Origin of the sequence: Janthinobacterium lividum (genome assembly GCF_011601275.1) — a bacterium.
Classification (GTDB): domain Bacteria; phylum Pseudomonadota; class Gammaproteobacteria; order Burkholderiales; family Burkholderiaceae_D; genus Janthinobacterium; species Janthinobacterium lividum_E.
On the sequence record NZ_JAAOLY010000001.1, the window covers coordinates 402,333 to 597,428 of the forward strand.

General features: G+C 62.7%; 180 protein-coding genes, 1 tRNA gene and 1 rRNA gene (1 of these 182 cut by a window edge). 72 read left to right on the plus strand and 110 right to left on the minus strand.

Features of this window, described 5'->3' with window-relative positions; all coding sequences use genetic code 11:
• The 7 genes from GYK42_RS01875 to GYK42_RS29165 all read right to left on the minus strand — a co-directional run.
• Positions 1-148 carry the 5' end (the start) of a XylR family transcriptional regulator gene (locus tag GYK42_RS01875; RefSeq protein WP_046681867.1) on the minus strand. The gene continues 1,052 nt to the left of window position 1, outside the view, so only the first 148 of its 1,200 coding nucleotides appear in the window; the start codon lies at positions 146-148; its stop codon lies beyond the left edge, outside the window.
• Between the two features lie 32 nt (positions 149-180).
• Positions 181-1,323, minus strand: coding sequence for a sugar ABC transporter permease (locus GYK42_RS01880; RefSeq protein WP_166446092.1), 1,143 nt, complete (start codon positions 1,321-1,323; stop codon positions 181-183).
• On the minus strand, positions 1,320-2,891 hold the full coding sequence (gene xylG, locus GYK42_RS01885) for a D-xylose ABC transporter ATP-binding protein (RefSeq protein WP_166446093.1): 1,572 nt from the start codon (positions 2,889-2,891) through the stop codon (positions 1,320-1,322). Before xylG ends, GYK42_RS01880 begins: the two co-directional genes overlap by 4 nt.
• 196 nt (positions 2,892-3,087) lie before the next feature.
• A complete protein-coding gene (gene xylF, locus GYK42_RS01890) occupies positions 3,088-4,062 on the minus strand; it encodes a D-xylose ABC transporter substrate-binding protein (protein WP_099377905.1) in 975 nt (324 codons plus the stop codon).
• Positions 4,063-4,214: 152 nt separating this feature from the next.
• Entirely contained in the window at positions 4,215-6,002 is a 1,788-nt protein-coding gene (locus tag GYK42_RS01895; protein WP_166446094.1) for an IlvD/Edd family dehydratase, read from the minus strand.
• A complete protein-coding gene (locus tag GYK42_RS29160) occupies positions 5,999-6,766 on the minus strand; it encodes an SDR family NAD(P)-dependent oxidoreductase (protein WP_240943375.1) in 768 nt (255 codons plus the stop codon). Before GYK42_RS29160 ends, GYK42_RS01895 begins: the two co-directional genes overlap by 4 nt.
• A 27-nt stretch (positions 6,767-6,793) precedes the next feature.
• On the minus strand, positions 6,794-7,954 hold the full coding sequence (locus GYK42_RS29165; protein WP_240943376.1) for a fumarylacetoacetate hydrolase family protein: 1,161 nt from the start codon (positions 7,952-7,954) through the stop codon (positions 6,794-6,796).
• 429 nt (positions 7,955-8,383) lie between these two features.
• Here GYK42_RS29165 and chvE point away from each other — a divergent pair, with 429 nt between their 5' ends.
• The 3 genes from chvE to mmsB all read left to right on the plus strand — a co-directional run bounded on the left by chvE (position 8,384) and on the right by mmsB (position 12,268).
• A complete protein-coding gene (gene chvE / locus GYK42_RS01905) occupies positions 8,384-9,406 on the plus strand; it encodes a multiple monosaccharide ABC transporter substrate-binding protein (RefSeq protein WP_223278970.1) in 1,023 nt (340 codons plus the stop codon).
• Positions 9,407-9,519: 113 nt separating this feature from the next.
• Positions 9,520-11,061 carry a multiple monosaccharide ABC transporter ATP-binding protein gene (gene mmsA, locus GYK42_RS01910; protein WP_166446095.1) on the plus strand — a complete coding sequence of 514 codons (1,542 nt, stop codon included), beginning with the start codon at positions 9,520-9,522 and terminating at the stop codon, positions 11,059-11,061.
• Positions 11,051-12,268 (plus strand): multiple monosaccharide ABC transporter permease, encoded by a 1,218-nt coding sequence (mmsB, locus tag GYK42_RS01915; RefSeq protein ID WP_166446096.1) that lies wholly within the window; start codon positions 11,051-11,053, stop codon positions 12,266-12,268. The genes mmsA and mmsB overlap by 11 nt, the downstream gene beginning before the upstream one ends.
• A gap of 68 nt (positions 12,269-12,336) precedes the next feature.
• On the opposite strand, the gene GYK42_RS01920 is transcribed toward mmsB, so the two are convergent.
• Both GYK42_RS01920 and GYK42_RS01925 read right to left on the minus strand, forming a co-directional pair.
• Positions 12,337-13,971, minus strand: a complete 1,635-nt coding sequence (locus GYK42_RS01920) for an NAD(P)/FAD-dependent oxidoreductase (RefSeq protein WP_166446097.1) — start codon at positions 13,969-13,971, stop codon at positions 12,337-12,339.
• Entirely contained in the window at positions 13,971-15,482 is a 1,512-nt protein-coding gene (locus GYK42_RS01925; RefSeq protein ID WP_166446098.1) for a polyamine aminopropyltransferase, read from the minus strand. The genes GYK42_RS01920 and GYK42_RS01925 overlap by 1 nt, the downstream gene beginning before the upstream one ends.
• 59 nt (positions 15,483-15,541) lie before the next feature.
• On the opposite strand from GYK42_RS01925, the gene GYK42_RS01930 reads away from it, so the two are divergent.
• The 7 genes from GYK42_RS01930 (at position 15,542) to rsgA (ending at position 20,972) form a co-directional block, all read left to right on the plus strand.
• Complete coding sequence (locus tag GYK42_RS01930) at positions 15,542-15,928, plus strand: DUF350 domain-containing protein (RefSeq protein ID WP_082127519.1); 387 nt, start codon at positions 15,542-15,544, stop codon at positions 15,926-15,928.
• Positions 15,929-15,956: 28 nt separating this feature from the next.
• Positions 15,957-16,985: an SPFH domain-containing protein gene (locus tag GYK42_RS01935; RefSeq protein WP_166446099.1), complete on the plus strand. Its 1,029-nt coding sequence runs from the start codon at positions 15,957-15,959 to the stop codon at positions 16,983-16,985.
• Between the two features lie 10 nt (positions 16,986-16,995).
• The gene (locus tag GYK42_RS01940; RefSeq protein WP_166446100.1) at positions 16,996-18,459 is read left to right on the plus strand and encodes a DUF4178 domain-containing protein; all 1,464 of its coding nucleotides are present in this window, start codon (positions 16,996-16,998) and stop codon (positions 18,457-18,459) included.
• On the plus strand, positions 18,456-18,644 hold the full coding sequence (locus GYK42_RS01945) for a hypothetical protein (RefSeq protein WP_046681855.1): 189 nt from the start codon (positions 18,456-18,458) through the stop codon (positions 18,642-18,644). Before GYK42_RS01940 ends, GYK42_RS01945 begins: the two co-directional genes overlap by 4 nt.
• Before the next feature lie 2 nt (positions 18,645-18,646).
• Positions 18,647-19,018, plus strand: a complete 372-nt coding sequence (gene speD / locus GYK42_RS01950) for an adenosylmethionine decarboxylase (RefSeq protein ID WP_166446101.1) — start codon at positions 18,647-18,649, stop codon at positions 19,016-19,018.
• A 62-nt stretch (positions 19,019-19,080) separates the two neighbouring features.
• Complete coding sequence (locus tag GYK42_RS01955; RefSeq protein WP_166446102.1) at positions 19,081-19,635, plus strand: hypothetical protein; 555 nt, start codon at positions 19,081-19,083, stop codon at positions 19,633-19,635.
• Between the two features lie 272 nt (positions 19,636-19,907).
• Positions 19,908-20,972 (plus strand): ribosome small subunit-dependent GTPase A, encoded by a 1,065-nt coding sequence (rsgA, locus tag GYK42_RS01960; protein ID WP_166446103.1) that lies wholly within the window; start codon positions 19,908-19,910, stop codon positions 20,970-20,972.
• Between the two features lie 58 nt (positions 20,973-21,030).
• Here the strand turns inward: rsgA and GYK42_RS01965 are convergent, their stop codons facing one another.
• The 13 genes from GYK42_RS01965 to mnmG form a co-directional block, all read right to left on the minus strand.
• Positions 21,031-21,450: a F0F1 ATP synthase subunit epsilon gene (locus GYK42_RS01965; protein ID WP_058050961.1), complete on the minus strand. Its 420-nt coding sequence runs from the start codon at positions 21,448-21,450 to the stop codon at positions 21,031-21,033.
• Positions 21,451-21,512: 62 nt separating this feature from the next.
• Positions 21,513-22,913: a F0F1 ATP synthase subunit beta gene (gene atpD / locus GYK42_RS01970; RefSeq protein WP_034752705.1), complete on the minus strand. Its 1,401-nt coding sequence runs from the start codon at positions 22,911-22,913 to the stop codon at positions 21,513-21,515.
• 29 nt (positions 22,914-22,942) lie between these two features.
• Complete coding sequence (gene atpG, locus GYK42_RS01975) at positions 22,943-23,818, minus strand: F0F1 ATP synthase subunit gamma (protein ID WP_046681852.1); 876 nt, start codon at positions 23,816-23,818, stop codon at positions 22,943-22,945.
• 62 nt (positions 23,819-23,880) lie between these two features.
• Positions 23,881-25,422, minus strand: a complete 1,542-nt coding sequence (gene atpA / locus GYK42_RS01980) for a F0F1 ATP synthase subunit alpha (RefSeq protein ID WP_034752701.1) — start codon at positions 25,420-25,422, stop codon at positions 23,881-23,883.
• Between the two features lie 78 nt (positions 25,423-25,500).
• Positions 25,501-26,046, minus strand: a complete 546-nt coding sequence (locus tag GYK42_RS01985) for a F0F1 ATP synthase subunit delta (RefSeq protein ID WP_166446104.1) — start codon at positions 26,044-26,046, stop codon at positions 25,501-25,503.
• A 2-nt stretch (positions 26,047-26,048) separates the two neighbouring features.
• Positions 26,049-26,519, minus strand: coding sequence for a F0F1 ATP synthase subunit B (locus GYK42_RS01990; protein WP_034752697.1), 471 nt, complete (start codon positions 26,517-26,519; stop codon positions 26,049-26,051).
• 43 nt (positions 26,520-26,562) lie between these two features.
• Positions 26,563-26,841 carry a F0F1 ATP synthase subunit C gene (gene atpE / locus GYK42_RS01995; protein WP_034752695.1) on the minus strand — a complete coding sequence of 93 codons (279 nt, stop codon included), beginning with the start codon at positions 26,839-26,841 and terminating at the stop codon, positions 26,563-26,565.
• A gap of 59 nt (positions 26,842-26,900) precedes the next feature.
• Entirely contained in the window at positions 26,901-27,710 is an 810-nt protein-coding gene (gene atpB / locus GYK42_RS02000) for a F0F1 ATP synthase subunit A (protein WP_046681851.1), read from the minus strand.
• Positions 27,711-27,761: 51 nt separating this feature from the next.
• Positions 27,762-28,130 carry an ATP synthase subunit I gene (locus tag GYK42_RS02005; protein ID WP_034752692.1) on the minus strand — a complete coding sequence of 123 codons (369 nt, stop codon included), beginning with the start codon at positions 28,128-28,130 and terminating at the stop codon, positions 27,762-27,764.
• Positions 28,131-28,400: 270 nt separating this feature from the next.
• Positions 28,401-29,288, minus strand: coding sequence for a ParB/RepB/Spo0J family partition protein (locus GYK42_RS02010; RefSeq protein ID WP_166446105.1), 888 nt, complete (start codon positions 29,286-29,288; stop codon positions 28,401-28,403).
• Between the two features lie 64 nt (positions 29,289-29,352).
• Positions 29,353-30,123: a ParA family protein gene (locus tag GYK42_RS02015; protein ID WP_034752687.1), complete on the minus strand. Its 771-nt coding sequence runs from the start codon at positions 30,121-30,123 to the stop codon at positions 29,353-29,355.
• A 168-nt stretch (positions 30,124-30,291) separates the two neighbouring features.
• Positions 30,292-30,936 carry a 16S rRNA (guanine(527)-N(7))-methyltransferase RsmG gene (gene rsmG / locus GYK42_RS02020; protein WP_166446106.1) on the minus strand — a complete coding sequence of 215 codons (645 nt, stop codon included), beginning with the start codon at positions 30,934-30,936 and terminating at the stop codon, positions 30,292-30,294.
• The gene (gene mnmG, locus GYK42_RS02025) at positions 30,933-32,882 is read right to left on the minus strand and encodes a tRNA uridine-5-carboxymethylaminomethyl(34) synthesis enzyme MnmG (protein WP_166446107.1); all 1,950 of its coding nucleotides are present in this window, start codon (positions 32,880-32,882) and stop codon (positions 30,933-30,935) included. Before mnmG ends, rsmG begins: the two co-directional genes overlap by 4 nt.
• A 328-nt stretch (positions 32,883-33,210) precedes the next feature.
• On the opposite strand from mnmG, the gene sugE reads away from it, so the two are divergent.
• The 4 genes from sugE to GYK42_RS02045 all read left to right on the plus strand — a co-directional run bounded on the left by sugE (position 33,211) and on the right by GYK42_RS02045 (position 35,982).
• Positions 33,211-33,531 (plus strand): quaternary ammonium compound efflux SMR transporter SugE, encoded by a 321-nt coding sequence (sugE, locus tag GYK42_RS02030; protein WP_035823456.1) that lies wholly within the window; start codon positions 33,211-33,213, stop codon positions 33,529-33,531.
• An 11-nt stretch (positions 33,532-33,542) separates the two neighbouring features.
• A complete protein-coding gene (locus GYK42_RS02035) occupies positions 33,543-33,902 on the plus strand; it encodes an NADH-quinone oxidoreductase subunit A (protein ID WP_166446108.1) in 360 nt (119 codons plus the stop codon).
• 85 nt (positions 33,903-33,987) lie between these two features.
• Positions 33,988-35,145, plus strand: coding sequence for an iron-containing alcohol dehydrogenase (locus GYK42_RS02040; RefSeq protein ID WP_166446109.1), 1,158 nt, complete (start codon positions 33,988-33,990; stop codon positions 35,143-35,145).
• A gap of 45 nt (positions 35,146-35,190) precedes the next feature.
• A complete protein-coding gene (locus GYK42_RS02045) occupies positions 35,191-35,982 on the plus strand; it encodes an EAL domain-containing protein (protein ID WP_166446110.1) in 792 nt (263 codons plus the stop codon).
• A 46-nt stretch (positions 35,983-36,028) separates the two neighbouring features.
• Here GYK42_RS02045 and GYK42_RS02050 read toward each other — a convergent pair whose 3' ends face one another.
• From GYK42_RS02050 to GYK42_RS02080, 7 genes are all read right to left on the minus strand, one after another.
• Positions 36,029-38,089 (minus strand): 3-hydroxybutyrate oligomer hydrolase family protein, encoded by a 2,061-nt coding sequence (locus GYK42_RS02050; RefSeq protein WP_166446111.1) that lies wholly within the window; start codon positions 38,087-38,089, stop codon positions 36,029-36,031.
• 76 nt (positions 38,090-38,165) lie between these two features.
• Complete coding sequence (locus GYK42_RS02055; RefSeq protein WP_034752665.1) at positions 38,166-39,146, minus strand: branched-chain amino acid ABC transporter permease; 981 nt, start codon at positions 39,144-39,146, stop codon at positions 38,166-38,168.
• Between the two features lie 31 nt (positions 39,147-39,177).
• Positions 39,178-40,062: a branched-chain amino acid ABC transporter permease gene (locus GYK42_RS02060; protein WP_034752662.1), complete on the minus strand. Its 885-nt coding sequence runs from the start codon at positions 40,060-40,062 to the stop codon at positions 39,178-39,180.
• A 159-nt stretch (positions 40,063-40,221) separates the two neighbouring features.
• Complete coding sequence (locus tag GYK42_RS02065; RefSeq protein ID WP_166446112.1) at positions 40,222-41,427, minus strand: ABC transporter substrate-binding protein; 1,206 nt, start codon at positions 41,425-41,427, stop codon at positions 40,222-40,224.
• A 68-nt stretch (positions 41,428-41,495) separates the two neighbouring features.
• Positions 41,496-42,224, minus strand: coding sequence for an ABC transporter ATP-binding protein (locus GYK42_RS02070; RefSeq protein WP_034752656.1), 729 nt, complete (start codon positions 42,222-42,224; stop codon positions 41,496-41,498).
• The gene (locus GYK42_RS02075) at positions 42,224-42,994 is read right to left on the minus strand and encodes an ABC transporter ATP-binding protein (RefSeq protein WP_035823437.1); all 771 of its coding nucleotides are present in this window, start codon (positions 42,992-42,994) and stop codon (positions 42,224-42,226) included. The genes GYK42_RS02070 and GYK42_RS02075 overlap by 1 nt, the downstream gene beginning before the upstream one ends.
• 143 nt (positions 42,995-43,137) lie before the next feature.
• Positions 43,138-44,763 (minus strand): GMC family oxidoreductase, encoded by a 1,626-nt coding sequence (locus GYK42_RS02080; protein WP_166446113.1) that lies wholly within the window; start codon positions 44,761-44,763, stop codon positions 43,138-43,140.
• A gap of 1,464 nt (positions 44,764-46,227) precedes the next feature.
• On the opposite strand from GYK42_RS02080, the gene GYK42_RS02085 reads away from it, so the two are divergent.
• Positions 46,228-47,004 (plus strand): 5'-methylthioadenosine/adenosylhomocysteine nucleosidase, encoded by a 777-nt coding sequence (locus GYK42_RS02085; RefSeq protein ID WP_240943380.1) that lies wholly within the window; start codon positions 46,228-46,230, stop codon positions 47,002-47,004.
• A 75-nt stretch (positions 47,005-47,079) separates the two neighbouring features.
• On the opposite strand, the gene putA is transcribed toward GYK42_RS02085, so the two are convergent.
• Positions 47,080-50,733, minus strand: a complete 3,654-nt coding sequence (gene putA, locus GYK42_RS02090) for a trifunctional transcriptional regulator/proline dehydrogenase/L-glutamate gamma-semialdehyde dehydrogenase (RefSeq protein ID WP_166446114.1) — start codon at positions 50,731-50,733, stop codon at positions 47,080-47,082.
• Between the two features lie 207 nt (positions 50,734-50,940).
• Between putA and GYK42_RS02095 the strand changes: the two genes are divergently transcribed.
• Together GYK42_RS02095 and GYK42_RS02100 are read left to right on the plus strand one after the other, a co-directional pair.
• Complete coding sequence (locus GYK42_RS02095; protein ID WP_010393827.1) at positions 50,941-51,396, plus strand: Lrp/AsnC ligand binding domain-containing protein; 456 nt, start codon at positions 50,941-50,943, stop codon at positions 51,394-51,396.
• Between the two features lie 203 nt (positions 51,397-51,599).
• Complete coding sequence (locus tag GYK42_RS02100; RefSeq protein WP_166446115.1) at positions 51,600-53,159, plus strand: methyl-accepting chemotaxis protein; 1,560 nt, start codon at positions 51,600-51,602, stop codon at positions 53,157-53,159.
• Positions 53,160-53,210: 51 nt separating this feature from the next.
• Here GYK42_RS02100 and GYK42_RS02105 read toward each other — a convergent pair whose 3' ends face one another.
• The gene (locus tag GYK42_RS02105) at positions 53,211-54,191 is read right to left on the minus strand and encodes a LysR family transcriptional regulator (RefSeq protein WP_034752642.1); all 981 of its coding nucleotides are present in this window, start codon (positions 54,189-54,191) and stop codon (positions 53,211-53,213) included.
• A gap of 197 nt (positions 54,192-54,388) precedes the next feature.
• Between GYK42_RS02105 and GYK42_RS02110 the strand changes: the two genes are divergently transcribed.
• On the plus strand, positions 54,389-54,694 hold the full coding sequence (locus GYK42_RS02110) for a hypothetical protein (RefSeq protein ID WP_102293035.1): 306 nt from the start codon (positions 54,389-54,391) through the stop codon (positions 54,692-54,694).
• A 61-nt stretch (positions 54,695-54,755) separates the two neighbouring features.
• On the opposite strand, the gene GYK42_RS02115 is transcribed toward GYK42_RS02110, so the two are convergent.
• The 5 genes from GYK42_RS02115 to GYK42_RS02135 form a co-directional block, all read right to left on the minus strand.
• Positions 54,756-55,352 (minus strand): chalcone isomerase family protein, encoded by a 597-nt coding sequence (locus tag GYK42_RS02115; protein WP_166446116.1) that lies wholly within the window; start codon positions 55,350-55,352, stop codon positions 54,756-54,758.
• A gap of 100 nt (positions 55,353-55,452) precedes the next feature.
• The gene (locus GYK42_RS02120; RefSeq protein WP_070218911.1) at positions 55,453-55,719 is read right to left on the minus strand and encodes a YfhL family 4Fe-4S dicluster ferredoxin; all 267 of its coding nucleotides are present in this window, start codon (positions 55,717-55,719) and stop codon (positions 55,453-55,455) included.
• A 14-nt stretch (positions 55,720-55,733) separates the two neighbouring features.
• Positions 55,734-56,231, minus strand: coding sequence for a pantetheine-phosphate adenylyltransferase (gene coaD, locus GYK42_RS02125; protein WP_034752633.1), 498 nt, complete (start codon positions 56,229-56,231; stop codon positions 55,734-55,736).
• 100 nt (positions 56,232-56,331) lie between these two features.
• Entirely contained in the window at positions 56,332-56,991 is a 660-nt protein-coding gene (gene rsmD, locus GYK42_RS02130; RefSeq protein ID WP_166446117.1) for a 16S rRNA (guanine(966)-N(2))-methyltransferase RsmD, read from the minus strand.
• Positions 56,992-57,082: 91 nt separating this feature from the next.
• On the minus strand, positions 57,083-57,988 hold the full coding sequence (locus GYK42_RS02135; RefSeq protein ID WP_240943382.1) for a DUF6279 family lipoprotein: 906 nt from the start codon (positions 57,986-57,988) through the stop codon (positions 57,083-57,085).
• A 26-nt stretch (positions 57,989-58,014) separates the two neighbouring features.
• Between GYK42_RS02135 and glmU the strand changes: the two genes are divergently transcribed.
• Complete coding sequence (glmU, locus tag GYK42_RS02140; RefSeq protein WP_166446118.1) at positions 58,015-59,391, plus strand: bifunctional UDP-N-acetylglucosamine diphosphorylase/glucosamine-1-phosphate N-acetyltransferase GlmU; 1,377 nt, start codon at positions 58,015-58,017, stop codon at positions 59,389-59,391.
• Between the two features lie 652 nt (positions 59,392-60,043).
• On the opposite strand, the gene GYK42_RS02145 is transcribed toward glmU, so the two are convergent.
• Positions 60,044-60,517 (minus strand): Lrp/AsnC family transcriptional regulator, encoded by a 474-nt coding sequence (locus GYK42_RS02145; protein WP_166446119.1) that lies wholly within the window; start codon positions 60,515-60,517, stop codon positions 60,044-60,046.
• 161 nt (positions 60,518-60,678) lie between these two features.
• On the opposite strand from GYK42_RS02145, the gene glmS reads away from it, so the two are divergent.
• Positions 60,679-62,508 (plus strand): glutamine--fructose-6-phosphate transaminase (isomerizing), encoded by a 1,830-nt coding sequence (glmS, locus tag GYK42_RS02150; RefSeq protein ID WP_046681833.1) that lies wholly within the window; start codon positions 60,679-60,681, stop codon positions 62,506-62,508.
• Between the two features lie 57 nt (positions 62,509-62,565).
• On the opposite strand, the gene GYK42_RS02155 is transcribed toward glmS, so the two are convergent.
• Together GYK42_RS02155 and GYK42_RS02160 are read right to left on the minus strand one after the other, a co-directional pair.
• Positions 62,566-63,447 carry a methylenetetrahydrofolate reductase gene (locus GYK42_RS02155; RefSeq protein ID WP_166446120.1) on the minus strand — a complete coding sequence of 294 codons (882 nt, stop codon included), beginning with the start codon at positions 63,445-63,447 and terminating at the stop codon, positions 62,566-62,568.
• On the minus strand, positions 63,419-64,351 hold the full coding sequence (locus GYK42_RS02160; RefSeq protein WP_166446121.1) for a LysR family transcriptional regulator: 933 nt from the start codon (positions 64,349-64,351) through the stop codon (positions 63,419-63,421). The genes GYK42_RS02155 and GYK42_RS02160 overlap by 29 nt, the downstream gene beginning before the upstream one ends.
• A 127-nt stretch (positions 64,352-64,478) precedes the next feature.
• Between GYK42_RS02160 and msuE the strand changes: the two genes are divergently transcribed.
• From msuE to GYK42_RS02175, 3 genes are read left to right on the plus strand one after another with little or no spacing between them, the layout of a single operon-like run.
• Complete coding sequence (gene msuE / locus GYK42_RS02165) at positions 64,479-65,060, plus strand: FMN reductase (RefSeq protein ID WP_166446122.1); 582 nt, start codon at positions 64,479-64,481, stop codon at positions 65,058-65,060.
• A 60-nt stretch (positions 65,061-65,120) separates the two neighbouring features.
• A complete protein-coding gene (locus tag GYK42_RS02170; protein WP_166446123.1) occupies positions 65,121-66,098 on the plus strand; it encodes a DUF1852 domain-containing protein in 978 nt (325 codons plus the stop codon).
• Between the two features lie 27 nt (positions 66,099-66,125).
• Complete coding sequence (locus GYK42_RS02175; protein ID WP_166446124.1) at positions 66,126-67,151, plus strand: methionine synthase; 1,026 nt, start codon at positions 66,126-66,128, stop codon at positions 67,149-67,151.
• Positions 67,152-67,176: 25 nt separating this feature from the next.
• Here the strand turns inward: GYK42_RS02175 and GYK42_RS02180 are convergent, their stop codons facing one another.
• The 3 genes from GYK42_RS02180 to GYK42_RS02190 all read right to left on the minus strand — a co-directional run bounded on the left by GYK42_RS02180 (position 67,177) and on the right by GYK42_RS02190 (position 70,300).
• On the minus strand, positions 67,177-68,103 hold the full coding sequence (locus GYK42_RS02180) for a type II toxin-antitoxin system HipA family toxin (RefSeq protein ID WP_166446125.1): 927 nt from the start codon (positions 68,101-68,103) through the stop codon (positions 67,177-67,179).
• Between the two features lie 42 nt (positions 68,104-68,145).
• A complete protein-coding gene (locus GYK42_RS02185; RefSeq protein ID WP_166446126.1) occupies positions 68,146-68,445 on the minus strand; it encodes a helix-turn-helix domain-containing protein in 300 nt (99 codons plus the stop codon).
• 187 nt (positions 68,446-68,632) lie between these two features.
• Positions 68,633-70,300 carry a methyl-accepting chemotaxis protein gene (locus GYK42_RS02190; protein WP_166446127.1) on the minus strand — a complete coding sequence of 556 codons (1,668 nt, stop codon included), beginning with the start codon at positions 70,298-70,300 and terminating at the stop codon, positions 68,633-68,635.
• A 269-nt stretch (positions 70,301-70,569) separates the two neighbouring features.
• Between GYK42_RS02190 and GYK42_RS02195 the strand changes: the two genes are divergently transcribed.
• The gene (locus GYK42_RS02195) at positions 70,570-72,993 is read left to right on the plus strand and encodes a DUF3772 domain-containing protein (protein ID WP_166446128.1); all 2,424 of its coding nucleotides are present in this window, start codon (positions 70,570-70,572) and stop codon (positions 72,991-72,993) included.
• Here the strand turns inward: GYK42_RS02195 and GYK42_RS02200 are convergent.
• Positions 72,990-73,478, minus strand: a complete 489-nt coding sequence (locus GYK42_RS02200) for a DUF2938 domain-containing protein (protein WP_166446129.1) — start codon at positions 73,476-73,478, stop codon at positions 72,990-72,992. The two genes, GYK42_RS02195 and GYK42_RS02200, sit on opposite strands and share 4 nt — an antisense overlap.
• A gap of 59 nt (positions 73,479-73,537) precedes the next feature.
• Here GYK42_RS02200 and GYK42_RS02205 point away from each other — a divergent pair, with 59 nt between their 5' ends.
• The 4 genes from GYK42_RS02205 to GYK42_RS02220 all read left to right on the plus strand — a co-directional run bounded on the left by GYK42_RS02205 (position 73,538) and on the right by GYK42_RS02220 (position 77,558).
• Positions 73,538-74,182: an ArsR/SmtB family transcription factor gene (locus GYK42_RS02205; RefSeq protein WP_166446130.1), complete on the plus strand. Its 645-nt coding sequence runs from the start codon at positions 73,538-73,540 to the stop codon at positions 74,180-74,182.
• On the plus strand, positions 74,182-74,694 hold the full coding sequence (locus GYK42_RS02210; protein WP_166446131.1) for a ClbS/DfsB family four-helix bundle protein: 513 nt from the start codon (positions 74,182-74,184) through the stop codon (positions 74,692-74,694). Before GYK42_RS02205 ends, GYK42_RS02210 begins: the two co-directional genes overlap by 1 nt.
• Before the next feature lie 96 nt (positions 74,695-74,790).
• Positions 74,791-76,506 (plus strand): NAD+ synthase, encoded by a 1,716-nt coding sequence (locus GYK42_RS02215; protein WP_166446132.1) that lies wholly within the window; start codon positions 74,791-74,793, stop codon positions 76,504-76,506.
• The gene (locus GYK42_RS02220; RefSeq protein WP_166446133.1) at positions 76,503-77,558 is read left to right on the plus strand and encodes a bifunctional nicotinamide-nucleotide adenylyltransferase/Nudix hydroxylase; all 1,056 of its coding nucleotides are present in this window, start codon (positions 76,503-76,505) and stop codon (positions 77,556-77,558) included. Before GYK42_RS02215 ends, GYK42_RS02220 begins: the two co-directional genes overlap by 4 nt.
• A 26-nt stretch (positions 77,559-77,584) precedes the next feature.
• On the opposite strand, the gene GYK42_RS02225 is transcribed toward GYK42_RS02220, so the two are convergent.
• Positions 77,585-78,418: a hypothetical protein gene (locus GYK42_RS02225; RefSeq protein WP_166446134.1), complete on the minus strand. Its 834-nt coding sequence runs from the start codon at positions 78,416-78,418 to the stop codon at positions 77,585-77,587.
• A gap of 115 nt (positions 78,419-78,533) precedes the next feature.
• Positions 78,534-79,436, minus strand: a complete 903-nt coding sequence (locus GYK42_RS02230; RefSeq protein ID WP_166446135.1) for a LysR family transcriptional regulator — start codon at positions 79,434-79,436, stop codon at positions 78,534-78,536.
• A gap of 127 nt (positions 79,437-79,563) precedes the next feature.
• On the opposite strand from GYK42_RS02230, the gene GYK42_RS02235 reads away from it, so the two are divergent.
• The 3 genes from GYK42_RS02235 to GYK42_RS02245 all read left to right on the plus strand — a co-directional run bounded on the left by GYK42_RS02235 (position 79,564) and on the right by GYK42_RS02245 (position 81,651).
• Positions 79,564-80,985, plus strand: a complete 1,422-nt coding sequence (locus GYK42_RS02235; RefSeq protein ID WP_166446136.1) for an MFS transporter — start codon at positions 79,564-79,566, stop codon at positions 80,983-80,985.
• On the plus strand, positions 80,982-81,389 hold the full coding sequence (locus GYK42_RS02240) for a DUF4440 domain-containing protein (protein ID WP_166446137.1): 408 nt from the start codon (positions 80,982-80,984) through the stop codon (positions 81,387-81,389). The genes GYK42_RS02235 and GYK42_RS02240 overlap by 4 nt, the downstream gene beginning before the upstream one ends.
• 88 nt (positions 81,390-81,477) lie before the next feature.
• Positions 81,478-81,651, plus strand: coding sequence for a hypothetical protein (locus GYK42_RS02245; protein ID WP_166446138.1), 174 nt, complete (start codon positions 81,478-81,480; stop codon positions 81,649-81,651).
• A 21-nt stretch (positions 81,652-81,672) separates the two neighbouring features.
• On the opposite strand, the gene GYK42_RS02250 is transcribed toward GYK42_RS02245, so the two are convergent.
• Together GYK42_RS02250 and GYK42_RS02255 are read right to left on the minus strand one after the other, a co-directional pair.
• The gene (locus tag GYK42_RS02250; protein WP_166446139.1) at positions 81,673-82,137 is read right to left on the minus strand and encodes a DUF2269 family protein; all 465 of its coding nucleotides are present in this window, start codon (positions 82,135-82,137) and stop codon (positions 81,673-81,675) included.
• On the minus strand, positions 82,138-83,436 hold the full coding sequence (locus GYK42_RS02255) for an SDR family oxidoreductase (RefSeq protein ID WP_166446140.1): 1,299 nt from the start codon (positions 83,434-83,436) through the stop codon (positions 82,138-82,140).
• 75 nt (positions 83,437-83,511) lie between these two features.
• On the opposite strand from GYK42_RS02255, the gene GYK42_RS02260 reads away from it, so the two are divergent.
• The 5 genes from GYK42_RS02260 to GYK42_RS02280 all read left to right on the plus strand — a co-directional run bounded on the left by GYK42_RS02260 (position 83,512) and on the right by GYK42_RS02280 (position 86,827).
• A complete protein-coding gene (locus GYK42_RS02260) occupies positions 83,512-83,979 on the plus strand; it encodes a hypothetical protein (RefSeq protein WP_166446141.1) in 468 nt (155 codons plus the stop codon).
• Positions 83,980-84,081: 102 nt separating this feature from the next.
• On the plus strand, positions 84,082-84,438 hold the full coding sequence (locus GYK42_RS02265) for a hypothetical protein (protein ID WP_166446142.1): 357 nt from the start codon (positions 84,082-84,084) through the stop codon (positions 84,436-84,438).
• A gap of 29 nt (positions 84,439-84,467) precedes the next feature.
• Positions 84,468-85,376, plus strand: coding sequence for a manganese catalase family protein (locus tag GYK42_RS02270; protein ID WP_166446143.1), 909 nt, complete (start codon positions 84,468-84,470; stop codon positions 85,374-85,376).
• A gap of 21 nt (positions 85,377-85,397) precedes the next feature.
• A complete protein-coding gene (locus GYK42_RS02275) occupies positions 85,398-86,300 on the plus strand; it encodes a ZIP family metal transporter (protein WP_346768046.1) in 903 nt (300 codons plus the stop codon).
• Positions 86,301-86,374: 74 nt separating this feature from the next.
• Positions 86,375-86,827: a hypothetical protein gene (locus GYK42_RS02280; protein ID WP_166446144.1), complete on the plus strand. Its 453-nt coding sequence runs from the start codon at positions 86,375-86,377 to the stop codon at positions 86,825-86,827.
• On the opposite strand, the gene GYK42_RS02285 is transcribed toward GYK42_RS02280, so the two are convergent.
• The 5 genes from GYK42_RS02285 to GYK42_RS02305 are packed head-to-tail and all read right to left on the minus strand — an operon-like array spanning position 86,802 to position 93,531.
• The gene (locus GYK42_RS02285; protein WP_166446145.1) at positions 86,802-87,377 is read right to left on the minus strand and encodes a DUF1349 domain-containing protein; all 576 of its coding nucleotides are present in this window, start codon (positions 87,375-87,377) and stop codon (positions 86,802-86,804) included. The genes GYK42_RS02280 and GYK42_RS02285 overlap by 26 nt on opposite strands.
• Before the next feature lie 25 nt (positions 87,378-87,402).
• Positions 87,403-88,791, minus strand: coding sequence for an efflux transporter outer membrane subunit (locus GYK42_RS02290; RefSeq protein WP_166446146.1), 1,389 nt, complete (start codon positions 88,789-88,791; stop codon positions 87,403-87,405).
• The gene (locus GYK42_RS02295) at positions 88,788-91,886 is read right to left on the minus strand and encodes a MexW/MexI family multidrug efflux RND transporter permease subunit (RefSeq protein WP_166446147.1); all 3,099 of its coding nucleotides are present in this window, start codon (positions 91,884-91,886) and stop codon (positions 88,788-88,790) included. Before GYK42_RS02295 ends, GYK42_RS02290 begins: the two co-directional genes overlap by 4 nt.
• A 15-nt stretch (positions 91,887-91,901) precedes the next feature.
• The gene (locus GYK42_RS02300) at positions 91,902-93,002 is read right to left on the minus strand and encodes an efflux RND transporter periplasmic adaptor subunit (protein WP_166446148.1); all 1,101 of its coding nucleotides are present in this window, start codon (positions 93,000-93,002) and stop codon (positions 91,902-91,904) included.
• A gap of 46 nt (positions 93,003-93,048) precedes the next feature.
• Positions 93,049-93,531, minus strand: a complete 483-nt coding sequence (locus tag GYK42_RS02305; protein WP_166446149.1) for a DUF2165 family protein — start codon at positions 93,529-93,531, stop codon at positions 93,049-93,051.
• 124 nt (positions 93,532-93,655) lie between these two features.
• On the opposite strand from GYK42_RS02305, the gene GYK42_RS02310 reads away from it, so the two are divergent.
• Positions 93,656-94,315, plus strand: coding sequence for a helix-turn-helix transcriptional regulator (locus GYK42_RS02310; RefSeq protein ID WP_166446150.1), 660 nt, complete (start codon positions 93,656-93,658; stop codon positions 94,313-94,315).
• Here GYK42_RS02310 and GYK42_RS02315 read toward each other — a convergent pair.
• Entirely contained in the window at positions 94,312-95,589 is a 1,278-nt protein-coding gene (locus GYK42_RS02315) for an MFS transporter (RefSeq protein WP_166446151.1), read from the minus strand. The two genes, GYK42_RS02310 and GYK42_RS02315, sit on opposite strands and share 4 nt — an antisense overlap.
• Before the next feature lie 111 nt (positions 95,590-95,700).
• On the opposite strand from GYK42_RS02315, the gene GYK42_RS02320 reads away from it, so the two are divergent.
• The gene (locus GYK42_RS02320) at positions 95,701-96,600 is read left to right on the plus strand and encodes a LysR substrate-binding domain-containing protein (protein ID WP_166446152.1); all 900 of its coding nucleotides are present in this window, start codon (positions 95,701-95,703) and stop codon (positions 96,598-96,600) included.
• Here the strand turns inward: GYK42_RS02320 and GYK42_RS02325 are convergent.
• The gene (locus GYK42_RS02325; protein WP_166446153.1) at positions 96,597-97,349 is read right to left on the minus strand and encodes an SDR family oxidoreductase; all 753 of its coding nucleotides are present in this window, start codon (positions 97,347-97,349) and stop codon (positions 96,597-96,599) included. The two genes, GYK42_RS02320 and GYK42_RS02325, sit on opposite strands and share 4 nt — an antisense overlap.
• Before the next feature lie 117 nt (positions 97,350-97,466).
• Entirely contained in the window at positions 97,467-98,510 is a 1,044-nt protein-coding gene (locus GYK42_RS02330) for a methyltransferase domain-containing protein (protein ID WP_166446154.1), read from the minus strand.
• 131 nt (positions 98,511-98,641) lie between these two features.
• Between GYK42_RS02330 and GYK42_RS02335 the strand changes: the two genes are divergently transcribed.
• Both GYK42_RS02335 and GYK42_RS02340 read left to right on the plus strand, forming a co-directional pair.
• Positions 98,642-99,529: a helix-turn-helix transcriptional regulator gene (locus GYK42_RS02335; protein WP_240943383.1), complete on the plus strand. Its 888-nt coding sequence runs from the start codon at positions 98,642-98,644 to the stop codon at positions 99,527-99,529.
• A gap of 57 nt (positions 99,530-99,586) precedes the next feature.
• Positions 99,587-99,991, plus strand: coding sequence for a VOC family protein (locus GYK42_RS02340; protein ID WP_166446249.1), 405 nt, complete (start codon positions 99,587-99,589; stop codon positions 99,989-99,991).
• 123 nt (positions 99,992-100,114) lie between these two features.
• Here the strand turns inward: GYK42_RS02340 and GYK42_RS02345 are convergent, their stop codons facing one another.
• Complete coding sequence (locus GYK42_RS02345) at positions 100,115-102,985, minus strand: insulinase family protein (RefSeq protein WP_166446156.1); 2,871 nt, start codon at positions 102,983-102,985, stop codon at positions 100,115-100,117.
• A 282-nt stretch (positions 102,986-103,267) separates the two neighbouring features.
• On the opposite strand from GYK42_RS02345, the gene GYK42_RS02350 reads away from it, so the two are divergent.
• From GYK42_RS02350 to GYK42_RS02365, 4 genes are all read left to right on the plus strand, one after another.
• Positions 103,268-104,680 (plus strand): HAMP domain-containing sensor histidine kinase, encoded by a 1,413-nt coding sequence (locus GYK42_RS02350; protein WP_166446157.1) that lies wholly within the window; start codon positions 103,268-103,270, stop codon positions 104,678-104,680.
• On the plus strand, positions 104,677-105,219 hold the full coding sequence (locus GYK42_RS02355; RefSeq protein WP_240943384.1) for a hypothetical protein: 543 nt from the start codon (positions 104,677-104,679) through the stop codon (positions 105,217-105,219). The genes GYK42_RS02350 and GYK42_RS02355 overlap by 4 nt, the downstream gene beginning before the upstream one ends.
• Complete coding sequence (locus GYK42_RS02360; protein WP_046681794.1) at positions 105,216-106,583, plus strand: sigma 54-interacting transcriptional regulator; 1,368 nt, start codon at positions 105,216-105,218, stop codon at positions 106,581-106,583. Before GYK42_RS02355 ends, GYK42_RS02360 begins: the two co-directional genes overlap by 4 nt.
• Positions 106,584-106,850: 267 nt before the next feature.
• The gene (locus tag GYK42_RS02365) at positions 106,851-107,213 is read left to right on the plus strand and encodes a BON domain-containing protein (RefSeq protein ID WP_034752546.1); all 363 of its coding nucleotides are present in this window, start codon (positions 106,851-106,853) and stop codon (positions 107,211-107,213) included.
• Between the two features lie 80 nt (positions 107,214-107,293).
• Here GYK42_RS02365 and GYK42_RS02370 read toward each other — a convergent pair whose 3' ends face one another.
• The 7 genes from GYK42_RS02370 to GYK42_RS02400 form a co-directional block, all read right to left on the minus strand.
• A complete protein-coding gene (locus GYK42_RS02370) occupies positions 107,294-108,649 on the minus strand; it encodes an FGGY family carbohydrate kinase (RefSeq protein ID WP_166446158.1) in 1,356 nt (451 codons plus the stop codon).
• 9 nt (positions 108,650-108,658) lie between these two features.
• The gene (locus GYK42_RS02375) at positions 108,659-108,979 is read right to left on the minus strand and encodes an L-rhamnose mutarotase (RefSeq protein ID WP_166446159.1); all 321 of its coding nucleotides are present in this window, start codon (positions 108,977-108,979) and stop codon (positions 108,659-108,661) included.
• 2 nt (positions 108,980-108,981) lie between these two features.
• A complete protein-coding gene (locus GYK42_RS02380) occupies positions 108,982-110,022 on the minus strand; it encodes an ABC transporter permease (protein ID WP_346768048.1) in 1,041 nt (346 codons plus the stop codon).
• A gap of 5 nt (positions 110,023-110,027) precedes the next feature.
• The gene (locus GYK42_RS02385; protein WP_166446160.1) at positions 110,028-111,023 is read right to left on the minus strand and encodes an ABC transporter permease; all 996 of its coding nucleotides are present in this window, start codon (positions 111,021-111,023) and stop codon (positions 110,028-110,030) included.
• The gene (locus GYK42_RS02390; protein ID WP_240943385.1) at positions 111,011-112,561 is read right to left on the minus strand and encodes a sugar ABC transporter ATP-binding protein; all 1,551 of its coding nucleotides are present in this window, start codon (positions 112,559-112,561) and stop codon (positions 111,011-111,013) included. The genes GYK42_RS02385 and GYK42_RS02390 overlap by 13 nt, the downstream gene beginning before the upstream one ends.
• A gap of 73 nt (positions 112,562-112,634) precedes the next feature.
• A complete protein-coding gene (rhaS, locus tag GYK42_RS02395; protein WP_431190146.1) occupies positions 112,635-113,597 on the minus strand; it encodes a rhamnose ABC transporter substrate-binding protein in 963 nt (320 codons plus the stop codon).
• Positions 113,598-113,706: 109 nt separating this feature from the next.
• Positions 113,707-114,540: a DeoR family transcriptional regulator gene (locus GYK42_RS02400; protein WP_166446163.1), complete on the minus strand. Its 834-nt coding sequence runs from the start codon at positions 114,538-114,540 to the stop codon at positions 113,707-113,709.
• Positions 114,541-114,867: 327 nt separating this feature from the next.
• Here GYK42_RS02400 and GYK42_RS02405 point away from each other — a divergent pair, with 327 nt between their 5' ends.
• The 3 genes from GYK42_RS02405 to GYK42_RS02415 all read left to right on the plus strand — a co-directional run bounded on the left by GYK42_RS02405 (position 114,868) and on the right by GYK42_RS02415 (position 119,561).
• Positions 114,868-116,976 (plus strand): bifunctional rhamnulose-1-phosphate aldolase/short-chain dehydrogenase, encoded by a 2,109-nt coding sequence (locus GYK42_RS02405; RefSeq protein WP_240943386.1) that lies wholly within the window; start codon positions 114,868-114,870, stop codon positions 116,974-116,976.
• A gap of 57 nt (positions 116,977-117,033) precedes the next feature.
• Positions 117,034-118,329 carry an L-rhamnose catabolism isomerase gene (gene rhaI / locus GYK42_RS02410; protein ID WP_166446164.1) on the plus strand — a complete coding sequence of 432 codons (1,296 nt, stop codon included), beginning with the start codon at positions 117,034-117,036 and terminating at the stop codon, positions 118,327-118,329.
• A gap of 218 nt (positions 118,330-118,547) precedes the next feature.
• Positions 118,548-119,561, plus strand: a complete 1,014-nt coding sequence (locus GYK42_RS02415; protein ID WP_166446165.1) for a bile acid:sodium symporter family protein — start codon at positions 118,548-118,550, stop codon at positions 119,559-119,561.
• A gap of 3 nt (positions 119,562-119,564) precedes the next feature.
• On the opposite strand, the gene GYK42_RS02420 is transcribed toward GYK42_RS02415, so the two are convergent.
• A complete protein-coding gene (locus GYK42_RS02420) occupies positions 119,565-120,983 on the minus strand; it encodes a UdgX family uracil-DNA binding protein (protein WP_166446166.1) in 1,419 nt (472 codons plus the stop codon).
• Positions 120,980-122,212, minus strand: a complete 1,233-nt coding sequence (locus GYK42_RS02425; protein WP_166446167.1) for a putative DNA modification/repair radical SAM protein — start codon at positions 122,210-122,212, stop codon at positions 120,980-120,982. Before GYK42_RS02425 ends, GYK42_RS02420 begins: the two co-directional genes overlap by 4 nt.
• Positions 122,213-122,349: 137 nt before the next feature.
• On the opposite strand from GYK42_RS02425, the gene modA reads away from it, so the two are divergent.
• The 4 genes from modA to GYK42_RS02445 are packed head-to-tail and all read left to right on the plus strand — an operon-like array spanning position 122,350 to position 125,334.
• Positions 122,350-123,120 carry a molybdate ABC transporter substrate-binding protein gene (modA, locus tag GYK42_RS02430; protein WP_166446168.1) on the plus strand — a complete coding sequence of 257 codons (771 nt, stop codon included), beginning with the start codon at positions 122,350-122,352 and terminating at the stop codon, positions 123,118-123,120.
• Between the two features lie 15 nt (positions 123,121-123,135).
• On the plus strand, positions 123,136-123,813 hold the full coding sequence (gene modB, locus GYK42_RS02435) for a molybdate ABC transporter permease subunit (RefSeq protein ID WP_166446169.1): 678 nt from the start codon (positions 123,136-123,138) through the stop codon (positions 123,811-123,813).
• A gap of 11 nt (positions 123,814-123,824) precedes the next feature.
• Positions 123,825-124,526 carry a sulfate/molybdate ABC transporter ATP-binding protein gene (locus GYK42_RS02440; protein WP_166446170.1) on the plus strand — a complete coding sequence of 234 codons (702 nt, stop codon included), beginning with the start codon at positions 123,825-123,827 and terminating at the stop codon, positions 124,524-124,526.
• Between the two features lie 40 nt (positions 124,527-124,566).
• Complete coding sequence (locus GYK42_RS02445) at positions 124,567-125,334, plus strand: TOBE domain-containing protein (protein WP_166446253.1); 768 nt, start codon at positions 124,567-124,569, stop codon at positions 125,332-125,334.
• Positions 125,335-125,448: 114 nt separating this feature from the next.
• Here GYK42_RS02445 and GYK42_RS02450 read toward each other — a convergent pair whose 3' ends face one another.
• Entirely contained in the window at positions 125,449-128,529 is a 3,081-nt protein-coding gene (locus GYK42_RS02450; RefSeq protein WP_166446171.1) for a response regulator, read from the minus strand.
• A 239-nt stretch (positions 128,530-128,768) separates the two neighbouring features.
• Here GYK42_RS02450 and fnr point away from each other — a divergent pair, with 239 nt between their 5' ends.
• Positions 128,769-129,527 (plus strand): fumarate/nitrate reduction transcriptional regulator Fnr, encoded by a 759-nt coding sequence (gene fnr, locus GYK42_RS02455; RefSeq protein ID WP_058050073.1) that lies wholly within the window; start codon positions 128,769-128,771, stop codon positions 129,525-129,527.
• Positions 129,528-129,530: 3 nt separating this feature from the next.
• On the opposite strand, the gene GYK42_RS02460 is transcribed toward fnr, so the two are convergent.
• The 14 genes from GYK42_RS02460 to GYK42_RS02525 all read right to left on the minus strand — a co-directional run bounded on the left by GYK42_RS02460 (position 129,531) and on the right by GYK42_RS02525 (position 145,283).
• Positions 129,531-130,055: a FixH family protein gene (locus GYK42_RS02460; protein ID WP_166446172.1), complete on the minus strand. Its 525-nt coding sequence runs from the start codon at positions 130,053-130,055 to the stop codon at positions 129,531-129,533.
• A gap of 52 nt (positions 130,056-130,107) precedes the next feature.
• The gene (gene ccoG / locus GYK42_RS02465; RefSeq protein ID WP_082654612.1) at positions 130,108-131,490 is read right to left on the minus strand and encodes a cytochrome c oxidase accessory protein CcoG; all 1,383 of its coding nucleotides are present in this window, start codon (positions 131,488-131,490) and stop codon (positions 130,108-130,110) included.
• Between the two features lie 2 nt (positions 131,491-131,492).
• Positions 131,493-132,413, minus strand: a complete 921-nt coding sequence (ccoP, locus tag GYK42_RS02470; RefSeq protein WP_166446173.1) for a cytochrome-c oxidase, cbb3-type subunit III — start codon at positions 132,411-132,413, stop codon at positions 131,493-131,495.
• A complete protein-coding gene (locus GYK42_RS02475) occupies positions 132,406-132,609 on the minus strand; it encodes a cbb3-type cytochrome oxidase subunit 3 (protein ID WP_035823305.1) in 204 nt (67 codons plus the stop codon). Before GYK42_RS02475 ends, ccoP begins: the two co-directional genes overlap by 8 nt.
• Before the next feature lies 1 nt (position 132,610).
• On the minus strand, positions 132,611-133,225 hold the full coding sequence (gene ccoO / locus GYK42_RS02480; protein WP_166446174.1) for a cytochrome-c oxidase, cbb3-type subunit II: 615 nt from the start codon (positions 133,223-133,225) through the stop codon (positions 132,611-132,613).
• Between the two features lie 15 nt (positions 133,226-133,240).
• Complete coding sequence (gene ccoN / locus GYK42_RS02485; RefSeq protein WP_034752511.1) at positions 133,241-134,668, minus strand: cytochrome-c oxidase, cbb3-type subunit I; 1,428 nt, start codon at positions 134,666-134,668, stop codon at positions 133,241-133,243.
• 242 nt (positions 134,669-134,910) lie between these two features.
• On the minus strand, positions 134,911-135,087 hold the full coding sequence (ccoS, locus tag GYK42_RS02490; protein ID WP_166446175.1) for a cbb3-type cytochrome oxidase assembly protein CcoS: 177 nt from the start codon (positions 135,085-135,087) through the stop codon (positions 134,911-134,913).
• Positions 135,088-135,089: 2 nt separating this feature from the next.
• Positions 135,090-137,519, minus strand: a complete 2,430-nt coding sequence (locus tag GYK42_RS02495) for a heavy metal translocating P-type ATPase (protein ID WP_166446176.1) — start codon at positions 137,517-137,519, stop codon at positions 135,090-135,092.
• A gap of 22 nt (positions 137,520-137,541) precedes the next feature.
• The gene (locus tag GYK42_RS02500; RefSeq protein ID WP_166446177.1) at positions 137,542-138,303 is read right to left on the minus strand and encodes a sulfite exporter TauE/SafE family protein; all 762 of its coding nucleotides are present in this window, start codon (positions 138,301-138,303) and stop codon (positions 137,542-137,544) included.
• Positions 138,304-138,312: 9 nt separating this feature from the next.
• Positions 138,313-139,761 (minus strand): oxygen-independent coproporphyrinogen III oxidase, encoded by a 1,449-nt coding sequence (gene hemN, locus GYK42_RS02505; RefSeq protein ID WP_166446178.1) that lies wholly within the window; start codon positions 139,759-139,761, stop codon positions 138,313-138,315.
• 24 nt (positions 139,762-139,785) lie between these two features.
• Positions 139,786-141,447, minus strand: a complete 1,662-nt coding sequence (locus GYK42_RS02510; protein ID WP_166446179.1) for a methyl-accepting chemotaxis protein — start codon at positions 141,445-141,447, stop codon at positions 139,786-139,788.
• 195 nt (positions 141,448-141,642) lie between these two features.
• Positions 141,643-143,751: an EAL domain-containing protein gene (locus GYK42_RS02515; RefSeq protein ID WP_166446180.1), complete on the minus strand. Its 2,109-nt coding sequence runs from the start codon at positions 143,749-143,751 to the stop codon at positions 141,643-141,645.
• Between the two features lie 69 nt (positions 143,752-143,820).
• Positions 143,821-144,252: an inner membrane protein YiaA gene (gene yiaA, locus GYK42_RS02520; protein WP_166446181.1), complete on the minus strand. Its 432-nt coding sequence runs from the start codon at positions 144,250-144,252 to the stop codon at positions 143,821-143,823.
• 83 nt (positions 144,253-144,335) lie between these two features.
• Positions 144,336-145,283 (minus strand): DUF808 domain-containing protein, encoded by a 948-nt coding sequence (locus tag GYK42_RS02525; RefSeq protein ID WP_166446182.1) that lies wholly within the window; start codon positions 145,281-145,283, stop codon positions 144,336-144,338.
• A 191-nt stretch (positions 145,284-145,474) separates the two neighbouring features.
• Here GYK42_RS02525 and GYK42_RS02530 point away from each other — a divergent pair, with 191 nt between their 5' ends.
• The 3 genes from GYK42_RS02530 (at position 145,475) to GYK42_RS02540 (ending at position 148,576) form a co-directional block, all read left to right on the plus strand.
• Positions 145,475-146,116 (plus strand): LysE family transporter, encoded by a 642-nt coding sequence (locus GYK42_RS02530; RefSeq protein ID WP_166446183.1) that lies wholly within the window; start codon positions 145,475-145,477, stop codon positions 146,114-146,116.
• Between the two features lie 104 nt (positions 146,117-146,220).
• Positions 146,221-147,957 carry a FecR domain-containing protein gene (locus GYK42_RS02535; RefSeq protein ID WP_166446184.1) on the plus strand — a complete coding sequence of 579 codons (1,737 nt, stop codon included), beginning with the start codon at positions 146,221-146,223 and terminating at the stop codon, positions 147,955-147,957.
• Between the two features lie 322 nt (positions 147,958-148,279).
• Positions 148,280-148,576, plus strand: coding sequence for a DUF493 family protein (locus GYK42_RS02540; RefSeq protein WP_034752493.1), 297 nt, complete (start codon positions 148,280-148,282; stop codon positions 148,574-148,576).
• Here GYK42_RS02540 and GYK42_RS02545 read toward each other — a convergent pair.
• Positions 148,569-149,768, minus strand: coding sequence for a multidrug effflux MFS transporter (locus GYK42_RS02545; RefSeq protein WP_166446185.1), 1,200 nt, complete (start codon positions 149,766-149,768; stop codon positions 148,569-148,571). The genes GYK42_RS02540 and GYK42_RS02545 overlap by 8 nt on opposite strands.
• Positions 149,769-149,905: 137 nt before the next feature.
• Between GYK42_RS02545 and GYK42_RS02550 the strand changes: the two genes are divergently transcribed.
• From GYK42_RS02550 to GYK42_RS02565, 4 genes are all read left to right on the plus strand, one after another.
• Positions 149,906-151,378 carry a PLP-dependent aminotransferase family protein gene (locus tag GYK42_RS02550; protein WP_166446186.1) on the plus strand — a complete coding sequence of 491 codons (1,473 nt, stop codon included), beginning with the start codon at positions 149,906-149,908 and terminating at the stop codon, positions 151,376-151,378.
• A gap of 75 nt (positions 151,379-151,453) precedes the next feature.
• Complete coding sequence (gene lipB / locus GYK42_RS02555) at positions 151,454-152,158, plus strand: lipoyl(octanoyl) transferase LipB (protein WP_166446187.1); 705 nt, start codon at positions 151,454-151,456, stop codon at positions 152,156-152,158.
• Positions 152,159-152,196: 38 nt separating this feature from the next.
• Positions 152,197-153,204, plus strand: coding sequence for a lipoyl synthase (lipA, locus tag GYK42_RS02560; protein ID WP_099408224.1), 1,008 nt, complete (start codon positions 152,197-152,199; stop codon positions 153,202-153,204).
• Positions 153,205-153,348: 144 nt separating this feature from the next.
• Complete coding sequence (locus GYK42_RS02565; protein WP_166446188.1) at positions 153,349-154,011, plus strand: uracil-DNA glycosylase; 663 nt, start codon at positions 153,349-153,351, stop codon at positions 154,009-154,011.
• 66 nt (positions 154,012-154,077) lie between these two features.
• On the opposite strand, the gene GYK42_RS02570 is transcribed toward GYK42_RS02565, so the two are convergent.
• The 4 genes from GYK42_RS02570 to GYK42_RS02585 form a co-directional block, all read right to left on the minus strand.
• A complete protein-coding gene (locus GYK42_RS02570; protein WP_166446189.1) occupies positions 154,078-156,234 on the minus strand; it encodes a TonB-dependent receptor in 2,157 nt (718 codons plus the stop codon).
• Between the two features lie 90 nt (positions 156,235-156,324).
• A complete protein-coding gene (locus tag GYK42_RS02575) occupies positions 156,325-156,669 on the minus strand; it encodes a hypothetical protein (RefSeq protein WP_166446190.1) in 345 nt (114 codons plus the stop codon).
• A 69-nt stretch (positions 156,670-156,738) separates the two neighbouring features.
• Positions 156,739-157,560, minus strand: a complete 822-nt coding sequence (locus tag GYK42_RS02580; protein WP_166446191.1) for a helix-turn-helix transcriptional regulator — start codon at positions 157,558-157,560, stop codon at positions 156,739-156,741.
• A complete protein-coding gene (locus tag GYK42_RS02585) occupies positions 157,550-158,095 on the minus strand; it encodes a YbhB/YbcL family Raf kinase inhibitor-like protein (protein ID WP_166446192.1) in 546 nt (181 codons plus the stop codon). The genes GYK42_RS02580 and GYK42_RS02585 overlap by 11 nt, the downstream gene beginning before the upstream one ends.
• Positions 158,096-158,316: 221 nt before the next feature.
• Here GYK42_RS02585 and GYK42_RS02590 point away from each other — a divergent pair, with 221 nt between their 5' ends.
• Together GYK42_RS02590 and GYK42_RS02595 are read left to right on the plus strand one after the other, a co-directional pair.
• Positions 158,317-159,474, plus strand: a complete 1,158-nt coding sequence (locus GYK42_RS02590; RefSeq protein ID WP_166446193.1) for a PepSY-associated TM helix domain-containing protein — start codon at positions 158,317-158,319, stop codon at positions 159,472-159,474.
• A gap of 84 nt (positions 159,475-159,558) precedes the next feature.
• Entirely contained in the window at positions 159,559-159,981 is a 423-nt protein-coding gene (locus GYK42_RS02595; protein WP_034752471.1) for a PaaI family thioesterase, read from the plus strand.
• A 2-nt stretch (positions 159,982-159,983) separates the two neighbouring features.
• Here GYK42_RS02595 and GYK42_RS02600 read toward each other — a convergent pair whose 3' ends face one another.
• From GYK42_RS02600 to GYK42_RS02630, 7 genes are all read right to left on the minus strand, one after another.
• The gene (locus GYK42_RS02600) at positions 159,984-160,679 is read right to left on the minus strand and encodes an anti-sigma factor (protein WP_166446194.1); all 696 of its coding nucleotides are present in this window, start codon (positions 160,677-160,679) and stop codon (positions 159,984-159,986) included.
• Positions 160,676-161,266, minus strand: a complete 591-nt coding sequence (locus GYK42_RS02605; RefSeq protein WP_166446195.1) for a sigma-70 family RNA polymerase sigma factor — start codon at positions 161,264-161,266, stop codon at positions 160,676-160,678. Before GYK42_RS02605 ends, GYK42_RS02600 begins: the two co-directional genes overlap by 4 nt.
• A gap of 85 nt (positions 161,267-161,351) precedes the next feature.
• Complete coding sequence (locus GYK42_RS02610) at positions 161,352-161,873, minus strand: peroxiredoxin family protein (protein WP_166446196.1); 522 nt, start codon at positions 161,871-161,873, stop codon at positions 161,352-161,354.
• 82 nt (positions 161,874-161,955) lie between these two features.
• Positions 161,956-162,645 (minus strand): BON domain-containing protein, encoded by a 690-nt coding sequence (locus tag GYK42_RS02615; RefSeq protein WP_166446197.1) that lies wholly within the window; start codon positions 162,643-162,645, stop codon positions 161,956-161,958.
• Positions 162,638-163,234 (minus strand): phosphoheptose isomerase, encoded by a 597-nt coding sequence (locus tag GYK42_RS02620; protein WP_034752465.1) that lies wholly within the window; start codon positions 163,232-163,234, stop codon positions 162,638-162,640. Before GYK42_RS02620 ends, GYK42_RS02615 begins: the two co-directional genes overlap by 8 nt.
• 57 nt (positions 163,235-163,291) lie before the next feature.
• The gene (locus GYK42_RS02625; RefSeq protein WP_166446198.1) at positions 163,292-163,651 is read right to left on the minus strand and encodes a YraN family protein; all 360 of its coding nucleotides are present in this window, start codon (positions 163,649-163,651) and stop codon (positions 163,292-163,294) included.
• A 9-nt stretch (positions 163,652-163,660) separates the two neighbouring features.
• Entirely contained in the window at positions 163,661-164,872 is a 1,212-nt protein-coding gene (locus GYK42_RS02630; protein ID WP_166446199.1) for a penicillin-binding protein activator, read from the minus strand.
• A gap of 165 nt (positions 164,873-165,037) precedes the next feature.
• Between GYK42_RS02630 and rsmI the strand changes: the two genes are divergently transcribed.
• Positions 165,038-165,946, plus strand: coding sequence for a 16S rRNA (cytidine(1402)-2'-O)-methyltransferase (gene rsmI, locus GYK42_RS02635; RefSeq protein ID WP_166446200.1), 909 nt, complete (start codon positions 165,038-165,040; stop codon positions 165,944-165,946).
• A gap of 270 nt (positions 165,947-166,216) precedes the next feature.
• Here rsmI and GYK42_RS29170 read toward each other — a convergent pair whose 3' ends face one another.
• From GYK42_RS29170 to GYK42_RS02650, 3 genes are read right to left on the minus strand one after another with little or no spacing between them, the layout of a single operon-like run.
• The gene (locus GYK42_RS29170; RefSeq protein ID WP_240943388.1) at positions 166,217-166,387 is read right to left on the minus strand and encodes a hypothetical protein; all 171 of its coding nucleotides are present in this window, start codon (positions 166,385-166,387) and stop codon (positions 166,217-166,219) included.
• On the minus strand, positions 166,326-166,937 hold the full coding sequence (locus GYK42_RS02645; RefSeq protein ID WP_240943393.1) for a nucleotidyltransferase domain-containing protein: 612 nt from the start codon (positions 166,935-166,937) through the stop codon (positions 166,326-166,328). The genes GYK42_RS29170 and GYK42_RS02645 overlap by 62 nt, the downstream gene beginning before the upstream one ends.
• Positions 166,938-166,979: 42 nt before the next feature.
• Positions 166,980-167,621, minus strand: coding sequence for a hypothetical protein (locus GYK42_RS02650; protein WP_166446201.1), 642 nt, complete (start codon positions 167,619-167,621; stop codon positions 166,980-166,982).
• A 165-nt stretch (positions 167,622-167,786) separates the two neighbouring features.
• On the opposite strand from GYK42_RS02650, the gene GYK42_RS02655 reads away from it, so the two are divergent.
• A tRNA-Pro gene (locus tag GYK42_RS02655) sits at positions 167,787-167,863 on the plus strand.
• Positions 167,864-168,043: 180 nt separating this feature from the next.
• Here GYK42_RS02655 and GYK42_RS02660 read toward each other — a convergent pair.
• From GYK42_RS02660 to GYK42_RS02715, 12 genes are all read right to left on the minus strand, one after another.
• The gene (locus GYK42_RS02660; RefSeq protein ID WP_166446202.1) at positions 168,044-168,967 is read right to left on the minus strand and encodes a hydroxymethylglutaryl-CoA lyase; all 924 of its coding nucleotides are present in this window, start codon (positions 168,965-168,967) and stop codon (positions 168,044-168,046) included.
• 1 nt (position 168,968) lies between these two features.
• Positions 168,969-169,901: a 2-hydroxyacid dehydrogenase gene (locus GYK42_RS02665; protein ID WP_166446203.1), complete on the minus strand. Its 933-nt coding sequence runs from the start codon at positions 169,899-169,901 to the stop codon at positions 168,969-168,971.
• Between the two features lie 10 nt (positions 169,902-169,911).
• Positions 169,912-171,939, minus strand: a complete 2,028-nt coding sequence (locus GYK42_RS29660) for an acetyl-CoA carboxylase biotin carboxylase subunit (protein ID WP_166446204.1) — start codon at positions 171,937-171,939, stop codon at positions 169,912-169,914.
• 154 nt (positions 171,940-172,093) lie between these two features.
• A complete protein-coding gene (gene bioB, locus GYK42_RS02675; protein ID WP_034752449.1) occupies positions 172,094-173,140 on the minus strand; it encodes a biotin synthase BioB in 1,047 nt (348 codons plus the stop codon).
• Between the two features lie 45 nt (positions 173,141-173,185).
• Positions 173,186-173,977: a dethiobiotin synthase gene (bioD, locus tag GYK42_RS02680; protein ID WP_166446205.1), complete on the minus strand. Its 792-nt coding sequence runs from the start codon at positions 173,975-173,977 to the stop codon at positions 173,186-173,188.
• A complete protein-coding gene (gene bioF / locus GYK42_RS02685) occupies positions 173,967-175,163 on the minus strand; it encodes an 8-amino-7-oxononanoate synthase (RefSeq protein WP_166446206.1) in 1,197 nt (398 codons plus the stop codon). The genes bioD and bioF overlap by 11 nt, the downstream gene beginning before the upstream one ends.
• Before the next feature lies 1 nt (position 175,164).
• Positions 175,165-176,493, minus strand: a complete 1,329-nt coding sequence (bioA, locus tag GYK42_RS02690) for an adenosylmethionine--8-amino-7-oxononanoate transaminase (RefSeq protein WP_166446207.1) — start codon at positions 176,491-176,493, stop codon at positions 175,165-175,167.
• 19 nt (positions 176,494-176,512) lie between these two features.
• Positions 176,513-177,301, minus strand: coding sequence for an enoyl-CoA hydratase/isomerase family protein (locus GYK42_RS02695; protein WP_166446208.1), 789 nt, complete (start codon positions 177,299-177,301; stop codon positions 176,513-176,515).
• A gap of 12 nt (positions 177,302-177,313) precedes the next feature.
• A complete protein-coding gene (locus tag GYK42_RS02700) occupies positions 177,314-178,936 on the minus strand; it encodes a carboxyl transferase domain-containing protein (RefSeq protein WP_166446209.1) in 1,623 nt (540 codons plus the stop codon).
• Between the two features lie 40 nt (positions 178,937-178,976).
• Entirely contained in the window at positions 178,977-179,429 is a 453-nt protein-coding gene (locus GYK42_RS02705; protein ID WP_166446210.1) for a YchJ family protein, read from the minus strand.
• A gap of 80 nt (positions 179,430-179,509) precedes the next feature.
• Positions 179,510-180,796, minus strand: a complete 1,287-nt coding sequence (locus tag GYK42_RS02710; protein WP_166446211.1) for a D-amino acid dehydrogenase — start codon at positions 180,794-180,796, stop codon at positions 179,510-179,512.
• 81 nt (positions 180,797-180,877) lie between these two features.
• Positions 180,878-182,206: a serine hydrolase domain-containing protein gene (locus tag GYK42_RS02715; protein WP_166446212.1), complete on the minus strand. Its 1,329-nt coding sequence runs from the start codon at positions 182,204-182,206 to the stop codon at positions 180,878-180,880.
• 226 nt (positions 182,207-182,432) lie between these two features.
• Between GYK42_RS02715 and GYK42_RS02720 the strand changes: the two genes are divergently transcribed.
• Positions 182,433-183,173: a GntR family transcriptional regulator gene (locus tag GYK42_RS02720; protein WP_034752424.1), complete on the plus strand. Its 741-nt coding sequence runs from the start codon at positions 182,433-182,435 to the stop codon at positions 183,171-183,173.
• Between the two features lie 2 nt (positions 183,174-183,175).
• Here the strand turns inward: GYK42_RS02720 and GYK42_RS02725 are convergent, their stop codons facing one another.
• Positions 183,176-184,324 (minus strand): nuclear transport factor 2 family protein, encoded by a 1,149-nt coding sequence (locus tag GYK42_RS02725; protein ID WP_166446213.1) that lies wholly within the window; start codon positions 184,322-184,324, stop codon positions 183,176-183,178.
• A 127-nt stretch (positions 184,325-184,451) separates the two neighbouring features.
• Entirely contained in the window at positions 184,452-185,510 is a 1,059-nt protein-coding gene (locus tag GYK42_RS02730; RefSeq protein ID WP_166446214.1) for a helix-turn-helix transcriptional regulator, read from the minus strand.
• Positions 185,511-185,686: 176 nt separating this feature from the next.
• Here GYK42_RS02730 and GYK42_RS02735 point away from each other — a divergent pair, with 176 nt between their 5' ends.
• From GYK42_RS02735 to GYK42_RS02765, 7 genes are all read left to right on the plus strand, one after another.
• The gene (locus GYK42_RS02735; RefSeq protein ID WP_166446215.1) at positions 185,687-186,568 is read left to right on the plus strand and encodes an N-acetylmuramic acid 6-phosphate etherase; all 882 of its coding nucleotides are present in this window, start codon (positions 185,687-185,689) and stop codon (positions 186,566-186,568) included.
• 45 nt (positions 186,569-186,613) lie between these two features.
• The gene (locus GYK42_RS02740) at positions 186,614-187,912 is read left to right on the plus strand and encodes an MFS transporter (RefSeq protein WP_166446216.1); all 1,299 of its coding nucleotides are present in this window, start codon (positions 186,614-186,616) and stop codon (positions 187,910-187,912) included.
• Positions 187,913-188,003: 91 nt separating this feature from the next.
• Positions 188,004-189,665 carry a glycoside hydrolase family 10 protein gene (locus GYK42_RS02745; protein WP_205711243.1) on the plus strand — a complete coding sequence of 554 codons (1,662 nt, stop codon included), beginning with the start codon at positions 188,004-188,006 and terminating at the stop codon, positions 189,663-189,665.
• A 93-nt stretch (positions 189,666-189,758) separates the two neighbouring features.
• A complete protein-coding gene (locus GYK42_RS02750; RefSeq protein WP_240943396.1) occupies positions 189,759-190,739 on the plus strand; it encodes a BadF/BadG/BcrA/BcrD ATPase family protein in 981 nt (326 codons plus the stop codon).
• The gene (locus tag GYK42_RS02755) at positions 190,736-191,536 is read left to right on the plus strand and encodes an N-acetylmuramoyl-L-alanine amidase (protein ID WP_070303133.1); all 801 of its coding nucleotides are present in this window, start codon (positions 190,736-190,738) and stop codon (positions 191,534-191,536) included. The genes GYK42_RS02750 and GYK42_RS02755 overlap by 4 nt, the downstream gene beginning before the upstream one ends.
• A gap of 83 nt (positions 191,537-191,619) precedes the next feature.
• Positions 191,620-192,522, plus strand: coding sequence for a LysR family transcriptional regulator (locus GYK42_RS02760; protein ID WP_166446218.1), 903 nt, complete (start codon positions 191,620-191,622; stop codon positions 192,520-192,522).
• Positions 192,522-193,136, plus strand: a complete 615-nt coding sequence (locus GYK42_RS02765) for a M15 family metallopeptidase (protein WP_166446219.1) — start codon at positions 192,522-192,524, stop codon at positions 193,134-193,136. The genes GYK42_RS02760 and GYK42_RS02765 overlap by 1 nt, the downstream gene beginning before the upstream one ends.
• Here GYK42_RS02765 and GYK42_RS02770 read toward each other — a convergent pair whose 3' ends face one another.
• Positions 193,137-194,516 (minus strand): sodium-dependent transporter, encoded by a 1,380-nt coding sequence (locus tag GYK42_RS02770; protein WP_166446220.1) that lies wholly within the window; start codon positions 194,514-194,516, stop codon positions 193,137-193,139.
• Between the two features lie 485 nt (positions 194,517-195,001).
• Between GYK42_RS02770 and GYK42_RS02775 the strand changes: the two genes are divergently transcribed.
• Positions 195,002-195,096 (plus strand): 16S ribosomal RNA (locus GYK42_RS02775); the annotation flags it as partial.

Genomic DNA, 195,096 nt, shown 5'->3' on the forward strand with positions numbered 1-195,096 from the left:
GCCGGCAGCGAAAATCCTCTTCCAGGAACAGGTCCCACGACACGCGCGTGGTGTTCAGGTAGGCGGCGATGCCCGCGATGATGTCGCGGTCGTAGATTTTATTCCCGTTAAACAGCAGCGCGATCCGGTGCGCGGTCGGCATCTTCATGGTGTCTCCTCCCGTGCCAGATCGTTTCACGGCTAACGACGCCCCGCTCGCGTGCTGACATCGACCCACACGGCCAAAGTGAGGATACTGCCTTTCACGATCATCTGCCAGTAGGTGTCCACGTCCAGCATGGACATGCCGTTATCGAGGCTGGCCATGACCAGCGCGCCGATCAGGGCGCCGTACACGGTGCCCGAGCCGCCGCGCATCGAGGTGCCGCCGATGAAGCAAGCGGCGATCGCGTCGAGTTCGCTGAAGGTGCCGGCCGATGGGGAACCTGCGGCCAGGCGGCCCGTGTTGATCAGGCCCGCCAGCGCGCACATCAGGCCCATGATGCCGAAGATCCACAGCTTGACGGCTTTCACGTTGATGCCGGACAGGCGCGTCGCTTCCATATTGCTGCCCACGGCGTAGATGCGGCGGCCGAACACGGTCTGGCTGGTGATGTAGCTGAACAGTCCCAGCAAGGCCAGCAGCAATAGCACGGGCAGCGGGATGCCTTCATAGCCGTTCAGGGTTTGCACGAAGGCATACAGCACGGCGCCGATGACGGCCAGGCGCAAGCCGTCGGCCCAGGGCGCCGTCTGCGGCAAGCCATGCTGCGCGCGGCTGGCGCGCGCGCGCCACGTCAGGAAGGCGGCCAGCAGGAACAGGCCGACGCCCAGCACGATGCCGGGCACCGCGGGCAGGTAGCCTTGCCCCAGATAGACCATCGGCTCGGAGACGGGCGCGATCGTGATGCCGCCCGTGATGCCCAGCAGGATGCCGCGGTACGCCAGCATGCCGCCCAGGCCCACGATAAAGGAGGGGATGCCCCGGTACGCCGTCAGGTAGCCATTGAGCAAACCAATCACCAGGCCGCAGCCGAGTACGGCCGCCAGGTTCAGCGCCAGCGGCCAGTGCTGCGTGACGTCCAGCACGGCGGCGATGCCGCCGAGCAGCCCCAGCAGGGAGCCGATCGACAGGTCGATCTCGCCGGCGATAATCACCAGCACCATGCCGCAGGCGAGGATGCCGGTGACGGACATCTGGCGCAGCAGGTTAGACAGGTTGCGCGGCGTGAGGAAACTGCCCTCCGTCTTCCACGAAAAGAAGGCCCAGATCAGCGCCACGGCGATCAGCAGGGCCAGCATCTTGTATTGGGTGAACAGCTGTTTGATACTGTGCGGTTTCATGCTGCGGTTTCCTTGTTTGCGGTGTTGGCGGCGGGCGCGGGACGCTGGTCCAGCGCGGCCGCCAGCACGGTTTCCTGGCTCAGGCCATCGTTGATAAAGTCGCCGCGCAGGCGGCCTTCGCCCATCACCAGCACGCGGTCGGACACGCCCAGCACTTCGGCCAGTTCCGACGAGACCATGATGATGGCCACGCCCCGGTCGGCCAGCGCCAGCATCAATTTGTAGATTTCATATTTGGCGCCCACGTCGACGCCGCGCGTAGGCTCGTCGAGGATCAGCACGCGCGGGCGCGTCAGCAGCATCTTGGCCAGTACGGCCTTTTGCTGGTTGCCGCCCGACAGGCTCGTAATGGGCAGCGACGGGCTGGCCGCCTTCAGTTCCAGCTGCGCGATCTCGCCGCGCACGGCCGTCAATTCCGCCTCGCCATCGATGCGCGTGGCGCGCGCGAATTCCTCCAGCACGGCCAGGGTGATGTTCTGCCCCACGTCGAGGTCCGGCACGATGCCGTGGTGCTTGCGGTCTTCCGGCACCATGGCCAGCCCCATGGCAATGGCCTTTTGCGGCGAGCGGGTATCGATCTTGCGGCCATCGAGCCACACTTCGGCCTGGCAAGGCCCCTGGTAGGCGCCGAACAGGGCCGAGACGAGCTCCGTGCGCCCCGCCCCCACCAGGCCGGCGATGCCGAGGATCTCGCCCTTGCGCAGGGTGAATGACACATCGTCGACCCGCTTGCGCTGCGGGTTGTCGGCATCGATGCAGGTCACGTGGCGCGCCTCGAACAGCACCTCGCCGATGGGTGCCGGCTGCGCGCGCTGCGGATACAGCTGGCTCATTTCGCGGCCCACCATCTGCGCGATGATGCGCTCGACGTTCATCTGCGCCATCGGCGTGGTGGCGATATGCTTGCCGTCGCGGATGACGACGATGGTGTCGCAGATGGCCGCCACTTCATCGAGCTTGTGCGAAATGTAGATGCAGGTGACGCCCTTGGCTTTCAGCGCGCGCAGGATATCGAGCAGCACAGCGATTTCCGACGCCGTCAGCGACGACGACGGCTCGTCGAGGATCAGCAAGCGCGCATTCTTGTTGAGCGCCTTGGCGATTTCCACCAGCTGCTGGTGGCCGCCGCCGTAATTCATCACGGGCTGCGCCACGTTCAGTTCGGGAATTTTCAGTTCGCGCAGCAGCTCGTCGGCGCGCTTGTACATGGCCGCGTAATGCATGCGCCCGCCGGGCAGGGTGAGCTCGCGGCCCATGAAGATATTCTCGGCCACGGACAGCTGCGGCACCAGCATCAGTTCCTGGTGGATGATGATGATGCCAGCGTCTTCCGTGTCGCGGATCGATTGCGCGCGCAGGGGCTGGCCCTCCCACAGGATCTCGCCATCCCAGGTGCCGTGCGGGTACACGCCGGACAGCACCTTCATCAGGGTCGACTTGCCGGCGCCATTCTCGCCGCACAAGCCGATGCACTCGCCGGCCCGCACCTGCAGGTCGATGCCGTCAAGCGCGCGGACACCGCCAAACTGTTTGACGATGCCTTTCATTTCAAGCAGATAGTCGGACATGCTCACTCTCGTTGCGGATACGGGGGAAATGTCGGATTAGCGGCGCCCATGGCGCCGCTAATCCGACCTACGGCCGATGCGGACGGCCGACACCACCACCGGCGTTTCCGGAGCCGGCGATTGTCGGATAACGGCCGATGCGGGCAATCGCAGGTCGGCTTAGCGCGCAGCGCGTAAGCCGACAGCAAGCAGGTGATCAATTACCCAATTGCGCCTTGGTATAGAAACCGTCATCAACGAGAATGTTCACATTCGCCTTGGTCAGCGGCGTTGGTTTCAGCAGCACCGTACTGACCTTTTTCAGGCCGTTGTCATAGCTGGAGTTGTAGGCCGGCTTTTCATTGCGCGCCAGTTGCACGGCCAGCTTGGCCGCTTCCGCAGCGATGGTTTTCAACGGTTTGTAGACCGTCATCGATTGCGTGCCGGCGATGACGCGTTTCACGGCAGCCAGGTCGGCGTCCTGGCCCGAGACCGGCACCTTGCCGGCCAGCTTCTGCGCGGCCAAAGCCTGGATGGCGCCGCCGGCAGTACCGTCGTTCGAGGCGACGATGGCGTCGATCTTGTTGCCGTTGGCCGTCAGCGCGTTTTCCACGATGGACAGCGCTTCGGTGGCGCTCCAGTCCTTTACCCACTGCTGGCCGACGATCTTGATGTCGCCCTTGTCGATGAACGGTTTCAATACCTTCATCTGGCCTTCGCGCAGCATCTTGGCGTTGTTGTCGGTCGGCGAGCCGCCCAGCAGATAGTAATTGCCCTTCGGTTGCAGCTTGGTCACGCCTTCGGCCTGCATCTCGCCCACTTTCTCGTTGTCGAATGAGATGTACGCGTCGATATCGGCGTTCAGGATCAGACGGTCATACGACAGCACCTTGATGCCGGCCTTTTTTGCTTCCTTGACGGTGTTGTTGAGGACCGTGGCGTTGAACGGCACGATCACCAGCACGTCCACGCCGCGCGAGATCAGGTTTTCGATCTGCGAAATCTGGCGCTGCTCGCTGGCGTCGGCCGACTGCACGAAGACCTTGGCGCCCTGCTTCTCGGCGGCGGCGATGAAGAAATCGCGGTCGCGCGTCCAGCGTTCCACGCGCAAATCGTCGATGGAAAAGCCGATTTTCGGGTTTTTCGCATCGGCCAGGGCGGCGCTGCTGCTCAATGCCAGCATGGCGGTCATGATGGCTGCACTGATGATCTTGTTCATTGTGTGTCTCCTTGTGGATTTTATTAACAACGTTTTTTAACTGCGGGTACTGCTGAAAAATTTTATGTCTGTGGTGGTGTCAGGTTACGCGCGGAGCGCTAACCCGACCTGTCCAGATCTGCCTGCTAATGGTTGTGGCGCGGCAGGGTCTGGCCCACGGCGCGGTATTTCAGGGCCAGCTCCATGCAGGCGCCCGTTTCCAGCTGGCCCACGCTGGCGCGGTAGATTTCTTGCCACGGGGTGGCGCTGTCGTTGACGGGCGGCGGCAGTTCTTTGGCGCGGCGCGCCAGTTCGTCCGCATCGACCAGCATGTCGCAGTGGCCCCCGTTCAAGTCCACGCGGATGATGTCGCCCGTGCGCAGCAGCGCCAGGCCGCCGCCCACGGCGCTTTCCGGCGACGCGTTCAGGATCGAGGGGCTGTCCGACGTGCCGGACTGGCGCCCGTCGCCCAGGGTCGGCAGGTTCAAAATGCCGGCCTTGAGCAAGGCGTCGGGCGGCTGCATGTTGACCACTTCGGCCGAACCGGGCCAGCCCACGGGACCTGCGCCGCGCATGACCAGCATGCAGCTGTCGTCAATCGCCAGGGCCGGGTCATTGATGCGCGCGTGATAGTCGCTTGAACCGTCAAAGACGATGGCACGCGCCTCGAACACGCCCTCGCTGCCGGGACGCGACAGGTAGCGCTCGCGGAAAGCGGGCGAGATCACGCTGGTCTTCATGATGGCGAAGTCGAACAGGTTGCCCTGCAAGGCCATGAAACCGGCCTTTTCCTTCAGCGGCGCGGCAAACGGGCGGATCATCTCGCGATCAGTACTTTCGCGCCCGGCCAGGTTCGCGGCCATGCTCTGGCCCGTGACCGTCAACCGGTCAGCGTGCAGCAAGCCCGCCTGCTGCAGCTCCCACATCACGGCCGGCACGCCGCCGGCGCGGTGGAAGCGCTCGCCCAGATACTTCCCGGCCGGCTGCATGTTCAACAGCAGCGGCACGTCGTAGCCGTGTTCCATCCAGTCGCTCGAATGCAGTTCCACGCCCGCATGACGCGCCATGGCCATCAGGTGCGGCTGCGCGTTGGTCGAGCCCCCGATGGCCGCGTTGACGATGATGGCGTCCAGGAACGCCTCGCGCGTGAGAATGCTCGACGGGCGCACGTCGTCATGCGCCATGGCGACGATGCGGCGCCCCGTTTCATAGGCGATCTGGCCCCGCTCGCGGTACGGCGCGGGGATGGCCGAGCAGCCCGTCAGCGACATGCCCAAGGCTTCCGCCAGCGCATTCATGGTCGATGCCGTGCCCATGGTGTTGCAGTGGCCGGCCGACGGCGCAGAGGCGGCGGCGATCTGCAGGAATTTGTCGTTGTCGATCAAGCCGGCCGACAGCTGGCGGCGGCCCTTCCAGATGGCCGCGCCGGAGCCCACCAGTTCACCGTCCATCCAGCCGTCGAGCATGGGGCCGCCCGACAGCACGATGGCGGGAATGTCCACCGTGGCGGCGGCCATCAGCTGGGCCGGCGTCGTCTTGTCGCAGCCCGTCGTCAGCACCACGGCGTCGATCGGGTAGCCATGCAGAATTTCCACCAGCCCCAGATACGCGAGGTTGCGGTCCAGCGCGGCCGTGGGACGGCGGCAATTTTCAAAAATCGGGTGCAGCGGGAATTCCATCGGGATGCCGCCCGCGTCGCGGATGCCGTCGCGCACGCGCTGCGCCAGCTCCAGGTGGATGCGGTTGCAGGGGCTGATGTCGCTGCCGCTTTGCGCGATGCCGATGATGGGCCGGCCCGAACGCAGCTCCTCGGCCGTGATGCCGTAGTTCATGAAGCGCTCGAGGTACAGCGCCGTCATGTCGATATGGTCGGGATTGTCGAACCAGTCCTGCGAGCGGAAGCGCCGCGCCTGGCGGTTGCCTGCGGTGCTCATGCGCCGTACCAGCCTGCGTCGACGTAGTATTCGCGTCCCGCGCACTTGGCCGCGTTGTCGGACGCGAGGAACAGCGCCAGCGCCGCCACGTCTTCCGGCTCCACGCGCAGCTGCAGGCATTGTCCCTGCAGGATCACGGCTTCCGCTTCCGGCGTATGCCACAGCTTTTCCTGGCGCGGCGTGCGCACGGCGCCGGGAATGATGCAGTTGACGCGGATGCCGTCGACGCCCAGGTCGCGCGCCAGTCCGCGCGTCAGGCCCTCAATGCCGGCTTTGGCCGTCATGTAGATCGACAGGCGCGCTTGCGCCAGGTGCCAGGAAATCGACCCCAGGTTGAGAATCACGCCGCTGCCTTTGGCGCGCATGGCGGGCGCCACTGCCTGGGCGCAGAAATACTGGTGGCGCAGGTTGACGGCCATGCGCTCGTCCCAGTAGGCGGGCGTGACGTCCTGCAATTGATGGCGGTCGTCATTGGCCGCATTGTTGATGAGGATATCCGTGGCGCCCGCGCTGTGTTCGATCTCGACGAAGGTGGCGGCCAGGGCGCCCAGGTCCGTCAGGTCGCAATAGCGGAAAACGGGCGGCTGCGGCAGGTCGGCCAGCTTGTCCTGCAGCGCCAGCGATGCTTCGCGGGCGATGTCGAGAAAGGTGACGTGGGCGCCCTGGCGCGCGAACGCCTCGACGATGGCCACGCCGATGCCGGTGCCGCCGCCCGTGATGACGACGCGCTTGCCGGCCAGACTGGAATAGATTGCATGCTGCATGGTGTCTCTCTTTTTAAAATAATCGGATCAAAGCAAGCCGCGTTGCGCCAGGTTCTGGTACAGCGCGCGCACGCCAAACGTCCAGGGGGCAATCGCATCGCAGCGCTGTACTTCGTTGACCAGCGCGCCCAACGCGGCGCTGGCAATCGTCACCCTGTCGCCCAGGTGGTGCGTAAAACCGCCGCCCTGCGCGCCGCGGTCCTTCACGGGCGAGAACATGGTCCCCAGGAACAGCATGAAGCCGTCCGGATACTGGTGGTACTGGCCTGCCGTCTGGCGCACCAGGTCGAGCGGGTCGCGGCTGATTTCGCGCATGAAGCTGGCGCCTTCGAGCACGAAACCGTCGTCCGCACCTTCGATCAGCAGCGACACTTCCGCCTCGCGCACGGTGTCGAGCGTGAAGTGCTCGTCGAACAGGCGGATGAAGGGGCCGATGGAGCAGGAACCGTTGTTATCCTTGGCTTTGCCCAGCAACAGGGCGCTGCGTCCTTCGATGTCGCGCAGGTTGACGTCGTTGCCCAGGGTCGCTCCCAGCACCTCGCCGCGGCTGTTGACGGCCAGGACGATCTCGGGCTCCGGGTTGTTCCAGGCGGACGATGGCAGCAAGCCGACCTGCGCGCCGCAACCGACCGACGACATCGGCTGGGCCTTGGTAAACACTTCCGCATCGGGGCCGATGCCCACTTCCATGTATTGCGACCAGGCGCCGCGCTGTTGCAGCTGCTGTTTCAGGCGCTGCGCCGCGTCCGAGCCAGGTTTCAAGGCCGACAGGTCGCCGCCCAATGTCATTTGCAGGGCGGTGCGCAAGCTGGCCGCGCGCGCCGCGTCGCCGCCCGCCTGTTCCTCGATCACCCGTTCGAGCAGGCTGACGGCGAAGGTCACGCCGCAGGCCTTGACGGCCTGCAGGTCGCACGGCGCCAGCAGCAGCGGCTCGCCGGCCGGCGCGGCCAGTGCCTGCTCCAGCAGCGCCTGCACGGGACCGAGCGCGATGCCGGGCGCATGGCGGGCGATATCGAGCGCATCGCTGCGTTCGAACAGCTCGGCCACCGTCGCCACCGTCTGCGTGATGTCGACCACTTCGCCGCCGCGCACGGCGACGACGCAGGGGCCGTCACGCCAGATGCGGCCAATGAGGGTAGCCTGCGCCAGGTCGGCGGGCAACAGGGAGGCGGGAGAAATCGGCTGCATGGCAAGCTTTCAAAAGGTCGTGACGGGATGGCCGGTGTTCAAGTTCGGACCGATTCTGCGCGCCGCCCTGTGTCGCCGCAATTACGAAAATCACCAAATTGAATGATGATTATTGGTATTGCAGTGCACCAAAAAAAGCCGCCGCCCAGCCCCCGTTTCCGCCCTGTGCGCAGGCGGGAAGGCGCGCCATGGCGCATTGCATCAATTGACCCATCGATATCGTTTTGGATATCACCAATGCGAAAAAAGTGATTGGTGAGGGATGGATGGACAAACTAGTATCAGCCGTGGCCTGCAATCGGCCATTCGCACGGAGCCCGCCCGCTGGACGACGGCCCTGGCACATTCAACTATCGAAGACGGTGGAGACCTGAAATGAAAACAACAATGAAAATGCTGACCGCGAGCCTGGCGCTGGCCATCTCCGGCATGGCGGTAATGCCCGTGGCAAGCGCCGCAGACAAGGGCGCGATCGGCATCTCGATGCCAACCAAATCGTCCATGCGCTGGATCGCCGACGGCGACAACATGGTCAAGGTATTCAAGGAGCGCGGCTACAAGACAGACTTGCAGTTTGCCGACGACGATATCCCGAACCAGCTGGCGCAGGTGGAAAACATGATCACCAAGGGCGCCAAGGTGCTGGTGATCGCCGCCATCGACGGCACCACCCTGTCGAACGTGCTGCAAAAAGCGGCCGACAAGGGGATCAAGGTCATTTCGTATGACCGTTTGATCCGCGGCACGAAAAACATCGATTACTACGCCACCTTCGACAACTTCCAGGTCGGCGTGCTGCAAGCGGGCTATATCGAATCGGCGCTGAAACTCAAGGAAGGCAAGGGCCCGTTCAATATCGAACTGTTCGGCGGCTCGGCCGACGACAACAACGCGCACTTCTTCTACAACGGCGCGCTGTCGGTGCTCAAACCCTACATCGACAGCGGCAAGCTGGTGGTGCGCTCGAAACAGATGGGTATGGAAAAGGTCGCTACCCTGCGCTGGGACGGCGCCGTGGCGCAAGCCCGCATGGACAACCTGCTCAGCGCCTACTACGGCAATGCGCGCGTCGACGCTGTGCTGTCGCCGTATGACGGCTTGAGCATCGGCATCCTGTCCTCGCTCAAGGGCGTCGGCTACGGCACGCCGAAGCAGCCGTTCCCCGTCGTGACGGGCCAGGATGCGGAAATCCCGTCGGTGAAGTCGATCATCCGCGGCGAACAGGCGTCAACCGTGTTCAAGGACACGCGCGAACTGGCCAAGGTCACGGCGAACATGGTCGACGCGATGATGAGCGGCAAAACGCCGACCGTCAACGATACGAAGACCTATAACAACGGCGTCAAGGTGGTGCCGTCCTACCTGTTGAAACCGGTCACCGTCGACAAGGCGAACTGGAAGCAGGTGCTCGTCACCGGCAGCGGCTACTACACGGAAGCGCAAGTGAAATAAGCATCCACGGTACTGAAGGCCCGGCGCTGCCGGGCCTTTCGCTTCACGCACTATCAAGAACAAGACTGCCGCACGACCGATGCCGACCGGCACGGCCGTGCCAGAGAGGTTATATGACGAACACTATCCTGGAAATGCGCGGGATACGCAAAACATTCCCGGGCGTCGTTGCGCTCGACAATGTCAACCTGCGGGTACGCAGCGGCGAGATCCACGCCATCGTCGGCGAAAACGGCGCCGGCAAATCGACCCTGATGAAAGTGCTGAGCGGCGTCTACGGCCATGGCAGCTATACGGGCGACATCGACTACCTGGGCCAGACGCGGCACTTCCGCGGCATCAAGGACAGCGAAGAAATCGGCATCATCATCATCCACCAGGAACTGGCGCTGGTGCCCCAGTTGTCGATCGCCGAGAATATCTTCCTCGGCAACGAACCGTCCAGCATGGGCGTCATCGACTGGGAATACGCGCAAAGCAAGACGCGCGAACTGCTGCACAAAGTCGGCCTGAAAGAATCCCCGGACACCCTGATCACCAACCTGGGCGTGGGCAAGCAGCAGCTGATCGAGATCGCCAAGGCGCTGTGCAAGGACGTCAAGCTGCTGATCCTCGACGAGCCGACGGCCAGCCTGAACGAAAGCGACAGCGCGGCCCTGCTCGACCTGCTGCTGGGCCTGAAAGCCCAGGGCATCGCCTCGATCCTGATTTCGCACAAGCTCAACGAAATTTCAAGAGTCGCCGATGCCATCACGGTGCTGCGCGACGGGAACACGGTCGACAGTTTCGACTGCCGCGCGGAACCCGTCAGCGAAGACCGCATCATCGAAAAAATGGTCGGACGCGAAATGGCCGACCGCTATCCGCCGCGCACGCCGACGATAGGCGAGACTATTTTCGAAGTGCGCGACTGGCGCGTCTTCCATCCCGAGCATGCCGACCGCCCCGTCATCAAGGGCATCAACATGCACGCCAAGAAGGGCGAGATCATCGGCATCGCCGGCCTGATGGGCTCCGGGCGCACGGAACTGGCGATGAGCATTTTCGGCCGCGCCTACGGCCAGCGCATCAGCGGCACGGTGCTCAAGAATGGCAAGGAGATCGACGTCAGCACCATCGGCAAGGCGATCGCCCACGGCCTCGCGTACGTGACGGAAGACCGCAAGGGCCTGGGCCTGATCCTTGAGGAGGACATCCAGAAGAACACCAGCCTGGCCAACCTCGATGCGATTTCCAGGCACATGGTGATTGACGAGCAGCGCGAGTTCAGCGTGGCCGAGGATTTCCGCCGCAAGCTCAAGACCCGTTGCTCGAGCGTGGCGCAGAAGGTGGTCAACCTGTCCGGCGGCAACCAGCAGAAAGTGGTGCTGGCAAAGTGGCTGTTTTCGCGCCCCGACGTGCTGATCCTCGATGAACCGAGCCGCGGCATCGACGTGGGCGCCAAGTACGAGATCTACAGCATCATCAGCGACCTGGCGGCCGAAGGCAAATGCATCATCATGATCTCGTCGGAGATGCCGGAATTGCTGGGCATGTGCGACCGGATCTATGTCATGAACGAAGGCCGCTTCGCGGCAGAACTGAGCGCGGCAGAAGCATCGCAGGAGCGAATCATGCGCGCGATCGTTACACACGGAGAAAACAATGGACAATAAATTGACAGCAGGCGCGCCGGCAGCAGCAACGCCAGCGGCCGCGCCGCAAGCGAAAAGCTATGCCGGCTTTTTGAAGAATAATATGCGCGACTACGGCATGCTGCTCTCGCTGATCGTCATCATGGGCTTTTTCCAGTACATGACGGACGGCACCCTGATGCAGCCGCTGAACCTGACCAACCTGGTGCTGCAAAACAGCTACATCGTCATCATGGCGCTGGGCATGCTGATGGTCATCGTGGCCGGCCATATCGATTTGTCCGTCGGCTCGGTGGTCGGCTTCGTCGGCGCGCTGGCGGCCGTCCTGATCGTCAACTACAACATGAATTTTGTCGCCGCCAGCATCCTCTGCCTGCTGGCCGGCGCCGTCATCGGCGGCGCGCAAGGCTATTTCGTCGCCTTCTTCAAGATCCCGTCGTTTATCGTGACCCTGGCCGGCATGCTGGTGTTCAAGGGCCTGACCCTGGCGCTGCTGGCTGGCCAGTCGGTCGGTCCCTTCCCGGAAGGCTTCCAGATGCTCAGCTCGGGCTTTTTGCCCGATCCGTTCGGCGGCGAAAACCTGCGCGGATTTTCACTGCTGCTGGGCGTGATCGCCGCCGCGGCGCTGATCATCACCTCGCTGCGCAGCCGCGCCAAGCAACTGAAACACGGCATGGAAAACGAACCGCGCGCCTTCTTCCTGCTGAAAAACGCGATCTTCGCCGCCGTGATGGTGTATTTCAGCTACCTGCTGGCGTCGTACCGCGGTTTTCCCAACGTGCTGGCCGTGATGTCGCTGCTCATCGTCGCCTACACCTTCATTACCAACCGCACCGTGCTGGGCCGCCGCGTATATGCCGTGGGCGGCAACGAGAAGGCGGCGCGCCTGTCCGGCATCAAGACGGAACGGGTCAGCTTCTACACCTTCGTCAACATGGGCATGCTGGCCGCGCTGGCCGGCCTGATCTTCGCGGCGCGCCTGAACACGGCCACGCCGAAAGCGGGCACGGGTTTCGAGCTGGACGTGATCGCCGCCTGCTTCATCGGCGGCGCCTCGGCCTCGGGCGGCGTGGGCAAGGTGATGGGAGCCGTCATCGGCGCCTTCATCATGGGCGTGATGAACAACGGCATGTCCATCATGGGCATCGGCATCGACTACCAGCAAGTGATCAAGGGCCTGGTGCTGCTGGCGGCCGTCTTCATCGACGTGATTAATAAAAATAAATGAGAAGAACAAGGAAGCACAGGTTCGAGCCTTAGGGGGCTCTGGCCGGCGCTTGCGCCGGCCTTTTTCATTTATGTGATCGCCAGCCGCGCCGCCCTGTCACCCCACCACGCGGCCTCTTCAAATACGGAAAAGCCCGACAGATCGGCATGCGCGAACAGGATGGCGCCGTCGTGCTCGCGCAAGGCTTTGAGCCCCGCATTGCTGCGAAAACCGGGCAACGGTGCGGCCATGGCGTGGCCCCGTACGGTGATGTCGACCCGTTCGACGCAGCTGGCGAAATCGCGTCCATACGCCGTCTTCAAATCGACGCTGGCCAGCGCCAGCAATTCTTCGGGCGTGGCCGTGTCGAGCCACTTGCGTGCTTCCTGCGGCGTGCGGTCGGACAGGGCCACGTAGGCGCTGAAGACGGTTTTCTCGGGCGGACGCACGCGGATGTCCTGGTGGGTCGAGACGACATAGCCGAGGCCAGGCTCCTGGTACACCACGTTGTCCCAGCACAGGGGCGCATGCGGCAATTCATCGGGAAAGCGTTTAAGTAAAAAATTGGCCACCATCCACGGCGCATACGCGGGCGTATGGCGCTTCGCGTCAAAGCCATAGCCGGCGATGTTGTTGACCACGCGGGCCGCCACATATAACGGCATGGCGCAGATGGCCTTGCGCGCCTTGAGCAGGTAGGTACGCGGCTGGCCGTCGACCAGTTCCAGGCACAGCGCCTCCACGCCGTTGGCCGTCGTCTGCACGGAAACCACCGTGCCCGCATGACGCTGGACACCCGAGGCCTGCTCCATGGCCGTGGCGACCGGTTGCATGCCGCCCGGCCAGGTCAGCCAGGCGCCATTGCCCGCGTTGGCCGCCTGGCCCCAGCGGCTGCAATAGTAATGCAGGCCGGCCCAGGCCGAGACCTGGTCGTAGCGCGTGCCGTAGTCGTCGCGGCAGCAGTAATTCAGATACCAGTGCAGGGTGGGCGAGGTATAGCCTTCGCGCTCCATCCACTGCTTTAACGTGATGGTGTCGAGCGCCTGCCAGGCCGGGTCTTGCGACGATTCCACGGTAGGGAACACGAAGACGCGCTTGCCGTCGTTGCCATGCGCCTGGCGCAGGCGCCGCACGTCGGCAAAGAAGCGCTCGTGCTGCGCCAGTTCTTCGGCGGAGACGCCTTCGGTGGGAATGAAGCCGTCCTGCCAGTGGCCGTTGAACAGCAAGCGCTCTTCGGGCGCGTGCAGGATGTAGCGCTCGTCATAATATGGCTTTTCCGCTTGCGGATCGCGCTGGATGATCCCCAGGTCGAACAGGATTTCGCGCACATGGGTCGATTCGGGCGACGGCAGCGGCAAATAATGGCCTCCGGTCGGATAAGCCAGGTCGCCGAACTGCCCGCCAGCCGCGTTGCCATACGGTTGCGGGCCATCGATCATGAGGAAATCCTTGTGCCCCAGCTTGTTCAGGCGCCAGGCGGCCGTCAGGCCGGCGATACCCGAGCCGAGGATAGCCACGTCGGTGTGCAAGGTGCGTGAAGGTGGCGGCAGCGCCTTGCGCTCGCGCAGCAGCTCACGCAAATAATGTCCTTCGCTGCGGCCCGGGTACAGCACCTTCGGCGTGATTTCCTGCCAGCGCAGGTAGGCGGCGATGCTGCCGATGCCGATGCCGGCGGCGGCTGCCGTGCCGCCGGCGGCCCACAGCATGAAGGAGCGGCGCTGCATCAGCGGATCACCCGGTTCCAGTCCTGCTCGAATTCATGCACGAGCGACTGGGTATTCAAGCGGTTGGGCGCCATCGGCAGCGGCTGCATGTCGGGCGGGAAGATGAACATTCCGCGCGTGGTGTCCGCATTCAGGTAGCGCATCGGCAGGCGGTAGCTGGTGGGCGGTTTGTAGTCGAGCTGGGGAGAAGCAAGGATAAACCCCCATTCGCCGAACGAAGGCACGTAGGCGTGGTAGGGCCAGGTACGCATGCCCACTTCGCGCAGGGTCGAATTGATGGTCCAGTAGGCGTGCGGGGCAAAGAACGGCGACGTCGACTGCACCACCATCAGGCCCTTGGCCGCCAGGTGTTTTTTCACCAGGTCGTAGAACGGCACCGAATACAGTTTGCCGAGTGCGAAGCTGGACGGGTCGGGGAAATCGACAATGGCCGCGTCGAACATGTCGCCGTTGTTGCGCAGCCAGACGGCGGCATCGGCATTGACGACGGTGACGCGCTTGTCCGAGAACGAACTGTTATTCAGCTTGGCCAGTTCCGGGCGCGTGGTAAACGCGGCCGTCATGGCGGGGTCGAGGTCGACCACGGTGACGTGCTCGATGTGGGGATAACGGAGGATTTCGCGCAGCGCCAGGCCATCGCCGCCGCCCAGCACCAGCACGCGGCGCGCCCACGGCAGCGCTTCCAGCACGGGGTGCACCAGCGCCTCGTGGTAGCGGTACTCGTCGCGCGAGGAAAACTGCAGGTTGCCGTTGATGTACAGCCGCGTATCATCCTTCCAGTGCGTGATCACCAGGCGCTGATAGGGCGTGGTGGTGGAATACACGATCTCGTCGCCGAACAGGCCGTGTTCGCCCCAGGCCACCATGCGGTCCGACATGGCAAAGCCGGCGATCAGCACCAGCATCACGGCGCAGGCACGCAGCAAACGCCCCGTGAGATTTTTCAGCTCGGCGCGGAACACATAAATGCTCCACAGACCCACGCCCACATTCAGCATGCCGAACAGGAAGCCCGTGCGCACCAGGCCCAGATATGGCGACAGTACCAGCGGAAACAGCAGGGAGACGGCCAGCGCACCCAGGTAGTCGAACGTCAGCACGCGGCTGACCAGCTCGGAAAATTCCGTCTGGCGCGTGTTCAGGGCGCGCATCACCAGCGGCACTTCCATGCCAACCAGTGCGCCGATCAGGAACACCATCACATACAATAAGGTGCGAAATGGCGCGGCCATCCACGAGAACGTCATGAACAGGACGGCGGCCGACAGGCCGCCGATCAGGCCCACGGCCAGCTCGATGTCGACGAAGCGCGAAAGCACGTCGTCGTCCTTTACGTATTTTGAAAAGTGAGCGCCCACACCCATCGCGAACAGGTAGCAGCCTATGATGGTGGAAAACTGCAGGATGGAGTCGCCAAGCAGGTAGCTGGACATGGCGCCAGCGATCAGTTCATACGCGAGGCCGCAGGAGGCGACCACGAAGACGGACAAAATCAGAATCTTTTTGTTCATTGGACTTTTTTTGTTCTAATATGCGTTGACGTTATCAAATGCTCATTGCGAGGAATGCCGTGCCCGACATCCTAAACTATCTGATCCACCTTTTACTTGCCGCCGCGCTGCTGATTGTATTTTTTATCATCTACACGCGCGTCACGCCGTATAACGAAGTACTGCTGATCCGCCAGGGCAACCAGGCGGCGGCCCTGTCGCTGGGCGGCGCCATGCTGGGCTTTTCCGCCACCATCGCCTCGTCCCTGATGCACACGGCCGGCTACCAGCAATTCTTCGCCTGGGCCTTTGGCGCCATGGTGGTGCAATTGCTCGCCTATGTGGTCACCACGCGATTGCTGCGCATGTCGAAGGACCAGATCGAATCGAACAACAGCGCCTTCGGCGGCCTGCTGGCCGCCATTTCCCTGTCGATCGGCGCCATCAACGCCGCCTGCATTTCCTGACGTTTTTACCTCATTCAAGGACACCATCATGAGCCTCGGCAGCTTTATAAAGAAGCAGTTTATCGACGTACTGCAGTGGAACGAAGAGACGGAAGGCGTACTGGCCTGGCGTTTTCCCATGCAGGATTTCGAGATCCAGAACGGCGCCATCCTGAATGTGCGCGAATCGCAGGTCGCCGTCTTCGTCAATGAAGGCAAGATCGCCGACGTCTTCGGTCCCGGCACGCACAAGCTGACGACGCAAACCTTGCCATTGCTGACCAACCTGAAAAACTGGGACAAGCTGTTCGACTCGCCGTTCAAGTCGGACGTGTATTACTTCAGCACGCGCGTGCAGACTGGCCGCAAGTGGGGCACGCCGCAGCCGATCACCATCCGCGACAAGGATTTCGACATGATCCGTGTGCGCGCCTTCGGCATGTACTCGTACCGCATCGCCGACGCCCGCACCTTCTTCACCGAGATCAGCGGCACGCGCGAAGTCTATACGCGCGACGAGGTGGAAGATCAGCTGCGCGGCATTCTGATGTCGAGCATGGCCAGCTCGCTGGGCGGCGCGAATGTCCCCTTCCTCGACATGGCGGCCAACCAGGCCCTGATGGCGCAGGAAGTCAAGGATGGCCTGACGCAGGCGTTTGCCCGCTACGGCGTGGGCCTCGATGAATTCAACGTGGCCAGCATCAGCCTGCCGGAGGAATTGCAGGCGGCGCTCGACGAACGCATCTCGGCCGGCATGAAGGGCGGCCTGGGTGCCGACAAGATGAGCGGCTACACGAAATTCCAGGTGGCCAACGCGATCCCGCTGGCGGCGCAAAACGAAGGCGGCATGGCCGGCATCGGTGCGGGACTGGGCGCCGGACTGTCGATCGGCCAGGTGATGGCGCAAAGCATGGGCGGCGCGCTGCAGCAGCAGGCGCCGGCGGCGCCGCCAGCCCCCGTGGAAGAACCTATCGAAGCGCGCCTGGAAAAACTCAAGGGGCTGCTGGACAAGGGGCTCATTTCGCCGGCCGACTACGACGGCGCCAAGGCTGAACTGCTGAAAAAACTGATCGGCTAAGCGCGACTGCATGCAAACTGTTTCCTGTCCCAGCTGCGGCGCGGAAGTCCGTTTCCGCTCGCACGCTTCCGTGCTCACCGTGTGCGAGTACTGCCACAGCACCATCCTCAAGGACGCCGATTCCGTCAGGGACGTGGGCAAGATGTCGGCCGTCCTGGAAGACTATTCACCGATCCAGATCGGCACGGACGGCGTGCACGATGGCCAGCACTTCACCGTCGTCGGCCGCATCCAGCAGCGCTACAGCGCCGGCACGTGGAACGAGTGGTATCTGCTGTTCGATGACGCCAGCACGGCCTGGCTGGGCGACTCGTCCGGCCTGTACACCCTGACGCGCGAACGCAGCACGCAAGACGCCCTGCCCGCCTTTGGCGAGCTGGCGCCAGGCAAGCGCTACACGATCTGTGGCGAACCGTACACGGCGGCCGAGATCCGCAACGCCGAATGCATCGCCGGCCAGGGTGAATTGCCGTTCAAGGTGGGCGCCGGCTGGCGCATCCAGGTGGCGGACTTCCGCAACTACGCCAGCTTTGTCACGCTCGACTACACGGATGGCCCGCAACCGGTCGTCTACCAGGGCGTCGCCGTCACCCTGGACGGTTTGAAGTGCCAGCTGCTGCGCGACGACGACGCCATCGCCAAGAGCGCCGGCAAGTATCGCGGCAAGCTCGATGCGCTCGACTGCCCTTCCTGCGGCAACGGCATCCACTATGTGCCCGGCGCGGCGGCGCAACTCGTGTGCCCCGCCTGCCACGCGCAGCTCGACGCCAGCGGCCCGGAAGCGCAGGTACTGGCCATCGGCAAGCAGGTGCACGACAACGCCGACATTTCCCTGGAACTGGGCGCCAGCGCGAAGATCAGCAATGTCGACTTCACGGTGATCGGCATGATGCGCCGTGCCGACGACGAAGGCAGCGAGTGGAACGAATACCTGCTGTACAACGCGCGCGCCGGCTTCTTCTGGCTGGTGGAGACGGACGATGGCTGGTCGCGCTCGAACGTGCTGCCGAACTGGCCCAACTGGACGTCGCTGGACGCCGATACCTGCACGCTCGACGGCGCCACCTATCGCAAACTGTATGACTACGGCTCGCAAGTCGTGTATGCGGCCGGTGCCTTCAACTGGAAAGTGGCTGTCGGCGACAGCACGCACGTGCATGAATTCGAGCAGGGACAGACCAAGCTGGCGGCGGAAATCACCGGCGAGGAAATGACCTGGTCGCGCTCCGTCCCCGTCGCCTATGACCAGATGGCCGCCTGGTTCGGCGCCTCCTTCCATGGCGGCGACCAGGTGCACAATATCCAGCTGAGCCACCGCGGCATCGCCAAGGTCTTCATCGTCATCGTACTGGTCTTGAATGCGATCCCGATGTTCGTCTCGTTCTCCAGCACCTTGATGTGGAGTTTGCTGGGCTGCCTGGCGCTGTTCCTGCCTGCCGCTTTCCTCGACAAGAATGCAAAGAATCCCCCATGAGTAAATATGTGATCTATGCCCTGATGGTGACCTTCAGTGTCACGGCCGCCAACTGGGTGCGCATGTTCAAGGTGGCCGGCAGCAGCAGCGGCAGCAGCTGGAGTTCGCGCACGGGCACCGGCGGCGGCAGCTACGGCGGTGGTTATGGCGGCGGCTCCGGCGGCGGTGGCGGGAGTCACAAATAAGCATGGCGTCCACACCGCATCTGCCCCTGGGCATCCATCTGCTGGCCGACCTGTCGGGCATCGCGCCGGCCCCCCTGCGCGATTGCGCGGCGCTCGAGCGCCTGCTGCGCAACGCCGCCGTCGCGGCCGGCGCGCAAGTACTGCACGGCCATTTCCACAGCTTTGGCCCGGGCCAGGGCGTCACGGGCGTGCTGCTGCTGGCCGAGTCGCACATCTCGCTGCATACCTGGCCCGAGGTCGGCTTTGCCGCCGTCGACATCTTCATGTGCGGCGCGGCGCGGCCGCAGCTGGCGCTGGACATCATCAAGGATGCGCTGCAGGCAGCGCATTGCCAGCTGCAGTCCGTACGGCGCGCGCCGCCCGGGCATTCCTAGCGTCTGGTGGATCGCGTGGGGATCGCTTACACTGTCGGCTCATTCCCCCAACCGTGACTCCCATGCGCCGTTCCGCCCTCCTTGCCCTGCCCCTGCTGCTGCTGGTTTCCGCCTGCGATGACTACACGGCGCCCAGCCTGTATCAGGCCACCACGCCCGAGTGCAAGACGTGGACGGAGGGCTCGCGTTTCGAGCTGCCGCGCGGTATCAGCATCTACGCCACGCCGCCCGTCACCCTGAAGGAAGGCGGCACGGAGCTGGCGCTGATTTTTACTTTGCCCGTCGGTACGCAAACCAGTTTTACGCGCCTGTCCTTTCTGCTGGAAGAACCGAAACAGCCGCCCTTCGCGCAAGCCAAGATACTCACCATTTACCAGCGCGGCATGAACCAGAAGGCGGAGATCGTCGACGTCATCGAGCAGCTGCCCATGATGTTTTCCGCCGTCGGCAACAGTAAGGAAACCCAGTGGCGCCTGCGGTTGCAACTGCCGCGCCAGCTGCCGCAGCGCTTTGATCTGTCGATGCCTGACATGCTCGTCGGCGGCAAGCGCTATCCGGTGCGCACGTTTACGTACCGCTATTTCCCCGAGCGCCAGGCTTACGGCATGTGCAGCTAAGCCACAGCTTCTGTTGACGGCGGCGCAGGCCGCTGGCACACTGGTGTTTTCCATCACACAACAGGAGTAGACAACATGCGCCATTCGGATACTGCCGTGCTGTCGGCTGCCTGATCACCGTTTTTCCCCGCTAAGCCTTTTAGCCCGCAATTCCCATACGCTGATCGCGTAGCCGACTTCCTTTCTTTCGTGCCAGTCAAAGCGACTGGCGGTGCCTGCACGCGCAGGCGACATGTCCGCACGCGGACGACAGAATCTGGAATCACGCTACCATGATCGCATTCGATTTTGCGCAACTACGCCTTATTGGGCTGCAGCAGGCCATCGCCAGCGCAGCCACCCAACTCGACATCTCTTCCCCCGCCGCGCAACTGATGCGCGTTTGCGCCGTGCACCGCGACAGCATCATCGTGCACGACGGCAGCCTGGAACACCCGGCACAAATCCTGCCGCGCCTGCTGCACCAGCTGCAGCAACACGACACCATCCTTGCCGTCGGCGACTGGGTCGCCGCCGAATACGATGGTCACGGCACGCTGTGGATAACGGCACACTTATCCCCAGTCACGCAAATCGCCCGGCGCGGCAATGACGGCCGTCGCCAGGCACTGGCCAGCAATGTCGATACGGCCCTGCTGGTGATGGGACTGGACGAAGATTTTAATCCGCGCCGCCTCGAGCGTTATCTGTCCATCGTGCTGGCGGCGCAAGTGACGCCCGTGGTGGTGCTGAGCAAGGCCGACGTGGCCGACGACGTACCGGGCAAGCTGGCGCAGCTCAGAGAACGCCTGCCGCCCCACGTGCCCCTGTTTGCCATCGATACGCGCCATGCGTATGACGTGGCCATCCTGGAACCCTGGTTGAGCACCGGCCAGACCCTGGTGCTGCTCGGTTCATCGGGCGCCGGCAAGTCCAGCCTGACCAATACTTTATGCGCGACGGAGCAGGCAACCAACGGCGTGCGCCATGGCGACGGACGCGGGCGCCACACGACGACGGCCCGCTCGCTGCACCTGTGTACCAGCGGCGCCTGCATCATCGACACGCCGGGGCTGCGCAGCTGGCGCGCCGATGCCGATGCGCAAACCTTGGCAGCCACGTTTGACGACATCGCGGCGCTGGCGGCAACATGCCAGTTCCGCGATTGCCGGCATGCCAGCGAACCCGGTTGCGCCGTGCGCGGCGCCGTCGATGGGGACCGCCTGCGCAATTATCACAAGCTGCTGCGCGACGCCCGGCGCAGCGAGGAGACGCCGCTCGAGCGCATCGCCGCGCGCGCCAAGTGGAAGACGATATTGAAGGCGGGGCTGGAAAGGGGAAAGGACAAACGCCGCTAATTTTTGCTGAAAAAAAAAGGCAGCCCGAAGGCTGCCTTTCTTGCGCGGCGCAAATTGATTAAATCTTGCGCAGCTTCTGGATCGCTGCCAGTTGCGCAATCGCGCTGGCCAGCTCGGCTTGCGCTTGCGCGTAGTCGATGCCCGAATCCTTGTTGTGGATATTTTCTTCCGCCAACTTCTTCGCTTCCAGCGCTTTCGCTTCGTCGAGGTCGTGACCGCGGATCGCGGTATCGGCCAGGACGGTCACGGTATCCGGTTGCACTTCCAGCAGGCCGCCGGCAACGAAGACGAACTCTTCTTCTGCCTGGCCGACTACCTTGATGCGGACCGCGCCCGGACGGATGCGGGTAATCAAAGGCGTGTGGCGTGGGTAGATACCCAGCTCGCCCTGTTCACCCGGCAACGCGACGAATTCTGCTTCACCTGAAAAAATCAGTTCTTCAGCGGAAACCACGTCAACGTGAATTGTGTGTGCCATGTGTGTCCTATCGGGTTGAAGAACCCCGCCTTCTGAGGGGCGGGGTTAGGCCCAGACTTAACTTAGTTAAGTTTCTTGGCTTTTTCGATTGCTTCTTCGATCGTGCCGACCATGTAGAACGCTTGTTCCGGCAGGTGATCGAGTTCGCCCGAAGCGATCATCTTGAAGCCCTTGATCGTGTCTTTGAGCGAAACGTATTTACCAGGCGCGCCGGTAAAGACTTCAGCGACGTGGAAAGGCTGCGACAGGAAACGCTGCATCTTACGTGCGCGGGCGACCAGCAGTTTGTCTTCCGGTGCCAGCTCGTCCATACCCAGAATCGCGATAATGTCGCGCAATTCCTTGTAGCGTTGCAGGGTCGTTTGCACGGCACGCGCGGTGTCATAGTGCTCTTGACCAACGATCAACGGATCGAGCTGACGCGAGGTCGAATCCAGTGGGTCCACGGCTGGGTAGATACCCAGGGAAGCGATGTCACGCGACAGCGCAACGGTCGAATCCAAGTGAGCAAACGTGGTAGCAGGCGACGGATCGGTGTAATCATCGGCTGGAACGTAGACGGCCTGGATCGAGGTGATCGAACCGGTCTTGGTCGACGTAATACGCTCTTGCAGACGGCCCATTTCTTCAGCCAGGGTCGGTTGGTAACCCACAGCCGACGGCATACGGCCCAGCAGTGCCGAGACTTCGGTACCAGCCAGGGTAAAGCGGTAGATGTTGTCGACGAAGAACAGAACGTCCTTGCCTTCATCACGGAACGATTCAGCGATCGTCAGGCCGGTCAGCGCGACGCGCAGACGGTTACCTGGCGGTTCATTCATCTGACCGTAGACCATCGCTACTTTGGAGTTCTCTGGATTTTCCAGATCGACCACTTTCGCGTCAGCCATCTCGTGGTAGAAGTCGTTACCTTCACGAGTACGCTCACCAACACCGGCGAACACGGACACGCCGCTGTGCGCTTTGGCGATGTTGTTAATCAGTTCCATCATGTTCACGGTCTTGCCTACGCCAGCGCCGCCGAACAGACCAACTTTACCGCCTTTTGCAAACGGGCAAACCAGGTCGATCACCTTGATGCCGGTTTCCAGCAGTTCTTGCGATGGCGACAGTTCGTCGTATGCAGGAGCCGTGCGGTGGATCGACGCGATCTGCTCGTGCGACACTGGGCCGCATTCGTCGATCGGGTTGCCCAGCACGTCCATGATGCGACCCAGGGTTGCTTTACCGACTGGCACCATGATAGGTTTGCCGGTGTTCTGGATCATCATGCCGCGACGCAGGCCATCGGACGAGCCGAGTGCAATGGTACGGACAATGCCGTCGCCCAACTGCTGTTGTACTTCCAGGGTCAGTTCCGAGCCTGCCATCTTCAAGGCATCAAATACCTTGGGCATCGCGTTGCGGGGAAACTCAACGTCCACCACAGCGCCGATACACTGAACGATTTTGCCATCAGCCATGTTCGTTCCTTCAATATAGTTAAATTCGTTTAAACCGCAGCCGCACCGGCGACGATTTCGGAGAGTTCTTTGGTAATCGCAGCTTGGCGGGTCTTGTTGTAGATCAGCTTCAATTCGCCGATCACACTACCCGCGTTGTCGCTTGCAGCTTTCATCGCGACCATCCGCGCCGATTGCTCGGACGCCAGATTCTCCGCGACTGCCTGGTACACCAGCGCTTCTACATAGCGCTCCAGCAATTCGTCGATCACGCTTTGCGCGTCCGGCTCGTAGATGTAATCCCACGAGTGGGCACCCTTGTCGGCGACCATCTTGTCGGCCGTCAGGGGCAGCAATTGCTCCACGACTGGTTCCTGTTTCATCGTGTTGATGAATTTGGTGTAGCACAGGTACACTGCATCGATCTTGCCTGCCTGGAACTCTTCGAGCATGACCTTGACAGGTCCGATCAGTTTGTCCAGGTGGGGCGTATCACCAGTTTGAATGGCAGAGGCGACGATCTTGACGCCGATGCGATTCAAAAAACCCAAACCCTTGTTACCGATGGCAACTGCTTCAACCCGGTTGCCAGCTGCTTCCAGCTCGCGCGACTTCGACGTCACCTGGCGCAGGATGTTGGTGTTCATGCCGCCGCACAGACCCTTGTCGGTCGTGACAACGATGAAACCCACTGCCTTCGCTTGCGTGCCCTGGGCCGCTGCCAGGAACGGGTGCGTGTATTCCGGATTGGCGGTCGCCAGATTGGCGGCGATATTCCGAATCTTGTCACTGTAGGGACGGGCGGCCCGCATCCGGTCTTGCGCCTTGCGCATTTTGGACGCGGCGACCATTTCCATCGCCTTGGTGATCTTCTTCGTATTCTCTACGCTCTTGATCTTGCCTCGTATCTCTTTGCTTGATGCCATGAGTCCTTACTCCTTCTGCGCGTAGGGCGGCGCCTCACTCGAGGTGGGCGCCGCCTGGCCGCTTAATATGCGCCGGATTTCTTGAAATCAGCAATGGCCGCCGACAGAGTTGCTTCGCTGTCTTTGTCGAGTTGCTTGGTTTCTTCGATCTTGGCCAGCAGAGCAGCTTGCTTGGTCTTCATGTAAGCGTGGACACCAGCTTCGAACGACAGCACTTGCTTGACTGGCACGTCGTCCATGAAGCCTTTGTTCACCGAGAACAGCGATACGGCCATCAGCGAGATCGACAGTGGCGAGTATTGGGCTTGCTTGAGCAATTCCGTGACGCGGGCACCACGGTCCAGCTGCTTGCGGGTCGATTCATCCAGGTCCGAAGCGAACTGCGCAAACGCGGCCAGTTCACGGTACTGCGCCAAGTCGGTACGGATACCGCCGGACAGGTTTTTGATGACCTTGGTCTGGGCGGCGCCACCGACGCGCGATACGGAAATACCGGCGTTAATTGCAGGACGGATACCGGCGTTGAACAGCGAGGTTTCCAGGAAGATCTGACCGTCGGTAATCGAAATCACGTTGGTTGGAACGAATGCGGACACGTCGCCAGCTTGCGTTTCAATGATCGGCAACGCCGTCAGGGAACCGGTCTTGCCTTTGACGGCGCCGTCGGTGAACTTCTCGACGTAGTCGGCGTTCACGCGTGCTGCGCGTTCCAGCAGGCGGCTGTGCAGGTAGAACACGTCGCCTGGGTACGCTTCGCGACCTGGTGGACGGCGCAGCAGCAGCGAGATTTGACGGTATGCAACAGCTTGTTTGGACAGATCATCGTAGACGATCAGTGCATCTTCACCGCGGTCACGGAAGTATTCGCCCATGGCGCAACCGGAGTACGGCGAGATGTATTGCATGGCGGCCGATTCCGAAGCGGAAGCGGCGACAACGATGGTGTATTCCATCGCGCCGTGCTGTTCCAGCGAGCGCACGATGTTCTTGATCGACGAGGCTTTTTGGCCAATCGCGACGTAGATACATTTCATGCCCTGGCCTTTTTGATTGATGATCGCATCAATCGCCACAGCCGACTTGCCGGTTTGACGGTCGCCGATGATCAGTTCGCGCTGGCCGCGGCCAACTGGAACCATCGCATCGATCGACTTCAGGCCGGTTTGCATTGGTTGCGAAACGGATTCACGGGCGATCACGCCCGGTGCGATTTTTTCAATCGCGGCCGTCAGTTTGGTCTCGATGGCGCCTTTGCCGTCGATCGGCTGGCCCAGTGCGTTGACAACGCGGCCGAGCAGCTCAGGACCGACTGGCACTTCCAGAATGCGGCCGGTGCATTTCACCGTGTCGCCTTCGGAGATGTGCTCGTAGGCACCCAGAATCACGGAACCGACGGAGTCGCGTTCCAGATTCATTGCCAGGCCAAACGTGTTGCCTGGGAATTCCAGCATCTCGCCTTGCATCACGTCCGACAAACCGTGGATGCGGCAGATACCGTCGGCGACGGAAATAACCGTGCCTTGATTACGCACTTCAGCGCCGCCGTCAAGACCTTGGATCCGGCTCTTGATCAACTCGCTGATTTCAGATGGGTTGAGTTGCATACTAACTCCTAAAAGTGTTTCTCTCAGCTTGCGCGAGGGGTAAGGGTCTGTCTAAGCTGGCCTGCCGAAGCGCGTGTCTTACGACACCAGTGCAGCGTGCAGTTGCTGCAACTTGGCGCGCACCGAGGTATCGAGCACTTGGTCGCCAACGACCACGCGCACGCCGCCGAGCAGCGATGGATCCACTGTGACGGCAGGGTTGAGCTTACGACTGAATTTCTTTTCCAGCGTTGCGACCAGCTCGGCCGTTTGGCCTTCGCTCAGATCGAAAGCGCTCGTGATCTCGGCGTCAGCCGCACCTTCCAGGCCATTTTTCAAGGCATGGAATTGCGCGCCGATTTCCGGCAGCAGGCTGATGCGGCCATTTTCGATCAACATCGTGACGAAGTTTTTCACTTCCTCATTGAGCGGCGATTTCAACAACGACAGGATGGTGGCGGCGACGTCGCTTTCCGAAACTTTCGGATTGCGCGCGTACGCCTGTACCTCGGGGTGGCTACCGATCTGTGCCAGTTCGGACACCAGCTCGGACCACGCCACGAGGTTGCTTGACTCCTTACCAGCTTGGGCTACGCGGAACAAAGCTTCCGCGTAGGGACGGGCGACGGTTGCGAGTTCTGCCATGATTACAGCTCGACAGCAAGACGCTGCAACATTTCGGCGTGAGCCGTAGCGTTAACTTCACGCTTCAAGATCTGCTCGGCACCCTTGACAGCCAGGTCAGCCACCTGAGCGCGCAATTGTTCGCGTGCTTTCGACAGTTGCTGTTCGGCGTCCGACTGGGCTTGCGCAATGATACGCGCAGCTTCAGCTTGTGCATTTTGCTTGATCTCTTCAGCAACCAGCTGCGCGCGCTTTTCAGCGTCCGCAACGCGTTGCGACGCTTCTTCACGTGCACTGTTCAATGCCTCTTGCGCACGCTTTTCAGCGACTGCCATCGAAGCTTGACCTTGATCGGCAGCAGCCAATCCATCCGCGATTCGTTTGGCACGCTCATCCAGCGCATTGTTCAGCGCTGGAAATACGAACTTCATCGAGAACCAGACCAACACCGCGAAGGTGATCATCTGGCCGATGAGCGACATATTGATGTCCATACCTTTGCTCCTAACTAAAAGTTTCTCCTAGGGTTGGAGCGAATTACTGAGCAACAGCCGTCAGAGCGGACAGGAACGGGTTAGCGAACGTGTACAGCAGAGCAACACCAACGCCGATCATCGAAATAGCATCCAGCAGACCAGCGATAACGAACAGTTTGGTTTGCAGTTGTGGCATCAGTTCTGGTTGACGTGCCGAAGCTTCCAGGAATTTGCCACCCAAGATAGCGAAGCCCAGAGCGGTGCCGATTGCGGCCAGGCCGATGATGATTGCTGCTGCCAGAACGGTCATGCTTTGTACTTGTGCGATCAGAGCTTGCATAAAATTCTCCTAAATTTAAAAACGAAAGATACTAAAAAAACAAAATATAAAGTTAATGATTAATGTTTCTCAACCGCGAGGCTCAGATACACAACCGTCAACGCCATAAACACAAAAGCTTGCAAAGTTACAATCAAGATATGGAAAATTGCCCATGGACCACCCAACGCCCACTGTGCCCACCAAGGCAACAACGCGATCAAGATGAAAATCAGTTCGCCGGCATACATATTGCCGAACAGTCGCAGCGACAGGGAGATCAGTTTTGCAACCAGCTCAACCATTTGCAGCAAGAAATTGACAGGTGCCAGGGCGATCGTGCCGATCAGGCCGCTCGCGTGGAACGGTGCCGTGAACAGTTCCTTGATCCAGCCGCCCAGGCCCTTGGCCTTGATCGAGAAGGCGATCACGCACAGCACGACCGACAGCGACATAGCGAAGGTGTGGTTGACGTCGGCGGTCGGCACGGCGCGCAGTTTATGCACGCCAAACCAGCTCAGGATCTTCGGCAACAGGTCAACCGGCAGGAAGTCCATCGCGTTGAGCAACCAGACCCACACAAAAATAGTGATGGCCAGCGGCGCGATGACCTTGCTTTTCGCGTGGAAAGCCCCATTAATAGTGTCATTGACGATTTCCATGACCATTTCGACGAAGTTTTGCAACTTGCCAGGGACACCAGCCGTCGCGCGGCGCGACGCCATATAGAAAACAGCCAGGAAGACAAAGCCCAGAATGGCCGAAATCCAGAACGTATCCAGATTGATCATGCCGTCGGCACTTCTCAGGTGGGCCAGATGGTGACTGATGTATTCTGTGGCGTTGGCCGGGGCAGCATGGCCCGCTTCAATAGCGTGTTCTGTGGTCATAATGAATTTAGATTTGTCGTTTCAGAGCTCAACAGGCCCCAAAACCAATGATTAAACAGCGAGCAATGAAAACCAGTATGCTAAGGTTGCCACCGCGAAACCCAAGATCAGCCATAACCAGGCGGCCGACTGAAACAACACCAGTGCCAATATAAACAGCACCGCTGTGATAAATATTTTCACCACTTCTGCGCGCAAATGCGCCCGGAATGCCTTATTGGCGTCGCTAGAACCGCGAACCACCAACAGGGCATACACCAGGCTACCGATGACTGCGATAGCGCCGCCGTACGCGGCGGACCAGCCTCTGACACTGCCACCGAAAAACAGGGTGACCGTGGCAAAACTGATAGCGATTGCTAGCTGCAAGGCAACTACTTTGTAGACTGGCTTGGCAATACTTTGTTGTGAATCACTCAATTACCAAGTTCCCAGAAAAATCTACACACGCAAAGACACGGGATTATAGTTGGCTTTGATCTATAGAGTCAAACGTTGCTGCACCGCAGCAGGGCAATTGCTGCGTGAAACTGACGCTTTACCGACTATTCGCCGCCTTTTGCACCACTATATGGCAAAGCCGCTTGTCTGGCCGCTTCCAGCCGTGTTATCAAGGAATCACGTGGTGCATCCGGAAAGCATGGCCGGATTGTCCACACCCGCATGGCCCCTGCCTTTGCAGCTTGCTATTTAACCACGCAAGCGGGTCAACAAACCATCCAATACGTCAAGATCGGCAAAATCGATCACCAATTGGCCACGGCCCTTGTTGCCCATCTTGAACACCACGGGCGTGGCCAGCGCATCGGACAGCTCTTCTTCCAGGCGCGCGATGTCGCCGGACTTTTCCTTTTGCCGCGGCTCGACCGGGTTGGCCGCTTCCTCGACCGTGCGCGTGACGAGCTTTTCCGTTTCACGCACGGACAGGCGCTTGGCCACGACCTGGTTCGCCAGGGTGATCTGGCTGGCCGCATCGACGGCCAGCAGCGCGCGCGCATGGCCCATGTCGATATCGCCGGCCATCAGCATGGTTTGCACGGGAGCGGCCAGGTTCATCAAACGCAACAGGTTCGACACGGCGCTGCGCGAACGTCCCAGCGCAGTGGCCGCTTGCTCATGCGTAAAACTGAAGTCGGCGATCAGGCGGTGAATGCCTTGCGCTTCTTCCAATGGATTGAGGTCCTCGCGCTGGATGTTCTCGATCAGTGCCATGGCGGCGGCCGCCAGGTCGTCGACGTCGCGCACCAGTACCGGCACTTCCGTCAGGCCGGCCAGTTGCGAAGCGCGGAAACGGCGTTCGCCGGCGATGATTTCATATTTGACCAGGCCGCTCAAGGTGTCTTGCCCGATCGGGCGCACCAGGATCGGCTGCATCAGCCCTTGCGCCTTGATCGAGGCGGCCAGTTCATTCAAGGCTCCCTCGTCCATGCGCGTGCGCGGCTGGTATTTGCCTGCTTGCATTTGCGACACGGGCAATTTCGACGGTTGATTCGTGTCCGGACTGGTGAAGTCGCCACCACCGCCGCCCAACAGGGCGTCGAGTCCGCGCCCCAATCCTTTTAATTTTTTCGTAGCCATGCTGTCCTAATCGTGTTTTCAGAGTAAGCGCTTACATCATGAAGTGCAGACGCCCGCCCCTTGTTTACATATGTTTGATGCGTTCGACCATCTCGGCGCCGAAGGCGATATACGCCTGGGCACCTTTCGAGCTGGGGTCGAAGGTCACGCCGGGCAGGCCGTACGACGGCGCTTCGGCCAGACGCACGTTGCGCGGGATGATGGTATTGAACACCTTGTCGCCGAAGTGCTGTTCCAGCTGGGCCGACACCTGTTGCGATAATGTCATGCGTGGATCGAACATCACGCGCAACAGACCAATGATCTTCAGATCCGGGTTCAGGTTCGCATGCACCTTCTTGATGGTATTGACCAGGTCGGACAAGCCTTCCAACGCGTAGTACTCGCACTGCATCGGGATGATCACGCCATGCGCGGCGCACAGGCCGTTCAAGGTCAGCATCGATAATGCCGGTGGGCAATCTACCAAGATGAAATCGTATTCGCCGTCCACTTCGGCCAGCGCATCCTTCAGGCGGCGTTCGCGGTTGTCCAGTTCGACCATCTCCACTTCGGCGCCGGCCAGTTCGCGGTTTGACGGCAAGACGTCGAAGCGCCCCGCTTCCGAACGCTGGCGTGCCGTCTTGACATCGGACTCGCCCAGCATCACTTCATAGGTCGACGCCTTCAAGCCGGCCTTGTTGATGCCGGCGCCCATGGTCGCATTGCCCTGCGGGTCGAGGTCGACCAGCAGCACGCGCTGGTTCAACTTGGCCAGACCGGCGGAGAGGTTGACGCTTGTTGTGGTTTTACCAACACCACCCTTTTGATTTGCTACACAAAAAATTTTGGCCATGTATCTTCTAGTTGTAAAGAGATGCAAACTTCATCGTGCGCCCCGGCATTGGACCGAAACGATTTATACTATTTATTTCATTTATACGGTATAAATCGTCTATACGGTTTATATTATTTATACCGTATAAACTGTTTATATGATTTATATCGTTTAATTTTGCGGCCTTTAAATTCTTGCTATAAAGACCAGATGACGCTCTGCATTTAGCCCTGGGACCTGGATTGCTCGTAATTCCGTCACTTTCCAGTCTGCCGGCAGTCGCTCGCGCTCGTCTGGCGGTGCCACCCCTTTCAAGGCGATGAATTGCCCGCCCTCGGCCAGTACGTGATTCGACCAGTTGACGAAATCGGACAGGTCGGCAAAGGCGCGCGAGGTGATCACGTCGAATTTCTGCTGCACTTCCAGCTGCTCCACCCGTTTCGTGTACACGGTGACGTTGCTCAAGCCCAGTTCGGCCTTCACTTGCGTCAAGAATGCCGTCTTTTTATGCACGGTGTCGATCATCGACACCTTGATATCGGGCCGTGCGATGGCCAGGACCATGCCCGGCAAGCCGCCGCCAGCGCCCACGTCGAGCACGTTTTTCGCGTCCGCGAACGCCGGCACGGCGGCCAGCGAATCGAGCACGTGCAGGGTCAGCATCTGCAGGGGATCGCGTACCGACGTCAGGTTGTACACGCTGTTCCATTTGGCCAGCAAGGCCAGGTAATCGAGCAGTTTTTCCGTCTGATCCGCGCTCAGATCGAGCCCCAGCGCGGCGATGCCTTCATTCAAAATCTGGGCCAATGCGGCCCGGTCAAACTGCTTCATTCAACAACCTCGTCCTTTAAAGTGGTGGTCTGCATTTCGGCCTGCCCTGCGCCAAAACCGCGCTTTTTCAGGTGCACCAGCAGCAGCGAAATCGCCGCCGGCGTCACGCCCGAAATGCGCGATGCCTGGCCCAGGGTTTCCGGACGCTGCTTGTCGAGTTTTTGCCGTACTTCGACCGACAGTGCGCCGATATCCAGGTAATTGAAACCTTCTGGCAAGGCCAGGTTTTCATAGTGTTCGTGGCGCTCGATTTCCTTGCTCTGGCGCTCGATGTAGCCCGCGTATTTGAGCTGGATTTCCACCTGTTCGCGCACGGCGGGATCCATCACGCCGGGGCCGGCCAGGGCCTGGCCTTCCATGCCCGTCATGCTCATCAGGGTGTCGTAGCCGACGTTCGGGCGGCACAGCAGGTCCGCCAGCGAGTACTCGCGTTCGATGGCCTGGCCGACGATGCGTTCCGACTCGGCGGCCGCCAGGATGCGCGGATTGACCCACGTGGAACGCAGGCGCTGCAGTTCCAGCGCCACCGCTTCGCGCTTGGTCTCGAATGCTTGCCATTGGGCGTCGCCGACGCAGCCCAAAGTGCGGCCGATTTCCGTCAGGCGCATGTCGGCATTGTCTTCGCGCAGGCTCAAACGGTACTCGGCGCGGCTGGTGAACATGCGGTACGGCTCCTGCACGCCCTGGGTGATCAGATCGTCGACCAGCACGCCCAGATAGGCCTCGGAGCGGCCCGGAACCCAGGCTTCCTTGTCCTGCGTCAGCAAGGCCGCATTCAGGCCCGCCAGCATGCCTTGCGCGGCCGCTTCCTCGTAGCCCGTGGTGCCATTGATCTGGCCGGCGAAGAACAGGCCGGCGACGGCCTTCGTTTCCAGCGACGCTTTCAAGCCGCGCGGGTCGAAATAATCGTATTCGATGGCGTAGCCGGGACGCAGGATGTGGGCGTTTTCCATGCCCTTCATCGACTGCACCAGGGCGATCTGCACGTCGAACGGCAAGCTCGTGGAGATGCCGTTCGGATAGAACTCATGCGTGGTCAAGCCTTCCGGCTCGAGGAAGATCTGGTGCGATTCCTTGCCCGAGAAACGGTGGATCTTGTCTTCGATCGAGGGGCAATAACGGGGGCCGACGCCTTCGATGACGCCCGTGTACATGGGGCTGCGGTCCAGACCGGCGCGGATGATGTCGTGCGTCTGGCTATTCGTGTGCGTGACCCAGCACGGCACCTGGCGCGGGTGCATGGCCGTGTTGCCCATCACGGAGAACACAGGCACGGGATCGAGGTCGCCCGCCTGTTCCTGCATGACGGAAAAATCGATCGTGCGGCCATCGATGCGCGGCGGCGTGCCCGTTTTCAAGCGCCCTTGCGGCAGCTTTAATTCCTTCAAGCGGGCCGACAGCGAGATGGCGGGCGGGTCGCCGGCGCGGCCAGCCGAATAATTATTCAAGCCCACGTGGATCTTGCCGTCGAGGAAAGTACCGGCCGTCAGCACGACGGCGCGCGCGAGAAACTTCAGGCCGATCTGTGTCACGGCGCCAACCACGCGGTCGCCTTCGACGATCAGGTCATCGACGGCTTGCTGGAACAGCCACAGATTAGGCTGGTTTTCCAGGCGCGTGCGGATGGCGGCCTTGTACAAAATACGGTCTGCCTGGGCGCGCGTGGCGCGAACTGCCGGGCCTTTCGAGGAGTTCAGGATGCGAAACTGGATGCCGGACTCGTCGGTGGCGATAGCCATCGCGCCGCCCATGGCATCGACCTCCTTGACCAGGTGGCCCTTGCCGATGCCGCCGATGGAGGGATTGCACGACATCTGGCCCAGTGTCTCAATATTATGCGTGAGCAATAGCGTCTTCTGCCCCATGCGGGCGGAAGCGAGGGCCGCCTCGGTACCGGCGTGACCACCGCCGACAACAATGACGTCGAATTCTGTAGGAAATAACATGATAAATAGGTAACAATGCAAGTAAAAATGCGGGAAGAGAGCTCCGATTATAGAGTCTTTTTGCAAGCGCAACCTTCCACGGGCCATTTTTTGCTTAATTTTTACTCAGCAAGGGCAAGCCGACGGCGATTTTTGTTTCACGTGGAACACGCGGCGCTGCCAAGACAGGGTACTGCGCCGGGCTGCGGCAGGGTGAAATGTTTGCTACAATTGCCGCATCGTCCGCATCCGTGGCTACGCCAGTGGCCAGCGGGACGATCATCCAGGAGGACGGCCTCCCCCATCATGGGAACACACCGGGACGGCCCGCTCTGTATAAGGAGCCGCCATGGCCTGGATACTGTTACTCATTGCCGGCATGTTTGAAGTCGTGTGGGCATACTCGATGAAACTCTCCGAGGGTTTCACCAGACTCACTCCCTCCGTCATTACCATCGTCATGATGATCGCCAGCTTCGGCTTGCTGTCGCTGGCCATGCGCACCCTGCCCCTGGGCACGGCCTACACCATCTGGACGGGCATCGGCGCCGTCGGCGCCTTTATCGTCGGCATCGTTTTTCTGGGCGAGCAAGTCAACACCATGCGCGTGTGCGCTGCCGTCCTCATCGTGTGCGGCATCGTGCTGATGAAACTGTCGTCCAGCCACTGAGAGGAATCGACATGCTCCTCGAAAACTATTTTCCCGTCCTCCTGTTCATTCTGATCGGCATCCTCGTCGGCATCGTACCCATGCTGCTGGGGCGCGCGCTCGGTCCGCACAAACCCGATCCGCAAAAGCTGTCGCCGTATGAATGCGGCTTCGAAGCGTTCGGCGACGCGCGCATGAAGTTCGACGTGCGTTTCTATCTGGTCGCCATCCTCTTCATCCTGTTCGATATCGAAGTCATCTTTCTGATGCCGTGGGCGGCCAATGTCAACGAACTGGGCTTGCCCGGTTTCTGGGCCGTCATGGGTTTTCTCGCCGTGCTGACAATCGGACTAGTCTATGAGTGGAAAAAAGGTGCGCTGGACTGGGAGTAAGCGACGGATCTGGTTCCACGTGAAACAGGCGCGGGGCTGGAAAGCGGAGTAAGCTTGGCTTCTGTCCTCACTGTCAGGAGTCTGCATGTCCGCCTTCCAGTTCCGCACCGTGCCCCATCTGATCGTTGAACCGGGCGCCGCCGCCCAACTGGGCACGCACATCGCCCACCACTTCCCCACCGTGCGCCGCGCCCTGCTCGTCACCGACACAGGCTTTTTGCGCACGGGCCTGGCCGACGCCGCCCTGCACAACTTGCAAGCGACCGGCATCGAAGTCCACGTGTTTTCCGACGTGCAAGCCGATCCGCCCGAAGCCGTCGTACTGGCCGGCGTGGCCCAGGCGCAGATGTTTCACGTGGAACTGATTATCGGCCTCGGTGGCGGCAGCTCGCTGGACGTGGCCAAGCTGATCGCCGTACTGGCGCCAGGCCACCAGGAACTGGCGCAACTGTATGGCATCGGCAATGTCCACGGCCAGCGCCTGCCTCTCGTGCAATTGCCGACCACGGCCGGCACAGGCTCGGAAGTGACGCACATCGCCATCGTCACCACGGGCGCCACCAGCAAGATGGGCGTGGTCGCGCCGCAACTGTATGCGGACCTGGCTATCCTCGACGCCAGCCTGACCCTCGGTTTGCCGCCCGCCGTAACAGCTGCCACGGGAATCGACGCCATGGTCCATGCGATCGAAGCATACACGAGCCGCCTGCTGAAAAATCCCTTGTCCGACATGCTGGCCACCCAGGCGCTGTGGCTGCTGTCGAGCAACCTGGTCACGGCCTGCCGCGATGGCAGCAACCTGCCGGCGCGCCAAGCCATGCTGCTCGGCGCCATGCTGGCCGGCCAGGCGTTTGCCAATGCGCCCGTGGCCGCCGTGCATGCACTCGCCTATCCCATCGGTGGACTGTTCCACGTGCCGCATGGCTTGTCGAATGCGCTGGTGCTGCCGCACGTGCTGCGTTTCAATCTGTCCCATGCGGCGCCCCTGTATGCGCAACTGGCCGCGATCCTGCAGCCCGGCATCGCGGGCAGCGAGGAAGCGCGGGCCGTTGCCCTGATCGATATGATGCAGGAAATTGCCGTGGCCACGGGCATCGCGCGCACCTTGCGCGAAGTGGGCATCGCAGCCGCCGACCTGGACCTGCTGGCCGATGAAGCCATGCTGCAGACGCGCTTGCTGGGCAACAATCCCCGACCCGTCACCCGCGGCGACGCGCGCGCCATCTATGCGGCCGCACTGTGAGCCAGCAGACGGAATAGAACCAGCCCTCCCTGCTACACTGCCGCCATGACGCCTCCCGCCATCCCCATCCACCCTGACAGCACCAGTTTTCCATACGGTGCCTGCGCGGGCTGCCATGACAGCGCGCCGCTGCCGTTCGCCTTCGAGTATGCGTATCAGCCCATCGTCGACCTGGCCACGCGCAGCATCTATGCCCACGAGGCGCTGGTGCGCGGCCCCAACGGCGAAAGCGCGGCCAGCGTGCTGGCGCAAGTCAACGATGACAACCGCTACCGCTTCGACCAGGCTTGCCGCGTCAAGGCCGTGGCCGGCGCTGCCAGGCTGGGCATGCAGGGATATCTGTCGATCAACTTCCTGCCCAACGCCGTCTACCGTCCTGAAGTGTGCATCCGCAGCACCCTGGAAGCGGCCAAGCTGCATCACTTCCCTACCGATAAAATCATCTTTGAAGTAACGGAAGGCGAGCGGGTGCAAGACCGGCCCCACCTGGTCGAGATCTTCCGCGCGTACCGGCGCTTCGGTTTCCAGACCGCCATCGATGATTTCGGCGCCGGCTATGCGGGCTTGAACTTGCTGGCCGAATACCAGCCCGACATCATCAAGATCGACATGGACCTGGTGCGCGGCATCGATACGCACACGCCGCGCCAGGCCATCGTGCGGGCCATCGCCAGCCTGTGCCGCGAACTCGGTATCCGCGTGCTGGCCGAAGGCATCGAGACGCGCGCCGAGCGCGATTTTCTTTCCGGCTGCGGCATTTCGCTGATGCAGGGCTACTGGTTTTCCAAGCCCGTCTTTCAGGGACTGGGCTGCATCGCCGATACGGCCTGGGAATAAAAACGGCCACGTGAAACGTGGCCGCAGCTTCCACAAGCGGGACAGCCTAGTTGGGAATATCGATCACAGTGCCCGTCACACTGATGACATTGCCGGGCGCCGGCGCCGTGGCGATCGCTGGCACGTTGACATTCGTGATCAAGGTCGACGCATCGGCGCGCGTCACCGTGCGCACCACCTGCGATGGCGGCAAGGCTTGCTTGGCGTTCAAGTGCGCATACATGGCGTCCAGCGCCCGGTTCAGGTACACGTGCAACGGCACGATCAAGGTCGGCAAGGCGCTGCTGAAGGAATCGAAGTGGTTGGCGTTCGTCACCTCGATATAACGCAGTTGGCTATTCGCCCCTTCCACGGCGGCGTTCAGGCCCAGATAGGCACGCGACGCATGATTGACGGGAATGAGCGTGTCGCTGCGGCCGTGCACGATGATGGCCGGCTTGCCGTTCAGTTTGCCGCTGGCCGCGACCTCGGCCATGCCTGCCCGCACGCGCACGCTTTGCGTCGCCAATGTCCCCTGCAGGTTGGCGCCGCTGACGGTGTCGCGCCCCGTCGCCAGGCTGCGCAGGCACAGGAAACCGTCGAGCGACTGGTCCGCCAGACTGCTCGACGGCGACACGCCGGCCGTGTAGACCTTGGCGCCGCCCACGCTGTTCTCGTACACGACATTGCCGAGAATGCCGTTTTGCGCGGCAAAGCTGGCCGCCTTTTGCGCGGAGGTGAACGCGATAGGATTGCCGCTGCCGTCCGTCTGCGCAAACGTGAAACCGCACACTTTATCGGTGACGGAGAATTTTCCGTAGGCGTACGCGTACGTGACGGCCACGAGGATGTTCGTGCCCGCATGCGCGGCCTGCAGCGGATCGGAGTCGGACAGCCAGCCATACGCACGCAAGCGCTGCTTGGCGTCCGCCTGCTGCGCCGCCAGGTCGGCGCCGTCCAACAAACCCTTGGCGACGAGGGCCGTGCAGCGTCCCGCGTTGCCAGCCACGGAAGCGATGCATGGTTGATACAGGGCCGCATAGGTGGCGTAGTCGAACAGCGCACGGCCGGGATTGGCCACCGCTGCCCCGCCCTGGCGCACCGTGTAGGCGCTCGATGCCGCCGGCTGGACTTGCGGCTCGCTGGCCGCCACGCCGCTGATCAAGCCCTTGGTATCCTGTTCCGCCGCCAGCAAGGCCGAGCCGGAGCCGTTGGAAATGCTCGAGGCGATCGTGATGGTGTTCTTCGGCGTCAGCCGCACGATGCGCGAGCTGCCGTCGCGGGCCAGCACGCCATAGCGCTCGTTCAACACGTAGTACGCCATCTCGACGGCCTGCAAGGTGACCTTGCCCCAGTCCTTCTCGGGATTTTGCTGCGAGTGCGCATGCTTGAAGGCGATGCGGTTCGGGTTGGTGCCAGTCCAGGCCAGCCGCTCGGCGTCGCTCAGGTCCGGCGCGAAGAGCGCATTCTTGCCGGCGGCCACCCTGCCCGCGCGCAGGCCGTTCTGCAGGTTGACGCTGTCGTCCTCGAACACATACAAGCCCGTGCCGGAACCCTTGTCGGCATACGCTACGGCGCAGCCTTTTTTCAAGCCCCATTCACCGGAGCTGCCGATGGCGCCGTAGATGCCGCGCGAGCCGCTCGACGTGCCCGTGACGATGCAGGCATGGTCGGGGTCGAAGCTGGCCGGCACCTGCACCATCAGTGTGATGTTTTTCTTGCCCGTGCCATCGTCGGCATAGGCGATGTATTCGCTGCCTGCGACCAGGCCCTCGCCCGTACCCGCGTTCCCGGACGCATCCACGTTCGGTCCGTACAGGGTGCCGTAGCCGCTGTTGGCGGCAATGTCGAGCACGGCACGGTAATTGGCGTAGATGGCATTGCGGCGTAGTTCGAGCGGCGTCGGCTGTTCCACGTTCGCATACGCGGGCGCGGCGCCGGCCAGCCCCGTCTTGCCGAGACCGGCCGTGAGCAGATCGTTCGTCTTGCCGTCGTAGTCGGCACGCGTGATGGTGCCCAGGTAGCCGGGCATCTGGTTCAGTTCTTCCGGCGCATGGTTGCTGCCGCAGGCTGCCAACGCTAGCAGCGTGCACAAGCTGCTCCCCGCGCGCGTGATCATCATTTGCATGGTGGTACTCTCCGTTGAAGTAACAGTGGACGCACAATGAAAAACGCCGGACGATCCGTCCGGCGTTGCTTGAAAATCAGACCGCGGCTTTGGCAGCCCTGCCGCCGAAGCGCGCGATGGCTTCGCCGACGATGCCGCGCCGGAACATCAGCACACAGATGACGAAGATCACGCCCGTGACCATGCCCACCGATTCGCCCAGGGTGCCGAACCACTCGATGCCCGTGTGCGTGGCCAAATAGGTACCGACATCGCCCAGCTTGTTTTCCAGCGCAATGATCAGCACGGCGCCGAGGATGGGGCCGGACAAGGTGCCCATGCCGCCCACCAGGGTCATCAGCACGACCAGGCCCGACATGCCCCAGTAGACATCGGTCAGGGTTTCAAAGCCCAGCACCAGGGTCTTGGTGGCGCCGGCCAGCGCAGCCAAGGAAGCGGACAACACGATGGCCATCAGCTTGTACTTGTTGACGTCGTAGCCGAGCGAGATGGCGCGCGGTTCGTTTTCCTTGATCGCCTTGAGCACCTGGCCGAACGGCGAGTGGATGGTGCGCACGATCAGGGCGAAGCCGGCGACAAAAATGGCCAGCACGACGTAGTACAAGACGGTGTCATTGCCCAGGTCTATCGTACCGAGCAAGGTTCCACGTGGAACACCCTGCAAACCATCCTCGCCCCCCGTGAACGGCAGTCGCAAAGCCAGGAAGTACACCATCTGCGCCAGCGCCAGGGTGATCATCGTAAAGTAGATGCCCTGGCGGCGGATCGCCAGGCCGCCGATCACCAGGCCCAGCAAGGCGCCCGTGGCGACGCCAGCCAGCAAGCCCAGTTCCGTTGGCCAGCCCCAGGTGCGCAGCGCATAACCGGTGACATAGCCGGCGCCGCCGAAGAAGGCCGCGTGGCCGAACGACAGCAAGCCCGTATAGCCGATCAGCAAGTTGAAAGCGCAGGCAAACAGGGCAAAACACAGCAACTTCATCAGGAAGACGGGATAGCCGTAAAACGGGGCCGCCAACGCCAGCAGCAAGGCAATGGCGTAGCCTACATTCTTATTCATCGTGGTAGCTCCAATACATGACTGATGAGGATTACTTTTCTTTGCCGAACAGGCCGGCGGGACGCAGCAGCAGCACGATGACCATCACCACGAACACCACGGTGGCCGAGCCTTCCGGGTAGAACACGCGGGTCAGGCCCTCGATGACGCCCAGGCCCAGGCCCGTCAGGATGGAACCCATGATGGAACCCATGCCGCCAATCACCACCACGGCAAACACGACGATGATCAGGTTCGAGCCCATCAGCGGCGAAACCTGGATGATCGGCGCCGCCAGCACGCCGGCGAAACCGGCCAGCGCCACGCCGAAGCCGAACGTCAACGTCACCATCAGCGGCACGTTGATGCCGAACGCTTCCACTAGTTTCGGGTTTTCCGTGCCGGCCCGCAGGTAGGCCCCTAATTTGGTTTTCTCGATGACGAACCAGGTGGCCAGGCACACGGAGAGCGATGCGATCACCACCCAGGCGCGGTAGTTCGGCAAGATCATGAAACCGAGGTCCGTCGCGCCGGCCAGCGCTTCGGGCACGGCATACGGCTGGCCCGAGACGCCATAGAACGAGCGAAACACGCCTTCCATGATCAGGGTGATGCCGAAGGTCAGCAGCAAGCCATACAGGTGGTCGAGTTTATACAGCCAGCGCAGCATGGTCTTTTCGATCAGGATGCCGACCAGGCCGACAAGGATCGGGGCGATGACGAGCATGGCCCAGTAATTGATGTCGAAATAGCTGAGGCCCATCCAGGCCAGGAAGGCGCCCATCATGTACATGGCGCCGTGCGAGAAATTAATAACGTTAAGCAAGCCGAAGATAACGGCCAGACCGAGAGACAACATGGCATAGAACGAGCCGTTGACGAGACCCAGCAGCAGCTGACTCATCATCGCTTGTATTGGAACGCCGAAAATTTCCATGGCATCACAGTATAAAAAGCACCGCCGGATAGCGGTGTGGTATCAAGGGAAACGCGCCACCGCAAACGGGTGCGGCGGCGCAAGGCGAACCCTGCGGGCGAAGCATGCAGGACAGAGCGCCCGCGCGCAGGCGGGCACTCTGTGGAGGTTGCTACAGCGTTACTTCCACAGCGAACACTTCGACTCGGCCTTGGTCACATACGCTTGCGCGCCGGGCACGGTGGCGACCACCTTGTAGTAATCCCATGGGTATTTCGACTCGGACGGTTTCTTCACTTCCATCAAATACATATCGTGCACCATGCGGCCATCGGGACGCACTTCGCCATTCTGGGTGAACATGTCGTTGATCTTGGTCTTTTTCAGGTAGGCCATGACCTTCTCGGTGTCATCCGTACCGATCGCCTTGACGGCTTTCAGGTAGTTCGCCGCCGCCGAATAGTCGGCCGCCTGCAGCATCGATGGCTCTTTCTTCATCTTCGCGAAATAGCGTTTCGACCAGGCACGCGTTTCAGGATTCAAGTCCCAGTACCAGCCATCCGTCAGGTACATGCCCTGCGTCAGGTTCAGGCCCAGCGAATGGATGTCATTGATGAAGATCAGCAAGCCGGCCAGCTTCATGGACTTCGTCAAACCGAACTCGTTGGCCGCCTTGATGCTGTTGATGGCGTCGCCGCCGGCATTGGCCAGGCCGAGGATTTGCGGCTTGGACGATTGCGCCTGCAGCAGGAAGGAAGAGAAATCCGAGGCGCCCAGCGGATGCTTGACGCTGCCCAGGACCTTGCCGCCGGCCGCCTTGACGACCTCGGCCGTGTCTTTTTCCAGCGAGTGGCCAAACGCATAATCGGCCGTCATGAAATACCAGTTCTTGCCGCCCTGCTTGACGATGGTGCCACCCGTACCGCGCGCCAGCGCCACCGTGTCATAGGCGTAATGCACGGTGTAGGGCGTGCACTCTTCATTCGTCAGGCGCGAGGAGCCTGCGCCGATGGCGATGAAGATTTTTTTCTTTTCCGCCGCGACTTTGGCCATGGCCAGGCTGGCGCCGGAATTGGTGCCGCCGATCAGCATGTCGACGCCCTGCTGGTCGAACCATTCGCGCGCTTTCGAAGCGGCGATGTCGGCCTTGTTTTGATGGTCGGCGGAAATGAATTCCACCTTTTTGCCGGCCAGTACGACGCCGGCATCGGCGATCGCCATCTTGATGGCCTCCGCGCCGCCGAGGCCGTCGACGTCGGAATACACGCCCGACATGTCGGAAATAAAACCGATCTTGATGGTGTCGCCCGATACCTGGGCGTGCGCGGCGGAAAAGCCCAGGGCACACAGAGTGGCGGTGGCAATGGCGATAGCGTTACGTTTCATAGTGTCTCCGTTGGGATTATTGTTTGCTATTCAGTCGATTGCTGACGATGGACGCTTACTACATGGGACTACACGCCAAGCAGCTCGGTCAATACCGGCATCTTGGCCTCCAGTTCGGATGCAGCAAAAGTCTCGACGATCTGACCGTGCTCCATCACATAAAACCGGTCCGCCAGCGGCGCGGCAAACCGGAAATTCTGTTCCACCATGACAATGGTATAGCCCTTCGCTTTCAGGGTGGTGATCATGCGCGCCAACCCTTGCACGATGACGGGCGCCAGGCCTTCGGATATTTCATCGAGCAGCAGCAGGCGTGCGCCCGTGCGCAGGATGCGCGCCACGGCCAGCATCTGCTGTTCTCCGCCCGACAGGCGCGTGCCCTGGCTGTGGCGGCGTTCCTGCAAGTTCGGGAACATGGCGTAGATTTCTTCCACCGACATGCCCTTCTCGCCGCTGGCCAGGGTTGGCGGCAGCAGCAGGTTTTCCTCGGTCGACAGCGAGGAAAAAATGCCGCGCTCTTCGGGACAATAGCCGATGCCCAGGTGGGCGATTTTGTGCGTGGCCAAACCTATCGCTTCGACGCCGTTGACTTTGATGGAGCCCGTGCGCGCGCCCGTCAAGCCCATGATGGCGCGCAAGGTGGTGGTGCGGCCGGCGCCGTTACGGCCCAGCAAAGTTACCACTTCGCCCTGCGCCACTTTCAGGTTCACGTCGTGCAGGATGTGCGATTCGCCATACCAGGTGTGCAGCTGCGTAATTTCCAGCGCGGGTGCGCCGCCATTCACTTGTGTCGCCATCAATGCGCCCCTTCCAGTTCCGCGTGGGTGGTGCCCATGTACGCTTCCATCACTTGCGGATTGCGCGACACTTCCGCGTAACTGCCTTCGGCCAGCATGGCGCCACGCTGCAAGACGGAAATCTTGTCGCAGATGCCCGACACCACGCTCATATTATGTTCCACCATCAAAATCGTGCGGCCTGCCGACACTTTTTTGATCAGTTCCGTCACGCGGTGCACGTCTTCGTGACCCATGCCTTGCGTCGGTTCGTCGAGCAGCATCATTTCCGGCTCCATCGCCAGGGTGGTGGCAATTTCCAGCGCCCGTTTGCGCCCGTACGGCATGTCGACCGTGATGGTGTCGGCAAACTCCGTCAGGTCGACTTCGGCCAGCAAGGCCATGGCGCGGTCATTGAGCTGGTTCAAGGCGCGTTCGCTTTGCCAGAAGTGGAACGAGGTTCCCAGCTGGCGCTGCAAGCCGATGCGCACATTTTGCAGCACGGATAAATGCGGGAAGACGGCAGAAATCTGGAAGGAACGGATCACGCCCATGCGCGCGATCTGGGCCGGTTTGGCGGCCGTGATATCTTTCCCATTGAACAGTATCTGTCCGGAAGTAGGGACCAGGAATTTGGTGAGCAAGTTAAAACACGTGGTCTTGCCGGCGCCGTTCGGACCGATCAAGGCGTGGATATGGCCCCGCTCTACCTTCAGGTTCACTTCGCTCACAGCAGTGAAACCCTTGAATTCCTTGGTCAAATTTCTTGTTTCCAAGATTACGTTTGACATCGTGTCTCCTAGTTGTACTTTTTGTACTACTTAGTCATTTTTATAATACACAACTTAAATTTAACGCACAATACAGTATAACTACGGGGATTTTTCGCCAGCCCGAATGGCGCAAACTCGCCCCTTTACCCAGCTATTTCCAGCTATTTCCAGGCCGCGTGTATCATTTGCGCCGCTTTTTCCGCGATCATCACGGTGGGCGAGTTCGTGTTACCAGAAGTAATGTACGGCATGATCGACGCATCGACGACGCGCAAGCCAGCCACGCCGATCACGCGCAACTGGCTGTCGACCACGCTAGAGGCATCGCTGGCCAGGCCCATGCGGCAAGTGCCCACCGGATGAAAAATGGTGGTGCCGATCTGGCTGGCCGCCTGCGCCAATTCTTCCTGGCTCTGGAATTGCACGCCAGGCTTGTATTCTTCCGGCGCAAATTTTTTCAGGGCCGGCGCGGCGGCGATGTTCCGCGTCAGGCGCAAGGCGTCGGCCGCCACGCTGCGGTCCTGCTCGGTACTGAGGTAATTTGGCATGATTTTCGGCGCCGCATAGCTGTCGGCCGACGCGATGTGCACGTGGCCGCGCGACGTGGGACGCAGATTGCACACGCTGGCCGTAAACGCGGGAAACGCATGCAAGGGTTCGCCAAATTTATCCAGCGACAGCGGCTGCACATGGTATTGCAGGTTCGGCGTGGCCTGCTGCGGGTCGGATTTGGCGAACGCCCCCAGCTGCGACGGCGCCATCGACATGGGCCCGCTCTGGAACAGCGCATATTGCAGGCCGATCTGCATCTTGCCCAGCATATTGCCCGCCATGATGTTCAAGGTTTTCACGCCCTGCACTTTAAAGACCATGCGCAGCTGCAAATGATCCTGCAAATTGCCGCCCACGCCTGCGGAGTCCAGCACGGGCGCTATGCCATGCTGCTGCAACAAGGCGGCCGGACCGATGCCGGACAATTGCAGCAATTGGGGCGAACCGATGGCGCCCGCCGTCAGCAAGGTTTCACGCCGGGCCGTCGCCTGCCACTGCGTGCCGCCGCCTGTAAACACGATGCCCGTGCAGCGCGGCCCCGACGCCGATGTCTCAAGCAACAGGCGTTCCACGTGGCAGCCCGTCATGATGGTCAAATTCGGGCGACGCGATGCCGGTTTCAAGAACGCTTTCGAGGTATTCCAGCGGATGCCGCGGCGCTGGTTGACGTCGAAATACGCGCTGCCGCTATTGTCGCCGCCATTGAAATCGCTGGTTTTCGGAATGCCAACTTGCTGCGCCGCATCGCGGAATGCGTTCAGGATATCCCACGACAGGCGCTGCTTTTCCACTCTCCATTCGCCGCCCACGCCATGGTTTTCCGACGCGCCGCCGTAATAATCCTCGCTTTGCTTAAATAGCGGCAAAACCTTGTCCCAGCGCCAGGAAGCGTCGTCCGTCAAGTCGGCCCAGTGATCGTAATCGCCGGCCTGGCCCCGCATATAGATCATGCCATTGATGGAAGAGCTGCCACCAAGCACTTTACCGCGCGGATAGATCAGGCTGCGCCCGCCCAGTCCCGCGTCCGCCTGCGTGGAATACAGCCAGTCCGTGCGGGGATTGCCGATGCAATGCAAGTAGCCGACGGGGATGTGAATCCACACATAGTCGTCCTTGCCGCCCGCTTCCACGAGCAAAACGTTGGCGTCCTTGTCGCGTGTGAGCCGATTGGCCAGCACACAACCTGCCGTGCCACCGCCCACGATGATGTAGTCGTATTCGCCTGCCGATTCCAATGAAGCTCCTTTCGGTATGCCATCAAGCTGTCGCGCGGCGTGTCTCCCCACCGCGTTCCGCTACCAGAGTCTGTCTTTCTTCATGCATGCATGGCTGCTGAGCCGCCTTGAGATTACCACCAGTGCCGGACCAGGGCGACATTAATCGTTGCCAGCGATACGGCTAGCGTCACGGCCAGGTAAAAAAGAGCATCAAACCAGGGCCTGCAAGCTGTGGATAACCGTATGGATATCCACAGGTACGATATGTGAGTAAGCGAAATTTTTTTGAACGCGGTTTTTTTTATCCCGAAACCATCCCAGGCAGATACAACGCTTACTCAGCGCTTATCCGTACGCCAAGCGATTGTTTACAAGGATAAATCAGGACTTATCCACAGAAGATGTCGCCGTTAACTACTATTACTATTCTTGTATACGAACTTGTTAAGGTAAACCCGACAACGTGCGCTTTGCCTGCCCTCCGCCTTGAAGAACATCCGCAAGCCTGTCTTCAAAAAAAGCCGGGAAGCTGCTTTTGCCGACAAAAAAAATCGCGCCAACAACTGAGCGACGAAAACCGGCACGGCCAACATCACGCACGCAGCACTGCAAAACCGTTTTGCAAAATGGAAACGTCAAGAGACCTGAGCAGGCACAGTGCCAGCAGGCGATTCGATATCAAAAAGAAGGGGAATTTGAGACGATTGTGGATAACTCACTTGATATCCACAGGATGACTTGTGCGTAAACACGAACTTTTGCACAGGCCCGCATTTTATACAATTTTGCTCCTCGCGTGATACAGCGATTATGCACGCTTTATTTTGCGTGTAAACGCTTGATCCTGTTGAAAAAAAGCGACTTATCCACAGAAAAAAACGCGTTTACTATTACTACTATTTTTATATATAGATCTATTGTAAACCGACAAAAAAAGCGGAAGTCCGGGGATATTTCAAAAAAACATGCAAAACCGTCAAAAAAAAAGCCAACGGCGACTTCACGACCTACTACCAACCCGTCTTCCAGGAATCAACTGAACGCTCACCTCCGTGAAAGAACAACGCTCGTGCCCGCTCACTGTTGATTGGCAGACATAGATCTATGCCAACGAAACACGTTAAACATGCCACTACAGCAAGAAAATCCACGATTTTTGCATGTTGGTGTGGATAAGTGCCTGCATATCCACAGGATGAGATGTGGGAAAAGTCGATCTTTGTCCACAAGCCGATTTTTATCCCAAACAAGTCCTCCCTAGATACAATGCTTGTGCGCCTACTTTTTTGTACGCTAAGTCGATGATTTTTCGATGGTATACCGACTTATCCACAAAAAAATGGCCGTTTACTATCACTACTATTTTTATGTATACATCTTTATTTAAAACACAGAGACAAACGCGAACGGTGGAAAAGTCGCCGAAATGGCTGTTTTCACCATGTAAACCGTTTTGCAATTCAAAAAACCTGTAAAAACAGCATGCATACACATAAAAAAATGCGTTTAGGCATCATCAGTGCCTTGCACGAAGAACAGCAGGGGCTGGTAGAAGCCATGCAGAGCCCCCAGAGGCGTTCGCACGGCATGCGCGACTACACCCTGGGAACCTTGTGGAATATCGACGCTGTGTGCGTCCTGTCGCGTCTGGGCAAGGTTGCCGCTGCCATGACAGCTTCTATCCTTGTGGAAAAGTACGGAGTTACCCACATCGTCTTCACCGGCGTGGCCGGCAGTGGGGATAAACACGTGAAGGTAGGCGATATCGTCGTGGCCGAAGCGCTGTTGCAGCACGATATGGATGCCCGCCCTCTGTTTCCCCGCTTTGAAGTGCCATTGACTGGCTTGCAGCGCTTCGCCACGGACCTGGAACTGAGCACGCAACTGGCTGCCGCCGCGGAAAATTTCCTGCGTGACGATGTGTCCAGCGTGCTCAAGCCGACAGATATCGCGACATTTGGCTTGCAGCACGCGCGAGTGCACCGCGGCCTGATCGCCAGCGGCGACCAGTTCATCGGCAGCGCCGCGCATCTGAACCAGCTCAAGGTTGATATTCCCGACCTGCTGGCCGTCGAAATGGAAGGCGCCGCCGTGGCGCAAGTGTGTTTTGAACTGGGCGTGCCGTTTACGGTCATGCGCACCATTTCCGACAATGCCAACGAAGAGGCGGCCGTCGACTTCATGCGTTTCGTGCAAACCGTCGCCTCGCCATACGCGTATACGGTGATCCAGCAATTGTGCCAGCGCCTGGCTGGCTGATTTTTCATCCAGCGTGCATAAAAAAAGGGCAGAACCACTGGTTCTGCCCTTTTACGTTGACTGCCTGCTTAAATGTTAGACGCTCAGCATCATCAGGCTCGCATTTCCGCCCGCCGCCGTCGTATTCACGCACAGCGCCCGCTCAGCAACCAGACGCCACAGGGGGATGGCACCCTCTTGCGTGGTGGCGATGGTGCCCACCAGCGCCCCTTCCCATGCCGCCAGCAGCGGTTTGAGCTGGCCATCGAGGCTAGGCTCGATCATGGCGATGTGGAAATCATGCTTGACCGACTCCAGGCTCGTAATGATCTGGATGCGGTCTTTCAGCGCGGCCGGCAAGTCGCCCGGGATCAGATCCGGCGATTGGGCCAGCACCAGGGCCTGGTTACCGGTGGCCAGGACGGCCGCCAGCTGGTTCATCAGCGTGCCCGAGGTCGCCGCCGCGCACAAAATCGTGCCGCGTGCGGCAAAGCTCAGGGTGTTGCGCTCGCCGGTCGGGCCTGGCAAGACGGTGGTGCTGCCCAGCAAGGTGGTACGCGCATAGTCTTGCGCCAGTTGCACGACCTTGTCGTGGCCATGCATCTTCGCCCAGACGGTCAGCGCGTCGAGTGCAGGCGGCGCCTGGCGCTGGTGCTGCGCGCCTGCCGGTGCATTGCGCTGCAGGCGTTTCAGGTACAGGGGGCCGCCCGCCTTGGGGCCCGTTCCTGATTTGCCTTCGCCGCCGAACGGTTGCACGCCGACGACGGCGCCGACGATGTTGCGGTTCACATAAATATTGCCCACATGTGCGCGCTTGGTAATGAAATCGATGGTTTCATCGATGCGCGTATGGATGCCCAAGGTCAAGCCGTAACCGCTGTCGTTGATCGATTGCACCAGTTGCGGCAGTTCGGACCGCTTGTAGCGGATCACGTGCAGCACGGGGCCGAAGACTTCCTGCGTCAATTGCGCCAGCGACTTGATTTCCAGCACGGTCGGGGCGACAAACGTGCCTTTGACGGTTGGCAAATCGAGCGAATAATGATCGATGGCCATGGTTTTCATCTTGTTGATGTGCGCCAGCAAGTTACCTTGCGCTTCCGCATCGATGACGGGACCGATATCGGTGGCCAGGCGGTCAGGATTGCCGACGCGCAATTCCTGCATGGCGCCCTTGAGCATGTGGATGGTCTTGTCGGCGATTTCCGTTTGCAGGAACAGCACGCGCAAGGCCGAGCAGCGCTGGCCGGCGCTGTCGAAGGCCGACGACATCACGTCCTGCACCACTTGCTCCGGCAAGGCGGACGAATCGACGATCAGGGCATTCTGGCCACCTGTTTCGGCGATCAGGGGAATGTCAATGCCTTCGGCCACGGCGCGCGCGGCCAGGTTGCGGTTGATCAATTGCGCCACTTCCGTCGAGCCCGTGAAAATCACGCCTTTCACACGCGCGTCATTGCACAGGCCGGCGCCAACGACTTCGCCGCTGCCGGGCAGGAATTGCAGCGCGCCGCGCGGCACGCCCGCCGCATGCAGCAATTGCACGGCGCGGTGGGCGATCAGCGGCGTTTGCTCGGCCGGCTTGGCCAGCACCACGTTGCCTGCCGCCAGGGCGGCGGCCAGCTGGCCCGTAAAGATGGCCAGCGGAAAGTTCCACGGGCTGATGCAGGTGACGGGACCGAGCGCCAGGGTGTTCGGTGCGTGTTCCACCTGCGCCGCGTAGTAGCGCAGGAAGTCGACAGCTTCGCGGATTTCCGCGATCGCGTTCGGCAAGGACTTGCCCGCTTCGCGCACGGCCAGGGCCATCAGCTCGATATGGTGTTCTTCGAACAGGTCGGCGGCGCGTTGCAACGCTTGCGCGCGGACCGACGGCTCCGTGGTTTGCCAATCCATGGCGTAGGCGCTGGCGCTGGTCAGCGCCGTTTCCACGTCGGCCGGGCCGGCTTCCATGACCTTGCCCACGACATCGTCGTGCTGGGCCGGATTGTGCAGCATGTGCGTGGGGCCGTTCAGGCTGACGGCGCCATCGATCAGCGGCGCCGCCTGCCAGGTCTGCTGCTGCGCCAAGCCCGTGGCCAGCGTGCGCAAAGTATCTTCATTCGACAGGTCCAGGCCGGCCGAGTTCTTGCGTTCGTTGCCGAACATGTCCAGCGGCAGCGGAATCGACGGGTGCGGCAAGCCCCCCTGCAGGCGCGCCTGCTCGAGCGGATCGCGGATCAGGCTATCGATGGCCACGCTTTCGTCGACGATCTGGTTGACGAATGACGAGTTGGCGCCGTTTTCCAGCAGGCGGCGCACCAGGTAGGCCAGCAGGGTTTCATGCGAGCCGACGGGAGCATAAATGCGGCACGGCTTGTCGAGATTCTCGGGGCCGACGACCTGGTCGTACAAGGTCTCGCCCATGCCGTGCAGGCACTGGAATTCGTAGTCGGTGATGCCGTCGCGTTTTGCCCAGGTATAGATGGTCGACAGGGTTTGCGCGTTGTGTGTGGCAAATTGCGGATAGATCAGGCTGCTGGCGGCCAGCAGTTTTTGCGCGCAGACGAGGTAAGAGACGTCCGTGTAGACCTTGCGCGTGTAGACGGGATAGCCTTCCTGGCCATCGACTTGCGCGCGTTTGACTTCCGCATCCCAATACGCGCCCTTGACCAGGCGCACCATGAACTTGCGGCCGCTGCGGTGCGCCAGGTCGATCAGGAAATCGATGGCGAAGGGGCAGCGCTTCTGATACGCCTGCACCACGTAGCCGATGCCGTCGAAGCCGGCCAGGTCCGCATCGAAGGCCAGGGCTTCCATCAGGTCGAGCGACAGTTCCAGGCGGTCCGTTTCTTCCGCATCGATATTGAAGCCGATGTTGTACTGTTTTGCCAGCAACAGCAGCGCTTTGACTCTTGGCAACAGCTCTTCCATGACGCGGGCGCGCTGGGCGCGGCTGTAGCGTGCGTGCAGGGCCGACAGTTTCACGGAAATGCCGGGGCCGTTGCGGATGCCGCGGCCGTTCGACGCCTTGCCGATGGCGTGGATCGCCGTTTCGTACGAGGCGTAGTAGTTGGCCGCATCCTGCTGCGTCAGGGCCGCCTCGCCCAGCATGTCGTACGAGTAACGGTAGCCGCGCGTTTCATTCTCGCGGCTGTTCTTCAGCGCTTCCTCGATGGTTTGACCCGTCACGAACTGGTTGCCCAGCATGCGCATGGCCAGGTCGACACCTTTGCGTATCAGCGGTTCGCCGCCTTTGGCGATGAGCTTGGTCATGGCCGAACCGAGGCCCGATTCGCTGCTGGTACTGACCAGTTTGCCCGTAATCAGCAAGCCCCAGGTGGCCGCGTTGACGAACAGCGACGGCGATTCGCCCAGGTGTTTCTTCCAGTCGCCCTTGCTGATTTTGTCGGCGATCAAACGGTCGGCCGTCTGACTGTCGGGTATACGCAACAGCGCTTCAGCCAGACACATCAATGCAACACCCTCTTCCGACGATAGCGAGAACTCGTGCATCAGTGCATCGACGCCGGACGCGCGTGTGCGTTTTTGGCGCACGTTCGAGACCAGGCGGTGCGCCAGCGCTTGTCCTTCGGCCGTCGTTTCGGTGCTGCTGGGGCGCACTTGTTGCAACAGCCACTGCACCGCGGAAACCTCGTCGCGCCTATAGGCGGCAGTGATGGCGGCGCGTTGCGGAGTCGCTTCGGGCAGGATTTCTGCCTGGAACGCAGCAAAAGGAATCGGGGTAAAAGCCGAGGGGCCTGCAGGGTGCATAAGTACTCTTTACAAGGAAAAAGGGGACGAAAACTGACGTAATTCTTGCTCTTTTTTGGTGCAAAAAAATACAGAAAGTCGGACGTTAAGATGATTCGATTGTAAAGGGGATTCTTATGGATTAATTCTGGTAATACAGGGGACTAGCAATAGATAGTTTTTGATGCGACAATTTAACCAAATAATATTAATTTGGGGGTGATGGTAATGCTGGACAAGATCAGTAAGAAAATCTTGATGGAATTGCAGAGCGATGGACGCATCAGCAATGTGGAGCTGGCCGCGCGCGTGAACTTGTCGCCAGCGGCCTGTCTGGAGCGCGTGCGCAAGCTGCACGAATCCGGTTACATCATGGGCTATACGGCCCAGTTGAACCCGCAGCTGCTCGACGTGTCGCTGCTGGTGTTCATCGAAGTGGTGCTCGATCGCACGACACCGGAAGTGTTCGACGCCTTCAAGCATAGCGTACAAATCATTCCAGAGGTACTGGAATGTCACATGGTCGCTGGCGGTTTCGATTACCTGGTCAAGGCGCGCGTCAAGGACATGGCCGCCTACCGCGAATTCCTGGGCAAGACCTTGTTGCAGAAAGGTGTGCGGGAAACCCACACTTATGCCGTCATGGAAGAGGTCAAAAACACCACCAAATTGCCAATTAAGTGACCTTGGTGTAGCCGCCCCGTTTTTCTGATTGAGCTATCGGAACAAATGTTGTAGGGTAGAACTACAATTCTGCTATCCGGTAGCCGGCCTGAAAACACGCGCAGACGTTGTATTCAGGGTGCAAGGTGGGCAATCGGGCCCACCCGCATACGGCCACAGCACGTCCCTCCCGGGACGTGACGGGTTCGCGCAGCGGGGGACAAATGAAGCAGTTGCAGCATCAGCTGGTGCGTTTCTTTGTATTCACGATCCTGGCCATGGCCGTCGCCTGTTGCCTGGCCTATCTGTTGCTGCTGTCGGGCGGCAACCATCCCTATTTGATCGCTTGCGTGGCTGCCGCCATCGGCGCCGCGCTGCTGGCATTTGCCGGCCGTCCGCGCGGCGAGCCAGGCTTGCACCAGTTCGCCGATACGGTGGGCAATGCCATCGACGCCATCATGATCGGCGCGGCGGAAACCTCGTATTTTGTCGATTCCGTCAAACAGAAGGTGGAACTCGACGTGCGCACGGCCAGCGACATCGCCGACAGTTCCGTACAAAATGCCGCGATGACGGAAAAGATCGCCGCCAATGCGGAACGGGCGGCCAAGGTGGCCGCCGGCGTGCGCGTGGAAAGCGTGGCGGCGCGCGCCGAAGTGGACCAGGGCTTGCGCCGCATCAACAGCGCACGCGAGGAAGCGCAAGGCGCCTCCAGCAACATGCTGAGCTTGCAGGAAAAATCCAAACGCATCACCGGTTTCACGGAAGCCATTTCCGATATTTCCGCGCGTACCAATTTGCTGGCGCTGAACGCCGCCATCGAAGCGGCGCGCGCCGGCGAACATGGGCGCGGTTTTGCCGTGGTGGCCGGTGAAGTGCGGCAATTGGCGCAGCGCACCAAGGAAGCTTCCGATGAAATCAGCGTGATGGTGCGCGAAATCAATGAACAGTCGGAAAAGGCCGCGCAGGGCATGAGTTCGCTGGCGGCCGGCGTGACGGAAGCGGCGCGCAATGTGGAAAGCGTGCACGCTTCATTGAGCCATATCGAGGAATCGTCGGGCGAATCGGAAGACGAGATCGGGCAAATCGCCCGTGCCTCGCGCGAACACGTCGATACGACGCAAGTGATCGCCGATGCCATCCTGCAAATCCGCGACAGCATGTTGTCGACGAATGCCGAATTGCCGCGCGCCACGCAGTCGGCCATGGCCCTGGCAGAGCGGGCCGAAGTGATCGCCGGCGCCCTCGGTGAATCGAGCGTGGCGACGCCGCACGACGAGATCCGCGAGGCGGCCCAGCGCGCCGCGCGCGACGTGGGCAAACTGTTCGAGCAAGCCATCGCGTCGGGGCGCATCACGCGCGAAGCCCTGTTCGACCGCCACTACCGCCCCATTCCGAACACCAACCCGCCCAAGCACAACACGAAGTTCGACGCCTTTACGGACAAGGTGCTGCCCGACTTGCAGGAAGGCGTGCTGGCCGCCCTGCCCCACTTGGCCTACGCGGGCGCCGTCGACAACAATGGCTATTTTCCGACGCACAACAAGAAGTTTTCCCAGCCGCTGACGGGCGACTATGCCACCGATATGGTCAATAACCGCACCAAGCGCATCTTCAGCGACCGCACGGGCAAGCGCTGCGGCAGCAATACCAAGGCCTTCCTGTTGCAGACGTATAAGCGCGACACGGGCGAGGTCATGCACGATTTGTCCGTGCCCATCCACGTCGAGGGCAAGCACTGGGGCGGCTTTCGCATCGGTTATCGCTCCAGCAATCATGCATAGCAAAACGCCTGATGAGAGATCATCAGGCGTTTTTTCTTGTGCAGGTGACGCTTACTCGATATGCGGCTTCGGCGCCACGCCGCCACCGGCCGCCGTGGCCGTCCGTAAAGTGGGTGTGTTCATGCTTTCCAGGTGATTACGCAGCCATTTGTGGGCGGGGCTGCGGGCGTCGCGCTCGTGCCACAGCATGTCCAGGTGGACGGCCGGCAAGGTCAGCGGCAAATCCTTGTACAGCAGGGACTCCGTCATGCCCGTCGAGGCGATCAAATGGCGCGGCAAGACCGTGATCAGGTCGGAATTGGCGACCACTCGGCCTGCCGTGAAGAACTGGTTGACCGTCAACAGGATGCGCCGTTCGCGGTGGATCTGCGACAGGGCTTCGTCGATCAAGCCATGCGCTCGGCCGGAAAAGCTCACCAATAAATGGTTGGCCGCGCAGTAGTTATCCAGAGTCAATTCCTTGTCGGCCAACGGATGGCCGCGGCGCATCACGCATACATACTTGCCGGAATACAGGCGCTCGTGGCGGATGGGCGAACCCGTTTCGCTCGACAATTGCGCCGCCACGCCGGGAAAGAAGCCCACGGCCAGGTCGATGTCGCCGCGCAGCAGCATCGGGCGCGGTTCGCGCGTCGTCAGCGGCATCATGCGCACGTTGACACCGGGCGCTTCGCGTTCGATCGAGCGCATCAGGGAAGGCAGCCAGAACGCGGCCGTGGCGTCGGCCATGGCCATGCGGAAGGTGGCGTGGGTTTTCGACACGTCAAAGGTTTCCGGCGTGACGGCCGCTTCCAGGCTGGCCAGGGCCGAACGCACGGAGGGCCACAGGGCTTCGGCGCGCGGCGTGGGTTTCACGCCATACGCGGTGCGGATCAGCAACTCGTCACCGAGGCTTTCGCGCAAGCGCTTGATGGCGTTCGATACCGCCGGCTGCGTCATCGCCAGGTGGCCGGCTGCGCGCGTCAGGTTTTGTTCCGTCATGACGGCGTCGAAAACCCGCAGCAAGTTCAGATCCAGCGTCAGAAAACTCATGGAAAGCCCAGATAAAAGTTGAATTCAAAGTAATGTGTCATGAGTGTAAACCGCGCCGGGCACGAATATTTTCACTCGTTAAAAAATATTACATCTTTCCATTCATGATTCATATAATTGGTATCAAGAAATGGAATTAGATTTATATGTTGCACTGCACTATAGTACCGTCAAATTCTATAATGCACTGGAACAGTATGTCTACCTTCGCCTCCGCCCTGTACGCAGTATCCGCACCCGTGCTGGAGATTTCCCTGCTCAACGCCCTGCAAATCGTGCTGGTGATCGTGGCCGCAGGCGCTTTTGCCCTGCTGTTCAAGCCTTTGCTGGTAGGCATTGCCCGCGCCATGGTGCTGGTGGTGCGTCCCAAGCTGAGCCGCGAGCAGCGCCTGGCGCGCCAGCAGATGCGCGAAGCGCAGTCGCTCAAGCGTACCTTGGGCAAGATGGATGGCGTATCGCCAAGCAATGCGGCTGAACTGCGTGCCCTGTCGAGCCGCGCCTAAGTTCACTATTGCAGCATGACAAGCCGGTGCGAACCGGCTTTTTTTACGTCCGCGTTGTTGGCTATGCCATGTCGCCCAGCAAGTGGGCGCGCAGCTGGGTGTCGGCCGGATGGGCGCCGATCCAGATTTTCAGCAGCGCATTGTAGAAGGCCAGTTCGGGTACCTTGTCGCCCACCTGCTTGCCGTTCAGCCTGCATAAGGTGCCCTCTTCCGGCAGCCAGTCCACCGTCAGGATGTCGCCTTTTTTCAAGCCCGGGACCATTTCGAACATGGCGCCGAACTGCATCGTCTGGCTCAGCAAACGGGTACGGTCGGCCTGGTCGGAACTGCGGTTCAAGCCCTGCATGAAGGCCTTGCCCAGCTCGTCGGAGGTGATATCGCGCAACATGACGATTTCCAGGCGCCGCGGACCCGGCAGCGCCAGGATGTCGGCCAGCTGGGTTTTCTTTTCCGGCAGGTACAGGGCGATCGTGTAGACCTTGAAAATGACCTTGTAGCGCACGCCGGCGCCATTCAGTTTCAACTCGCGGCTGGCCAGCTGCACCGTATCGTCGAGCTTGACGCCGCCCACGTCGACGGCCAGGGCCGGCTGCGCCAGGGCGCCGCACAGGCTGGCGGCGGCCAGGCAGCGGGCCAGACGGGATGTGCTTATTTGCATCTTCTACCTCCGTGGATAACCAGGTGCTGCGGAACAGCCAGCACACAGTGTAGAACAGTTGGCAGAAGCTGGCGCCACGGACAGTGGCGTGGAGGAAAGGTTAAGGCTTGGCGGCAGGCAGCTCCGCCTGCAGGCGCTCGTACTTGGCCATCAATTGCTCCGGGCTTTCGCGCCAGGCGGGATTGAACGGGATGCAGCTGACGGGGCACACTTGCTGGCATTGCGGCTCGTCAAAGTGGCCCACGCACTCGGTACATTTGTTGGGATCGATTTCGTAGATTTCCGCGCCCATGTAGATCGCGTCATTCGGGCACTCGGGCTCGCAAATGTCGCAATTGATGCATTCGTCGGTGATCAGTAATGCCATGATTTCACTCTTACTTATTGCGATGAGGCCGCGTTGGCGGCAATCTTGTTTTGCAGCCAGCGGTTCACCGAGGGGAAGACAAACTTCGAGACGTCGCCGCCCAGCGCCGCGATTTCGCGCACGATGGTGCCCGAAATGAACTGGTACTGGTCGGATGGCGTCAGGAACATGGTTTCGACATCGGGCAGCAGGTAGCGGTTCATGCCCGCCATCTGGAATTCGTATTCGAAGTCGGAGACGGCGCGCAAGCCGCGCACGATGACCCGCGCTTCATGCTTGCGCACGAAATCCTTGAGCAGGCCGGAAAAGCTTTCCACTTGCACATTCGGGTAATGCCCCAGCACTTCGTTGGCGATTTCCAGGCGTTCGTCGAGCGAGAAAAACGGTTGCTTGTTCTTGCTGTCGGCCACACCGACGATCAGCTTGTCAAACAGACCCGATGCGCGGCGCACCAAATCTTCATGACCACGCGTGAGCGGATCGAATGTTCCTGGATAAACGGCTACAACCATTGCGGCTCCCTAACGATGCACCAATATAGACGCGCATTATGCCTGAAATTGGTGCTGCGCCTCGGGCCAGGGAGCCTTTTTGCCTCATTTATAGGCAGATTCAGGCAGTTGCCGGCACTTTGTTGTAAGTTAGCAAATGATAATAAACGGTGCCCGCCTTGTCGGCGCGGATGACTTCCCACGGCGCCATCCACTCCGGCTTTTCCAGCGCGCTCGCTTCATCGAAGACCAGCGGCAAGCCCGATTCCGCGTACACGATGCCGCCTTCCTTGAGCAGGTTGGCGCACAGCGGCAGCACTTTCGCCAGGAAATCCTGCTGGTAGGGCGGGTCGAGGAAGATCAGGTCGAAACGCTGGCCGCGCGATGCCAGGCCTTGTGCCGTCAGCAGGGCGTCGCCGCGCAACAGTTGCACATTGTCGGCGCGCAATTTCGTCTTGTTTTCTTCCAACTGGCGGATCACGGGCGTGTGCGTGTCGACCATGGTGACGGAGGCGGCGCCGCGGCTGGCCGCCTCAAAACCCAGTGCGCCGCTGCCGGCGAACAGGTCCAGCACCTGGGCGTTGGCCCAGTCGCCGTCGCGTAGGTGATTGATCCAGTTAAACACGGTTTCGCGCACGCGGTCCGGCGTCGGGCGCAAGCCAAGTGCCTGCAAAACAGGCAGCACGGAGCGCTTCCACTGGCCGCCGATGATGCGTACCTGGTTCGGTGGCGGCGCGTGGTGGACGGGGACTTTGGCGGGTTTTTTAATCTTCTTTTGCATGGGGATTTCTTCAATTCGATGGCGGCCACTATAGCATATGGCCCCCTCGCCCAGCGCCAGGCCCCCGGCTGGCGCTGCTGTGCAGGCACGCTTATTTGGGCGCGCTGGCGAGCGAATTGAAATCGTCGATCCAGCCCTGCATGCGCTTGATGGCATGGGCTTTCTGCGCCGGCGTGGCGATCTTGATCACCGTCAATACCATCTGCGCCGTGCTGCTTTCGTAGGCATCGAAGAAGGCCTTTCGCTCCGAATGTTCCAGGCGCTCGAAACTGTCCTTGATCAGGGTCGTGATCAAGCCCGCGGTCGCTTCCTTGCCGAGTTTTTCTTGCTGGACCTTGCGGACCAGGTTCAATACATTCTGCTGGCGCCGCATGCGTTCGTCGAGCCAGATCTCATTGTTCAGCGGACGCGCGTCGGATGCCTTGCGGATGATGGCTTCCTGCTCGCTGCTGAAGCTGCCGAACCACAGTTCGAATTGCTCCATGGCTTTCTTGTAGCGCAGCGTCTGGCGCTTTTCCTGGTCGCCGCTCAGGTATTTCTTGCGGTAATCATCATTGTTCGACTTGAACTTCTTTTCCATCTGCGCGATCTGCTCGGGCTTGAGCGAGCGCGCCAGGTCGGCCAGTTCGGGTGCCGCCTTCAGCAGCAGCGCCTGGGTGCGTTGTTTGATCTCGCTGTAGTCGGCCATCAGGTCCGCCTGCGTGGTATTGCCTTGCAGCTGCTTCTGGCCCGTGCGCAGGATTTCCACGTAATCCTTCAATTGCGTCTTGCGGTGCCAGTCGAACAGCTTGTCGATATCCTCGCGCACCCAGCCTTTCTGGTCGCGGTCCAGGTCGACATACGCGTTGAGCCACCAGTACAGCACGGTATCGCCATTATTGTAGGCCAGGCGCAAGCCGCTACAGCCGGCCATGACGACGAGCATGATGGCCAGCATGGCATAAGTAAAACGGTTAAAGGGCGTGGAAGACGGGGCCTGCGTGTTAAACTTTTTCATATTCTTAACTTATAAAATTACGGTCTATGAACGTTGTCATTCTCGCTGCCGGTATGGGCAAACGCATGCAGTCGGCACTGCCCAAGGTATTGCACCCGTTGGCGGGCAAGCCGCTGTTGTCGCACGTCATCGACACGGCGCGCGGCCTGGCGCCGTCCCGATTATGCGTGATTTACGGGCATGGGGGCGCAGCGGTGCTGAAGTTGCTCGACGGCTACAAGGTGAACCATGCTGTGCAGATTGACGCCGCCGAGCAGGCGCAGCAGCTGGGCACCGGCCATGCCGTGCAACAAGCGCTGCCTTTGCTGGACGACAGCGTGCCGACCCTGATCCTGTACGGCGACGTGCCGCTGACCAGCGCCGCTTCCCTGCAGCAACTGGTGGATGCGGCTGGCAACGATAAGCTGGCCATTTTGACCGTCGAACAGGACGATCCTTTCGGCCTGGGCCGCATCGTGCGCGAGCACGGCGCCATCGTGCGCATCGTCGAGGAAAAGGATGCCACGCCAGCAGAGCGCGCCATCCAGGAAATCAACAGCGGCATCATGGTCGCGCCCACCATGGCCCTGAAGCAATGGCTGTCGGCCTTGTCGAATGACAATGCGCAAGGGGAATACTATTTGACTGATATCGTTGCCCAGGCCGTCGCCGACGGCGTAGCCGTCACCTCGGCCCATCCGGCTGCCGTTTGGGAAGTGGCGGGCGTCAACAGCAAGGTGCAGCTGGCCCAGCTGGAACGCATCCACCAGAACAATATCGCGCAAGCGCTGCTTGAGCGGGGCGTGACCCTGCTGGACCCGGCCCGCATCGACGTGCGCGGCGAACTCATTTGCGGCCGCGATGTCACCATCGACGTCGGCTGCGTGTTCGAAGGCAGAGTCGAACTGGGCGACGGCGTGCGCGTGGGCGCCAACAACGTCTTCATCAACGCCACGGTGGCGGCTGGCGCACACATCAAGCCCTTCTGCCATATCGAGGACGCCGTCGTCGGCGCCGCCTCCATCATCGGCCCGTACGCGCGCCTGCGTCCTGGCACGGTTCTGGCGGAAGACGTGCACATCGGTAACTTCGTCGAAGTGAAAAACAGCCAGATCGCCGCGCACAGCAAGGCGAATCACCTAGCCTACATCGGCGACGCCACCATCGGCTCGAAGGTCAACATCGGCGCCGGCACGATTACCTGCAACTACGATGGCGTGAACAAGTTCCGCACGGTAATTGAAGACGACGCTTTCATTGGCAGCGACAGCCAGCTGATCGCGCCCGTCACCGTCGGCAAGGGCGCCACCCTGGGCGCTGGCACGACTTTGTCGAAAGATGCGCCTGCAGGCAAGCTGACCGTTTCGCGCGCGCGCCAGGTCACCATCGACGGCTGGACGCGTCCCGTGAAAATCAAGAAGTAAGCACACCGCCCTCGGTACGCATGACGCCGTCAGCCTGTCCGGGCTGGCGGCGTTTTTTTATGCCTGTGGATAATTCTGTGGAGAGTTGGCTGGCAACCCGGGATAAATCGCCCCATTTTTCCTATCCAGTATTTTCTCTGTATTGTCGAGTGTGGATAAACGTGTGAACAAGCATGCGGACAAGTGATGGATAAGCCCGGTATAAGCTGCGTATAAACGGTAAAAAACCTGTGGAAAAGACGGGATAAGTTATCGGCTCCGGCTTGCCACTCCAGTCTGCAAGCCAGTCTGCGCTGATGACAAAAATGGCTTGGGATTTTTGCTCATCTTGATTGTGGATAAGCCTGTGCCTAATCTAAGGATAAGTGCTGAATAAATCATAAGTCATTGTATTTGAAGGATATTCAAGGACTATTTGTTAATGCCGGCTGTGGGTAAAGCTGTGCAAAAGCCTGTGTTTAAGGCATGGACAAGCCATGGATAAGCCGGAATAAGTTTTATGGGGGAGCCGACGTATATTTATTGAAAGGCCTCATGCGAGGCTGAATGTGGCAGCCGTGGACATCCTTGATTTTTCATGCTGTGGATAAACTTGTGTATAAGCAGGCTGAAAGTCGGGGATAAGCAGGGATAACCTCTCTGCCAGCTTGCCTCACACAGCGATGCGCGTCTCGAATTTGCTGCGAAACGTGGAAAAATAGCTTTTCACGTTGCGCACATTCGCGTGCGCGGCAAACAAGCGGTGCGCCAACACGTGGTAGGCGGGCATGTCGGCCACCTGCACCATCAGCACGAAGTCGGGCCCGGGCGAGACGCGGTAGCATTGCAGTACGGCGGGCTCGTCCGCCACCAGTTGCTCGAATTCCGCCATGCGCTCGGCCGCCTGCACGTCGAGCGTGATTTCCACGACGGCCGTCAGGCGCGCGCCCACCAGTTGTGGCGCGACGATGGCCACTTGGCGTTCGATGACGCCGCTTTCACGTAAATGCTTGACCCGCCGCAAACACGTGGGCGCCGAGACGTGCACCGCTTGCGCCAGCTCGCTGTTGGTTTGCGATGCATCAATTTGCAAGGCGTTCAGGATGCGACGATCGATTTCGTCGAGTGTAATGTTGTGTTCGCTCATGGTTTTGAAGAATTAGAGAGTATATTGAGTTTAAATGAAATAATATTTCATCGTAAAATAGGTGTGAAATATTCAGTCAAATATACACGGATTTAGAAAGCATATTTCACACACTCTGCATTAGCATGCGTGCATTGATGAATTTTTAGACAGAGGTTTCTATGTGCGGCATCGTCGGCGCAGTAGCGCAACGTAATATCACTCCCATCCTGGTCGAAGGCTTGAAGCGCCTGGAATACCGCGGCTACGATTCCTGCGGCATCGCCCTGCATGCGGATGGCCGCCTGCAGCGCTCGCGCTCCACCTCGCGCGTGGCCGAACTGGAAAAGCAGATCGCCGAAGAAGGCTTGAGCGGTTTTACGGGCATCGCCCACACGCGCTGGGCCACGCATGGCGCCCCTGTCTCGTTCAATGCCCACCCGCACTTTTCCCCAACGGAAGAGAACGCCCGCGTGGCGCTGGTGCATAACGGAATCATCGAAAACCACGACGAGCTGCGCGCCGAACTGACGGCCCTCGGTTACGTTTTCCAGAGCCAGACGGACACGGAAGTGATCGCCCACCTGGTCGAGCACATGTATAACGGCGACCTGTTCGAGACCGTGCAGCAAGCCGTCAAACGCCTCGACGGCGCGTATGCGATCGCCGTGTTCTGCCGTGACGAACCGCACCGAGTGGTCGCCGCGCGCCAGGGCTCGCCCCTGATCGTCGGCCTGGGCAATGGTGAAAACTTTGTCGCGTCGGACGCCATGGCGCTGGCTGGTACGACCGACCAGATCATCTACCTGGAAGAGGGCGACGTGGTCGACCTGCAACTGTCGCGCTGCTGGATCGTCGACGTCGATGGCAAGCCTGTCGAGCGCGAAGTGAAAACCGTGCACGCGCACACTGGCGCAGCCGAGCTGGGCCCGTACCGCCACTACATGCAGAAGGAAATCTTTGAGCAGCCGCGCGCCATCGGCGACACCTTGGAAGGCGTGACGGGCATCATGCCGGAACTGTTCGGCGACGACGCCTATAAAATCTTCAAGCAGATCGACCGCGTGCTGATCCTCGCCTGCGGCACCAGCTCGTACGCGGGCATGACGGCGAAATACTGGATCGAGTCGATCGCCAAGGTGCCCGTCAGCGTGGAAGTGGCCAGCGAATACCGCTACCGCGACAGCGTGCCGAATGCGAATACCCTGGTCGTCACCATTTCGCAAAGTGGCGAAACGGCCGACACCCTGGCCGCCCTGAAACACGCGCGCAGCCTGGGCATGCTGCACACCTTGACCATCTGCAACGTGGCCACCAGCGCCATGGTGCGCGAATGCGCTCTGGCCTACATCACGCGCGCCGGCGTGGAAGTGGGTGTGGCATCGACCAAGGCCTTCACCACGCAGCTGGCAGGCTTGTTCCTGCTGACGCTGTGCCTGGCGCAAGTCAATGGTCACCTCTCCGAAGAACAGGAAGCGGCGCACCTGAAAGCCATGCGCCACTTGCCCGTCGCCATCGCTTCCGTGCTGGCGCTGGAGCCGCAAATCATCGCCTGGTCCGAAGAATTCGCCCGCAAGGAAAACGCCCTCTTCCTGGGCCGCGGCATGCACTACCCGATCGCCCTGGAAGGCGCATTAAAGCTGAAGGAAATTTCGTACATCCACGCCGAAGCCTATCCGGCCGGTGAACTCAAGCACGGCCCGCTGGCCCTGGTGACGAATGAAATGCCGGTCGTCACCATCGCGCCGAACGACGCCCTGATCGAAAAGCTGAAATCGAACATGCAGGAAGTACGCGCCCGCGGCGGCCAGCTGTACGTCTTCGCCGACGTCGACTCGCGCATCAGCTCCGGCGAAGGCCTGCACGTCATCCGCCTGCCCGAGCACTATGGAGATTTGTCGCCGATCCTGCACGTAGTCGCGCTGCAATTGCTGGCGTACCACACGGCGTTGGCACGCGGCACGGATGTGGACAAGCCGCGCAATCTGGCGAAGTCGGTGACGGTGGAGTAATGCCGTTTTTCTCTGGTGGCGTATTGCCGCCAGAGAGGGCTCGTCACATGTCGATGCTCAAAGGCCGGGGTCGGTGCGGGAACGGTACTGCTCTACCCACTTCACTGACTGTGCGATGCCGCCAAAGGGAAAGAAATGCAGGCTGACCTTGCCATGCGCTTCCGTCAGCCCGGTGGCCAGGCGCTCGACAAACAGATCCGGCCCCGCCGTGCCGAACAGCTTGCCGATCGAGACACCGTATTTGGACCACATCGATGCGCAGGCGCTCACGCCGCACAATGCGGCATAGCGGGCAAGTACCGCGATGCTCGCGGGGCCCGGCACGCCCACGCGCACGGGATGGTTGATGCCACGCGCGCGCAGCGCTTCCAGCCACATCAACACGACGTCGGCATCAAAGGCAAACTGCGTGACGATCAAAGGAGCCATGCCGCGCTTTTCGATGCTGTGGCACTTGCGTTCAAGCACCTCCCACTGTTCGGCCTTGCTCATGACCGGATGGCCTTCCGGGTGGCCACCCACGCCGATCACCTGCATGCCCGCGCGTTCGAAAACGCCTGTGTCGATCAGCGCGGCACTGTCGGAAAACGGCCCAATCGGGGTCGATGGATCGCCAGCGATGACGAAGCAGCGCTCGACGCCCGCTTCAGCGGCCGCGCGCTGCACGAAGGACTCCAAGCCCGCGAGCGAAGCGATACGGCGCGCAGACAAGTGCGGCATGGGCTCAAAGCCCAGCCTGCGCACGGCCCACGCTGCGGCCAGCCGCGCGTCGTCATCCTCGCGTGCCAAGTAGGGAATGGCAATGGTGGACCCAGGCAATATCCGCGGCGCCGCCGCGCTCAAAGCAGCAATGTCCTTCGTACTGGCTTCCAGGGAATAGCTGCGCGTGATGTCGCCAGCGGGCAAGAGCTTATCGTGATGCATCAAGGTTTGTATCATCGTTTCCTTGCGCCACGGCGCTGGCAGACTGGCGCGCCAGTGCGATGAAGGCCTTCACGTAGTCGATGGCGGTGTCCGTCTCGCGGGCCCCCAGGAAAATCTGCTTGGCGATGCCGCGCGGGCCCAGCCGCACAGGCACCACGTCCATCTTGACCGCATATTCCTCGACCAGCCAGCGCGGCAGGGCGGCCACGCCGCGGCCGCTGGCTACCATCTGCAGCATGATGTCGGTCGTTTCGATGGCTTTGTGGCGCTTGGGCGTGACACCGGCGGGCAACAGGAACTGGTTGTAGATGTCCAGGCGCTCGATGTCCACGGGGTAGCTGATCAGCACTTCCTGGGTCAGTTGCTGCGGCTTCACATAGGCCGCCGACGCCAGGGCATGGCCCTTGGCCACGACCAGCACTTGCTCGTAGTCGAACACGGGTTCGAATGTCAGCCCCGGCTTGTACAGCGGGTCGGGCGTGACCAGCAGGTCGATCTCGTAGCCGAAGAGCGCGCCGATCCCACCGAACTGGAACTTTTGCTTGACGTCCACATCCACGTCGGGCCATGCGGCCAGATAGGGGGACACCACCTTGAGCAGCCACTGGTAACAAGGATGGCATTCCATGCCGATGCGCAACGCGCCGCGCTCACCCTGCGCGAACTGGCCCAGGCGCTCTTCGGCCAGGTCCAGTTGCGGCAGCACCCGGTTCGCCACCGCCAGCAAATACTGGCCGGCCTGCGTCAGGCGCAGGTTGCGCCCTTCGCGCAGCCAGACGTCGGTGCCCAGTTGTTGTTCCAGCTTCTTCATGCTGTGGCTCAAGGCCGACTGGGTCAGGTTCAGCACGCCTGCGGCGGCCGTCAACGACCCTTGCTTTTCGACTTGCTGGACGATGCTGAGGTGGATGCGTTCAAGCATTGAGATGAGCCATGTTCATGGATGTATGAAATAAGACCATTATACTTCATCGATTCCCACCGTTATCATCCCTACCCTTGCTGCTGGCATTTGTCAGCCCGCCCGCATCACCCTTATGAAAGCAAACATGACACGTCCACTGCGCTTAGTCGCCGTTTCCGGCGGGCTGCAACGCCCTTCCAAGGCTGCAGCCCTGGCCGAGCACCTGATGGACCTGATCGCCGATGAAGTGCTGTGCGAACAACGCCTGGTCGAACTGGGCCAACTGGCGCCGCAGCTTGCGGGCGCAGTCTGGCGCTCCCATCTGCCCGAGACGGTGGAGCGGGAATTGGCAGCGGTCGAGCAAGCGGACATCCTGGTGGTGGCAACTCCGGTCTATCGTGGCTCGTACACGGGACTGTTCAAGCACTTCTTCGACTTCATTGACCAGGACGCCTTGACCGACAAGCCCGTCTTGTTGGCGGCCACCGGCGGCAGCGAGCGCCATGCCCTGATGATCGACCACCAGTTGCGCCCGCTCTTCAGCTTCTTCCAGGCACGCACATTGCCGCTGGGCGTCTACGCGACCGACAAGGACTTTACCGACTACCGCCTGCAGGATGAGGCCCTGATCCAGCGCGCCACCTTGGCGGTCCAGCGGGCCTTGCCCTTGATCGGCTTGACGCGCCATGCGAGATCTGCCACCGCTGAAGAGCTGGTCGCGGCCTGATACGCATCACGACGGTCAATCAACACATTCATCTTTTTGCAGAAATCAGGACAGATCACCATGAGCAAAGACTTTGTATTCAGCATCAAGAGCATTATCTTCGATGAAAACTATCACCCATCGGACAATACGCGTCTGACAACCAACTTTGCCAATCTGGCCAGGGGAGAGCGTCGCCAGGAGAACTTGCGCAATACCTTGAAGATGATAGACAGCCGCTTCAACAACCTGGCGCACTGGGATAATCCGACCGCAGACCGCTACTCCGTCGAACTTGAAATCATTTCCGTCGCGTTGAATATCGATGCAGAAGGCGACAATATTCCATTGATCGAGATATTGAAGCCAAACATCATCGACAACAAAACCAATGAGCGCATCGATGGCATCGCAGGAAATAACTTCTCTTCCTACGTGCGCGATTACGACTTCAGCGTCCTGCTGCCAGAGCACAACAACAATAAATCCACCTTTGGCACGCCGGACAATTTCGGCGATTTCCATGGCAAGCTGTTCAAGCACTTTGTCAGGTCAAACACCTATAAAGAGCACTTCAGCAAGCCACCCGTTATCTGCATCAGCGCCTCGAGCAGCAAGACCTATCAGCGTACCGAAAACCAGCACCCGATCCTGGGTGTCGAGTACCAGCAAAATGAGTTCTCGTCGACGGATGAATATTTCGAAAAAATGGGGATGCAGGTGCGCTACTTCATGCCGCCCAACAGCTCCGCGCCGCTGGCTTTTTATTTTATCGGCGACCTGCTGGCCGACTACAGCAATCTTGAACTGATCGGCACCATCAGCACGATGGAAACGTTCCAAAAGATCTACCGGCCGGAAATTTACAACGCCAATTCCGCGGCAGGGAAGTTATATCAGCCCAGCCTTAAGAACCAGGATTATTCGTTGACGCAAATTGTCTATGACCGGGAAGAGCGCAGCCAGCTGGCGGTCAAGCAGGGCAAATATACGGAAGAGCACTTCATCAAACCCTACAAGAATATTCTTGAACAATGGTCTGCGAATTACGCGCTCTGATTAAAAAAATAAACGAAAGCATTCATCATGAAAAAATTATTACCTACTTCCACTGCTGGCAGTTTGCCCAAACCTTCCTGGCTGGCGCAGCCTGAAAAGCTGTGGTCGCCGTGGAAATTACAGGACGAGGAATTGATCGAGGGCAAACAGGATGCCTTACTTTTGTCACTGCAGGAACAGCAGCTGGCAGGCATCGATATTGTCAGCGATGGCGAGCAAACCCGCCAGCATTTCGTCACCACGTTTATCGAGCACCTGAGCGGCGTGGATTTTGACAAACGCGAGACCGTCAGGATCCGTGACCGCTACGATGCGAGCGTGCCGACCGTCGTTGGTGCCGTGAGCCGCCCGAAGCCGGTTTTTGTGGACGACGCCAAATTTTTACGCCAGCAAACCACGCAGCCGATCAAATGGGCGCTGCCAGGTCCGATGACGATGATCGATACGCTGTATGACAGCCATTACAAGAGCCGTGAAAAACTGGCCTGGGAATTCGCCAAGATCCTCAATCAGGAAGCGAGGGAATTGGAGGCGGCCGGCGTCGACATCATCCAGTTCGACGAACCCGCATTCAATGTCTTCTTTGATGAGGTTAATGATTGGGGGATTGCCACCCTGGAAAGGGCGATCGAAGGACTCAAATGCGAAACGGCCGTGCATATTTGCTATGGCTACGGCATCAAGGCCAATACGGACTGGAAAAATACGCTGGGCTCCGAGTGGCGCCAATATGAAGAGTCTTTCCCGAAGCTGCAGAAATCGAATATCGACATCATCTCGCTGGAATGCCACAACTCGCGTGTTCCCATCGACCTGATTGAACTCATCCGTGGCAAAAAAGTGATGGTCGGGGCCATCGACGTGGCCAGCAATACCATTGAAACGCCGGAAGAAGTGGCCAACACCCTGCGCAAAGCGCTGCGCTTTGTCGATGCCGACAAGCTCTACCCGAGCACCAACTGCGGCATGGCGCCCTTGTCTCGCCAGGTAGCAAGAGGCAAACTGAATGCGCTCAGCGCAGGCGCGCAAATCATCCGGGGAGAGCTTTCCTAGCCGGCTGGTGAAGTTATGCCTGCGCCTAAGCCAGGCGCAGCAGCATCGTCCGCAAGCGCTCCGCCATCCGTGCCCGCAAGGCTGGGTTCAGCAGCGGCGCCACTTGTGCAAACGCTTTCTCGATACGCGTCAGCAGGGTATCGGCATACTCTTCCGCCTGTTGGCGCGTGGCGAAGCCGAAGCGGGTGTGGTCAAGCAGCATGGCGTCGCGCGTGATGTCGCGGCGGCCGGCGCTCACTTGCATGACCAGCGCTTGCGGGTCGTCTTCCGTATCCGGTACGACATCGAAGGCGGGCGAGAGGCGCCAGCGTTGCTCGTCCAGGTCGAACAGGACGGCGTGGTTGCGGGGATGGCCGTTGTTGCCGACGATGCCGTTGAAGACCATGCGGCCGAACAGTTCGATGCCGTCTTCCAGTGGCGCGCCGATGCGCCGCAGTTCTTCCGCCAGGCGCGGATAGCTGGCGCCATCGCTGTCGGCCGCTTCCACAGGTGGATATTGCACTTGCAGCAGCGATGCCGCGCTGGCCGTCATGATGCGCCGCGCGCCGCGCCGGTCGTAGCGCAGGATGCGCACCACGCTGCGTTCGGCTGTCAGTGCATGGTGGCGCGTGTCGGCGAAACGCAGGCCAGCCGCCCTGCTCCATTGCATCGTCGCGTGTTCCAGCAGCGCCAGGTCGACCGTATCGGTCATCAATCCCGGTTTCACCAGCCAATAGTCTTCGCCGTCCTGCACGGTTGCCTTGGGACGCGCGCCGCCCATGCTTGGGGTGGCGAACAGGCGTTTGCGCAAGGGCGCATTGAGTGTTGGCCGGCTTTCCGCAATGGCCAACAGTTCTTGCACCAGCGCGTCCAGGCGATGCAGCCTGGGGCTGGCCAGTTGCGCTATGTTCGGTTTGGGCGTGTCACCCACGGCCAGCGCACCCCAGCGGTCGCCATTGCCCGACAGACGCAAGAACTGGAGTCGGGCCGCTGCAGATAGACAAACAAAGGGCGGCTAGAAGTAGCCATCGTCGCCCTCGTTCAAAGTGGGGCGGCTGCGGATGTTGGCGCTGTCCATTTGCCACAGCGCCGCGTCGGGTTCCGGCGCCGTGATGGCAAGAATGCCGAGCACGTGGAAGGCGGCCAGGAACAGGCCCACGTTGACGGATGCCTCGCCCCGTTCCATGCGTTGCAGGGTGGGATGCGAAATATCGAGGCGCGCGCACAGGTCGCGTGCCGTGATGTTTTGCTGCACCCGCTGCTTGCGTATGCACTGGCCCCATATCCTGAGCCGCTCGTTAACGAGCGTCGGCATGGCATCTTCCGGGCGGGCACGTTTTGTCATGATTGGGAAGGGAACATGGAAGTGAACATATTCTTTACATTGTAGTCCTTAATTGAAAGGATATGAGCGCAATAGTTAATCTTTAAGGTAAACATAAAATTGAATTTAATGTGACTAAATTCAATCTTATGTTCATATGATCCGTCGTCGCGCTATTCTAGAATTCCTCCCACTGTGCCGATGCGCTGGCGCGTTGCGGTGCCGCTGCCACGGCCACGCGTATTGCGGGTCCAGCCGCTGGCCGCACGGCAGGCGTTGGCAAGGTCGCCGCTGGCACGCCGCCCAGTTTAAATACGCTCACCACCTGCGCCAGGGTAGCCGCCTGGTCCTGCATGGCTGCGGCCGCGGCCGCCGACTCTTCCACCAGGGCCGCGTTTTGCTGGGTGACGTTGTCCATCTCGCTGATGGCCTGGTTGATTTGCTCGATGCCGGCCGTCTGTTCCGCGCTGGCCGAGGTGATTTCTTCCATGATGTCGGTAACGCGGCGCACGCTGTCGACCAGGTCGGTCATGGTGTTGCCGGCTTGATGCACGAGCTCGCTGCCGGCCGCCACGCTCTGGGTCGAGTCGTCGATCAGGGTCTTGATTTCCTTGGCCGCCGCTGCCGAGCGGTGCGCCAGGCTGCGCACTTCCGTGGCCACGACGGCGAATCCACGGCCCTGCTCGCCCGCGCGTGCCGCTTCCACGGCCGCGTTCAAGGCAAGAATGTTGGTCTGGAAGGCGATGCTATCGATGACGCCGATGATGTCCGCGATCTTGCTCGACGAGGCGTCGATTTGCCGCATGGTCGCCACCACTTGCGCGATGACGGCGCCGCCGCGCTGCGCCACGCCGGAGGCCGTGTCGGCCAGCACATGCGCCTGGCGCGCATTGTCGGCATTCTGTTTGACGGTCGAGGTCAGTTCTTCCATGGAGGAGGCGGTCTCTTCCAGCGAGCTGGCTTGCTGCTCCGTGCGCGCAGACAGGTCCAGGCTGCCCGCCGCCACTTCGGACGAGGCCGAGGCGATCGTTTCGGTGCCGGCGCGCACCGTGCCCACCGTTTGCGCCAGGTTGTCGTTCATGCGCTTGAGTGCCTGCAACAGTTGCCCCATTTCATCGCGCGACTGCGCCGTGATCTGGCTGCTCAGATCGCCCGCGGCCACCGTGTTGGCCACCTGCAGCGCCATGGCGACGGGGCCGGTGATCGAGCGCGTGATGCCATACGCCAGTGCCGCCGCGATGGCCAGCGCCGCCAGCGACATACCGATCAGCAAGGTGCGCGTGTTGGCATAGGTCGCATTGGCATTGTCTCCCGCCGTGTTGGCCAGGGTGTTTTGCAAGCTGATCTGTTCAGCAATCAATTGCTTGTAGACCAGCAAGACGGGGCGCAGCTGGCCGTACAGATAGGCGCTGCTGTCGTCCGGCGTGCCGCTCCTGATCAGTTCCAGCAAGGCTTCCTGCCCCTGCGCGTAGCGCGTGTTAGCGTCGTTCATCTTGGCCATCAGCGCGCGTTCACGGTCGGAATCGAGCATGTTCGCGAGCTTGTCGAGATTGCCCGCCGCCGCTTGGCGCGCGGCCAGGATGGCGTCCGTTTGCTTGCGCTGGTCGGTTGGATCGGCGCTGAGCATCATGTTGCGCAGGGCAATGGCGATGTCGTTGATGTTGGCCGACACGCTGTTGGCGAGTTCAATCTTCGGCATGCTGTCATGCACGATATGGCCGGTGCCCTGGTTGATCTTGCCCAGCATGGCAATGCCCAGGCAGGAGATGATGATCAGCATGGCGCCGATGGCGCCAAAGCCCACGGCGAGGCGGGTGCCGATGGTCAGGTTGGATAAAAACTTCATGGCGGTCTCAATACGGAGGGAATGGTCAAAAGGTCGGCGGCTGCGGATTGGTGGGCCGCGCCGCCAAGCGGAGGACGATCCTAGACCTTTTCATATGATATTTCTATAGGGCAATATGCCTAGTCGCCCCCTTGGATGCACGCCGGTTCCGCCTATTCTGCGGCTTGCGCGTGTTTTCAGCTATATTGGCAGGCACCCGCCGGGCGGCAGGCCATGGCCGGCGTCGTCGCCGATTCGGCAATTTTTTCCATTTTCAGCCTTAGGTCCGCATGACTTCTTTCCGTCTCCGTTTCTTCCCCTTCCTGCTGGCGTTGTTGCTGGCCTGCTCGCTGGCCCCGCCGCCCGCCTGGTCGCAGCCCGTCGATGACGCCGCCACGGCCGACCAGCGTCTCGATGGCTTGCGCAAGCAGATTACGAGTATCCAGAAGGCGCTCGATGGCGAGGCGGAGCTCGATGACGCGACCCTGTCGCAGATGCGTGCCGATGCGCTGGCGGCCAGCGCCGAGGCCGACAAGGTGGCCGATGCGCTCGCGCCCACGCTCACCAGCGTGCAGGCGCGGCTGGCCGAGCTGGGCAAGCCGGCGGCGGGGATCAAAGATGCCCCCGACGTGGCGGCGCAGCGCAGTTTGCTGGACCGCACCAGCAGCGCGCTCGATGCGCAAGTAAAACTGGCGCGCTTGCTGGCCGTGGAAGCGACGCAGGCGTCGGAGCAGGTGTCGACGGTGCGCCGCGCGCAGTTGCAGGCGCGCCTGGGCGAACGCACTGCGTCGATACTCGCCGGCTCGTTCTGGAAGCAGTTGCATGCCGAATTGCCGCAGAACCTGCAGCGCCTGCGGGCGCTGGAGCTGGAATTGGCGAATGCGGCAAGCGCCACGCCGTGGTCGGCCTGGGGCGGCTTGCTGGCCGCCATCGTGGCCGTGATCGGCGCCAGCGTCTGGATTTCGCGCTATTTGCTGGTGGTCACGTCCACGCGCGTGCCGCACGGCCGTTTGCGCCGCTCGCTGCATGCGCTGGCCGTACTGGTGCTGGCGCTGGCCACGCCGGGCCTGGTGGCGGAATTGCTGGCCATGGGGCTGCGCTGGGACGGCGGCCTGTCCGAAAAGACCTCGACTTTCCTTAGCAGCTTGATCGGCATCATCTGTTTTGCCGGCTTTACGGCGGGACTCGGCCACGCGCTGCTGTCGCCGCGCCGCGTCTCGTGGCGTTTGCTGCCCCTGCCCGATGCGCTGGCGCACCGCATGCGCAATTTTCCATCGATGTTTTCCTTCATCGTCGTGCTCGTGTGGGCGACGGAACGGGTCACCATCGTCATCAATGCGGGCTTGTCGACGGCCGTGGCCGTCAATTGCATCGTCGCCCTCGTGATGAGCACGACCATCGCCTACGGCCTGATGCGCGCCGAGCGCTGCTGGCGCCAGTTGCGCGAGGCCGATCCCGCCACCCTGGTCACGCCCCTGTGGCTGCGCTGCGTCACGGTGCTGCTGTGGCTGGCGCTGGCGTCGAGCGTCATCAGCTTGCTGATCGGCTATGTGGCCTTTGGCAGTTTTATTGCCAAGCAAATCGCCTGGGTCATCGTGGTGCTGTGCAGCACGTATTTGCTGACGGTGCTGGTCGACGATATCTGCATGCTGCTGGCCTCCACGCCGCCACCGCCGGACGCAGCCCATCCCGTGCTGGCCACGCCCAAGGCGCGCGACCAGGCGGCCGTGCTGCTGTCGGGCATCGGCCGCGCCATCGTCGTGCTGCTGGCCCTGATGCTGCTGCTGGCGCCGTTCGGCGAAGGTCCGGGCGAGTTGTTCCAGCGCGTCGGCAAGTTGCAGGATGGCCTGGCCATCGGCGAAGTGGCGATCCGCCCGGCCGCGATGATCCAGGCGTTGCTGGTGCTGGTCTTCGGCTTTATCGCGCTGGGGTTGTTCAAGCGCTGGCTGCAAAACAGTTATTTGCCGACCACCAATCTCGACACGGGCATGCAAGTGTCGTTCATCACCCTGTTCGGCTATATCGGCGGCGTGCTGGCCGTGGCGCTGGCCCTGTCGGCGGCCGGCATCGGCCTGGAACGCATCGCGTGGGTGGCGTCGGCCTTGTCGGTGGGTATCGGTTTTGGCTTGCAGGCGGTGGTGCAGAACTTCGTTTCCGGCCTGATTTTATTGGCCGAGCGCCCCGTGAAGGTGGGCGACTGGGTGTCGTTGGGTGGCGTGGAGGGCGACATTCGCCGCATCAATGTGCGTGCCACGGAAATTCAATTGGGCGACCGCTCGACGGTGATCGTGCCGAACTCGGAATTCATTACCAAGACGGTGCGCAACGTGACCCTGGCCAATCCGCTGGGCCTGGTGCAGGTCAAGCTGCCGCTGCCGCTGGGCACGGATGCGCAGGCGGCGCGCGCGCTGATCCTGTCCGTCTTTGTCGACAATCCCGACGTGCTCGACACGCCGGCGCCGAATGTGCAGCTCGACGGCATCGACAATGGCCTGTTGTTGTTCAACGCCACCGGCTTTGCCTCGTCGCCGCGCCTGACGTCGGGCATCCGCAGCGCGCTGCTGTTCGAACTGCTCAAGCGCCTGGACGATGCGAATATCGCCATCGCCAAGCCCAGCACGATGGTGCTGAGCAGCGTGCCGGCGCAGCCCGAGGCGCCGGCAATGTCAGCCGTTGCACCGGCGCCCGCACCGGTACCTCCGCTGACGTCTTAACGCACGGTCGACCACAGCAGGGCCGCCAGGTACAGGCCGACGCCGAACGCCGTGTGGGCCATCAGGCTGCGCAGGCGGGCGGCGTTTGGGTACGGCGTCTTGCTGGCGGCCAGGCCGGCGCCCATGCCCGGCTGCAAGATGCAAAACGGCGCGGCAACGCTCACGAGGCCCGCCAGCAGGGCCGGCGCGAACGTCGGCTGCTGCACCCACTGCTGTCCCACCAGCGCCAGCAGCACGGCCGCAAACAGCACGCCGATCAGGTAATGGGCCGTCCAGCCCAGGATGGCTTCATCGCGCACGGGCGTTGCCTGTGCGATGTTGACGTGGCTGAAGGTGCCGCGCGGCAGATGGCCGAGCCAGCGCCCCACCATCGCAAAGTTCAGCGAGGGGATGCACCAGAAGCGTTTCAAGGCCACCGCCCACACATCCATCACCGCCGTCGCGCCCACGCCGATCGCCAGCGCATCGGGCCAAAGTATTTGCATTGTCTCCACTAACATTCAATTAATTGCTTGAATGTTATAAGGGTGCTAGCATTGTGTCAATGAACAATGCAGAAATCGATACCCTTGCCAGTCCCGCCGGTTTTGCCCATATTTTAGGCAGCGCGCCCCGTTTGCGCCTGCTCGAGCAGATCGTGCACGGCGAATATGCGGTGGAGCAGTTGGTGGAGTTGACGGGCCTGTCCGTGGCCAATACGTCCCAGCATTTACAGCAGTTGCGGCGCGCCGGTTTCGTGCAGGCGCGACGCGATGGCAAGCGCGTGCTGTACCGGCTGGGCAACGGCCCTGTTGTGCAGTTGCTCAGTGCGCTGGATGTGTATGCGCAGCATCAGCACAGCGAGTTGCAGGCGCTGGGCCGGGGCGACCATGTGGAAGCGATCACGGGCGACGAGTTGCAGGAACGCATGCGCGAGGCCAGCATCACCGTGCTCGACGTGCGGCCCGCGCAGGAATTTGCCGCCGGCCACTTGCCCGGTGCGATCAATATTCCGTTTGATGACTTGCAGCGCCGTCTCGGCGAATTGCCCGCGAACGCAGAGATCGCGGCCTACTGCCGTGGACCATATTGCGTGCTGTCCGTGCGGGCCGTGGCCGCCTTGCGCCAGCACGGCTTGCAGGCGCGCCGTCTCGGCAGCGGTTACGACGATTGGCAGGCAGCCGGCTTGCCTGTCGTCAAGGCGGCCTGATGGCCATCCCCAAAAGCAAGCAGGAACTGCTCGACGCCATCAACAGCACCTATGCGAAGCTGGCGCAGGAGTTGGCGCGCGTGCCGCCAGCGCTGGCGCGGGAACCCGTGCTGGAAGGACAAGTGGCGGGTACGCGCATGAGCGTGTGCGATCTGCTCGCCTATCTGGTGGGGTGGAACGAGCTGGTCTTGTACTGGCACGCGCAGCTGCGCGATGGCAAACGCATCGAGGACATCGCTTTTCCCGCCGAAGGTTTCACGTGGAACGCTCTGGGAAAACTGGCGCAGCGCTTCTATGCCGACTATGCTGAGCTGAGCATGGACGACTTGCTGCAGCGCCTGGAGCAGGCGAAAAACCAGCTGCTGGCGCTGGTCGAAGCACACGACGATGCGCAATTGTATGGCCAGCCCTGGTACACGCATTACACGATGGGACGCATGATCCAGTTCAACACGGCGTCGCCGTATGCGAACGCGCGCACGCGCCTGCGGACCTGGCTCAAGACCTTGTAGTACCCTCAGCGGCAGGCTTGCACGATTGCATCAGTACCTTCAGAAAATTTTTCAGGCAGGATAGTGGTTTCACGCGCAACCGATTGAAGGATCACCATGCTGACCATCGCCCTCGCCCAGATGAACCCCACCGTGGGCGACTTCGACGCCAATGTCGCCGCCATCCTCGCACGCATGCAGCGTGCCAGCGAGGAAGGCGCGGACCTGCTCGTCTGTCCAGAACTATCGCTGTGCGCGTATTACCCGGGCGACCTGTTCGAGGATGCCGCCTTCCTGCGCGACATGCAGCAGGCGCTCGATACCGTGCTGCAGGCGTCCACGCGCTGGCCGAAACTGGTTACCGTCATCGGCACCGCGCGGCCTAACTCCGGCGTCGGCAAACCCCTGTACAACGCTTTGCTGGCGCTGCGCGACGGGCGCATCGTCGCCGAATACTACAAGCAGTTGCTGCCCACTTACGGCATCTTCGACGAGGGCCGCCATTTCGAGCCGGGCCCGTCCGGCGCCTGCACCTTGGAGATCGCCGGCTGCAAGGTCGGCTTCATGATTTGCGAGGATGGCTGGAATGACGACGGACGTGCCTACGCCGTCAACCCCTTCGACGCCCTGCACGCGGCGCGGCCCGACCTCGTCGTCAGCATCAACGCCAGCCCGTCCGATATCGGCAAGCGCGCCCAGCGCCACGCCGTGTTTGGCGCCGCCTGCAAGCGCGTGCACCTGCCCCTGCTCTTCGTCAACCAGGTGGGCGGCCAGGACCAGCTCGTGTTCGACGGCGCCTCGTTCGCCATGTCACCGACCGACGGCGTGGAATTCGAAGCGGCCCGCTTCGTCGAAGATTTTCAATTGCTGCGTTTTGCCGGCGGCCGTTTTACGCGTACCGATGGTGCCGCGTTTCCCGTGCCCGACCCGGAAGGCATCCCCGCCGTGGAGTTTGCGCGGCGCCAGATCGTGCTGGGGTTACGCGACTACGCGCGCCGCTGCCGCTTTACGAAAGTCGTCGTCGGCTGCTCGGGCGGCATCGATTCGGCGCTGACCCTGGCCCTGGCCGTCGAAGCGCTTGGCGCCGAGAACGTCGTGGGCATCACCATGCCGTCCGTGTTTTCCAGCACCGGCTCCGTCACCGATTCCGTCGCCCTGTGCGCCAACCTGGGCATTGCCCTCTACACGCATCCGATCCGCGACATCGTGGCGCAATACGAAGCCGGCTACGCGGCCGCCTTCGACGGCAAGCTGCAGGGACTGCCGCTGGAAAACCTGCAGGCGCGTGTGCGCGGCACGATCCTGATGGAATACTCGAACGCGTTTGGCGCCCTGCTGCTCACCACCGGCAACAAGAGCGAAATCTCGGTTGGCTACTGCACCCTGTATGGCGACACGAATGGTGGACTGGGGCTGATCGGCGACCTGTATAAAACGGAGGTGTTCGCCCTGTCGCGCCATATCAACGCCAGCGCCGGGCGCGAACTGATTCCCGCCGCTGTGCTCGATAAACCGCCATCGGCGGAACTGGCGCCGGGCCAGCGCGATACCGACAGCTTGCCGCCGTATCCCGTGCTCGATGAAATTCTCAAATGGCATATCGAGGGACGCCGCCTGCCGGCGGCCGAAAGCGCGCAAGCGTTGACCCTGGTCGACCAGCTGCGCGAGACGGACGAGGGACGCGCGCTCGTGACGCGCATCCTCGGCATGGTCGCCCGCAACGAATACAAGCGGCGCCAGGCGGCGCCCATCATCCGCGTGCGTTCGCGCGCCTTTGGCAGCGGGCGTCAATTGCCGATCGCCGCCCACTACCCCACCGGAGACGACGCATGACCCTCACTTATTCTGCCGATGCGGCCATCCTGATCGGCCGCTTCCAGCCTTTTCACAATGGCCATGCGGGCTTGTTGCAAAAGGCGCTGACGACGGCCGCGCAAGTGGTGGTGGTGCTCGGTTCGGCCTTCCATGCGCGCAGCCCGAAGAACCCGTTTACGTGGCAGGAGCGGGCCGCCATGATTGCCGCGACCTTACCCGAGGCGCAGCGCGCGCGCGTGCATTACGTGGCCGTGCGCGATTACTACGACGACGGCTTGTGGGCCGATGCCGTGCGGCGCGCCGTGGCGGGCGCCGTGCCCAAGGCGCAGCGCGTGATGCTGGTGGCCTGCTTCAAGGACGCTACCAGTTACTACCTGCACCATTTTCCGCACTGGCAGTTATTCAATCTGGAAATCGACCCTGGCGCACCCATCGGCGCGACGGCCATCCGCAACGTGCTGTTCGAGGCCGAGGACGTGGACGTGTCGCTGAGCGCCGTGGCGCAGCTGCTGCCGGCGGCCATCGGCCAGTATCTGAAGGCGTGGACCTTGCTGCCGTGGTACTCCCCGCTGGTGCAGGAATACCGGGCCATCGAAGCCTATAAAGCGCGCTGGCGCACGGCGCCGTATGCGCCCATCTTTACAACCGTCGACGCGCTGGTGCAGACGGGCGGCCACGTGCTGCTCGTGCGCCGCGGCGGCTATCCGGGCAAGGACTTGTGGGCGCTGCCCGGCGGCTTCCTGGAGCCGCGCGAACGCCTGCTGCAGGGCGCCCTGCGCGAACTGGCGGAGGAAACCCAGCTGGGCGTGCTGGCGCCCACCCTCGTCGAGGCGCTGGTCGGCGTGGCCGTGTTCGACCACCCGGACCGCAGCCAGCGCGGGCGCACCATCACGCATGCGCATTACTTCGATTTGAAGACGCGCCAGCTACCGGCCGTGACGGCGGCCGACGATGCGGCGCTGGCGCAATGGGTGCCCGTCGCGGCGCTGCCGGCCATGGAAGAGCAATTCTTCGAAGACCATTTTCACATCCTGAACCACTTCCTCAAACTCACGCACGAGGGGCGCTGAGAGGGGACCATCCCCCTCCCCGCGCGTCAGGACGTCACGCGCTCCCAGCCATGCTTGACGGCCGCCTTGAAGTTGTCCCACGCCGATTGCGGATACGTGTGTTCCCACGTGGAACGCAGGTCCGCTTCCACGTCGTCCCACGGGCGGCCCCGGTAGCTGTCGCTATTCGCCATCGAATGGCCATAGCGGTAGGCGGGATCGTAGTCTTCGAAGCGCGCGCCTGTGGCGACATAGGTGGCGCTCCAGTGGTTGCGGTAATACTGCTCGTCGTCGTAGCTGGTGCCGGGCAGGTTGTCGGCGCCGGGATAGCGGCGCACGTTGGCGCCCGCGCTGGACGGCAGTGGCGGCGACGCCATGTCGCTGGCAAATTGCTGCGATCCTGGCGCCTCGTTCACATTGCTGGCGGAGGTGCCCTGCCGCGATGGCGTATCCGACTGCATGCTGGCGCCCTGGCGCATCGCGCTGGCGTCTTGCGGCGCGCCTTGCCAGCCGCCGGCGCGCCAGTGCTCGGCGTGCGCATCGATGTCGAGCGGCGCGTAGCGTTCGACGATGTCGGTGGCGCGCTGGATATCGGCGTCGCTGGCCTCTTCCAGGGTCAGCACGACATGCCCGCGCCGTACGGCCTCCGCATAGATGTGGCGGTCGGCGTGGCTGCCGAACAGGTCCGTAAAGAAATGCTTGACGCTGTCGAGCAGGCTGTCGCTGTCGTCGCGGCGGATGTTTTCCGTGGCGGAAAAGTCGTCACTGCCCGCATCGTGCAGGCGGATGCTGGCGCCGGGGAAGCCAGCCGTGATCAGGTCGTGCCGGGCGCGCTCGGCCATATCGCGCACGGCGAAAACTGCTGCCAATGTATGTGCCATGATGGTCTCCAATTGGTGAACAATGCCCTTCCAGTGTAGGCCGGGAAAAACGAAAGGGGCGCTCGTTTGCCCCTTGGAAATCGTTGTATTCAACAAGTATTGACGACGTGAAACCTCAGTCCGGCGTGCCCACAAAGGCGCGCAAAAAGTCGATAAAGGCGCGCACTTTTTCCGCGATATGCTGGGTGTTCGGATACACGGCATATACGCCCTGCTCCGGGAAGACGACGTCGGGCAGCAGGCGGCGCAGGCGTCCCGCGCGCACTTCCGCCTCCACCTGCCACTGCGGCAGCAGGGCCACGCCGCAGCCGCCCAGGGCAAAGCCCAGCAGGGCCGAGGCGGAGTCGGATTGGATGGCGGCGTCGTCCTGCACGGCAAAGGCGGCGGCGCCGTCCGGCGTGTGCACGTCCCAGCGCAGCGGCGCGGCCAGGCGGCTGTGCGCCAGCCAGCGCGCGCGCTGCAAGTCGTCCAGGCTGGTGATGCCCTTGGCAGGCAGGCTGGCCAGGTAGGCGGGCGAGGCGACGGGCCAGATGGCGTATGGCTCGATCAGCGCGGCGCGGTAGCTAGAATCGTTGAGGGAACCCATGCGGATGGCCAGGTCGTAGCGGCCCGAGATCAGGTCTTCGTGCGAGGACGACGACGAATGCTGGATCTGCAGCTGCGGGTGGGCGGCGGCAAAGGCGATCAGCGCGGGGATCACCGTGCGGCCGCCGTATTCGACGGTGGTGGTCAGGCGCAAGGTGCCGCGCAAGCCCTGGTGGCCCTGGCGCGCCGTTTCGATGGCGCCCTGCGCTTCGCTGAGCACGCGCTGGCAATCTTCATAAAAGCGCCGTCCCACGTCGGTCAGCGCCAGGCTGCGCGTGCTGCGCGTCAGCAGCGACACGCCCAGCTCCGCCTCCAGCTGTTTCAAATTAAAACTGACGACGGCCTTGCTCTGGCCCAGCACGGCGGCGGCGGCCGTCAGCGAACCGGCGTCGACGATGGCGATGAAAATACCCAAACGGTCAAGACTGATCATAAATAAGAATGAGGAGGCATGCGGGTTGTAGAGGTTTGTCAAAATTTATTTGACAGTGTAATCGGGGCTGGCCCGTTACGCAAATGGCGATGGACGCTTAAGCTGGCCGTTTGCCATTCGGAGCACCATGGACTATCGCAAAAAAGTGGCGGCCATCTATCTGCTGGGGTTTTTCGTCGACCTGATCAACATGTTCATCACCAGCGTCGCCTACCCCGACATCGGCCATGCCCTGCACGCCTCGGTGGCGCAGCTGGCCTGGATCAGCACCGCCTACATCCTCGGCCTGACCATCGTCATCCCGGCCAGCGCCTGGCTGGCTGCCTATTATGGCAGCAAAACCGTGTTCATGGCATCGTTGCTAACTTTTTTATGCGCCAGCATCGGCGCCGGCCTGGCGCCCTCGATCGAGGCGCTGATCGCCTGGCGCTGCGTGCAGGGCCTCGGCGGCGGCTTGTTGATCCCGCTGGGGCAAAGCATGACCTACCAGCTGTACCAGCCTGCCGAGCGCCCCGGCCTGTCCTCCGTCATCATGCTCGTGGGCTTGCTGGCGCCCGCCCTGTCGCCCGCGCTGGGCGGCGTCATCGTCGACAGCCTGTCGTGGCGCTGGATCTTTTATTTGAACGTGCCGTTTGCCGCGTTGGCGCTGCTGCTGGCCGCCTGCTGGCTGCGCGCCGACCCGCCCCGCGCGGCCGTGCCCCGTCTCGACGTGGGCGGCTTGTTGGCGGGCAGCACGGCGATTTTGCTGCTATTGCTGGGCCTGACCATGCTGGGCACGCCGGGCGACGTGCCGGCCGGTGCCGCCGTGCTGGCGCTGGGTGCCGCCTGCGCCTGGGGCTACGTGCGCGGCGCGCTGCGCAAATCGACGCCGCTGCTCAACCTGCGCCTGGCCAGTGAGCCGCTGCTGCGCATCGCCATGCTGATGTATCTGCTGGTGCCGGGCGTCTTCATGGGCGTGAGCCTGCTGGCCATGCTGTACCTGCAGGGCGTGCTGGGTATGCCCGCATCGACGGCGGGCGCGCTGATGCTGCCGTGGGCGCTGGCCTCGTTTGCGGCCATTTCGCTGACCGGCAAAAGCTACCGCCGCGTGGGACCGCAACCGCTGTTCATCGCTGGCGCCCTGCTGCAGGCGGCGGGCATGCTGATGCTGCTGCGCGTGGAGGCGGCCGATCAGCTGTTCTGGCTGGCCGGCGCGTATGCCGTGATGGGCTTTGGCGGCGGCTTGTGCAGCAGCACGGCGCAAAGCACGGCCTTCTTGCGCACGCCGGACGCGCAGCTGGGCCAGGCCAGCGCCGTGTGGAATATCAACCGCCAGCTGGGCTTTTGCCTCGGTGTCGCGCTGCTCAGCGTACTGCTCAACGGCTTGCTGGCGGCGCAGGGCATCGCTTCGCTCGACGACCCCGCCCAGCACCTGCGTGCGGCGCAGGTGTTCCACTGGTGCTTTGCGCTGGCCGCCGCCTCGTGCCTGCTGCCTTTGGCGCTGTGCCTGCGCATCGACAACCGCGCCGTTCTCGACCTTTTACTACACCATGGAGCAAGCAAAAAATGACTGCAACGAATCCCTATTTTGACGACGTTTTATCCACGCATGTGCTGATCCGTGCATGGCTTTCCGGCGAGGCGGCGGCAGCGGAAAACTGCGCCGATTTACTCGCGCGTTTTTCCCCCGACTTTACGATGGTGGCGCCGGGCGGGATGCGGCTCGACCACGCCGGATTGACAGGGTTTTTCCAGGGCGCCGGCGGCAGCCGCCCGGGCCTCGCCATGCGCATCACGGACTTGCAGCTGATCCAGGAAAGCGCCACCGGCGCCACCGTGTCCTACCGCGAATTCCAGTCGCTGCCGGGCGCGGAAAACACCGAGCGCTGGTCCACCGTCGTGTATGACAAAACGCCCGATGGCGCCTTGCTGTGGCGCCACCTGCATGAAACGTGGGTTGCGCGGGCGGATTGATCCTACAGCGTGGCGGCAGGCGCGCCGATGGACATTGGCGCCATGGCGGCTAGGCTGACAGGGTCCCCTCGTTCATCAGGAGCGTGTCATGCCCAAGCAAAAATCGCAGGCCGGCCAGAACCGCCAATCGGCCGCCCCCACGGAAGACAAAAGCAGTACCGACAATGATGCTGGCAAGCGCGGCAAGGACGCGGCCAGCCATACGAAGGCCGGTTCCGGCAAGGGTGCCGGCGGCGGCAAGAAGCAGGGCCGCAAACACTGACGCACACCCGGTGATGCGTGTTCAAGCCGGCTTGGCCGTCATCAGGTAAAACACGACGATGAGGGCGAAGAAGGCGGGCACGCCCAGCGCCGCCCAGATGCGCAGGTAGCGCCAGTACGGCGCGGGCAAGGCGACGCCGTCGCGCGCGCTGGCCTGCGCCATGTCGCGCATGCGCATCTGCAGCCAGACGACGGGCAGCCAGCAGGCGCCCGCCACCAGGTACAGCACCACGGACCAGACGATCCAGCGGCTGCTCAAGGGATAACCGGCCAGGTGCGCCAGGTAAAAGCCGCTCAGGGGCTGAAACACCACCGTGGTGGCCGTAAACAGCCAGTCGGCGCGCACCACGTGGCGGCTGACGACGGCGATGGCGCGCACGTCGCGGCTCAGGCTCGTGAACAGCAGGTAGAAGGCCGAGCCGATGCCGGTGCCGAACAGCAGGGTCGACGAGACGATGTGCAGCCATTTGATGACCAGGTATTCCATCTATTTTTCCTCCAGTTGGTAGAGCAGCCACAGGGCCGCCAGCATGGGCAGGTTTTTTGTCAGGGGGCCGTACGGATGCCAGAGGAATTCCGGCAGGCGCACGGCGATCCAGACGGTATAGAACACGATCAGCGCGGCTTGCAGCGGCCACAGCCAGCGCCGCCACGGCGGGCGCAGCGCCAGGGTGGCCATGCCCAGCAGCAGGTCGAACAGGCAGGCGCCGGCCAGCAGCGGCGGCGCCCAGGCTGGCGGCACCCCGCTGCGCGTGAGCAGGCGATAGCTGTCTTCGAGCGGATAGACGCCGGCCGAGACGATGGCCGTGGCGATCCACACGATGGCAATCGACAGGCGCAGCACGGGCAGCAGCCAGTCGAGCCGGGCGCGCACGGCCGCGCCGCGCGCATCGGTGATGAACTGCGCCACGGGGCGCGGCGCATGTCCCAGCAAACGCCGCGTGAGTCCCGCATCGGCCGTATTGCCGCGCTCGAGCATGCCCAGGGTGGCGCGGTCCGGCATGGCAAAGCCCAGCAGCCTGGCCAGCAGCAGTACGGGCGGCATCAGCCAGCGCGGCAGCGGCAGCACGCGCAGCCGTTCCAGTCCCATGGCTGCGCGCAACGCTGCCAGGTAGGCCGTAAACGGCAGCGCCTGCGGCCCCACGACGGGCACGCGGCGCGTCTTCTGGCCGCCCAGCGCGCCCGCGCCGCGCACCAGGGGCACGATGACATCGGTCAGGTCGTCCACGTGCACGGGCTGCACCAGTTGCGGCGCGCGGCCGAAGCGGGGATAGACGGGCAGGCTGGCCAGCATGCGGAACAGGCGCGCGCTCTCGCCATCGTCGCCATATACGAGCGACGGCTGCACGATGACGGCGCGCAGCGGCAGGCTGGCGAGAAAATCGTCGGCCGCCTTCTTGCTCAGGTGGTAGGGCGAGACAGCGCCGTCGTCCGCCCCCAGGGCCGACAGCTGTATCACCAGCTGCACCTCGCTCTCGGCGCAGGCGGCGAACAGGGCGCACGGCGTTTGCGTGTGCAGGGCGGCAAAGGTCTGCGTGCCATGCTCGGCGATGATGCCGACGCAATTGATGACGACGTCGATGCCGGCCAGGCGCGGCAGCCACGCGGCCTTGGCCGTGTCGCGCGCAAAGTCAGCCTCGATCAGGCGCACGCGCTGCTCGTTGCCGGCGCGGGCGTGCGCCGGCACGCGGCGCGCCGTGCACACGAGCTGGAAACCTTCGGCCAGCAGCGCGGTCGAAACATGCGTTCCGATGAAACCGCTCGCCCCCGTCAGCAGTATGCGCATGTGACCTCCTGACGGGATTGGATACGCCTTTTTCATTTCAGTTCATTGTGCGGCCTGCGCCGCGGGAGAAAAATCATGCCAACCTTGCCTCTTGCCCTGCGCCACGGCGCCGTTTCAGGCAGCCTTGCCTCCCTGCTGTCCGCCGCCGCCCTGGCAGCCTGTGGCCGGCGCGAAACGGGCAGCATGTTTGCCGCCGTGAATGCCGTCAGCCACTGGCTGTGGGGCGACCGGGCGGCGCGCCGCGACGACGCCTCGCTCAAGCACACGCTGGTCGGCTATGCCATCCACCATGGCAGCGCCATGTTCTGGGGCGTGCTGTTCGAGCGCTATGCGGCGCGCATCCTCGACCGGCGCCGCGTGGCCTCGACCGTCGCGGCGGCCGCCGGCGCCACGGCCGTGGCCTGTTTTACCGATTACCAGCTGACGCCGCACCGTTTGCAGCCCGGCTATGAAATGCGCTTGTCGCGCCCGTCGTTGCTGCTGGTGTATGGCGCCTTCGGCATCGGCCTGGCCGCCGGCGCGCTGTGGCTGCGGCGACGTTGACGCACGGGACGCTTTCCTACATGGCGTCACGCCGCGCGCCTATCTCGCTGGCGCTTGCACGCCAGTAGCATGGGACTTCATCCACCAACCGAGGAGAAGCGCATGCAGGACGAACACGGCAATACCCCGCAGCACCCCGCCGACCAGGGCCGCAACACGCGCATGGACAAGAGCGACGTCAATAAGTCGCAGGGCGATGCCTATGCCAACCAGGGCGGCGGCAAGCTGGCCAGCGGCAATGCCAACAGCGGCCACTGGGCCAACGACGTCATCACGCCGCAGGGCGGGCCTGATCCGGTGGAGCAGGAAAATCTGCCCACCCTGACGGCATCTGACGACAACGCCCACGTCAAGGGCGCGGCGCAGCGGCCGCAGAGCGAAGCGGGCAAGCTGGCCGACGACCGGCCTGGCCGCAACGAGTCGAAAGACATCCACAGATCACTGAATCAGCACGAGTAGGCCGGCGTGCTGCGAATGAGGAGAGCACCATGTTTGCACACAACAAGCGACTGCAATACACGGTCAGGGTGGAGCAGCCCAATCCCGGGCTGGCCAACCTGATGCTGGAACAATTCGGCGGCCCACAGGGCGAGCTGGCCGCCGCCTGCCGCTATTTCACGCAAGCCTTGTCGGAGGACGATCCGGGCCGCAAGGACATGTTGTTCGATATCGCGACAGAAGAACTGAGCCACCTGGAAGTGATCGGCAATATCGTCGTCATGCTCAACAAGGGCGCCAAGGGGCGGCTGGCCGAGGGCGTCGACCAGGCCGCCGAGCTGTACCGCAATATCACGGGCGCGGGCAACGACAGCCATGTGACGCAGCTGCTGTACGGCGGCGGCGCGCCGCTGGTCAATTCGGCCGGCGTGCCATGGACGGCCGCCTACATCGACACCATCGGCGAACCGACGGCCGATTTGCGCTCGAATATCGCGGCCGAGGCGCGCGCCAAGATTGTCTACGAGCGCCTGATCAACCTGACGGACGACCCGGGCGTGAAGGAAGCGCTGGGCTTCCTGATGACGCGCGAAGTGGCGCACCAGAAGTCGTTTGAAAAGGCCCTGTACTCGATCGAACCGAACTTCCCTCCGGGCAAGCTGCCGGGCGACCCGCAGTACGCCGATGTGTACTTCAACATGTCGCAAGGACCGGGCGAGGAGCGTGGCCCGTGGAACCAGGGCGGCAAGTGGCAATATATTTCCGATCCGCGCCAGCAGATGGCCGTCGATGGCGGCACGGGCGAGGCGGAAGTGAAATTGCCGCAGGACGAGCTGGCGACGGTGCAGCAGATGGCCGCGCGCACGGCGTCCAATCCCGCCGCCGATCCGCTCACAGGCGCCGAGCTGGGCATGCGCTCCAACGGCAGCGATGGCGCCGCCGCGTCCATGCCCTTGTAGCCCCTTGCCGCGGGCACTGGCGTGAACCGGCCGCGTGCGCTGCAAGCCCTGGCCAGACACTGGTCCTGGCCCCATGCACTGGGCTTTGCCCTGTGCAGCGGCGGCGCGCTGCTGCTGCTTTACGCCATGGCGGCCCAGCTGGCGCTGCGCAATGCCCATCTGGTGCCGGCCCTGATCGGCGGCGCCATGGCCGCTGGCGCCACCGCGCTGGGCACCTTGCCGCTGCTGCTGTCGCATCGATTCTCGCAGCGCAGCTACGATTGTTTCCTTGGGTTTGGCGCTGGCGTGATGCTTGCCGCCACCGCCTTTTCGCTGGTGCTGCCGGCGCTGGCGGCGGCCAGGGCGCATGCGGCGACGCCGCTGGACGCGAGCCTGCTGATGGCCTTTGCCATGGGTCTGGGTGTGCTGCTGATCATCGCACTCAACCTGGTGGTGCGCGAGCGCGTGCCGGATGGCGCGCCGGCTGACGTGGCAGCCAGCAGCCTGACAAGGGTGTGGGTTTTTGTGCTGGCCATCACCTTGCACAACCTGCCCGAAGGCCTGGCAATCGGTGTCGGCTATGCCGGCGTGGAACTTGATCGCGCCAATGCGCTGGCGGCCGGCATCGCCATCCAGGACGTGCCCGAAGGACTGGTGGTGGCGCTGGCATTGCGCAGCGTAGGCTACAGCCGGCGCCTGTCGGTGGCGATGGGCGCCGCCTCGGGCCTGGTCGAGCCATTGGCGGCGCTGGCCGGCCTGGCCTTGATCGGCCTCTCGTCCGCCCTGCTGCCGTGGGGCCTGGCGGCCGCCGCTGGCGCCATGCTGTTCGTCATCGTGCACGACGCCATTCCCGAGGCGCACCGCAGCGGCAATGGCGGTTTTGCCTGCACCGCGCTGGTGTTCGGTTTCATGCTGATGATGGTGCTCGATACGGCATTGAGCTGATGGCAGCGTGCAGGATCGCTGCCTGCGCGGCGATCCGGGTATCATGCGCCTGTTGCCATCGGAGAAAGCCAAGCATGCGCGTTGACACGACCTCGGATTCGCCAAGTTGGAGCAAAGTGTTTGACATCAGTCATGAACTGCAGCTGCTTGGTCCCTTGATGGAGGAAAAATATCCTGATCTCGACTGGGAATTGTTTGTGTGCCTGCGCTGCTTGCCAAAAGACCTGCAGCGAAAAACATTTTGCCGCTACTACGCCGGCGACAAAATGTTTGGCCTCGATATCGCCATGGATGAAGAAGACTTCGTGCCGGTGAAAAAAGACACGTCCGCGCAACGCAAATTGATCGGCTCCGCCTTCCTTGCCTTTTTCGTGGCGAGCATCGGGAAATACCAGAAAAAACTGCCAGGCTTGCAGCCTGTTGCGGCACAAGTTATCGCCGATGTTCAGCAATGGTGCGTCGACAATCAATGGACCGATCCACCGGGCGGCACAGCACCCCTCAAGTCAGGTCATGCAGGTCCTTGAGCAGTGCTGGCCCGACAGCAAACTGTGAAAATACCACCTCCAGGCCACCACGCTCGGGCGTACAGCACATCGGTCCCACCAGGTAGCGCGGCGCCACGGGAAACGGCGCCAGGCGCAGCAGCGGCCAGCGTAATCCATCGGTGGAATACTGCACGCGGATCACGTCGTCGCTGACCGTCACGCGCAGCCAGAAACCGTCCGGCATGGCGGGAGCGATGCTGACGGCCCAATCCGATGTGTCCGCCGTCAATACGCTGCTCAACAGCAGCTGGCCATCGGAAAACTCGACGCCGCATTTGATCCAATGCGCGTCATCGATGCGCACCATCATGCCGGCCTGGTCGTACAGCGAAGTGTATTGCGCCGCCACGTGCAGCTGCGCCGTAAAATTGCCTTTGACTTCAGTGCCGAAAAAATGCCCGCTGTCGCGGATAAAACCATACGCGGTCTTGCGCCAGAAATCCGTGTTGGCGTCCGTCGTCACGCGCAATTGCGCGCCGTCGGCGGACCAGTTTTCCGGTGGATTGAGCCAGCTTCCTTGGTTGAACATCGCGTGCCTTTCCGAGCTAAAAAGATCACATAGTTTGCCCCCATCCCAGCGCCTTGTACAGGGCGATCGCATCGATGTAGGACGCCGTTTCCGCCAGCAGCGCCTCGCGCCGGATATCGTACAAGGCGCGCTGGTTTTCCAGCACGGCCTGATAGCTGCCACCGCCGCCCGCATAGCGCGTGCTGGCGATGCCCAGGGCCGCGTTGCCGTGGCGCGCCGACTGCAGCAGGGACGCCAATCGCGTCTGGTTTTCCGCCAGCTGCGTGACGGCGTTTTCCACGTCTTCCTGCGCCAATAACATCGTCTGCTCATAGCGCGCCAGAGCGCCTTGCGCCTCGGCCTGCGTGCCGCGCAAGCGCGCCTTGACGCTGCCCAGGCGGAAGGCCGGATAGCTGACCGATGGCGCCACCTCGAAGGCGCGCGCGCCGCCGTCGAACACACCGCTGCCCCGCAGCGCGAAGAAGCCCAAAAAGCCGCCCAGGCTCAGGCGCGGGTACAGGTCCGCCGTGGCGGCGCCCACGTCTTCGCTGGAGGCGGCCAGCAGGCGCTCGGCGCGCACCACGTCGGGACGCTGCTTGATCAGGCGGTTCACGTCGCCCAGCGGTAGCTGGCCCGCCAGCGGCGCCTGTTGCCGGGGCGTGGTGGCCAGCGCGATGGCTCCTGGCGCTTGTCCGCTCAGCACATCGAGCCGGTATTGCGCCTGGCGCAAGCCCGCCTGCAAGGGCGGCAGCATCGCTTCGCTGCGCGCCAGGTTGGCCAGCGCGTTGTGGCGCTCTTCCGGCAAGCCGCTGCCGGCGCGGATACGCGCATCGATCAGTGCCACCGTGTCGCGCCAGCTGTGCACCTGCGCCTGCGTCAGCGCCAGGTTTTGCTGGTAGCCCAGGGCCTCGTAGTAATTGCGCGCCACCTCGGCGGCGATCGTCATCTGCACTTGCCGCAAGTCCGCCTGCGCCGCGTCGGCGCGCGCCTGCGCCGAACGGCTCATGTGCGCGAGGCGGCCGAACAGGTCGATCTCCCATTGCGCGTCGAAACCCACGCGCGTGCTGGCGCTGGCGGCGCGGCTATCGGGCGCGTTTTGCTGCACCTGCCGCTGCCAGTCCGCCTGGCCCGTGACGGCAGGCAGTTCGTCGAGCCGGCGCTCGTCGAAAACGGCACGCGCGGCCAGCAAATTCGCCTGTGCCTGGGCGATATCGAGGTTGTGTTCGAGCGCGCTGGCGATCAGCTGCGACAGGCGCGCATCGTCGAAAAACGTCCACCAGGCGGCCTCGCTGACGGCGCTCGTGCCAGGTGCGAATTGCGCTTGCTGCGGACTGGCCAGGGTGATGTCGGGCGTGCCCGGCGTGACGTAGGCAGGGCTGACGGCGCAGCCGGCCAGCACGGGCAAAAGAGAGACAAGATAGCGATAATTTTTCATGGGGATTCCTTCAGCGCCTGCGACAGGTCGCGCGCGCGCGGCGTGGCATGATCGGCCGTGTGGCGGCGGGCCAGAAAGGTGTACACGGTGGGCAGCACAAACAGGGTAAAGAAGGTGCCGATCAACATGCCCGAGACGATCACCACGCCGAGGCCGAAGCGGCTGTTGGCGCCGGCGCCCGAGGCGAACAGCAGCGGCACCAGGCCCACCACCATGGCGGCCGTCGTCATCAAAATCGGGCGCAAGCGGATCTGCGCCGCCTTGCGGATGGCCGTGATGCGGTCCAGCCGTTCATGCACCTGCAATTCGTTGGCAAATTCCACCATCAGGATGCCGTGCTTGCTGATCAAGCCGATCAGGGTCACGAGGCCGATCTGCGTGTAGATGTTGACGGTGGCATAGCCGAGCGCCAGCGGAATCAGCGCGCCGCAGATCGACAGCGGCACGGTAATCAAAATGATCAACGGGTCCGTCAGGCTTTCATACTGCGCTGCCAGCACCAGGTAGATGACGACGACGGCCGCCAGGAACGCCAGCAGCAGCGCATTGCCTTCCGTGGCGAACTGGCGCGCGTCCGATTGCCAGTCGTAGCTGAAGCCCGGCGGCAGGGTCTTGGCCACGCCATCGAGGAAGGCGACGGCGTCACCGAGGGTCACGCCCGGCGCCGGCACGCCCTGGAAGGTTGCCGCATTTTGCTGGTTGAACTGGGTCAGCATGTTCGGCTCGATCTGTTCCGTCACCGAGACAACAGCGGACAGGGGCAGCAGGCTGCCATCGTCGGCGCGCACGTACTGCTGCGTCAGGGCTTGCGCCGTGAGTCGCTGTTCGCGCGGGCTTTGCGCGATGACGTCATAGGCGCGGCCATCCATGCCGAAGCGGTTCAGATAATTTTCGCCCACCAGCACGGCCAGCGATTCGCCGATGTCCTGCATGCGGATGCCCAGGCTGTTCGCCTTGGAACGGTCCACGCGCACTTTGACCACCGGGTTGTTGTAATCGAGGTCGCTGTCGACGACGGCAAACAGGCCGCTGTCGCGAGCGCGCTGCTTGACGTCTTCCATGGTGCGAAACAGGGTGGCGTAATCCTGCGCGCTGCGCAAGACCATCTGCACGGGCAAGCCGCCGCTCGATCCCGGCAAGGGCGCCAGCTGGAAGGCGAAGATGCTCGTGCCTTCCACGTCGCCCACGGCGTGCTGCAATTCTGCCTGGATGACGGCCGCGTTGCGCGCGCGTTCCGCCCACGGCGTCAGGTTGATGCCGCCGATGCTCGATGCCGGTCCTTCGCCGCCGTTGATGATCCAGCGCGAGTCCGTCTCGGGGATATTTTTGTAGATGGCATCGAGCTTGTACGAGAAGCGCTCGACGTAATCGAGGTTGGCGTGCTGCGGCGCCTTGATCGCTGTCAGCACGCTGGCCTGGTCTTCCGCCGGCGCCAGTTCGCGCTGCGGCAGCAGGTACAAAAACGGCAAGCTCACCATCACCAGCGCGGCGAAACCGGCGCTGAGCCAGCGGTGGTGCAGCGAGCGGTCCAGCAGGCGCGCATAGCGCGAGGTCAAGCCTTCGAAGAAATGCTCGGCGGCGCGCGCCATGCGCCCTTCCGATTGTTTGGGCTGCAGCAGCAAGGAACTCATCACGGGAGACAAGGTCAAGGCCACCACGCCCGACACCACCACGGCGCCGGCCAGGGTCAGCGCGAATTCCTTGAACAGCGCGCCCGTGAGTCCCCCCATCATGCCGATCGGCGCATACACGGCGGCCAGGGTGATCGTCATGGCGATCACGGGGCCGGCCACTTCGCGCGCACCGACGAGGGCGGCCGCCACGGGCGTCTTGCCTTCCTCGATATGCCGGTGCACGTTTTCCACCACGACGATGGCGTCGTCGACCACCAGGCCCACGGCCAGCACCATCGCCAGCAAGGTCAATAAATTGATGCTGAAGCCAAAGGCCAGCATCAGCGCCGCCGCGCCCAGCATCGACAACGGGATCGTCACGACGGGAATCAGCACGGAGCGCAAGGAACCCATGCACAGGTAGATGACGATAACGACGATCAGCAACGCTTCGAGCAGGGTGTGCGCCACCTCGTCGATGGACGACTGTATGAAGCGCGCCGTCTCGAACGCCAGCTCGACTTTCACGCCCGGCGGCAGGGTTTTCTGGATCTCGGGCAGCAGCTTCTTGATGCCGTCGACGATCACCAAAGGGTTGCCGCCCGGCGTCGGCGACAGGCCCAGGTACACGGCCGGCACGCCGTCCATGATGCCGCTCGTCTCCGTGGCGGCCGCGCCCAGTTCCACCGTGCCCACGTCCTTCAGGCGCACCAGGGCAGCACTGTCTTTTTCATCGCCGCCCTTGCGAATCACCATGTCGCGGAACTCCGCCACGCTGGTCAGATCCGTGTTGACGCTGATGTTCGAGACGACGAACTGTCCCTTCACTTTGCCGGGCGCCGCCTGGTAGTTATTGCGCCGCACGGCGTCGGCCACGTCGGCCGCCGTCAGGCCCCGCGCCGCCAGCTTGGCCGGGTCGATCCACAAACGCATGGCCAGCTGCTGGCCGCCATACACGTCGACCTTTGCCACGCCGTCGATGGTGGCGAACATCGGCTGCACCACGCGCGCCAGGTAGTCCGTCAGCGCGGGCGCGGACACGCTCTCGCTGGCAAAGCCGACATAGGCGACGGCCGAGGAATCGCCGGCCGAACGCTCGATGACGGGGTCAAAAGCGCCTTCGGGCAGCTTGTAGCGCACCTGGTTGACCTTGGCCATGACTTCCGTCAGCGCCTGCGTGGAATCGCGGTTCAGTTCCATGCGCACGGTGACCGTGCTGCTGCCCTGCACCGACGACGAGGTCAGATAGTCGATGCCCTCCACCGACGATACGGCTTGCGCGATGGGCTGCGTGACAAAGCCCTGCATCAGTTCCGCCGAGGCGCCCGGATACGTGGTTTTCACGGTGATGGTGGACGATTCGAGCATCGGATACTGGCGGATCGGCAGCTGCAGGATGGCGATCACGCCCAGCATCAGAATCAAGGTGCTGATCACCAGCGCCAGCACGGGACGCCGTACAAATAAATCGGTAAATTTCATGGTGATGGCCTTCCCTTAAGAACCTGCCTTGGGCGCGGCGCGCTTGGCCTCGTCCAGGGTGTTGGCGACGGCTTGCACGGCCATGCCATCGGCCAGTTTCAGCTGGCCGGAAGCGACCACGCGCTGGCCTTCGCGCAAGCCGTCGAGGATGGCTACCCGGCCCCCTGCCCGCTCGCCCAGTTTCACGCCCACGCGCTTGACGGTGAGCGGCTGCTTGCCCTCCTGCTGTGCGACGAACACCGTGTCGCCATACGCACTGTAGGTCACGGCCGTTTCCGGCACGGTCAGCTGCTGGCCCGCTTCGCGCGCCACGCGCACGTTCGCGTACATGCCAGCCTTTAACGCGCCGCGCGGATTGGCCAGCGCCGCCTGCACCTGCACCATGCGCGAGCGGGCGATCAGCGGATCGATGGCGTTGATCTTCGCCGTGAAGATGTCATCGGGATAGGCATCCACCAGTACTTGCACGGCCTGGCCTGGCGCCAGCTTCGCGCTGCTTTGCTCATCGAGCGAAAAGTTCACCATCAGCGACTTCGTGTCGATCAGGCTGGCCACCGTATCGGCCGCGTTCAGGTACTGGCCCGCGTGGACCTTGCGGATGCCCAGCTGCCCGGCGAACGGTGCGCGGATGGTCTTTTGCGCGATCAGCGCTTGCGTCTGGCGCACGTCGCCCAGGGCCGCATCGCGCGCAGCCAGGGCACTATCGAGCTGCTCCTGCGTGGCCGCTTTTTCTCTGACCATCTGGGCCGTGCGGGCATGGCTGCTTTCCGCGTTTTTCAGCTGTGCGCGCTGGCGTAGCAGGGCCGCCTGTTCCGGCGCATCATTGAGCTGCACCAGGATGGCGCCGGCCGCCACGCTCTGCCCCGACTCGAAGCGGATCTGCGTGATGCGCCCGCCCGTCTCGGCCGCCACCTGCACCTGGCGCGCCGCTTCCAGTTCGCCCACGCCAGCGAAAAAACGTTCCTGCGTGCCCAGCACGACGGGCACCAGCGCCACCTTGGTGGCGGGGTAGGCGGCGGCATCGGCCGCATGGGAGTCGGCGCGCGGATAGAGGGCGGCGCCCGCGACGGCCAGAGTGAGGGCCAGCGCGGATGCGCCGACGATTTTCGTATGCATGATGAAGTCCTTTACAACTGGGAAGAAGAGGCGCAGCGAAGGCTGATCAGGTCCGCTGCGCGTTGAAGGTGAAAAACAGCGCCAGGGTCCACAACAGCAACACCAGGTGCGTCGTCTGCAAGCTTTCCTGCGCGATCCAGTAACCGAACCACAGGCCGCCCAGGTGCATCAGCAGCAAAAAAGCGGCCATGGCGCACAGGGCCAGGTTCAGCCAGGGCAAGGCAGCGGTAAGGCCGCCGCCGGCAAACAGCGTCACCCCCGTCCAGGCGGCGATGGCGGCCAGCAGCTGCAAGGCCAGCACCACACCTAGCGCCAGCCGGTGCAGGGTTAAGGACGTGAGCGCGCGGCGCAGCAGCGGCGTCTGGATGGTCGGGTCCTGGCGCAGCGGGTCCATGCGCATGGTGTTGCCGATGGCCCAGACGGAACCGTGGAAGGCGTGCAGGTTGTTGATGGCGGCCAGGCTGAGCCAGGTGGCCAGGCCGGTGGCGAGGATGGCGTGAAACAGCCAGATGGAGTGCTGCAGCTGCATGGTGATTCCCGTCCAAAGAGTGTCTTGCCGGCATGCGGACGTGGAAACTCCTCGACAGCGGGGAGCTACCGGCCTATTATGCAAGCAATTAGTTGGTTAACTGAGCCCATGATAGTTGAGTGAAATGAATTACACAAGTAAACGTTTGGATAATAGCGAGGCGCCGCAAACGACGGAGCGCATCCTGTATTTCATCAAGACCAAGGGACCCGTCTCCACGGCAACCCTGGCCAAGACCCTGGACATGACGGGCGAGGCGGCGCGCCAGCAAGTGCAAAAGCTGGTGGCGGCGGGCTTGATCGAGGGACGCCAGGAAGCGCAGGCGGGCGCGGGCCGGCCGCGCCAGAACTGGGTCTTGACGGAAGCGGGCAATGCGCGCTTTCCCGACACGCATGCGCAGCTGACGATCAAGCTGATCGGTTCCGTGCGCCAGTTGTTCGGCGAGGCGGGCCTGGATAAACTCATCACCCAGCGCGAAGAGGAAAGCCGCGGCGCGTATGCGCTGGCGTGCTCGGCGCCGGACTTGCCCACGCGCCTGCGGCAACTGGCGGCCGTGCGCGATGAAGAGGGCTATATGGCGCGCGTGGAAGAAGACGGCGACGACTGGCTGCTGATCGAAGACCATTGCCCCATCTGCGCCGCCGCGCGCACCTGCCAGGGTTTTTGCCGCTCGGAATTGCAGCTGTTCCAGGAAGTGGTGGGACCGAACGCCAGCATCGTGCGCGAGCAGCACGTGCTGGCCAACGCCATGCGCTGCGTGTACCGGATCAGGGCGCTGCCCTAGGCTTTCGGAAACAGCGGGCGGGCCAGCAGCGCCACCAGTCCCGCCAGCCACCACACGACGGGCCAGTTGCTCGCCGCCAGCAAATGCGGGATGGCAATCGGCGTGAGGAACAAGCCGACGTAGACGGCCGTGTTCGCCATGCCCAGGGCGGTGCCCGCGTTGGCGCCGCCCGCTTCCGTGGCCAGCTCCGTGTAGGCCACGCCATGCCAGGCGGACACGGCGATGCCGGCCACCACCACGGCGGCCATCAACAGCCAGCCCGGCGCATCGCATGCGGCGGCCATGCCCAGCAGCACGAACGTGGCCAGCGCCACCAGGGCCGAACCGCGCAGGTAGGCGGGCCGGTTCGCGTGGCGGTCCGTGTGGCGTCCGCTCCAGATGCGCATCACCATGGCGCCCGCCTGCAGGGCCACCATCACGGACGTGATTCCCGCCAAGCCCAGGTGGCCGTCATCGTGCAGGAACACGGTGGCATAGCTGAGCACGGCAAACTGCGGCACGCACAGCAAGCCGATGGCGGCCACCATGCGCCAGACTCTGCGATTCTTCAGGGGCAACGTTGCTTGGTCTTTCAACGGGCCTTTGGACGCGTTTTGCAGGCCTGTGGCGGTCTCGGCAGAGAAATCGGGCTCATGCATCCAGCGCCACGTAAAAAACGCCGACAGGGCGCATACGAGGGCCAGGGCGCCAAACACGGGCATGAAGCCATAGCGCGATGCCAGGCTGGGCAGGACGAGGGCGCCAAGGCCGCCGCCCAGCGGCACGGCCGTCTGGCGGATGCTCATGGCGAAACCCCGTTCGCCGGCGCCGAACCATCGCATCACGGCGCGGCCGCTGGCGCCATTCACGCTGCCGCCCAGCACGCCGACCAGGGCCAGCCCGGCCGCCAGCCCGGCCGCCAGCGCCCACAGCGGCGGCACGGAACCGCCGGCGGGCGTGATCCACAGCAGCAAGGTCAATAGTGCCAGCATGGTGCCCAGCAAGCCGGTCAGCAGCACGGGGCGGTCCCCCCAGCGGTCGGTGGCCATGCCCCAGGGCAATTCGCTCAAGGCCACGCCCAGGCCCATGGCGCCCAGCGCCACCCCCAGTTCAGTATTGCTCAGGTGATAGCCGCTGCGCAGCCAGATGGCCGTGGTGGGCATGCCGTTGGCGGCGGCGGAAAAGCTGGCATTGGCCGCCACGCCGACGGCCAGCACTTTCCAGCGGTGGGCGTCGCCCAGCGCGGGCGTGGTGGCGGGGACAGGAACAGGAACAGCTTGGCAATTGGTGCTCATGGCGTGGAGAGTAAGTGGTTGACCCTGACAGTGTTGCGCAGTACGATCGTTCTGAATATCAGATAATTTTCATTGAACCATCCCATAAAAACGGACGATTGCATCTGCACCATGAGCCTGCTTAATTTCGATATCGCCTTTCTGCGCAGCTATGTGGCTGGCATCGAGCTGGGCAGTTTTGCCCGCGCGGCGGACAAGGTGGGCCGCTCCACCTCGGCCGTCAGCGCGCAGCTGAAAAAACTCGAGGAGCAGGCGGGCATGCCCCTGTTCCGCAAGGATGGAAGGGGACTGGCGCTGACCCCGGCCGGCGAAGTCTTGCTCGGCTATGCGCGCCGTTTGCTGGAACTCAACGACGAGGCGGCTGTCGCCTTGCGCGGCGCGGAACTGGAAGGCTGGATCAGGCTGGGTTTGCAGGAGGATTTTGGCGAAGCCTTGCTGCCCGATGTGCTGGGGCGCTTTGCCCGCGCGCATCCGAAAGTGCGCATCGAGGCGCACGTGGCGCGCAACACGGCCTTGATGGAAGGCCTGGCCATGGGGCAGCTGGACCTGGCCCTGCTGTGGGGCGGCGCCGGCATCGCCGACGTGGCCGAATATCCGCAGCAGCAGCGCCAGCATATTGCCGAACCGGCCATGCGCTGGATCGCCTCGTCCAGCCTGGCCTGGCGGCCCGAGTCGGGCGAGCCGTTGCCGCTCATTGCGTTTGACCGCGAATGCCTGTTCCAGCGCTGCGCCACGCAGGCGCTGGACCATGCCGGCATCGCCTGGCGCACGGCGTTTACCAGTCCCAGCCTGGCAGGACTGTGGGCGGCAGCAGCAGCCGGACTGGGCGTGACGGTGCGCACGGGCCTGGGCTTGCCCTCAAGCGTGCGTGCGCTCGATCACGTGGCGGCCGGCTTGCCCGCCCTGCCCCCGCTGTCGTTGGAACTGCTGCGTGCGTCCAGCGTGTCCAGGCCGCCTGTCGAGCGCCTGGCCAGCCTGATCATCGAGTCGCTGCAGCAAGATTCCGTTTAAAACGCCTGCGCCGTCGGGCGCAGCACGATTTCATTGATGCTCACGTCGGCTGGCTGCTCGATCGCATACGCGATGGCGCGCGCCACTGAAGCGGCGGGAATGGCAATCTCGTAGAACTCCTTGACGGCCTTGGCGCTCTCGGCATGGCTGCTGCCCTCGCTCAGTGGCGTGTCCACGGCGCCCGGTGAAATGACGGTGGTACGGATGGTACCGCCGCTGGCCGCCAGCTCATGGCGCAAGCCTTCCGAAATGGCGCTGACGGCAAACTTGGTGCCGCTGTAGACGGTACCGCCCGGGCTGAAGACTTTTTGTCCCGCCACCGACGAGATATTGATGAAGTGGCCGCTGTTTTGCGCCTGGAAATGCGGCAGCACGGCGGCGATGCCGTTCAGTACGCCTTTGATGTTGATATCGATCATGTTATTCCATTCGTCGACCTGCAAGGCGCTCATCGGCGCGATGGCCATCAACCCCGCATTGTTGATCAGCACGTCGACCTTGCCGAACACGGCCAGCGCCGTGTCGATCAAACGCGTCAGGTCGCCCGCCTGGGTCACGTCGGTCTGGGCGATGGCGGCCTGACCGCCGGCCGCCGTGATTTCCTCGGCGATGATGGTGAGCAAATCCATGCGCCGCGCACCAAGCACGACGCTGGCGCCCAGTGCGGCCAGATGGCGCGCGGTGGCTTCTCCCAGGCCGCTGCTGGCACCGGTGATGACGACGACTTTCCCTGCGATATTTAGACTCATGATGGATTCCCTGTGGAGGCAGCAGAGTGCTGCGGATGACATCGATCAATGCCGGCACAGCTTAGCGCATTTGCGTCCCTTTTTGCTATAAAAAAGATAATTTCTAAATGGTAATTTTTAGGCACGAGCAATCAGCACTTGTACGGGCGCCATGGGAAAATCGCTGGCGCCGTACTGCTCCACTTGCCGCCAGCCTGTGTCGCGCAGCAGCTGCGCCAATTCTCCCAGCCGTGTCACCGTGCGGCCCAGCATGCGCATCGGCAAGTAGTACGGCAGCACGCGCGCCGCGTCGCCTGGTGCCGGGGCGATTTCCGCCTGTACGCAGACGAGCACGCCACCGGGTTTTAACGCCGTCTGCATCTTGCGCAAGGCCGCCGCCAGGTCGGGCACGAAATGCAGCACGGACGAGCACCAGATCAGGTCGTAGCCGCTGCCGATGTCGTCGCAGCCCAGATCGCCGCCCACCGTCTCCAGACGGTCGGATAGTTGCGCATGGGCGATGTTGGCGGCCGCCACGGCCACCGTTTCCGGCCAGTCGAAAACGCAACCGTGCAAACCCGCATGGGCTTGCGCCAGCGCAATGGCAACCCAGCCCGGGCCGCCACCCACGTCGAGCAGGCGCAAGGGCGTGTTGCCGCCCGCAAACGGGGCGATGCGCTGCATCACGGCCAGGGCCGCGCGCATGGTGACGGCGCGTTGTTCCTGGCCGATTTGCTGCTGTGCGGCGGCGGCCCAGTTGACCCCGTTCGCCGTGTTGTAGGGCGCCGCCTTGCCGCCGTCGCGCACGAGGGCAGGTAACTGCGTGGCGAAGTGGCGCAGCGCATGCAGCCGGTACAGCCAGGCGTCGCCGCAGAAGGCCACGGAGTTGCGGCAGAAATACTGCAAGGTGCTGGCCGTGCAGCGGTAGCGTTGTGTGTCTGCCTCAGCATCCGCAGCGGCCCCGTCGCGCTCCAGCACCTGCATGCTCCAGAGCAGTTCCAGCAGCAGCGCCGTGTGCGGCGCATGCAACGACAGGGTGTCGGCCAGCTGCGCCGGCGTGTGCGGCGTGGCCAGCACATCGAAAATGCCCAGTTCCAGGGCGGCGGCCAGCCCGTCCGCCTGTACGGGCGCGACGGCCAGGTCCCAGTAAGGCTGCAAGGCATGCTGTGATGTGAATAACATGAAAGTTCCTTTCGACGAGATGGGCGTGTAGGCCTATTTTATGCAAAAATGAGAATAATTATCATTTGCATTTGTATGCGGCGCGGCGCATTTCGTATGCGCGACGGCGCGAAAGGACGGAAGGAGCGATGATGGAACAGGACAGGGACGCGGCAGGCTGGACGCGGCGCCAGCTGGACCCGGGGTTGAAAGAGTGCCGCGCCGACCAGCGCCAGGTCGATCAGGGCTTGCTGCTCGTGCACTCCGATTACCACCCACGGCTGGCGCTCGTCGAGCAATCGAAGCATGACGATGCGGGCGGCATGGTGATCACCATCGGCCTGGAAGGCGCGTCCGGCTACGTCACGCGCGATGGCGAACAATTGCGTTTCCGGGGCGGCCATACGACGGTGACGGCGTTTCGCCACACAAGCGGCGAGCGCCGTTTCGAGGCGAATCAGCGGGCGGCGCAGTTGCGCGTGCTGGTGGGGGAAGAGGCGCTGGCGCGCTACTGGCCGGAAGGCCTGGCGTCCCTGCTGCCCGACGGCGGCGCGCGCCAGCTGGCGCATGCGGCCACGACGCGCAACAGCGCCCTGCACGCGCGCTCGCTGCTGCGCGCGACGGACCCGCTGGACGTGCATATCGGCGTGCTCAGCCTGTTGGCGGAACAGCTGCGGGCACTGCGGCCGGCGCCCTCTCCCGTGCCGCGCTGGTCCGAGGCCGATATCGCCAGACTGGAACGCGTCCACGCGCTGATGCAGGAACAGATGGCGCAGGAACTCACGCTCGATTACCTGTGTGCGCAAGCGGGACTGAGCTTGTTCAAGCTCAAGCAGGGATGGCGCTACCGCTACAACGACAGCCCGCAGCGCACCCTGCTGGCGCTGCGCATGCAGCGGGCAAAGTTATTGCTGGAAAATGGTTGCCAAGTGGCGCAGGCGGGCTGGCAAACCGGTTATCGCCACCCGGCCAATTTCAGCGCCGCGTTCAGCCGCTATTTCGGCTACGCGCCGAAGACCGTGGCGCGCGTGAAGGGCTGAACAGCCGGTGTAGAATCGGCGGGCAGCACATATTCATACGACCCACAAGGAGACATGATGGCCCGCAAAATCTTTGTCAATCTGCCTGTCCAGTCGCTGGAACGCTCCGTCGCGTTTTTCACGGCGCTGGGCTTCAGTTTCAATGCCCATTTCACGGATGAAACGGCGACGTGCATGATCGTCGCCGACGACATTTTCGTCATGCTGTTGACGCACGACAAATTCAAGCAATTCACGCCCAAGCAGCTGTGTGACACCAAGGTGGCGACGGAAGTGCTCGTGTGTCTGTCGGCCGAGAGCCGCGGCGAAGTCGATGCGCTGGTGGCGAAGGCCGTCCAGGCGGGCGGCAGCATCTACAAGGAGCCGATGGATTTCGGCTTCATGTATGGACATAGTTTCCAGGATCCTGATGGGCATCAGTGGGAATTGATGTTCATGGAGCCGAGCGCAATACCGCAGTAGCAGCGTAGGTCGGATTAGCGGCGGAACGTCGCGTAATCCGACAATATCGTTGGCCGGTGGTGGTGTCGGATTACGCGCGGCTTCGCCACGCTAATCCGACCTACTCGATTTGCGGCAAGTTTCTCAGGAAGCCAGCGCCAGCAAATCCACCACTTCCAGTCCGGCCAGGTCTTGCGTCGTGTTGCCCGCAAACGCGGCGCGGCTAGGCTGGCCGTTTTTCAGCCAGGTGCGCGTGACTTCCTTGATCTGCGCCAGGGTGCAATTGAGCACGCCGGTGCGGAATTGCTGGCGCACGGCTTCCGTCGTGCCACGCTGCTGCATGTTCCACGCCGTCAGCGCTTCCGCGTATGGCGAGTGCGGCTTGTCGAGGCCCTTGATGACGCAAATGATGGCCTCTTCCACTTGTTCCTGCGAGAAATCGCCGTCGAGGATCTGATCGAGGGTCGTGCCGAAGTCGGCGAACGTGCCGGCCAGGCGCGGATCGCGGTAGGAACTGAGCGTGAACGTGCCGGCGCCGGCCGCGTAGCTGGCGCTGCCGCCATACGCCCCGCCTTTTTCGCGCAGGGCCGTATGCAGCACCTGGTTGGTCATCAGTTCGGCGGCGACGGCCAGGGCCGAAGCGTCCGGATTATGCACGCCCGGTACGGCCCAGGAAACGAAGCAATGGTTGATCTGGCTTGTCGCATGCAGGGCCGTGTTGGCCAGCGGCAAAGCTGCCGGTGCGACGGTTTCTGCCGGTGCGGCGGCATCTGTGCTGGCTGCCGGCAATTCCAGCAAGCGGGCCAGGGTGATGCCATCCTGCTCCAGGCCGGCGCACAGCACGGTCGGCTGCTGGGCGATGATGTGCGCGTGCAGGGTGTCGAGTTCGCGCGCGATTTCCTGCAAGCCTGCCGATGTCTTGCTCAGCTGCTGCAAACGGCGGTAGAACGGCAGCGCTGCCGGGCCGCCGACGATGTCGTCGAAACGGCGCGTAGGCGACAGGGGAGCTGCCGAGGCCAGCATGGCGTAGCGGTTGCCGGACTCGGCCAGGCTGGAGAGTTTGTCTTGCACCAGGCTTTCGATCAGGAAAGCCAGGCGCTCTTCTTCATCGAAGCGTGGCTTGGCGATCCAGGCCGACAGCACGGCGGCGATCGCCGCATGTTCTTCGCGCAAGCCGCTGGCCGAGAACGACAGTTCCACGCGCATCGCCTGTTGCGGGCGGGGAATCGCTTCCAGGCCGATGTGGAACGAGGGCACCATGCTCTGGCGCCAGGCGCTGGCGTCGTCGAACGACATGTCGCCCACGCCCAGTTCCGGCGCCAGGTCCGTGTACAAACGCAGCCATGGCCACGACGCTTCCGGCAGGCTCGACACGTCGTACAGCACGTTGGCATAGCTGATGCCGTTCGAGGCGATGCTGAACGCCACGGCGCCGTCGACGGCGGCTGGAATCGGCAGGGCCGGGCGCGGCAAGGCGCTGACGTCGCCAGGGCGGATGCGCGGCAAGACTTCGGAATTCGACGGCAGCTGCTGATGCGCTTCCAGCGCGGCGGACTCGGCCATGATGTGTTCGCGCTCGGCATCCGTCAGGCGCGCTTGCAGGGCCGCCAGCTTGGCGTCTTCCTGGGCGGCGCGGGCCGTGAAGTAGGCGCTGTCAGGCACCACATGCGTCGTCAGGCGGGTCGGATTGGCGATCAGCTCGCGCACCAGCTGCTTGAAGAATTCCGGGTCCTCGATCTGCTGTTCCAATGTTTCCAGAATGGCCGCATTGTCGAACGCGTCCATCACGTCGCCGCCATACATGGCCAGCGGCAAGGCGTGCAGCAGGCGGCCCAGGCCGTAAGGCATGCGGCCGCTGCTGATTTCGCGCTGGCTATATTTGATGTCGCGCAAGGCCGCATGCAGCACGGCGGCGGGAATGCCCTCTTCCGCCGTCTCTTCCAGGGCCGTCCAGATGCGCTGGTGCGCATCGGCGATCTGTTCTTTGGTTAAACCTTCCATGCCGATGTGGAATACCATCTGGCGGATGCCCGCATCGCGGCCATTCATGTCCGATGGACGGCCATAGCCGGCCGATTCCATGGCGCGCATGACGGGCGCCGACGATTCGCCCAGTAAGCCGTGCGACAGCAGATGCGCGTGGTAGTAGGCGATGGGGTCGCTCGACTCGCCCATCAGCCAGGCGAATTGCAGGCCGAACTCATCGTCGCGCGCTTCCTGCGACGGAATTTTCACAATATTTTCCTGCGGCGCGGTCCAGGCGGGCGCCAGTTGCGGCAGGCGGCGTTCGGAGAAACCGCTGAGCTTGGACAGCACGCGCTCGGCGACTTGTTCCTGCACGGCCGACGCTTCGATATTGCCGGCGGTCATGATCACGGCTTGCGAAGGGTGATAGTGGCTGGCGTGGAATTCTTTCAGCATTTCATGCGTCAGCTCGGGGATGTCGAGCGGATCGCCGCCCGATTCCACTTCATACGTCGTGCCCTTGAGCAAGGCGCTGGCGATGCCGCTGTCGAGCGCGCGCATGGGGCTGTTGAAAGCGCCCTTCATTTCATTGAAGACGATGCCCTGGTACACGAGCTTGTCGCCTTCGAACGCATGGCGCCAGCCTTCCTGGCGGAAATTCAGGTAATCGAGGTTCGGGAAGAAGGCCGCGTCAAGGTAGACGTCGAGCAGGTTGAAGAAATCCTTGCGGTCGGTGCTGGCGAACGGGTATACGGTGCGGTCCGCATAGGTCATTGCATTCATGAACGTGGCCGTCGAGCGGCGCAGCATCGAGAAGAAGGGGTCGCGCACCGGGTAGCGCGACGAGCCGCACAAGGCCAGGTGTTCCAGGATGTGGGCGCGCCCGTCGCTCACTTCGGGCACAGTGGGAAAGGCCACCAGGAACACCATCTCAGCCTGCTCGGTATGCATGTGGATATGGCGCATGCCCGTTGCTGGCTCGACATATTGCTCAATGGTTGCCTGCAAGACTGGAATGAAGTTGCTGCTGACTTTTTCAAATGTGCTCATGCGGTATGGGATCTCTGCGGTAGGTGATTCGGAGTGTCGGTGGGGCTGCATCACATGTGGGGGCAAAGCGGCGTAATGCCAGGGCCGGGGCCACTTTGATGCCTGTATGAAGTTTTTCCCTATTGTACTAGGAGTATCTGCGCGCCGCCGCCGACGCTTGCTTGTGGGACGCAAAAGCAACAAGGTTGCCAAATAGGCTATTTTTGACAGCTGGCGCCCCGCGATGGAGGCTTAGCGTACCATGCGCCTTTTACTCTCCAGACTGAACCGAAGGCGCCTACCTTGTCTCGACTTTCCTTTCGCCAACTGTTATTTGCCGCCTTCATTTTGACGACGGGCATTTTGACGGCCACCTCTGTGCAAGCCTTGCTGACCCTGGAACATCTGGCGCGGCTGGGGCGCGAGACGGCGGCGCAGGCGATTGCCCTGACGGAACAGTCGCAGCGCCTGTCCGAGCGCACCCTGGCCATGGAGCGCAGCGCGCGCCAGTTCCTCGTGCTCGATGATCCCGTGTTCCGCGAGCGCTTCGCGGCGGCCCGCGACGAAGCGACGGCGGCGCTGCAAGTACTGAACCGTGCCACGCCCGAGTTCGCTCCCCAGCTGGCCGACGAATGGACGGTGCAGGCGCAATCGGCCTGGGAAGTTTTACAGGCGGGCAAGCGCCGCAAGCGCGATGGTCACGCCGTCGTATACCGCGCGTTTGCCCGCATGGCGCAGATCAATGACAGCCTGGCGCGCGAAAGCAAGACGGAAATCGGCAGCCGCAACGACGCCCTGCTGGCCGAGCTGGAACGCCAGCGCCGCCTCCTGGGTGTGCTGGTGGGCGGCGCAGTGCTGCTGGCGGCCGTGCTGGCCACCTGCTTCGGCTTTTTATTGTCGCGCCCGCTGCGCCGCATCAAGACGGCCATCGAGCGCCTGGGCGACAAGCGCTACGACCAGCCCATCGTCGTCGGCGGCCCGGCCGACACGCGCCGCCTGGGCCAGCAGCTGGACTGGCTGCGCCAGCGCCTGGCCGACCTCGATGCCGACAAGGAACGTTTTCTGCGTCATATATCGCATGAGCTGAAAACCCCGCTGGCGGCCCTGCGCGAAGGCGTGGCCTTGCTGGAAGACGAGGTGGCAGGCAAGCTCAGCGACAGTCAGCGCGAGATTGCCGGCATCTTGCAGCAAAACACGGCGTCCTTGCAAACCCAGATCGAGGACTTGCTGCGCTACAATACCGCCGCTTTTGACGCCCAGCACTTGGCGCACAGCAAGGTCGATTTGTTGGTCTTGCTGCAAGATGTGGTGGCCGGGCAACGCCTGCAATGGCTGGCCCGCCGTTTGACGGTCGAGGTGCAGGGCGAATCCCTGATCGTGCAGGCCGACCGCGACAAGCTGGCGACGGCCCTGGCGAATTTGCTGTCGAATGCCGTGCGCTTCAGCCCGGAAGGCGGCACCGTGCGTTTCACCCTGTCTTGCGAAGGCGGCCGCGTGCGTATCGATTGCATCGACGAGGGCGCCGGCGTGGCGCCCGAGGATGCCGCGCGTATTTTTGAACCGTTTTACCAGGGAGTGCGCCAGGCGGCCGGCGCGCGCAACGGCAATGGCATCGGCCTGTCCATCGTGCGCGAATATATTGCCGCCCACGATGGCAGCGTCACTCTTTTACCGCGCCCCGCTGGCGCGCATTTTCGGATAGAACTGCCTTTATGATGACGAGAATTTCCCTGACCGCCATGGTCGCCTGCGCATTGCTGTTGGGCGCTTGCGCCGCCAAGCCCCCCATCCAGACGCCCGTGCTGGTGCAAACGCCGCCGCGCGTGGTGGTGGTAGCCGATCCCCAGCTGACCGAACTGCTCGCGTATCAAAGCGTCTTGCGCCTGATGACGCCGTCGGAACTGGTAAAAGCGCAGCTGGACCTGGCGAAAGCCGACCATGCGCCGCAGAACACGCTACGCCGTGCCATGCTGCAAGCGGCCTTGCGCGGTCCCGGCGACCTGGCCCGCGCGCAGGCGCTGCTGGAACCATTGCTGACGGCCACGGGCAAGGATGCGCAACTGCTGGCGCCGCTGGCGCAATTGCTGGGCAGCCAGTATGCGGAACTGCGCCGCCAGGAAGAGAGCATAGACAAGCTCAACACGCAGCTACGCGACGCCCAGCGCCGCAACGACTTGCTCAATGAAAAACTCGAAGCGTTAAAGAATATCGAGCGCAGCCTGTCCGTGCGCCCTGCCGCGGGAGCGCCGAAATGAGCGAACACGCCCACATTTTATTGGTCGACGACGATCCCGACCTGCTGCGCCTGCTGACCATCCGCCTGAAGGCGGGCAACTATCGCGTGACGGCCGTGGGCAGCGCGGAAGCGGCGCTGGCGCGCCTGGCCGTGGAATTGCCGGCCCTGGTCATTACCGACGTGCAATTGCCGGGCCGCGACGGCCTGGCCCTGTTCGATGAAATCCGCCGCCAGCATGCGGCCTTGCCCGTGATTCTCTTGACGGCGCATGGCACGATTCCCGACGCCGTCGACGCGACGGCGCGTGGCGCGTTTGCGTATCTGACGAAACCGTTCGACGGCAAGCTGCTGATGGAAAAAGTGGCGTATGCCATCAACTTGTCCACCGTCATGCCGGCGCAAGCGTCCGGCGACGAGAGCTGGCGTGCCGAGCTGATCAGCCGTAGTTCGCAGATGGCCGAATTGCTGGCCGAAGCCAAGCTGGTGGCCGGGTCCGATGCCAGCATCCTGATTCGCGGCCCCAGCGGCACGGGCAAGGAGTTGCTGGCGCGCGCCCTGCACAATGCCAGCCGCCGCGCCAAGGCGCCGTTTATCGCCGTCAACTGCGGCGCCATTCCCGAGCAGCTGCTGGAGTCGGAATTGTTCGGCCACGTGAAGGGATCGTTTACGGGCGCCGTCGGCAACCGCGAAGGCTTGTTCCAGGCGGCCGATGGCGGCACCCTGTTTTTGGATGAGATCGGCGACATGCCCTTGCCGCTGCAGGTAAAACTGCTGAGGGTGCTGCAGGAGCGGGCCGTGCGCCCCGTCGGTGCCGACCAGACGCGTCCGGTGGATGTGCGCTTGCTGTCGGCGACCCACCGCGATCTGGACGTGGCGATGACCGAGGGGCAATTTCGCGAAGACCTGTATTACCGCCTGAATGTCGTGACCTTGACCCTGCCGCCGCTGGCCGAGCGCCGCGAAGATATTTCTCTGCTGGCGAACCATTTCTTGCAGAAGCTGGCGGCCAAGTATCAAAAACCCTTGAATGGTTTCGCGCCTGATGCATTGACTGCGCTGGTGGCCGCTCCTTGGCCCGGCAATGTGCGCCAGCTGGTCAATGTCGTTGAGCAAGTGTGCGCGCTGGCGACGGCGCCGCTGGTGCCCTTGTCGCTGGTGCAGCGGGCCCTGCGCGTGCCGTCGCTGGAAGCGCTCAGCTATAACGAAGCCAAGCAGCGCTTCGAGCGCGATTATCTGATTCAGCTGCTGCGCCTGACGGATGGCAACGTGGCCGACGCGGCCCGCCTGGCCGACCGCAACCGCACGGAGTTCTACCGCTTATTACAGAAATACGAGCTGACGCCGGCCCTGTTCCGGGGCGATGGCGACCCTGTCGCTGAATAGCGACAAAAATAAAGCGTGGAAAATCAAAGGCTTGGCGTAAAACATTGACGGTCTTGCCACAAGCTGTCGCCGCCAGGCGACAAAAAGCCCCGTTTTTCGGGCCAGATCGCCGCGAAACGGGCTGAAAAAATTGAGATGGAATGTAAGTTATTGATTTTAAATGAAATTTAAAAGCTGGCACGGCGCTTGCTGTATGGGTAGATGTGACGCTTCAAAGTGTTGCTTTATCCAAGTAAGAAGCTTTTAACTTCATTGAGAGGAACTACCATGCAAACATCGAAACTGTTCAATACCCTGGTTGCCGCTATCGTACTGTCGGGCGCCTCGATCACCGCTTCGCATGCCGCTGACTCCGCACCAAAAGCACAAGCTCCTGCTGACACCGTCGTGGCCGCCAACGCTGCCGCAGCCGTCCCTGATGAAACCATCACTTCCTCGGCCAAGGCCGCCCTGAGCGCCGATGCGCAAGCCGCTGCCCTGCCAGTCAAGGTAGCAACCCAGCAAGGTGTGGTCGTCCTGTCGGGCGACGTGCCGAGCGCCGAAGCGGGTGACCGCGTCGTGCAGATCGTCGCTTCCGTGAGCGGCGTGAAAGAAATCAAGAACGAGCTGAAAGTCAAAGCCGCCGGTTAATTCCCGCGCGGTAACGCCTCGCGCTGTACTTTACTCCGGGTTGCCCTGTCTGCGGACAGGGCATTTTTTTGCCCGTTGATTTATTGTGTCAGCAGTGCCCGCCATTGTTCACGATAAGCAAGCAAGCCGCCCACGGCCAGCGCCGGCATCACCGTTGCCGCCATCGTCGGCACCTCGCCCCAGCGATGCAGCATCCAGCCGCCACACGTGGTGCCACTGGCGTCCTGCGACACGGCCACGTCCTGGCCTGGCCGCAAGGCCGCCAGCAAGGACGAAAAATGCCGGTTGTCCGTAAAACTGCCTTCCACCGTGACCGGCCCTCGTGCGTCGAGGGCGTCGAGGCAATAGTCGCTCATCAGCGCGCAATACAAGGTGGCCAGCGCATACCGTTCCTGCGCGTTGCGCGGCGCTGGCCCGGCGATGCGCCCCGCCTGCCCCACGAACGGCCCGCCCGACTCGGCAAAGCACGGCAGCGCCACGGTGCCTTGCCCGACCAGCCGCGCGATGTCGGCCGCATCGCACGCTTGCGGCTGCTCGCCGGCCAGCACCGAAAATTCGCGTCCTCCCATGAAGCGCATGCAGGCGACGGGCTGGCCCAGCGCATTGACATTGGCCAGCATGTCGGCCGTTTCATCGAGCTGCTCGAGAGGCGCGCCAAACGCGGCGGCGATCGCCCAGGTGCCGGTCGACAATACCGTGCGCGGCTCGCCGTTTGCTCGCGCATCCAGATAGCGCAGCAGCGAGGCATTGCTGTCGTGGATGCCGCACAGCACCTGGCACGCGGGCGGCAAGGCGTGGGCCAGCACCGGCCCCAGCGCGGTCCACGCCGGCCGCAGCGGTGGAAACAGATGCGTCCATTCCATCTGCTGCACCAGCGAGGAATACGTTCCTTGCCGCGGTTGCCACAAATCCGTATGGCAACCCAGCGAGGTCACTTCGCCGGCCGCCACGCCCGATAAACGCCAGGCCCAGTATTGCGGGTAGGTCAGAATATGGCGCGCGCGGGCAAATTGCTCCGGATATGTTCTGGCCAGCCAGTACAGCTGCAAACCCAGGTTCAGCCCGCACGGCAGTCGTGGCGACAGGCTGTCGGCAAACGCGGGACGCAGCGCCGCATACTCGACTGCCAGCGCTTGCGGCAAGCTGGACTCATAGTCGAGGATGGGCAGCACCAGCCCTTCGTCGTCGACCAGGGCCGCCGTGGCGCCATGCGTGACGGGCACGATGGCAGTGATGCGGGCCTGGCGCGCAAACACGGCCAGCATGGTCTGCAGCCAGTCCCACAGGCGTTCCGTATCGTGGTGCGGATACGGTCCCGCGTGCACGATGCTGTTTGGGCAGCGCTGTTCGGCCAGGATGGCGCCGGTGGCGTCCAGCAAGGTCAGCTTGGCATTGGTCTTGCCGATATCGAGTACCACGGTGGCGTTGTCGGTCACGTCATGTCCTCAGGCGAGATGAAAAACGCGAGCCAGGGGCACGACGACGGGCGACGCATCGGGCCGCGTGTCCATCAGGTCGGCCATGTAATCCCACCAGCGGCGCATTACCGGATGCTGCGGCAGCGCCTCCATCGCGTGGCCGTCGATGCGGCGCAGCACGGCAAACAGCGCGCCCGTACCTGCATCGAGAAAGATGCTGTAGTCGCGCACGCCCGAGTCGTGCAGTAAGCTGGCCAGTTCGGGCCAGATGGCGTCGTGGCGGCGTTGATATTCGGCGGCGATGGCCGGCCCCGGCTTGAGCTGCATCCTGAAAGCGATGTGTTCCATGGTTATTTTTTCGTCGGTTTGCGGTTCAGCAGGCGCGGCAGGGCAATTGTGATCAACAGCAAGATGCCGACCACAATCGTCATGATGACGCCAGGAATATTGAGCAGTGCCAGGCCATAGGTCACCATGCCCAGCAGCAGCACGGCCAGCAGTACGCCGCCGATGCTGCCCTTGCCGCCGGCGATGCTGACGCCGCCGAGGATGACCATGGTGATCACTTCCAGTTCCCAGCCCATGGCGATATTCGGCCGCGTGCTGCCGATGCGTCCCGTCAGCAGCCAGGCGGCCAGGCCGGCCATGGTGCCCGTCAGCACGAACAGCGCAAAGCGGTAGCGGTCCACCGCCACGCCCGAGAAGCGCGCGGCCATCGGATTGCTGCCGATGGCAAAGATGCGCCGGCCCCAGCTGGTCGCGTGCAGCAGCACGGCAAACAGCACGGCAAACACCAGCAATATCACGAAGGGACGCGGGAGGATGTCGAAGAAATAGCCCTGGCCCCAGTCGACCAGAAGTGGCGGATAGCCGGTATAGGCCTGGTCGCCGAGGATCACGCTGGCCAGGCCGCGAAACAGCGCCACCGTGCCGATCGTCACGACGATGGACGGCAGGGCAAAGCGCGTCACCAGCACGCCGTTCAGACTGCCGCAAACGGCGCCCATGGCCAGCGCGACAAACAGCAGGCCTTCCGGCGGCACGCCGTGGTGGTGCGCAAAACCCATCGCCACCGACGACAGCGCCAAGGTGCCCGAGACGGAAATGTCGATTTCGCGGCAAATGATCAGCAAGGCCATCGGCAGCGCAATCAGCGCTTTTTCGCTGAAATTGAAAGTGCTGTCGGCCAGGTTGTAGGCGTCGAAAAAGTTTGGCAGCAGCACACTGTTGCCGATGAACACGGCCACCAGCAGCAGCGCCAGCAGCGCTTCCCAGTGCGCCAGGTAATGCGACAGGCGCTGTGCCTTGCGGTCGAGGATGGTGTAGCGCGTACCGGGCGCGGCGGGCGATGGCGCGCCGTTCACGGTGCTCTGGTGCAGGGAAGTCGAGATCGCGTTCACGCGGCGCTCCTTGAGGACGGTTGCAGCATGGCCAGCGGCAGGATCTGGCGCCCGGCCTTCTTGTTGCCGCGTGCATTGATCAGCACGGCGGTAAGGATTACGATGCCCGTCAGCGCGCTTTGCCAGAACGGCGAGACCTTGATGATCGGCAAGGCGTTATTGATCACGGACAGGAACAGCGCGCCGAGCACGGCGCCCGACACCGTGCCGGCGCCGCCGGCGATGCTGATGCCGCCGATTACGCAGGCGGCAATCACGGTAAATTCAAAGCCGTAGGCAATTTCCGAATACGCGACCGCATAGCGCGCCACCCACAGGTAGCCGCACAGGCCGGCCATCATGCCCGACAGACCGTAGGTCCAGAACAGCCGGCGAGCCGTCGAGATGCCGACATAGCGCGCCGCCTGCGGCTGGTTGCCGATCGCATACAGGTCGCGCCCAAAGCGCGTATAGCGCGCCAATAACCAGATGGCGATAATGGCGACGGCGGCGATCCATACCAGATGCGTGATGCCAAACAGATGGCTCAATGGAAAGGCGATGAAATTGGCCGGCATCTGGTGCGACGAGACCCAGGCGCCGCCGGACAGCACGAACACCAGGCCCCTATACACGCTCATGGTGCCCAGCGTCACCACGATGGGCGGCAGGTCCAGGTAGCCGATCAGGTAGCCATTGACCAGCCCCAGCAGCAGGCCGATCAGCACCGCCGCCAGCATCACCAGCACCAAAGGCAGGCCGGGATAATTGACCGCCAGCAGCGCCGCCATCATGCCGGACAAGGCCAGGTTTGACGCCACCGACAGATCGATGCCGCGCGTGACGATCACGAACATCTGCGTCAGCGCCAGCATGATCAGCAAGGTGCTGTCGGTCAGCAGATTGGCCAGGCTGCCGGTGCTCAGAAAGACCGGGGCGCGCACGCCCACGGCGCCGGCCAGCAGCACGATCAGCAGCGCCAGCTGGACTTCGCGTTGTTTCAGGTAGTGCATATGAGTTCCTCGTTGGTATGCGCGCTGCCGGAGGCGGCGGCGACCACTTTTTCCGGCGTCGCCTGGGCGCGCGGCAACACGCAGTTGATATGGCCCTGGTGCATCACCACCACGCGGTCGGCCATGCCCAGCACTTCCGGCAATTCCGATGACACCAGGATCACCGACAGGCCCTGCGTCACCAGTTCGCTGATAAAGCGGTGCACGGCCGCTTTCGAGCCGATATCGATGCCCTTGGTCGGTTCATCGAGAATGATGACTTTGGGCTTGGTGGCCAGCCATTTGGCCAGCACCACTTTTTGCTGGTTGCCGCCCGACAGCTCCGACACCATCTGCGTAAAGTGGCTGGCCTTCAGTTCCAGCTGTTCGCTGAGCTGGCGCGCGATCGCCGTTTCGCTGGCACGCTTGCTGCGCAGGAAAAAACCGATGCCGTCGAGAATAGGCAAGGTGATGTTCTGCACGATGGACAGCGACAGGTGCGCGCCCTGGTGCTGGCGGTCTTCCGGCACATACGCGATGCCGTGCCGGATGGCGTCGCTGGCGCAGCGGATCGCCACTTCCTGGCCGGCAATCTTGACGGTGCCGGTCACGCCTGGCGTCAGGCCAAACAGCGCCTGCATCACTTCGGAGCGCCCGGCGCCCACCAGGCCGTAGAAGCCGACGATCTCGCCTTGCTGCACCGAAAAACTGACGTCCCGAAACTCGGTCGGATGACAGAACTGCGACACTTCCAGCAAGGTCGCTCCCAGCGCTACCTCGGCCTTGGGAAATACCTGGTGGATGGCGCGGCCCACCATCAAGGAGACCAGCTGCGGTTCGGTAATCTCGGCCAGCAGGCCGGCGGCGACAAAATGGCCGTCGCGCAGCACGGTGTAGCTGTCGGCGACGGCAAAGATTTCATCGAATTTGTGCGAGATGAAAATGACGGCCGTGCCGGCCGCGCGCAGCTGGCCGATGATGCGGTACAGCTCGTGGATTTCGCGCTGCGACAGCGACGCCGTCGGCTCGTCCATGATCACCACGCGCGCCTCCTGCGACAGCGCGCGGGCGATCTCCACGAAGTGGCGCTGCGCCACGCTCAGGTCCTTCACCTTGGCCAGCACCGGCAGCTGCACTTCCAGGCGCGCAAAGATCGCTTCTGCTTGCTGCGCCATCAGCGCCCAGTCGATGCGCGCCGGGTAGCCGGTCTGCGGCTGGCGGCCGATATAAATGTTCTCGGCTACCGTCAGTTCGTCGAACATCACGGTTTCCTGGTGCACGGCGGTGATGCCGGCAGCCATCGCGTCTTGTGGGCTGGCAAACAGCACGCGCTGGCCGCCGACTTCGAGATGGCCGGCGTCCGGCTGATAAATGCCCGTCAGGGTCTTCACCAGGGTCGACTTGCCGGCGCCGTTTTCGCCGATCAGCGCCATCACTTCACCGGCGCGCACGGCCAGCGCCACGTCGTGCAGCGCGGTGACGCCATGAAAATGCTTGCAGAGGCCGTGCAGGCGCAATACCGGCGCATCGTTCTGCGCAATAGGGGGATTCTGTGACATAGCCATTCACAAGTTAAAGATTTCGTAGGTCGGGTTAGCGGAACGCGTAACCCGACAACAGCCGCCGACAGTCTTAGAAAATCTTCGAGAACTTGTCGACGTTATCCTTGTCATACGTGAACGGTGGCGCCAGTGCCGCTTCGCCGGTGGCGTCGACAGTCAGCTTGCCCATGCGGCCGACCGCAATCGATTCGCCCGCCTTGCCGCTTGCCTTGCCAATGACGAACTGATGCGCGGCATAGGTGGCGGCGTAGCCCAGGTCAATCGGGTTCCAGATCGCAAAGCTTTTCACGGCGCCGCTTTTCACGTGGCCGGCCATTTCCGATGGCAAACCCAGGCCCGTCACATACACTTTGCCGACCAGTTTTTCATCGACCACGGCCTTGCTGGCGGCATTGATGCCGACCGTCGTCGGAGCGATGATGGCTTTCAAATTCGGGTTGCTGCGCAACAGGCCAATCGCTTCGCGGTAGCTCTTGTCGGACTGGTCGTCGCCATACACGGTCGACACCAGCTTGATTTTCGAATACGCGCTCTGGGCCAGCGTCTTTTTCATTTCGCCGATCCAGATATTCTGGTTGGTCGCCTGCGCCGTGGCCGACAGGATGGCGATCTCGCCAGCGCCGCCGATGGCGTCGGACGCCATTTCGATCTGTTTCTGGCCGATCAGGGACGGGCTCGATGGGTTCAGCTGCAGCAAACGGCCTTCCTTGGCGACGCCGCTGTCGAAGGAGATGACCTTGATGCCGCGCTGCATGGCTTTCTTGGTGATCGGCACCAGGGCATTGGCGTCGTTGGCGGAAATGACGATGGCCTTGACCTTCTGGCTGATCAGGGAACTGATGATTTCAATCTGGCCTTCGGCGGTGGCGGTGGTCGGGCCCGTGTAGATGATTTCCACGTCGCCCAGCTGCTTGGCCGCTTCGTTCGCGCCTTCATGGGCGGCATCAAAAAAACCGTTGCCGAGGTTTTTCACGACCATGGCGATCTTCATTTTGTCAGCCGCCTGGGCACCGGTGGCCAGGCAGGCCATCATGCAGGTGCTCAGGATCGCCACCATCATTTTTTTCATTTTCATGCCACGTCTCCTTTTATTATTGATGTGGCGGTAGGCACCATGCCTCCGGCCATCTTGTTATTGGTGTTTATTGGCCCGACCAGTCGCTTTCCGCCTGCGACAGGGCCGCCTCGGGCGCGAGCTCGGGCGCTACTGCCAGCACCTTGACGCCCGACTGTTCCAGCATCTGCACGGCAGCGTCGGACGCGCCCGTGTCCGTGATGACGCAGGAGACGCGGTTCAGGCCGCAGAGGATCAGTCCCGCCTTGCGGGCGAACTTGCTGCTGTCGGCCAGCACGATCAATTCCTCGGCCTGGCTGATCAGGCGCTTTTCCGCCTGGATCAGCATTGGGTCCGCTTCCATCAGGCCCAGCATCGACAGGCCATACACGCCCATGAACATCTTGCCGGCGTAATGGTGCTGGCTGATGTCGTTATCAAAAGGGCTGAGGATGACGTTCTGTTCGCGGTACACCGTGCCGCCCGGCAAGATGATTTCATTCTCGCTCGTCATCAGGAGGCGTTCGGCCATCATGAAGGAGTTGGTGAGGATTTTCAGGCGCTTGTCGACCAGAAATTCCACCATGCGGTAGGTGGTGGTGCCGCCATTGATGATGATGGTGTCGCCGTCCGCGCACAGGCCGCAGGCATGGCGGGCAATCGCGCGTTTTTGCGCGGCGCCGCGGTCGATATTGTTCTGGAATGTCTCGCCCGACAGCGCAAAGGTGCGCTGCTTTTTTTGCGGCAGGCTTTCTGCGCCGCCACGCGTGCGCACCAGCAGGTTGCGCTCGGCCAGCCAGGCGATATCGCGCCTTATGGTCGCTGGCGACGAATTGAGCCAGCCGACCAACTGGTCGACGCTCGCCGCGGCATGCTCGGCGAGTAACTTCAACAGCCCTTTGCGGCGTTTGTGATTGATCACCTTTGTCTCCTCTTGAGCCCTCTCCTGCCTTGCCCTGGCGTAGCCAGATGGGCAGGGACGACTTCTTTATCGGTGAGCCAGCCTAAGCAGTTGAGCGGTGCGTGTCAACAATCAATCAATCAACATCGTGATTATTTGCCCATTGCGCAAATGCCTGATCGTCTCTTCGATCAACATGATGATTATTTGCGTTTCTCTCACGCTTTTGATTGCTTGTTGATTGACATGATCAGGCGCCTGACTTCTACTGAGCGCTGCTGCCGCCAGTTGCTCCGCACGCAGATGCGGCCAGGGCAATGCACACATAACCAATAATGGAGACACTGTATGACCGCCACGATGGACACCAACACGCCTGCGCCCATGACTTCGCTGTGGGATGACGCGCACGCCGCAACCTTGAGCGAACCGGAACTGCTGCTGTACCGCTCGAATCTGCTCGGCTCCGACATGCGCATCACCAATTTTGGCGGCGGCAATACGTCGGCCAAGATCAGCATGACCGACCCGCTGACGGGCGGCGCAGCCGAGGTGCTGTGGGTGAAAGGGTCGGGCGGCGACCTGGGCAGCATCAAGCTCGACGGTTTTTCCACCCTCTACATGGACAAGCTCCATGCCTTGAAAGGCCGCTACCGTGGCCTGGCGCTGGAAGATGAAATGGTGGCGTATCTGCCCCACTGCACCTTCAACCTGAACCCGCGCGCAGCCAGTATCGACACCCCGCTGCATGCCTACATCGCGCGCAAGCATGTCGACCATATGCACCCGGACGCGGTGATCGCGATCGCCGCCTGCGCCAATAGCAAAGCGCTCACGCACAAGATTTTTGAAGGCGAACTGGGCTGGCTGCCATGGCAGCGTCCCGGCTATGACCTGGGCCTGAAACTCGAAGCGCTGTCGCAATCGCAACCGAACCTGAAGGGCATCATCCTCGAAGGCCACGGCCTGTTTACCTGGGGCGATACGGCCAAGTCCTGCTATGAAGTGACCCTGGCCATCATCAAGCGCGCCGAAGACTGGCTGGCCGCCAACAGCAAGCAGCCCGTCTTTGGCGGCGCCAAGGCCGCGCCATTGCCAGCGCAGGAGCGCGCGGCGCTGGCGCAGCGCCTGATGCCTGTGTTGCGCGGCAAGATCAGCCAGGATGAATACAAGCTCGGCCACTTTGACGACAGCGCCAATGTGCTCGATTTTGTCTGCAGCAATGATCTGCTGCCGCTGGCCGCACTCGGCACTTCCTGCCCCGACCACTTCCTGCGCACCAAGATCCGTCCTTTCGTGATCGATTTCGATCCGCTTAACCCCGACTTCGACAAGCTCGTGGCCGGCCTGGACGATGCGCTGGCCGCCTACCGCGCCGATTACATTGCCTACTACACGCGCTGCAAGCACGACAACAGCCCGGCCGTGCGCGACGCCAATCCGATCATCTATTTGATCCCGGGCGTGGGCATGCTGTCGTTCGCCAAGGACAAGGCGACGGCGCGCATCGCCGGCGAGTTCTATGTCAACGCCATCAACGTGATGCGCGGCGCCAATGGCGTCGATACCTATGTCGGCTTGCCGGAACAGGAAGCGTTCGATATCGAATACTGGCTGCTCGAAGAAGCCAAGCTGCAGCGCATGCCGAAACCGAAAAGCCTGGCCGGCCGCATCGCCCTGGTGACCGGTGGCGCCGGCGGCATTGGCCAGGCCGTGGCGCGCCAGCTGCTGCAGGAAGGCGCTTGCGTGATGCTGACCGATATCGATGGCGGCGCTCTGGAAGAAGCCGAGCAGGCGCTGTTGAAAGTGGCGGGGCGCGACAATATCGCCACCGTGCGCGCCAATATCACGGCCGAGCATGAAGTCGAATCCATCCTGAACGCGGCCGCGCTGCGCTTTGGCGGCGTGGATCTCTTGGTGTCGAACGCCGGCATCGCCTCGTCGGCGCCGGTCGAAGACACGACCCTGGAAATGTGGGAGCGCAACCAGTCGATTCTGGTCACCGGCTACTTCCTGGTCAGCCGCGCCGCCTTCCGCATCATGAAGCAGCAGCAATTGGGCGGCAGCATGGTGTATGTGGCCAGCAAGAATGGCCTGGTCGCTTCGGGCGGCGCCTCGGCCTATTGCACCGCCAAGGCGGCTGAAATCCACCTGGCGCGCTGTTTGGCGCTCGAAGGCGCGCCGCACGGCATCCGCGTCAACGTGGTCAACCCCGACGCCGTGATCCGTGGTTCGCGCATCTGGGACGGCAAGTGGAAGGAAGAGCGGGCCGCGTCGAACAAGATCGATTCGGACGATATCGAGGAATTCTACCGCCAGCGCAGCATGCTCAAACGCAGCGTGCTGCCGGAAGACATTGCCGAGGCCGTGTATTTCCTGTCCAGCGAAAAAGCGGCCAAGAGCACCGGCAATATCCTCAATGTCGATGCCGGCAATGCGGCCGCCTTTACACGATAATCACGTCCTATAAAAAAGCAGCCGGTCCATGCGCCGCGCCGCACCCAAGGAGACAAGATGAGTACCATGATCGACAGCGGCCTGGTGGCCGAACACAATGCCAAGCTGCAAGGTAACCTGGACGCCGACTACGCGGCGCTGGCCGGCGTACTGGAACGGCGCGGCCAGGATATTGAAAAACTGACGGCGCTGGCGCAGACCTTCGCCGTGGCCGTGCCAAGCTGGGGCGCCGGCACCGGCGGCACGCGCTTTGCACGTTTTCCTGGCGTGGGCGAGCCGCGCAATGTGTTTGAAAAGCTCGAAGACTGCGCCGTGATCAACCAGCTGACGCAGGCCACGCCCGCCGTCTCGCTGCATTTCCCTTGGGATAAGGTCAGCGATACGGCCGCCCTGCGCGAAATCGCGCAAGGCCATGGCCTGGGCTTTGACGCCGTCAATTCGAACACCTTCCAGGATCAATTGGGCCAGGCGCATACCTATAAGCACGGCAGTTTGACGTCGCAAAGCGCGGCCGTGCGCGCGCAGGCGGTCAAACACAATATCGAGTGTATAGCACTGGGCCGCGCGCTAGGCTCGAAAGCGCTGACGGTGTGGGTCGGCGACGGCGCCAACTTCCCCGGCCAGCACAATCTGCGCGGCGCGCTGGAACGTTACCTCGACAGCATGCGCGACATCTACGGCGCCCTGCCCGCCGACTGGAACATCTTTATCGAGCATAAACTGTTCGAGCCAGCCTTCTACGCCACCACCATTGCCGACTGGGGCACCAGCTTTGCCTGCGCCAGCGCGCTGGGGCCGAAAGCCCAATGCCTGGTCGACCTGGGCCACCATGCGCCCAACACGAACATTGAAATGATCGTCGCGCGCCTGGCGCAGTTCGGCAAGCTGGGCGGCTTCCATTTCAACGACAGCAAGTATGGCGACGATGACCTCGATTCGGGCAGCATCAATCCGTTCCAGCTGTTCCTGGTGTTCAACGAACTGGCCGACGCGGCCGAGCGCGAAGGCAGCACTTTCAATCCTGCCTACATGCTGGACCAGTCGCACAATGTGACTGACCCCATCGAAAGCCTGATGAGCAGCGCGGTTGAGGTGCAGCGCGCCTTTATTCAGTCGGCCCTGGTCGACCGCGCCGGCCTGCGCCAGCTGCAGGAAAGCAATGACGTGCATGCGTCGGCGCAAGCCTTGAAGCAGGCTTTCCGCACGGACGTGAGCGCGATTCTGGCCATGGCGCGTTTGCGCTCGGGCGGCGCGATCGATCCGGTGGAGTGCTATCGCACGACGGGCTACCGCGAGCAGCGCGGCGTGGCGCGGCCGCCCAAGGCAGGCGCGAGCAGCAGTGGCATCGTGTAGCACCTGACAGTAGCGACTGCGCGTCGCCATTGGCGGCCTGCGATGCGCACTGTGCTGTAGCACAGTTGCGCTTCCTGGCCACAACTCGTTGCCGCTCGCTAGGGTTCTGTCAGGCTCTGAGTGGAAGCAGGTAGAATAGCCAGCAATGGCGCCGTTCCCGGCGCTTTTTGTCATCCCCGGCACAGTGTTGCAAGGCTGCGCCGCTACCAGGCTACCGCATGTCTTCTTTTTCTCCCGCCGCCCTGCTGCGCAATCTGAAACCCGATAATTTCACCATCGCTCTGCTCGTCACCGTGGCGCTGGCCACTTTCCTGCCTTGCACGGGCCAGACGGCCGTGGTCTTCGGCAGCATCACCACGGTCGCCATCGGCGCCCTGTTCTTCCTGCATGGCGCCAAGCTGTCGCGCGAAGCCGTGGTGGCCGGCGCCATGCACTGGCGCTTGCACTTGCTGGTGCTGGCCAGCACCTTTGTCCTGTTTCCGCTGCTGGGCCTGGCCCTGCGTCCGCTGGCGCTGACGTTTCTCACGCCGGACCTGTACATGGGCATCTTGTTCCTGTGCGCGCTGCCGTCCACCGTGCAATCGTCGATCGCCATGACGGCGATGGCGCGCGGCAACGTGCCGGCCGCCATCTGCAGCGCCTCGGCCTCGAACTTCATCGGCATCTTCCTCGCCCCCATCCTCGTGGGCTTGCTGGTAGCCAAGGGCGCGGAAAGCAAGTCGTCGGTCGATGCCGTGCTGTCCATCGTCATGCAGCTGCTGTTGCCATTCCTGGCCGGCCAGTTCCTGCGCCGCTGGATCGGCCGCTGGGTCGACCGCCATAAAGCCACCCTGAAATACGTCGACCAAGGTTCGATCTTGCTGGTGGTCTACACGGCCTTCAGCGAAGCCGTCAGCGAAGGCTTGTGGCATACGATTTCGGTGGAAACCCTGGTCGCGCTGGGCCTGATCAGCCTGCTGCTGCTGGCGCTGGTGCTGGGCATCTCGACCTTTGTCAGCCGCCGCCTGGGCTTCAACAAGGAAGATGAAATCGCCATCGTCTTTTGCGCCTCGAAGAAAAGCCTGGCCAGCGGCGTGCCGATGGCCAAGGTGCTGTTTTCAACCCGTTCGCTGGGCATGGTGATCTTGCCGCTGATGCTGTTCCACCAGATTCAGCTGATGATCTGCGCCGTGATCGCGCAACGTTATGCGCGGCGCGATGAGGGGCAGGATGTGCCGGCGACGACGCTGTGATGGCTACCCTGCCCTAGGCCCCAACAGCAGTGCCTGCCGCAGGCCGTCCACGATCACCGCGTAAGCCTGCCGCCGACTCCCCTCATCAGGCGCGCGCAGCACGTATGACGGGTGATACACGGTAATCACCGAGCGTCCCGCCTGCTGGATAGTCGTGCCGATCAGCGGCGTCATGCTTGCCGCGCCATCCTGCAGCACGGATTTTAATGCCGTGCTGCCCAGCGCCACGATCACCTGCGGCTGGACACGCTTGATCTCTTCTTCCAGCCAGCCATGGCAGGCCGCAATCTCGCGCTGGGCCGGGGTCTTGTGCAGGCGGCGCTTGCCGCGCGGTTCCCACTTGAAATGCTTGACGGCGTTGGTCAGATAGATGCTGTCGCGCGCCATGCCCGCTTCCTGCATGGCTTGCTCGAGCAGGGCACCGGCCGGGCCCACAAACGGCAAGCCCGCCAGGTCTTCCTGGTCGCCCGGCTGCTCGCCCACGAGCATGATGCGGGCTTGAGCCGGCCCGGCGCCGGGAACGGCTTGCGTGGCGTGTTGCCACAGTTCGCAGCGGCGGCACTGGTCCAGGCTGGTCGCTACCTCGCGCGTGGGCTGGGCGCGCTCGGCGGCAATCGGGATCATGGCCGCGCCGCTGCGCTGGCCCACGCTGGCCGTCTGGCCTGTGCGGCGTTCGCCGTTGGCGCCGCCGCTGAGCATGGCGGGCACGATGGCGCCTTCCGGCAGATTTTTCCAGAAACGCGAGGGGATATGGCTGCGCAGCAAATCCGCATTCACGCGCGCGGGGTTGAAGATGCTGCGGTAGTAGGTCAGCCACAGCGCTTCGCCGGCATCGTCGATGTCGGCCGCGCCGCTCAGCAGGGCCGGGCCCGCGTGCAAGGTCGTGCCATCCCACAGCATGCTGGCGGCGGGCGTGGCGATCATCCAGCTGGTCGATCCCATGCGGCGGGCAAAGTGGCGCGCCACTTGCGGCAGCACCTCGTGCACGGGTTCGAACCAGGCGACAAAACGGGGTGCCCCTTCCGCATCGCTGCGCTCGCGAAAGCGCACATACGCATGCATGTCGTGCTCTTCGCGGTGCACGGCCTTGACCATGGCGTGCAGGCGCGCGCCGTCCGCGTCGGCCGGCGACATCACGTCGTGCTGGCCCAGCTGCCAGCGCCACAGCACCTGGTACAAAAAGGCCCAGCGGTCAGGCACGTTGAAGCAGGCGGCGGCCTGCAGCAGTTCCACCAGGGGACGCGGCAGACGCAGCCGTGGCGCGCTGGTATCCGTGGCATCCGGCGTGGCGGAAAACAGGTCGCCCTCACCGGGCTGCGACTGCCAGGCCACATCGGCAGGTGCTACGCCGCGCGCGATCAGTTCCCTTGCGGCAGCGCGCCACTCATCGAACGACTGCGCCCGTCGCACCACCGTACTCATGCGGCCTGCAGCTCCGGCCACAGATTCATCTGCTGAGGTGCCTCCGCCATGGCCCGGCGCAGATGTTCGGAGGCGGTCGTGTCGCGCGCGGGAAAGTAGTCGGCCGTGATGATGAACGGGGCGATTTTCTTCATGCTGCAGCGCAGGCGCGACAGATCGGCGTAGCGCACCTGCCGCAGCCTTCGCAGGTCGACGATGCGCTGGGCATTGCGCAGGCCGATGCCGGGCACGCGGGCGATCATGTGCTGCGCGGCGCGGTTCAAGTCGAGCGGAAAATATTCGCGGTGCGCCAGCGCCCACGCTAGTTTCGGATCGATATCGAGCGCCAGGTTGCCGCCCGTGGCGGGCAGCAGTTCGCTGGCCTGGAAACCATAGCTGCGCAGCAGGAAGTCGGCCTGGTACAGCCTGTGTTCGCGCAACATCGGTGGTGGCGCCAGCGGCACGCTTTTCGGGCTGTCGGGGATCGGGCTGAAGGCCGAGTAGTACACGCGCTTGAGTTTATAACTGCCGTACAAGGTCTCGGCCGTGGAGAGGATCTGCTGGTCGTCGCTGGCGTCGGCGCCGACGATCATCTGCGTGCTTTGCCCGGCGGGCGCGAAACGCGGCGAGCGCGGTTCTTCCGCCTTCTCGTCGAGCTTGCGGCGAATGGAAGCCATCGCCAGTTTGATCGTATGCACGCTCTTTTCCGGCGCCAGCTTTTGTACGCTGTCCTGTGTCGGCAGTTCGATATTGACGCTGAGCCGGTCGGCATAGCGGCCCGCCTGCGCGATCAGGGCGGGATCGGCGTCGGGAATGGTTTTCAAATGGATGTAGCCGCGGAACTGGTGCACCTCGCGCAACTCGCGCGCCACCTGCACCAATTGTTCCATCGTGTAGTCGGCTGACCGGATGATGCCGGAACTGAGGAACAGGCCGTCGATGTAGTTGCGCAGGTAAAAGTCGCTCGTCAGCTTGACCACCTCGGCCACCGTAAAGCGCGCGCGCGGCACGTTCGAGCTGCGCCGGTTGACGCAGTACTGGCAGTCGTACAGGCAGTAATTGGTCAGCAATACCTTCAGCAGCGAGACGCAGCGCCCGTCCGGCGTGTAGCTGTGGCAAATGCCCATGCCCGAGGTGGCGCCGAAGCCGTCCTTGCCGATGGAATCGCGCTTGGGCGCGCCGCTGCTGGCGCAGGACGCGTCGTACTTGGCCGCGTCGGCCAGGATTTCCAGCTTGTCCGTCAATTCCATGGCTCATCTCGATATACTGTGTTTATATACAGTATATCAGGGAATCAGCATTGCGCTGGCTTGACCTGTGCGATGGCAGAACGCTATATATCGGTGTATATTACGGTCCTGGTTCTCTTCTCATCAAGGATACGCTCATGCGCCTCACATTGCGCCTCACCTCTCTCGCCCGCCTGCTTGGCACCGCTCTTCTTGCCTCCGCCGCGACTTCCGCCCTTGCCGGCGAAGTGGTGGTGTCGGCCGCGGCCAGCCTGACGAATGCGTTCAAGGAGGCGGCGCAGGGCTATGAGGCGCAGTATCCGGGCAGCAAGGTGTCCTTGAATTTTGCCGCCTCGGGCGTGCTGCTGCAACAGATCGTCAAGGGCGCGCCCGTGGACGTGTTTGCCTCGGCCGACCAGGAAACCATGGATGCGGCGCAAAAGCAGGGCCTCGTCTTGCCGGCCGAGCGCATGGACTTCGTTGGCAACAGCCTGGTGCTGATCGTGCCGCACGACAGCAAGCTGGGCATCAGGAGCTTGAGCGACCTGACGCACAAGGACGTGACCCGCGTGGCGATCGCCAATCCGGCCAGCGTGCCCGTCGGCCGCTATTCGGAAGGCGCGCTGAAGAAGGCCAAGCTGTGGGACGCCGTGCAGCCTAAAGCCATCGGCACGCAGAACGTGCGTCAGTCGCTCGATTACGTGGCGCGCGGCGAAGTCGATGCGGGTTTTGTCTACGCCACCGATGCGGCCATCATGAAAGACAAGGTCAACGTCGTGCTCGACGTGCCGTTGGACGCGCCCGTGCTGTACCCGATCGCCACCATCAAGGGCAGCGGCAATGGGGCCGAAGCGAAGCGCTTCGTCAGCTATTTGCAGACGGCGCCGGCGCAAGCCATCCTCGCCAAGTACGGTTTCAAGAAACCATAAAGCAAACGACTGCGCATGGATATCGCCTGGACCGCGCTGGCCCTGTCGCTCAAAGTGGCGGCATGGGCCACGGCGCTCAATCTGCTGCTCGGCATCGGTACGGGCTATCTGCTGGCGCGCACGCGTTTTCCCGGGCGCGAGTTGCTCGACGCCCTGTTGACCCTGCCGATGGTGATGCCGCCCACCGTGCTCGGTTATTATTTGCTGGTGCTGCTGGGGCGGCGCGGCACCCTGGGCATCTGGCTGCAGGACAACTTCGGTATCAACCTCATCTTTACGTGGCAGGGCGCCGTGATCGCTTCGACCGTGGTCGCCTTCCCCCTCGTCTTCAAGCCGGCACGCGCCGCCTTCGAGGCCGTCGACGGCCAACTCGAGCAGGCGGCCCGCGTGCTGGGCATTTCGGAGATGGCGATTTTCTTCCGCGTCACGTTGCCGCTGGCCTGGCGCGGCATCCTCGCTGGCGTATTGCTGGGATTCGTGCGCGCGCTGGGCGAATTCGGCGCCACCCTGATGGTGGCCGGCAGCATCCCCGGCAAGACCCAGACCCTGTCGGTGGCCGTGTATGAAGCCGTGCAGGCGGGCCAGGACGACGTGGCCAATACGCTGGTCGTGATCATCTCATTTGTCTGCATCGTGGTGCTGCTGTCGGCTGGCCGCCTGGCGCCCGGGCGCGTCGCGCACAAAGGACGCTGAGGATGACGCCCATGCAACTCGACCTCGACATCCGCGCCACCTTGCGCTCCGGCAAACGCCGCTTCGACCTGCAGGTGCAATGTACGTCAGGCAGCCAGCGCATCGCCATGTATGGCCCGTCCGGCGCCGGCAAGAGCATGACCCTGAAAGCCATTGCCGGCCTCTTCACGCCTGACGAAGGCCATATCCGCCTGAACGGGCGCACCCTGTTCGATTCGGCCGCCGGCATCAATTTGCCGCCGCAGCAGCGCAATGTTGCCTACCTGTTCCAGGATTACGCGCTGTTCCCGCACCTGACGGTGCGCCAGAACGTGGGCTTTGGCCTGAGCCGCGGCTGGTTCAATCCGCACGCGCGCGAAAAATTGCAGAAAGTCGAGCATTGGCTAGCCGCCTTCCACTTGCAGGAACTGGCGCACCAGTTCCCCGACGAGTTGTCCGGAGGCCAGCGCCAGCGGGTGGCGCTGGCGAGGGCGCTCGTGGCCGAGCCGAGCGCACTGCTGCTCGACGAGCCGTTTGCCGCCCTCGATCCGGCCCTGCGTGTCAAAATGCGGCTGGAACTGAGCCAGTGGCAGCAGCGCCTGGACGTGCCCATGATCCTGATCACGCACGATCCGGAAGATGCGCGCATCCTGGGCGAGCACGTGCTGTACTTGCGCGACGGACAGATCGATAACAGGGAAGACCACATGGCATTGGGTGAACGCATTGGATAAATCAGCGGCAGCGGGAATCGGCCTGGAAGGCTCGGTATGGATGACGGTGGGCGGAGAAAACCTGGGCGGCGCCGGCCGGGTGGAATTGCTGGGCGCCATCGCCGAGTGCGGCTCCATCACGCAGGCGGCCAAGCTCGTCAAGATGAGCTACAAGGCGGCGTGGGACGCCATCGACGCGATGAACAACCTGGCCGGCGAACCGCTGGTCGAGCGCCTGACGGGCGGCAAGGGCGGCGGCGGCACGCGGCTGACGCAACGTGGGCGCCAGCTGGTCGACAATTTCCGCATCATCGAGCGCGAGCATGCACGCTACCTGCGCCAGCTGGGCAGCCAGGCCGAAGGCATCGCCGACGATCTTTTACTCATACGGAGAATGGCCATGAAAACCACGGCACGCAATCAATTCCTGGGCAAGGTGGCCGAACTGAAACAGGGCGCCGTCAACGATGAAGTCACCCTGGAATTGCCCGGTGGCCAGCACATCGTGGCCATCGTCACGCAGGGCAGCAGCGCCAGCCTGGGCCTGGTGCCGGGCGCGGAAGCGTTTGCGCTGATCAAGGCCTCGTCGATCATCCTCGTGGCCGACAGCGCAGGCGCGCGCTTTTCCGCGCGCAACCAGCTGGCCGGCACGGTTACGCGCGTGCAGACGGGCGCCGTCAACACGGAAGTGGTGCTGGACTTGCCGCGCGGCGGCACCATCGCCGCCATCATCACCAATCAGAGCAGCACCGACCTGGGCATCGCCATCGGCAGCAGCGTGACGGCGATGTTCAAGGCGTCCAGCGTGATCCTGGGTGTGCCCGCGTAAGCCAAAAGCCGTAGGTCGGATTAGCGCCTGCGCGTAATCCGACATGATCCGCCAACAATGTTGTCGGATTACGCGGCGTGCCGCCGCTAATCCGACCTACGCAAGGTAGCAAACTTAATCCTTCAACCGCGACAACCAGTCGGCCGCCGCCGCCAGCGCCTGCTCCAGCTCCTGCGCCGTGTGCGCCAGCAGCGCCGGCACCTCGTCCAGGCGGCCAGCGTCGATGGCTTCCTCGGTGGCGAACGCGGCGCGGATCAGGCGTTTCGTGCCCAGGGTGCCCACGGAGCCGCGCACGCTGTGCAGGATGCGCGCCACGTCGCTGTGGCGGCCTGAGTGCAACGCCGTTTCGGCGTCGCGCACGGGCGTCATGCCCTTGTTCAGCGCGTCTTCCACCATGCGCCGCAGCACGCCGCGCCCCTTCGCGTCGCGGCCCATCACGCGCATCAGCGGCGCCATGGAAAACACTTCCTCATCGGCGACGCGCGCCGGCTCGGCCGCCTGCACTGGCGGGCGTTTGGGCAGGTGGCGCAGGATGACTTCCATCATCTCTTCCACCACCACGGGCTTGGCGATGAAGTCGCTGATGCCGGCCGTCATGCAACGCTCGCGCTCGGACGCCAGCACGCCGGCCGTCATGGCGATCACGGGCAGGCTCAAGCGCAGTTCCGTGCGGATGATGTGGGTGGCGCTGAAGCCATCCATGACGGGCATCTGCATGTCCATCAGCACGATGTCGTAGCGCAGCGCTTCCGTACGCAGCCGTTCCACGGCTTGCAAGCCGTCGCCCACGACGTCCAGGGTGGCGCCCATGTGTTCGAGGATGCCGCGCGCCACGGCCTGGTTCAAATGATTGTCTTCCACCAGCAGGAAATGCACGCCCGCCAGTTCCGTGCCCAGCGGCTGGTGCAGGATGCGCTGCTCGCCGCCGTCATTCTTGGCGATCAGCGCCTGATGCAGGGCGTCGAACAGGCTCGATCCCGTGATCGGCTTCATCAGCACGACGTCGGCCTCGGCCGCGCTGGAGATTTCCTCGAGGTGGTTGCGGGCGAAGGCGTTGACCATCACCACGATGGGCTGGCGCTGGCCGCTGGCCGCCTGACGGATGGCCTTGGCCGTGGCCAGGCCGTCCATGACGGGCATGTGCCAGTCGGCCAGCACCACGTCGTACGGTTGCTGCTGCGCCAGGCGTTCGCGGTACAGTTCGATGGCGGCAAAGCCGGAGTCCACTTCGTCGGCCAGCCAGCCCCACGCCTCGATCAGCTTGACGATCAGTTCGCGCGTGGTGCGGTTGTCGTCGGCCACCAGCAGGCGCAGCTGGCCCAGGGCCGGCGTGCGCCGCGTTTCGGCCGGCTGCGCCAGCATCTCGAAGGGCACGCTGAACCAGAAGCGGCTGCCCTTGCCTTCGCTGCTGGTGACGGCGATTTCGCCGCCCATCATGTGGATCAGCTGCTTGCTGATGGCCAGGCCCAGGCCCGTGCCGCCGAAGCGCCGCGTGATGCTTTGGTCGCCCTGTGAAAACGCGGAAAACAGCTGCTGTTGCTGCAGTTCCGTCATGCCGATGCCCGTGTCGCGCACTTCGAAGCGCAGCCAGGCGCGGCCGCTCTCGCTCTTGCTCTCGGCCAGGCTGACAGCCACCACCACTTCGCCGCTCTCGGTAAATTTGATGGCGTTGCCGGCCAGGTTGACGAGAATTTGCTGCAGGCGCTGGGCGTCGCCCACGAGGCGCCGCGGCACGTCGGGCTCGACGGCGATGGCCAGTTCCAGCTCCTTTTCGCCCGCATTCATCGTCATCGTCGTGGCCAGGGTATTCATGACTTCGTCAAGGTCGAATTCGACGGGCGACAATTCCATGCGGCGCGCCTCGATCTTCGAATAGTCGAGCACGTCGTTGAGGATGCCCAGCAGCGACTGGCCCGCCACTCTGACCATGGTCAGGTACTTGCGCTGTTCCGTGTCGAGCCTGGTATTGCCCAGCAAATACACCATGCCCAGCACCGCATTGAGGGGCGTGCGGATTTCATGGCTCATGTTGGCCACGAAATCGCTTTTCGCGCGGTTGGCCGCCTCGGCCCGGTCGCGCTCCTGTTCCAGCTCCGCCGCGCGCGATTCGAGTTCCTGCTGCAGGCGGTCGCGTTCGCTCATCAGGCCGTTGAACGCTTCCGTCAGTTCGCCGATCTCGTCGCGCTGCTGCACCGGCACGGGGGTGAAGCGGCTGCCGCTGGTGCGCAGGGCCAGCAGGGTGTCGCGCAGGCGCACCAGTGGAGACAGCAGGCGCACGGTGACCCAGCCCAGCACGGCTGCGGCCAGCAGCGAAGCGAGGATGCTCCACAGCACCAGCCGGTACAGCACGCCATCGAACGGCTCAAAGGCGTCCGCGACGGGCAGCGAGGTGGCCAGCAGCCAGTTCACCGATTTCAGGCGCTTGAAGCTGTTGACGGCCGTGATGCCGCGGCTGTTGGTGCTGACCATGCTGCCTTCGCCATCTTCCTTCAGCAACTGGGTGGTCGTCAGGTTGGCATTCGGCTGGCGCGGCTGCAGCAAACGGCTGGTATCGGGATGCAGCACGTAGCGCGGCACGGCGCCGCGCGTAAGGATGAAGTAATAGCCGCTCTTGCCGATCTTTTCCGAGCGCAGGCGCCCCAGCAGGTTGTCCTTGTACAGGCGCAGCACGCCGATCACCACGCCGGCCACCTGGCCATCGGCGGCCAGCACGGGCGCCACCATCTGCACGATGGGCATGCCGCTCGATTTGCCGAGCATCGGTTCGGTGATCATGGGCTGGCGCGTGCGCAGGACGGTCTGGAAATACTCGCGCTCGGCAACATTGATGCCGGCGCGCCCCGTCACTTCCGGCATGTCGGCCACGACGGCACCCTGCGCGTCGAGCACCAGCACATCGTCGAACAGCACCAGCATCGAGCGGCGCGAATAGTATTCGCGCAATTGGGCGGGCTGGGCGATCAATTCCGGCGGCTGCTGCCTGGCCGTCAGGGTGACGATCTGCAGCAGCATGCCCAGCTTGTCGTCGAGCTCGGCAGCGGTGCGGCTGATCAGGGATGACTGCTGGCTCAGCAGTACTCGCGTGAAGTCGTCGCGCATGTGCTGCACCTGGATCATGGTGACCAGCGCGATCATGGCGATCGAGGTCAGGCTGGTGGCCAGCGCGACTTTTGCTTTGATGCCGAGAGGCTTCATGATTTCCTTTTCAGTACCGGGAGGCACAGGCGGCAGATAATGCTGTCAGGAATTTTCCTATCAATACCCCAGCTTGGCAAGCGCCGCCGCGCAAATGGCCCTTCCCGCATGGGCTTTTGACGATGTTGCCATATAATTAAAGTCGGAACGTCGTTTATTCGCCGAAATTGCGGTGAAATTGGCACACGGCAACCCTGTATGCAGTAAACTTGTTGTTGCATTTTCTAAAAGGTACTGACATGACTGAAGCGCTCCTCACTCCAACCTTGCCCACAGTGAACGTGGAAGCGTTGCGTGCGCGATGCTCGACCTGCAGCATGCATCAATTGTGCCTGCCGATGGGCCTCGATATGGGCGACATGGACAGGCTGGACCAGATCATCGGCCGCCGCCGCAAGGTCGTGCGCGGCGCCTCGCTGTTCCGCATCGGCGACTCGTTCCAGAACCTGTACGCGATCCGCCTGGGGCACTTCAAGACGTACCAGATCAATCCCGGCGGCGAAGAGCAGGTGACGGGTTTTCAGATGGCCGGCGAACTGCTGGGCATGGACGCCATCAGCGCCGACCGCCACCACTGTAATGCGGTGGCGCTGGAAGACAGCGAAGTGTGTGAAATCCCGTTTTCCAGCCTGGAACAATTGCTGGGTAATATGCCGACCCTGCTCCGTCATTTTCACCGCATGATGAGCCAGGAAATCACGCGCGAGCAAAGCGTGATGCTGTTGCTGGGCAATATGCAGGCGACGCAGCGCTTTGCCGCCTTTATCGTCAACCTGGCGTCGCGCTATGAAGCGCGCGGCTATTCGGGCAGCAATTTCCAGCTGCGCATGTCGCGCGAGGAAATCGGCAACTACCTGGGCCTGACCATCGAAAGCGTCAGCCGCCTGCTGTCGAAATTCAAGAAGGAAGGCTGGCTGCGCGTGTCGAACCGCGAGATCGAGATCTTGCAGCCTGCCAAATTGAAGGCCATTACGGCAGGCACGGACGTCTGTAAATAAGGCTTACAGTTCTTCGTCCGCATGCAGCGCGATGCTGCGCTGCAGGGGCCAGGTCCAGATGCCGGACAGGCGCCACTCGCGCTTGTCGTTTTCCACCAGCACTTGCCAGCGGCTGCGCTCGAGCATCGGCAGCGCGACCGAGAAATTGCCGGCCGCATCGGGTTGCACCAGCACCTTGATATCTTTTTCCGGCAAGGTCGCATGCGCCAGGTGCAGCAGCAAAGGAGCCTGATAGGCCTTGCCGAAACTGTGCACGGAACCGGTCAGGCGCGCCTGCGCCACGTCGTACGCCAGGCTCGTATCCATGGCCAGGTCGCTGGCGATCGTGTCGCGCTTCAAATCCTGGTTGATCGCCTTGCCCTGCTTGTAATAATCGCCCACCACCAGCGCGTCGGGCTGCGTAAACGCGATATAGCCCATGAAGCTGCCGACGACCACGGACAGGCCGGGGCCGATCATCAGCAGCCATGGCCAGCGATGCTTGTACCACGGTGCAACGGGAGGCTGCAGTTTCAGACTGTCGGACATGGTATTCTCCTTTTAAACGGCCAGCCCCCGTGCGGGGACCGGCCTTCCTGCATTAACGCGGCACGATGAAGACCGCGCTTTCACGCACATGCAGCGACGGGTCGTCCAGCGATTGCAATTCGATCGCAATCTTGTTCGAGCCCTTTTCGCCCACGCCGTGCGGCACGCGCAGGCGGATCGGCCAGCCCAGCGTTTCCGTCGGCTGCAAGGTCACTTCTTCGCGCGTCAGCAAGGTCAGGCCCGGCAAGCCGGTAGCGCTGATCTTGAAATGCTGGCTTTGCTCGGACGTGTTCATGATCTGCAGGCGGTAGACGTTTTCGATCATGCCGTCTTCCACTTCGCGTCCCATCGAACCGCGGTCGCGGATCACGTCCATTTTCAGGGGCGTGCGCAGGGCCAGCGAGGTACATACGGCGATGATGATCAGGGCCAGGATGGAAGTGTAGATCAGGACGCGCGGGCGCATGGCGCGCTGGCGTATCTGCTTCGAATTGAAGTTGTTTTCCATCGCATGGTCGGTGCTGTAGCGTATCAGGCCACGCGGCCGCTCGACCTTGTCCATCACGCTGTTGCAGGCATCGACGCAGGCGGCGCAGCCGATGCATTCATACTGCAGGCCGTTGCGGATATCGATGCCGGTCGGACACACCTGCACGCACAGGGTACAGTCGATGCAGTCGCCCAGCTTGTCGTTGTTGCCGGCTTTCTTGCTCATGGCGCCGCGTGGTTCGCCGCGCTTGGCATCGTAGGTGATGATCAGGGTGTCCTGGTCGAACATGGCGCTCTGGAAGCGCGCGTAGGGGCACATGTATTTGCACACCTGCTCGCGCAGCCAGCCCGCGTTGCCGTAGGTTGCCAGACTGTAGAACAAGACCCAGAACCATTCCCAGGGACCGAAGTTCAAGGTGGTCACCGACTGCGCCAGTTCCTTGATCGGCGTGAAGTAGCCGACAAAGGTAAAGCCCGTCCACAGGGCGATGGCGCCCCACACCAGGTGCTTGGCCGTCTTCTTGAACGCCTTGCGCACGGAGGGGCCCTGCTTGTCGAGGGCCATGCGCGCGCTGCGCGTGCCCTCGATGCGGCGTTCGACCCACAGGAAGATTTCCGTGTATACCGTTTGCGGACAAGAGAAGCCGCACCACACCCGCCCGGCAATGGCCGTGACGAGGAACAACAAATACGCACAGATGATCAGCAGGGCCGCCAGATAGATGAAATCCTGGGGCCACAGCACGACGCCGAAAATGTAGAACTTGCGCGTGGTCAAGTCGAACAGCAGGGCTTGCCTGCCATTCCAGGTCAACCACGGCAAGCCGTAGAACGCGAGCTGGGTAAGCCATACGCATACCCATCGCCAGGTAGCGTAGCGTCCTTTGGCCTCGCGAGGGTAGATTTGCTCGCGGGCCGCATACATCTTGATGACTTGAGGTTCCATTTTTACTTTGCGGGTGCCTGCGGATTCGACAGGCTCCAGACATACGCCGACAGCACGTGCACCTTGGATTCGCCGAGGAAATCGCTGAAGGCCGGCATGGTGTTGCTGCGTCCCTTGCGTACGGTTTCCATGATGGTGTCGGCGCTGCCGCCGTACAGCCAGACCTTGTCCGTCAGGTTCGGGGCACCGAGCATCTGGTTACCCTTCGCATCGGCGCCGTGACAGGCCATGCAGGCGCCGAACTTGGCCTTGCCCAGCACCGACTTGACGGGATCCGACGTCGAACCGGACAGGCTCAGCACATAATGGGCCACGTTCTCGACATCCTTTTCGGAGCCCAGCGCGGCGCCCATCGGCGGCATCTGCCCATTGCGGCCGTGCAGGATGGTGGTCTTGATGATGTCCGGTTCGCCGCCATACAGCCAGTCCTTGTCCGTCAGGTTGGGGAAGCCCTTGTTGCCGCGCGCATCCGAACCGTGGCATTGCGCGCAGTAGGTCAGGAACAGGCGCTGGCCGATGGCTTGCGCCTGCGGGTCGGCGGCCACCGTTTTCAGGTCCTGGCTCAGGTACTTGTTGAACAGGGGACCGTAGTCGGCTTCCGCCTTCTTCAGCTCTTCCTCGTACTGGCCCGTCGATTTCCAGCCCAGGCTGCCGGCATAGTTGCCCAGGCCCGGGTACAGGAACAGGTAAGCCAGCGCGAAGACGATGGTGATGTAGAACAACCACATCCACCAGCGCGGCATCGGCGTATTGAGTTCCTTCAAGTCCTCGTCCCAGACGTGGCCCGTGGTGCCGTCGGCGGGGGCGCCGGCGACCACTTTCACTTTCGACTGCGAGTACAGCAGCACGCCGCAGCCGATGATGCCCAGCAGGGACAGCACGATGATGTAGATATTCCAGAAGCCATTGGTAAAGTCAGCCATGGTGATGCTCCTTCGCCAGGTTCATCTCGGCCTCGGCCGGATAGTCGAGCGCGTCGTCGGCGAACGGCAGGCGCGCCGCCGCGTCGAAGTCGCTGTTGCTGCGGCTGAACGTCCACCACAGGATACCCACGAACGTCGTAAAGGAAACCACCGTCATGACGCTGCTGGCGCTGTCAAACAGGTTTTCGATTGCCATGCTAATTCCTTGTTTTGATTAATGTACCGAGGCCTTGCAGATAGGCGACCAGGGCGTCTTCTTCCGTCTTGTCCTGCAGCTGCGCCGGGCCGGCGGCGATCTCTTCATCGCTGTACGGCTGGCCCAGGCGTTTCAGGGCGCGCATCTTCGGCATGATCTCGTCAGGCACCAGCTTGGTCTTCGCCAGCCAGGGGTAGGACGGCATGTTCGACTCGGGTACCACGTCGCGCGGGTTGTTCAAGTGCGTGCGGTGCCATTCGTCGCTGTAGCGGGCGCCCACGCGGGCCAGGTCGGGTCCCGTGCGCTTGGAACCCCACTGGAACGGACGGTCGTAGACGAACTCGCCGGCGACCGAATAGTGGCCATAGCGTTCCGTTTCCGCGCGCAGCGGACGCACCATCTGCGAGTGGCAGTTGTAGCAGCCTTCGCGCACGTAAATGTCGCGGCCCGCCAGGCGCAGCGGCGAATACGGCTTCAGGCCGGCGACCGGTTCCGTCGTGCTCTTCTGGAAGAACAGGGGGACAATCTCGACGGCGCCGCCGATGCTGATCACCACCGTGACCAGGGCGATCAGCAGCCAGGGGTTTTTCTCAATCCATGCATGTGAAAATTTCATTTGCTTTCGCTCCTATCAGGCGTGCGCCGCGTTCAGTTCCGGAATGCGGGCGACGGGGAGTTTGCTGCCGCGCAGAGTCATCCAGGTGTTGTAGCCCATGATGCACATACCCGACAGGTACAGCAGGCCGCCGGCCACGCGCACCACGTAGTACGGATACGTTGCTTTCACGCTCTCGACAAAGGTGTAGGTCAGGGTGCCGTCCGGATTGACAGCGCGCCACATCAGGCCCTGCATCACGCCGGCGATCCACATGGCGGCGATGTACAGCACGATGCCGATGGTGGCCACCCAGAAGTGCACGTCGACCAGGCGCGTGCTGTGCATCTGCGTGCGGCCAGCCAGGCGCGGCAGCAGGTAGTAGATCGAACCCATGGTGATGAAGCCGACCCAGCCCAAGGCGCCCGCATGCACGTGGGCCACGGTCCAGTCGGTGTAGTGCGACAGCGAGTTGATGGTCTTGATCGACATCATCGGGCCTTCGAAGGTGGCGATGCCGTAGAACGACAGCGAGACGATCATGAATTTCAGGATCGGGTCGGTGCGCAGCTTGTGCCAGGCGCCCGACAGGGTCATGATGCCGTTGATCATGCCGCCCCAGCTTGGTGCCAAGAGGACCAGCGAGAAGACCATGCCGATCGATTGCGTCCAGTCAGGCAATGCCGTGTAGTGCAGGTGATGCGGGCCCGCCCACATGTAGGTGAAGATCAGCGCCCAGAAGTGGACGATCGACAAACGGTACGAGTACACGGGGCGCTCGGCCTGTTTCGGGATGAAGTAGTAGACCATGCCCAGGTAGCCGGCGGTCAGGATGAAACCCACCGCGTTATGGCCGTACCACCACTGGATCATGGCGTCCTGCACGCCCGCATAGGCGGAATACGATTTCGTGAACGAGGCTGGCATGACGGCGCCATTGACCACGTGCAAAATCGTCACGGCCAGGATGTAGGCGCCGAAGAACCAGTTGGCCACATAGATGTGCTTGACCTTGCGCTTGATCAGCGTGCCGAAGAACACGATGGCGTAGGCGATCCAGACGACGGCGATGAGGATGGCGATAGGCCATTCCAGTTCCGCGTACTCCTTGCCGCGCGTCATGCCCATAGGCAAGGTGACGACGGCGCACAGGATCACGGCTTGCCAGCCCCAGAAGGTGAAGGCGGCCAGTTTGTCGGAAAACAGGCGCACCTGGCAGGTGCGTTGTACAACGTAGTACGAAGTAGCGAACAGGCCGCAGATGCCGAAGGCGAAAATCACCGCATTCGTGTGCAGCGGACGCAGGCGTCCGTATGTCAGCCATGGTATGTCGAGGTTCAGGGCAGGCCAGGCCAGCTGAGCGGCGATGATAACGCCAACCAGCATGCCGATGATGCCCCATACCACAGTAGCGACCGCGAATTGCTTCACGATCTTGTAGTTATAGTTCAGCGATTGATCCACAAAGACTCTCCCTGGAATTACTATTTATGATGGTGGCCAGAGAGTAAGTGTTTGACCGCGAAAAAACTTTGATGTGGATCAAAATTCCCCGGATGAAATAAGCGTAGCGAACTGGCATCGAAATAAAGTGATATTTCGGTCAAATTCCGCTCAACAAAGCCATACAAGATCCCTGCAATCCGGACGGATGCGGGGCAGACGCGCCGGCCATGGCGCGCGGGATGCCGGCCGGGCTGGTGAGGTCAGGGATGCGGTTCGCCGGGTGCCGGCGTGGCCGTCGTGTCGTCGTCCTGCAGCACGCGCAGGCCTGGTCCGACGAGGTCGTCGAACTGGCCGCCGTCCGAGGCCGTGAAATACACCCACAGGGCGATGAAGACGACGACGACGCTCAAGGGGATGAGAAGATACAGTGCTTCCATGTTCAGGCTTTCCGCAGGCGCAGGGCGTTGGCGATGACGACGGCCGAGCTGGCAGCCATGCCGACACCCGACAGCCAGGGGTTCAAGAAACCCAGCGCGGCGGCCGGGATGGCCGTCAGATTGTACAGGGTGGCCCAGCCCAGGTTTTCGCGGATGATGCGCATGCTGCGCGCGGCCGTCTTCGCCGTGTCGAGCACGGATACCAATTGGCTCGACAGCAGTACCGTATCCGCATGCGCCTGCGCCAGGGCGGCGCCGGAACCCATGGCGAACGAGACGTCGGCGCCGCTCAGCACGGCCGCGTCGTTGATGCCGTCGCCCACCATCGCCACCACGGCGCCCGTCGCTTGCAGCTGCTGCACGAAATCGAGCTTTTCATCGGGCAGGCATTCGCCGCAGGCCGTGTTGATGCCCAGTTCCGTCGCCACGCTTTGCGTCAGCGCTTCCTGGTCGCCGCTGAGCAGCACGACCTGCTTGCCGCGCCGCTGGAAATACGCGACGACGTCGCGCGCTTCCGGGCGCAGCGCATCGCTGAGTAAAAAGCGCGTCAGCCAGCGGCCCTGCGCGCCCAGGTACAGCGGCGTCATGCCCTGCATGCCGATGGCCGTGTCGCCCAGCGGCGGCCCGGCGATGGCGGCGACAAAGGCCGCATTGCCCAGGCGGTAGCGCACGCCGTCGACGATGCCTTCCAATCCCTGCCCCTGCACTTCCTGCACTTGCTCTGCATGCGCGCCTGATGGTTCGCCTGCCGCCGCCAGGATCGCCTGCGCCAGCGGGTGGGCGCTGCCCGCTTCCAGCGCGGCGGCCACCTGCAAACAATCGTCCTCGCTCAGGCTGCCGAGCCCTTCGATTTGCCGCAGCACGGGCCGGCCCAGGGTCAAGGTGCCCGTCTTGTCGAAGACGATGTGGGTGGCGCGGTGCAGGGTTTCCAATACGTGCGGCTGGACGATCAGCACGCCGCGCCGCAGCAGGCTGTCAGTGGCGGCCGCCAGCGCCGTCGGCGTGGCAAGAGACAGCGCGCACGGGCAAGACACGACCAGCACGGCAATGGCCACGGGCCACGCTTGCGACGGGTCGTGCCAGCTCCAGAAGGCGAACACGGCGACGGCAAACAGCAGCAGGCCCAATACGAACCAGGCGGCGACCTTGTCGGCCCACTGCGCGATCTGCGGCTTGCCGCTGCCGGCCCGTTCGATCAGTTTTAATAAGTCGGACAAGGTGCTTTCGCGCGCCGGTTTGAGCACACGCAAGATGAGCGCCGCGCTCGCGTTGATGGCCCCGCCCGGCACCCGTTCTCCCGTTTTCCTGCGCTGCGCCGCGCTCTCGCCCGTCAGCAAGGATAAATCGAGCGCGCTCGTGCCTTCGACGATGACGCTGTCGGCGGCGATCGCCTCGCCCGGTTTGACGAGGATGACGTCGCCCACGGCCAGGCTGCCGGCCGGCACCAGGGTGGTGGCGCGGTTGTCGGGATAGCCCGCCATCAAGGAGGCGGAGGCGGGCAAGGCGTGCTGCAGGCGCTCGAGCGCGGAAGCGGCCTTGCGGCGCGCCTGCAGCTCGAAATAGCGGCTGCACAGCAAGAGAAAAATGAACATCGTGGCCGAGTCGTAATACACCTCGCCGCGGCCCGTAAAGGTTGCCACCACGCTGCCGAAGAAGGCGGCCAGGATGCCCAGTGCGACGGGCACGTCCATGCCCAGGGTGCGCGCGCGCAAGCTGGCCCAGGCGCCCTGGAAGAAGGGCATGGCCGAATAGCAGATGGCGGGCAGGGTCAGCAGCAGACTGGCCCAGCGCATCAGGCTGGCCATATTGTCGTCCAGCGTGCCGTCCTCGGCGGCCAGGTAGGCGGGCGCCACGTACATCATGACCTGCATCATCGACAGGCCGGCCACGAACAACTGGCGGCCCAACGTCTTGCTGGCTTTTTGCAGGCGCTCGCCATGGCGCACGGCGTCGTACGGATAGGCCGTGTAGCCGACTTGCCGCACGGCTTGCAGGATGTCGCCCGGCTCGCACTGCGCGCGGCTCCAGCGCACGTACAGGCGCTCCGTGGCGACGTTCAGGCTGGCTGCCTGCACGCCGGGCAGGCGCGTCAGCTGGCGCTCGATCAGCCAGACGCAGGCGGCGCAGCGGATGCCTTCGACAGAGAGCGTTGCTTCGCAGCTGCTGGCGTCGCGCGCGAATTGCGCATCGTCATTGCTGTACAGGCGCAATTCGGGCGGCACCATGGTGGCGTCCGCTGCATTGACGGCGTATTCGTCGCGGTCGCGGTAGTAGGCGCTCTGGCCGATGTCGACGATGGTTTGCGCCACCGCTTCGCAGCCGGGGCAGCACATGGCGCGCGGCACGTCGTCGATGGCCACGTTCCAGCTGGAACCGCTTGGCACGGGCAAGCCGCAATGGAAGCAGGCGGAGGGTTGTAAAACAGCATTCATAGGTTTGTTTTCAAGCGTCTTTTCATGGATGGCCGGTGACGCACAGAGCGTCGAGCCAGCCCAGCGAGACGCCGTTCGCGGCGCGCAGCAGGCCCAGCAAGCCAAAGCCCAGCACCAGCAAGCCGCTGGCGATGCGCACGGGACGGCGCTGCATCTGCGCGCGCAGCCGCGTGCCCAGCAAGCCCATGCCCAGCAGCATGGGCAGGGTGCCCAGGCCGAAGGCGGCCATCGTGGCCGCGCCTTGCAGGGCCGAGCCTTGCAGCATGGCCGTCAGCAGGGCGCTGTAGACCATGCCGCACGGCACCCAGCCCCATAGGCCGCCCACGGCCAGCGCTTTGCATGGCGTATCCATGGGCATCAGCGGTTTCAGCAGGGGGCGCACGCGGCGCCAGACGACGTTGCCGGCCGCTTCCAGATGGGCCAGGCCGCGCCAGGCATCCATCAGATACAGGCCCAAAGCAACCAGCATCAGGTTGGCCAGCCAGTAGCCGGCCACTTGCAGGGAAGCCAGATGCAGCATGCCCGCGCCCGCCAAGCTGCCGGCCATGGCGCCGGCCAGCATGTAGCTGGCTATGCGCCCGCCGTTGTAGGCCAGCACGCGCAGCACGTTAGCCTGGACTGCGGGGCGCGCCACGGCGATGGCGATCACCGGGCGCGCAGGCGCCGCCGCCGGTGCGCCGCCGCCAAGCGACAGGGCGCCCACGATGCCGCCGCACATGCCGATGCAGTGCACGCTGCCGGCCAGGCCGACGAGGAACATGGGCACGAGGCTGAGGGCGTTCATCGCGTGGCGCTACACCGTTTTCGAGTAGCGCAGCGGTTGCACCGCGTCGGGCGCCGTATTCGCGCGCGCCATGGTCAGGTAGCGGTCGAAGACCATGCAAATATTGCGGATCAACAAGCGCCCTTTCGGCGTCACCGTCAGCCAGTCTTCCTCGATGACGAGCAAGCCGTCACGGGCCAGTTCGCGCAGCTTGTCCAGCTCGCTGGCGAAGTAGCTGCGAAATTGCACGGGGTGTGCCTGCTCGATGCTGGCGATCGACAATTCGAAATTGCACATCAGCATCTGGATGATGATACGGCGCAACAAATCATCCGTGTCGAGCTTGATGCCGCGCGCGATCGGCAGCACGCCTTCGTCAAGCTTTTCATAGTACGCGTCGAGCGTCTTTTCATTCTGGCTGTAGACGGCGCCGACGGAACTGATGGCCGACACGCCGCAGGCGATCAGGTCCGCTTCCGCGCGCGTCGAATAGCCCTGGAAGTTGCGGTGCAAGCGGCCCTGGCGCTGCGCCACGGCCAGGTCGTCCGTCGGCTTGGCGAAATGGTCCATGCCGATGTAGACGTAGCCGGCGGCCGTCAGGCGCGCGATGCACAGGCCCAGCATGGCCAGCTTGGTGGCGCTGTCGGGCATGTCGGCGTCGAGGATGCGGCGCTGCGGCTTGAACAGATGCGGCATGTGCGCGTAGTGGTACAGGGCGATGCGGTCGGGGCTGGCGTTGATCACCTTGCGCAGCGTTTCCGTCATGGTTTCCAGGTTTTGTTTCGGCAAGCCGTAGATCAGGTCGATGCTGATCGAGCGGAAACCGGCATCGCGCGCCGCCTGCATGATGGCTACCGTTTCCGCTTCCGGCTGGATGCGGTTGACGGCCTTCTGCACGTCGGCGTCGAAATCCTGCACGCCCAGGCTGATGCGGTTGAAACCTTGCGCGCGCAGCGAAAACACGCGTTCGCGCGAGACGGTGCGCGGGTCGATTTCGATCGAATATTCGCCGTCTTCATCGGAAGCGAATTCGAAATGCTGGCGCAGGTGCGCCATCAGTTCGTCCATCTGCTTTTCGCTCAGGTAAGTGGGCGTGCCGCCGCCGAAGTGCAATTGCTCGATCTGGTTCATGCCGGCAAACAGCTTGCCCTGCATGGCGATTTCCTGTTTCAGATAGCTGAGATAGGTGGCGGCCTTGCTGCGGTCTTTGGTGATGATCTTGTTACAGGCGCAGTAGTAGCACAGGGTGTCGCAGAACGGCACGTGCACGTACAGCGACAGCGGGCGGCGGCCGCCGCGCATGCGCAGCGCGGCCAGCGCTTCCAGGAAATTGCCGTAGCCAAAATCCCCGTTGAAACGGTCGGCGGTGGGATAGGACGTGTAGCGCGGGCCGGACTGGCTCATCTTGCCGATGATGACCGGGTCGAATTCGACCACGGCGTCCAGGTCGGCGGAAGCACTGCTGAGTAGTGTAGGCATGATGTGTATGAAGTCTTGAAAGGTTTAGGCGGCCAGGCGTTTCATGGCGGTGGGCTTGCCGGCGTTCGCGGCGCCGCCCTTGCCGCTGGGCATGGCGACGCGGCGCGGTGGCGGCATCTTGCCGAAATTGAACAGGCTCACGGCTTGCGACAGGCTGGCCGCTTCTTCCGCCAGGCGCGTGGCCGCCGCGGCCGCTTCTTCCACCAGGGCCGCGTTCTGCTGCGTCACCTGGTCCATATGGGCGATGGCCTGGTTGACCTGGTCGACGCCGATGCTCTGTTCGCGCGAGGCGATCGAGATTTCCTGCATGATGGCCGTCACCTGCTTGACGGAGCTGACCACCTGCTCCATGGTGGCGCCGGCGCGGTTCACCTGCAGCATGCCGGCGCCCACCTTGCCGACGGAAATTTCAATCAGTTGCTTGATGTCCTTGGCCGCCACGGACGAGCGCTGCGCCAGGTTGCGCACTTCGCCCGCCACGACGGCAAAGCCCCTGCCCTGCTCACCGGCGCGTGCCGCTTCCACGGCCGCGTTCAGGGCCAGGATGTTGGTCTGGAAGGCGATGCCTTCGATCAGGCCGATGATGTCGACGATTTTTTTCGACGAAGTGTTGATGTCGTCCATGGTGGTGATCACTTCGGAAACGATCTCGCCGCCCTGCACGGCCACTTTCGAGGCGGCCACGGCCAGTTCGTTCGCCTGCACGGAATTGTCCGCGTTCTGTTTCACCGTCGACGAGAATTCCTCGATGCTCGAGGCGGTCTCTTCCAGGCTGGCCGCCTGCGATTCCGTGCGGCCCGAGAGGTCCATATTGCCGACGGCAATTTGCCTGGTGGCCACGGCCATGGTTTCCACGTTGATGCGTACGTCGCGGATGGTGGCGATCAGGTTGCTGTTCATCTGTTGCAGCGCACGCAGCAGCTGGCCCATTTCATCCGTGCTGTCCGTCTCGAAACTGCCCGACAGGTCGCCGGCGGCAATGGCCCGCGCCCCGTTCAAGGCCTTGCCCAGCGGCTTGAGCACGGACATGCGCAAGGTGTACCAGAGGAAGACGTTGATCAGGAAACCGAGCAGAGTGGCACCGAAGATGGCGTAATTGGTGATCTTGCCGCCGCTGGCGAACAGGCTGATGACGCACACCAGCAGTTGCAAACAGTTGACGATGGAGGTGGCGGCCCAGATGCGCAGGTTGAGCGACATGTGCGTCAGCTTGTGCAGCAGGTGCGCCAGGCCCGGGCGCACGATCTGGCCGTGCTTGATGACGATGTTGCCGCCTTCCTTGTTGCGGATGGCCGCGTAGGCTTCCTCGGCCGCCTTGACCTGGTCCTTGTCCGCTTTCACGCGCACGGACATGTAGCCGATGGTCTTGCCCGCTTCGCGGATGGGCGTGACGTTGGCGCGCACCCAGTAAAAGTCGCCGTTCTTGCAGCGGTTCTTGACCAGGCCCGTCCACGGCGTGCCGGCCTGGACCGAGGCCCACAGGTCGGCGAATGCTTCGGCCGGCATGTCCGGGTGGCGCACGATGTTCTGGGGCGAACCGAGCAGCTCTGCCTCGCTGAAGCCGCTGACCTGGCTGAAGTACGGGTTCACATACACGATATTGCCGTTCATATCCGTTTTCGACACGATGGCCTGGTCGTCCAGGACGAGGACTTCACGGTTAGTCACTGGCAAATTTTGTCGCATGGTCGCGGCTTCCTGATCAGTTGAATAGCTAATTGGTGAGTAAGACTTGCACGATTGCAAGAATGGAGATCAGTGTAAGGAGTCGCCTGCGCAAATTTATTGATGTAGATCAAAATCCTCCAGATTGGTCGTGCTTGCACGCATTTAGCGATAGCAATGCGGCATTGTTTTAAAGTTACTGGTTGCCGGTGGCGGCTAATCCACGCCCGCCGTCAGCGGCCGCAGGCTGCCCACGGCGTAGCCTTGCGCGTAGTCGATGCCCAGCTCGCGGATGACGGCCAGGGTGGCTTCGTCTTCGACGTATTCGGCCACCGTTTGCAGGCCCATCACGTGGCCCACTTCATTGATGGCCTTGACCATGGCGCGGTTGATGGCATTGCTGGCGATGTCGCGCACGAAGACGCCGTCGATCTTCAGATAGTCGACGGGCAGGGCCTTCAGGTAGCCGAACGAGGAAAAGCCGCTGCCGAAGTCGTCGAGCGAGAAGCGGCAGCCCATGGCCTTGAGCTGGCGCATGAACACTTGCGCCTTGGGCAGGTTGGCGATGACGGCCGTTTCCGTGATTTCAAAGCAGATCTGCTCGGGTGCGATGGCGTAGTGCACGAACTGCTCGGTGATGTAGTCGTGCAAGCCCGCGTCGGCCAGCGACATGCCCGACAGGTTGATCGAATACAGGGCCGGGGCACGGCGACGCCCTTCCGCCAGCGCCTCGAGCGGCGCCAGGCTGTCGCGCACGCTCTCGATATGCGCGCAGACGGCGCGGATCACCCAGCGGTCGATGGACAGCATCATGTCGTAGCGTTCGGCGGCCGGGATGAAGGCGCCGGGCAGTATCAAATCGCCCTTGCCGTTGCGGATGCGGATCAGCACCTCGTCGTGGTGTTCCAGGCTGTCGTGCAGGTGCACGATGGGCATGGCGTACAGGCGGAAATAATCGTGTTCGAATGCCTCGTTCAGGCGCGAAATCCACAGCATTTCACCATGCCGCTGCGCCAGCATGACATCCGATTCCTGGTACACGTGCAGGCGGTTGCGCCCCTGCTCCTTGGCCAGGTAGCAAGCCTGGTCGGCGGCGATCAGCAGCTCGCTCATGGATTTGCTGTCTTGCGTAATTTCTACCATGCCGATGCTCACGCCCAGTTCAAAATTGCGGCTGTCCCAGGCGAAACGGAAATCCTTGATGGACTGGCGCAGCTGCTCGCCGATCACGTGCGCATGGTCAAGCGGACAGTGGGGCAGCAGCACGCCCAGTTCATCGCCGCCCAGGCGCGCCAGGATGTCGCTGTCGCGCATCTGCTGCTGCAGCAACTTGGCCAGCAGCTGCAGCAGCATGTCGCCGGCGCCGTGGCCACAGGTATCGTTGATGACCTTGAACTGGTCCAGGTCCAGGTACAGCAGCGCATGCACATGCCCTTCTTCCTTGGCCGAGTGCAGGGCGTTGGACACCAGATGTTCGAATTCGCGCCGGTTGACCAGGCCCGTCAAGGTGTCGTGCGTGGCTTGCCACGACAGTTGCTGGCTCAGCTTGCGCTCATGGCTGACGTCGCGAAACACGACGACGGCGCCAAGGATGCTGCCATCGCGCGACCAGATGGGTGCCGCGGAATCTTCGATGGGAATGCGCCGTCCTTCACGCGTGACCAGCTGCGTGTGCGAGGAAATGCCGATGGCCTGGCGCTGCAGCAGGCATTTGAGGGCTACGTGCTCGAGTGTTTCACCGGTGTTTTCATCGACCAGGCGCAGCGTGTCCTGGATATCAAGACCTTGCGCCAGATGGTTGCTCCAGCCCGTCAATTGCTCCGCTACGCGGTTCAGGTAGCGCGTCTTGCCGTGCGGATCGGTGGTGATCACGGCGTCGCCGATGGAGCTGAGCGTCACTTCGGCCAGTTCCTTGCGTTCGGCGATCATGATTTCGCGTCGCATGTGCTCGGTAATGTCCCAGATGATGCCCAGCGTGCGTTCGGGCCGCCCTTCGGCATCGGCGAACACCCGCGCCTTGGCCGACAGCCAGCGTTCATCGCCGTCCGGATGGACCACGCGGTACTGCAGCACATAGCCATCGCCGCGGTCGACACCTTCCTGCATCACCTGCAGCACGCGCTCGCGCTCGTCGGTATGCACGAAGCCAAGAAAGTCGCGGAACGGCTGCGTCAGCGGCCGCGCCGCCAGTCCCAGCAGGGCGGCGCCGCGGGCGGACCAGACGACGGTGCCGTCGATGAGCATGCCGTCGACGATGCTGGAATCCCATATCGCCATCTGCGCCGCGTCCAGCGCCAGTTGCAGCCGTTTTTGCAGATCGCTCATCTGATTCTCCGGCCCGTCGCCGGGCAAATACAGATAGAGTGGCGCGGCGCGCCATGGTTCCCGCTGGCGCTAGGCTAGCGGTGCGTTGCTTTGTTCCGGCGCAAGAACACGTGCTACATCGCGCACATTCTTTTGCACGGCCACGGCGGCAAACAGGCTGAGCAGGAATGCCATGGCATAGAAGCCCTTTTCGCTGTTTTGCAAGGCGGCGTTCCACAGGCCGACCGTCAGCAGCAGCAAGGCCAGCAGCACGGAAATCCAGCACAGGCCAAAATAAATGCCCGTCACGGCGATGCCTTCGGCGCGGTCGCGCACGGACTTTTGCAGCGAGATGGCGGCGAACAGGCCATACATGAGAATAGTGAAGTAATAGCCCTTTTCGTTGAGCGCCATCGTGGCGTTCCACAGGCCGGACAGGTAAGTGATGACGCCGATCAGCAGGGCCGCCCAGGAGGCGCCGATGAAGGCGCTGCTGGGACGTTGGATGGGGGAAGTCTGCATAGGGTCTCCATGGACAGGCTGGCGCCGCGGCATGGCCGGGCGGCAGGCACGGATGCGCCTGCCGCCCCATCAGACCAGAAAGTTTATTTGGCTGGCTTGACCATGCGCAACAAAGCCGACACGGCCGTGACGCCGGCCAGCACCAGGCCGCCGGCGATGACGCCGGCCACCGCGTTGATCAGGCTGGGCGTGACGGCTGCCAGCACGGGACCGATGCCGGCGACGCTGCCGACGGCTGCTACCGCATGGTGCAGCATGCCGCTGGCCCATGGCCAGCCGTGCGTGAGAATGCCGCCACCCACCATGAACATGGCCAGGGTGCCCACGACGGAGAGAAATTTCATCAGTTTCGGCGCCGCCGACACGAGCATGCGGCCAAAGCCGCGCACGCCATCCATCAGCGCGCCCGCGCCCTTGCGCGCGGACAAATAAAAGCCCGCGTCGTCGAGCTTGACGATGCCCGCCACCAGACCGTACACGCCCACCGTCATGATGATGGCGATGCCGACGACGACGGCTACCTGCTCGGCGAAGGTGGCGGCGGCCACCGTGCCCAGCGCGATGACGATGATTTCCGCCGACAAAATGAAATCGGTGCGGATGGCGCCCTTGATCTTGTCCTTTTCCAGGGCGACGAGGTCGACCTGCGGGTCGCGCAGCGCCTGCACCAGCTCGGCCTGGTGGCTGTCGTCCGGGTGCAGGTATTTGTGCGCGATCTTTTCGAAGCCCTCGAAGCACAGGTAGGCGCCGCCCACCATCAGCAATGGCGTGATGGCCCACGGCGCAAACGCGCTGATGGCCAGCGCGGCGGGCACGAGGATGGCCTTGTTCTTCAGCGAGCCGACGGCGACGGCCCAGACCACCGGCAATTCGCGCTCGGCGCGCACGCCGGCCACTTGCTGTGCGTTCAGGGCCAGGTCGTCACCGAGCACGCCGGCCGTCTTCTTGGCGGCCACCTTGGTCATCAGGGAAACGTCATCGAGGATGCTGGCGATGTCGTCGAGCAGGGCCAGCAGGCTGGAGCCGGCCATCTCAGTGCGCTCCCATGGCGGTGGCAGGAAGTGGTGGAACGAGGAAAGTGTTGTTTTTCATGATGTTGTTCTTGGTTGTACGGCAAGGGGTGACGTGGGTAAGGCATCCTTGCGATCTTACCCCAGGGATGGCCGGCAGGGCCGCACGGGCCGGGGTAAAATTGCTCATCGTCTCTTATTTTGGAAACCGCATGCCCTTCGCCACCTGGATCACCTTTGTCATCGCCGCCTCCATCATCGCCGTCTCGCCCGGCTCGGGCGCCGTGCTGTCGATGTCGCACGGCCTGTCGTACGGGGTGAAAAAGGCCAGCGCCACGATTCTCGGCCTGCAACTGGGGCTGCTGGTGGTGCTGGGCATCGCGGGCGCCGGCGTCGGTTCCCTGCTGCTGGCTTCCGAAGTGGCGTTCAATATCGTCAAGACGGTGGGCGCCCTGTACCTGATCTACCTGGGCCTGTCGCAGTGGCGCGCCAAGGTGGCGGTGGCCAGCGACCTGCATGCCGATGCCGTGGTGCCGTCCTGGCACCGGCGCGTGCTGACGGGTTTTTTGACGAACGTGACGAATCCGAAAGGCATCATCTTCATGGTGGCGGTATTGCCGCAATTCATCAGCCCTGCTGCGCCGCTGCTGCCGCAACTGCTGATACTGGCCGTCACCATGTGCACGATCGACCAGATCGTCATGCACAGCTACGCTTTCCTCGCTTCGTCGATGCAGCGTTTTTTCCGCGATGCCAAGGCCGTGAAAAAGCAGAACCGCTTCTTTGGCGGCTTGCTGATGGCCGTCGGCGCCGCCCTGTTCTTCGTCAAGCGCGGTGGCCAGGCGGCGTCCTGAACGAAGTCAATATGCAAACATTTGTAAGCCCGCTTGCGATGTCCGCCTGATGCGGATGTAATCGACAGCATGTCGTCCTTGTAAGTCCTGCCTGGAGCGCTGCCATGCGTCCTATCCTGTCTTTCCCCCTGCTCAACACCATCTGCGCCGTGCTGCTGTCGTCGGCGTGCTCCCTGGCCTTGGCCGAGGACCCGCCCGCCCGAGTGGGGCGCATTTCCACCGTCGAAGGGCAGGTGCTGGTGCGCGCCGGCGATGGCGATGCGCAAAACGCCCTGCTGAACTGGCCCGTCACGACGGATAACCGCCTGAGTACGATGCGCGGCGCGCTGGCGGAGTTTCGCGTAGGCGCGGCCGCCGTGCGCCTCGATGGCGATTCCGAGCTGGAAGTGAGCGAGCTCGATGACGACAGTTTCAAGCTGCACCTGAGCTATGGCACGGTCAGCGTGCGCGTGCGCAATCCCGATGCGCTGCGCGGCTTCGAGCTGACCACGGCCCAGGCGCGCGTGATCCTGACCCAGCCGGGCTGGGTGCGCATCGAGGCGGGGCGCCAGCCCGGCGCCAGCGTCGTCAGCGTGCTCGACGGGGCGGCCGACGTGGATGGCGCGACGGGCAGCGTCACCTTGCGTGCAGGCAAGCGCGCCGAGCTGACGGACGAGGAATTGCGCACGGGCGCCTTGCAGCGCGTGGCGTTCGACAACTGGCCCGAAGCCTTGCCCGCCGCCGCGCCGGCCTTGCGCTATGTCACGGACGATACGACCGGCTATGAAGAGCTGGACCGCTACGGCGCCTGGCAGGAAGATGCGCAATACGGCCCCTTGTGGCTGCCCAGCGCCGTGCCGCCCGGCTGGGCGCCGTACAGCGACGGGCGCTGGACATGGATCGCGCCGTGGGGCTGGACCTGGGTCGACAATGCGCCGTGGGGTTATGCGCCTTCGCATTACGGCCGCTGGGTGCTGCTGGGCCACCGCTGGGGCTGGGCGCCGGGCCGCGAACGTGGCCGCGTGCCCTGGGCGCCGGCCCTGGTGGGCTGGGTCGGCGGCAATCAAGGTCCACATCATGGCCAGCGCCCGGGCGTCGGCTGGTTTCCCCTGTCGCCGCACGAGCGCTACGTGCCCGGCTACCGCGCCAGCGCCGAGTATGAACGCCGCATCAACCGGATGGCCGAAGGGCGCCGCCCCGTGGCGGGCGAGCGCGAACGGCGCGAAGGCATGACGATGCTGCCCGGCGAGCGTTTTGGCGGCGCGCGCACGGTCGACGTGCCGCGCCGCAACCGCACCACCATGCCGCCGCCCGTCATGCAAAGTTTGCCGTTGAGCACGGCACCTGCGCCGGCCGGCAATTGGCAGCGTCCCATCGAGGCAAGGGAGCCCCGGCGCGACTGGGTCAACCGCCCCGGCCGCTTGCAGACGGACGATGGGCAGACGCACATGGCGCCGCGTCCCATGCAGCCGAACCGGCCGCCCGTGCCAGCCCAGCCTCAGCAGCCGCAACAGCCGCCGGTGCCGCAACAGCCCCTGATGCCGGTCATGCCGGCCTTGCCACCCGTGCAAGATCATGTGGCCCGCCCCGGGTGGCGTGGCGAGGAGCGGCCCCGTACCGACTGGCACCGCGCCGAGCGTGGCCCCCGCCGCGAAGTGGTGCAGACGGCGCCGCCGCCGTCCTTGCCTGCCCCGCCGCCTGTGGCCCAGCCGCGGCCCGCGCCGCCGCCGATGCCGGCGCCCGCCGCCCGTCCGCCCCAGGAAGCGCGCGGTGCCGAGCGCCCCAATGGGCCGCGTGAGCGCAACCATGAGCGCGGCAATCCCGGTCGCAACAGCCGGCTGCAGCCGGAAGCGGAGCGCTGACGGCGGCGGCGCTCCCGTCTGTCGCGCCGTATCGACATTCAAGCCGCAAAATGCGCAGTTCGTCACATACCGGAGGCAAAGCCGCCGTCGTTTGTCTACAGTACGACCACTGCTTATCCTCCAAGTGACAGCATCGCTTTTCCGGCTATTTTGTCTAAACGAAATAGTTTTCCGCCAGCTTACCCAGCTGGCTTTTTTTTTGCCTTGCCGTCTGCGCCATGGCGGCCGGCGCAGCCGCCCTCAAAGTTGGCTACAATACGCTTTTATGCAGCCGCCGCGCGATAAGCGCTGCCTGTTCTGACCGGCACTGATTGGATTTCCCATGCAAACGACCCCACCGACCGAAGTGACGATTCCCCCTAGCGAATCGCTGATCGAATACCCGAGCGACTTTCCCATCAAGATCATGGGCCCGACGCATGTCGACTTCGCGCCGACCATGCTCGAGCTGGTCATCAGCCACGATCCGACCTTCCACGCGGGCCGCATGGAAGAGCGTCCATCGGGTAAGGGCAATTACACGGGCCTGACCGTCACCGTGCGCGCCATCAGCCGCGAGCAGCTCGATGCCCTGTACACGGCGCTGTCGGGCCACCCGATGGTGAAGATCGTCATGTAAGACATGCCGCCGTCGTGCTGGCCCGCTTCCTCGTGAGCAGCCAGACGGCGGCAAAGGCCGCGCTGGCCGCCGCCGTCACCCACAGCAGCGGCTTTTCGCTGCCGTCCGTGATGGCGGCGATGACGGCGCCGCAAATGGCCGTGATGAGCATTTGCACGAAGAAGAACAGGCCCGAGGCGCTGCCCGCCTGGTCGCCATACGGCTGCAGCACGGCCAGCTGGCAGGCGGGAATCGCCATGCCCACCGACACCATCACCAGCAGCATCGGTGCCACCAGCGAGGCCACGTGCCGCGGTGCCAACGTACCCGCCAGCAACAGACTGGCCGCGCCCGCCACATTGATCAGCACCGCCACGCCCAGCATGTAATCGGCGCCCAGGCGCGGTCCCAGGGCGCGAAACAGGCTCGAGCCCGCGATATAGCCGCTGACCGTCAGCGCGAACACCAGCGCATAAGAGTGCGACGACAGATGCATACCCCTTTGCAACAGCACGGACGATTCCGCGATGAACGGAAAATACGTGCAATACACGCAGCCGATGGCCAGCGCATAGCGCAGGAAATACGCATCGCCCAGCAGGCGGCGGTACAGGGCCAGGGTATTGCCCTGTGGTACGACGCTGGCCGGCCTGGTTTCCGGTACATAAGCGGCGATCAGTCCCAGCGACAGCGCTCCCAGCAGGCACAGCACGCCAAACACGGCGCGCCAGCCGAACGCGGCATCGAGCACGCTGCCGGCCAGCGGCGCCAGGATCGGCGACAAGCCCATCACCATCGAGATTTTCCCCAGCATGCGCGCCTGCGTGGCAGGATCGAAGCGGTCGCGCACCATGACCCGGCCGATGATGGTGCCGCTGCAGCCGCCGAACGCCTGCAGCACGCGCGCGGCGATCAGGACGTGCACGTCGCTGGTGACGGTGCAGACGATGCTGGCGAGCACAAAAATGCCCGTGCCGGCCAGCAGCACGGGACGGCGTCCGTAGCGGTCGGCCAGCGGCCCGCAAGCAAGCATCGAGGCGGCCGAACCGGCCATGAACAGGCTCAAGGTCAATTGCAACTGGGCATCGCTGGCATGCAGGGCATCGGCCATGGCCGGCAGCGAAGGCAAATAGATGTCGATGCTGATGCGCGACAGGCAGACCAGCAGCAGCACGATGCCGCCCCAGGCCCATAAAGCGATTTGTTTCTGCATTGTTTGTACGATCCATACGAGCGTGCGCCCCGCTGGCGCACCGGAACGGTGAGAGTAGGATGGTTGTGGTGTAATGCGAAGTGCCACTCATCAGAAAATTCATTGGACCACTTGGACGAACTTGGACGATCATCATCATGCCGCGAGGAAAATCACCGCACGCCCTGGACTTGCCTCGCCCAACGAGCTGGCTCGACAAGGAGGGCGTCAACAAGCAGGATGGCGCGTATGAAGCGCTGCGCTCGGCCATCCTGACGAAGATGCTGCCGGCGGGCAGCCGTTTGCCGTCCAGCCGCACCCTGGCCGAACGGTGGGAGTTGTCGCGCGGCACCATCGAAACCGTGTTCGACCGCCTGCATGCGGAAGCGTACGTGACGCGCGTGCCCGGCTCCGGCACGCGCGTGTGCGCCGTTGTGCCGGAACGTTTCTTGATGGCAGGCTTCGGCGATACCACCCTGGCCGTACCGGCCGCCGCGCCCGCTCCTGCCTCGGACACGGGCGTGCGCGACGGCTTGCCGTTTGTTGCGCGGCGCGCCGACGCCAGCCTGTTTCCCATGGCCGCCTGGTCCAAGTGCGCCACGCGGGCACTGGCCGCCGCCACGCCGGAGCAGCTGTGCAGCGCCGACCCTGCCGGCTTGCCCCAGCTGCGCCAGCAGATCGCCGATTTCCTCGCCAAGTACCGCGGCATCCGCTGCGATCCGCAAGACATCGTCGTCACCACCGGCATCCGCCACGCGATTGACTTGCTGGCGCGCGGCATCGTGCGCGATGGCGATAAAGTCTGCCTGGAAGAACCGGGCTACCCGGCCGCGCGCGCCCTGTTCGCCCTCGCGGGCGCCGTGCCGGTGGACATTGCCGTCGACGCCGAGGGCATCGATTGCGCCGTCCTGGCCGCGCACGCGGACGCCTGCCTCGCATATGTGACGCCGGCGCACCAGTCGCCGCTGGGCGTGACCATGTCCGTCACGCGCCGCCTGGCCTTGCTGGAATGGGCGAACGATAACGGCGCCTGGGTGGTGGAAGACGATTACGACAGCGAATTCAATTACCACAGCGCCCCGCTGGCGGCCCTGAAGGCGCTGGACCAGTACCAGCGCGTGATTTACTGTGGCAGTTTTAATAAAACCCTGTTTGCCGGCCTGCGCGTGGGCTTCATGGTGCTGCCGCCCGCTCTACGCCCGCAACTGCTGCGCATCGTGCAGTTGACGGGCCGCTCCGTGGGCGTGACGGAACAGCTGGCGCTGGCCGCCTGGATGGAGGAAGGCGCCTTCGTGCGCCATCTGCGCCAGGCACGGCTGGCCTACAAGGAGCGGCGCGACTTGCTGCTGGCCTGCCTCGAGCAGACCGCGTCCGGGTGCTACACCATTTCCGGCCAGCAGGCGGGTTTCCATTGTGTGCTGTGGCTGCCGTCGGACAGCGATGAACGGGCGTTTTGCGCGCGCGCCGCGCAAGAGGGACTGGCGCTGCAGCCGCTCGGCGATTTTTGCCACAGCGCAAAATTGGCGCCGGCCGTGCTGCTCGGTTACACGGCCTTGAGCCTGGCCCAGGTGCGCCATGCTGCACAAAAATTGGGCAGATTGCTGCTGTTGCCAAGCGCCGAGGCTGAATGAAACGGCGGCCTGGCTTATAATCACGGCTTCGCCGCAGCGTCCGCAGGGCGCCGGCAGTTGATTACAGAATCAGTCATGACCACCACCCGCACCGAAACGGCGCTGATCCGCGAACTGGGCCGCGTCGATTACGAGCCCACCTTTGCCGCCATGCGCGCCTTTACCGACGCGCGCACGACGGAGACGCGCGACGAACTGTGGATCGTCGAGCATCCGCCCGTGTTTACGTTGGGCCTGGCGGCCGACCGCGGCCATCTGCTGGTCGGCGCAGATGCGATCCCCGTGGTGCAGACGGACCGGGGCGGCGAAGTGACGTTCCACGGTCCCGGCCAGGTGGTGATTTACCTGCTGATGGACTTGCGCCGCAACAAGCCGGGCGGCAAGCTGTATGCGCGCCAGTTCGTGCATAAAATCGAGCAAGCCATCATCAACGTGCTGGCGGCGTATAATCTCGCTGGCGAGCGCATCGATGGCGCGCCTGGCATCTATATTGCCGGCGGACCAAGCAAGGGTGCGAAGATCGCCGCGCTGGGCTTGAAAGTGCGCGGCAACGGCTGCACCTACCATGGCGTGTCGCTCAACGTGGCGATGGACCTGGCGCCGTTTTCCTGGATTAACCCTTGCGGCTATTCGGGACTGAAGACGGTGGACATGCGCAGCATGGGCGTCGTGGCGCCGCTGGCCGAAGTGCAGCGGGCCCTGGCCCATGAATTGACCGTATTACTCGATGTAAGCGAAGCAAACAGCGCCGCAGGCGCGCCTCAGGCAGCGGATGCCTGAGCAAACAAACCAACACTGCCCGTCAAGGGCTTGCAGCCATGACTTCTGAGACCATTTCCAGCACCGCCCCCGCCGCTCCCGCCTACAACCCGAGCGAAAAGCAAAAAGGCGCCAGCAAGACTTCGCGCATCCCGATCAAGATCATTCCGATCGAGCAAGTCGAGCGCCTGAAAAAGCCGGACTGGATCCGCGTCAAGGCCGCCTCGGCCTCGACCCGTTTCTATGAAATCAAGGACATCCTGCGCGAAAACAAACTCGTCACCGTGTGCGAGGAAGCCAGCTGCCCGAACATCGGCGAGTGCTTCGGCAAGGGCACGGCCACCTTCATGATTATGGGCGACAAGTGCACGCGCCGTTGCCCGTTCTGCGACGTCGGCCATGGCCGTCCGGACCCGCTGGACAAGGAAGAGCCGGCCAACCTGTCGAAAACCATCGCCAAGCTGCGCCTGAACTATGTCGTCATCACTTCCGTCGACCGCGATGACTTGCGCGACGGCGGCGCCGGCCATTTCGTCGAGTGCATCCAGCAAACGCGCGCCCTGTCGCCGAACACCCGCATCGAAGTGCTGGTGCCCGACTTCCGTGGCCGCCTGGAGAAAGCTCTGAACCTGTTCAAGGATGGCTTGCCTGACGTCATGAACCACAACCTGGAAACGGCGCCGCGCCTGTACAAGGAAGCGCGTCCCGGCTCCGACTATATGCACTCGCTGAAGCTGTTGAAGGATTTCAAGGCCATGTACCCGGACGTGAAAACCAAGTCCGGCATCATGGTGGGCCTGGGCGAGACGGACGAGGAAATCCTGCAAGTGATGCGCGACATGCGCGAGCACGACATCGACATGCTGACCATCGGCCAATACCTGGCGCCATCGAACAGCCACTTGCCCGTGCGCCGCTATGTGCACCCGGACGTGTTCAAAATGTTCGAGGAAGAAGCGTACAAGATGGGCTTCACCCACGCCGCCGTCGGCGCCATGGTGCGCAGCTCGTACCACGCGGATGAACAGGCGCATAGCGCCGGCGTGGAATCGGCGCTGAATTTCTAAGCCACTTGTGCCGCATCAAGCCGCCCGCTGCAAAGCCGGGCGGCTTTTTTTTGCCTGATCGTATCGTGCCCACCTCATGCGGCTGAGCGTCCTATACTGGCATGCTGAAAAAGCATGGTTGACGGATAAGCTATGAGGTGACGCATGGACGTACGCATCGACGCATCGTGGAAGGCGCGGCTGGAGGGCGAGTTTGCCCAGCCCTACTGGGAACGCCTGGCCGCCTTCGTGAAGGAAGAATACGCGGCCGGGCCGTGTTTTCCGCCGGGTAAAACCATCTTCCGCGCGTTCGACCTGACGCCGTTCGAGCAAGTCAAGGTGGTGATCCTGGGGCAAGACCCGTATCACACGCCGGGCGCGGCCATGGGGCTGTGCTTCTCGATTCCCGAAGGCACGCCGCCGCAGCCGAGCCTGCAGAATATCTTCAAGGAATTGCATAGCGATGTGGGCGTGGCGCGCACGCGCACGGATTTGTCCGACTGGGCCGAGCAAGGCGTGTTCTTGCTCAACAGCGTGCTGACGGTGCGCGCGGGGGCGGCCGGCTCGCACGCGGGCAAGGGGTGGGAAAAACTGACGGATAGCGCCATCCGCCACCTGTCCGCCGAACGGGACAATCTCGTGTTCATCCTGTGGGGCGGCTATGCGCAAGCCAAGCGCACCCTGATCGACCCCGGCAAGCACCTGGTGCTGGCGGCGCCGCACCCGTCTCCCTTGTCGGCCAGCAAAGGTTTCTTTGGCAGCAAGCCGTTCAGCCAGGCCAACGCGTATTTGCAGGCGCATGGGCAGGCGCCCATCACCTGGGGATAACTCCTTAGTTGACGGCAACCGACAGCGGCAGGCGTTGCTCCCTGCCGCTGTCTTCGCGCGTAACTCTTAGAAGCTCGTTGATAAACCCGCATAGAAACTGCGGCGGGCACCATACTGCGGCGCCCCCACGCCCACGCCGGAACCGTCGCGCAGCAGGTACGACTTGTCGAACAGGTTGATCAGGGCCAGGCGTCCTTCCACCTTGCCGAGCGGCGTGTTTTTCCACGTGTGCGTGAGCGCCGTGTTGACGGTGAAGTAGCCGGGCAAGTGGCCGGAATTGGGCGCGCCGCCATCCGGCGTCATGCGCAGGCCGCTGCCGTAGAGGAAGTCAGCGCTCACTTGCGAATCGCCAAAGTGATAATGACCGCCGCCCGACAAGGTGTATTTCTGGTCATGATCGAGGTAGACATAGTGCTTGCTGATGTAGTTCAACTCATCGGCGCCAAACAGGGCCTGGCCCGAATTGATATTGCGGCCCTGCGCCTTTTGCGTGCTGGCGTTGAGGAACAGGCCCCAGTTTTTCTCGCTGTAGATGGCCGACAGCTCCAAGCCCTTGGCGTAGCCGTCCGCGTAGTTGAACGGCGTCAAAATCAGTGCCTGGCCGAACTGGCCTTCATCGAGCAGGTTGCTGATCTTTTTATAGTACACATCGGCTGTCACGGTCAGTTTCGAATTGACCTGGTGGCTGATGCCGACATCGTAGTAATGCGTGCGCTCGGCCTTGACGTTGTCCGACTGGCCGATTTCCGGCGCATTCGTCGTGTTCGCGTACAGGTCGATGCTGCCTTGCGCCGCCAGTTCCTGCGGTGGCGGCGTGAAGTAGCGCGAATAGCCCGCGTGCAGGGCCGTGCCCGGCGCGATCTGGTACGCCAGGTTGACGCGCGGGCTCCATTGCTGCTCGCTCGTGTAGGCCGAGACTTTGTCGAAGCGGGCGCCATAGTTCAGGGTCAGCGGCTTGCTGATATGCCATTCATCCTGCAGGTAGAAGCTTGACAGGGTACCCGTCTTGCCGCTGTTGTCCAGCACCGTGATCGGCGTGGTGGACGATTGCGCGCCGTCCATGGCGGGGAAGACGGCCACCGTGTTGTCGCTCGTCGTCTTCTGGCGCGTGTAGGCCAGGCCCGCGCGCAGGGTATGGTCCGGGGTCAGCTTGTAGCTGGCGTCAAATTGCGCACCCGAGGCGCTGTTGGCGCGGCGCGAGTCCGAGGCCACGCCGTTGTAGATCAGGTCGCCGATGGAATCGGGCGTGAAGTGCAGTTCCGAATACTGGTGGAAGGCCGACACCTGGTAATTGACGTCGCCCAGGCTCTTTTGCAGCGACAGCACGAGAAAGCGGTTCACTTCGCGCTGGTTTTCATTGAGCTGCGACGACGGCAGGATGGACGTGCCTGCCTGCGCATCGCTGTGGCCGTCCAAGCTGAATGCCGGCGCCTGGTTCGGGTTGTTCGGGATCTGGAAGCGGCCGTTATACGTGCCGAACATGGCGCCCAGGCGCGTATTGTCATCGAGGAAATACGACAGGCTGCCGAACGATTTGTTCTGGCGCGTCTTGTCGTGCAGGGCGCTGCGCGTGGCTTGCGGGTTTTCCACGCCCAGGGAATTACCGAGGTAGCTGCCGGACAGGTAGTAATTGAACTTGCCCACGCTGCCAAAAAATTCCGCACTCGGCTCCACGTGGTCGTGGCTGCCGACCATGATGCCGATGCGCCCGCCCGGCGTCATGCCGCCCTCTTTCGTTTCAATATCGACAATGCCCGCCGTGCGCAGGCCGAACTGGGCCGGCAAGGCGCCCGTCATGAAGTCCGTCTTGTCGATCAGGCGGGTGTCGATCGACTGGCCGAAGCCGGTGATGCTTTCCGGCAGTTGCACGCCATTGATGCGATATTGCACGTTGGCATGGTCGTCACGCACGTGCAGGGCCCCCGAGCCTTTCGAATCCTGCGACACGCCCGGCAGGCGCAGCAGCACTTCATTGAAGGGCGTGTTGTCGCCCTGGCCCAGCATGTCGACCATGTGGCTGTCGATGCTGTAGATGGTGGTGCCGACTTTCGGCGACAGCTCGATGCGGGCGCTTTTCAGATGGGCGGATGTGACTTCGACCTTTTGCATGTCTTGTGAGGCAGTATCGGTAGTGGCTTCGGCAGGCTCGGCGGCGTGGGCGGAAACGGTAAACAGGCTGGCAAGGGCGAGCGACAGCGCGCTCAGGCGTGGTGTGTGTTGCATGATGAACCTCAAAATAGTCAACGCCAGGCGGCCCGGCGCGCATGATCGCGCGACAAGGGGCAGCCTGAAAAAGGAAAAACAGCGTGGGAACTACAGTGAGGCGGCAGGCGGGCCGCGCACGGGCGGCAGGATGAGGGTGGCGACGGGCGCCAGGGGGGCGGGGGCGATGGCCAGCAAGCGGTACGGCAGTAACTGGGCGGGCGGCTCGGCGATGGCCGGCGGCACGGCGATGTCGGCCACCTTGTCGATGACCGTGGCGCACAGCGCGCACTCTTCCGCGTCGAGCGACGTCTTGTGCAGGTGCGAGGCGGCCGTCGACAGCAGGAACACGAGGGCCAGCGCACTGAACAGCGCCACGCACAGCCGCCATGGCGTGCGCGCGAGGGCGGCGGCACCGTGATGAGCAAGCTTGCGGGTGGGCTGGCGGGAAGACATGGGCGCATAGTAGCAAGAAAATCGCCGCCTTGTCAGCGCTTGTTGCAATTCATTTGCGCGAGAGCGGCTTTACACGGTGGCGCGCAGCTCGCGTGGCGACAAGCCGTAGTGCTGGCGGAAACGGGCCGCGAAGCGCGATGGCGAGGCGTAGCCGCAGGCGGCCGCGATGTCGCTGATAGGTAAGATGCCAGATTGTAATTCCTGCAAGGCTAGTCCCAGCCGTACGTCTTCCAGGATAGCGCGGAAATGCCGCTGTTCCAGTGCCAGCTGGCGGCGCAGGGTGGATGCGCCCAGGTGCAAATGGCTGGCAACTTTGGCCACGCTCCAGTCGGCGGCCGGGTCCAGCAGCAGCACTTGCTGCACGCGCGCGGCCAGCGGATCGCGGCGGTCCAGCAACAGCGGGCCGCAATGGCCGCCCAGGGCCAGGGCCAGCAGCAAGCCTTCCGCCTGGTGCGCCAGCAGCGCGGGCGGTGCGCTACCCGCCAGGCTGGCCATCAGCTGGTCCCAGGCCTGCGCCGCGTGGGTATCGAGCGGCACGCACAGGCTGGCCGTGGCCGCCTGTCGCAGCTGGGCATCGACGAGAGCGCCATGGCGGGCACGGAAGCGAGCGATCAGGGCGGATGAAAAACTCAGCACTTCGGCCCGGTAGCCTTGCGTGCCGGGCAGGTTGGCCACGCCCAGTTCCTGTCCCGCCGGCATCAGCACCACGTCGTGCGTGCCGGCACGCGCCTGGCGAGCGCCCCACTCCAGCAACTTTTCGCCTTGCCGCACGCGGCACAGGGCGCTCTGGAAGACGGGCACGCGGCGCAGGGTTTGTGCGTGGCGCGCCTCGATGGTGCCGTGGGCGATGCGCAGTTCGCTCAGGGCCACCGCGCCGATCTCATCTGCCATACAGTCCCGTCAGCTGCGCCTTGCCCAGTGTGTTGGCGTTGAGCATGTAGCCGAGCATGGCGCCGCTGGCGTGCTGGTCCAGCGGCAGCTTGTCCACGCTCAGTGCCCACACGGTGATCTGGTAGCGGTGCGCCTTGTCGCCTGGTGGCGGGCAGGCGCCGCCGTAGGCGCTGTCGCCGTAATCGTTGCGTCCTTGCATGGCGCCCGCCGGCAGAGTGCTGGCCGTGGCGCCGCCTGGCAAGGAAGTGGTGCTGGCGGGCACATTGAACACGCTCCAGTGCCACCAGCCGCTGCCTGTGGGCGCGTCCGGGTCGTACAGGGTGACGGCGTAGCTTTTGGTGCCGGCCGGCGCGCCGCGCCACGACAATTGCGGCGACAGGTTGCCGCCCGTGCAGCCGAAGCCTTGGAACACTTGCGCTGGCGCCAGGGTTTGGCCCGGTGCGATGTCGGTGCTGGTGACGGTAAAGTCGGCGGCGTGGGCGCCCAGGTGCAGTGCGAGACCCAGCGTGACGGCGAGCAGGCGGGAGGCGGTCATGGTTTTCCTTTCGATGAAGTATAGGGGAAAGTGTATGTCCTGCAACAGTTACCCGCGATGCAGATGCGCTCGATGATGGTGCCGAAACGCTCGTTTTCACCTGATTTCAATGGTCCCATGAGCGTGTTGTTGCGTTTGCCCCTTCCTTCCTGCGCATGATTTTCACTGCCGAGCTTTCATGCTATCGTTCTGCAGCCCAAATTTCCCCGAGTCGCCTCCCCATGTCCAAACGCCCGATCAAGTGGTTGTTCACCAAGCTGCACCTGTATGCGGGCCTGTGGTTCGGCGCCCTGTTCGTCTTGCTGGGCTTGACGGGTTCCGCCATCGCCTGGATGCCGGAGCTTGACGCGTACCTGAATCCGACCCTGTTGCAGGCGAGCACGCCCGCGCCCGGCCAGGTGTTCCAGGTGACGCCGCGCACGGTGCAAGCGGTGGTCGATGGGCTCGCGGCCGACCCCGCCTACGGCAAACCGGCCCAGCTCAATCCGCCCGCCGATGCGCGCGACGTGTACGTGGCCTCGTACCGCCAGCCGGACAAGCCGTCCCCTTTCAGCCAGGCCATCGTGCGCCAAGTGATGGTCGACCCTTACACCCTGCAAGTCAAAGGCGAGCGCGACTGGGGGCGTTTCGGTTTCACGCGTCCGCTGCTGATGTCGGGCATGTTTCATTTGCACCGCTATTTATTGTCGGGCGAGGTGGGCAAGACCATTACCGGCATCTCGGGCGTGATGCTGCTGCTGATGGCCTTGAGCGGCATCTATCTGTGGTGGCCGCGCCTGCAGTGGACGGCCATCAAGCGCGCTTTGACGGTGTCGCATGGCGGTTCCTGGCCCCGCTTCAACTACACGTTTCACAAGGCGGCCGGTTTTTTTGCCGCGCCCGTACTGGCCGTGCTCGCCTTTTCCGGCATCTATTTCAATTTGCCGCAATTGGTCGTGCCGCTGGTGGAGCTCGTGTCGACGGCGCCGGACAAGGCCAAACTGAAAAATCTGCAACAGGATGGCGACCTGCTCGATACGGGCCAGGCCATGGCCGCTGCGCAACAGCTGTATCCGCAGGCGCGCGTGTCGCGCATCGTGCTGCCGGCCAAGAAGGACCAGCCGTACGACGTGCGCGTGCGCCAGCCCGGTGAAATCGCCGAGGGTGACGGCGCCACGCGTATCACCCTCGACGCGCGCAGCGGCTTGCCCCTGCGCATACGCGATCCCTTGCGGGCGCCGGCTGGGGATGTCTTCCTCGGCTGGCAATTCCCCCTGCATTCGGGCCAGGCCTTTGGCGTGGCCGGGCGCGGTTTTATTACCGTGTTCGGCCTGATGCCGCTGCTGTTCATGCTGACGGGGACCTTGGTGTGGTGGAAACGGCGGCGCGGCCGGAAATAAGTGGCCGCCAGACTGATGCGGGAAAAGTTGCTATCATCATAGTATTTTCCGGCGTATCCCGGTCTCACCCGCACAAGGACCAGCATGAGCAATCCCGACATCACCGTAGCAATGTTGAATGAACGCGGCACGGGCCGCCTGCCCGGCCACCTGGGCATCGTCATCACGGAAGTGGGCGACGGCCAACTGACGGCGGAATTGCCCGTACTGCCGCATCTGCTGGCGCCGAATGGTTATTTGCACGCGGGCAGCGTGGTGACCCTGGCCGATACGGCTTCCGGCTATGGCTGCATCGTCAACTTGCCCGAAGGCGCCAGCAATTTCACGACCATCGAACTGAAATCGAACCACCTGGGCACGGCCCGCGAAGGCACGCTCACCTGCACGGCCAAGGTCGAGCACAAGGGCCGCAACACGCAAGTGTGGGATGCCGTGGTGAAAAGCAAGGAAACGGGCAAGACGATTGCCCTGTTCCGCTGCACGCAGATGATTCTGTATCCCAAATAAGCTTAAATTTTTACCCAGTTACCCTTGTACAAGATTGGCCCCGTCGGTCCGTCCGGATTCGGCGAACCGCCTTTCGGCTCCAGCGTGACGGCCAGCAAGGCCACGTCGTTGCCGATGGCGCGCTGTGACAGGGCCAGTTTCACATTGCCCTTGTCGGCCAATAAACCCAGGGAGCGCGGGTTGCCGCTCTTCGGCACGGCCCACAGTTCCAGGTCCTTATCGCTCGGTACGGGCGCGTTGCCGACCATGCGCACCTCGAGGGCGCCGTGGCGGCTGTCGGCCGTCAGCAGCAGGGCCGTTTGCGCCTTCTCGTCCGTCAGGCTGGCGACATAGTTGATTTGCGGTGCATCCATCACGCGCGTGGCCACGACAATGACCAGCAGCGCGGCGATGGCGCTCGAGGCCATGCCCAGCGAACGCCAGAACGACAGCGAATCGCGCAACCAGGACCAGCCGCCCCGCGGCGCCAGGTGCAAGCGCTGCTCGATCTGCTGCCACACGCGCTTGGGCGGCGCCACGGGCGTGGCAAATTCCGCCATCGGTTCCAGGCGCTGGCGCCATTCGGCCGTGATATTGCGCAAGTCGGCGTCGTTGTGCAGCCAGCCTTCGAAACGCCGCCGCGCGCCCCCTTTCAGCGTGCCCAGCACGTATTCGGACGCCAGTTTCTGGCGCAGGCTGTCATTGCCGCGGATATTCATGGTGCCTCCCGTTTCGCCAGACACGTGCGTAGCCGTTCGAGGCTGCGGCGTATCCAGGTCTTCACGGTGCCGACCGGCAGCGACATCTGCTGCGCCACTTCGCTGTGCGACAGGTCATGATAGAACGCCAGGGCGACCACCTGCCGGTGCAGCCCTTCCAGGGCGGACATGCAAAACGCCAGCGCCTTGGCGTCACCGCTCAGTTGCAGTGACTCGATCGGCGTGGCCTGGGGGTCTCGGAGTGCATTCATGACTTCGCTATCAAACTGTTCGGCATCGATTTCCACGGTATCGTCGCTGCGCCGCAGCACATCGAACGCCTTGTTGCGCACGATGGTGGCCATCCAGGTCATCGGCGCCGCCAGATGGCTTTGATACGTGGCGGCGTTGTTCCAGATGGCGACGAAACCCTCTTGCAAGGCTTCTTCTGCGAGCTCTTGCTTATGCAATATACGCAGCGCGAAGCCAAACAGTTTCGATGAGGTGGAGTTATATAGCTGGCGGAACGCGGTGGCGTCCTTGTTGCCGGTGGCGAGCAGCCAGGTTTTCAGTTGCTGCGGGTCGAGCGATTGGGCGGCTAGGGGCACGGCTGGCCTTCACAAGGTGAGTGGGATCACGCCTGGGAAGGTTATAACAGGTTGATAACACTTGGCAACAAGGTTTTGTACCGTGTTATCCAGCGATGGCCGTCTCGAGCAGCTTGTGCAGTTCGGCAAACTCGGGCTTGCCCACATAGCGTTTCAGGATCTTGCCCTGCTTGTCGAGCACGAAGGTGGTGGGCGTGAGGGCCACGTCGCCATAGGCCTTGGCCGCCTCGCCCGTCACGTCGAGCGCCACCTTGAACGGCAGCTGGCGCGTTTCGGCGAAGTTCAGCACGTAGTTGGCCGGATCGTATTTCATGGCCACGGCCACGAATTCCAGTCCCTGCCCCTTGTACTTGTTGTAGGTGTCGACCATGTCCGGCATTTCCGCCACGCAGGTGGTGCACGAGGTGGCCCAGAAATTGACCATCACGACCTTGCCGCGCAGGCTGGCCGATGTGATCTTTTCACCATGGATGCCGTGGAAGGTCACGTCCGGCGCGCTTTGCTTGTCATTGAGCGACAGATAGCCTGCCGCCGCCACGCCCGCCACGAGGACGGCGATCAGGGCTGGCTTGATCCAGGACTTGCTTGCGGATGGCGAAGTTGACATGGTTTTCATTTGAAAAGCGCGGCGATGCGGCCATTATAGCCGTATCGCCGCATCAAAGCCGTAGGTCAAACGGAGGAGGCGTTTATTGCTGCGCCGTGTCGCCGGTGCTGCTGCTGCTGCTGCGTGCTGGCGCCGGATCGGGCTGCAATTGCTTCAGTTCCGCTTCCGAAATGTAGTCGAACAGCTTGACCACTTTCTGCACGCCGCCCACGCCGCGCGCCACGTCGGCCGCGACCGTGCCTTCGCGCTGGGTGACCCGGCCCATCAGGAAGACGGTGGCGTTTTCCGTGACGACCTTGAACGAGGCGGCCGAGATGGTTTTCATGTCGACCAGGCTGGCCTTGACCTTGGTGGTGATCAGCGCGTCGTTCGAGCGCGAGGTATAGCTGGCCGGACCGGCGATGATCAATTCATTGGCCACCGATTCCACGCCTTCGATATTGCGCACTTCGCGCTCGACGGCGTTTTTCATCGCCTCGTCGCGCACTTCGCCCGTCAGCAGGACGCGGCGGTTGAAGCTGGTGACGTTGACGTGGCCCACGTCGCCGACGATGGAGGGGATGCGCGACTCGCCTTTGAGGGCGATCGACTTGTCTTCGGTCTGGGCGCCCAGGGTGCGGCGGTCCGCTGCGGCAACGCCGCCCATCACCGCGCCGCCGACCATCAATTCGATGCAGCCGGTGAGCGAAGTGAGCATGGCGCCGCACAGCAGTGCGGTGGCCAGCGGGCGTTGTACGCGTTTCCAGCCTGGGCCAGTACCGAATTTAGTCATTCACGTCTCCTCCGAATAGCGCGACATCGATGCCGTCGCAGATGCAATGTATGGTGGTCAGGTGGACTTCCTGGATGCGCGCCGTGCGCTCGGCCGGCACGCAGATATGCACGTCGGCGTCCGTCAGCATTTTGCCGATGGCGCCGCCGTCCTTGCCCGTCAGCGCCACGACGCGCATTTCGCGCTCGAGCGCCGCTTCCACGGCGGCCATCACGTTGGCCGAATTGCCCGACGTGGAGATGGCCAGCAGGATGTCGCCGGCCTGGCCGAAGGCCTGCACCTGCTTCGAGAAGATCTCGCGGTAGCTGTAGTCGTTGGCCACGGCCGTCAGGATCGACGTATCCGTCGTCAGCGCCAGGGCCGGCAGGGGAAAGCGCTCGCGTTCGAAGCGCCCGACCAGCTCGGCTGCGAAATGCTGGCAGTCGGCGGCGGAACCGCCGTTGCCGCAAGCGAGGATCTTGTTGCCGTTGGACAATGCATAAAACATCAGGTCGATCGCCTGCGCAATGGGTTGCGCCAGTACGGTGGCGGCCTGGATCTTGAGTTCGGCACTTTCGTGGAAGTGCGAGAGGATGCGTTGATTATTCATAGTCTGCCGATTATAGTGCAGGCGCGCGGCATGGCGGACAAGCACTGTTAAAAATGCTTACATATCGAGGATGTTCTTCAGCCAGCTGATGCGCCCGCCATCGATGGCCAGCGCGTCGAAACGGCACGGCGGCACGGTTTTTTGCCCCAGCAGCCAGGTTTGCGCGGCCACCGTCATGCGCCGCTGCTTGGCTGGGGTGATGCTGGCCAGGGCGCCGCCGAAGGCCGCACTGCTGCGTAGCCGCACTTCGACGAAGACGATGGATGCGCCATCGCGCATGATCAGGTCCAGCTCGCCGCCCTTGCACAGGTAGTTACGTTCCAGCAGCACCAGGCCTTGCAGCAGCAGATACGCGAGCGCATCGTCTTCCCCTTGCCGTCCCCGTGCCTGTTTATTCTGGAAAGGCAGGGGTGGCATGGCGTATCCTTATTGGGCCGGCGGCACGGCGACAGGTGCCGGCGCGGCCGGCGGCCAGGTGCCCAGCACGCCCTGCTGATAGGTGGCGGCTTGTTCCGTGCGCTCGAACACGCTTTGATCATTCTCGAAGCGCACGGCCAGGCGGCCCGTCACGCCATCGAGGGTAAATGGCGCGTTCGGCCGCAGCGCCACTTCGCGCGCCACGCGGAAGGCATCGATGCCCAGCGCATACAGGCGTTCCATGTCGGCCGTCAGGCGGCGTTCGGCAGGCTGCTCCGGCTGTGGATACACCATCACTTGCGGATGGTCGCGCTGCACTTGCCATGGCAGGTCCAGCAGGCGCGCACCGTCGAGTTCGGGGCCGCTGGCGCCGCGCCCGGCGCCGGGATTCAGTGATGAGGTGCCATACAGGGGCAGGTCGCCGCCGATGGCCACGCGCAGCTGGCGCGCCTGGTCGGCGTCGAGCGCGGCAAACAGCAGGCCCGGCGGCGTGGCGGTCAGGCGCGCGCGCAGTTGCACCAGTTCCGCATCGCTCAGGTAGCCATTCGTGGCTGTCAAGTCCATCGTCTCGACCTTGCCGCCCTGGCGCAGCCATTCCTGCTTGAAGGCGGCGCTGATGCGGCGCTGCGAGGGCGAACCGGCCGACAGGATCAGCGCGCTGGCGCCCGGCTGTTCGCTGGCGGCCCAGGCGGCGACCTGGCGTGCTTCCGCCTCGATCGACAGGCCCATCACCAGCAGCTTGGCCGGCAGGCGCGCCTCGCCGCGGTTGTCCGGGTGGTTCAGGGCGATCGTCGGCTTGCGTACCAGGTCGCTGTTCGCCACGGCCGTGACGGCCGAGCGCGATAAAGGACCGACGACGATGTCCTGCTCTTCCTGTGCTTGCGCAAATTTGTTCAGCACGTCGCTGCTGCCGTCGCCCGTGTCGATGACCGTCACTTCAAAGCCGCTGCGGTCGCGCTCGTACGCGGCCATGAAACCGGCGCGCAGCAATTCGGCGGCCGGCCCCAGGGAAGTGGAGCGCAGCGGCAGCAGCAAGCCGATGTGGTGGGCCTTGCCGTCGGACGGCGCCGGTGCCGTGGCGGCCGGCATGTCTTGCGGCGTGCCGGTGGCCGGCTTGGTGTTGATGGGCGACAATGGGGCGCCGTTGCCGTCGTAGGCAGTAATATCGGGTACGGCCACGGCAAACGTCACCGGTTCGGGCGCGGGCGGCTTGGGCGGCACGGGCGGAGGCAGCGGCTTCGGTGGCGGCAGCGCCCTTGTGTTAGATTCAATAGGCGCGCACAATTGCCCGGGCGCGTCGCAAGGCGTGCTGCAAGCGCTCAGCATGCCGGTCGCGGCACAAACAAGCAGTAACTTCACACTATTAGCAAGCATTTAACCTCCAAAATGACCGTACAAGAAATCAGTTCCATCGCCAGCCTGCCCATCATGACAGAGGCGGCGCACCAGGTCTATCCTATCGCAACATTGTATATAGTGGCCACGCCGATCGGTAATGTGACCGATATCAGCCTGCGCGCGCTGCATTTGCTGAGCCTTGCCGATGCCGTCGCCTGTGAAGATACGCGCAACACGGCGCACCTGCTGACGCGCTTTGGCTTGAACAAGCCTCTGATTGCGGCGCATCAACATAACGAACGCGAAGTGGCGCAGACCCTGATCGCCCGCCTGCACGCCGGCGAGCGCATCGCCCTCGTTTCCGATGCGGGTACGCCTGCCGTGTCCGACCCCGGCGCGCGTATCGTCGACGCCGTGCGCGCGGCCGGCCTGCGCGTGCTGCCCCTGCCCGGCCCGTCGGCGGCGATCACGGCCATTTCCGCCAGCGGCCTGTTGAACGACCAGTTCTACTTTGTCGGCTTCCTGCCAGCCAAGGCCAAGCAGCGCGAAAACATGTTGCACAGCTTGCGCGGCGTGACGGCGACGATGGTGTTCTATGAAGCGCCGCACCGCATCCTCGATTGCGCCACGGCCTTGGTGGAAGCGTTCGAACCGACGCGCCAGGTGGTGTTCGCGCGCGAACTGACGAAAATGTTCGAGGAAATCCATCGCTGCCCCCTGTCCGAAGCGGAAAGCTGGATCCGCGCCGATGCGCACCGTGAAAAGGGCGAATTCGTCGTCCTGCTGGAAGGCGCGACGGAAGCGCAGGACGCGGAAGACGTGGAAGCGGAGCGCATCCTGAACATCTTGCTGGCCGAATGCAGCGTCAAGCAGGCGGCGAACCTGACGGCGCAGATCACGGGCCGCAAGAAGAACGCGCTGTATGAGCGGGCCTTGCAGTTGAAGGGGCAGGAATAAGGGAATCAGGATGGCGGCTGGACATCGAGCGCCCTTGCCGCCACGAGTAACAATTCCACATGTGCGATCAGCTCATCGACAAAGCCTGCCGTGACATCGAGTTCGCCCTCATATTCGGCCAGGTTGCGCTTCTTGTGCGCCTGGCTTAACAGTAGTCACTGCTGTGGCGTGAAACCCAAGGTGTGTTCCAGGCTCTGGAAAACGAGATAGCGGTTGTCGCTGCGATAACCATGTTGACGTAACGCAGACAAGGCCGCCGCATGCGCCGCGTTATGCCAGGTCGAAGCGGCTTTCCAGCGACAGTATCACCTGTCTGGCGTCACGCAGGCGCACGGTGGCCGAGCGCAGCAAGCCGGCCCGTTCGCGTGCGTCAGGTGGCTCAGCCTTGAGCTGGCCGATGCGCGCCAGATTCGCCAGCGCTTGCGAGCTTGATGAATTCATCGTCGCCCCCTTTGACAAAAATCTTGGGCTGTTCGAGGATGCGCACGACGAACGACTTGCCCTCGTCTATTCTTTGCCGCCATTCTTCTGGCGTGTACAAGGTCGGGTTGATGCTGCGCCCCAGTTGCTGCTGCACTGGCTGCAAGGCCGTCAGTAACTGGGCGTTTGATGCCATGCTGCCGATCACCATCAGGTCGATATCGCTGTGCGCCTGTTCCGTGCCCTTGGCCATCGAACCGTACACGAAAGCCAAGTCGATTTCCTGCCAGTGCGGCTGCAGCGCGACGCGCAGCACATCGGCCACGCCGAAGGTTTTCAGTACGATGCTGCGCAGCTCGTCGAATATCGGCGCATCGTGATTCGCTTGGTAATGCTTCTGGTTGCCCACCTTTTTCACCGTGACCAGGGCCGATTTCACCAGCTTGGCCAGCTCGCGTTGCACTGCACCCGAACCGATGGCCGCGAAGGCGATGATTTCATTCGCATAGAAAGACCGTTGCGCCTGGCCAAAGAGCAAGGCCAGCACGCGTTGCTGTGTCTTGGAAAACAATGTGTCTGCATAGATACCCACATTGGGTATAGTCAATCTTCTTCACCACTTGCAGCCGCTATCCTTCTTGTCCAGCAACATCAACACGGGTGCCAGCAAGCCTGCGCCTGAATAGGCGGTGCGGCAATCGCCGCGCTTGCCCTGCGCGATGTCGCGCGCCAGCTGGGTTTCCGTTTGCAGCGGCTTGTCGGGGATTTGCCCCACGGCCGTGCCTACCTTGGATGGATCGCGTTCGCCAGCCATCTTGCGCGCCGTTTTCCTGGCCGCTTCCATGTCGAATTTTGGCGTTTCCTGGGTTTCTTGCCTGATGGTATCGGGACTGGCCGCCGGCGCGGCCGGTGATGCCGGCACGACCGTGATGGCTTGTGGGGGCGATGCTGGCGCCGTAGCCGCCGCCGGCGTTTCCCGGGCAGTAGCGAGTTTCGGCTTGCTGATGGGCTTGGGCTCGCGCTTCGACTTGACGACTTCGACAGGCGGCGGGGGCGGCTTGGCGGCCAGCGGACGTATCCACACGGCGATCGACTCCACGCGCGGGGCCGTGTCCGGTGGCGCTGCTGGCTGCACGTGGCGCCACAGATAGATCAAGGCGCCATGCAGCAGCAAGGACACGGCGATGCCCAGCACGATGCCGCGGCGGTTCGGCACGGGCTGGCCGCCGCCGCTTCTTTCTATCTTGAACTCCATTGCCGTCGTCGCCTTCATGTCTGATCGGGAAAACTTGCCAAGCCAGTGTCGCATACTTCAATCGTTTTGAAAAATACATGCATCTGAGTGCCGCGCGTAATAATTTACACAGAGTTTCACCTGACCCTTGACCGAAGTCGATACGGCCTGTATTATCTTGGTCTTCGGAGTGTGGCGCAGCCCGGTAGCGCACCTGGTTTGGGACCAGGGGGTCCAAGGTTCGAATCCTTGTACTCCGACCAAATTTGTAGAAAAAAACCCAAGAGTTTCGACTCTTGGGTTTTTTTTCGTCTGTACGGTTCACGTACGGTCGGGATCGGTCGGGGTAGGTCGGGTTAGCGCAAAGCGCGTAACCCGACAACAGTGTTGGCCCTGGCGGCGTCGGATTACGCGCGGCCTTGCCGCGCTAATCCGGCCTACGCTCAAACAGCGGCGCGTTTTGCCGCAATGGCATTGCCGGCCCGGCTCGATCCCTTGCGTCCCAGCTGCTGCGAGATGAACTGCCCCGCGTCGACCACCAGGTCCAGATCGATGCCGGTGACGATGCCCAGCCCTTGCATCATGTACAGCACGTCCTCGGTCGCCACGTTGCCCGTGGCGCCCTTGGCGTACGGGCAGCCGCCCAGGCCCGAGACGGACGAGTGATAGATCGCGATGCCCGTTTCCAGGCTGGCGTAGATATTCGCCAGCGCCTGGCCATAGGTGTCGTGGAAGTGGCCGGACAGCCCGCCCACGTGGAAGGCGGCAATCGCGCGCTCCATCACCGCCTGCGTCTTGCGCGGCGTGGCCACGCCGATGGTGTCGGCGATGTCGATCTCGTCGCAGCCGAGGTCGCGCATGCGGCCCACCACGTCGGCTACGGCGTCCAGCGGCACGTCTCCCTGGTAGGGGCAGCCGAAAGCGCAGCTGATACTGCCGCGCAGGCGCAGGCCGTGTTCCTTGGCCGCCTTCGCCACGCCTTCGAAGCGGGCGATCGATTCGGCGATCGAGCAGTTGATGTTCTTTTGCGAAAACGCCTCCGACGCGGAACCGAAGATCACCACTTCATCGGCCTTCGCCGCCAGCGCTGCGTCGAAGCCTTGCATGTTCGGCGTCAGCGCCGAGTAAATCGTGCCGGGGCGGCGCGCGATCTTTTCCATCACTTCCGCGCTGGTGGCCATCTGCGGCACCCATTTCGGCGAGACGAAGGACGCTGCCTCGATATTGACGAAGCCGGCCTGCGTCAGGCGGTTGACCAGTTCGATCTTGACGGCGGCGCTGATGGTTTCCTTTTCGTTTTGCAGGCCGTCGCGCGGGCCCACTTCGACGATCTTGACCTGCTTGGGCAGACTGGTAGTAGGGTTCATCTCAATATCCTTGCGAACGGTTGACGATGCCGGCGACGACTTCTCCGGCGTGCAGGCGGCGCATCTTGGCGGCGATCTGCGCCACGCTTTCGCGGCGCAGGGTGGCGGCCGAAATATGCGGCGTGATGGTGATGCGCGGTTCTTGCCAGAACGGGTGCTGCTGCGGCAGCGGCTCGTTGCGAAATACGTCCAGCGTGGCCCCCGCGATATGCCCGGAACGGATCAGCGTCAGCAGATCCGGTTCGGCGATATGCGCGCCGCGCGCCACGTTGATGATGTAGGCGCCCGGCAGCAGCATCGACAGGCGCGCGCGGTCGAGCAGGTTGTGCGTGTCGGGCGTGAGCGGCAGCATGCACACGAGCACGCGCGTGCCGCGCAAAAACGCTTCGAGTCCCTCTTCGCCCGCAAAACACGCCACACCATCGGCGTGTTTTGGGCTGCGGCTCCATCCGCGCAGCGGGAATTCGAATTGCGCCAGCGCTTGCAGCACGCGCGTGCCCAGCACGCCCATGCCCAGTACGCCGACGGGAAAGTCCGCCTTGTCGAACGCGGGCAGCGGCTGCCAGATGCCCGCGCGGCCCTGCGCCTCGTAATCGTCGAAACGGCGGAAGTGGCGCAGCACGGCGTGGCTCACATATTCGGCCATTTGCACGCCCATGCCCGCGTCGTCCAGGCGAACCAAAGGCACGTGAGCGGGCAGCGCGTCGCCAAATTTCAGCAGCGCGTCGACGCCGGCGCCCGTATTGAAGATGGCCTTGACGTTCGCCAACTCGGGCAGCATGGCGGCGGGGGGCTGCCACACGACGGCGTAGTCGCATGGTTCAACCGCTTCGCCTTCGCGCCAGAAGAGAATTTCTACTTCGGGCAGCAAGTCGCGGAAGTCGCTGATCCACGCCGCTTCCTTGCCGTCCGAACGTTGTAACAGGATGCGCATGTGCTTACCTTTATGCGGCAGCCTTGAAGGCCAGCAGCGGCGCGCCATCGGCCACCTGGTCGCCGACCGCATACAGCACGTCTTCCACCAGGCCGTCGTGCGGCGCGGCGATCGTGTGCTCCATCTTCATCGCTTCCATGATGACCAAAGGCTCGCCCTTCTTGACGTCCTGCCCCTTGTTTACCAGTACGGCAACGACCTTGCCCGGCATCGGCGCCGTCAGTCGCCCGCCTTCCGCTTCCACTTCGCCCGCATGCGCCATCGGATCGCTGTAGTGCAGGGTGTAATGCAAGCCGTTGGTAAATACGTGGAACTGTTCGCCGTCGCGGCGCACGGTGCCGTGCACGGCACGCTCGCCCAGCTTGATGTGCAGTTCCAGGCCGGTGTTCGCCGTCAGGGAGAGTGGCTGGCCGTTGAACAGCCAGCCATCCGTTTTGTAGGCAACGCGCGCCGCGTAAGCCTTGCCCTCGCCAGCCTGCGTGAATTCGTCGCTAAACGACAGGCTCCGTCCCAGGGTGCTGTTCAAGCGCCAGCCCAGGGCATTGCCCCACGGGTCGGCGCGGTTGGCCGATTGCGTTTCGGCCGCCGCTTTTTCTTCCAGCAGCAGGGCGACGGACGCCAGCGCGAGGGCCGTGTCGGGCGCCGCCTGCAGGGCGGGGAACAGCGATGCTTGATTGCGCTCGATGAGGCCCGTATCGAGATCGGCGCTGGCGAATGCCTGGCCTTCGACGAGGCGTTTCAAAAAGGCGATATTGCTGGCCAGGCCGACGATCTGGTAGTCGGACAGCGCCTGCGCCATGCGTGCCAGCGCTTCGCGGCGGTCTGCGCCCCAGACGATCAGCTTGGCGATCATCGGGTCGTAGAATGGCGAGATCGCATCGCCTTCGCGCACGCCCGAATCGATGCGCACGGCGGCGGGAACTGTCGTGCCACCCAGCTCGAACGTGACGGCCGCTGGCGACTGCATGTGGCGCAGCGTGCCGATCGATGGCAGGAAACCCTTCTCCGGATTTTCCGCATAGATGCGCGCTTCGATGGCGTGGCCGTGGATCGCCAATTCATCCTGTGTTTTCGGCAGCGGCTCGCCAAAGGCGACGCGCAGCTGCCATTCCACCAGGTCGGTGCCGGTGATCATTTCCGTCACCGGATGTTCCACTTGCAGGCGCGTGTTCATCTCCATGAAGTAGAACGAGCCATCCTGGTTGGCGATGAATTCCACCGTGCCCGCACCGACGTAGCCGACGGCCTTGGCGGCGGCAACGGCCGCTTCGCCCATGGCGGCGCGTCGGTCGGCCGGCATGCCCGGCGCCGGTGCTTCTTCCAGCACCTTTTGATGGCGGCGCTGCACCGAGCAATCGCGCTCGAATAAATAAATGCAGTTGCCCAAGGTATCGGCAAAAACCTGGATTTCGATATGCCGCGGACGCGACAGGTATTTTTCGGCCAGCACCTTGTCGTCGCCGAAAGAGCTGATCGCTTCGCGCTTGCACGAGGCCAGCGCGGCCTTGAAATCATCGGAATGCTCGATGACTCTCATGCCCTTGCCACCACCGCCGGCCGAGGCCTTCAGCAGCACGGGGTAGCCGATCTTGTCGGCTTGGACGTGCAGGAAATCCGCATCCTGTTCCTCGCCGTGGTAACCGGGTACCAGCGGCACATTGGCTTTTTCCATCAGCGACTTGGCGGCCGACTTGGAGCCCATGGCGCGCATGGCCGATGCCGGCGGGCCGATGAAGACCAGGCCCGCTGCGTGGCAGGCGTCGGCAAAGTCGGCGTTCTCGGATAAAAAGCCGTAGCCCGGGTGGATCGCCTGGGCGCCTGTCGCCAGCGCGACGGCGATGATCTTGTCGCCGCACAGATAGCTTTCCTTGGCCGGCGCGGGGCCGATCAGGACAGCCTCGTCGCAGACGGCGACGTGCTTGGCGTTGGCGTCCGCTTCCGAATACACGGCGACCGTCTGGATACCCATGCGGCGCGCGGTAGCGGCGACACGGCAAGCGATTTCGCCGCGGTTGGCGATCAGGATTTTAGTGAACATGGTCTCTCTCTATTCTCTCAAAAAGGGGCAGCTGTCTCTTGGCGGACCTTGTCTGCTGGTGTGTCGGTTTACGCGCTACGCGCCAAACCGACCTACGCATGGTGAGGCGGTATTCGTCGGGTTAGCCGGCACGGCGTAACCCGACAAGGCTGGATCAGCAGCCGCACTTCTCTTTCTGCACCGATTCGAGCATGGCGCCGCGTGTCTGCAAGCCCAGTTTGCCGAGCAAGACGCGGTCGTCTTCCGCTTCCGGGTTGTCGGTGGTGAGCAGCTTGTCGCCGTAGAAGATGGAGTTGGCGCCAGCCAGGAAGCACATGGCTTGCACGGCTTCGCCCATCTGGCGGCGGCCGGCCGACAAACGCACGCGCGCTTTCGGCATGGTGATGCGGGCCACGGCGATCGTGCGCACGAATTCGAACGGGTCCAGCGCTTCCAGGCCAAACAAAGGCGTGCCCTCCACCTGCACCAGGTGGTTGACGGGCACCGATTCCGGATACGGATTCAGGTTCGCCAACTGGGCGATCAGGCCCGCGCGTTGCAGACGCGTTTCGCCCATGCCGACGATGCCGCCGCAGCACACTTTCAAGCCCGCTTCGCGCACGCGGCCCAGGGTGTCCAGGCGATCCTGGTATTCGCGCGTGGAGATGACGTTGTCGTAGAACTCGGGCGCCGTATCGAGGTTGTGGTTATAGAAATCGAGGCCCGCGTTTTTCAGGCGGTCCGCTTGTCCTTCTTCCAGCATGCCCAGGGTGGCGCACGTTTCCAGGCCCAGCGCTTTGACTTTGCTGACCATCTCTTCGACTTTATCCATGTCGCGGTCCTTCGGGCCGCGCCAGGCGGCGCCCATGCAGAAGCGCGTGGCGCCGTTGGCTTTCGCCTGGCGGGCCGCGTCGAGCACGGTGTCGATGTCGAGGATTTTCTTTGCTTCCACGCCCGTGTCGTAGCGGGCCGCCTGCGGGCAGTAGCCGCAGTCTTCCTCGCAGCCGCCCGTCTTGATCGACAACAGGGTCGCCAGTTCCACGTCGCCGTCCGGGAAGTTGACGCGGTGGGTTTGCTGGGCCTTGAACATCAGGTCATTGAAAGGCAGGTCGAACAGGGCCAGCACATCATCGATGGGCCAGGTGGCCGCTTCGGGCAGGGTGATGCGCGCTGCCGGACGGTGCAGTTCGACGGTTTTTGCTGCTTCTTGGACTACTGACATGGTGGTTCCTTCGCTTCTATTTTTGGATACGATTAATTGTTTGGTTTAAGTGTTCGACTGTTGCGCCGGCCAGTTGGGCAAGCCGGTGAAATCGAGATAGGACGCCGCCGCTTGCGCGCTGGGCTGCGCCAGGCGCGGCACCCTGCCCAGCAGCGGCGCCGGGATGCGCTCGATCAGCGCATCGATATTTTCGTCGAGGAAGCGCATTTCCACTTCCAGGGTGTTGGCGACCCAGCCGATCACCGTCAGGCCGCGCGCTTCGATGGCTTCCACCGTCAGCAAGGCCTGGCTGATGCAGCCCAGGCGCATGCCGACGACGAGGATCACGGGCAAATCGAGCTGCTGCGCCAGGTCGGCCGAATCGAAATCGCTGGAGAGCGGCACGCGGAAACCGCCCACGCCTTCGACCACGACGGCGTCCGAGGCGGCGGCGATTTCCAGATAGGCGGCCAGGATCGGCACGGACTCGATGCTCACGCCTTCGAGCGCGGCGGCGATGTGCGGCGCGGCCGGTTCCTTCAGCATATAGGGCGTCGTCAGGCTGCGCAGCATGGTGACGTTGCCGGCGGCGATCAGGCTGTCGGCATCTTCATTATGCAGCTCGCCGTCGCGCATTTCGGCGCCGGCGGCCACGGGCTTCATGCCGCAGGCGCGCACGCCGCGCGCGACCAGCGCGTGCAGCAGGGCCGACGACGTCAAGGTCTTGCCGATTTCCGTGTCGGTGCCGGTGACGAAACAGGCAAAGCGCGATGGCAGGCCGGTGGTTGCCGGCGCCGCTTGCACGGCCGGCGCCAGGTCCGCCAGCACGTCCGCCACGATAGGATCATCAAGGCTCATGGCGAGTCCTTTCCAGGGTGTTGACTGCGTTGATCAATTGCGCCACTTCCTGCGCCGTGTGGCCGGCCGACAGGGTCACGCGCAGGCGCGCCGTACCGACTGGCACGGTGGGCGGGCGGATGGCGCCGACCCACAGTCCCTGCTGGTACAGTTGGGCGGCGACGGCCAGCATGTCCGCATTCTCGCCGATGATCACGGGCTGGATGGCGGTCACTGACGGCAAGGCTTGCCAGCGCCGCAGCTGCAAGCCGTCGTTCCATTGCGTCACCAGCGCCGCCAGGTGAGCCCGGCGTTGTTTTCCTTCTTCCCCGGCGATGATGTCCAGGCTGGCCAGCAGCGCATGCGCCAGCGCGGGCGGGGCCGCCGTCGTGAAGATGTAGGGGCGCGCCTTCTGGATCAGGGTGTCGATCACGGCTTCGTGCGCGCACACAAAGGCGCCGCCCACGCCAGCCGATTTTCCTAATGTTCCCACATACACGAGGTAGGGCGAATGCAGATTGAAATGTTCGAGCGCACCACGGCCATCGGCTCCCAGCGCGCCGAAGCCGTGCGCGTCGTCGACCACCAGCCAGGCGTCATATCGTTCGCACAGGGCCAGCAGCGCGGGCAGCGGCGCCAAGTCGCCATCCATGCTGAAGACGCTGTCGGTGACGACGATTTTCGTCTGTGCCGTGCTGGCCGCCAGCAGGATCGCCAGGGCATCGAGGTCGGCGTGCGGATACACGCGCGTCTTGACGCGGGCCAGGCGCGTGCCGTCGATCAGCGAAGCGTGGTTCAGCGCTTCCGAGAAAATCTCGGCGTCAGGATCGCCCGCCGACAAGGCGGTGAGCACAGCCAGGTTGGCCATGTAGCCGGTACAGAAATACAGGGCACGGGCGTTTTCCAGGTTGGCGCCCACGAAAGCGGCCAGGCGTTCTTCCAGCTGCGCGTGGGCGCGGCTGTGACCACTGATCAGGTGCGAAGCGCCGCTGCCGGCGCCATACAGGTCGGCGCCCTCTTTCAGCGCGGCGGCGATGCGCGGATGCGCGGCCAGGCCCAGGTAGTCATTGCTGCAAAAGGCCAGCATCTCGCGCCCATCGACCGCCAGGCGCGGCGCGCACGGCGTGTCGACGGTACGGCGGCGGCGGATCAGGCTGCGTTCTTCCAGCCCTTGCAACTGCTGTTGTAATCGCGCGATCAGTTCCATCTCAGGCCCCGATCACATGATTGAAGACGGCCAGGGTTTGCTGGCCCAGGCCCGCGATTTCCTCGTCGTCGAGAATGTACGGCGGCATCAGGTAGACGGTGGAGCCGATGGGGCGCATCAACAGTTCGTGTTCCAGCGCCGTGGAAAAGAAGCGGCGCGAAAAATCGGGCGCCGCGTCCACCGCATCGAAGGCCCAGATCATGCCCTGCTGGCGGAAGTGTTTTACGCGCTCGTGCTGCGCCAGCGGCGCCAGGGCGTGCGTGATCCTGGCGGCGCGTGCGCGGTTGGCCGTCAGCACATCGTCTTCCTCGAAAATCGACAAGGTCGCCAGCGCCGCGCGGCAGGCCAGCGGATTGCCCGTGTACGAGTGCGAATGCAAGAAGCCGCGGCGCACATCGGTGCTGTAGAACGCCTGGTAGATGTCTTCGCGCGTCATCACGAGGGACAGGGGCAAATAGCCGCCGCTGATGCCCTTCGACAGGCAGACGAAATCGGGCCAGATGCCGGCCTGCTCGCACGCAAAGAAGGTGCCCGTGCGGCCGCAGCCGACGGCGATTTCATCGAGGATCAAATGGACTTGATAACGGTTGCACAGGGCGCGCACCAAGGACAGGTACAAGGAATCGTGCATGGCCATGCCGGTCGCGCATTGCACCAGCGGCTCGATGATGATGGCGGCGATCTTGTCGGCTTTTTGCTGGAACAGCTGCTCGACTTCGGCGGCCGCGCGGCGCGCTACATCTTCCGCGGTTTCGCCTTCTTGCGCCTGGCGGAAGTCGGGCGACATCACCGTCTGCGTGGCGCGCAGCAGGGGGCCGTAGGCATCCTTGAACAGGGCGACGTCCGTGACGGCCAGGGCGCCGATGGTTTCGCCGTGGTAGCTGCCTTTCAGGCAGACGAATTCCTGTTTCTCGCTCTTGCCGCTGTTGCGCCACGCGTGAAAACTCATTTTCAGAGCGATTTCCACGGCCGACGCCCCGTCGGACGCGTAAAAGCTGTGACCGAGCACGCCGCCCGTCAAGGCTGAGAGTTTTTCCGACAGTTCGATCACCGGCTCATGCGTAAAGCCGGCCAGCATGGCGTGTTCCAGGCGGTCCAGCTGGTCCTTGAGTTCCGCATTGATGCGCGGATTCGCATGGCCGAACAGGTTCACCCACCAGGAGCTGATGGCGTCCAGGTAGCGTCGGCCTTCGTGGTCATACAGCCAGGCGCCGCGGCCATGGCTGACGGGGATGAGGGGAACCGTCTCGTGGTGCTGCATTTGCGTGCACGGATGCCACACGCTGCGCAGACTGCGTTCGACCCAGCCCGATTGTTTTTCTGCTTTCAAAACTGCTCCAATGATATTGCTAGCCCATGAGCCAACTCGGCTTGCGCTTGTCGAGGAACGATTGCACGCCTTCGCGGCCCTGTTCCGACGCGCGGATCTGCGCGATGCGCTCGGCGGTATCCGCCAGCAGCGCGTCGTCGACCGGCTGGCCAACGATCTCGCGCACCAGCATTTTCGCTTGCGCCACGGCGTGCGGGCTGTTGCCCGTCAGCGCTTTCAACACCTCGGCGGTTTTCGCGTCCAGCGCGCTTGCCTCGACTACCTCGTGGGCAAAGCCGATGCGTAGCGCTTCCTGAGCGGAGAATCGCTCCGCGGTCAGGAAATAGCGGCGTGCCGCGTTTTCGCCCATGGCCTTGATGACATACGGTGAAATAGTGGCCGGGATCAGTCCCAGGCGCACCTCGCTCAGGCAGAAATGCACGTCTTCCGCAGCCAGAATGATATCGCATGCGGCGACCAGGCCCATGCCGCCCGCATAACAGTCGCCCTGGATCTTCGCCACGATGGGCTTGGGACACAGGTAAATCGTGCGCAGCATCTGCGCCAGCTGCAGTGCGTCGCCCTGGTTTTCGGCATGCGTGTAGCCTGCCATCTTCTTCATCCAGTTCAAGTCCGCACCGGCGCAGAAGGCCGCGCCATTAGCCGCCAGCACGATGGCGCGCACCATGTCGCTGCGTCCCAGCCCTTCGAAGGCGCGCGCCAGTTCGGCGATCGTCGTCTCGTTGAAGGCGTTGCGCACGTCGGGACGGTTCAGGGTCACGGTGGCGACATTGCCCTCGATGACCAGTTTTAAGGTTTCAAATTCCATGTTTTTGCTCCCTTACATGCGGAATACGCCGAACTTCGTGTCCGGGATTTCGGCGTTGAGCGCTGCCGACAGGCCCAGGCCCAGCACCATGCGGGTGTCGGCCGGGTCGATCACGCCGTCGTCCCACAGGCGCGCGGTGGCGTAGTACGGGTGGCCCTGGTGCTCGTATTGATCCTTGATCGGCTGCTTGAAGGCCGCTTCCTCGTCCGCGCTCCATGCGCCGCCCTTGCCTTCGATGCCGTCGCGCTTGACGGTCGCCAGCACGGAAGCGGCCTGGTCGCCGCCCATGACGGAAATGCGCGCATTCGGCCACATCCACATGAAACGTGGGGAAAACGCGCGGCCGCACATGCCGTAATTGCCGGCGCCGAAGCTGCCGCCGATGATGACCGTGAACTTCGGCACGGCGGCCGTGGCGACAGCCGTCACCATCTTGGCGCCGTTGCGGGCGATGCCCTCGTTTTCGTATTTGCGGCCCACCATGAAGCCCGTGATATTTTGCAAAAACACGAGCGGGATCTTGCGCTGGCAGCACAATTCGATGAAATGTGTGCCTTTCAGCGCCGATTCCGAGAACAAGATGCCGTTGTTGGCGATGATGCCGACTTTGACGCCATAGATATGCGCAAAGCCGCAGATCAGGGTGGTGCCGTAGCGGGCCTTGAATTCGTCGAAATCGCTGCCGTCGACGATGCGCGCGATCACTTCGCGTACATCGAAGGGCTTGCGCGTATCGACGGGGATCACGCCATACAGTTCCTGCGTCGGGTATTTCGGTTCGACGGATGCGCGCAAGTCCATCTGCTGCGGTTTTTTGCGGTTCAGGTTCGAGACGATGGTGCGCGCCAGCGACAGCGCGTGCAGATCGTTCTGCGCCAGATGGTCGACCACGCCGGACAAGCGCGTATGCACGTCGCCGCCGCCCAGGTCTTCTGCCGTCACCACTTCCCCGGTGGCCGCTTTTACCAGCGGCGGGCCGCCGAGGAAAATCGTGCCCTGCTCCTTGACGATGATCGATTCGTCGCTCATGGCCGGCACGTAGGCGCCGCCGGCCGTGCAAGAACCCATCACGACGGCGATTTGCGGAATGCCCTTGGCCGACAGGTTCGCCTGGTTGTAGAAGATGCGGCCGAAATGGTCGCGGTCGGGGAAGACGTCGTCCTGGTTCGGCAGATTGGCGCCGCCCGAGTCGACCAGGTAGATGCACGGCAGGTTGTTCTGGTCGGCGATTTCCTGGGCGCGCAAATGCTTTTTCACCGTCATCGGGTAATACGTGCCGCCCTTGACGGTGGCGTCGTTGCACACGATGACGCATTCCTGGCCCGAAACCCTGCCGATGCCGGTGATGATGCCGGCGGAAGGGGCCGCATCGACGCCCTTGGCGTCCTGGTACATGGCGTAGGCCGCCATCTGGGAAAACTCGAGGAAGGGCGTGCCGGGATCGAGCAGCATCTGCACTCTGTCGCGCGGCAGCAGCTTGCCGCGCGCCAGGTGCTTGGCGGCAGCCGCTTCGCCGCCGCCGGCCGCGATCTTTTCCACCTTGTCGCGCAAATCGTCGACGATGGATTGCATGGCCGCGGCATTGGCCTTGAAATCTTCACTGCGCGGATTGAGTTTGCTTTCGATGTGCGGCATTGCGGTTCCTTTTTATTATCGCCCGGTCTCTCGGGTCGCGCTATTCGGGAAAACTGCCGTCGAGATAAAACCAGCGCAGGGCGCCATCACCGCTCTTGTCCGCCTCGCGCACGAAGCGGCTCACTTCATGCAGGCGATGCGCGCGGCCGTTGACCTTGTAGCGGGCCACGAATTCCACGCTGTCGCGGTGTATCTCTTCGGCTTGATCTGCTGATACTGCTTTACGTTGACGTAAACGTAAAGCAGATTTTACCTCAAGTCCCAGCCAGTGGACTTTTTCTTCTTCGGCAAATAAAGCGTCGGTGGGACGGGTGCTGGCATGCCAGGTGGCAAGCAGATACGGTTCGTCTCGCAAGGTAAACGCCGTGTAGCGCGAACGCATCAGGATTTCGGCCGTGGGCGGCAAGGCATCGCCCGCGATATACGGGCCGCAGCAGCTGGCGTAGGAGGCGCCGCCACAGGGGCAGGCGGCAGATGTCGAGAGTGTGGGCATGCGCTGGCAAATAGGGAACTGAAAAGTTCCGCAATTATCCGCCATAACGGCGGCGCCGGTCGCCGCTGCCGCCGGTCCGCCTATTTTTTAGGCGCGAGGAAGTCCAGCGCGAACGGCGGCGCCTTGCCGGCCATCAGGTCGGCCAGGATGCGCGCCGTGCCGGCGGCAAAGGTAAAGCCCAGCGGGCCATGGCCAACGTTCAGCCACAAGTTCGCCACTTTGCTGGCGCCCACCAGCGGCGCGCTGTTCGGCGTGGCGGGGCGCAGGCCGGCCCAGGCCGTGGCCTGGTCGTAGTCGGCGCCGTGCGGCATGGCTTCGCGCGCCAGCCGCGTCAGGCCGGCGATGCGGCCCCAGTCGATGCTGTTGTCGGCGCCCACCATGTCGACCATGGCGGCCACGCGCAAGTCGCCACCGATGCGCGCATACAGCACCTTGCGTTCGAAATCCGTGATGCTGATCTCGGGCGCGCGGTGCTGGGCGCGGATGGGCGCCGTCAGGCTGTAGCCCTTCAGCGGATACAGGGGCAGGTAGATGCCCGCCGTGGCGGCCAGGTCGCGGCTCTGGATGCCGGCCGCCAGCACATAGTGATCCGCTTGCAGCAAGCCCAGGCTGGTGTCGACGCCAGTGATCCTGCCCTTGTGCGTGACGAGGCGGCGCGCCTCGCCTTTTAATATGAGCGAACAATTCGGATGCTGCAGCAGGCGCGCTTCCAGCGCCAGGCAAAAGGCGTGGCAATCGGCTACCGCTTCGCCCTGCGTAAAGATGCCACCCGCCAGGGAATCCCGCAAGGCGGCCAGCGCCGGTTCGCGCTGCGCGGCTTCCAGCGGCGACAAGACGATGCGCGCCTCTTCCGATTCGGGCCGCGCCACGGCACGCTGGAAGATAGCGGGCGAGCGGTAGACGATGAGCTTGCCCGCATCGCGGCGCGCATACGCTTCCGGCGGCACGGTCAATTCCAGCTGGGCCATGCCGGCGCGGCTCCATTCTCCCAGTTGCAGCAGCTTGGCCGTCGTGCGGGCGTTGCTGGCGCTGTTGCAATTGCGCAGGAAGCTGGACAACCAGCGCCACTGGCGCCAGTCGGCCTCGGGACGGAAGCGCAGCGGACCATCTTTCTGCAGCAGCCATTGCAGGGCCTTGAAGGGCACGCCCGCGTCCGCCAGCGGTGCCACATAGCGATAGCTGAGCTGGCCGCCATTGCGGTAGCTGGCGGCGATCGCCACCTGTTCATTGCGTTCCAGTAAGGTGACCTTGTAGCCGGCCTCGGCCAGCCACCAGGCCGATGTCAGACCGACGACGCCGCCGCCGATGATGATGACTTGTTGCTGCATGTTGCCTCGCTGCGTTGCGCTCCCATGGTGCGGGAGCATTCGGGACGAGCTTAGAGGCTGGCCGTCAACGCAGCCAATGAAACATCATGGTGCAGCCATAACTTTCAGGAATGCACCATTTCAAGGCAAGGGCTGATTGTTGTCAATCGCACCACGGTATAGCGCGGTGAGTATCAATTCCTCGCTGCGCCCCATGGCGGAATACGTGCCCGGATAGCGTTCCGGATCGCTGCCCGTGCCGCCCACCAGCATCACCATGCCGTTCCTGTTCTTGAAATCGAGCACGAAGGCGGAGACGAGGCCATACGCGTCGCCCAGGTGGCCCACGGCCGTGAAGCTGGCGCCCTCGACCAGACGGTTGCCCTGCCCGGCCACCGCATCGAACTGCTGGTTGCCCAGGCCCCAGGCGCGGTACAGGCCCCGTTCGCTGTCGCCATTGCTGGCATCGGGCGCCAGCTGCCATTGGCGGCCAAACATCAAGGCGATGCTGGCCGGCTGCAATAGCTGCGTATTCCGGTAGCGGCCGCCGTCGAGCAGCATCTGCATGACCTTGCCCAGTCCCGCGGCGGAAATGCGCAAGCCGCCCGTGGGACTGAAGACGGTGGCGTTGCTGCCGATCACATAACGCTCGATGCCGGCCGGCGGGCGCTGGTAAAAATCGTCGGCCTGGGCGATCCATGGCCCTTGCGGCTGCCAGGTTTCCGTGTCCAGGGTGCGCTTGCGGTACAGGGTGGCCGTGTTCGCCACGTCCTCTGCCGGGAATGCGGCCGGATTGTAGCCGCCGCGCACATCGAGCGGATCAAGCAGCAGGCGCCGCATCAGCAAATCGAAGCGCTCTCCCGTGACTTTTTCCATCACGGTGCCGATCACGCCCCAGTTCAGGTTGGCATACGTAAAATAGCGGCCCGGCGCCGTTTGCTTGTCCCACATGCTGTCGCCGCCAGCCGTAAACACGTCGCGCAGGCTGCGTTCCGGCCCCCATGCATAGCCGCCCGCGTCGCGCAGCGAGGAAGTGTGGCTGAGCAGGCTGCGCAAGGTCAGCGCTTGCTGGGGGAAATGCGGGTTGCGCAGGGAAAAGCCCAGGTAGATCCCCACGTCCTGGTCCAGGCTCAGTTTGCCCTGCTCGACCAGCCGCATCAGGCCCAGGGTGGTCATCATCTTTGAAACCGAGGCGATGCGGAACAGGGTGGCCGGCGTCACGGGCAAGCTGTCCGCCGGCGTGGCGCCGATGTGCCGGTCGCCGAATTGCTGCTGATACGACACCTTGCCGTGGCGGATGGCCAGCACGGAAAGGCTGGCCAGCGGGTGGGCCGCATCGTCGACGATGGCCGATAGCGTGGCATCGAGCGCGCGCTGCTGGTCGTTGCCGCCACCGGGCGGGGCGGCCAGCGCGCTCCAGGTCGTGCCCAGCAGCAGCAAGCCCAGCAAACCCGTCATTTTATTGTGCATGTTTCCTGTTTCACGGCGTAGTGGAGGCATCGCCAGCATAGGGCGGGATGCTTCACGACGCCAATGAAAATTGCATATTTATCTATAATGCAAAGCTATACGTACGGTAAAACATTGTTTTTTTAAATGTATAACCGTTATTTATGGTCATTTTCCATTTATTCATGGGTGGACGGGCTACGCACAAGCGCCATCGCTATTACACTAGGAGGACAAGGAGAACTGTATGAGCCAGACCAGCGTAGAACTCAAGGTCGATTTAAATGACAATTCGCCTTTATATATGCAGATCGCCCGCAAGTTGAGCGATGACGTACGCAACGGCCGCTACCAGGTAGACCAGGCCCTGCCATCCGAACGTACCCTGTCCGAACTGCTCGACGTATCGCGCGTGACCGCCCGCAAGGCCATCGACCAGCTCGTCGAGCAAGGCCTCGTCGTGCGCCGCCGCGGTTCGGGCAACTATATTGCCCCGCGCATCGAACAGCCGCTGTCGAACCTGTCGAGCTTTTCCGAGCAACTGCAGCAGCGCGGCTACCGCCCCGGTTCGCGCTGGCTCAAGCGCGAAGTTGTCATCGCCAGCAGCGATGAACAGCTGAGCCTGGGCCTGGCGCAGAACACGAAAGTGGCGCGCCTGGAGCGCTTGCGCCTGGCCGACGATGTGGTGATGGCGTATGAGGTGAGCGTGCTGCCGTTCAGCGTGGTGCCGGACCCGGACGCCATGGGCGATTCGCTGTATGAATACTTGAGCAGCATCAAGAAGGCCCCCGTGCGCGCCTTGCAGCACATCCGCGCCATGAATGCGACGGACGTGCTGGCCAAGCAACTGGGCATCCCCGATGGCCAGGCCGTGCTGTTCATCACGCGCATCGCCTACCTGGAGACGGGCGAAGCGGTGGAACTCACGCATTCGTATTGTCGCAGCGACCATTACGACTTTGTCGCCGAAATGCGCCGCGCGCCATAAACTTACTGCTCGATCAGGCGGATCATGGATTCCGCCACGCCGACGGACGACTCCCAGCTCATGCCGGTCACCAGCCGGCCATCGACCTCGACGTGGCTCTGTCCGTTGGCGCCGTGCCTGAATATGCCGCCATGGCGCTTGATGCTGCCTTCCGCCGAAAAGGGATAGGCCTTGTAGATCGGCGATTCCTTGTTGAGAAACGCATCGGGAAACGAGGTCAGCGTCTTGCCCTGGATGAGGAAAGTACCGTCGCTGAGCTTCAGGTTCTTGATGCCCTCGGTGCCCTGGCAGATGGCCGCGATCACTCCGCCTTGTTGTTCGTAGATACGCAAGGCGATGTCCTGCAGCGGCTTGTTGTCCGGGACGCCGACGATGGCCGCGCCGCCGCCGACGAAAGCCATGCCCGCGTACTCGTCTGCCCTGACCTCGGCGACGGGCCTGGTATGGGCCAGTGCCCACATGAAATCACTGTCGTACAGATGCTGCTTGAGCAGCGCGTCCGACGTGACGATCATTTCCAATGGAACGGCGCCACCCTCGGGACTGACGAAGTCGACCGCGTACCCTGCTTTGCGAAAGGCATCATAGGCATAGGCCAGCTCGGGAAAATTATTGCCAGCGTTAATTTTCGTGCCGGGATATTGATGCACGTTCGACACGACCAGCAGCACCTTGCGTGCGTGGCGCGGGGCTGCTGGCTCGCGATCGGCCGACTTGCTGATGATCTTCCAGTTGCCGGCGATCTTTTTCAAAAGGAAGACATCCACATAGCGCACCCCTTGCTGGGGAATGTGGATCTCGGCCTTGGCGGTGGCCACCTTGCCGCTCACCTCCACCTTGATCAGCCGCCCGTGGCGCCCATTGAATTGCCCTTTTTTCTCCTCACTAAAGAGTTTGGCATATTCCGGACCGCTCAACTGCCATTGCGTATCGTCTTTACCGTCCAGGTAAAGGCGGGCGTTGGCATAGAAGGCCTGGTTGATCTCGTCCTGTACATTGAAGCTGGTGCCATGCAGATACAAGCGTACGGTTTCCCGAATGGCATTTTCGTCCTGGTCCGCGGTGGCGGCGGTGCCGACGGCGGAGATGCAAAACAAGCAACAGGCGAGTATCGTTCGCACTAAAAACTGAATCATGGATTTACCCTGCATGTAGAACTGCGTTTATCGGAGCAACGACTATTTCAGGTCGCTGGTGGTCGATAATTTAGCGAAGTGCAGGGGAATGGATGTCGCCAAACAGGATGTCAGACTCCGGAATGGCGATTCAGGAGTGGTTTCATGCGGAAACGGCCCCGGCCGCCTGGCCCGATTGGGCGCGGTAGCTGGCGGGTGTCTGTCCAGCCACTTTCTTGAAGGTCGAGTAAAAGGTGGAACTGGAGTTGAAGCCGCAGCGCTCGGCAACGATATCCATGTTCAGTTGCGGTTCGCCGCTCAATACCTGTTTCGCCTCGGCGATACGGAATTCGTTGACGTAAGTAGTGAAGCTCTTGCCCAGCTTGTCATTGAGTACTTGCGACACTTGCGCCTGCGTACATCCGGCCCGCTTGGCCAGTTGGGCCAGGGTCAGATTCGGATTCAGATAGGATTTCTGCCCGCTCATCTGTTGTTCCAGCGCGGCGAGCACGGCAAGCCCATCCTCGTGCGCCAGGCGGTTATGCTGGTACTTTTCCTTCGGCTCGGCAGGAGTCGAGGTTTCCTTTCTCAGCAGAAAGACCATGACCGCGACATGCAGCGAGAAGGTGAACGACAAGGCGCCGACGATATAGGATGTGAACGGCGTGCTCGCGTACGCCGCCAGCATGACACCGCTGCCTGCAAAGACGCTCAGCAGGAGCACGCTGCTGGTCGCCATCCGCTGTCCTTCGTTCCGCCATGCACGGCGGCTGTGCCAGAGCAGCCTGGCGGTTGCCAGCAGGTAGCCTAGCCAGAACACATGAATCGCATGGCTCGACTGGTCCCACACAGAACGATACGCGGAATAGGGAAAGGCAACGCCGATGCCAATGAACAGGAAGGACACGCCCAGATGCCAACGCCATTGTTGTCCGGCAGGCAGTTGCGTGTGCCCGGCCAAGAAAGAGCGCACATAGAGATAGGTCAAGGGACCGATCAGCAAGCAGGCCGACAGGCCCAGCTGGCGGAACTCGATGGCGATCGCCGGGTTGAAGAAGAGAAAGGCGGATTTGGCGGTGCGCACCCCGACGGCAAGCAGCAATGCGCCGAGCATGCAGTCGGCCAGGCAGCGAGGCCGGCGACTGAAAAAATAGACGGCCAGGAAAATGCCGTTGATGGCGCCAAGGGCGCTAAACAGGAACAGCAATTGGCGAGCGATCATGGCGCATGTCGTGGATTAGGGCGTCGAAGCCAAGTATAGACACAAACGGCACCGTACCGAAGTACAAATATCCTGCACCAGCCATAAACTCCCGTTATGCCCGCCCGTCATCCTTTCATGGCTGATCTTGCTCGTTGGTATTAAACTGGTTTCACCTTCAACCATGTTCTGAAATCATGTTGAAAACTGAAACCCCGAGCCGGCGGCATCCGGATCTGGACCTGTATCCGGTGGAGCAACTGGTCGCGGCGCTGGTCGATGACCAGTTCTGGGCCATCGAGGCCGTGCGGCTGGCGTCCCCCGACATTGCCTCCGCCATCACGGCCGCCCTGCCCCGCATCGCGGCCGGTGGACGATTGCTGTATGTGGGCGCGGGCACGTCGGGCCGCCTGGGCGTGCTCGACAGTGTTGAACTCAATCCCACGTTTTCCTGGCCGCCCGAGCGGGCCGTCGCCATCCTGGCCGGCGGCGCGGGCGCCATGTTTACGGCGGTCGAAGGGGCGGAAGATGATTTGCAGCAAGGTGAGGCGGACTTGCTGGCCTTGCAGCCGCAAGACAATGACGTGGTGATCCTGCTGGCCGCCTCCGGCGCCACGCCGTATGTGCTGGGCGCCCTGCTGGCCGCGCGCAAGGCCGGCGCCTTGACCATTGGCATCGCCAACAATGTGGACGCCCCCGTGGCGCACGAGGCGCAATGCGGCATCGTGCTCGACACGGGCACGGAAGTCATTTCCGGCAGCACGCGTTTGAAAGCGGGCACGGCGCAAAAAATAACCTTGAACACGATTTCCAGCGCTCTGATGGTCGGTTTGCACAAGACTTACGGAAACTTGATGGTAGACTTGAAGCCGACCAACGCCAAGCTGATCTGGCGGGCGGTGCGTCTGACCATGCATGCCACCGGCGCCAGCGAGGCGCAGGCCAGGACCGTGCTGGAGCAATGCCAATTTCACGTCAAGGTAGCGATTGTTGCCTTGATCAAAAAAATCAACACAAACCAGGCACAGGCATTGTTGGCCGGCGCGAACGGCAGTGTGCGGGCGGCACTGGCGGCGTGATCCGATGGCGCGGCATTCTTCTGTCTGGGAGACAAAGAAGGATGTATGGAGCTAGTGAAACAAACCGCCCCGGCGCGCGTGAAAAATCCGTGGCTGTGGATCCCTTCCCTGTATTTCGGCCAGGGCATCCCCTATGTAGTGGTCATGACCTTGTCCGTGATCATGTACAAGAACTACGGTTTTTCCAATACCGATATCGCGCTGTACACGAGCTGGCTGTACTTGCCGTGGGTCATCAAGCCCCTGTGGTCGCCCTTCATCGATATGTACCGCACCAAGCGCTTCTGGATCGTCGGCTTGCAGCTGGTGATCGGCGCCGCGCTGGCGCTGGTGGCCCTGACGACTTCGCTGCCGCACTTTTTCCAGATCAGCCTGGCCATCTTTTGGCTGATGGCCTTCAGTTCCGCCACGCATGACATCGCCGCCGACGGCTTTTATATGCTGGGCCTGGAAGAGCACCAGCAGGCGGCCTTCGTCGGCGTGCGCAGCACGTTTTATCGCCTGGCGATGATCGCCGGCCAGGGCGGCCTCGTGTATCTGGCCGGCTATCTGACGCATGCGACGGGCAATGTGCAACTGGCCTGGTCCGTCGTGTTTGCCATCCTGGCGGGTCTGTTCATCGCCCTTTTCCTGTACCACTACTTCGTTTTACCCAAGCCGAAGGACGACCGTCCCAGCATCCAGGGTGCCGGTGTTTCTCCTTTGCAAGAATTCGTCGCCACCTTTGCTTCCTTCTTCAAGAAGAAGGATATTTTCATCATCCTGGGCTTTCTGCTGCTGTTCCGCCTGGGCGAGGCGCAACTGCTCAAGCTGGCCGCGCCCTTCCTGCTCGACCCCGTCGCCAAGGGCGGCCTGGGCCTCAGCACGGAACAGGTAGGCCTCGTCTACGGCACCATCGGCGTGATCGCCCTGACCCTGGGTGGCTTGCTGGGCGGATTCATCATTTCCCGTTTCGGCTTGAAACGCTGCCTGTGGATCATGGTGCTGTCCGTCCACCTGCCCGACCTGGTGTTTGTTTACCTGGCCAGCGCCTTGCCCAGCAGCATTTATGTGATCGCCGGTGGCATTGCGTTGGAGCAATTCGGCTATGGCTTCGGTTTCGCCTCCTACATGTTGTACATGATCATGGTCTCCGATGGCGCGCATAAAACGGCCCATTACGCCATCTGCACGGGTTTCATGGCTCTGGGCATGATGTTGCCGGGCATGGCCAGCGGCTGGATACAGCAAATGCTCGGCTACCAGCACTTCTTCATCTGGGTCTGCATCGCCACCATTCCTGCTTTCATCATGGCCGCGCTGGTCAAGATCGATCCCGAATTCGGCAAGAAGGCCGAGGCCTGATTCTTTTGAAGCGTGCGCCCGCATGGATGGCGGGCGCACAGTAAAATGCCCGCACCGATAGACCTGCGCTTCACCACTGCAAGGAATTGTTTTGTTGTCTACTTTCAAAAAACGCCTGGGCGCCAGCGCCGGCGTATTGGCCGCGCTGGCCACCGCCACATTGCTCAGCAGCTGTACCAGCACCAAGCTGCCATCGGCAGTGACACCGGGCGAAGCGGGTTTGCCGGCCGTGCCGCCCGTGCAGCACATCACGGGCGAAGTGCCGCCGCCGGCGCCGCGCGAATTCCGCGCCGCCTGGGTCTCTACTGTCGCCAATATCGACTGGCCCAGCCGCAGCAACTTGCCTGTCGCCAAGCAGCAAGCGGAAGCGCTGGCCATCCTCGACCGCGCCAAGTCCTTGAATCTGAACGCGATTGTGCTGCAAGTGCGCCCTAGCGCCGACACGATTTACCCATCGCAACTGGAACCGTGGTCGGAATACCTGACCGGCAAGCAAGGCCAGCCGCCGTTACCGATGTATGACCCGCTGGCCTTCTGGGTGGCGCAGGCGCATGCGCGGGGCCTGGAATTGCACGCCTGGTTCAATCCGTACCGGGCCCGTCACGCGACGGCCAAGTCGCCGCTGGCGCGCGACAGTTTCGCGTCCACCAACCCGGCGTCCGTCAAGCAATACGGCCGCTACCTGTGGATGGACCCGGGTGACGCCGCCGCGTCCAAGCACACGACGGACGTGGTGCTCGATGTGGTGCGCCGCTACGATATCGATGGCGTGCATATCGACGACTACTTTTATCCGTATCCGATCGACGCGCCTGGCGCCGGCGCCGGTGCTGAAACAGCCGCGCTGGACGCGGGCAATGGCGGCGCCAAGCGCGAACTGCAGTTTCCCGATGAGCCTTCCTGGCAGCAATATCTGCTGGCCGGCGGCCAGCTGGACCGCGCTTCCTGGCGCCGCCAGAACGTCAACCAGCTGATCGAAGCCTTATACACAGGCATCCACCGCGAAAAGAGCTGGGTGCGCTTCGGCATCAGCCCGTTCGGCATCGGCCGTCCCGACCGCCGCCCTGCCGGCATCGTCGGCTTCAGCCAGTACGATAAATTGTATGCGGATGCGGAACTGTGGCTGGCCAAGGGCTGGCTCGACTATCTGTCGCCGCAGCTGTACTGGCCAGTGGCGCAGGCGCCGCAAGCGTTTGGCGTGCTGCTCGACTACTGGCTGGCGCAAAACCCGTATGGCCGCCACGTATGGCCGGGTTTATATACGAGCCGTATCGACAATTCCGCCAAGTCCTTCACGCCGCAAGAGATCATCAAGCAGATCGAAGTGACGCGCACGCGCCCCGGCGCGAATGGACAAGTGCATTTCAGCATGGTGCCCCTGATGCAGAACCGCAAGGGTGTCAGCGAGCAACTCAAGGCGACCGTGTATCAAAGCCCTGCCCTGATTCCCGCCACGCCGTGGCTGGGCAAGGAAGCACCGGGTACGCCCGTGCTGGCCTTGCGCCGCGATTCCGCCAGCCTGAACGTCAAATTGACGGCGGGCGGCGGCAAACCCGTGGCGCAGTACGCCGTCTGGGCCCGCTACGGCGAAGACTGGCGTTTTACCGTGGTCACGGGCGTGCAAGGCGAGCTGACCCTGGTCGACGATTCCGTTGGTAAAGTCAATGCGGTGGTGGTCAGCGCCGTGGACCGCCTTGGCAATGAAAGCCCCCGCGTTACCGTCCGCGCACCGTTTACGGTCGCCGCCAAGTAATTTTGCTGGTTTACCGGCAGTCCATAACCTGCAGGCATGAAACATGCGCAAGCTTTCATGCCTGCAAGCTCCGCTTGGCTTTACACTCATGCCATGATTTCCTTCCCCGCAAACAATATTGACACTGCCGTGCTCGGGCTGGGCATCGACGCGGGCGGCACGCAAACGCGCTGGGCTTTGGCCGGCGCGGACGGTGTCATCGTGGCCGACGGGGCCGTGGAAGGCTTGTCTGCCTTGCAAATGAGCAGCGATGTGGGCCGCGCAGCCGTGCACGCCACGTTTGCGAAATTGTCTCAGGCTGTGCTGGCCGTTGGCCAGCCGCGCGCCGTGGTGGCGGGCTTGACGGGCTTTGGCGGCGACGATGTGACGCTGGCGCACATGCTGGCGGACTTGCTGGCGCTGGCCGCCGTCGACGTCCGCTTGGGCAACGATATCGACATTGCCTATCGCGACAGTTTTGAACCCGGCGAAGGTTACCTGGTCTACGCTGGCACGGGCTCGATTGCCGCCTGGATCGATGTCGATGGCGTGTTTCACCGCGCAGGCGGGCGTGGCGTGCTGCTCGACGATGGCGGTGGGGGTTACTGGATCGCGCGCGAAGCCTTGCGCCACATCTGGCGCCGCGAAGACGAAGCGCCCGGCAGCTGGCAAGCGTCGCCCATGGCCGAGGCCGTGTTTGCGCAACTGGGCGGCAGCGACTGGTCGCTGTCGCGCGCCTTCATGTATGGCCAGGACCGGGGCGCCATCGGCCGGCTGGCGCTGGCCGTGGCCGCCAGTGCGGATGCCGACCCGCTGGCGCTGGACATCTTGCAGCGCGCGGGACAGGAATTGGCGCGTTTGGCGCAGGCCCTGACGGCGCGCTACGGTCCGCGTCCCGTGGTGTTGGCCGGGCGTGCGGCGCAATTGCACCCGGCTATCGCGGCAGCCATGCGCGCCGCTTTGCCTGTATCGTTGACGATGGAACAGAAAGTTGCCCGTCCGCATGAAGCGGCGGCCAGGATCGCCGTCAAGACGGCCATCAAGACACAGGCCAACACTGAACATTTTATTAACCCGATCACGGATCTTTCATGAAAAAAATCGCCCTCGCCCTGCTGGTGGCCCTGCTCTCCGCCTGTACCACGCCCGCGCCGCACCTCGACCACAGTTTGAACGCGCGCAGCCAGAGCCCGCGCGTGAAATTCATCGTCATCCATTACACGGTCAGCGACCTGCCCCGCTCGATCAAGATCCTGACGGAACAAGTGGTCAGCAGCCATTATTTGCTGACGGACACGGACAAGCCGAAGTTTTACGTGCTGGTCGACGAATCGCGCCAAGCCAATCACGCGGGTGTGAGTAACTGGAAGACTTATACACAGTTGAATGTCAGCTCGATCGGTATCGAGATCGTCAACCCTGGCTACAAGGACACGCCGGAAGGCCGCCTCTGGTATCCGTTCCCACAGGCACAGATCGATGAGCTGATTCCGCTGTTGAAAGATATCCAGGCGCGCTACAACATCGCGCCGGAAAATATCCTGGGCCACAATGAAATCGCGCCGCAGCGCAAGCAGGACCCGGGACCGCTGTTTCCCTGGCGCCAGCTGGCCGATGCGGGCCTGATCGTCTGGCCCGATGCCAACCGTGTTGCAGCGCAGCGCCTTATTTTTGAGCAGCAAGTGCCAGACGCCGTCTGGTTCCAGAAAAAGCTGGCCCAGCACGGCTATGCGACGCCGAACACGGGCGTTTTCGACGAAGCGACGCGCAATGTGCTGATCGCCTTCCAGATGAAATACCGCAACACCTTGTTTGACGGCACACCCGACGGCGAAACGGCGGCCCTGCTGGAAGTGCTGACGACGCCGGCGCCAGTTGTTGTTGCAAAGTAGCATGGCCGTTCCAGCCCATGACTTTTTCTTATATGCTGAACGTTGACGGCCCAGGCGGCCACGGCAAGGTAAAGGAATAGCTCATGCGGCTGCGTCATATCGAAGTGTTTCACGCCATCATGCAAGTTGGCACCATCAGCGGCGCCGCCCAGGTGCTGCATATCTCGCAACCGGCCGTGACCAAGGTCTTGCAGCATTGCGAGTTGCAACTGGGCATGCCGTTGTTTGAGCGCGTGCGGGGCAAGCTGTACCCGAAACCTGAGGCGCACCGTTTGTTTGTCGAGACGGAAAAGCTCAACCGCGATTTGTTGGGTATCCGCCGCCTGGCGGCCAGCCTGAAGGGGCATGCAGTGGAAACCATCCGCCTGGTCTCCACGCCGACGATCGCCATCAGCGTCTTGCCGTTTGCCATGACGGAGTGGCGGCGCGACTTTCCCCACACGCGTTGCCAGCTGGCCACCCACCATACGGGCGAGATCGTCAATACCTTGCGCCTCGGTGAAGCGGACCTGGCCGTATCGCTGCAAGACCCGCGTCATCCGGGCATCGTGGCCGAACCGATCGCGCAGGGCGTCATGACGGTCATCGCGCCAGCCGGCACCTGGCGCGCGGCCGATTGCGGCACCCCGTTGACGGCGCATGGCCTGAGTGGCGAGCTGATCGGCCATGCGGACAATGATCCGCTGGGTGAACTGGTGGTCGCCGCCTGCGAAGCGCAGGATATCCACCCCGTCTTTAGTACCGTGGTGCAAACTTATCAAATCGCCCGCTCGCTGGTGGAGGCGGGCGCCGGCATGGCCGTGGTCGATCCGTTTACGGCCGCGTCCGGCTCGCCCGAGCTGTTGCAGCGCCGTCCCTGGGCACCCACGATCCCGATCCAGCTGTATTTATTGACGGCGGGCCACTCACCGCTGTCGCATGGCGCGCGGCGCCTGGCCGACAGCATCGGCGTGGCGGCGCGTAATTGTCTGGAAAGAGGAGTCTGATGTCTGTTGCAAGTCTGCAATTGGAAGCGGTGAGTAATGATCCGCAATTTCGTCACCTGAGCAGCATCGCCGGCATCGCCGTCGATCTGCGCTATGCCACGCCCGACAATTTCGTCGGCCGCGATTTATACAGCCCCATCGATTGCGCCTGGCTGCACCGCGATGCGGCTGCGGCCCTGGAACAGGCAGTGGCCTGGCTGGCCGAGCGGCATCCCGATCATCATCTGCTGGTGCTCGACGCCCTGCGCCCGCAGCGGGTGCAGCAGCAGTTGTGGGATGCGCTGCAGGGAACGGAGTTGCTCGGCTATATCGCGGAACCGTCGCGCGGCTCGATCCACTCCTTCGGCATGGCGCTCGACATCACCATCGTCGGGCCGGACGGGCAGGAACTGGACATGGGCACGGGCTTTGACGACCTGAGTGAGCGCTCGCACCCCGCGCTGGAGCTGGTCTTGCTGGAGAAGGGGGAAATTACCGAAGAGCAAGTGGAACATCGCCGATTGCTGCGAGACGCCATGTTCCAGGCGGGCTTCTTCGGCATCAACAGCGAATGGTGGCATTTCGATTGCGGCGACCGGGTGCTGGTGCGCCAGACCTACACCCGGGTACTCTGATTAAAAGACCTTCAGACCCTTCAGCATCACGATCAGGATCAAGACGGGCGAGACAAAGCGCAGCAGGAACAGCAGCACATGCGCCAATTCTCTGTTCTGCAATTGGCCATGATTGCTGATCGCTTCAATGAAATGGTCTTTGCCCCAGGCCCAGCCTGTAAACAAGGCAATCGCGATACCGCCTACTGGCAGGAAGATATTCGACGAGACAAAGTCGAACAGATCAAACATATTCAAGTTAAACAGCTTGAAGTCCGCCAGGGTGCTGTTACTGAGCGCGCATACGGAACCGAGCACGGCCAGCAGCAGCATGGTCACGATGGTGGCCCTGGTGCGCGTCCAGCCGAAGCGCTCATGGAAAATCACCACGGGCACTTCCATCAGCGACAGCATCGCGCCTGTGGCGGCGACGGCGGCGAGGATGAAAAACACCACCATCAGGGCTTGCCCCATGGGGATTTGCGAGAACACGGCGGGAATGGTGATGAACACCAGCGATGGTCCCGCACTGGGAGCAAAACCGAACGTGAACACGGCGGGAAAGATGGCGATGCCGGCCAGCATCGATACGCCGAGGTCGGCCGCCATCACGCGCAGGGTCGTGACGGGGATATTCTGGTCATCGCGGAAATAGCTGCCGTAGGTCATCATCGTGCCCATGCCGACGGACAATTTGAAGAAGGCCAGGCCCATGGCTGTCAGCACGACGGAAGCCGTCAGTTTGGAAAAGTCGGGACGGAACAGGAAAGCCAGGCCTTCGCCCGCTTTATCGAGCGACAGGCTGACCGCGCAGAGCAGGAGCAACAGCAGGAACAGCAGCGGCATCAGTTTCTTGGCGATCGCCTCGATGCCCTTGGTTACGCCCAGCATCAATATGCCGCCAATAAACAGCAGCACGCCCCATTGCCACAGCAGCGATTGCAGTGGATTGCTGATCAGGGAGGCGAAGGCCGCTTCCGTCACCAGCTTGTCGCTGCTGAGGATGGAGCCGTCGATGGCCTTGGCGATATAGGCAAACACCCAGCCCACCACTTCCGAATAGAACGCGACGATCAGGAAGGCGGCCACCATGCCGATGACGCCAACCAGCCACCAGGGCTTGCCCTTCGGTGCCAGTTGTTCCATGGTCGAGATGGGATTGACCTTGGCGCGGCGTCCCAGGGTGATTTCCGCGATCATCACGGGCAATCCCACTAACAAGGTAGCGAGCAGATAGATGAGCAGGAAGCCGGCGCCGCCATTGGCGCCTGTCAGATAGGGGAACTTCCAGATGTTGCCGAGACCGACTGCGGAACCGAGGGTGGCGGCGAGGACGCCGAAGCCAGTGGTAAAGCCAGCTCGTTTCAGGGTCAGGCCTGATCCTTGAGCTTGTTGTTTCATGGTGAATCTTCTATGGTGGGACGCGAATTTGCGCTGAGGGGGCGAAATTGTAGCAGTTGGCCGCAAATACCCCGGAAAAGCCTTGCTACTACGGGGGCGCTTTGCTATAGTTCGCCTCCCCAATGAGACGCACTAGTTTGCGGCACAAAAGGGACAGTCTTTCGAGGCTGGGTAGTAGAAAAGAAGGAGTTGACGATTGTGCTGAAATGCTTCATACTCTTCCTTCTTCGCAGCTGACAAACACAACGCTTTGTCGATAGCGCGAAAGTAGCACCGAATACAGTTCTTTAACAATTAACAGTCGATAAGTGTGGGCATTTGATGCAAGTGCAGCAGCGATCTTCGGATCGGTGTAAAACTTAAAATATCAAATGTTCACAAGAAATAATGAAATAGGCGCTACGAAAGTAGTGGCCTGTCAGTTTTTTGAGTGAGCGACCCATCAGCAATGATGGTGCCGGTAAAACGGCAAAGTAACAGAGATTAAACTGAAGAGTTTGATCCTGGCTCAGATTGAACGCTGGCGGCATGCCTTACACATGCAAGTCGAACGGCAGCACGGAGCTTGCTCTGGTGGCGA

Bases quoted from the DNA above. Each gene is read 5' to 3' on its own strand.
- GYK42_RS02535 (WP_166446184.1), top strand. From the start codon at position 146,221: ATGCGTCCTATCCTGTCTTTCCCCCTGCTCAACACCATCTGCGCCGTG.
- GYK42_RS02315 (WP_166446151.1), bottom strand. From the start codon at position 95,589: ATGAGCACCAATTGCCAAGCTGTTCCTGTTCCTGTCCCCGCCACCACG.
- GYK42_RS02575 (WP_166446190.1), bottom strand. From the start codon at position 156,669: ATGTCTTCCCGCCAGCCCACCCGCAAGCTTGCTCATCACGGTGCCGCC.
- mnmG (WP_166446107.1), bottom strand. From the start codon at position 32,882: ATGTTATTTCCTACAGAATTCGACGTCATTGTTGTCGGCGGTGGTCAC.
- GYK42_RS02720 (WP_034752424.1), top strand. From the start codon at position 182,433: ATGAGCCAGACCAGCGTAGAACTCAAGGTCGATTTAAATGACAATTCG.
- GYK42_RS01955 (WP_166446102.1), top strand. From the start codon at position 19,081: ATGCGCCGTTCCGCCCTCCTTGCCCTGCCCCTGCTGCTGCTGGTTTCC.
- GYK42_RS02705 (WP_166446210.1), bottom strand. From the start codon at position 179,429: ATGCCCACACTCTCGACATCTGCCGCCTGCCCCTGTGGCGGCGCCTCC.
- GYK42_RS02460 (WP_166446172.1), bottom strand. From the start codon at position 130,055: ATGTCCGACAGTCTGAAACTGCAGCCTCCCGTTGCACCGTGGTACAAG.
- GYK42_RS02625 (WP_166446198.1), bottom strand. From the start codon at position 163,651: ATGCCACCCCTGCCTTTCCAGAATAAACAGGCACGGGGACGGCAAGGG.
- GYK42_RS02710 (WP_166446211.1), bottom strand. From the start codon at position 180,796: ATGCTCCCGCACCATGGGAGCGCAACGCAGCGAGGCAACATGCAGCAA.
- GYK42_RS01935 (WP_166446099.1), top strand. From the start codon at position 15,957: ATGAGCCTCGGCAGCTTTATAAAGAAGCAGTTTATCGACGTACTGCAG.
- GYK42_RS02105 (WP_034752642.1), bottom strand. From the start codon at position 54,191: ATGAGTTTTCTGACGCTGGATCTGAACTTGCTGCGGGTTTTCGACGCC.
- ccoS (WP_166446175.1), bottom strand. From the start codon at position 135,087: ATGGAAGCACTGTATCTTCTCATCCCCTTGAGCGTCGTCGTCGTCTTC.
- putA (WP_166446114.1), bottom strand. From the start codon at position 50,733: ATGCACCCTGCAGGCCCCTCGGCTTTTACCCCGATTCCTTTTGCTGCG.
- GYK42_RS02525 (WP_166446182.1), bottom strand. From the start codon at position 145,283: ATGGCCGGCTCCAGCCTGCTGGCCCTGCTCGACGACATCGCCAGCATC.
- GYK42_RS02405 (WP_240943386.1), top strand. From the start codon at position 114,868: ATGACCGCCACGATGGACACCAACACGCCTGCGCCCATGACTTCGCTG.
- msuE (WP_166446122.1), top strand. From the start codon at position 64,479: ATGACACGTCCACTGCGCTTAGTCGCCGTTTCCGGCGGGCTGCAACGC.
- GYK42_RS02085 (WP_240943380.1), top strand. From the start codon at position 46,228: ATGCATACACATAAAAAAATGCGTTTAGGCATCATCAGTGCCTTGCAC.
- GYK42_RS02260 (WP_166446141.1), top strand. From the start codon at position 83,512: ATGCCAACCTTGCCTCTTGCCCTGCGCCACGGCGCCGTTTCAGGCAGC.
- GYK42_RS02590 (WP_166446193.1), top strand. From the start codon at position 158,317: ATGTCCAAACGCCCGATCAAGTGGTTGTTCACCAAGCTGCACCTGTAT.
- GYK42_RS02220 (WP_166446133.1), top strand. From the start codon at position 76,503: ATGACCCTCACTTATTCTGCCGATGCGGCCATCCTGATCGGCCGCTTC.
- GYK42_RS02665 (WP_166446203.1), bottom strand. From the start codon at position 169,901: ATGCGCATCCTGTTACAACGTTCGGACGGCAAGGAAGCGGCGTGGATC.
- GYK42_RS02010 (WP_166446105.1), bottom strand. From the start codon at position 29,288: ATGGCTACGAAAAAATTAAAAGGATTGGGGCGCGGACTCGACGCCCTG.
- speD (WP_166446101.1), top strand. From the start codon at position 18,647: ATGGCGTCCACACCGCATCTGCCCCTGGGCATCCATCTGCTGGCCGAC.
- GYK42_RS01985 (WP_166446104.1), bottom strand. From the start codon at position 26,046: ATGGCAGAACTCGCAACCGTCGCCCGTCCCTACGCGGAAGCTTTGTTC.
- GYK42_RS01990 (WP_034752697.1), bottom strand. From the start codon at position 26,519: ATGGACATCAATATGTCGCTCATCGGCCAGATGATCACCTTCGCGGTG.
- rsmI (WP_166446200.1), top strand. From the start codon at position 165,038: ATGACCGTACAAGAAATCAGTTCCATCGCCAGCCTGCCCATCATGACA.
- GYK42_RS02175 (WP_166446124.1), top strand. From the start codon at position 66,126: ATGAAAAAATTATTACCTACTTCCACTGCTGGCAGTTTGCCCAAACCT.
- GYK42_RS02715 (WP_166446212.1), bottom strand. From the start codon at position 182,206: ATGCACAATAAAATGACGGGTTTGCTGGGCTTGCTGCTGCTGGGCACG.
- GYK42_RS02700 (WP_166446209.1), bottom strand. From the start codon at position 178,936: ATGCCGCACATCGAAAGCAAACTCAATCCGCGCAGTGAAGATTTCAAG.
- GYK42_RS02445 (WP_166446253.1), top strand. From the start codon at position 124,567: ATGACGGTGGGCGGAGAAAACCTGGGCGGCGCCGGCCGGGTGGAATTG.
- GYK42_RS02340 (WP_166446249.1), top strand. From the start codon at position 99,587: ATGGCCCGCAAAATCTTTGTCAATCTGCCTGTCCAGTCGCTGGAACGC.
- GYK42_RS02385 (WP_166446160.1), bottom strand. From the start codon at position 111,023: ATGCACTACCTGAAACAACGCGAAGTCCAGCTGGCGCTGCTGATCGTG.
- GYK42_RS02065 (WP_166446112.1), bottom strand. From the start codon at position 41,427: ATGAAACGTAACGCTATCGCCATTGCCACCGCCACTCTGTGTGCCCTG.
- GYK42_RS02190 (WP_166446127.1), bottom strand. From the start codon at position 70,300: ATGAAGTTTTTATCCAACCTGACCATCGGCACCCGCCTCGCCGTGGGC.
- GYK42_RS02425 (WP_166446167.1), bottom strand. From the start codon at position 122,212: ATGGAATTGACGGACAAGCTGGAAATCCTGGCCGACGCGGCCAAGTAC.
- GYK42_RS02415 (WP_166446165.1), top strand. From the start codon at position 118,548: ATGTCTTCTTTTTCTCCCGCCGCCCTGCTGCGCAATCTGAAACCCGAT.
- GYK42_RS02075 (WP_035823437.1), bottom strand. From the start codon at position 42,994: ATGTCAAACGTAATCTTGGAAACAAGAAATTTGACCAAGGAATTCAAG.
- lipA (WP_099408224.1), top strand. From the start codon at position 152,197: ATGACTTCTGAGACCATTTCCAGCACCGCCCCCGCCGCTCCCGCCTAC.
- GYK42_RS02345 (WP_166446156.1), bottom strand. From the start codon at position 102,985: ATGAGCACATTTGAAAAAGTCAGCAGCAACTTCATTCCAGTCTTGCAG.
- GYK42_RS02545 (WP_166446185.1), bottom strand. From the start codon at position 149,768: ATGCAGAAACAAATCGCTTTATGGGCCTGGGGCGGCATCGTGCTGCTG.
- GYK42_RS29160 (WP_240943375.1), bottom strand. From the start codon at position 6,766: ATGCAGCATGCAATCTATTCCAGTCTGGCCGGCAAGCGCGTCGTCATC.
- bioB (WP_034752449.1), bottom strand. From the start codon at position 173,140: ATGTCAGTAGTCCAAGAAGCAGCAAAAACCGTCGAACTGCACCGTCCG.
- GYK42_RS02070 (WP_034752656.1), bottom strand. From the start codon at position 42,224: ATGGCGACACAAGTGAATGGCGGCGCACCCGCGCTGGAAATTACGCAG.
- GYK42_RS02765 (WP_166446219.1), top strand. From the start codon at position 192,522: ATGTCTGTTGCAAGTCTGCAATTGGAAGCGGTGAGTAATGATCCGCAA.
- GYK42_RS29165 (WP_240943376.1), bottom strand. From the start codon at position 7,954: ATGCAGCCGATTTCTCCCGCCTCCCTGTTGCCCGCCGACCTGGCGCAG.
- GYK42_RS02330 (WP_166446154.1), bottom strand. From the start codon at position 98,510: ATGTTATTCACATCACAGCATGCCTTGCAGCCTTACTGGGACCTGGCC.
- GYK42_RS02375 (WP_166446159.1), bottom strand. From the start codon at position 108,979: ATGGAACACATCGCTTTCAGGATGCAGCTCAAGCCGGGGCCGGCCATC.
- rsgA (WP_166446103.1), top strand. From the start codon at position 19,908: ATGATCGCATTCGATTTTGCGCAACTACGCCTTATTGGGCTGCAGCAG.
- GYK42_RS02580 (WP_166446191.1), bottom strand. From the start codon at position 157,560: ATGGCAGATGAGATCGGCGCGGTGGCCCTGAGCGAACTGCGCATCGCC.
- GYK42_RS02135 (WP_240943382.1), bottom strand. From the start codon at position 57,988: ATGAAAAAGTTTAACACGCAGGCCCCGTCTTCCACGCCCTTTAACCGT.
- GYK42_RS02095 (WP_010393827.1), top strand. From the start codon at position 50,941: ATGCTGGACAAGATCAGTAAGAAAATCTTGATGGAATTGCAGAGCGAT.
- mmsA (WP_166446095.1), top strand. From the start codon at position 9,520: ATGACGAACACTATCCTGGAAATGCGCGGGATACGCAAAACATTCCCG.
- GYK42_RS02310 (WP_166446150.1), top strand. From the start codon at position 93,656: ATGAATTACACAAGTAAACGTTTGGATAATAGCGAGGCGCCGCAAACG.
- GYK42_RS02355 (WP_240943384.1), top strand. From the start codon at position 104,677: ATGATGACGAGAATTTCCCTGACCGCCATGGTCGCCTGCGCATTGCTG.
- GYK42_RS02755 (WP_070303133.1), top strand. From the start codon at position 190,736: ATGAAAAAAATCGCCCTCGCCCTGCTGGTGGCCCTGCTCTCCGCCTGT.
- GYK42_RS02265 (WP_166446142.1), top strand. From the start codon at position 84,082: ATGCAGGACGAACACGGCAATACCCCGCAGCACCCCGCCGACCAGGGC.
- atpD (WP_034752705.1), bottom strand. From the start codon at position 22,913: ATGGCTGATGGCAAAATCGTTCAGTGTATCGGCGCTGTGGTGGACGTT.
- GYK42_RS02550 (WP_166446186.1), top strand. From the start codon at position 149,906: ATGCCGCGAGGAAAATCACCGCACGCCCTGGACTTGCCTCGCCCAACG.
- GYK42_RS02205 (WP_166446130.1), top strand. From the start codon at position 73,538: ATGAACAATGCAGAAATCGATACCCTTGCCAGTCCCGCCGGTTTTGCC.
- GYK42_RS02530 (WP_166446183.1), top strand. From the start codon at position 145,475: ATGCCCTTCGCCACCTGGATCACCTTTGTCATCGCCGCCTCCATCATC.
- rhaI (WP_166446164.1), top strand. From the start codon at position 117,034: ATGAGTACCATGATCGACAGCGGCCTGGTGGCCGAACACAATGCCAAG.
- GYK42_RS02100 (WP_166446115.1), top strand. From the start codon at position 51,600: ATGAAGCAGTTGCAGCATCAGCTGGTGCGTTTCTTTGTATTCACGATC.
- GYK42_RS02200 (WP_166446129.1), bottom strand. From the start codon at position 73,478: ATGCAAATACTTTGGCCCGATGCGCTGGCGATCGGCGTGGGCGCGACG.
- GYK42_RS02270 (WP_166446143.1), top strand. From the start codon at position 84,468: ATGTTTGCACACAACAAGCGACTGCAATACACGGTCAGGGTGGAGCAG.
- lipB (WP_166446187.1), top strand. From the start codon at position 151,454: ATGACCACCACCCGCACCGAAACGGCGCTGATCCGCGAACTGGGCCGC.
- bioD (WP_166446205.1), bottom strand. From the start codon at position 173,977: ATGAGCCTTGATGATCCTATCGTGGCGGACGTGCTGGCGGACCTGGCG.
- GYK42_RS01925 (WP_166446098.1), bottom strand. From the start codon at position 15,482: ATGAACAAAAAGATTCTGATTTTGTCCGTCTTCGTGGTCGCCTCCTGC.
- modB (WP_166446169.1), top strand. From the start codon at position 123,136: ATGGATATCGCCTGGACCGCGCTGGCCCTGTCGCTCAAAGTGGCGGCA.
- GYK42_RS02230 (WP_166446135.1), bottom strand. From the start codon at position 79,436: ATGATCAGTCTTGACCGTTTGGGTATTTTCATCGCCATCGTCGACGCC.
- GYK42_RS02210 (WP_166446131.1), top strand. From the start codon at position 74,182: ATGGCCATCCCCAAAAGCAAGCAGGAACTGCTCGACGCCATCAACAGC.
- GYK42_RS02390 (WP_240943385.1), bottom strand. From the start codon at position 112,561: ATGTCACAGAATCCCCCTATTGCGCAGAACGATGCGCCGGTATTGCGC.
- modA (WP_166446168.1), top strand. From the start codon at position 122,350: ATGCGCCTCACATTGCGCCTCACCTCTCTCGCCCGCCTGCTTGGCACC.
- hemN (WP_166446178.1), bottom strand. From the start codon at position 139,761: ATGCCTACACTACTCAGCAGTGCTTCCGCCGACCTGGACGCCGTGGTC.
- GYK42_RS02615 (WP_166446197.1), bottom strand. From the start codon at position 162,645: ATGACTAAATTCGGTACTGGCCCAGGCTGGAAACGCGTACAACGCCCG.
- GYK42_RS02650 (WP_166446201.1), bottom strand. From the start codon at position 167,621: ATGGAGTTCAAGATAGAAAGAAGCGGCGGCGGCCAGCCCGTGCCGAAC.
- GYK42_RS02170 (WP_166446123.1), top strand. From the start codon at position 65,121: ATGAGCAAAGACTTTGTATTCAGCATCAAGAGCATTATCTTCGATGAA.
- GYK42_RS02035 (WP_166446108.1), top strand. From the start codon at position 33,543: ATGCTCCTCGAAAACTATTTTCCCGTCCTCCTGTTCATTCTGATCGGC.
- GYK42_RS02250 (WP_166446139.1), bottom strand. From the start codon at position 82,137: ATGGAATACCTGGTCATCAAATGGCTGCACATCGTCTCGTCGACCCTG.
- GYK42_RS02735 (WP_166446215.1), top strand. From the start codon at position 185,687: ATGTTGAAAACTGAAACCCCGAGCCGGCGGCATCCGGATCTGGACCTG.
- GYK42_RS02750 (WP_240943396.1), top strand. From the start codon at position 189,759: ATGATTTCCTTCCCCGCAAACAATATTGACACTGCCGTGCTCGGGCTG.
- fnr (WP_058050073.1), top strand. From the start codon at position 128,769: ATGACTGAAGCGCTCCTCACTCCAACCTTGCCCACAGTGAACGTGGAA.
- sugE (WP_035823456.1), top strand. From the start codon at position 33,211: ATGGCCTGGATACTGTTACTCATTGCCGGCATGTTTGAAGTCGTGTGG.
- GYK42_RS02240 (WP_166446137.1), top strand. From the start codon at position 80,982: ATGACTGCAACGAATCCCTATTTTGACGACGTTTTATCCACGCATGTG.
- GYK42_RS02740 (WP_166446216.1), top strand. From the start codon at position 186,614: ATGGAGCTAGTGAAACAAACCGCCCCGGCGCGCGTGAAAAATCCGTGG.
- GYK42_RS02225 (WP_166446134.1), bottom strand. From the start codon at position 78,418: ATGGCACATACATTGGCAGCAGTTTTCGCCGTGCGCGATATGGCCGAG.
- GYK42_RS02280 (WP_166446144.1), top strand. From the start codon at position 86,375: ATGCGCGTTGACACGACCTCGGATTCGCCAAGTTGGAGCAAAGTGTTT.
- GYK42_RS02325 (WP_166446153.1), bottom strand. From the start codon at position 97,349: ATGAGTCTAAATATCGCAGGGAAAGTCGTCGTCATCACCGGTGCCAGC.
- GYK42_RS02585 (WP_166446192.1), bottom strand. From the start codon at position 158,095: ATGACCGCCTCCCGCCTGCTCGCCGTCACGCTGGGTCTCGCACTGCAC.
- GYK42_RS02255 (WP_166446140.1), bottom strand. From the start codon at position 83,436: ATGCGCATACTGCTGACGGGGGCGAGCGGTTTCATCGGAACGCATGTT.
- atpB (WP_046681851.1), bottom strand. From the start codon at position 27,710: ATGACCACAGAACACGCTATTGAAGCGGGCCATGCTGCCCCGGCCAAC.
- GYK42_RS01965 (WP_058050961.1), bottom strand. From the start codon at position 21,450: ATGGCACACACAATTCACGTTGACGTGGTTTCCGCTGAAGAACTGATT.
- GYK42_RS02365 (WP_034752546.1), top strand. From the start codon at position 106,851: ATGCAAACATCGAAACTGTTCAATACCCTGGTTGCCGCTATCGTACTG.
- GYK42_RS02695 (WP_166446208.1), bottom strand. From the start codon at position 177,301: ATGGAATTTGAAACCTTAAAACTGGTCATCGAGGGCAATGTCGCCACC.
- GYK42_RS02770 (WP_166446220.1), bottom strand. From the start codon at position 194,516: ATGAAACAACAAGCTCAAGGATCAGGCCTGACCCTGAAACGAGCTGGC.
- yiaA (WP_166446181.1), bottom strand. From the start codon at position 144,252: ATGCAGACTTCCCCCATCCAACGTCCCAGCAGCGCCTTCATCGGCGCC.
- GYK42_RS01945 (WP_046681855.1), top strand. From the start codon at position 18,456: ATGAGTAAATATGTGATCTATGCCCTGATGGTGACCTTCAGTGTCACG.
- GYK42_RS02050 (WP_166446111.1), bottom strand. From the start codon at position 38,089: ATGCAAATGATGATCACGCGCGCGGGGAGCAGCTTGTGCACGCTGCTA.
- GYK42_RS02440 (WP_166446170.1), top strand. From the start codon at position 123,825: ATGCAACTCGACCTCGACATCCGCGCCACCTTGCGCTCCGGCAAACGC.
- GYK42_RS02510 (WP_166446179.1), bottom strand. From the start codon at position 141,447: ATGCGACAAAATTTGCCAGTGACTAACCGTGAAGTCCTCGTCCTGGAC.
- GYK42_RS02360 (WP_046681794.1), top strand. From the start codon at position 105,216: ATGAGCGAACACGCCCACATTTTATTGGTCGACGACGATCCCGACCTG.
- GYK42_RS02145 (WP_166446119.1), bottom strand. From the start codon at position 60,517: ATGAGCGAACACAACATTACACTCGACGAAATCGATCGTCGCATCCTG.
- coaD (WP_034752633.1), bottom strand. From the start codon at position 56,231: ATGGTTGTAGCCGTTTATCCAGGAACATTCGATCCGCTCACGCGTGGT.
- GYK42_RS02160 (WP_166446121.1), bottom strand. From the start codon at position 64,351: ATGCTTGAACGCATCCACCTCAGCATCGTCCAGCAAGTCGAAAAGCAA.
- GYK42_RS02450 (WP_166446171.1), bottom strand. From the start codon at position 128,529: ATGAAGCCTCTCGGCATCAAAGCAAAAGTCGCGCTGGCCACCAGCCTG.
- GYK42_RS02595 (WP_034752471.1), top strand. From the start codon at position 159,559: ATGAGCAATCCCGACATCACCGTAGCAATGTTGAATGAACGCGGCACG.
- GYK42_RS02570 (WP_166446189.1), bottom strand. From the start codon at position 156,234: ATGCAACACACACCACGCCTGAGCGCGCTGTCGCTCGCCCTTGCCAGC.
- GYK42_RS02290 (WP_166446146.1), bottom strand. From the start codon at position 88,791: ATGAAAAATTATCGCTATCTTGTCTCTCTTTTGCCCGTGCTGGCCGGC.
- GYK42_RS02110 (WP_102293035.1), top strand. From the start codon at position 54,389: ATGTCTACCTTCGCCTCCGCCCTGTACGCAGTATCCGCACCCGTGCTG.
- GYK42_RS02155 (WP_166446120.1), bottom strand. From the start codon at position 63,447: ATGATACAAACCTTGATGCATCACGATAAGCTCTTGCCCGCTGGCGAC.
- GYK42_RS01880 (WP_166446092.1), bottom strand. From the start codon at position 1,323: ATGAAACCGCACAGTATCAAACAGCTGTTCACCCAATACAAGATGCTG.
- GYK42_RS02495 (WP_166446176.1), bottom strand. From the start codon at position 137,519: ATGAATGCTGTTTTACAACCCTCCGCCTGCTTCCATTGCGGCTTGCCC.
- GYK42_RS02120 (WP_070218911.1), bottom strand. From the start codon at position 55,719: ATGGCATTACTGATCACCGACGAATGCATCAATTGCGACATTTGCGAG.
- bioF (WP_166446206.1), bottom strand. From the start codon at position 175,163: ATGGAACTGATCGCGCGATTACAACAGCAGTTGCAAGGGCTGGAAGAA.
- GYK42_RS02045 (WP_166446110.1), top strand. From the start codon at position 35,191: ATGACGCCTCCCGCCATCCCCATCCACCCTGACAGCACCAGTTTTCCA.
- atpA (WP_034752701.1), bottom strand. From the start codon at position 25,422: ATGCAACTCAACCCATCTGAAATCAGCGAGTTGATCAAGAGCCGGATC.
- GYK42_RS01895 (WP_166446094.1), bottom strand. From the start codon at position 6,002: ATGAGCACCGCAGGCAACCGCCAGGCGCGGCGCTTCCGCTCGCAGGAC.
- GYK42_RS02215 (WP_166446132.1), top strand. From the start codon at position 74,791: ATGCTGACCATCGCCCTCGCCCAGATGAACCCCACCGTGGGCGACTTC.
- GYK42_RS02320 (WP_166446152.1), top strand. From the start codon at position 95,701: ATGAGCCTGCTTAATTTCGATATCGCCTTTCTGCGCAGCTATGTGGCT.
- GYK42_RS02285 (WP_166446145.1), bottom strand. From the start codon at position 87,377: ATGTTCAACCAAGGAAGCTGGCTCAATCCACCGGAAAACTGGTCCGCC.
- GYK42_RS02515 (WP_166446180.1), bottom strand. From the start codon at position 143,751: ATGAGCGATCTGCAAAAACGGCTGCAACTGGCGCTGGACGCGGCGCAG.
- ccoO (WP_166446174.1), bottom strand. From the start codon at position 133,225: ATGAAATTTTCACATGCATGGATTGAGAAAAACCCCTGGCTGCTGATC.
- GYK42_RS01920 (WP_166446097.1), bottom strand. From the start codon at position 13,971: ATGCAGCGCCGCTCCTTCATGCTGTGGGCCGCCGGCGGCACGGCAGCC.
- GYK42_RS02040 (WP_166446109.1), top strand. From the start codon at position 33,988: ATGTCCGCCTTCCAGTTCCGCACCGTGCCCCATCTGATCGTTGAACCG.
- GYK42_RS02335 (WP_240943383.1), top strand. From the start codon at position 98,642: ATGGAACAGGACAGGGACGCGGCAGGCTGGACGCGGCGCCAGCTGGAC.
- GYK42_RS02305 (WP_166446149.1), bottom strand. From the start codon at position 93,531: ATGCAGCTGCAGCACTCCATCTGGCTGTTTCACGCCATCCTCGCCACC.
- GYK42_RS02245 (WP_166446138.1), top strand. From the start codon at position 81,478: ATGCCCAAGCAAAAATCGCAGGCCGGCCAGAACCGCCAATCGGCCGCC.
- glmS (WP_046681833.1), top strand. From the start codon at position 60,679: ATGTGCGGCATCGTCGGCGCAGTAGCGCAACGTAATATCACTCCCATC.
- GYK42_RS02295 (WP_166446147.1), bottom strand. From the start codon at position 91,886: ATGAAATTTACCGATTTATTTGTACGGCGTCCCGTGCTGGCGCTGGTG.
- GYK42_RS02235 (WP_166446136.1), top strand. From the start codon at position 79,564: ATGGACTATCGCAAAAAAGTGGCGGCCATCTATCTGCTGGGGTTTTTC.
- atpG (WP_046681852.1), bottom strand. From the start codon at position 23,818: ATGGCATCAAGCAAAGAGATACGAGGCAAGATCAAGAGCGTAGAGAAT.
- GYK42_RS29660 (WP_166446204.1), bottom strand. From the start codon at position 171,939: ATGTTCACTAAAATCCTGATCGCCAACCGCGGCGAAATCGCTTGCCGT.
- GYK42_RS02730 (WP_166446214.1), bottom strand. From the start codon at position 185,510: ATGATCGCTCGCCAATTGCTGTTCCTGTTTAGCGCCCTTGGCGCCATC.
- GYK42_RS02760 (WP_166446218.1), top strand. From the start codon at position 191,620: ATGCGGCTGCGTCATATCGAAGTGTTTCACGCCATCATGCAAGTTGGC.
- atpE (WP_034752695.1), bottom strand. From the start codon at position 26,841: ATGCAAGCTCTGATCGCACAAGTACAAAGCATGACCGTTCTGGCAGCA.
- GYK42_RS02115 (WP_166446116.1), bottom strand. From the start codon at position 55,352: ATGCAAATAAGCACATCCCGTCTGGCCCGCTGCCTGGCCGCCGCCAGC.
- GYK42_RS02565 (WP_166446188.1), top strand. From the start codon at position 153,349: ATGGACGTACGCATCGACGCATCGTGGAAGGCGCGGCTGGAGGGCGAG.
- GYK42_RS02195 (WP_166446128.1), top strand. From the start codon at position 70,570: ATGACTTCTTTCCGTCTCCGTTTCTTCCCCTTCCTGCTGGCGTTGTTG.
- ccoP (WP_166446173.1), bottom strand. From the start codon at position 132,413: ATGGCTGACTTTACCAATGGCTTCTGGAATATCTACATCATCGTGCTG.
- GYK42_RS02660 (WP_166446202.1), bottom strand. From the start codon at position 168,967: ATGAACCCTACTACCAGTCTGCCCAAGCAGGTCAAGATCGTCGAAGTG.
- chvE (WP_223278970.1), top strand. From the start codon at position 8,384: ATGGCGGTAATGCCCGTGGCAAGCGCCGCAGACAAGGGCGCGATCGGC.
- GYK42_RS02620 (WP_034752465.1), bottom strand. From the start codon at position 163,234: ATGAATAATCAACGCATCCTCTCGCACTTCCACGAAAGTGCCGAACTC.
- GYK42_RS02500 (WP_166446177.1), bottom strand. From the start codon at position 138,303: ATGAACGCCCTCAGCCTCGTGCCCATGTTCCTCGTCGGCCTGGCCGGC.
- GYK42_RS02060 (WP_034752662.1), bottom strand. From the start codon at position 40,062: ATGGAAATTTTCGGCGTTCCAATACAAGCGATGATGAGTCAGCTGCTG.
- GYK42_RS29170 (WP_240943388.1), bottom strand. From the start codon at position 166,387: ATGAATTCATCAAGCTCGCAAGCGCTGGCGAATCTGGCGCGCATCGGC.
- GYK42_RS02015 (WP_034752687.1), bottom strand. From the start codon at position 30,123: ATGGCCAAAATTTTTTGTGTAGCAAATCAAAAGGGTGGTGTTGGTAAA.
- GYK42_RS01940 (WP_166446100.1), top strand. From the start codon at position 16,996: ATGCAAACTGTTTCCTGTCCCAGCTGCGGCGCGGAAGTCCGTTTCCGC.
- GYK42_RS02185 (WP_166446126.1), bottom strand. From the start codon at position 68,445: ATGCCGACGCTCGTTAACGAGCGGCTCAGGATATGGGGCCAGTGCATA.
- GYK42_RS02300 (WP_166446148.1), bottom strand. From the start codon at position 93,002: ATGCATACGAAAATCGTCGGCGCATCCGCGCTGGCCCTCACTCTGGCC.
- GYK42_RS02725 (WP_166446213.1), bottom strand. From the start codon at position 184,324: ATGCAGGGTAAATCCATGATTCAGTTTTTAGTGCGAACGATACTCGCC.
- GYK42_RS02610 (WP_166446196.1), bottom strand. From the start codon at position 161,873: ATGTCAACTTCGCCATCCGCAAGCAAGTCCTGGATCAAGCCAGCCCTG.
- rsmD (WP_166446117.1), bottom strand. From the start codon at position 56,991: ATGCAAAAGAAGATTAAAAAACCCGCCAAAGTCCCCGTCCACCACGCG.
- xylF (WP_099377905.1), bottom strand. From the start codon at position 4,062: ATGACCGCCATGCTGGCATTGAGCAGCAGCGCCGCCCTGGCCGATGCG.
- mmsB (WP_166446096.1), top strand. From the start codon at position 11,051: ATGGACAATAAATTGACAGCAGGCGCGCCGGCAGCAGCAACGCCAGCG.
- GYK42_RS02475 (WP_035823305.1), bottom strand. From the start codon at position 132,609: ATGGCAATCGAAAACCTGTTTGACAGCGCCAGCAGCGTCATGACGGTG.
- GYK42_RS02420 (WP_166446166.1), bottom strand. From the start codon at position 120,983: ATGAGTACGGTGGTGCGACGGGCGCAGTCGTTCGATGAGTGGCGCGCT.
- glmU (WP_166446118.1), top strand. From the start codon at position 58,015: ATGAACGTTGTCATTCTCGCTGCCGGTATGGGCAAACGCATGCAGTCG.
- GYK42_RS02600 (WP_166446194.1), bottom strand. From the start codon at position 160,679: ATGAATATCCGCGGCAATGACAGCCTGCGCCAGAAACTGGCGTCCGAA.
- rsmG (WP_166446106.1), bottom strand. From the start codon at position 30,936: ATGAAGCAGTTTGACCGGGCCGCATTGGCCCAGATTTTGAATGAAGGC.
- xylG (WP_166446093.1), bottom strand. From the start codon at position 2,891: ATGTCCGACTATCTGCTTGAAATGAAAGGCATCGTCAAACAGTTTGGC.
- ccoG (WP_082654612.1), bottom strand. From the start codon at position 131,490: ATGGAACCTCAAGTCATCAAGATGTATGCGGCCCGCGAGCAAATCTAC.
- GYK42_RS02055 (WP_034752665.1), bottom strand. From the start codon at position 39,146: ATGAATAAGAATGTAGGCTACGCCATTGCCTTGCTGCTGGCGTTGGCG.
- rhaS (WP_431190146.1), bottom strand. From the start codon at position 113,597: ATGATGGCCTGCCTGGCCACCGGTGCCCAGGCGGCTGACAAAATGAAG.
- GYK42_RS02540 (WP_034752493.1), top strand. From the start codon at position 148,280: ATGCAAACGACCCCACCGACCGAAGTGACGATTCCCCCTAGCGAATCG.